232 protein-coding genes, 1 tRNA gene and 8 pseudogenes (1 of these 241 running past the window's edge) are annotated in these 219,779 nt (G+C 62.9%); 124 read left to right on the top strand and 117 right to left on the bottom strand.

Annotated elements, in window-relative coordinates; all coding sequences use genetic code 11:
* Positions 1-56: 56 nt before the first annotated feature.
* Together NKH16_RS05635 and NKH16_RS05640 are read right to left on the bottom strand one after the other, a co-directional pair.
* Positions 57-425: a four helix bundle protein gene (locus tag NKH16_RS05635; RefSeq protein ID WP_352747930.1), complete on the bottom strand. Its 369-nt coding sequence runs from the start codon at positions 423-425 to the stop codon at positions 57-59.
* Between the two features lie 48 nt (positions 426-473).
* Positions 474-1,907, bottom strand: a complete 1,434-nt coding sequence (locus NKH16_RS05640; RefSeq protein ID WP_352450926.1) for a glutamine synthetase family protein — start codon at positions 1,905-1,907, stop codon at positions 474-476.
* A gap of 167 nt (positions 1,908-2,074) precedes the next feature.
* On the opposite strand from NKH16_RS05640, the gene NKH16_RS05645 reads away from it, so the two are divergent.
* Positions 2,075-2,791 carry an HAD family hydrolase gene (locus NKH16_RS05645; RefSeq protein ID WP_352898623.1) on the top strand — a complete coding sequence of 239 codons (717 nt, stop codon included), beginning with the start codon at positions 2,075-2,077 and terminating at the stop codon, positions 2,789-2,791.
* A gap of 32 nt (positions 2,792-2,823) precedes the next feature.
* On the opposite strand, the gene NKH16_RS05650 is transcribed toward NKH16_RS05645, so the two are convergent.
* On the bottom strand, positions 2,824-3,213 hold the full coding sequence (locus NKH16_RS05650; protein WP_352457077.1) for an ANTAR domain-containing protein: 390 nt from the start codon (positions 3,211-3,213) through the stop codon (positions 2,824-2,826).
* A gap of 431 nt (positions 3,214-3,644) precedes the next feature.
* On the opposite strand from NKH16_RS05650, the gene NKH16_RS05655 reads away from it, so the two are divergent.
* Positions 3,645-4,106, top strand: coding sequence for a RidA family protein (locus tag NKH16_RS05655; protein WP_352898626.1), 462 nt, complete (start codon positions 3,645-3,647; stop codon positions 4,104-4,106).
* Between the two features lie 65 nt (positions 4,107-4,171).
* Here the strand turns inward: NKH16_RS05655 and NKH16_RS05660 are convergent, their stop codons facing one another.
* Positions 4,172-4,414, bottom strand: a complete 243-nt coding sequence (locus NKH16_RS05660) for an SMc00767 family acetate metabolism repressor (RefSeq protein ID WP_023719402.1) — start codon at positions 4,412-4,414, stop codon at positions 4,172-4,174.
* 78 nt (positions 4,415-4,492) lie between these two features.
* Positions 4,493-5,782 carry an isocitrate lyase gene (aceA, locus tag NKH16_RS05665; RefSeq protein WP_352457079.1) on the bottom strand — a complete coding sequence of 430 codons (1,290 nt, stop codon included), beginning with the start codon at positions 5,780-5,782 and terminating at the stop codon, positions 4,493-4,495.
* Positions 5,783-6,020: 238 nt separating this feature from the next.
* Here aceA and NKH16_RS05670 point away from each other — a divergent pair, with 238 nt between their 5' ends.
* From NKH16_RS05670 to NKH16_RS05700, 7 genes are all read left to right on the top strand, one after another.
* The gene (locus NKH16_RS05670; RefSeq protein WP_352898629.1) at positions 6,021-7,472 is read left to right on the top strand and encodes a helix-turn-helix domain-containing protein; all 1,452 of its coding nucleotides are present in this window, start codon (positions 6,021-6,023) and stop codon (positions 7,470-7,472) included.
* Positions 7,473-7,665: 193 nt separating this feature from the next.
* The gene (locus NKH16_RS05675; protein ID WP_352898632.1) at positions 7,666-8,568 is read left to right on the top strand and encodes a DUF2167 domain-containing protein; all 903 of its coding nucleotides are present in this window, start codon (positions 7,666-7,668) and stop codon (positions 8,566-8,568) included.
* A gap of 182 nt (positions 8,569-8,750) precedes the next feature.
* On the top strand, positions 8,751-9,704 hold the full coding sequence (locus tag NKH16_RS05680) for a DMT family transporter (RefSeq protein ID WP_352457081.1): 954 nt from the start codon (positions 8,751-8,753) through the stop codon (positions 9,702-9,704).
* A 352-nt stretch (positions 9,705-10,056) separates the two neighbouring features.
* The gene (locus NKH16_RS05685) at positions 10,057-11,154 is read left to right on the top strand and encodes a polyamine ABC transporter substrate-binding protein (RefSeq protein WP_352747941.1); all 1,098 of its coding nucleotides are present in this window, start codon (positions 10,057-10,059) and stop codon (positions 11,152-11,154) included.
* Between the two features lie 73 nt (positions 11,155-11,227).
* The gene (locus NKH16_RS05690; RefSeq protein ID WP_352683119.1) at positions 11,228-12,367 is read left to right on the top strand and encodes an ABC transporter ATP-binding protein; all 1,140 of its coding nucleotides are present in this window, start codon (positions 11,228-11,230) and stop codon (positions 12,365-12,367) included.
* Between the two features lie 66 nt (positions 12,368-12,433).
* Positions 12,434-13,345, top strand: coding sequence for an ABC transporter permease subunit (locus tag NKH16_RS05695; protein WP_352898805.1), 912 nt, complete (start codon positions 12,434-12,436; stop codon positions 13,343-13,345).
* Positions 13,342-14,160, top strand: a complete 819-nt coding sequence (locus NKH16_RS05700) for an ABC transporter permease (protein ID WP_352898636.1) — start codon at positions 13,342-13,344, stop codon at positions 14,158-14,160. The genes NKH16_RS05695 and NKH16_RS05700 overlap by 4 nt, the downstream gene beginning before the upstream one ends.
* A gap of 7 nt (positions 14,161-14,167) precedes the next feature.
* On the opposite strand, the gene NKH16_RS05705 is transcribed toward NKH16_RS05700, so the two are convergent.
* The gene (locus tag NKH16_RS05705; protein ID WP_352898638.1) at positions 14,168-16,018 is read right to left on the bottom strand and encodes an AsmA family protein; all 1,851 of its coding nucleotides are present in this window, start codon (positions 16,016-16,018) and stop codon (positions 14,168-14,170) included.
* A 282-nt stretch (positions 16,019-16,300) separates the two neighbouring features.
* Here NKH16_RS05705 and NKH16_RS05710 point away from each other — a divergent pair, with 282 nt between their 5' ends.
* On the top strand, positions 16,301-18,259 hold the full coding sequence (locus NKH16_RS05710; RefSeq protein WP_352748054.1) for an acetoacetate--CoA ligase: 1,959 nt from the start codon (positions 16,301-16,303) through the stop codon (positions 18,257-18,259).
* 283 nt (positions 18,260-18,542) lie between these two features.
* Here NKH16_RS05710 and NKH16_RS05715 read toward each other — a convergent pair whose 3' ends face one another.
* A complete protein-coding gene (locus tag NKH16_RS05715; protein WP_352898641.1) occupies positions 18,543-22,289 on the bottom strand; it encodes a PAS domain S-box protein in 3,747 nt (1,248 codons plus the stop codon).
* 253 nt (positions 22,290-22,542) lie between these two features.
* Between NKH16_RS05715 and NKH16_RS05720 the strand changes: the two genes are divergently transcribed.
* Complete coding sequence (locus tag NKH16_RS05720; RefSeq protein ID WP_352450940.1) at positions 22,543-23,001, top strand: phasin; 459 nt, start codon at positions 22,543-22,545, stop codon at positions 22,999-23,001.
* A 339-nt stretch (positions 23,002-23,340) separates the two neighbouring features.
* Positions 23,341-23,417 (top strand) — tRNA-His (locus tag NKH16_RS05725).
* A 60-nt stretch (positions 23,418-23,477) separates the two neighbouring features.
* Here NKH16_RS05725 and NKH16_RS05730 read toward each other — a convergent pair.
* Positions 23,478-24,386 carry a LysR family transcriptional regulator gene (locus NKH16_RS05730; RefSeq protein ID WP_352450941.1) on the bottom strand — a complete coding sequence of 303 codons (909 nt, stop codon included), beginning with the start codon at positions 24,384-24,386 and terminating at the stop codon, positions 23,478-23,480.
* Between the two features lie 137 nt (positions 24,387-24,523).
* Here NKH16_RS05730 and NKH16_RS05735 point away from each other — a divergent pair, with 137 nt between their 5' ends.
* From NKH16_RS05735 to NKH16_RS05750, 4 genes are all read left to right on the top strand, one after another.
* The gene (locus NKH16_RS05735; RefSeq protein ID WP_352898645.1) at positions 24,524-25,276 is read left to right on the top strand and encodes an SDR family NAD(P)-dependent oxidoreductase; all 753 of its coding nucleotides are present in this window, start codon (positions 24,524-24,526) and stop codon (positions 25,274-25,276) included.
* Positions 25,277-25,369: 93 nt separating this feature from the next.
* Positions 25,370-26,098 carry an SDR family oxidoreductase gene (locus tag NKH16_RS05740; RefSeq protein WP_352898647.1) on the top strand — a complete coding sequence of 243 codons (729 nt, stop codon included), beginning with the start codon at positions 25,370-25,372 and terminating at the stop codon, positions 26,096-26,098.
* Positions 26,098-26,442 (top strand): Atu4866 domain-containing protein, encoded by a 345-nt coding sequence (locus NKH16_RS05745; RefSeq protein ID WP_352898649.1) that lies wholly within the window; start codon positions 26,098-26,100, stop codon positions 26,440-26,442. The genes NKH16_RS05740 and NKH16_RS05745 overlap by 1 nt, the downstream gene beginning before the upstream one ends.
* A 511-nt stretch (positions 26,443-26,953) precedes the next feature.
* On the top strand, positions 26,954-27,208 hold the full coding sequence (locus NKH16_RS05750; protein ID WP_352898652.1) for a hypothetical protein: 255 nt from the start codon (positions 26,954-26,956) through the stop codon (positions 27,206-27,208).
* A 61-nt stretch (positions 27,209-27,269) separates the two neighbouring features.
* On the opposite strand, the pseudogene NKH16_RS05755 reads toward NKH16_RS05750, so the two are convergent.
* From NKH16_RS05755 to NKH16_RS05770, 4 genes and pseudogenes are all read right to left on the bottom strand, one after another.
* Positions 27,270-27,973, bottom strand: a pseudogene (locus tag NKH16_RS05755) (P1 family peptidase).
* Positions 27,882-28,397 carry a P1 family peptidase gene (locus NKH16_RS05760; RefSeq protein WP_352898654.1) on the bottom strand — a complete coding sequence of 172 codons (516 nt, stop codon included), beginning with the start codon at positions 28,395-28,397 and terminating at the stop codon, positions 27,882-27,884. Before NKH16_RS05760 ends, NKH16_RS05755 begins: the two are co-directional and overlap by 92 nt.
* Positions 28,398-28,404: 7 nt before the next feature.
* On the bottom strand, positions 28,405-29,970 hold the full coding sequence (xseA, locus tag NKH16_RS05765; protein ID WP_352747845.1) for an exodeoxyribonuclease VII large subunit: 1,566 nt from the start codon (positions 29,968-29,970) through the stop codon (positions 28,405-28,407).
* 70 nt (positions 29,971-30,040) lie between these two features.
* Positions 30,041-30,997: a LysR substrate-binding domain-containing protein gene (locus NKH16_RS05770; RefSeq protein ID WP_023680469.1), complete on the bottom strand. Its 957-nt coding sequence runs from the start codon at positions 30,995-30,997 to the stop codon at positions 30,041-30,043.
* A gap of 178 nt (positions 30,998-31,175) precedes the next feature.
* On the opposite strand from NKH16_RS05770, the gene NKH16_RS05775 reads away from it, so the two are divergent.
* Complete coding sequence (locus tag NKH16_RS05775; RefSeq protein ID WP_352450947.1) at positions 31,176-31,466, top strand: DUF1127 domain-containing protein; 291 nt, start codon at positions 31,176-31,178, stop codon at positions 31,464-31,466.
* 174 nt (positions 31,467-31,640) lie between these two features.
* Here the strand turns inward: NKH16_RS05775 and NKH16_RS05780 are convergent, their stop codons facing one another.
* From NKH16_RS05780 to NKH16_RS05795, 4 genes are all read right to left on the bottom strand, one after another.
* Positions 31,641-32,699, bottom strand: a complete 1,059-nt coding sequence (locus NKH16_RS05780; RefSeq protein WP_352898658.1) for a DUF937 domain-containing protein — start codon at positions 32,697-32,699, stop codon at positions 31,641-31,643.
* 102 nt (positions 32,700-32,801) lie between these two features.
* The gene (locus tag NKH16_RS05785) at positions 32,802-34,175 is read right to left on the bottom strand and encodes a glutamate--cysteine ligase (protein WP_352541776.1); all 1,374 of its coding nucleotides are present in this window, start codon (positions 34,173-34,175) and stop codon (positions 32,802-32,804) included.
* A 185-nt stretch (positions 34,176-34,360) separates the two neighbouring features.
* On the bottom strand, positions 34,361-35,095 hold the full coding sequence (locus NKH16_RS05790) for a 16S rRNA (uracil(1498)-N(3))-methyltransferase (RefSeq protein WP_352451020.1): 735 nt from the start codon (positions 35,093-35,095) through the stop codon (positions 34,361-34,363).
* A 32-nt stretch (positions 35,096-35,127) separates the two neighbouring features.
* Complete coding sequence (locus NKH16_RS05795) at positions 35,128-35,775, bottom strand: hypothetical protein (protein WP_352747968.1); 648 nt, start codon at positions 35,773-35,775, stop codon at positions 35,128-35,130.
* A 74-nt stretch (positions 35,776-35,849) separates the two neighbouring features.
* Between NKH16_RS05795 and NKH16_RS05800 the strand changes: the two genes are divergently transcribed.
* Positions 35,850-36,548, top strand: a complete 699-nt coding sequence (locus tag NKH16_RS05800; RefSeq protein ID WP_352450951.1) for a type 1 glutamine amidotransferase — start codon at positions 35,850-35,852, stop codon at positions 36,546-36,548.
* 287 nt (positions 36,549-36,835) lie between these two features.
* Positions 36,836-36,976, top strand: a complete 141-nt coding sequence (locus NKH16_RS05805) for a hypothetical protein (protein WP_292664785.1) — start codon at positions 36,836-36,838, stop codon at positions 36,974-36,976.
* A gap of 28 nt (positions 36,977-37,004) precedes the next feature.
* Here the strand turns inward: NKH16_RS05805 and NKH16_RS05810 are convergent, their stop codons facing one another.
* From NKH16_RS05810 to NKH16_RS05820, 3 genes are read right to left on the bottom strand one after another with little or no spacing between them, the layout of a single operon-like run.
* Positions 37,005-37,775, bottom strand: a complete 771-nt coding sequence (locus NKH16_RS05810) for a metallophosphoesterase (RefSeq protein ID WP_352451021.1) — start codon at positions 37,773-37,775, stop codon at positions 37,005-37,007.
* Between the two features lie 38 nt (positions 37,776-37,813).
* Positions 37,814-38,950: an alpha-hydroxy acid oxidase gene (locus tag NKH16_RS05815; protein WP_352450952.1), complete on the bottom strand. Its 1,137-nt coding sequence runs from the start codon at positions 38,948-38,950 to the stop codon at positions 37,814-37,816.
* Between the two features lie 56 nt (positions 38,951-39,006).
* Positions 39,007-39,810, bottom strand: coding sequence for a FadR/GntR family transcriptional regulator (locus NKH16_RS05820; protein WP_352502088.1), 804 nt, complete (start codon positions 39,808-39,810; stop codon positions 39,007-39,009).
* 210 nt (positions 39,811-40,020) lie between these two features.
* Between NKH16_RS05820 and NKH16_RS05825 the strand changes: the two genes are divergently transcribed.
* The 7 genes and pseudogenes from NKH16_RS05825 to NKH16_RS05855 all read left to right on the top strand — a co-directional run bounded on the left by NKH16_RS05825 (position 40,021) and on the right by NKH16_RS05855 (position 47,701).
* The gene (locus tag NKH16_RS05825; RefSeq protein ID WP_352898662.1) at positions 40,021-41,355 is read left to right on the top strand and encodes a DUF3422 family protein; all 1,335 of its coding nucleotides are present in this window, start codon (positions 40,021-40,023) and stop codon (positions 41,353-41,355) included.
* A gap of 136 nt (positions 41,356-41,491) precedes the next feature.
* The gene (locus tag NKH16_RS05830) at positions 41,492-42,988 is read left to right on the top strand and encodes an FAD-linked oxidase C-terminal domain-containing protein (RefSeq protein ID WP_352874863.1); all 1,497 of its coding nucleotides are present in this window, start codon (positions 41,492-41,494) and stop codon (positions 42,986-42,988) included.
* A 3-nt stretch (positions 42,989-42,991) separates the two neighbouring features.
* Positions 42,992-43,483 (top strand): annotated as a pseudogene (locus tag NKH16_RS05835) (endonuclease domain-containing protein); the annotation flags it as partial.
* Between the two features lie 94 nt (positions 43,484-43,577).
* Entirely contained in the window at positions 43,578-44,834 is a 1,257-nt protein-coding gene (locus tag NKH16_RS05840; protein ID WP_352874861.1) for an FAD-binding protein, read from the top strand.
* The gene (locus NKH16_RS05845; RefSeq protein ID WP_352450958.1) at positions 44,831-45,214 is read left to right on the top strand and encodes a DUF4870 family protein; all 384 of its coding nucleotides are present in this window, start codon (positions 44,831-44,833) and stop codon (positions 45,212-45,214) included. The genes NKH16_RS05840 and NKH16_RS05845 overlap by 4 nt, the downstream gene beginning before the upstream one ends.
* A 68-nt stretch (positions 45,215-45,282) precedes the next feature.
* The gene (gene glcF / locus NKH16_RS05850; protein ID WP_352898665.1) at positions 45,283-46,584 is read left to right on the top strand and encodes a glycolate oxidase subunit GlcF; all 1,302 of its coding nucleotides are present in this window, start codon (positions 45,283-45,285) and stop codon (positions 46,582-46,584) included.
* A 31-nt stretch (positions 46,585-46,615) separates the two neighbouring features.
* On the top strand, positions 46,616-47,701 hold the full coding sequence (locus NKH16_RS05855) for a hypothetical protein (protein ID WP_352874856.1): 1,086 nt from the start codon (positions 46,616-46,618) through the stop codon (positions 47,699-47,701).
* Here the strand turns inward: NKH16_RS05855 and NKH16_RS05860 are convergent.
* Together NKH16_RS05860 and NKH16_RS05865 are read right to left on the bottom strand one after the other, a co-directional pair.
* Positions 47,637-48,557 carry a bifunctional 5,10-methylenetetrahydrofolate dehydrogenase/5,10-methenyltetrahydrofolate cyclohydrolase gene (locus NKH16_RS05860; protein WP_352747990.1) on the bottom strand — a complete coding sequence of 307 codons (921 nt, stop codon included), beginning with the start codon at positions 48,555-48,557 and terminating at the stop codon, positions 47,637-47,639. The genes NKH16_RS05855 and NKH16_RS05860 overlap by 65 nt on opposite strands.
* A gap of 261 nt (positions 48,558-48,818) precedes the next feature.
* Positions 48,819-49,553 carry a L,D-transpeptidase gene (locus NKH16_RS05865; RefSeq protein WP_352450962.1) on the bottom strand — a complete coding sequence of 245 codons (735 nt, stop codon included), beginning with the start codon at positions 49,551-49,553 and terminating at the stop codon, positions 48,819-48,821.
* Positions 49,554-49,775: 222 nt separating this feature from the next.
* Here NKH16_RS05865 and NKH16_RS05870 point away from each other — a divergent pair, with 222 nt between their 5' ends.
* Positions 49,776-50,411: a DNA-3-methyladenine glycosylase I gene (locus NKH16_RS05870; protein WP_352450963.1), complete on the top strand. Its 636-nt coding sequence runs from the start codon at positions 49,776-49,778 to the stop codon at positions 50,409-50,411.
* Positions 50,412-50,415: 4 nt separating this feature from the next.
* Here NKH16_RS05870 and NKH16_RS05875 read toward each other — a convergent pair whose 3' ends face one another.
* The gene (locus NKH16_RS05875) at positions 50,416-50,667 is read right to left on the bottom strand and encodes a hypothetical protein (protein WP_352450964.1); all 252 of its coding nucleotides are present in this window, start codon (positions 50,665-50,667) and stop codon (positions 50,416-50,418) included.
* Between the two features lie 231 nt (positions 50,668-50,898).
* Between NKH16_RS05875 and hisS the strand changes: the two genes are divergently transcribed.
* The 6 genes from hisS (at position 50,899) to NKH16_RS05905 (ending at position 58,053) form a co-directional block, all read left to right on the top strand.
* Positions 50,899-52,458 carry a histidine--tRNA ligase gene (hisS, locus tag NKH16_RS05880; RefSeq protein ID WP_352747994.1) on the top strand — a complete coding sequence of 520 codons (1,560 nt, stop codon included), beginning with the start codon at positions 50,899-50,901 and terminating at the stop codon, positions 52,456-52,458.
* A gap of 171 nt (positions 52,459-52,629) precedes the next feature.
* On the top strand, positions 52,630-53,748 hold the full coding sequence (locus NKH16_RS05885) for an ATP phosphoribosyltransferase regulatory subunit (RefSeq protein WP_352744036.1): 1,119 nt from the start codon (positions 52,630-52,632) through the stop codon (positions 53,746-53,748).
* Complete coding sequence (hisG, locus tag NKH16_RS05890) at positions 53,745-54,446, top strand: ATP phosphoribosyltransferase (protein ID WP_352744035.1); 702 nt, start codon at positions 53,745-53,747, stop codon at positions 54,444-54,446. The genes NKH16_RS05885 and hisG overlap by 4 nt, the downstream gene beginning before the upstream one ends.
* 407 nt (positions 54,447-54,853) lie before the next feature.
* Positions 54,854-56,620, top strand: a complete 1,767-nt coding sequence (locus tag NKH16_RS05895) for an AMP-binding protein (protein ID WP_352833616.1) — start codon at positions 54,854-54,856, stop codon at positions 56,618-56,620.
* A gap of 67 nt (positions 56,621-56,687) precedes the next feature.
* Positions 56,688-56,909 carry a cysteine rich repeat-containing protein gene (locus NKH16_RS05900; protein ID WP_352450969.1) on the top strand — a complete coding sequence of 74 codons (222 nt, stop codon included), beginning with the start codon at positions 56,688-56,690 and terminating at the stop codon, positions 56,907-56,909.
* A gap of 40 nt (positions 56,910-56,949) precedes the next feature.
* Positions 56,950-58,053 (top strand): calcium:cation antiporter, encoded by a 1,104-nt coding sequence (locus NKH16_RS05905; RefSeq protein WP_352874853.1) that lies wholly within the window; start codon positions 56,950-56,952, stop codon positions 58,051-58,053.
* A gap of 559 nt (positions 58,054-58,612) precedes the next feature.
* Here NKH16_RS05905 and NKH16_RS05910 read toward each other — a convergent pair.
* Together NKH16_RS05910 and NKH16_RS05915 are read right to left on the bottom strand one after the other, a co-directional pair.
* Positions 58,613-59,707 carry an alkene reductase gene (locus NKH16_RS05910; protein ID WP_352874851.1) on the bottom strand — a complete coding sequence of 365 codons (1,095 nt, stop codon included), beginning with the start codon at positions 59,705-59,707 and terminating at the stop codon, positions 58,613-58,615.
* A 58-nt stretch (positions 59,708-59,765) separates the two neighbouring features.
* Entirely contained in the window at positions 59,766-60,554 is a 789-nt protein-coding gene (locus NKH16_RS05915) for an SDR family NAD(P)-dependent oxidoreductase (RefSeq protein WP_352874849.1), read from the bottom strand.
* Positions 60,555-60,664: 110 nt separating this feature from the next.
* Here NKH16_RS05915 and NKH16_RS05920 point away from each other — a divergent pair, with 110 nt between their 5' ends.
* The 3 genes from NKH16_RS05920 (at position 60,665) to NKH16_RS05930 (ending at position 66,259) form a co-directional block, all read left to right on the top strand.
* Positions 60,665-61,228, top strand: a complete 564-nt coding sequence (locus NKH16_RS05920) for a TetR/AcrR family transcriptional regulator (protein ID WP_352451022.1) — start codon at positions 60,665-60,667, stop codon at positions 61,226-61,228.
* Between the two features lie 724 nt (positions 61,229-61,952).
* A complete protein-coding gene (locus NKH16_RS05925) occupies positions 61,953-63,059 on the top strand; it encodes an efflux RND transporter periplasmic adaptor subunit (RefSeq protein WP_051406143.1) in 1,107 nt (368 codons plus the stop codon).
* Entirely contained in the window at positions 63,056-66,259 is a 3,204-nt protein-coding gene (locus tag NKH16_RS05930) for an efflux RND transporter permease subunit (RefSeq protein WP_352874847.1), read from the top strand. Before NKH16_RS05925 ends, NKH16_RS05930 begins: the two co-directional genes overlap by 4 nt.
* A 412-nt stretch (positions 66,260-66,671) precedes the next feature.
* Here the strand turns inward: NKH16_RS05930 and NKH16_RS05935 are convergent, their stop codons facing one another.
* On the bottom strand, positions 66,672-67,313 hold the full coding sequence (locus NKH16_RS05935) for a peroxiredoxin-like family protein (protein ID WP_352450977.1): 642 nt from the start codon (positions 67,311-67,313) through the stop codon (positions 66,672-66,674).
* A 413-nt stretch (positions 67,314-67,726) separates the two neighbouring features.
* Between NKH16_RS05935 and NKH16_RS05940 the strand changes: the two genes are divergently transcribed.
* Entirely contained in the window at positions 67,727-68,329 is a 603-nt protein-coding gene (locus NKH16_RS05940; RefSeq protein ID WP_352874844.1) for a cupin, read from the top strand.
* Positions 68,330-68,393: 64 nt separating this feature from the next.
* On the opposite strand, the gene NKH16_RS05945 is transcribed toward NKH16_RS05940, so the two are convergent.
* Entirely contained in the window at positions 68,394-69,302 is a 909-nt protein-coding gene (locus tag NKH16_RS05945) for a hydrogen peroxide-inducible genes activator (RefSeq protein ID WP_352874842.1), read from the bottom strand.
* Positions 69,303-69,449: 147 nt separating this feature from the next.
* On the opposite strand from NKH16_RS05945, the gene katG reads away from it, so the two are divergent.
* On the top strand, positions 69,450-71,648 hold the full coding sequence (gene katG / locus NKH16_RS05950) for a catalase/peroxidase HPI (protein ID WP_352874841.1): 2,199 nt from the start codon (positions 69,450-69,452) through the stop codon (positions 71,646-71,648).
* A gap of 77 nt (positions 71,649-71,725) precedes the next feature.
* Here katG and NKH16_RS05955 read toward each other — a convergent pair whose 3' ends face one another.
* Positions 71,726-72,403, bottom strand: coding sequence for an MIP/aquaporin family protein (locus tag NKH16_RS05955; RefSeq protein WP_352541796.1), 678 nt, complete (start codon positions 72,401-72,403; stop codon positions 71,726-71,728).
* Between the two features lie 345 nt (positions 72,404-72,748).
* Here NKH16_RS05955 and NKH16_RS05960 point away from each other — a divergent pair, with 345 nt between their 5' ends.
* The 3 genes from NKH16_RS05960 (at position 72,749) to NKH16_RS05970 (ending at position 75,323) form a co-directional block, all read left to right on the top strand.
* Positions 72,749-74,038: an RsmB/NOP family class I SAM-dependent RNA methyltransferase gene (locus NKH16_RS05960; RefSeq protein WP_352874839.1), complete on the top strand. Its 1,290-nt coding sequence runs from the start codon at positions 72,749-72,751 to the stop codon at positions 74,036-74,038.
* 125 nt (positions 74,039-74,163) lie between these two features.
* Positions 74,164-74,622 (top strand): PaaI family thioesterase, encoded by a 459-nt coding sequence (locus tag NKH16_RS05965; protein ID WP_352541800.1) that lies wholly within the window; start codon positions 74,164-74,166, stop codon positions 74,620-74,622.
* A 26-nt stretch (positions 74,623-74,648) separates the two neighbouring features.
* Positions 74,649-75,323: a 5'-methylthioadenosine/S-adenosylhomocysteine nucleosidase gene (locus NKH16_RS05970; RefSeq protein ID WP_352744023.1), complete on the top strand. Its 675-nt coding sequence runs from the start codon at positions 74,649-74,651 to the stop codon at positions 75,321-75,323.
* On the opposite strand, the gene NKH16_RS05975 is transcribed toward NKH16_RS05970, so the two are convergent.
* Entirely contained in the window at positions 75,295-75,621 is a 327-nt protein-coding gene (locus tag NKH16_RS05975) for a hypothetical protein (RefSeq protein WP_352457583.1), read from the bottom strand. The two genes, NKH16_RS05970 and NKH16_RS05975, sit on opposite strands and share 29 nt — an antisense overlap.
* A 101-nt stretch (positions 75,622-75,722) precedes the next feature.
* On the opposite strand from NKH16_RS05975, the gene NKH16_RS05980 reads away from it, so the two are divergent.
* A complete protein-coding gene (locus tag NKH16_RS05980) occupies positions 75,723-76,226 on the top strand; it encodes a MarR family winged helix-turn-helix transcriptional regulator (protein ID WP_352748016.1) in 504 nt (167 codons plus the stop codon).
* Positions 76,227-76,281: 55 nt separating this feature from the next.
* Positions 76,282-77,844, top strand: coding sequence for a glutamine-hydrolyzing GMP synthase (gene guaA, locus NKH16_RS05985; RefSeq protein WP_352898677.1), 1,563 nt, complete (start codon positions 76,282-76,284; stop codon positions 77,842-77,844).
* A 649-nt stretch (positions 77,845-78,493) separates the two neighbouring features.
* On the opposite strand, the gene NKH16_RS05995 is transcribed toward guaA, so the two are convergent.
* Entirely contained in the window at positions 78,494-79,141 is a 648-nt protein-coding gene (locus tag NKH16_RS05995; RefSeq protein ID WP_352874836.1) for a TetR/AcrR family transcriptional regulator, read from the bottom strand.
* Positions 79,142-79,424: 283 nt separating this feature from the next.
* Here NKH16_RS05995 and NKH16_RS06000 point away from each other — a divergent pair, with 283 nt between their 5' ends.
* The gene (locus tag NKH16_RS06000; protein WP_352874835.1) at positions 79,425-80,318 is read left to right on the top strand and encodes an NAD(P)/FAD-dependent oxidoreductase; all 894 of its coding nucleotides are present in this window, start codon (positions 79,425-79,427) and stop codon (positions 80,316-80,318) included.
* Here the strand turns inward: NKH16_RS06000 and NKH16_RS06005 are convergent.
* Positions 80,213-80,533 (bottom strand): annotated as a pseudogene (locus tag NKH16_RS06005) (DUF736 domain-containing protein); the annotation flags it as partial. The gene NKH16_RS06000 and the pseudogene NKH16_RS06005 overlap by 106 nt on opposite strands.
* 80 nt (positions 80,534-80,613) lie before the next feature.
* On the opposite strand from NKH16_RS06005, the gene NKH16_RS06010 reads away from it, so the two are divergent.
* On the top strand, positions 80,614-81,477 hold the full coding sequence (locus NKH16_RS06010) for a class I SAM-dependent methyltransferase (RefSeq protein ID WP_352874833.1): 864 nt from the start codon (positions 80,614-80,616) through the stop codon (positions 81,475-81,477).
* Positions 81,478-82,382: 905 nt separating this feature from the next.
* Here the strand turns inward: NKH16_RS06010 and NKH16_RS06015 are convergent.
* From NKH16_RS06015 to NKH16_RS06035, 5 genes and pseudogenes are all read right to left on the bottom strand, one after another.
* Positions 82,383-82,495: pseudogene (locus NKH16_RS06015) on the bottom strand (alpha/beta fold hydrolase); the annotation flags it as partial.
* Positions 82,496-82,498: 3 nt separating this feature from the next.
* Positions 82,499-83,311, bottom strand: a complete 813-nt coding sequence (locus tag NKH16_RS06020) for an SDR family NAD(P)-dependent oxidoreductase (protein ID WP_352450989.1) — start codon at positions 83,309-83,311, stop codon at positions 82,499-82,501.
* Between the two features lie 34 nt (positions 83,312-83,345).
* Positions 83,346-83,852, bottom strand: coding sequence for an SRPBCC domain-containing protein (locus NKH16_RS06025; RefSeq protein WP_352450990.1), 507 nt, complete (start codon positions 83,850-83,852; stop codon positions 83,346-83,348).
* Between the two features lie 3 nt (positions 83,853-83,855).
* Complete coding sequence (locus NKH16_RS06030) at positions 83,856-84,455, bottom strand: NADPH-dependent F420 reductase (protein ID WP_352748026.1); 600 nt, start codon at positions 84,453-84,455, stop codon at positions 83,856-83,858.
* 62 nt (positions 84,456-84,517) lie between these two features.
* Positions 84,518-85,252 (bottom strand): SDR family NAD(P)-dependent oxidoreductase, encoded by a 735-nt coding sequence (locus NKH16_RS06035; protein WP_352898683.1) that lies wholly within the window; start codon positions 85,250-85,252, stop codon positions 84,518-84,520.
* 276 nt (positions 85,253-85,528) lie between these two features.
* Here NKH16_RS06035 and NKH16_RS06040 point away from each other — a divergent pair, with 276 nt between their 5' ends.
* From NKH16_RS06040 to NKH16_RS06065, 6 genes and pseudogenes are all read left to right on the top strand, one after another.
* Positions 85,529-86,425 carry a LysR family transcriptional regulator gene (locus tag NKH16_RS06040; protein ID WP_352874829.1) on the top strand — a complete coding sequence of 299 codons (897 nt, stop codon included), beginning with the start codon at positions 85,529-85,531 and terminating at the stop codon, positions 86,423-86,425.
* A gap of 208 nt (positions 86,426-86,633) precedes the next feature.
* The gene (locus tag NKH16_RS06045; protein WP_352898809.1) at positions 86,634-87,101 is read left to right on the top strand and encodes an NAD(P)H-dependent oxidoreductase; all 468 of its coding nucleotides are present in this window, start codon (positions 86,634-86,636) and stop codon (positions 87,099-87,101) included.
* A 227-nt stretch (positions 87,102-87,328) separates the two neighbouring features.
* Positions 87,329-87,496 (top strand): annotated as a pseudogene (locus NKH16_RS06050) (GMP synthase (glutamine-hydrolyzing)); the annotation flags it as partial.
* Between the two features lie 332 nt (positions 87,497-87,828).
* Positions 87,829-88,761 (top strand): alpha/beta hydrolase, encoded by a 933-nt coding sequence (locus NKH16_RS06055; protein WP_352748030.1) that lies wholly within the window; start codon positions 87,829-87,831, stop codon positions 88,759-88,761.
* 19 nt (positions 88,762-88,780) lie between these two features.
* Positions 88,781-89,728: an RNA polymerase sigma factor gene (locus tag NKH16_RS06060; protein WP_352450994.1), complete on the top strand. Its 948-nt coding sequence runs from the start codon at positions 88,781-88,783 to the stop codon at positions 89,726-89,728.
* Positions 89,729-89,788: 60 nt separating this feature from the next.
* On the top strand, positions 89,789-90,502 hold the full coding sequence (locus tag NKH16_RS06065; protein WP_352874827.1) for an SGNH/GDSL hydrolase family protein: 714 nt from the start codon (positions 89,789-89,791) through the stop codon (positions 90,500-90,502).
* A 72-nt stretch (positions 90,503-90,574) separates the two neighbouring features.
* Here the strand turns inward: NKH16_RS06065 and NKH16_RS34995 are convergent, their stop codons facing one another.
* Positions 90,575-91,153: a GFA family protein gene (locus NKH16_RS34995; protein ID WP_502904486.1), complete on the bottom strand. Its 579-nt coding sequence runs from the start codon at positions 91,151-91,153 to the stop codon at positions 90,575-90,577.
* Positions 91,081-91,446, bottom strand: a complete 366-nt coding sequence (locus tag NKH16_RS06070; RefSeq protein ID WP_352833573.1) for a VOC family protein — start codon at positions 91,444-91,446, stop codon at positions 91,081-91,083. Before NKH16_RS06070 ends, NKH16_RS34995 begins: the two co-directional genes overlap by 73 nt.
* Positions 91,447-91,533: 87 nt before the next feature.
* On the opposite strand from NKH16_RS06070, the gene NKH16_RS06075 reads away from it, so the two are divergent.
* Positions 91,534-92,190, top strand: a complete 657-nt coding sequence (locus NKH16_RS06075) for a TetR/AcrR family transcriptional regulator (RefSeq protein ID WP_352450997.1) — start codon at positions 91,534-91,536, stop codon at positions 92,188-92,190.
* Positions 92,191-92,523: 333 nt separating this feature from the next.
* On the opposite strand, the gene NKH16_RS06080 is transcribed toward NKH16_RS06075, so the two are convergent.
* From NKH16_RS06080 to NKH16_RS06090, 3 genes are all read right to left on the bottom strand, one after another.
* Complete coding sequence (locus NKH16_RS06080; RefSeq protein ID WP_352874823.1) at positions 92,524-93,069, bottom strand: dihydrofolate reductase family protein; 546 nt, start codon at positions 93,067-93,069, stop codon at positions 92,524-92,526.
* A gap of 101 nt (positions 93,070-93,170) precedes the next feature.
* The gene (locus NKH16_RS06085; protein WP_352874821.1) at positions 93,171-93,806 is read right to left on the bottom strand and encodes a dihydrofolate reductase family protein; all 636 of its coding nucleotides are present in this window, start codon (positions 93,804-93,806) and stop codon (positions 93,171-93,173) included.
* A 315-nt stretch (positions 93,807-94,121) separates the two neighbouring features.
* Positions 94,122-96,188, bottom strand: a complete 2,067-nt coding sequence (locus NKH16_RS06090) for a N,N-dimethylformamidase beta subunit family domain-containing protein (RefSeq protein ID WP_352898690.1) — start codon at positions 96,186-96,188, stop codon at positions 94,122-94,124.
* 193 nt (positions 96,189-96,381) lie between these two features.
* On the opposite strand from NKH16_RS06090, the gene NKH16_RS06095 reads away from it, so the two are divergent.
* The 9 genes from NKH16_RS06095 to NKH16_RS06135 all read left to right on the top strand — a co-directional run bounded on the left by NKH16_RS06095 (position 96,382) and on the right by NKH16_RS06135 (position 105,222).
* On the top strand, positions 96,382-97,155 hold the full coding sequence (locus NKH16_RS06095) for an SDR family NAD(P)-dependent oxidoreductase (protein WP_352898693.1): 774 nt from the start codon (positions 96,382-96,384) through the stop codon (positions 97,153-97,155).
* 80 nt (positions 97,156-97,235) lie between these two features.
* Positions 97,236-98,558, top strand: a complete 1,323-nt coding sequence (gene hisD / locus NKH16_RS06100; protein ID WP_352748044.1) for a histidinol dehydrogenase — start codon at positions 97,236-97,238, stop codon at positions 98,556-98,558.
* A gap of 15 nt (positions 98,559-98,573) precedes the next feature.
* Complete coding sequence (locus NKH16_RS06105) at positions 98,574-99,596, top strand: zinc-dependent alcohol dehydrogenase (RefSeq protein ID WP_352874817.1); 1,023 nt, start codon at positions 98,574-98,576, stop codon at positions 99,594-99,596.
* Positions 99,597-99,627: 31 nt separating this feature from the next.
* The gene (gene hutC, locus NKH16_RS06110; RefSeq protein WP_352898696.1) at positions 99,628-100,359 is read left to right on the top strand and encodes a histidine utilization transcriptional repressor HutC; all 732 of its coding nucleotides are present in this window, start codon (positions 99,628-99,630) and stop codon (positions 100,357-100,359) included.
* A gap of 224 nt (positions 100,360-100,583) precedes the next feature.
* Complete coding sequence (locus NKH16_RS06115; protein ID WP_352615287.1) at positions 100,584-101,585, top strand: ABC transporter substrate-binding protein; 1,002 nt, start codon at positions 100,584-100,586, stop codon at positions 101,583-101,585.
* Positions 101,586-101,682: 97 nt separating this feature from the next.
* Positions 101,683-102,480: an ABC transporter permease gene (locus NKH16_RS06120; RefSeq protein WP_352898812.1), complete on the top strand. Its 798-nt coding sequence runs from the start codon at positions 101,683-101,685 to the stop codon at positions 102,478-102,480.
* Positions 102,481-102,490: 10 nt separating this feature from the next.
* Positions 102,491-103,273, top strand: a complete 783-nt coding sequence (locus tag NKH16_RS06125) for an ABC transporter ATP-binding protein (RefSeq protein WP_352874815.1) — start codon at positions 102,491-102,493, stop codon at positions 103,271-103,273.
* Positions 103,274-103,477: 204 nt separating this feature from the next.
* Positions 103,478-103,879: a YciI family protein gene (locus NKH16_RS06130; RefSeq protein ID WP_051406115.1), complete on the top strand. Its 402-nt coding sequence runs from the start codon at positions 103,478-103,480 to the stop codon at positions 103,877-103,879.
* Positions 103,880-103,965: 86 nt separating this feature from the next.
* Positions 103,966-105,222 (top strand): RNA polymerase sigma factor, encoded by a 1,257-nt coding sequence (locus tag NKH16_RS06135; RefSeq protein ID WP_352874813.1) that lies wholly within the window; start codon positions 103,966-103,968, stop codon positions 105,220-105,222.
* Between the two features lie 87 nt (positions 105,223-105,309).
* Here the strand turns inward: NKH16_RS06135 and NKH16_RS06140 are convergent, their stop codons facing one another.
* The 4 genes from NKH16_RS06140 to NKH16_RS06155 form a co-directional block, all read right to left on the bottom strand.
* Positions 105,310-105,717 (bottom strand): PIN domain-containing protein, encoded by a 408-nt coding sequence (locus NKH16_RS06140; RefSeq protein WP_352451008.1) that lies wholly within the window; start codon positions 105,715-105,717, stop codon positions 105,310-105,312.
* Positions 105,707-105,937, bottom strand: a complete 231-nt coding sequence (locus tag NKH16_RS06145) for an AbrB/MazE/SpoVT family DNA-binding domain-containing protein (protein WP_023676182.1) — start codon at positions 105,935-105,937, stop codon at positions 105,707-105,709. Before NKH16_RS06145 ends, NKH16_RS06140 begins: the two co-directional genes overlap by 11 nt.
* Positions 105,938-106,044: 107 nt before the next feature.
* Positions 106,045-106,473, bottom strand: coding sequence for a type II toxin-antitoxin system VapC family toxin (locus NKH16_RS06150; RefSeq protein WP_352874811.1), 429 nt, complete (start codon positions 106,471-106,473; stop codon positions 106,045-106,047).
* Positions 106,470-106,712, bottom strand: coding sequence for a type II toxin-antitoxin system Phd/YefM family antitoxin (locus NKH16_RS06155; protein ID WP_352451010.1), 243 nt, complete (start codon positions 106,710-106,712; stop codon positions 106,470-106,472). The genes NKH16_RS06150 and NKH16_RS06155 overlap by 4 nt, the downstream gene beginning before the upstream one ends.
* A 259-nt stretch (positions 106,713-106,971) precedes the next feature.
* On the opposite strand from NKH16_RS06155, the gene NKH16_RS06160 reads away from it, so the two are divergent.
* From NKH16_RS06160 to NKH16_RS06185, 6 genes are all read left to right on the top strand, one after another.
* Positions 106,972-107,295 carry an ArsR/SmtB family transcription factor gene (locus NKH16_RS06160; protein WP_023716560.1) on the top strand — a complete coding sequence of 108 codons (324 nt, stop codon included), beginning with the start codon at positions 106,972-106,974 and terminating at the stop codon, positions 107,293-107,295.
* Entirely contained in the window at positions 107,292-107,702 is a 411-nt protein-coding gene (locus NKH16_RS06165; RefSeq protein ID WP_352451011.1) for an SRPBCC family protein, read from the top strand. Before NKH16_RS06160 ends, NKH16_RS06165 begins: the two co-directional genes overlap by 4 nt.
* A 71-nt stretch (positions 107,703-107,773) precedes the next feature.
* Positions 107,774-108,166: a VOC family protein gene (locus NKH16_RS06170; protein WP_352451012.1), complete on the top strand. Its 393-nt coding sequence runs from the start codon at positions 107,774-107,776 to the stop codon at positions 108,164-108,166.
* Between the two features lie 87 nt (positions 108,167-108,253).
* Positions 108,254-108,484, top strand: coding sequence for a hypothetical protein (locus tag NKH16_RS06175; RefSeq protein WP_023716563.1), 231 nt, complete (start codon positions 108,254-108,256; stop codon positions 108,482-108,484).
* A gap of 4 nt (positions 108,485-108,488) precedes the next feature.
* Positions 108,489-108,959 (top strand): DUF1801 domain-containing protein, encoded by a 471-nt coding sequence (locus NKH16_RS06180; RefSeq protein WP_352898702.1) that lies wholly within the window; start codon positions 108,489-108,491, stop codon positions 108,957-108,959.
* 91 nt (positions 108,960-109,050) lie between these two features.
* Complete coding sequence (locus tag NKH16_RS06185) at positions 109,051-109,449, top strand: DUF1801 domain-containing protein (RefSeq protein WP_352874894.1); 399 nt, start codon at positions 109,051-109,053, stop codon at positions 109,447-109,449.
* Here NKH16_RS06185 and NKH16_RS06190 read toward each other — a convergent pair whose 3' ends face one another.
* Entirely contained in the window at positions 109,450-110,358 is a 909-nt protein-coding gene (locus tag NKH16_RS06190) for a dihydrodipicolinate synthase family protein (RefSeq protein ID WP_023676174.1), read from the bottom strand. It lies immediately after the preceding gene.
* 240 nt (positions 110,359-110,598) lie between these two features.
* Here NKH16_RS06190 and NKH16_RS06195 point away from each other — a divergent pair, with 240 nt between their 5' ends.
* From NKH16_RS06195 to NKH16_RS06220, 6 genes are all read left to right on the top strand, one after another.
* A complete protein-coding gene (locus NKH16_RS06195) occupies positions 110,599-111,696 on the top strand; it encodes a Gfo/Idh/MocA family protein (RefSeq protein WP_352874807.1) in 1,098 nt (365 codons plus the stop codon).
* Positions 111,697-111,707: 11 nt separating this feature from the next.
* Positions 111,708-112,367, top strand: a complete 660-nt coding sequence (locus tag NKH16_RS06200; protein WP_352898704.1) for a ThuA domain-containing protein — start codon at positions 111,708-111,710, stop codon at positions 112,365-112,367.
* A 139-nt stretch (positions 112,368-112,506) separates the two neighbouring features.
* Positions 112,507-113,706 carry a mannonate dehydratase gene (gene uxuA, locus NKH16_RS06205; RefSeq protein WP_352874802.1) on the top strand — a complete coding sequence of 400 codons (1,200 nt, stop codon included), beginning with the start codon at positions 112,507-112,509 and terminating at the stop codon, positions 113,704-113,706.
* Positions 113,703-114,617: a PfkB family carbohydrate kinase gene (locus NKH16_RS06210; RefSeq protein ID WP_352874801.1), complete on the top strand. Its 915-nt coding sequence runs from the start codon at positions 113,703-113,705 to the stop codon at positions 114,615-114,617. The genes uxuA and NKH16_RS06210 overlap by 4 nt, the downstream gene beginning before the upstream one ends.
* A gap of 98 nt (positions 114,618-114,715) precedes the next feature.
* Entirely contained in the window at positions 114,716-115,498 is a 783-nt protein-coding gene (locus NKH16_RS06215; protein ID WP_023676169.1) for an SDR family NAD(P)-dependent oxidoreductase, read from the top strand.
* A gap of 70 nt (positions 115,499-115,568) precedes the next feature.
* The gene (locus NKH16_RS06220) at positions 115,569-116,354 is read left to right on the top strand and encodes a GntR family transcriptional regulator (protein WP_352451507.1); all 786 of its coding nucleotides are present in this window, start codon (positions 115,569-115,571) and stop codon (positions 116,352-116,354) included.
* Positions 116,355-116,371: 17 nt separating this feature from the next.
* Here NKH16_RS06220 and NKH16_RS06225 read toward each other — a convergent pair whose 3' ends face one another.
* The 3 genes from NKH16_RS06225 to NKH16_RS06235 are packed head-to-tail and all read right to left on the bottom strand — an operon-like array spanning position 116,372 to position 116,918.
* The gene (locus NKH16_RS06225; RefSeq protein ID WP_352451508.1) at positions 116,372-116,560 is read right to left on the bottom strand and encodes a hypothetical protein; all 189 of its coding nucleotides are present in this window, start codon (positions 116,558-116,560) and stop codon (positions 116,372-116,374) included.
* Positions 116,561-116,568: 8 nt separating this feature from the next.
* Positions 116,569-116,697 (bottom strand): hypothetical protein, encoded by a 129-nt coding sequence (locus NKH16_RS06230; RefSeq protein WP_280952094.1) that lies wholly within the window; start codon positions 116,695-116,697, stop codon positions 116,569-116,571.
* A gap of 5 nt (positions 116,698-116,702) precedes the next feature.
* The gene (locus NKH16_RS06235) at positions 116,703-116,918 is read right to left on the bottom strand and encodes a DUF2934 domain-containing protein (RefSeq protein WP_023676165.1); all 216 of its coding nucleotides are present in this window, start codon (positions 116,916-116,918) and stop codon (positions 116,703-116,705) included.
* Positions 116,919-117,137: 219 nt separating this feature from the next.
* Here NKH16_RS06235 and NKH16_RS06240 point away from each other — a divergent pair, with 219 nt between their 5' ends.
* From NKH16_RS06240 to NKH16_RS06265, 6 genes are read left to right on the top strand one after another with little or no spacing between them, the layout of a single operon-like run.
* Positions 117,138-117,536, top strand: a complete 399-nt coding sequence (locus NKH16_RS06240; protein ID WP_352743983.1) for a hypothetical protein — start codon at positions 117,138-117,140, stop codon at positions 117,534-117,536.
* A complete protein-coding gene (locus NKH16_RS06245; protein WP_352833553.1) occupies positions 117,533-118,753 on the top strand; it encodes an NRAMP family divalent metal transporter in 1,221 nt (406 codons plus the stop codon). Before NKH16_RS06240 ends, NKH16_RS06245 begins: the two co-directional genes overlap by 4 nt.
* Positions 118,753-119,115, top strand: coding sequence for a hypothetical protein (locus NKH16_RS06250; RefSeq protein WP_352874799.1), 363 nt, complete (start codon positions 118,753-118,755; stop codon positions 119,113-119,115). Before NKH16_RS06245 ends, NKH16_RS06250 begins: the two co-directional genes overlap by 1 nt.
* A complete protein-coding gene (locus NKH16_RS06255) occupies positions 119,115-119,453 on the top strand; it encodes a hypothetical protein (RefSeq protein ID WP_352874797.1) in 339 nt (112 codons plus the stop codon). Before NKH16_RS06250 ends, NKH16_RS06255 begins: the two co-directional genes overlap by 1 nt.
* Before the next feature lie 34 nt (positions 119,454-119,487).
* Entirely contained in the window at positions 119,488-120,774 is a 1,287-nt protein-coding gene (locus NKH16_RS06260; protein ID WP_352874796.1) for an SDR family oxidoreductase, read from the top strand.
* Entirely contained in the window at positions 120,774-121,247 is a 474-nt protein-coding gene (locus NKH16_RS06265; RefSeq protein ID WP_352874794.1) for a DUF2269 family protein, read from the top strand. The genes NKH16_RS06260 and NKH16_RS06265 overlap by 1 nt, the downstream gene beginning before the upstream one ends.
* A gap of 39 nt (positions 121,248-121,286) precedes the next feature.
* Here NKH16_RS06265 and NKH16_RS06270 read toward each other — a convergent pair whose 3' ends face one another.
* From NKH16_RS06270 to NKH16_RS06310, 9 genes are read right to left on the bottom strand one after another with little or no spacing between them, the layout of a single operon-like run.
* Entirely contained in the window at positions 121,287-121,856 is a 570-nt protein-coding gene (locus NKH16_RS06270) for a c-type cytochrome (RefSeq protein WP_352898712.1), read from the bottom strand.
* Entirely contained in the window at positions 121,837-122,721 is an 885-nt protein-coding gene (locus tag NKH16_RS06275) for a cytochrome c oxidase assembly protein (RefSeq protein ID WP_352874790.1), read from the bottom strand. The genes NKH16_RS06270 and NKH16_RS06275 overlap by 20 nt, the downstream gene beginning before the upstream one ends.
* Positions 122,718-123,059 carry a hypothetical protein gene (locus NKH16_RS06280; protein WP_352457440.1) on the bottom strand — a complete coding sequence of 114 codons (342 nt, stop codon included), beginning with the start codon at positions 123,057-123,059 and terminating at the stop codon, positions 122,718-122,720. Before NKH16_RS06280 ends, NKH16_RS06275 begins: the two co-directional genes overlap by 4 nt.
* Position 123,060: 1 nt before the next feature.
* Positions 123,061-123,666, bottom strand: a complete 606-nt coding sequence (locus NKH16_RS06285; RefSeq protein ID WP_352874788.1) for a cytochrome c oxidase subunit 3 — start codon at positions 123,664-123,666, stop codon at positions 123,061-123,063.
* On the bottom strand, positions 123,663-125,639 hold the full coding sequence (gene ctaD, locus NKH16_RS06290) for a cytochrome c oxidase subunit I (protein ID WP_352898716.1): 1,977 nt from the start codon (positions 125,637-125,639) through the stop codon (positions 123,663-123,665). The genes NKH16_RS06285 and ctaD overlap by 4 nt, the downstream gene beginning before the upstream one ends.
* On the bottom strand, positions 125,636-126,652 hold the full coding sequence (gene coxB, locus NKH16_RS06295) for a cytochrome c oxidase subunit II (protein WP_352750025.1): 1,017 nt from the start codon (positions 126,650-126,652) through the stop codon (positions 125,636-125,638). Before coxB ends, ctaD begins: the two co-directional genes overlap by 4 nt.
* On the bottom strand, positions 126,649-127,182 hold the full coding sequence (locus NKH16_RS06300) for a c-type cytochrome (protein WP_352833544.1): 534 nt from the start codon (positions 127,180-127,182) through the stop codon (positions 126,649-126,651). Before NKH16_RS06300 ends, coxB begins: the two co-directional genes overlap by 4 nt.
* Before the next feature lies 1 nt (position 127,183).
* Positions 127,184-128,047 carry a substrate-binding domain-containing protein gene (locus NKH16_RS06305; protein ID WP_352451521.1) on the bottom strand — a complete coding sequence of 288 codons (864 nt, stop codon included), beginning with the start codon at positions 128,045-128,047 and terminating at the stop codon, positions 127,184-127,186.
* Entirely contained in the window at positions 128,028-129,821 is a 1,794-nt protein-coding gene (locus NKH16_RS06310) for a methanol/ethanol family PQQ-dependent dehydrogenase (RefSeq protein ID WP_352744053.1), read from the bottom strand. The genes NKH16_RS06305 and NKH16_RS06310 overlap by 20 nt, the downstream gene beginning before the upstream one ends.
* Before the next feature lie 329 nt (positions 129,822-130,150).
* Between NKH16_RS06310 and NKH16_RS06315 the strand changes: the two genes are divergently transcribed.
* The 3 genes from NKH16_RS06315 to NKH16_RS06325 all read left to right on the top strand — a co-directional run bounded on the left by NKH16_RS06315 (position 130,151) and on the right by NKH16_RS06325 (position 131,942).
* The gene (locus NKH16_RS06315; protein WP_502894793.1) at positions 130,151-130,981 is read left to right on the top strand and encodes an SIR2 family NAD-dependent protein deacylase; all 831 of its coding nucleotides are present in this window, start codon (positions 130,151-130,153) and stop codon (positions 130,979-130,981) included.
* A gap of 92 nt (positions 130,982-131,073) precedes the next feature.
* A complete protein-coding gene (locus NKH16_RS06320; RefSeq protein ID WP_352451523.1) occupies positions 131,074-131,259 on the top strand; it encodes a hypothetical protein in 186 nt (61 codons plus the stop codon).
* A 188-nt stretch (positions 131,260-131,447) separates the two neighbouring features.
* The gene (locus NKH16_RS06325) at positions 131,448-131,942 is read left to right on the top strand and encodes a hypothetical protein (protein WP_023676147.1); all 495 of its coding nucleotides are present in this window, start codon (positions 131,448-131,450) and stop codon (positions 131,940-131,942) included.
* 32 nt (positions 131,943-131,974) lie between these two features.
* Here the strand turns inward: NKH16_RS06325 and NKH16_RS06330 are convergent, their stop codons facing one another.
* The 3 genes from NKH16_RS06330 to NKH16_RS06340 all read right to left on the bottom strand — a co-directional run bounded on the left by NKH16_RS06330 (position 131,975) and on the right by NKH16_RS06340 (position 132,967).
* Complete coding sequence (locus tag NKH16_RS06330; RefSeq protein WP_352874783.1) at positions 131,975-132,274, bottom strand: DUF982 domain-containing protein; 300 nt, start codon at positions 132,272-132,274, stop codon at positions 131,975-131,977.
* Between the two features lie 70 nt (positions 132,275-132,344).
* Positions 132,345-132,638: a DUF982 domain-containing protein gene (locus tag NKH16_RS06335; RefSeq protein ID WP_352833541.1), complete on the bottom strand. Its 294-nt coding sequence runs from the start codon at positions 132,636-132,638 to the stop codon at positions 132,345-132,347.
* A gap of 125 nt (positions 132,639-132,763) precedes the next feature.
* Positions 132,764-132,967: a hypothetical protein gene (locus NKH16_RS06340; RefSeq protein ID WP_023676144.1), complete on the bottom strand. Its 204-nt coding sequence runs from the start codon at positions 132,965-132,967 to the stop codon at positions 132,764-132,766.
* Positions 132,968-133,280: 313 nt separating this feature from the next.
* On the opposite strand from NKH16_RS06340, the gene NKH16_RS06345 reads away from it, so the two are divergent.
* Together NKH16_RS06345 and NKH16_RS06350 are read left to right on the top strand one after the other, a co-directional pair.
* Positions 133,281-133,844, top strand: coding sequence for a sigma-70 family RNA polymerase sigma factor (locus NKH16_RS06345; RefSeq protein ID WP_023676143.1), 564 nt, complete (start codon positions 133,281-133,283; stop codon positions 133,842-133,844).
* Positions 133,845-133,896: 52 nt separating this feature from the next.
* Positions 133,897-134,025, top strand: coding sequence for a hypothetical protein (locus tag NKH16_RS06350; RefSeq protein ID WP_352743966.1), 129 nt, complete (start codon positions 133,897-133,899; stop codon positions 134,023-134,025).
* 188 nt (positions 134,026-134,213) lie between these two features.
* On the opposite strand, the gene NKH16_RS06355 is transcribed toward NKH16_RS06350, so the two are convergent.
* From NKH16_RS06355 to NKH16_RS06400, 10 genes and pseudogenes are all read right to left on the bottom strand, one after another.
* On the bottom strand, positions 134,214-134,432 hold the full coding sequence (locus tag NKH16_RS06355; protein WP_023676213.1) for a hypothetical protein: 219 nt from the start codon (positions 134,430-134,432) through the stop codon (positions 134,214-134,216).
* A 225-nt stretch (positions 134,433-134,657) separates the two neighbouring features.
* Positions 134,658-135,422 (bottom strand): annotated as a pseudogene (locus NKH16_RS06360) (class I SAM-dependent methyltransferase); the annotation flags it as partial.
* On the bottom strand, positions 135,419-136,408 hold the full coding sequence (locus tag NKH16_RS06365; RefSeq protein ID WP_352451526.1) for a GNAT family N-acetyltransferase: 990 nt from the start codon (positions 136,406-136,408) through the stop codon (positions 135,419-135,421). The pseudogene NKH16_RS06360 and the gene NKH16_RS06365, both read right to left, overlap by 4 nt.
* The gene (locus NKH16_RS06370; RefSeq protein WP_352743963.1) at positions 136,395-137,480 is read right to left on the bottom strand and encodes a glycosyltransferase family 4 protein; all 1,086 of its coding nucleotides are present in this window, start codon (positions 137,478-137,480) and stop codon (positions 136,395-136,397) included. Before NKH16_RS06370 ends, NKH16_RS06365 begins: the two co-directional genes overlap by 14 nt.
* A 20-nt stretch (positions 137,481-137,500) precedes the next feature.
* Positions 137,501-138,433 carry a glycoside hydrolase 5 family protein gene (locus NKH16_RS06375; RefSeq protein ID WP_023676139.1) on the bottom strand — a complete coding sequence of 311 codons (933 nt, stop codon included), beginning with the start codon at positions 138,431-138,433 and terminating at the stop codon, positions 137,501-137,503.
* Positions 138,426-139,187 (bottom strand): TIGR04290 family methyltransferase, encoded by a 762-nt coding sequence (locus tag NKH16_RS06380; protein WP_023676138.1) that lies wholly within the window; start codon positions 139,185-139,187, stop codon positions 138,426-138,428. The genes NKH16_RS06375 and NKH16_RS06380 overlap by 8 nt, the downstream gene beginning before the upstream one ends.
* A 2-nt stretch (positions 139,188-139,189) precedes the next feature.
* Positions 139,190-139,990 (bottom strand): nucleotidyltransferase family protein, encoded by an 801-nt coding sequence (locus NKH16_RS06385; RefSeq protein ID WP_352593695.1) that lies wholly within the window; start codon positions 139,988-139,990, stop codon positions 139,190-139,192.
* Complete coding sequence (locus tag NKH16_RS06390; RefSeq protein ID WP_352451531.1) at positions 139,990-141,093, bottom strand: CgeB family protein; 1,104 nt, start codon at positions 141,091-141,093, stop codon at positions 139,990-139,992. The genes NKH16_RS06385 and NKH16_RS06390 overlap by 1 nt, the downstream gene beginning before the upstream one ends.
* 14 nt (positions 141,094-141,107) lie before the next feature.
* Positions 141,108-141,704, bottom strand: coding sequence for a histidine phosphatase family protein (locus NKH16_RS06395; protein WP_352874781.1), 597 nt, complete (start codon positions 141,702-141,704; stop codon positions 141,108-141,110).
* Entirely contained in the window at positions 141,701-142,804 is a 1,104-nt protein-coding gene (locus tag NKH16_RS06400; RefSeq protein WP_352451533.1) for an inositol-3-phosphate synthase, read from the bottom strand. Before NKH16_RS06400 ends, NKH16_RS06395 begins: the two co-directional genes overlap by 4 nt.
* Positions 142,805-142,956: 152 nt before the next feature.
* On the opposite strand from NKH16_RS06400, the gene NKH16_RS06405 reads away from it, so the two are divergent.
* Positions 142,957-144,789, top strand: coding sequence for a hypothetical protein (locus tag NKH16_RS06405; RefSeq protein WP_352874779.1), 1,833 nt, complete (start codon positions 142,957-142,959; stop codon positions 144,787-144,789).
* On the opposite strand, the gene NKH16_RS06410 is transcribed toward NKH16_RS06405, so the two are convergent.
* The 9 genes from NKH16_RS06410 to NKH16_RS06450 are packed head-to-tail and all read right to left on the bottom strand — an operon-like array spanning position 144,726 to position 153,992.
* Positions 144,726-145,085: a hypothetical protein gene (locus NKH16_RS06410; protein WP_352898821.1), complete on the bottom strand. Its 360-nt coding sequence runs from the start codon at positions 145,083-145,085 to the stop codon at positions 144,726-144,728. The two genes, NKH16_RS06405 and NKH16_RS06410, sit on opposite strands and share 64 nt — an antisense overlap.
* Positions 145,033-146,079, bottom strand: coding sequence for a UDP-glucuronic acid decarboxylase family protein (locus NKH16_RS06415; RefSeq protein ID WP_352451536.1), 1,047 nt, complete (start codon positions 146,077-146,079; stop codon positions 145,033-145,035). The genes NKH16_RS06410 and NKH16_RS06415 overlap by 53 nt, the downstream gene beginning before the upstream one ends.
* 23 nt (positions 146,080-146,102) lie before the next feature.
* Positions 146,103-147,212 carry a CgeB family protein gene (locus NKH16_RS06420; RefSeq protein ID WP_352451537.1) on the bottom strand — a complete coding sequence of 370 codons (1,110 nt, stop codon included), beginning with the start codon at positions 147,210-147,212 and terminating at the stop codon, positions 146,103-146,105.
* Positions 147,209-148,303, bottom strand: coding sequence for a CgeB family protein (locus NKH16_RS06425; RefSeq protein WP_352833531.1), 1,095 nt, complete (start codon positions 148,301-148,303; stop codon positions 147,209-147,211). Before NKH16_RS06425 ends, NKH16_RS06420 begins: the two co-directional genes overlap by 4 nt.
* A complete protein-coding gene (locus NKH16_RS06430; protein WP_352451539.1) occupies positions 148,300-149,430 on the bottom strand; it encodes a CgeB family protein in 1,131 nt (376 codons plus the stop codon). Before NKH16_RS06430 ends, NKH16_RS06425 begins: the two co-directional genes overlap by 4 nt.
* Before the next feature lie 2 nt (positions 149,431-149,432).
* Positions 149,433-150,536 carry a glycosyltransferase family 4 protein gene (locus NKH16_RS06435; protein ID WP_352874775.1) on the bottom strand — a complete coding sequence of 368 codons (1,104 nt, stop codon included), beginning with the start codon at positions 150,534-150,536 and terminating at the stop codon, positions 149,433-149,435.
* Complete coding sequence (locus NKH16_RS06440) at positions 150,521-151,813, bottom strand: TIGR04295 family B12-binding domain-containing radical SAM protein (RefSeq protein WP_352874773.1); 1,293 nt, start codon at positions 151,811-151,813, stop codon at positions 150,521-150,523. Before NKH16_RS06440 ends, NKH16_RS06435 begins: the two co-directional genes overlap by 16 nt.
* Positions 151,810-152,889: an NAD-dependent epimerase/dehydratase family protein gene (locus NKH16_RS06445; RefSeq protein ID WP_352874771.1), complete on the bottom strand. Its 1,080-nt coding sequence runs from the start codon at positions 152,887-152,889 to the stop codon at positions 151,810-151,812. Before NKH16_RS06445 ends, NKH16_RS06440 begins: the two co-directional genes overlap by 4 nt.
* Positions 152,886-153,992, bottom strand: a complete 1,107-nt coding sequence (locus tag NKH16_RS06450; RefSeq protein WP_352874769.1) for an NAD-dependent epimerase/dehydratase family protein — start codon at positions 153,990-153,992, stop codon at positions 152,886-152,888. Before NKH16_RS06450 ends, NKH16_RS06445 begins: the two co-directional genes overlap by 4 nt.
* A 260-nt stretch (positions 153,993-154,252) precedes the next feature.
* Between NKH16_RS06450 and NKH16_RS06455 the strand changes: the two genes are divergently transcribed.
* Positions 154,253-154,525, top strand: a complete 273-nt coding sequence (locus NKH16_RS06455; protein WP_352451544.1) for a hypothetical protein — start codon at positions 154,253-154,255, stop codon at positions 154,523-154,525.
* A 6-nt stretch (positions 154,526-154,531) separates the two neighbouring features.
* Here the strand turns inward: NKH16_RS06455 and NKH16_RS06460 are convergent, their stop codons facing one another.
* Positions 154,532-154,714 carry a LexA family transcriptional regulator gene (locus NKH16_RS06460; RefSeq protein ID WP_352451545.1) on the bottom strand — a complete coding sequence of 61 codons (183 nt, stop codon included), beginning with the start codon at positions 154,712-154,714 and terminating at the stop codon, positions 154,532-154,534.
* 385 nt (positions 154,715-155,099) lie between these two features.
* Positions 155,100-155,933, bottom strand: a complete 834-nt coding sequence (gene nadE, locus NKH16_RS06465) for an NAD(+) synthase (protein WP_352750038.1) — start codon at positions 155,931-155,933, stop codon at positions 155,100-155,102.
* 106 nt (positions 155,934-156,039) lie between these two features.
* On the opposite strand from nadE, the gene NKH16_RS06470 reads away from it, so the two are divergent.
* The gene (locus NKH16_RS06470; protein ID WP_352750039.1) at positions 156,040-156,234 is read left to right on the top strand and encodes a hypothetical protein; all 195 of its coding nucleotides are present in this window, start codon (positions 156,040-156,042) and stop codon (positions 156,232-156,234) included.
* Positions 156,235-156,244: 10 nt separating this feature from the next.
* Here the strand turns inward: NKH16_RS06470 and NKH16_RS06475 are convergent, their stop codons facing one another.
* A complete protein-coding gene (locus NKH16_RS06475) occupies positions 156,245-157,141 on the bottom strand; it encodes a LysR family transcriptional regulator (RefSeq protein WP_352620985.1) in 897 nt (298 codons plus the stop codon).
* Between the two features lie 328 nt (positions 157,142-157,469).
* Between NKH16_RS06475 and NKH16_RS06480 the strand changes: the two genes are divergently transcribed.
* The 4 genes from NKH16_RS06480 (at position 157,470) to NKH16_RS06495 (ending at position 160,261) form a co-directional block, all read left to right on the top strand.
* A complete protein-coding gene (locus NKH16_RS06480) occupies positions 157,470-158,495 on the top strand; it encodes an aldo/keto reductase (protein ID WP_352898815.1) in 1,026 nt (341 codons plus the stop codon).
* A gap of 142 nt (positions 158,496-158,637) precedes the next feature.
* The gene (locus tag NKH16_RS06485) at positions 158,638-159,156 is read left to right on the top strand and encodes an SDR family oxidoreductase (RefSeq protein ID WP_352874767.1); all 519 of its coding nucleotides are present in this window, start codon (positions 158,638-158,640) and stop codon (positions 159,154-159,156) included.
* Complete coding sequence (locus NKH16_RS06490; RefSeq protein WP_352451599.1) at positions 159,153-159,359, top strand: SDR family oxidoreductase; 207 nt, start codon at positions 159,153-159,155, stop codon at positions 159,357-159,359. The genes NKH16_RS06485 and NKH16_RS06490 overlap by 4 nt, the downstream gene beginning before the upstream one ends.
* A 68-nt stretch (positions 159,360-159,427) precedes the next feature.
* Positions 159,428-160,261: an SDR family NAD(P)-dependent oxidoreductase gene (locus tag NKH16_RS06495; protein WP_352451548.1), complete on the top strand. Its 834-nt coding sequence runs from the start codon at positions 159,428-159,430 to the stop codon at positions 160,259-160,261.
* A 116-nt stretch (positions 160,262-160,377) separates the two neighbouring features.
* Here NKH16_RS06495 and tnpC read toward each other — a convergent pair.
* The 3 genes and pseudogenes from tnpC to NKH16_RS06510 form a co-directional block, all read right to left on the bottom strand.
* Positions 160,378-161,085 (bottom strand): annotated as a pseudogene (gene tnpC, locus NKH16_RS06500) (IS66 family transposase); the annotation flags it as partial.
* A gap of 116 nt (positions 161,086-161,201) precedes the next feature.
* Positions 161,202-161,798 (bottom strand): response regulator, encoded by a 597-nt coding sequence (locus tag NKH16_RS06505; RefSeq protein ID WP_036238319.1) that lies wholly within the window; start codon positions 161,796-161,798, stop codon positions 161,202-161,204.
* 1 nt (position 161,799) lies between these two features.
* Positions 161,800-161,997: a hypothetical protein gene (locus tag NKH16_RS06510; protein ID WP_156937318.1), complete on the bottom strand. Its 198-nt coding sequence runs from the start codon at positions 161,995-161,997 to the stop codon at positions 161,800-161,802.
* A 251-nt stretch (positions 161,998-162,248) separates the two neighbouring features.
* Between NKH16_RS06510 and NKH16_RS06515 the strand changes: the two genes are divergently transcribed.
* Positions 162,249-164,030, top strand: coding sequence for a chemotaxis protein CheB (locus NKH16_RS06515; RefSeq protein ID WP_352743936.1), 1,782 nt, complete (start codon positions 162,249-162,251; stop codon positions 164,028-164,030).
* Positions 164,031-164,044: 14 nt separating this feature from the next.
* Positions 164,045-164,386, top strand: a complete 342-nt coding sequence (locus NKH16_RS06520) for a response regulator (protein ID WP_352451550.1) — start codon at positions 164,045-164,047, stop codon at positions 164,384-164,386.
* A gap of 67 nt (positions 164,387-164,453) precedes the next feature.
* Here the strand turns inward: NKH16_RS06520 and NKH16_RS06525 are convergent, their stop codons facing one another.
* Positions 164,454-166,754, bottom strand: a complete 2,301-nt coding sequence (locus NKH16_RS06525) for an FdhF/YdeP family oxidoreductase (RefSeq protein WP_352822132.1) — start codon at positions 166,752-166,754, stop codon at positions 164,454-164,456.
* Between the two features lie 147 nt (positions 166,755-166,901).
* Between NKH16_RS06525 and NKH16_RS06530 the strand changes: the two genes are divergently transcribed.
* From NKH16_RS06530 to NKH16_RS06550, 5 genes are all read left to right on the top strand, one after another.
* Entirely contained in the window at positions 166,902-167,120 is a 219-nt protein-coding gene (locus NKH16_RS06530) for a hypothetical protein (protein ID WP_254818791.1), read from the top strand.
* A gap of 13 nt (positions 167,121-167,133) precedes the next feature.
* Positions 167,134-167,592, top strand: a complete 459-nt coding sequence (locus NKH16_RS06535; protein WP_352451551.1) for a GFA family protein — start codon at positions 167,134-167,136, stop codon at positions 167,590-167,592.
* Between the two features lie 149 nt (positions 167,593-167,741).
* On the top strand, positions 167,742-167,900 hold the full coding sequence (locus NKH16_RS06540; protein ID WP_023676108.1) for a hypothetical protein: 159 nt from the start codon (positions 167,742-167,744) through the stop codon (positions 167,898-167,900).
* Positions 167,901-168,027: 127 nt separating this feature from the next.
* Positions 168,028-168,207 (top strand): hypothetical protein, encoded by a 180-nt coding sequence (locus tag NKH16_RS06545; protein ID WP_031193315.1) that lies wholly within the window; start codon positions 168,028-168,030, stop codon positions 168,205-168,207.
* 3 nt (positions 168,208-168,210) lie between these two features.
* Positions 168,211-168,429 carry a hypothetical protein gene (locus NKH16_RS06550; protein WP_352590409.1) on the top strand — a complete coding sequence of 73 codons (219 nt, stop codon included), beginning with the start codon at positions 168,211-168,213 and terminating at the stop codon, positions 168,427-168,429.
* A 43-nt stretch (positions 168,430-168,472) separates the two neighbouring features.
* On the opposite strand, the gene NKH16_RS06555 is transcribed toward NKH16_RS06550, so the two are convergent.
* The gene (locus NKH16_RS06555) at positions 168,473-168,739 is read right to left on the bottom strand and encodes a hypothetical protein (protein WP_352743931.1); all 267 of its coding nucleotides are present in this window, start codon (positions 168,737-168,739) and stop codon (positions 168,473-168,475) included.
* A gap of 447 nt (positions 168,740-169,186) precedes the next feature.
* Here NKH16_RS06555 and NKH16_RS06560 point away from each other — a divergent pair, with 447 nt between their 5' ends.
* The 9 genes from NKH16_RS06560 to NKH16_RS06600 all read left to right on the top strand — a co-directional run bounded on the left by NKH16_RS06560 (position 169,187) and on the right by NKH16_RS06600 (position 177,005).
* Positions 169,187-169,903 (top strand): GntR family transcriptional regulator, encoded by a 717-nt coding sequence (locus tag NKH16_RS06560; protein ID WP_352874764.1) that lies wholly within the window; start codon positions 169,187-169,189, stop codon positions 169,901-169,903.
* A complete protein-coding gene (locus NKH16_RS06565) occupies positions 169,903-170,997 on the top strand; it encodes an LLM class flavin-dependent oxidoreductase (RefSeq protein WP_352874888.1) in 1,095 nt (364 codons plus the stop codon). Before NKH16_RS06560 ends, NKH16_RS06565 begins: the two co-directional genes overlap by 1 nt.
* Entirely contained in the window at positions 170,997-171,542 is a 546-nt protein-coding gene (locus tag NKH16_RS06570) for a flavin reductase family protein (protein WP_352874762.1), read from the top strand. The genes NKH16_RS06565 and NKH16_RS06570 overlap by 1 nt, the downstream gene beginning before the upstream one ends.
* Positions 171,543-171,633: 91 nt before the next feature.
* Positions 171,634-172,611, top strand: a complete 978-nt coding sequence (gene dctP / locus NKH16_RS06575; protein WP_352874760.1) for a TRAP transporter substrate-binding protein DctP — start codon at positions 171,634-171,636, stop codon at positions 172,609-172,611.
* A gap of 58 nt (positions 172,612-172,669) precedes the next feature.
* On the top strand, positions 172,670-173,182 hold the full coding sequence (locus NKH16_RS06580) for a TRAP transporter small permease (protein WP_352680362.1): 513 nt from the start codon (positions 172,670-172,672) through the stop codon (positions 173,180-173,182).
* Between the two features lie 3 nt (positions 173,183-173,185).
* The gene (locus tag NKH16_RS06585) at positions 173,186-174,496 is read left to right on the top strand and encodes a TRAP transporter large permease (protein WP_023676099.1); all 1,311 of its coding nucleotides are present in this window, start codon (positions 173,186-173,188) and stop codon (positions 174,494-174,496) included.
* A gap of 26 nt (positions 174,497-174,522) precedes the next feature.
* A complete protein-coding gene (locus tag NKH16_RS06590) occupies positions 174,523-175,236 on the top strand; it encodes a hypothetical protein (protein WP_352455298.1) in 714 nt (237 codons plus the stop codon).
* A gap of 41 nt (positions 175,237-175,277) precedes the next feature.
* Complete coding sequence (locus NKH16_RS06595) at positions 175,278-176,036, top strand: HpcH/HpaI aldolase family protein (RefSeq protein ID WP_352874756.1); 759 nt, start codon at positions 175,278-175,280, stop codon at positions 176,034-176,036.
* 12 nt (positions 176,037-176,048) lie between these two features.
* Positions 176,049-177,005 (top strand): C-terminal binding protein, encoded by a 957-nt coding sequence (locus tag NKH16_RS06600; protein ID WP_352874754.1) that lies wholly within the window; start codon positions 176,049-176,051, stop codon positions 177,003-177,005.
* A 240-nt stretch (positions 177,006-177,245) separates the two neighbouring features.
* Here NKH16_RS06600 and NKH16_RS06605 read toward each other — a convergent pair whose 3' ends face one another.
* The 8 genes from NKH16_RS06605 to NKH16_RS06640 all read right to left on the bottom strand — a co-directional run bounded on the left by NKH16_RS06605 (position 177,246) and on the right by NKH16_RS06640 (position 184,551).
* The gene (locus NKH16_RS06605; RefSeq protein ID WP_352451563.1) at positions 177,246-177,698 is read right to left on the bottom strand and encodes a MaoC/PaaZ C-terminal domain-containing protein; all 453 of its coding nucleotides are present in this window, start codon (positions 177,696-177,698) and stop codon (positions 177,246-177,248) included.
* A 1-nt stretch (position 177,699) separates the two neighbouring features.
* The gene (locus tag NKH16_RS06610; protein WP_352874751.1) at positions 177,700-178,776 is read right to left on the bottom strand and encodes a Gfo/Idh/MocA family protein; all 1,077 of its coding nucleotides are present in this window, start codon (positions 178,774-178,776) and stop codon (positions 177,700-177,702) included.
* Entirely contained in the window at positions 178,769-179,098 is a 330-nt protein-coding gene (locus tag NKH16_RS06615; RefSeq protein ID WP_023676093.1) for an L-rhamnose mutarotase, read from the bottom strand. The genes NKH16_RS06610 and NKH16_RS06615 overlap by 8 nt, the downstream gene beginning before the upstream one ends.
* A gap of 9 nt (positions 179,099-179,107) precedes the next feature.
* Positions 179,108-180,220, bottom strand: a complete 1,113-nt coding sequence (locus NKH16_RS06620; RefSeq protein WP_352874749.1) for a mandelate racemase/muconate lactonizing enzyme family protein — start codon at positions 180,218-180,220, stop codon at positions 179,108-179,110.
* Positions 180,221-180,224: 4 nt separating this feature from the next.
* Positions 180,225-181,322, bottom strand: coding sequence for an ABC transporter ATP-binding protein (locus tag NKH16_RS06625; RefSeq protein ID WP_352874747.1), 1,098 nt, complete (start codon positions 181,320-181,322; stop codon positions 180,225-180,227).
* Between the two features lies 1 nt (position 181,323).
* A complete protein-coding gene (locus tag NKH16_RS06630) occupies positions 181,324-182,190 on the bottom strand; it encodes a carbohydrate ABC transporter permease (protein ID WP_352451567.1) in 867 nt (288 codons plus the stop codon).
* Positions 182,191-182,192: 2 nt separating this feature from the next.
* Complete coding sequence (locus NKH16_RS06635; RefSeq protein ID WP_023676089.1) at positions 182,193-183,089, bottom strand: carbohydrate ABC transporter permease; 897 nt, start codon at positions 183,087-183,089, stop codon at positions 182,193-182,195.
* Between the two features lie 142 nt (positions 183,090-183,231).
* The gene (locus NKH16_RS06640) at positions 183,232-184,551 is read right to left on the bottom strand and encodes an ABC transporter substrate-binding protein (protein WP_352898746.1); all 1,320 of its coding nucleotides are present in this window, start codon (positions 184,549-184,551) and stop codon (positions 183,232-183,234) included.
* A 157-nt stretch (positions 184,552-184,708) separates the two neighbouring features.
* On the opposite strand from NKH16_RS06640, the gene NKH16_RS06645 reads away from it, so the two are divergent.
* Together NKH16_RS06645 and NKH16_RS06650 are read left to right on the top strand one after the other, a co-directional pair.
* Positions 184,709-185,497, top strand: coding sequence for an IclR family transcriptional regulator (locus tag NKH16_RS06645; protein ID WP_352488516.1), 789 nt, complete (start codon positions 184,709-184,711; stop codon positions 185,495-185,497).
* A 65-nt stretch (positions 185,498-185,562) separates the two neighbouring features.
* On the top strand, positions 185,563-186,399 hold the full coding sequence (locus NKH16_RS06650; protein ID WP_352743911.1) for an amidohydrolase family protein: 837 nt from the start codon (positions 185,563-185,565) through the stop codon (positions 186,397-186,399).
* Between the two features lie 68 nt (positions 186,400-186,467).
* Here the strand turns inward: NKH16_RS06650 and NKH16_RS06655 are convergent, their stop codons facing one another.
* Genes NKH16_RS06655 through NKH16_RS06690 form a run of 8 tightly spaced genes read right to left on the bottom strand, consistent with a single transcriptional unit; the run spans position 186,468 to position 194,004 of the window.
* The gene (locus tag NKH16_RS06655; protein ID WP_352743909.1) at positions 186,468-187,433 is read right to left on the bottom strand and encodes an ABC transporter permease; all 966 of its coding nucleotides are present in this window, start codon (positions 187,431-187,433) and stop codon (positions 186,468-186,470) included.
* 5 nt (positions 187,434-187,438) lie between these two features.
* Complete coding sequence (locus NKH16_RS06660; RefSeq protein ID WP_352819027.1) at positions 187,439-188,389, bottom strand: ABC transporter permease; 951 nt, start codon at positions 188,387-188,389, stop codon at positions 187,439-187,441.
* The gene (locus NKH16_RS06665) at positions 188,386-189,129 is read right to left on the bottom strand and encodes an ATP-binding cassette domain-containing protein (protein WP_352750168.1); all 744 of its coding nucleotides are present in this window, start codon (positions 189,127-189,129) and stop codon (positions 188,386-188,388) included. Before NKH16_RS06665 ends, NKH16_RS06660 begins: the two co-directional genes overlap by 4 nt.
* On the bottom strand, positions 189,122-189,859 hold the full coding sequence (locus NKH16_RS06670) for an ATP-binding cassette domain-containing protein (RefSeq protein WP_352874745.1): 738 nt from the start codon (positions 189,857-189,859) through the stop codon (positions 189,122-189,124). The genes NKH16_RS06665 and NKH16_RS06670 overlap by 8 nt, the downstream gene beginning before the upstream one ends.
* Positions 189,860-189,916: 57 nt before the next feature.
* A complete protein-coding gene (locus NKH16_RS06675; RefSeq protein WP_352680379.1) occupies positions 189,917-191,104 on the bottom strand; it encodes an ABC transporter substrate-binding protein in 1,188 nt (395 codons plus the stop codon).
* A 21-nt stretch (positions 191,105-191,125) separates the two neighbouring features.
* Entirely contained in the window at positions 191,126-192,268 is a 1,143-nt protein-coding gene (locus NKH16_RS06680; RefSeq protein ID WP_352874886.1) for an extracellular solute-binding protein, read from the bottom strand.
* A gap of 20 nt (positions 192,269-192,288) precedes the next feature.
* Complete coding sequence (locus NKH16_RS06685; RefSeq protein ID WP_352680380.1) at positions 192,289-193,449, bottom strand: CaiB/BaiF CoA transferase family protein; 1,161 nt, start codon at positions 193,447-193,449, stop codon at positions 192,289-192,291.
* A 3-nt stretch (positions 193,450-193,452) separates the two neighbouring features.
* Positions 193,453-194,004, bottom strand: a complete 552-nt coding sequence (locus NKH16_RS06690) for a MaoC family dehydratase (protein ID WP_352455282.1) — start codon at positions 194,002-194,004, stop codon at positions 193,453-193,455.
* A gap of 189 nt (positions 194,005-194,193) precedes the next feature.
* Here NKH16_RS06690 and NKH16_RS06695 point away from each other — a divergent pair, with 189 nt between their 5' ends.
* A complete protein-coding gene (locus tag NKH16_RS06695; protein ID WP_352874743.1) occupies positions 194,194-195,291 on the top strand; it encodes a lactonase family protein in 1,098 nt (365 codons plus the stop codon).
* Between the two features lie 7 nt (positions 195,292-195,298).
* Here NKH16_RS06695 and NKH16_RS06700 read toward each other — a convergent pair whose 3' ends face one another.
* Complete coding sequence (locus tag NKH16_RS06700; RefSeq protein ID WP_023676076.1) at positions 195,299-196,012, bottom strand: GntR family transcriptional regulator; 714 nt, start codon at positions 196,010-196,012, stop codon at positions 195,299-195,301.
* Positions 196,013-196,270: 258 nt separating this feature from the next.
* On the opposite strand from NKH16_RS06700, the gene NKH16_RS06705 reads away from it, so the two are divergent.
* From NKH16_RS06705 to NKH16_RS06730, 6 genes are all read left to right on the top strand, one after another.
* Positions 196,271-197,359 (top strand): ABC transporter ATP-binding protein, encoded by a 1,089-nt coding sequence (locus NKH16_RS06705; RefSeq protein WP_352451580.1) that lies wholly within the window; start codon positions 196,271-196,273, stop codon positions 197,357-197,359.
* Positions 197,360-197,395: 36 nt separating this feature from the next.
* On the top strand, positions 197,396-198,685 hold the full coding sequence (locus tag NKH16_RS06710) for an ABC transporter substrate-binding protein (protein ID WP_352451581.1): 1,290 nt from the start codon (positions 197,396-197,398) through the stop codon (positions 198,683-198,685).
* A 240-nt stretch (positions 198,686-198,925) separates the two neighbouring features.
* Positions 198,926-199,834, top strand: a complete 909-nt coding sequence (locus NKH16_RS06715; RefSeq protein WP_352874741.1) for an ABC transporter permease — start codon at positions 198,926-198,928, stop codon at positions 199,832-199,834.
* Between the two features lie 4 nt (positions 199,835-199,838).
* Positions 199,839-200,657, top strand: a complete 819-nt coding sequence (locus NKH16_RS06720; RefSeq protein ID WP_352451583.1) for an ABC transporter permease — start codon at positions 199,839-199,841, stop codon at positions 200,655-200,657.
* Between the two features lie 2 nt (positions 200,658-200,659).
* The gene (locus NKH16_RS06725; RefSeq protein WP_352688645.1) at positions 200,660-201,400 is read left to right on the top strand and encodes an aspartate/glutamate racemase family protein; all 741 of its coding nucleotides are present in this window, start codon (positions 200,660-200,662) and stop codon (positions 201,398-201,400) included.
* Positions 201,401-201,405: 5 nt separating this feature from the next.
* Entirely contained in the window at positions 201,406-202,242 is an 837-nt protein-coding gene (locus NKH16_RS06730) for a GNAT family N-acetyltransferase (protein ID WP_352451585.1), read from the top strand.
* Positions 202,243-202,293: 51 nt separating this feature from the next.
* Here NKH16_RS06730 and NKH16_RS06735 read toward each other — a convergent pair whose 3' ends face one another.
* The 6 genes from NKH16_RS06735 to NKH16_RS06760 all read right to left on the bottom strand — a co-directional run bounded on the left by NKH16_RS06735 (position 202,294) and on the right by NKH16_RS06760 (position 207,228).
* Positions 202,294-202,440 carry a hypothetical protein gene (locus tag NKH16_RS06735; protein ID WP_352452379.1) on the bottom strand — a complete coding sequence of 49 codons (147 nt, stop codon included), beginning with the start codon at positions 202,438-202,440 and terminating at the stop codon, positions 202,294-202,296.
* 76 nt (positions 202,441-202,516) lie between these two features.
* On the bottom strand, positions 202,517-203,809 hold the full coding sequence (locus NKH16_RS06740; protein ID WP_352743899.1) for an NAD(P)/FAD-dependent oxidoreductase: 1,293 nt from the start codon (positions 203,807-203,809) through the stop codon (positions 202,517-202,519).
* Positions 203,806-204,783 carry a branched-chain amino acid ABC transporter permease gene (locus NKH16_RS06745; RefSeq protein ID WP_023676067.1) on the bottom strand — a complete coding sequence of 326 codons (978 nt, stop codon included), beginning with the start codon at positions 204,781-204,783 and terminating at the stop codon, positions 203,806-203,808. The genes NKH16_RS06740 and NKH16_RS06745 overlap by 4 nt, the downstream gene beginning before the upstream one ends.
* On the bottom strand, positions 204,780-205,688 hold the full coding sequence (locus NKH16_RS06750; protein ID WP_352876062.1) for a branched-chain amino acid ABC transporter permease: 909 nt from the start codon (positions 205,686-205,688) through the stop codon (positions 204,780-204,782). Before NKH16_RS06750 ends, NKH16_RS06745 begins: the two co-directional genes overlap by 4 nt.
* Entirely contained in the window at positions 205,685-206,434 is a 750-nt protein-coding gene (locus NKH16_RS06755) for an ABC transporter ATP-binding protein (protein ID WP_352876059.1), read from the bottom strand. Before NKH16_RS06755 ends, NKH16_RS06750 begins: the two co-directional genes overlap by 4 nt.
* Positions 206,431-207,228 carry an ABC transporter ATP-binding protein gene (locus NKH16_RS06760; RefSeq protein ID WP_352876056.1) on the bottom strand — a complete coding sequence of 266 codons (798 nt, stop codon included), beginning with the start codon at positions 207,226-207,228 and terminating at the stop codon, positions 206,431-206,433. Before NKH16_RS06760 ends, NKH16_RS06755 begins: the two co-directional genes overlap by 4 nt.
* A 125-nt stretch (positions 207,229-207,353) precedes the next feature.
* Between NKH16_RS06760 and NKH16_RS06765 the strand changes: the two genes are divergently transcribed.
* The 6 genes from NKH16_RS06765 to NKH16_RS06790 are packed head-to-tail and all read left to right on the top strand — an operon-like array spanning position 207,354 to position 211,733.
* Positions 207,354-208,091, top strand: a complete 738-nt coding sequence (locus NKH16_RS06765) for a GntR family transcriptional regulator (protein WP_352833473.1) — start codon at positions 207,354-207,356, stop codon at positions 208,089-208,091.
* The gene (locus NKH16_RS06770; protein WP_031211593.1) at positions 208,088-208,576 is read left to right on the top strand and encodes a DUF3830 family protein; all 489 of its coding nucleotides are present in this window, start codon (positions 208,088-208,090) and stop codon (positions 208,574-208,576) included. The genes NKH16_RS06765 and NKH16_RS06770 overlap by 4 nt, the downstream gene beginning before the upstream one ends.
* Positions 208,577-208,936, top strand: coding sequence for a TIGR04076 family protein (locus tag NKH16_RS06775; protein WP_352452385.1), 360 nt, complete (start codon positions 208,577-208,579; stop codon positions 208,934-208,936). It abuts the gene before it with no gap.
* Entirely contained in the window at positions 208,933-209,988 is a 1,056-nt protein-coding gene (locus NKH16_RS06780; RefSeq protein ID WP_352743893.1) for an aldo/keto reductase, read from the top strand. The genes NKH16_RS06775 and NKH16_RS06780 overlap by 4 nt, the downstream gene beginning before the upstream one ends.
* 8 nt (positions 209,989-209,996) lie before the next feature.
* The gene (locus NKH16_RS06785) at positions 209,997-210,425 is read left to right on the top strand and encodes a DUF4440 domain-containing protein (protein WP_352876052.1); all 429 of its coding nucleotides are present in this window, start codon (positions 209,997-209,999) and stop codon (positions 210,423-210,425) included.
* A 48-nt stretch (positions 210,426-210,473) separates the two neighbouring features.
* Positions 210,474-211,733 (top strand): ABC transporter substrate-binding protein, encoded by a 1,260-nt coding sequence (locus NKH16_RS06790; protein WP_352876049.1) that lies wholly within the window; start codon positions 210,474-210,476, stop codon positions 211,731-211,733.
* A 75-nt stretch (positions 211,734-211,808) separates the two neighbouring features.
* Here the strand turns inward: NKH16_RS06790 and NKH16_RS06795 are convergent, their stop codons facing one another.
* The 3 genes and pseudogenes from NKH16_RS06795 to NKH16_RS06805 form a co-directional block, all read right to left on the bottom strand.
* A complete protein-coding gene (locus NKH16_RS06795) occupies positions 211,809-212,726 on the bottom strand; it encodes a sigma-70 family RNA polymerase sigma factor (RefSeq protein WP_352876046.1) in 918 nt (305 codons plus the stop codon).
* 10 nt (positions 212,727-212,736) lie between these two features.
* Positions 212,737-213,186: a dihydrofolate reductase family protein gene (locus tag NKH16_RS06800; RefSeq protein ID WP_352898757.1), complete on the bottom strand. Its 450-nt coding sequence runs from the start codon at positions 213,184-213,186 to the stop codon at positions 212,737-212,739.
* A gap of 227 nt (positions 213,187-213,413) precedes the next feature.
* Positions 213,414-213,952: pseudogene (locus NKH16_RS06805) on the bottom strand (Lrp/AsnC family transcriptional regulator).
* Between the two features lie 48 nt (positions 213,953-214,000).
* Between NKH16_RS06805 and NKH16_RS06810 the strand changes: the two are divergent.
* Together NKH16_RS06810 and NKH16_RS06815 are read left to right on the top strand one after the other, a co-directional pair.
* Positions 214,001-215,176, top strand: a complete 1,176-nt coding sequence (locus tag NKH16_RS06810; protein WP_352876040.1) for an MFS transporter — start codon at positions 214,001-214,003, stop codon at positions 215,174-215,176.
* Positions 215,177-215,225: 49 nt separating this feature from the next.
* Positions 215,226-215,657, top strand: coding sequence for a GNAT family N-acetyltransferase (locus tag NKH16_RS06815; protein ID WP_352876037.1), 432 nt, complete (start codon positions 215,226-215,228; stop codon positions 215,655-215,657).
* Here the strand turns inward: NKH16_RS06815 and NKH16_RS06820 are convergent.
* From NKH16_RS06820 to NKH16_RS06835, 4 genes are all read right to left on the bottom strand, one after another.
* Positions 215,654-216,784 carry an anhydro-N-acetylmuramic acid kinase gene (locus NKH16_RS06820; protein WP_352876034.1) on the bottom strand — a complete coding sequence of 377 codons (1,131 nt, stop codon included), beginning with the start codon at positions 216,782-216,784 and terminating at the stop codon, positions 215,654-215,656. The two genes, NKH16_RS06815 and NKH16_RS06820, sit on opposite strands and share 4 nt — an antisense overlap.
* 5 nt (positions 216,785-216,789) lie before the next feature.
* On the bottom strand, positions 216,790-217,791 hold the full coding sequence (locus NKH16_RS06825) for a serine hydrolase domain-containing protein (RefSeq protein WP_352898762.1): 1,002 nt from the start codon (positions 217,789-217,791) through the stop codon (positions 216,790-216,792).
* Between the two features lie 69 nt (positions 217,792-217,860).
* Positions 217,861-219,609, bottom strand: coding sequence for an ABC transporter ATP-binding protein (locus NKH16_RS06830; RefSeq protein WP_352876031.1), 1,749 nt, complete (start codon positions 219,607-219,609; stop codon positions 217,861-217,863).
* Positions 219,606-219,779 carry the final stretch of an ABC transporter permease gene (locus NKH16_RS06835; RefSeq protein ID WP_352452396.1) on the bottom strand. 666 nt of this gene lie beyond the right edge of the window, so 174 of the gene's 840 nt are visible here — the last part of the coding sequence; its start codon lies off the right edge, out of view; it ends in the stop codon at positions 219,606-219,608. The genes NKH16_RS06830 and NKH16_RS06835 overlap by 4 nt, the downstream gene beginning before the upstream one ends.

Consider the following 219,779-nt stretch of genomic DNA (forward strand, 5'->3'; position numbering starts at 1 on the left):
GTAGGGGAGTAGGGGAGTAGGGGAGTAGGGGAGTAGGGGAGTAGGGGAGTAGGGAGCTAGTCGGGTGACAGTTTGCGGATCAGGAGGCGAAGAAGCTTCCCAACGCTTTCGGTACTCGCCAACAATGAAGCCGCCGTCGCCTTCGGCGCGATGCAGGTACGCTCGGCGATCAGAAGCTGAGTTTCCAGTTCCTTCAATGATCCTTGAGCGATACGGAGAAATTGTTGATAGGAACCTCGGATCTCTCTGCCATATCCCTCCGCAATGTTCGATGGCACCGAGCTTGCAGCGCGCCGCACTTGGCTGGTGAGTCCATAAAGTTCTTCCTTGGGCCATGATTTCGTCGCGCCGTAAACGGCCACAGCAAGGTCCATTGCCTGCTGCCAGACTATCAAATCCTTGTAGGAACCCGTTTTCTCAGCCATTCGTCCCTACTCCCCTACTCCCCTACTCCCCTACTCCCCTACTCCCTACTACACATTCAGCAGCAAATACTCCCTCTCCCACGGGCTGATCACTTCCATGAAGGTCTCGAATTCCGCTCGCTTGATCGCCGCATAGGTGGCGGCAAATGACTTGCCGAGCAGGGCGCAGAGTTCCTCGTCGGCCTCGAACAGGTCGACGGCTTCGAGCAGGCTGCGCGGCAGGTCGATCTGGTCCTCGTTGGCGGTCGTCAGAACCGGCGGCTCGGCCTGGATCTTGTTGGTCATGCCGATCAGCCCGCAGGCGAGCGATGCCGCCATCGCCAGATAGGGGTTGGCGTCAGAGGAGGGAATGCGGTTTTCGACGCGCCGCGCCGCCGGGTCGGAGCGGGGCACGCGGAAGGCCGTGGTGCGGTTGTCGTAGCCCCATTTGTTGTTGACCGGCGCCGAGGCCGACTGCGTCAGCCGCCGGTAGGAATTGACGTAGGGCGCAAACATCACCAGCGCGTTCGGCACATGTTTCTGCATGCCGCCGATGAAATGGAAGAAGGCCTCGGTCTCCGAGCCGTCCTCTGCCGAAAAGACGTTCTTGCCGGTCTTCTTGTCGATGATCGACTGATGGATATGCATGGCCGAACCGGGCTGCCCCTGGATCGGCTTGGCCATGAATGTGGCGTAGATTTCGTGCTTGAGCGCCGCCTCGCGGATGGTGCGCTTGAACATGAACACCTGGTCGGCGAGTTCGATCGGATCGCCGTGACGCAGATTGATTTCGAGCTGGCCGGCGCCCTCCTCGTGGATCAGCGTGTCGATCTCCAGGCCCTGGCTTTCGGAGAAATGGTAGATGTCGTCGATCAGTTCGTCGAATTCGTTGACCCCGGCGATCGAATAGCCGGCACCGCCGCCGATCGGCCGTCCCGATCGACCTACCGGCGGGGTCAGCGGATAGTCCGGATCGGGGTTCTTGCGCACCAGGTAGAACTCGATCTCGGGTGCCACGACCGGCCTCAGCCCACGCTTGTCATAGGCGGCAAGCACGCGCTTCAGCACGTTGCGCGGCGTGAACTCGACCGAGCGGCCGTCCTGGTGGACGAGGTCGCAGATAACCGCCGCGGTAGGGTCCTCCTCCCACGGCACCACCGTCAGCGTCGAGAGGTCAGGCATCAGCTTGAGGTCGCCGTCGTCCTCCGGATAATGGAAGCCGTTGCCGTCCTCCGGATAGCCGCCGGAAATCGTTGTCATGAACACCGCCGAAGGCAGCGCCAGCGAGGTGTTGGAGGTGAACTTCTTCGACGGCATCATCTTGCCGCGCGCAACCCCGGCCTGGTCGGGTGTGATGCATTCGATATCTTCGATGCCGCGCCATTCCAGCCAGGCGCTGACTTCCTTCCAGTTCTTGACGCCACGTTGGTTTTTCACGAAGGCAGGCGTGCGGGCGCGTCCTCCGCGGCTCGACGGACGGACTTCCTTTTTTGCAGGCGGCATCAATCACCAGATTTGTTGCAGATTGTGGAGTATAGCCGTTGCCGACGACGAAAGGGAAGGGGAGCCGGCTGGCGTCCGCCTCGATAACCGGGGGAACACAACGACTTCCGGATAAAAGCCTCCTGGTCTAGGATCGGCCTCCCGCAACGCTGCAATTAATGGTCCCCATGCAACACAGCCGCAAACTGACGACGATCGGCTTCGACGCCGATGACACGCTGTGGCAGAACGAACAGTTCTTCCGCGTGACCGAGAAGCGCTTTGCCGCACTGCTCGCCGATCACGCCGAGGAGGACCGGATTTCAGCAAGATTGCTGGAGGCCGAGAAGCGCAACCTCGCGGTCTACGGCTTCGGCATCAAGGGGTTCACGCTGTCGATGATCGAGACGGCGATCGAGGTCACCAACGGCCAGGTGCGGGCCTCGACTATCGCCGAAATTCTCGCCGCGGGCCTCGAGATGCTCAGCCATCCGATCGAGCCGCTTCCGCATGCTCGCGAAACCGTGGAAAAGCTGGCCGGCGCCTACCACCTGGTGCTGATCACCAAGGGCGACCTGTTCGACCAGGAACGCAAGCTCGCGCAATCCGGGCTGGGCGAGCTGTTTGATGCCGTCGAGATCGTCAGCGACAAGAGCGCGGCCACCTATACCCGCATCTTCAGCCGCCACGGCGACGGCCCGGAAAAGGGCATGATGGTCGGCAACTCGCTCAAATCGGACGTCGTGCCGGCCATCGAAGCCGGCAGTTGGGGCATCCACGTTCCGCATGATCTGACCTGGGTGCTGGAACATGTCGAGCCGCCGGTCTCGGCACCACGCTTTCGCCAGATAGCCAATCTCGGTGAACTGCCGGGCTTGATCGAGCGTATCGGCGAGATTGATTGATCAGGTCGGCAGCCGAGGCATCACGGTAGGCGTCAATTGCGGCTAATTGCGATCAGCCGGTCGATCACCGGCTGCAGCCGTTCGGTGGTGATCGGCTTGACGACCACTGCATCGATGACGCTGGACAGGCCCAGGCTCGCCGGCGTGCCGGTCTTGACTGAAAGCAGGATCACCGACGGAAGCGATCTGCCTGACGCCCTTCGCAGTGCATCGATACCCGACAGCAAGGCGTCGCAGTCCCCATTCTCCGCACCGCCGTCGAGAACGACAGTCCCGGGAATCAGCGCGTGCAAGGCCTTTGCCGCGGTTTCGGGAGTTTCCGAGATCGGTTTGAGGCCGGACCGCTCCACGATTTTTGAAACCACGACGCGGTTGATCGGTGATTTTCCGACCACCAGCACCCGCGAGAAATCCGGGAGCATCCGCGTCTCCATGTCCCGGCTGACGAAAGGCAGCTGTTTTGCAGTCTCGATATCGCGATTCGCTGGGCACATGGCGGGGCAGGCCGTTGTTCAATGTTTCAATGCAGGGTTGAAACTCGAGAGATAATTGGCGTGAGATAACTGCTCATGTCAAGCTCAAATGGCGTATCAGGAGAATATCTCAAGAAACATTAAAATTAAAATTAAGTGCTTTTCTTTGCCGCCGCCCGAAGAAGAAGTTGCCACCACAACCGGGCAGGGCTCAGCTAAGTTTGGCTTTGCAGCGCGAACGCACCAACTCGCAGCCGTAGCCGGGTTGACGTAAGGTTGGACGAAGGCGAGTCAGGCCTGTCGCGAGCTTGTCGTATCGCCTCGCCGGACTACCCTTCCTCGTTGGCTAAGCACGTCTCTTTGACCGACGGGAGATGACGATGGAATTCGTGACTCACAAGAAATTCAAAAATGGCCGGTTGATGCCATGGGGAAAGGGTACGGCCGTTACCGGCGCAAAGGGGTTTGTCTACCTTTCCGGAAACACGGCGACGGCCGAGGACTACGATCCGATCGGCAAAAGCGGCGGCGGCGCGGTCGGCGGTGCGGCCGCGCAGTGGCGCGCAATTCTCACCAACATCAAATCAGATCTGGAAGAGCTTGGCAGTGCGCTCGAGCATCTCATCAGGCTGACCTTCTTTGTTAAGGGGCCATTTCCCGATGGCGGCGTTCTGAGCTCTCCCAATTTTCGCCTGGACGTCTTGGACGAATTCTTTGCCGAGCACTGCCCGAAGCACTGCAGCTACAACAACCCGCCGCCCTCGGAAGTTATCGGCGTTGCAGCACTTGCGCAGCCTGATCTTGTCATTGAAATCGTTGCACTAGCGGCTCTGCCGGACTAGGCAGAGCCGCGGCGTGCGGGGTGCGATAACATGCGCTCAAAAAAGGCGCGGTGCGGTAGAATTCATCAGTCGTGGCTACGCTGCGTGACGATGACCGGGATCAGCAGATCTCCCCAGTTGCCGTCGCCGCCATGGTGTCGTGCCGAGCGCACCAGCTCGACCGAGACGCCGGCCTCGACCGCCTTCATCACCGACTGATTGAGCCTGTGCAGATCGTTCGCCAGCATTCGGATGGTCGCCTGCTGGTCGACGTTCATGCTGGTGGCCTGCTCTTCGGCCCGTTCCTTGACGCGGCTTATCGAAGCCATTGGTCTTCTCCCTGTGTTGCCATGACTGTTGTGTTGCCATGCCCGTTTGGGCGTTCCCTCTGTTTGTCTGCTACCCCGCTATTCCGCCGCCGGCCTGAACTGGGCGTGCTCGGTCGATCCACGCATGGCCGTGGTCGAAGACTGGCCACCGGTGATCGCCATTGAGACGGCGTCGAAATAGCCGGTGCCGACCTCGCGCTGGTGCTTGGTGGCGGTGTAGCCATTGGCTTCCGCGGCGAATTCCGCCTCCTGCAGTTCCGAATAGGCTGCCATCTGCCGCTCCTTGTAGCCGCGGGCGAGCTCGAACATGCCGAAATTGAGCTGGTGGAAACCGGCCAGCGTAATGAACTGGAACTTGTAACCCATGGCGCCGAGTTCCTTCTGGAAGTTCGCAATCGTCGCGTCATCGAGATTCTTCTTCCAGTTGAAAGACGGCGAGCAATTATAGGCAAGCAGCTTGCCTGGATGATGCTTGCGCACGCCCTCGGCAAACGTCCTGGCCTGCGCCAGATCGGGCTTGGAAGTCTCACACCAGATCAGGTCCGCATAGGGCGCATAGGCGACGGCGCGGGCGATACAGGGCTCGATGCCGTTGCTGACATGGTAGAAGCCCTCCGCGGTGCGGCCGGCGCCATAATCGACGAAGGGCCGGTCGCGTTCGTCGATGTCGGAGGTCAAGAGCTTTGCCGCTTCAGCGTCGGTGCGCGCCACGACCAGCGTCGGCGTGCCCATGACGTCGGCGGCAAGCCGCGCCGCGTTGAGGTTGCGGATGTGCGCGGCGGTCGGGATCAGTACCTTGCCGCCGAGATGGCCGCATTTCTTCTCCGAAGCCAGCTGGTCCTCGTAATGGACGCCGGCCGCACCCGCCTCGATGAACGCCTTCATGATTTCGAAGGCGTTGAGCGGCCCGCCGAAGCCGGCTTCCGCGTCGGCGACGATCGGCGCGAACCAGGTGTCGACCGACAGCCCGTTGCCTTCCGAAGTCTCGATCTGGTCGGCGCGCTGTAAGGTGCGGTTTATGCGCTTGACCAGTTCGGGCGCGGCATTTGCGGGATAAAGCGACTGGTCCGGGTACATGGCGGAAGCGGTGTTGGCATCGGCGGCGACCTGCCATCCTGACAGATAGATCGCTTTCAGCCCGGCCCGCACCTGCTGCATCGCCTGGTTGCCCGACATGGCACCCAGCGCGTTGACGAAATCCTCTTCATGGATGAGCTGCCACAGCCGGTTTGCCCCCATTTCGGCGAGACTCTGCCGGATCTGCGCCGAGCCGCGCAGCCGCTTCACGTCGTCCGGCGAATAGGGCCTTTCGATGCCATCAAAGCGGCCTTGCGGCGCCGACGGGACGAGGTTGTAAAAGTCGGTCATTGATCACTCCAGGCGGTTTTGATGCCGGTTTAGGAAGGCGTCGTAGAGGGAAAATATGTGCGCCATATGTGTGACACCATTTACACGTCGGCACGACGCAAGCGAGGTAAACCTCCTGATCAGCCATAAAATAAGGGAAAACCTGTGTTGTGTTTGACTGATGAGAGCTGTAAATCTGTCATGATTGTAAAGACAGCCATGCCATCGGCGGATGTAAATTTCTGTCAAGGAAACTCGATTGGCCGACCACAAAATCTTTGCCGGGCCGCGCATTCGTCGCATCCGCAACGCCAAGGGGCTGACCCAGACGGCGATGGCCGAAGGGCTCGGCATCTCGCCGTCCTATCTCAATCTCATCGAGCGCAACCAGCGGCCGCTGACGGTGCAACTGATCCTGAGGCTGGCAACCGTCTACAAGGTCGACCCACATGAATTGCAGGGCGAGGCGAGGGGGTCGGTCGCCGATTTGAAGGAAGTGTTTTCAGATCCGCTGCTGGCCGGCGAACTGCCGGGCGACCAGGAACTCATCGAGCTTGCCGAGGCGGCGCCAAACGCTTCCGCCGCTGTCATAAAGCTGTTTCGCGCCTATCGCGAGCAGGCCGAGCGATTGTCAGATATCAACGAGCTGCTCGCGCGTGAGGGCAAGGCCACCGCCCTCTCCGGTGCCAGGCTGCCGATCGACGAGGTGCATGAGATTTTCGAACGCCGGCCGAACCATTTTGCCGCGCTCGAAGAGGAAGCCGAGGCATTCACGTCGGTGCTCGATCCCGGCGACGATCTGTTCAGTGCGTTGAAGGCTTGGCTGCGGCGTGAATTCGGCATCGTCGTCAAGGTACTGCCGGTCGCCACCATGCCCAACTGGCGGCGTCGCTATGACCGTCACTCGCAGCGCCTGTTCCTGTCCGAGCGGCTGTCGCCATTCGATCAACTGCGCGAGGTGGCGATGGAGGCCTGCCTGATCCGCATGAGCGTCGCTGTCGCTGCCGAGATCCAGGTGCTGAAGCTGACCACGGACGAAGCCCGCCGGCTGGCGCGTTTCGAGCTCGGCCGCTATGCCGCGCACGCTCTGATGATGCCCTATCAGCCTTTTCACGCAGCTGCGGTCCGCACCCGCTACGATATAGACATGTTGCGGTCGCGCTTCGGCGTTTCCTTCGAGCAGGCGGCGAACCGGCTGGCCACGCTGCAGCGGCCGGGTGCGTCAGGTGTGCCGTTCTTTATGCTCGAGGTCGACAGTGCCGGCAATCGGTTCCGCAAGGCGGGCAGCCACGGCTTTCCGCAAAGCCGCTTCGGCGGCGGCTGTCCGAAGCTGCCGGTCCATGCCGCCTTCGCCCAGCCCGGCCAGATCCTGGTCGAGGCAGTGGAAATGCCCGACGGTGCGGCGTTCCTCTGCATGGCCCGCACGCTCGAAGGGCCGCAGGGCTCGTTTGCCGAGCGCCCGCGGCGCACGGCGCTGTTGCTCGGCTGCGACATCGGTTTTCGCGACGAGGTCGTCTATGGAGCGGCATTGCCGGGGCCGGCCGCCATCGGCAAGACCGGACAGAGCGCCGCCGTGCCGGCGACGCCGGTCGGCCCTGCCTGCCGGCTGTGCGAACGCATCGGCTGCCTCGCCCGCGCCGAGCCACCCGTTACACGTCCGCTCGGCCTCGACGAGATGGTCACGGGACTGTCGGCGTTCGATTTCCAGTGATTCGGCTCCAGCAATATTGCGGCTGAATCTTCGACCAAAGGACCTCATCTGTTCCTGCGGCGGCAACCAGTAAGCTGGTTCGCGGTTGCCGGCCAAAATATTGGTTCAGCCAAAATATTGATTCAGCCGAATATTGATTCAGCATTGACGGTACGGTATCAAAAAAAAGAACTGCGCAACGGTCGGGGGATCAATGATGGGCAGGACAGTTTTTTGGCTTGGCTTGGCGCTCGCGTTTTCCGCCGATCCCGCATTGGCTGAAAAGTCCTCGGATTTCTTCAATTCCTATCAACACTATAACGATGCCGGCAAGGCGTTCCTGGACAAGATCGATCCGAAGACCGGCGCGATAAATCTTGCCGAAGGCATCCATCTCGACCTCAAGGACAAGTTCTATTTTCTGGACAAGAAGGACACGCTCTCCGTCCTCACCGAAGCCTGGGGCAATCCGCCCGACTCTGGTTCCGATGCCCTCGGCATGATCTTTCCAGTCTCCCATGATCCCATTGCCGACAACAATTGGGGGATAGAGCTGCGCTGGGAAAAGATCGGTTACGTCGACGACAGCGACGCCGCGTCCATTGATTACAATGAACTGCTGCGCAACATGCAGTCAGACACTCTGTCCGGCAACGATCAGAGGGTAAAGGATGGCTATGCGCCCATTACGCTGATCGGCTGGGCGTCGCCGCCGGTTTATGACGCGGCCCACAAGCGCCTGCACTGGGCCAAGGAGCTGCAATTTGGCAACGATGCCGCCCATACGCTCAACTACGACGTCCGTTTCCTTGGCAGGGAGGGCGTCTTCGTGATGAGCTATATCGCGACGGTGGAACAATTGCCGGAGATAAGGCAAAGCCTGGATGAAGTGCTTGGTCTCGCGGACTTCAATACCGGCAAGACATACGCCGATCTCGTGCCGGGCGTCGATACGGTTGCGGCGATTGGCGTCGGTGGCCTGATTGCCGGCAAGCTGGCGGCGAAAGCAGGTTTTCTGCTCGTGGCGCTGATCGCGCTGAAAAAGTTTGGCCTGCTCCTGCTGATTCCGCTGGCCGGTCTCTGGCGTTTTATCCGCGGCAACAAGAGCACCTCGTAACGCATCATCGACAGGTCGCCTCGGATCATCGCCGGGCGAGGGGCGAGGCGCCCTCATCAGTGCGCCAAACGGAACATCGAACTGGATCACGCCCGGCCTTCTGCTTTGCGTTACGCGAATTAGGCACGTCTCTGTCGTCCATTGCACATCGTGCTGCTCCGAATTCGCCGACAGTCGTACCCATGACCGATACCGCATCATCTCCGGTTGCCGCTTCGCCAATCGTGTCGCCGCAAGGGGAACGCGTCGGTTTCCTGCTGGTATTCCTGTCGGCGTTGATGTGGAGCTTCGGCGGCAGCATTGCGCGCTTCATCGACAACGCCGACAGCTGGACGGTGGTGTTCTGGCGCTCGGTCTGGGCCGCCGCCTTCCTGCTCTGCTTCATGGTCTGGCGCGACGGCTGGCGTGGCACGCTGAAGCTGTTTCGCGGCATGGGCCTGGCCGGCCTTGCGGTGGCGTTCTGCTTCGCCACGGCGTCGACCTCTTTCGTCGTGGCGCTTGCCTATACCACCGTCGCCAACATCCTGTTGATGCAGGCCGGCGTGCCGCTTCTGGCGGCGCTGTTTGCCTGGGCGCTGTTTCGCGAACGGGTGGCCGTGACGACCTGGGTGGCGATCGCCGCCGTCATTGCCGGCGTCGCCATCATGGTGTCGGAATCGCTCGATGGCGCGGTGTCGCCGATCGGCGACGGGCTGGCGCTGCTCATCGCTGTCATGTTCTCGATCGCCACCGTCATCACGCGCCGCTTTGCCCATGTGCGCATGACGCCGGCGACCTGCCTCGGCACGATGCTGGCGGCCGCCTTTGCGGCATCGCAGGCGTCGGCGCTGGGCGTCTCCAGCCACGATATGGGCTTCCTCTTTGCCTTTGGCGTGATCAATCTGGGACTCGGTCTCGCCTTCTTCGCCACCGGAGCCCGGCTTGTTCCGGCCGCCGTCGCGGCGCTGCTCGGCACGTTCGAACCGATCCTTGGCCCGATCTGGGTCTGGCTCATCCATTCCGAGGTGCCGTCGGCGCGCACCATCGTCGGCGGTGCGGTCGTGGTCACCACGCTGCTCGTCCATATCGGGCTCGAGTTCAAGCGTCAGACGCGGCCCGCGCGAGCGGGCGTCACCGGTGTGCCGTCACCTAATTGATGCAGTGCGCGCGTCAAATTGAGATGAACCATTGACAACGTCGCAGCCGCGCGGGCAGGTTGCGATCACGGCAACAACAAGACAGGCGTATCTTGCCAAGTCTCCATGCCGGCCGCATCGAGGCCGGACAATATCGTCGTCTCCCTGCCCGCGCCGTAGCGAAAGCTTCCGACGCCGCCGGAACACCACCAACGCCACGCCAGGTCTTCGCTGTCGGCTCGCCGCCGAACGATAATGGCGCCGGCAATTCGCGCTTGTCGCCTGCCTGCAAGCCCAATACCTTGAAGCAAATGCCCAGCCGCGCGGACGCCGCGACGAGCTGGCGACGGAACACTCATCAAAGGAGAATAGCATGACCCGCAAAGCGCTCTGGCTTTCGGCGACTTCGGCGTTTCTGGCAGTTTTCACCTTGGGCGCGCATGCCGAGGATCGCGTCATCAACGTCTTCAACTGGTCGGACTATATCGACAGTTCGATCATCGACGACTTCACCAAGGAAACCGGCATCAAGGTCGTCTACGACACTTTCGATTCCAACGAGATCCTGGAAACGAAACTGCTCGCCGGCGGCAGCGGCTACGATGTCGTCGTGCCCAGCGGCAATTTCCTTGCACGCCAGATCCAGGCGGGTGTGTTCCAGAAGCTCGACAAGTCGAAACTGCCGAATATTTCAAATATGTGGGACACGGTCATGGAACGGACCGCCAAATATGATCCCGGCAACGAATATTCGATCAACTACATGTGGGGTACGGTTGGCATCGGCTACAACATCAAGAAGGTGCAGGCAGCGCTCGGCACCGACAAGATCGACAGCTGGGACGTGTTCTTCAATCCCGAAAGCCTGGCCAAATTGAAGGACTGCGGCGTCTATGTGCTGGATTCGCCGGCCGACATCATACCGGCGGCACTGAAATATCTGGGCCTCGATCCAAACAGCACGTCGCCCGATGAGATTGCCAAGGCCGAAGAAACCTTGCTGAAGGTCCGGCCCTATATCCGCAAGTTCCACTCTTCCGAATACATCAACGCCCTGGCCAATGGCGACATCTGCCTGGCGGTCGGCTGGTCGGGTGACGTCTTCCAGGCCCGCAACCGCGCCGACGAAGCCAAGCAGGGCGTCGAGATCGGCTACTCCGTGCCGAAGGAAGGTGCCCAGATGTGGTTCGACCAGATGGCGATCCCGGCCGATGCGCCGCATGTCGCCGAAGCGCATGAGTTCCTGAACTACATGATGAAACCCGAAGTGATCGCCAAATCGTCGAACTATGTGCTCTATGCCAACGGCAACAAGGCTTCGCAGCAGTTCATCGACAAGGCGATCCTGGAAGATCCGGCGATCTATCCGGATGCAGCCACCTTGCAGAAGCTCTACACCGTATCGCCTTACGATCCCAAGACCCAGCGCATCATCACCCGCACCTGGACCAAGATCGTCACCGGCCAATAGCAATCTGACCAGGCCCCGGCAGCCGTTGCCGGGGCCGCTTTCTCATGGGGCAAGCAGCAGGACGGAGTGGGACATGAAATCGCTTGGCAGCATCCGCAGGGATTTTGCGCCATGGAACGATCCGAACGCCAAGCCATACATCCAGTTCGACAACGTCACCAAGAAATTCGGTGAGTTCACAGCGGTCAACAACCTGTCGCTGACCATTTTCGAACGCGAATTCTTTGCCTTGCTCGGGGCCTCAGGCTGCGGGAAATCGACACTGCTCAGGATGCTTGCCGGCTTCGAGGAGCCGACCGCCGGCCGCATCCTGCTCGACGGCCAGGATCTGCGCGGCATTCCGCCCTACCGGCGGCCGGTCAACATGATGTTCCAGTCCTACGCCTTGTTTCCGCACATGACGGTCGAGAACAACATCGCCTTCGGCCTCAAGCAGGAAGGCATGGCCAAGGCCGATATCGACAAGCGCGTCGCCGAGATGCTGAAACTGGTCAAGCTCGAGCAGTTCGCCAAGCGCAAACCGCACCAATTGTCGGGTGGCCAGCGCCAGCGCGTCGCGCTCGCGCGCTCGGTGGCCAAGCGGCCGAAAGTCCTGCTGCTCGACGAGCCGCTTGGTGCGCTGGACAAGAAGCTGCGCGAGGAAACCCAGTTCGAGCTGATGGACCTGCAGCAGAACCTCGGCCTCACCTTCGTCGTCGTCACCCATGATCAGGAAGAGGCGATGACGATGGCCGACCGCATCGCCATCATCGACAAGGGCGAGGTGATGCAGGTGGCGACGCCGGCCGAGGTCTACGAGGCGCCGGGTTCCCGCTTCGTCGCCGGCTTCGTCGGCAATGTGAATATGTTCGACGGCAAGATCGCGGCTGGCGAGGCCGGCAGCGCGAGCATCGATGCCGGCAACGGCATCACCATCCGGACCGAAAATGCCAGCAGTGCCGCCGCCGGAACATCCGTCACCTTCGCCATCAGGCCGGAGAAGATCAAGGTGTCCTCCACGAAACCGGCCGGTGCCGTCAACGCCATCGAGGGCGAGGTCTACGACATAGCCTATCTCGGCGACATGACCGTCTATCACGTCAGGCTGGACGACGGTCAGGTGGTGCGGGCGAGCACCATGAACGCGGCACGCCTCACCGAGGACCCATTGACCTGGAACGACCGCGCCTGGGTTTCTTTCCGCCCCGACGCCGGCGTCGTCCTGACACGGTAGGGACTGATCATGTCCGCTGTCACCGCCGCAACAAGCTCTCCGGCAAGCGCTGCCGGCAAATCCGCCTTGGTCAGGCTGGGAGCGGCCTTGGTTGGCCGTCTCGTCATCATAATCCCCTATCTCTGGCTGCTGTTCTTTTTTCTTGTCCCGTTCATCATCGTCTTCAAGATTTCGCTATCGCAGACAGCGATTGCCATGCCGCCCTACATGCCGGTGCTTGATTTCCGCAGCGGCATTTCCGGGTTTATTTCGGAATTCGGCGCACTGAATTTCGACAACTATACCTGGCTGACGCAGGACGCGCTGTATTTCAATGCCTATGTGACGAGCGTCATCGTCGCCGCCATCTCGACGGTCCTGACATTGCTGATCGGCTATCCCATAGCCTATGGCATGGCGCGCGCCCCAGCGACGATTCGCCCGACCTTGCTGATGCTGGTGATCCTGCCGTTCTGGACCTCGTTCCTGATCCGTGTCTACGCCTGGATCGGCATCCTTAAGCCCGAGGGCCTGCTCAACCAGCTGCTGCTCGCCACCGGCATCATCAGCCAACCGCTGATCATCCTCAACACCTATACGGCGATCTTCATCGGCATCGTCTACTCCTATCTGCCGTTCATGGTGCTGCCGCTCTATTCGTCCTTGGAGAAGATGGACCATTCTCTGATCGAGGCCGCCAAGGATCTCGGCTGTCCGCCGACCAGCGCCTTTTGGAAGATCACCTTCCCCCTGTCGCTGCCCGGCGTCATCGCTGGCTGCCTGCTGGTGTTCATTCCCGCCGTCGGCGAGTTCGTCATTCCCGACCTGCTCGGCGGCTCGCAGACGCTGATGATCGGCAGAACGCTATGGAACGAGTTCTTCGCCAACCGTGACTGGCCGGTGTCGTCCGCGGTTGCCGTCATCTTGCTGCTGCTGCTGATCGTGCCGATCATGCTCTTCCAGCGAGCCCAGGCGCGCGCCCAGGAGCAGGACCAATGAACGCGACCTGGAGCCGCTTCAACATCACATCGATCGTGCTCGGCTTTGCCTTTCTTTACCTGCCGATCGTCCTGCTCGTCGTGTTCTCTTTCAACGAGTCGAAGCTGGTCACCGTCTGGGGCGGCTTCTCGACGAAATGGTACGTGTCGCTGTTCCACAACCGGGGTCTGATGGACGCGACCTGGGTGACGGCCCGCGTCGGCCTCATCTCGGCCACGGTGGCGACCGTGCTCGGCACGCTGGCGGCGCTCACCTTGACACGCTACACGCGCTTTCGCGGCCGGCTGCTGTTTTCCGGCATGGTGTTTGCGCCGCTGGTCATGCCGGAAGTCATCACCGGCCTGTCGCTGCTGCTGCTCTTCGTCGCCGTCGGCCTTGACCGCGGCTTTCTGACGGTGACGCTTGCCCACACCACGCTAACCATGTGCTTCGTTGCGGTGGTGGTTCAGTCGCGCCTGATCACTTTTGATCGTTCGCTGGAAGAGGCCGCGATGGACCTCGGTGCGCCACCGGTGAAGACCTTCTTCCAGATCACGCTGCCGGTTATCATGCCGGCTATCGTCTCCGGCTGGATGCTGGCCTTCACGCTGTCGCTCGATGATTTGGTTATTGCCAGCTTCACCTCGGGACCCGGCGCCACGACGCTGCCGATGAAGATCTACAGCCAGGTCCGCCTTGGCGTGACGCCGGAAATCAACGCAGCGTGCACCATCCTGATCGCGGTCGTCGCAGTTGGCGTGATCATCGCTTCGCTCGCAAACAAACGCCGCGAGGTGCAGCGCCAGCGCGACGAGCGGGCGGCGCAGCGAGGTTGAAGGCTCGCTACTCTCCCGAAACGCCGCGGCTTATCGGCGAGATGAACGGCGTGCTCCACGTGCCGCCGACGAAGAACGACGACTGCTTGGGCGCCTGGCCGTTCGTCTGCGTGGCAGCCTGGCTCGGCTGGACGATGCCGCCGGACAGCGCCAGCCCGCGTCCGGCATAGGATGCGATGCCGGAAAGCCAGATCTTGTATTGCGCGGAATTCACCTCGGCCTTGTCGATACGCGCCACGCCGTTCGAAACGCTCGCCTTGAGTTCGGCCCCGTCGATCGGCAGCGTTCCGTCCGAGACGTCGTCCAGCGCGAAGAATCCGCCCTGTTCGGTGTGCTTAAGGAACGCCGGCAGGTTAAGCCGGCTCAGCGCACCCGCGCCGAACGTCGCGGACAGCGAGCCATTGGCGTTTTCGAAAATCGAGTCCCAGGTTCTGCCAGGCCCTTTGAGGATGACCGAAACGGTTCCAGTGCCGATCGGCACTAGCCGCGTCATCCCGGCCGCGGTGCCGAAAGCGCCGCCGTCGATATCGGAAGCAAGCAGCCGGATCTCGACTTCCGTGCCGGCGGGCTTGCGGTCGAAACGGACGCTGCTCTGGACGTTGCCGCCAAAGGCGGATGCATCCGAGATGTCGAAGACGGCAAGGCCGTTCTTGACCTGGGCAGTGGCAGCGACGTCGGCAAGCTGGATGGCGCCGGCGGTGGCATGCGCCGCCGACAGCCTGAGATCGAGATTGATCCGGTCGGCAAAGCTTGTGTCGATTTCGCCCGGGCCGGCGCCGCCGGCGGATGGCACCGGCGTAAAGGCGGAGAGAAACGATCTGAGGTCGAGCGTATCGAAGGCAAGTGTGCCGGAGATCACCGGCAGTGCCTCACCATAGGTGAAGTCCAGCGCACCCATTCCCGGGTTGTTGTCGAGGGTCAGGGCCGTGTTTTCAAATTTGACGCGCCCGGCCGTCGCCGTGATCTTGCTTGAAACCGAGATCGAGCCGATTGCGGCACCGGGCGCGATGCCGGCCTGCGACCATTCGAGCACGCGTCGCAGCGAAGGTGCGGCGAATTTTGCCTGGCCGTCGAAATAGCCGTTCTCCGACATGCTGGCGCGGCCGTCGAACGAAAAACTGGCCGGTGCCGCCTTGAAGGAAAATGTGGCCGGTGCTGTGCCGCCACCAAACAGCACGAGCGGGCTCGGCGATGCGGCGTCGATGACAACACTTTCGCCGCGCCATATCCCGGTCGCCGACAGCGTCGCATTGCTGTTCATCGCGGCCCAGTTCGCCTGGCCGCTCAGGCTGCTCAATATCTCCTGGTCCTTGCCGCCGATGGCAGCCACTACGCGGCCGTCCCTGAACTCGACTGTGCCGAACGGATCTGTCGGCAGCTTGCCGAGATCCGGCTTGGCGGGATTTGTGTTGATCACCGCGCGGGCAGCATCGATCGAACGCGTAATGCGCCCGCCACTGGGAATCGCAGGCAGGAAAAACCCGCTCGCGGTACGCTGAACCCGGATCGTCGGTCGTACCAGCCGCGCCGTCGAAAACACCACATCGCCACGCAGCGCCGCCATCGCTGAGAGGTCGACCTCGACCCGTTCGGCCTCGACCACGGGCGGCGCATCCGTCTCTGTCCATTGCGACAGCGTCACGTCGCTCAGGATCGCCCGGAAATTCGGCCAGACCTCGATACGCGGCGCGCCGTCGATGGTGACCCGGAAACCGCTCCACGCGCTCATTTCCCACGCGATACGGTCGCGTACGATGCGGGTCGAGGCGATCAACGGCAAGGCTGCGACAACCAGCGCGATGACGATGACGGCTGCGCCGATCGCCCATATTCCGCGTCGGATCAAAGGTGATGGCATATCGCCCCGTATGCTTCCATTCCGACAAAATCGCCCGACGGGTGTAACCGACGGCTGACGCATTTCAAGTCTTTATGGCCCGGCGATGGCATTTGCGCATACCCTGACCGGCGCGGTCCAACAAAATCTTGCTCTGCTGCATCGCGATATGCATAAGCGATGCCAATGCATGTCGCCCAAAAGTGCGCAGCGGTTTGGGATAAACGACATGCATAAAGACAAAAGTTTAAAGCGCGTCGCGTGAATCTCTTCAAACGTGACGTGCTTTAAGGAGGAACAATGATGGCTGACGACGCACCGCTCTGGATCCCGACGCAAGAGCAGATCGATGCGGCGCCGATGACCGCCTTCATGAACGCCGCGGCGAACATGGCCGGCGAGGCTTTCTCCTCCTATACCGACCTGCATCGCTGGTCGATCGATCACCGCGAGACCTTCTGGAGCCTGGTCTGGGACTTTTGTGGCATCGTCGGCGACAAGGGCGAACGCGTGCTGGTCGATGGCGACAAGATGCCCGGCGCGACCTTCTTCCCTGATGCGAAGCTGAACTTCGCCGAGAATCTCCTGAAGAAACCCGGGCTTGGCGACGCAATCGTCTTTCGCGGCGAGGACAAGGTCGAGCGGCGGCTGTCCTGGAACGAGCTGCATGCGCTGACCTCGCGCCTGCAGCAGCTTTTCCTGTCGCTCAAGGTGAAGAAGGGCGACCGCATCGCCGCGATGATGCCCAACATGCCGGAGACGGTTGCTGCAATGCTGGCGGCCGCCTCGATCGGCGCCGTCTGGTCGTCCTGCTCCCCAGATTTCGGCGAGCAGGGAGTTCTCGACCGGTTCGGCCAGATCGAGCCTGTCGTGTTCATCGCGCCGGACGGCTACTGGTACAATGGCAAGGCGATCGAAGTCGCCGACAAGATCGCGGCCGTGGCGGGCAAGCTCGCCACCGTCCGCAAAGTCCTCATTGTCGACTATCTCGGCACCTCGCTCGACGTCGCCGCGACCATCGGCAAGGCGGCTGCGCTGGAAGAGGCGCTGTCACCCTTTGCCGCAAGGCCTGTCGCCTACGAAAGGCTGCCGTTTTCGCATCCGCTGTATATCCTGTTTTCATCGGGCACGACCGGCATTCCCAAATGCATTGTCCATTCGGCCGGCGGAACGCTGATCCAGCACGTCAAGGAAGAACGGCTGCATGCCGGCCTGCTCGACGGCGACCGCTTCTTCTACTTCACCACCTGCGGCTGGATGATGTGGAACTGGCTGGTGTCGGGCCTGGCATCGGGCGCCACCTTGCTGCTCTACGACGGCTCGCCGTTCTACCCGGACGGCAATGCGCTGTTCGACTTCGCCGATGCCGAAAAGATGACCTATTTCGGCACCTCGGCCAAATTCATCGATTCCGTGCGCAAGGCCGGCCTGAAGCCGATCCGCACGCATGATCTTTCCAGCGTGCGCACCATCTCATCGACCGGCTCGCCGCTATCGCCGGAAGATTTCCGCTTCGTCTATGAAGGCATCAAGAAGGACGTGCATCTGGCTTCGATTTCCGGCGGCACCGATATCGTCTCCTGCTTCGTGCTCGGCGTGCCGATCGAACCGGTATGGACCGGCGAGATTCAAGGGCCCGGGCTCGGCCTTGCCGTCGATGTCTGGGCCGATGACGGCCGCCCGCTCCGCCAGGAGAAGGGCGAGCTCGTCTGCACCAAGGCGTTTCCGGCAATGCCGATCGGCTTCTGGAACGACCCTAACGGCAGGAAATACAAAGCCGCCTATTTCGAACGTTTCGACGATGTCTGGTGCCACGGCGATTTCGCCGAATGGACCGTCCATGGCGGCCTGATCATCCATGGCCGTTCCGACGCCACGCTCAATCCGGGCGGTGTCAGGATCGGCACGGCGGAGATCTACAATCAGGTCGAGCAGATGCCGGAAATCCTCGAAGCGCTGTGCATCGGCCAGGATTTCGACAATGACGTGCGTGTCGTGCTGTTCGTGCGGCTGGCGGCCGGCGTTGAGCTCGATGCCGAGCTGGAAAAACGCATCCGCGCGAAAATCCGCACCGGGGCGAGCCCGCGCCACGTGCCGGCCAAGATCGTCGCCGTCAGCGATATTCCGCGAACCAAATCGGGCAAGATCACCGAGCTCGCGGTACGCGACATGGTGCACGGCCGCGCCATCAAGAACAAGGAAGCGCTCGCCAATCCCGAAGCGCTCGAGCTGTTCCGCAATCTGCCGCAGCTTGCCGACTGACCACGGGATCCAAGGTGGGAGCCGTTTTGAGGTCTCAGGTATCGTTAACAAATTATCTCTTCGGAATTTACCTAGATTTCATGAGTGGTACACATTGGTAAATTTTCCGGCGTGCCGGTAAGGATTTGTTAAGGCCCGGCATCAATAGTCGTGCGTAACTTGAGGGAGAAATCCCGTTCCTCTTAGCCCCGAGAGGATCTGATTCGCTCAAGCCCCGTTGTGACAGCAATTCCAATTTCTCAAGGCGTCCTGTTGGACGCCTTTTTTCTTTGCGCAACCATAGCTAACCGGCGAGCACGCGGGTCGAGGGAAAGGCGACTTCGACAAGGGTTCCCTCGCCGGGCGTCGAGTTGATGGTGAACCGGGCCCGGTTCGCTTCGACCATCGCCTTGGTCAGCGGCAGCCCAAGACCCGTGCCGTCGCCACGGCCGCGCTTCAGCGCATTGATCTGCTTGAACGGCTTCAGCGCCTGCTCGATCTCGGACTGGCTCATGCCGATGCCGGTATCGCGAACGCGCATGACGACATCGCCGGAGATCTCGTAAGCCGTCGACACGATCACCTGGCCGCCGGCCTGCGTGTAGCGGACGGCGTTCGACAGGATGTTGAGCGCGATCTGCCGCACGCTGCGCAGATCGGCCACCACTTCCGGCAGCCGCGAGGCGAAGCTGGAGCGGATGATGACGCGTTCCCGGTTGGCTTGCGGCTGCATCATCGCCACGGTTTCGGCCAGCGTGTCGTTAAGCGACACCGCCTCATAGGCCATCTCCTGCTGGCCGGCCTCGATTTTCGAAATGTCGAGCAGGTCGTTGACCAGATCGAGCACGTGGTTGCCCGAACGGTTGATGTCGCGCAGATAGTCGCGATAGCGGTCATTGGCCACCGGCCCGAATTTCTCGTCGACCATCAGCTCGGAAAAGCCGATTATGGCGTTGAGCGGCGTGCGGATCTCGTGGCTGATGCGAGCCAGAAAATCGGTCTTCTGCGACGAGGCGCGTTCGGCGACCGCCCGCGCCTGGGTCAAGTCCTCTTCGGCCCGCTTCCACTGGGTGATATCGCGCACCACCGCACAGAAGCCGCTGTCGTTGGGCAGCCTGCCGATGGTCATGAACAGCGGAATGAAACGCCCCTGCGCCTCGCGCCCGATCACCTCGCGGCCATCGTTCATCACGCTTGCAACGCCGGGCTCCGACAACCCCTCGAGATAGTCACGCGCCGCGCGCTGGCTTTCGATCGCAAACAGCGAGACGAACGGTTTGCCGGTCACCTCGTCGCTGTCGAAGCCGAACAGCGCTTCCGCCGGACGGCTAATTGAACGGATCGTTCCGTTACGGCCGATCAGCACGACGCCGTCGGTGGCGGTGTCGATGATAGTGCGCATTTCGGCAATGCGTGCCTTGAGCTCGGAAACATCCGGCTGCGTTTGGTCTTCGGCGGCGCCATGTGGAATGGCTGCTGCCTCGTCGTCGCCGGAACGACGTACGACCAGCATCAGCGCCTTGCCGTTTCCCCAGGGTACGGAGCGTAAAATCGCATCGATCGGAAACTCCTGACCGTCGCGCGTTTTCAGCCGCAGAGCGCGGTCGCCGCCGTCCGAACTGCCGTCGTCGGCATAATGGTCGGCAAACAGCGCGCCGAGCCCGCCGGCCTCGTCCAGGGCATTGAGCGTCGCATAGCCGGTCAAGCCGAGGAATTCGTCGTTCGCGTAGTGCAGTTGATCGCCGGAATGGATAAGCACCGGCACTGGCAGCTTGCCCAGGATCGAGGTATCCGGCCCCTTGTTGTCCTCTCCGGCAAACGCCGACGGCACGAAGCCGTCGAGCTTGAGCGGTGGTGCCTGCGGCCGCTCGACGGGCGGCACCTGGCCGGCAGCGTCGGCTGCGGCTGCGCTGTCCTCGGACCAATCCTCGCTGTCCTCGGCGTCACGGAAATCTTCGGCCGTCATGCTATCGTCGTCGCCATCCCGCGGCGCTTCGGCGACGATCGTTCGACGGTTCGTGCTGGGCTCAACGCCTTCCCGCGCTTCATCGCTGGGTTCGCGGTCGGCATAGTCGAGCAGCGATCCGGAAACAGGGCGTGTGACGGGTTCGCCGGCTTGCGCCTCTGCTACCGCCTCATCCGGCTGCTCGCCGTCGAGCCGGGCAAGATCCTTCTGGTCTTCGGTATCGGCCTCGGGCGGTTCGGCGGCAGCCGCCCCGCTTTCCGGACCTGGTTCCGGCATCTCACCCTTGTCCGCCAGCCCGGCTTCTTTCAGCTTTGGCTCGTCGGCCTTGCCGGCTGCCTCGACTTTCTCAACCGGCTTCTGCTTTCCGGCGCTGGGCTGTTCTTCGGCCGGGGTGCTGTCCTTCTTGAGACGCTCGCCAATCTCGCGAAACGCGCTGCGTTCCAGCGTCGACAGGCCCTTGTCGTTGGCCGGCTGCCGGTGCTCGGCCAGCCGGATCACCTTGTCGGCAAAGCGCCGCTCGGGTTTTGGCACGATGGTCAATGCCGGCACTTCGCCCCTGAACGGATCGGCGGATTTAGGTGTCTCGGGGAGAGGTTCGACGGCTTTCGGCCCGATGGTCGCGGCAGGTTTCTCCTCGGCGACAAGGGCCATGCCGACGGCATCCGGATCGACCACCGCATCGCCGCTCCTGGCCACGCCGAAACCGCGAAAACCTTCGAAAACGCGGCTGCGGCTGTAAACCGGGAGCGCCGCCAGATCGACGGGTATCTTCAGATCGGTGCCGGCGACCGGCCACAGCACGGAGCGGCCGGACCAGGTGTCGCGCCGTTCGAGCAGGCCGGCAATCTCGCCAGAAGCATCGAGGCCATAGGCGGCCGAAACGTCCTCGAAGCGGCGGCCGATCACGTCGGCGGCAGGCTTGCCGACGAGCTCGGCAAATTCCGGCGAAAGGGCGCTGAAATGGCCCTCCGCGTCGGTACGCCAGACGAAACGCATGGGCGCGGCGGTGCGATCGATCGCCGAAGCGCTGTGTTCGGCCGGCGAGGCGGCTTTGGTGGCCTTTGCGGCGCTTTCCGGCGAAGTATCCGCGCCGGCCTGCGAAGCGTCCGGGCTGGTCTCGAATTTGCCGGACGCAGCTGCCCCGGGCGGGACCTGCGCGTCGTCGCCGGCATTGAAGTACCAATGGTCATGCTGCGTCGGCGTTTCGCCAACCGTGCGGTGATCGTCGGCCGCGTCGGCAGGTTCGTGCTCCGCCGATGCCGAGGTGCCTTGCATCGCTGCAAGGTCGATCTCCGCCGCGCCGGTGCTGGCGATCAGCTGCTCGTTGTCCTGGTCCGTTGGCTGGGGAAGATCGCCACCGCTCGGTGCCGCTGCCGCCTCGGTTTCCCCGCCGGCGCGCTCGCCATCGGGGGCCTCGCCGTCAAGCCGGTCCTCGTCGATCACCACCAGCAGGTGCCGCTCGTCCGTCAGCCGGGCAAGGCCCGCGGGATAGGAGCTGGACCCACCCGGAACCAGGCGCTTGACGATGCGGTCGCTCTCGTTCGCCACGTCGGCGACAAGCGCGGCCAGCGTCTCAGGCCGGATGCCGAGCGCCGAAAAGCCGTCCGATGCGGCGTCGATATTGCCCTTGGCATCGACAAAGGCGATGTAGTGGCCGTCTTCCGTAAAGCCACCGATGGCGCGGTCGGCGATCTCGGCGGCGCTGCGCGAGCCGGTCTGCGCGGCCGGCAGCGCCAGCATGATTGCTTCCTCGCCATCGGGCATGGTCACCGCGCTGGCCAGGAAGCCGACGGCGCGGCTGGTCAGGCCGGTCGCCAGCCGGACCGTGATGGCACGGTCGCGGCCGATCTGCGGAAAACCGCTGGTTGCCATGATCTGGCGCCGGGCGATCAGCGGCAACCCTGCCGAGGCGCCGATGATAGCGCCGATGTCCGGATAGCCGAATACCGCCGCGCCGGGCCCGTTGGCCCAGATCACCTGCTCGAGATCTGCCGACAGAATGGCGATCGCGTCGCCTGCGGCGAAGCGCAGGCGGACGGCGTCGAGCACGGCGACGTCAAGGAAGGAGTAGTTTTCAGCCGGCATGCGCTTGGCGACCCTCACAGAGCGGGCAATTTGCGGTTAACGCTTTGTTAATAAAAGCCGACGGCGCGAAGGTCCACAAGTCATAGCGTGCAACCAGCGGAATCTCTAGGCGCGTGGTTAACGCCGCGAACCAAATATTTTATGGTGCGATGCAACAAACATGTTGCAATGCACAAAATTTGCCTTTATATTGCCATGATAGATGAACGAGACGGCATTTTGTCAAAGCCGCTGCCGCTGAAAAGGATGGAAAATGTCCAGGACCAAGACCGCTGAAACGATCGAAAACGTTGAGTTCCCGAGCTTCGACGCTTCGAAGGCCACCGACCAGATCCGTGCCTTCGCCGAAAAGGGCGTTGAGCAGTCGAAAGAGGCCTATGCCAAGCTGAAGACCGGCGCCGAGGAGACCCAGAAGGCTCTGGAGTCGACCTACGAGACCGCCAAGACCGTTTCCAGCGACCTGTCGCTCAAGACCATTGCCGCCCTGCGCGCCAATGCCGAAGCCGGCTTCGCGCATTTCGAAGCGCTGATCGGCGCCAAGTCGCTGTCGGAAGTCGTCGAGTTGCAGACCGCTTTCCTGCGCAAGCGCGTCGAAATGACCGTCGAGCAGGCTAAGGACTTCCAGGCGGTTGCTGCCAAGGCGGCCGAGGACGTATCCAAGCCGATCAAGACCGCCTTCGAGAAGGCCGTGAAAGAAATCAAGATCGCCTAATATTTGCGCACAGTTTGACGATGCATCAAAAGGTCGCATTTCGTCAGACAAATAGATGTGCGATATAGTGGTTTAAGTGAATACCCGGCGGGTGGAACCTCCTCCCTCTGCTCACCGGGATGACCAGCCAGCACCTCCTCCCGCTGGCTCGTAACAGGAAAAGGCCGGCACCTCCTCCCGCCGGCCTTTTCTTTTGTCCGGCGGAAAATGACTCGATGCCGGAGCGAGCTTTTGCCTTGCCAAAAGCCTTGAATTAAACTCCGATAGCCCGTATGGACGCATCGCCGAACGACAGAGCGGGTCCCGAACGTTTCATCTCGATCCCGCTCAGGCAAACGTGCCGTTGTAGCTCAGATGGTTAGAGCGCCGGATTGTGGATCCGGAGGTCGCTGGTTCGATCCCAGCCAACGGTACCATTCAGCTTTCAGCCAGGCTTCTGACCAATAGCGCAAGCGATCTCTACGATCCGGTTGCGGTTACCTGCGATCCCGCGCCTGGCGCGTGGCGCGCAGGTGGTCCACGAGGGCCCTCAGCTTCGGCGCGATATTCCGTCTGCTGGGGAAATAAAGATAGAAACCCGCAAACGGCGGAAAATAGCCGTCGAGGATTGGCACGAGCTCGCCGCGGTCGAGCCAGGGGCGGAATGTATCGGCCATGCCGAACGTGATCCCGGCGCCTGCAACGGCCAGCCGGATCATCAGCCACATGTCGTTGGTAGTGATCTCGGGCGCAACCGCCACGTCGAACTCGCGCCCGTCCTCGCCGAACTCCCACCGATAGGGCGAAACTCCCGGCGCCGGCCGCCAGCCGATACAGCGATGAGCCACAAGCTCGCGCGGATGGGCGGGTGCTCCGAACTTTTCGAGATAGCGCGGGGCGCAGACGGCCACCTGCCGCTGATCGCCCGATACCGGCACGGCAATCATGTCCTGCTCGATCACTTCGCCGAGCCTCACTCCCGCATCATAGCCTTCGGCAACGATGTCGAATTCCTCGTCGGTGACCACAATATCCAGATGCACCTCGGGAAACCTTTCTGCAAAGGACGCCAGCAACGGTCCTGACAGAAAGGCCTCTGCGATCGACGAAACCGCGATCCGCAGGCGGCCGCGCGGGCGGTCCAGCAACTCCGTGGTGGCTTCGATTGCCGCGTTCACGTCGGCGATCGCCGGTGCGACGCTCGCCAGCAGGCGCTCGCCCGCTTCGGTCAGGTTGACGCTGCGTGTCGTGCGCTGCAGCAATGCGATGCCAAGGCGCTGTTCAAGCCTGAGGATGCTCTGGCTGACCGCCGAGCGCGTCACGCCCAGCCGGCCTGCCGCAGCACGAAAATTGCGTTCCTCGGCCACCGCGACGAAGACGGCAATTGCATTGAGATCGATATCCATTGGTTAGTCAAACTTACCATCGAGGTTAACGGCGGGCGGGTTATCGCGACAATGCCACGGCTCTATCTCTGTCGCAATGGCAAGAAGGCTTGATCCTCCCGATCCAAGCCGAAGCCGGCTGACCAAGGAGATATCCCATGACATCACTCCCTTCCTCCTGGGACCTGGATGGAAAAGTCGCCCTCGTGACCGGCGCGGCACGCGGCATCGGCCGCTGCGCGGCGGAACTGCTGCGGGCGCGCGGCGCCCGGATCGTGGCAAGCGATCTCAGCGACGCCGTACGCGAATTGGAAGCCGAGGATGTGGCAACGCTGGTCGGCGATGTCGCCGACGAGCACCTGGCCAGACGCTCGGTCGAACTCGCCGCGAAGCGCTTCGGTCGACTCGACATCGTCGTGAACAATGCCGGTCGCACGCTCAACAAACGACTGACTGAGACCTCGGTCGACGACTATGACCGCATTCTGCAGATCAACGCGCGCGGCAGCTTCGTCACTGCCCGTGCCGCAGTGGAACTGATGGCCGCCGGCGGTGGCGGCGCGATCGTCAATGTCTCGTCGATCTCGGCCGTCGCGGCCTTCGAGACGCAGGCGGCCTATGCCTCCTCCAAGGCGGCTGTCGCACAGCTGACCAAGGTGATCGCGATCGAATACGGGCGCATGGGCATTCGCTGCAACGCCGTTGCCCCTGGCGTGATCGAAACCGACATCATGGAAGGCGTGGTGGAGAATGGCCGGGAGATGCTGCGCAGCTTCGGCGGCGCGCATCCAATCGGCCGGATCGGCCAGCCGCAAGAAGTTGCCGAGGCCATCGCCTTTCTTGCCTCGCCGGCATCCAGTTTCATCACCGGGGGCTTGCTTCTGGTCGATGGCGGCTACACCGCCCAGTGAGCCCCCCAAATAGGGCCGGCGCGCCGCGGGAGCTCACCCGCACCCAATCCCTTCACATCGTGAAAATAATCACAGACCAAAAGGATCATCTCGATGACCATGAACAGAGTTGTTCTGATCACCGGTGCCTCCAGCGGCATCGGCGCTGGCATTGCCCGCGAGCTTGGCGCGGCAGGTGCGAAGCTGATGCTCGGCGCACGCCGCACCGACCGCCTTGAAGCGCTTGCGGCCGAAATCGAGGCAGCTGGTGGAACGGTTCGCGTGCGAGCGCTCGACGTCACCAGGAGGGCGGATGTCGCAGCATTCGCCGAGGCAGCCCGGGCCGAATGGGGCCAGGTCGATGTCATCGTCAACAATGCGGGCGTCATGCCGCTGTCGGCAATGGCAGCCATGAAGGTCGACGAGTGGGAGCTGATGGTGGACGTCAACATCAAGGGTGTTCTGTACGGCGTCGCGGCGGTTCTGCCCGAGATGACGGCACGCGGCTCCGGTCACATCATCAATATCGGTTCCATCGGCGCACTGGCCGTCTCGCCCACGGCTGCCGTCTATTGCGCAACGAAATACGCTGTCCGCGCGATTTCCGATGGGCTCCGCCAGGAGAGTGACGATATCCGCGTAACTTGCATTCATCCTGGCGTGGTGGAAAGCGAGCTGGCGAACACGATCTCCGACGAAGCCGCTGCCGCCGCCATGAAAACCTGGCGTGCTATTGCCCTGCAACCCGATGCCATCGCCAGGGCAGTGCGCTATGCAATCGAACAGCCCGACGATGTCGACGTCAACGAGATAGTCGTGCGTCCGACGAAGGCGGCGCATTGATGCGATCCACTTTGGCCGCAGTGCTTACGCGTATTGCCGTTGCTCTAGCTCCAACCGGCCTGACCCTTCCTGCAACTCCAATCCTTGCGGAGGAACCAATGACGCACCAAGATCATCCCTATGTCGGAATGTGGGTCACCGAGGATCGCCATATCAGGCACGAACTCCTGCCGAACGGCCGTTATGACGAAGCGCGCGGTGACCGCGAAAGCGCCTACCGGGGACGCTATGAAGTGCACGGCAACCACATAGAATACTGGGACGATACGGGCTTCACCGCGGATGGTGAGTTCGTCGAAGGCGTCCTCTATCATGCCGGCATGATCCTTTGCCGCCAGCGGTAGAGAGCCACCCTGAGACAAGCACTTCAGGGTTTTCACAAGACGCTATTGCATGCCTTGCATGAGGCGCTCGGCAGTTTGCACCGCAAGCCTCGCCACACCACATATGTCCCAGCAAGCGCGGCGGAAAGAAGCAGGACCGCGAGCAGAGTCGACATTGCAAATGGTTGTCACTATATAGCGGCGGCTTTGACGGCTCGCCTTTTACGTCGTGCCAGCGAGAGCGCGGTAAATGTGCTAGCTATTGTGACATCTATTGTGATCTAAAACTGCTTGAAAACCGAAAAAAAGCAAATAGAAACAATAGCGCGGGTCGAACGAGTTTCCTCGAGAGAATCAGTCCTCAAGAACTAGAACGTGCTGCTTGAACCCTCCATTCCCTTTAGCTCTGTGGACCTCGGACAAGTTCGGCTTGCCGGGCGAAGCCGACTCGGCTCGAATGGCAGCACGCATCTTTTCGAAGATGCCGATGTTTATGATTACCAACCGGCATAGCCGCTAGGGAAACAGCAGTATGAGCGAACACGCGATCGAGTTCTTGCGCGGGTGGATCGGCGAAACAGTCCACTGCCAGCCCTCGCCAGCCAGAATCGAGAAGCAGGCCGAGACCCTCGCCAGGGAATGTGCGGCCAAGGCTGCCGAAGCCGGCATACCCCTGGAGGATATCCAGGAAGAGGTCGGCGACATTCAGGAGCTCATTGCTTCGAGGCTCGAAGAGGCGGCCGAGGCCGACCAGGATGAGCAGAATTCCAACAAGCCTGCCGGCTGACGGACCGCCCCGGCAAAACCTGCCGGGCGAACAATGCCTGTCTGATGCAGTTTGCGCGGTCTTATCGCCGCGCAGCCTTGCCAAATCTCTCCTCGAGCCATGCTTTCGGCAACGCCGGCACGAAATTGCCGTCGCGCCCGGTCATGTCTTCATTGGCGACCAGTGCGTTGAGGATTGCCTCTTCCACGCTCTGAATGACGGCGTCGAAGAACGGGTTGATGTCGGCATCCGGTATATAGCCGGCGCTGACCAGCTTGCCGGCCGCGCCGCGCGCCGCATCGGCATTGGCCGTGCTGAAGGCCAGAAAAATATCGCCGGATGAATTGTATCCATAGCCGCCGGTCAGCGCGACGCCGAGCGGCACGCGTTTCGCCAGCCGTTTCAACTGGTGCGGCATGAATGGCGCATCGGTGGCGACGATCGCGATGATGGAGCTCTTTCCGCTCGCGGCGTGTTGTCCCGGGTCGCCGGTTCGGCGAGTTCCGCTCCGGCTCTGATGCCACGGATCACGAGGTTCCGCCGTGCACCGAAATTCGACTGGACGAAGCAGCCGATCGTGAAACGCTCTCCATTCCAGTCGACGCTGCGCGAGGATGTGCCGGACCCTGCCTTGAAGCCGAAGGTGATCATGCCTGCGCCGCCGCCGACGCTGCCCTCTTCGATCGGCCCGCTTTCAGCCGTTTCGAGCGCGGAAAACACGTGCTCGAAGCTCACATGGTGGCCGTTGATATCGTTCAGGAAGCCGTCGTAAGTCTCGCCCGCCACCGGGCAGCGCCCAGGCGCTGTCGAGCGATTGCGGCAGCACCGTCTGCATCCAGCGCAACGTTGCGTCGCGGCTGACGCCGCAGGAATGGGTGTTGGTGATGGTGATGGGAAGATTGAACGCTCCGAGTTCCTCTATCAGATGCGAGCCGGTCAGTTCGCCATTGCCATTGGCGCTGAACATCCCGGCGAACGCCGGGACGGCCAACTCGCCTCTGGGCCGTGGCAGGATCGCGGTCACGCCGGTGCGTACCGGACCCTTGCCGACGACGAGCGGCCCATCCCCTGAGATCAGCGTCGTATAGCCGACCATCACGCCAGGCACATCGGTGATGGCATTGAAGCGGCCTGGCGTGCCCTCGAATGGGATCGCGAAGGCACGGGCGCGCAGTTTGCCCGAGGACGTCGCAAGATGCGGGTCGGTCATTTCTTCCTCAGAAAAGCGAACCTTGGCCGCCTGGCGCCTTGAGCTTGGCCGCGGGCTTGGCAACCGTCTTCGGCCGCGCCGTGCCACTGATGGCGACTGCATCGGCGGTGCCGTCGGCGAACTCCAGCGAAAGCGCCATCCCCGACACAACTTCTGCCGCATGCTTGACCACGGCGCCGTCCACATCCTTGACCAGCGCGAAGCCTCGCGCCAGCACGGCCTTGTGCGAGAGCGTCGCCAGCAGCCGGTCTGCCTGCGTCAGTTTTCCACGCAGACGGTCCAGCCGCCGCGAAATTGCCTGGTCCTGACGCCGCGTCAGCGCCAGCAGGGCATCGCCTTGCAGTTTCTGCCGTCTTGCGATCGGCGCCGGTGACAGTCTAGTCGCCGTGCGCGAAAACCGCGCTCGACGCTCGCGCACGATGGCGAAGAAAGCCGCTTGCGCACGGGCGAGGTCGCGGCGCGTCAGAGTGCGGGCTTCGTTCATGCGCCGCGACAAAGTCGCCGGCGTCAGCCGCTGCCCCAGAAGCCTGGCTCGCTTGCGCTCGACGCTGACCGACAGCGCCCGGCCGAGCCGGCTCGTCGCCTCGTCGAAGCGCCGCCGTGGCAGCGCCAGCAACTGGTCGGGCGAGGGCAGCGCACGGGCGGCCGCGCGTGCCGCCTGCCGCTTGCGTTCGAAATTGCGCGACAGTGCGGTCTTCAACCGCGCGCCAAGGCCGGCAAGCGTCGCTTCGAGGTCGACCTTGACCGGCACGGCGATCTCGGCGGCGCCTGTCGGCGTCGGCGCCCGTACATCCGCCGCCAGATCGATCAATGTCCAGTCGGTCTCGTGGCCGACCGCGGAAATCACCGGAATGCCCGAAGCGGCGACGGCCCGGGCGAGCGCTTCGTCGTTGAAGCCCCACAGATCCTCCAGGCTGCCGCCGCCGCGCGCCACGATCAACAGATCGGGCCGCGCGATGGCGCCGTCCCATGGCAGTGCGTTGAAGCCGTTGACGGCAGCGGTCACTTCCGCACCAGCCGTCTCGCCCTGCACCCGCACCGGCCAGACCAGCACGTGCAGTGGAAACCGATCCTTGATGCGGTGGATGATGTCGCGGATGACGGCGCCTGTCGGCGAGGTGATGACGCCGATGACGCAGGGCATGAACGGCAGACGCCGCTTGCGTGCCGCGTCGAACAGGCCTTCGGCCTGCAGCCGGCGCTTGCGCTCGTCCAGCAGCGCCATCAGCGCACCGGCACCGGCCGGCTCGAGATTGTCGATAACGATCTGGTAGTTCGACTTTCCGGGATAGGTGGTGAGCCGGCCGGTGGCGATCACCTCCATGCCTTCCTCTGGACGGAATTTCAGCCGGCTCATCGTGGTCTTCCACACCACGGCGTCGAGCCGCGCGCGATCGTCCTTCAGGCAGAAATAGGCATGGCCGGAGGAATGCGGTCCGCGATAGCCGGAAATCTCGCCGCGCACCCGTACATTGCCGAAGACGTCCTCGACCGTACGCTTCAGCGCGCCGGAAATTTCGCTCACCGTATATTCGGTGGCGTTGGTGCGTGATTCGGATGCTGCGTCGCTCATCGGCCGATTGGGGGACGATTGCTGGCCGGCGTCAAGGCGGCCGTGTTCGATGTCCGCCCCAATCGCGCGATCACCAGCCCGGCAGGATCTGGTTCGGCTTGGTCCGCTTCATCTTGGCGAAGGCGAGGGCGGCGAAATCGAACGTGCCGGTCTCCTCGCCGAGTGGCACGGAAATATTGTCGAGGCTCTCCGAAATGTGGCGCGCAAGCGCGTCGACGATCTCCGGCCGCGAGGTCTGACCGCGCATGATGCCGATGCGGCAATCGGGCAGGGCGCCGAAACCGTCGGCCTCGCCCAGCACCCGCATGCCGGGCCGCAGGGCGCATTCCGGCAGCACCGAGATCGCCAGACCGGAAAGCACCGCGGCTGCGATGACGGTGGCAGAGAAGCTGGTGAACAGGATGCGATAGTCGCGGCTCTGCTGATCGAGCACGTCGGCGGCGGCCCGCCGCCAGATGCAGTTCGGCCGGCCGAAGGCCATCGGCAGGATCGGCTGCTCATGCGTCGCATGGTTGGCCGAGGTAACCCACAGCAGCGGTTCGCGCCGCACCACTTCCGACTGGCCACGCGCGTCGTTGTGCGTCACCAGCGCCAGGTCGAGATTGCCGCGCTTGATGTGTTCGACCAGTCCCGGCGTCGGTTCGCAGATAACGGTCAGTTCGACATGCGGGTTGGAACGGGCAAACCGCGCCATGATCTCTGGCAGGAAGCGATCGGCATAATCGTCCGGCGTGCCGATGCGGATGGTGCCTTCGAGCCGGCGGTCGTCGAAGGCGGCCAGTGTTTCCTTGTTGAGATAGAGCAGCCGCCTTGCGTAGGAGAGCAGTCTGTCGCCTTCCTCGGTCAGCCTGTTGGTGCGGCCGTCTTTTTCGAACAGCGGCTTGCCGATCCGTTCCTCCAGCCGCCGCATCTGCATCGACACCGCAGACTGGGTCCGATGCACCGCTTCCGCCGCGCGGGTAAAGCTGCCGGTGTCGACAATCGAGATGAAGGTCTGCAACTGATCGAGATCGAGCGGCGCTTTCATTGGCCTAATCCATCATTGATGCTGATGCTAAAGATTAGAAACATTCGTTGGATTAATCAATCGGGCCATGGCAAATTCGCATTGTCCACATGAAGGCATGTGAATCGAAGCCGGAACGGCCGCTGTCGCCAGCGCCCGATCGACCGGTTTCGCCCGTCCGAATGTGAAGGAGACCGACATGGCTACGTTTGATTTCGCTACCGAGACCTCGCGCATCACTTCGCGTCCGGCCGTTGCGACGCGCGTGGCCAACGCCGCTGCCAATGTTTACCGCGCCTGGAAAAACCGCCGCGCCTTTTATCGCCTCGGCGAGATGTCGGATGCCGAGCTCGCCGACATCGGCCTGACCCGCGCCGACCTGCACGTCGCTGTCGGTGTACCCTTTGGCCGCGATCCGACCGAAAGGCTTCGCGTCATCGCGATCGAGCGCGCCGAAACGATCGAGGATATTGCCCGCAAGGTGGCGTGATCGCGTGGTTTCGCCGTTCGGGCGCGTTGAACCTTTTTGAGGCACGACGCCACCAAGTTACGCAGGCTCCCCACTCCCTGCCGGATCCCCCGGCCAGCCTGCGCGCTGCCCGGTCCTCCCAGGACCGGGCTTTCTTTTTTGGGCGGCACTGATGATTGGTTGCCGGTGTCTGGTCTAGCGCCGGCCCATGCCCTGCTTGAACTGGTCGAAGATCGACTCCATGCCTTTCTGGTAGTCGTCGCGCTGCTGGGCGCCTGTCTCGAACATCTTGCCGAACAGGTCGTCAAACGGATTTCTCGGCCTGCCGCTCGGATTGGCCTGCGGCTGCGGCGCCTGGGGTTGCTGCGGCGCCTGACGCGGCTGAGCCTGTTGTGCGCCACCGCCGAACATGTCCTGCAGCACCTTGCCGAGCGGATTGTCACCATAAGGGTTCTGTGTCTGCTGGGGTTGGTTCTGCGGCTGCTGTGGCTGTGGTGCACCGCCGCCGAACATATCCTGCAGCACCTTGCCGAGCGGATTGTCACCATAAGGGTTCTGTGTCTGTTGCGGCTGGCTTTGTGGCTGCTGCCCGCCGCCGAACATGTCCTGCAACACCTTGCCCAGCGGATTGTCGCCGTAAGGGCTCTGCGTCTGTTGCGGCTGCTGCCCGCCGAACATATCCTGCAGCACCTTGCCGAGCGGGTTATCCGTGGGGCCTGCAGGCTGAGGGGTCGGTGCCTGGCTGCCGCCGCCAGCCTGCCGCATCATCTGCTCGATGAGCTCGCCAAGCGGATTGCCGCCACCGCCTGCCGCATGCATCTGCCCGCCTAGCTGGTTGGTGGTCTGCTTGAATAGCCCGCCCATCATCATCGAGGCGATTGCCGGCAGCATCTGCTGCAACACCTGCTGGCTGACGCCGCTCGCCTGCGCGGCCTGGCTGGCGACGGCCCGCGACAAATCCTTCGAGCCGAACAAATGGCCCAGAATGCCGTTGCCTTCATCGAGGCCCTGCGGCGAGAAGGCCCGGCTTGCATCCTCGAAATATTTGGCGTGCTGGCCGCTGGCCATCGCCGTCATGAAGGAGCCGAGCCCATAAGGGTCCGCCGTGTTGCGCTTCAGCCCCTGCGAAAAGGCCGGCAGCAGCGCCGCGACCGCCGCCTGCGTCTGCTGCTGCGAAAGCCCGAACTGCTGGGCCAGCGCCTGCATGCCGTTGCCGTTCTGGGCCTGTGCCAGAATATCGAACAAGGAAGGCATTGTTTTCTCCTCCGGGAAAATCCTCGTTGGAGAAGCCTAGTTCGTTTCCATCACTGATTGAAGCGAATTTGCCGGACCATCGGCCAAGCGGATAGCGAAGCGTTAATACGCGTATTCCATGAACACCGGCTCGATCGAGCCGCCCCAGCGTGTGTGGTAGGCCGAGAGCATCTCTTCGGCGCTGGTGGTGCCACGCGCGACGACCTCGTCCAGCGTGTTGAGGAACGACGTCTCGTCATAGCCGTCGCGGTTCTTGCGGCCGCGGTTCTTCAGTCCCATGCGCGAGATGACGAGCACGTCGCGGGCGATCTCGCGCAATGTCGTGTTGCGGAAGGGCGCCGAAATGCCCTGTTCCGGCACCGCGTTGCGCATTGCCAGCACTTCGTCATAGCTCCAGCTCGAGGTCAGCGCCTCGGCCGCGTCGAGCGCCGCCGCATCGTAGAGCAGCCCGACCCAGAAGGCCGGCAGCGCGCAGATGCGCCGCCACGGCCCGCCATCGGCGCCGCGCATTTCGAGAAAGCGCTTCAGCCGCACGTCGGGGAACAGCGTCGACAGATGGTTTGCCCAGTCGCCCATCGTCGGCAGCCCGTCCGGCAGGTCGTTACGGGCAGCACCCGCCATGAACTGGCGGAAGGTGATGTGCGTCATGTCGTGGTATTGGCCGTCGCGGATGACGAAATACATCGGCACGTCGAGCGCCCATTCGACATAGTCGGCAAAGCCGAAATCGGGCGAGAAGCAGAACTCGAGCAGGCCGGAGCGCTGATTGTCGGTGTCGCGCCAGATCTCGCCGCGCCAGCTCTGCAAGCCGTTCGGCCGGCTTTCGGTGAAGGGCGAGTTGGCAAACAGCGCCGTCGACAGCGGCTGCAGCTTCAGCGACACCTGCATCTTGCGGCGCATGTCGGCTTCGCTTTCGAAGTCGAGGTTCACCTGGATCGTGCAGGTCCGGTACATCATGTCGAGGCCCTTGGTGCCGACCTTGGGCATGTAGCGGGTCATGATCTCGTAGCGCGATTTCGGCATTTTCGGCGTCTCGGCCAGCGACCATTTCGGGCTGCCGCCAAGGCCGAGAAAACGAATGCCCATCGGTTCGGCGATCTCGCGCACCTGCGCCAGATGCGCATTGCCTTCGCGGCAGGTCTGGTGGATCGTCTCCAGCGGCGCGCCGGACAGTTCGAACTGGCCGCCGGGCTCCAGCGAGATCGCGCCCTGGCCGGTCGGCTCGACCAGTCCGATGATGCGGCCGGCATCCATGATCGGGTCCCAGCCGAGTTTGTCCTGCATGCCTTCGAGGATGGCGCGGATGCCGCGCTCGCCGCCATAGGGCACCGGCGCATTGCCGTCGACATAGAACGGGAATTTCTCGTGCTCGGTGCCGATGCGCCATTTGTCGCGCGGCTTGTTGCCTTCGGCCAGGTGCTCGACGAGTTCGTCGACGCTTTCTATCGGCCGGAAATCGGTTGTATCGCGCGCCATAGGAGCCCTCCGCACATGACCCTGAAAATCGGCTTCGATTTTCGGAACGGATCAGGTGCCCAATCAAATGCTACAGCGTCCTTTGCGCGCCCGAAAGGACACGCGGCCGCTGCCGGCGCTAGATGGACGAAATGTCAGTAGCCGATCAAGCGAAAAATCCTGAGCCAGCGGGTAATTGGAATTGATCACCAATCGCCGATTGTCGCCTGGATCAGCGCCAGTGCCGCCACCGCCGCCGTATCCGCTCGCAGGATGCGCGGCCCGAGCGGAATCGCGGTAACGAAAGGCAGCGCTCTCAGCATCTTGCGTTCCTCGTCGGAAAAGCCGCCCTCCGGTCCGACCAGCAGGCCGAGCTTTCTCTCCCGCACCGCCTGCAATGCCGGCAGGGGATTGTTGGTCGATGCATCCTCGTCGCAGAAGATCAGCCGCCGCTCGCGGTCCCAGTTGCTGAGCAGGCGCTCGAATTTTTCCGCTTCGCGCAGCTCTGGCACCGCCAATATGCCGCATTGCTCGGCCGCCTCGACGACATTGGCGCGCAGGCGCTCGATGCCGGGTTTTGCCACCTGCGTATGCTGGGTGATGACCGGCTGCAGGATGCCAGCGCCCATCTCGACCGCCTTTTGCACGAGGTAGTCGAGCCGCCCCTGCTTCAGCGGCGCGAAGCAATAGACGAGATCGGGCAACGGCGGCTGCGGCCGCTGCAATGCCAGCAACCTCAGGCGCAACGCCTTCTTCGACTTCGTGGCGATCGCCGCCGACCATTCGCCGTCGCGGCCGTTGAAGACCAGAATTTCGGCGCCTTCGCCGAGCCGCAGCACGTGCGAGAGATAATGGCTCTGCTGCGGGCCGACGTCGAACTCGATGTCCGGTCCAAGCCCGTCCGGCACGAACAGCCGCTGCATCTTGTAATTGGCGCGCATCGCCGAGGAATGCGGCAACGTCACCCTCGGCGTCAAGCCTCGGCGGAAGGATGCCAGACAGGCTCGTAGCCTTTCTGCAGCACCGAAACAGTTGTCGCTGGCGTGAGCAGGCGGATTGGACCGTCGGTAAAACCGCCGAACCCCACCGGTTCGCCATAACCGCCGAAACTCCAGGGCAGCGCGGCGCCATCAAACAGGACGAACGCCCTGTTTCCTGACGAGATCATTGCGCCGTCCGGCAAGTCCGCAAGCGCTTCCGGTTCCAGTCTCGTCGCCCGCCCGCCCGATGCCAGGCGCTCCTTGTGCAGGCGCTTGTCGAGTTGCGGCGCGCGTGGCTCGGCAATGCCGCAGGCGTCGCCGAAACGCCGGACAAAATCCCTGGCCCGCTCGCGCCGGCAGAAGAAGCAGGGACGGTGGCCGGCGGCAAGCGCCGTCACCTCGTCGAGGAAAAACAGCTCGGTCCAGCCGGCCTTGCCGCCAGCCCGGTTGCGTCCCATCGGCTCGCGCCGCACGTTGCCGAATTCGCAGACGCAGATGATCCAGGCTTGCAGCGCCCAGCGCTTCTTCAACAGCGTTCTCGTCTCGGGGTCGTGAATGATGCCGCGATTGCCCATGAACAGGCCGCGCTCCGGCACGGCATGGATGGTGCCGAACGGGTCGATCCGGTTTTGCAGTGGCATAGGCGTTCCCTGTTGGCTGCAATGCTGGCGCCATGATATCGCTCGTTGCATCAATTTCATGTCAGCAGGTTTCGATGCGGGTCTTGGTTGTCCAGAACTTCGACAATGAGGGCCTTGGCCAGATCGGCGCGGCGCTTGTCGAGGCGGGCGTCGATATCGACCTGCGCCGTCCCTACCGCGGCGACGCGCTGCCGCAAGATAGCGGCGGGCATGACGCCATGGTGGTGCTCGGCGGCGCCCAGAATGCGCTGGACGACGAGCTCTGTCCTTATTTTCCGGGCCTGCTCGACCTGACGCGCGACTTTGCCGAGAGGGATCGCGCGGTGCTTGGTATCTGCCTCGGCAGCCAGTTGGTCGCGCGCGCCTTTGGCGGCGAGAACCAGATCGGCGGCGCGTCGGAGTTCGGCTGGCACGAAGTCGCGCTCACCGCGGCGGCGCAGGCCGATCCGGTGCTCGCCGCCTTGCCTGAAAAGTTCCCGATCTTCGAATGGCACGACGACACCTTTGTCTTGCCCGAGACTGCCGTGCGGCTGGCCGGCAATGCCGTCGCCGAGAACCAGGCGTTCCGCATCGGCCGCGCCGTCTATGGCTTCCAGTTTCATTTCGAGGCCGACCGGCCGATGGTTCGCGACTGGAGCACGTCCTTCGCACCGCTGATCGCCGAACGCCATCCGGATTGGGCCGTCCGGCTCGACGACGAAATGGCCCGCAACGGACCGCAAGCCGATGCCGCCGGCCTGGCCATCGCCCGCGCCTGGGTGGCGACGATCTGACGGCCCATATAGTCAACGTATTTGGCGACGTTGCATATTTGGCACGCGGCGGCAAATCCGCCGGGGATAACGCGTTTCATCCTTGGCCTGTGTCTGTCCGCCAGCCTAAAAGGCGCGCGCTCTGCATCTTGGGTGCAACCGCGATGAACCTTTCCTGTGACCCGCGCGACACACCGCCGATACAGAACATGCCTAGAAGCGCGAAACCGTCCGACATTTGCGACGTATTTTGCGTTTCAACGCATTGGTAACCCGCTCGTGCATAGATGCAGGAAGCTCAACAAGAGATGACGTCCGTGAAAGCAGCCTTTTTGTCCTTTGTCATGTTGTCGGCTATCGTCTTGTGCGGCCTCGGCATTTATTCCGCCGACGCGGCCAACGACCACAATGCCGTCGACGGCTACGGCGTCACCGCCGCGCTTCGCTAGCCTCTCTGCTCATAATCCCACGCCTTCCCTACGCCCGCTTACCCGTCACTGTCAGGATATGCTTATCAGCGCCGTCCACCACGAGCGCGGTGAGGTTTCCCGACTGCCAGGCGAGGGTGTCGACATTGACGCGGTTGCCGGTGATCTCGGCCTTGGCCACCGGCGTATGGCCGTGCACCACGATCTTGGGATGAAGACCGGTGTGATCGTGGAAGACCTCGCGGATCCAGATCAGGTCCTGCCGGGTCTGGCTTTCCAGCGCAACGCCGGGCCGGATGCCGGCATGGCAGAAGAAGAAGTCGCCGAACGTCACTGAGAAGGGCAGCGAGCGCAGGAACTCGACATGGTTCTGCGGCACCGCCTCGACCAGTGCGGCGTGCCCTTGCCGCAGTGCCGCATCGGCGCGGCCAAACCAGGCGCTGCTCCCACCGAGCGACACGCCATAGGATAGCGCCGTCTGGATGCCGCCATAGCGCATGAACAGGCCGTCCGGGTCGGGGACATCGAGAAAATCGAGGAAGCCGAGATCATGATTTCCGGCCAGCATCAGGTGACGCGGATCGCGTCTTTGCGCGTCGATCAGGAAATCGATGACGCCCCTGGAGTCCGGGCCGCGATCGACATAGTCGCCGAGATGGATCACGCGCCAATCGGCCGACGGCCTTTGACCGAGCTCCGCCTCGATCCGCCGGTGCATGGCGGTCAGCAAATCGAGCCGGCCGTGCACATCGCCGATCGCATAGAGGCGCATGCCTTGCGGTCCGCGCGCCTCGTAGAAACTGATGCCGGGCTCCGTCAATGCCTGCGTCGCCTCCGTGGTCATGCCGCCACGGGACTTTAGCGCCGAAGCTGATCCTTGCCCATGTCGGTGACCAGACGCTTTCCGCACAGAGCCAGCGTTATGTCCATCTCCTTGCGGATGATTTCCAGCGCCTTGGTAACCCCTTCCTTGCCGAGTGCGCCGAGGCCGTACAGGAAAGGCCGGCCGATATAGGTGCCCTTGGCGCCGAGGCACAGTGCTTTGAGCACGTCCTGGCCGGAACGGATGCCGCCGTCCATATGCACCTCGATCGTGTCGCCGACGGCATCGGCGATCTCTTCGAGCGCCATGATCGATGACGAGGCGCCGTCGAGCTGGCGGCCGCCATGGTTGGATACGATGATCGCGTCGGCGCCCGTCCTGGCCGCCATCAGCGCGTCGTCCTTGTCGAGTATGCCTTTCAGGATCAGCTTGCCGCCCCAGCGCTCCTTGATCCAGGCGACGTCCTTCCACGACAGGTGCGGATCGAACTGCTCCTTCGTCCACGACGACAGCGAGGCGAGGTCGCCGACGCCCTTGGCATGGCCGACGATGTTGCGGAAGCTCCGGCGCTTTGTCCCGGCCATGCCGACGCACCAGCGCGGCCTGGTCGCCATCTGCCAGATGTGCTTCGGCGTCATCCGCGGCGGCGCCGAAAGCCCGTTGCGGATATCCTTGTGGCGCTGACCGAGGATCTGCAGGTCGAGCGTCAGCACCAGCGCCGAACATTTCGCCGCCTTTGCGCGGTCGATCAAATCGAAGACGAAATCCTTGTCGCGCAGCACATAGAGCTGGAACCAGAACGGCTTCCTGGTCACCGACGCGACATCCTCGATCGAGCAGATGCTCATCGTCGACAGCGTGAACGGCACGCCGAATTCCTCCGCCGCCTGCGCCGCCAGCATCTCGCCGTCCGGATGCTGCATGCCGGTCATGCCGGTCGGCGCCAGCGCCACCGGCATCGCCACCTTCTCGCCGATCATGGTCGATTCCAGCGAGCGGTTGTCCATGTCGACCAGCACGCGCTGGCGGAACTTGATCTTCTGGAAATCTTCCTCGTTGGCCCGGTAGGTGCTTTCGGTCCAGGCGCCGGAATCGGCATAGTCGAAGAACATCTTCGGCACGCGGCGGCGCGCCAGGTCCTTGAGGTCGGCGATGGTGAGAATGCTGCTCATGGATCTTTTTTCCGCTGGTTCTTCGCTGGTTCGTCGTTGAATTTTCTGGGCGGTGCCTACGGCTGTTTTCTTGCCGGCTCACCGCCACCGGGCTCGGAGCGCTGCCTGAGCCTCAGCCGCGACACGCGCTGCCAGTCGCCGCTGCGCTCGGCCTCGGCCATCGATCGTTCGACGTAGGAGATGTGGTCCATCGCCGCCTGCCGCGCCGCAGCCGGATCGCCGGCCTTGACCGCGGTGTAGATCGCCCGGTGCTGCGAAAGCAGCGCCTCGCGCGCGCCCGGCACGTTGAACACCAGCCGCCGGTTCTGGAACACGCCTTCCGACAGCAGCCGATAGCAGGAGCGCAGCGTGTGCAGCAGGATGATGTTGTGCGCGCATTCGCAGATCGCGTGATGGAACTCGACGTCGATTTCCGCCTCGTCGTCGAAATTGCCGGTCCGGTGCGCCTCGTCCATGCGCGCCATGATGCGGTCGAGCAGCGCCAGATCGTCCGATGTGGCACGCCGCGCCGCATATTCTGCCGCCACGGCCTCGATCTCGCGGCGGTACTCCAGATAGTCGGTCACCGCCTTGCGGTGCATCGAGATCAGGTCGGTCACCGGCTTGGTGAACAGCTGGCCGATGACATCGGCGACATGGGTGCCGCCGCCTGGCCGTGTCGTCAACAGCCCGCGCCCTTCCAAGGCTTTCAAGGCATCGCGCAGGATCGGCCGCGACACCTCGAACTGGCGCGCCAGTTCGCGCTCCCCCGGCAGCCGGTCGCCGGTGCGCAGGACGCCTTCGAGGATCAGGCTCTCGATCTGCTGCACCACCTCGTCGGCGGTGCGCGAATGCTCGATCCGGGAGAAAATGTCGCTCAAACGGGATGCCTGGGGTTGAACCGATGTCGCGCAAGATAAAGCCGGCGTCGCCAACTGGTCAAATTATTTATCCAATTCGCCGGGGCCGGGTCCGTTTCACAGCCGCGGCGCCATATCATCTTCAGCTAAATTGGGCGTTTGCGTCCCCTGGCGATTGCCTCTAGAGGGACATCATTGCCAAAGGGCTCACAGAAGCCCGGGGGACCAGCCGTGCCAGACGCCGACCCTTCCAACCTCGAATTCCAGCTGCGCGCCAAAGCCGTGGGCGGCACTGTCATGGGCTTTCCGGCGCATGACGGTCGGCCGGGCGCGCTCGGCGAGGTCCACGCCCGGCCGCAGCCGCTGGTCGAAAAGCCGCGCGTGCTGGTGCAGCTTTCCTTCATGACCGAAGCTGGATCCGGGATCGATCAGGCCGTGCTTTCCGAATTGTCGCGACGCCTCGGCATCGCCGCGCCCGACCCTCACGCCCGCCACCACGCGATGAAATGGGGCAAGGGCTCGCTGCGCTGGGAACGCCACACGGAATTCTCGACCTATCTCTGGGAAGGCCCGCTCGCCGAAAACGGCAGGGGGCAAGAAGACACACCCTTCGGCAACGGGTTTTCGCCGCCGGGCACGGTGATTTCCGGCATCAGGCTGGAGATCCGCAAATGGACGCCGGCGAACGAAAAACTGATCGCCGGCTTCGACCCGACCAGCCTGTGCTATTCGCTGGTCGAGCGCGGCAACGCGGCGATCGTCACCGATTTCCGTCAGGATGGCGACGGCTTGACCCGCATGCTGGTGCTCGACCGCGGCCTGACCCCGGCGCGCACCGGGGCACTGTCGCAGCGGCTGATCGACATCGAGACCTACCGCACGCTGGCCATGCTTGGGCTGCCGCTGGCCCTGACGCTGTCCGGTCGCGCCCGCCGCATCGAAGACAGGCTGGCCCAGACCACGTTGGAAATGAAGGTCGCCGAGACCCGCGACAGCCAGACGCTACTTGCCGACTTGACCGAACTGGCCGCCGAACTGGAGGCCGATGCCGCCTCCAGCCTCTACCGCTTCGGCGCCAGCCGCGCCTATGACGGCATCGTGCGCGAACGGCTGGAGGCGCTCGACGAAGAGGCGGTGCCCGGCTACGACACCTGGGGCGGTTTTCTGCAGCGCCGCGTGGCGCCGGCGATGCGTACCTGCCGTTCGGTCGAGGAGCGTCAGGCCAACCTGTCGACGAAGCTCACCCGTGCCACCACACTGCTGCGCACCTGGGTCGACGTCGAGGTCGAGAAGCAGAACCGCGATCTTTTGGCATCGATGAACAATCGCGCCCGCCTGCAATTGCGGCTGCAGCAGACGGTGGAGGGGCTCTCGGTCGCCGCGGTTTCCTACTATGTCGTCGGCCTCATCGGCTACGTCGCCAAGGGCGCCTCGATCTTCGGCCATGCCTTCGCGCCGGAAATGGTCACCGCCGCCTCGGTGCCGCTCGCGGTCGTGCTCGTCTGGTGGGGCGTGCGCCGCGTCCGCCGCATGCACTCCGAACCAGGCAAGCAGCCGGGCGAGTAATGTGGGGCGCAGCGGCAGATTGCCGCTGCGGAAGGCTGTCTCGGCCATAGGCCTCTCATCCCGGCCAACGCGGCATTTGCAAGCGACCACTGTCGCTGGTAAAAGATTTTTACCAGTCGATCGAAGGAGGCTGTCGATGTCCGGCCTTGCCATGCCGAAACCAGACGACGCCACGATGCGCCGGCGCGACGAGATCGTCGCCGATATGCGCATCATCGTGCCGGGCGAGGGCGTCGTCGACGCCGCCAATGCCATGCGCGCCTTCGAGAGCGACGGGCTCACCGCCTACCGGCAATTGCCGCTCGTCGTTGTACTGCCGCAAACCGTGGCCCAGGTCTCGCGGGTACTGAAATATTGCAGCGACCGCAACATCCGCGTCGTGCCGCGCGGCTCCGGCACCTCGCTCTCCGGCGGTGCGCTGCCGCTCGAAGACGCGGTGCTGCTGGTGATGAGCCGCTTCAACCGCATCCTCGAGATCGATTTTCAGAACCGCGTCGTCGTCGCCCAGCCCGGCGTCACCAATCTCGGCATCACCACCGCCGTCGAGCAGGAGGGCTTCTATTACGCCCCCGATCCATCCTCCCAGATCGCCTGCTCGATCGGCGGCAATGTCGCGGAAAATTCCGGCGGCGTGCACTGCCTGAAATACGGTCTCACCGCCAACAATGTGCTCGGCATCGAGATGGTGCTGATGAATGGCGAGGTGGTGCGCCTCGGCGGCAGCCATCTCGACGCGGAAGGCTACGACCTGCTCGGCGTCATGACCGGCTCCGAAGGACTGCTCGGCGTCGTAACCGAGGTCACCGTACGCATCCTGAAGAAGCCGGAGACGGCGCGTGCCCTGCTGATCGGTTTCGCGACCAGCGAGCAGGCCGGCCAATGCGTTGCCGACATCATCGGCGCCGGCATCATTCCGGGCGGCATGGAGATGATGGACCGCCCGGCCATCCACGCCGCCGAGGATTTCGTCCAGGCCGGCTATCCGCTCGATGTCGAGGCGCTGCTGATCGTCGAGCTGGACGGGCCGGGTGTCGAGGTCGATCACCTGATCGGCCTGGTCGAAGCCATCGCCTATAGGAACGGCTCGACCATATGCCGCATTTCGCAGTCGGAGCAGGAGCGGCTGAGCTTCTGGGCCGGCCGCAAGGCGGCTTTCCCGGCGGTCGGCCGCATCTCGCCCGACTATTACTGCATGGACGGCACCATCCCGCGCAAGGAACTGCCGCGCGTGCTTGCCGGCATGCGCGAGCTGTCGGAGAAATACGGGCTCGGCGTCGCCAATGTCTTCCACGCCGGCGACGGCAATCTGCACCCGCTCATCCTCTATGACGCCAACGTGCCGGGCGAACTCGACAAGGCGGAGAGTTTCGGCGCCGACATATTGCGGCTCTGCGTCAAGGTCGGTGGCGTGCTGACCGGAGAGCACGGGGTCGGCATCGAGAAGCGCGACCTGATGCTGGAAATGTTCAACCAGATCGACCTCGACCAGCAGATGCGCGTCAAATGCGCCTTCGACCCCAACCATCTTTTGAATCCCGGCAAGGTCTTCCCGCAATTGAGGCGATGCGCCGAGCTCGGGCGGATGCACGTGCATCGCGGCCAAGTGGCGTTTCCGGACATTCCGAGGTTTTGAGTGATGACAGCTCAGAATGGGGGTTCCTCGCCCCCGCAAAGCGGGGGAGAGGTGGCTCGGGCGAAGCCCGAGACGGAGAGGGGGACGACCGGTGCACCAAGCCGGCGTTCACCCGAAAAGGTCGCGCGCGCCCGCGAGCTTCGTCGAGGCGACAATCAGGCGGAAGCGACCCTCTGGAACGAGTTGAAGGCCAAGAGGCTGGGCGGATATAAATTCGTGCGTCAGATGCCGATTGGGCCGTATTTTGCAGACTTCGCCTGCCGAAGCGAAAGGCTGATCGTCGAGCTGGACGGAGGTCAACACGCCGAGAGTACTTACGACAGGCGACGCGACGAATTCATGCGCGGCAAAGGGTTCTCGGTGATCCGATTCTGGAGCGCCGACATGCTAACCAACCCGACGAGTGTCTGCGAAACCATTCTTGCAGCACTTGAGGGACGGCTCGCGGAGGACGTAATCTCTGCCGACCTCAGGTTCGTTTTTGCAAGCAAGAACTCTAGAGGTGGCGCTATGATGGCCCCCTCTCCGCCTCGCTGCGCGAGGCACCTCTCCCCCGCTTCGCGAGGGCGAGGAACCAGGGCTCTGCCGCATGACCACCTTCACCCCGTCCACAGCCGCGGAAACCCTATCCACAATCGCTTGGGCAGCCGCGGAAGACTCGCCGCTCGAAATCATCGGCCATGGTTCCAAGCGCGGTATCGGCCGGCGGCAGCAGAGTGAGCATACGCTCGACCTTTCCAGACTCTCCGGCGTCATGCTTTACGAGCCGGCCGAACTGGTGCTGTCGGCAAAAGCCGGCACGCCGCTGGCCGAAATCGAAAGCCTGCTTGCCGAAAACGGCCAGCAACTTGCCTTCGAACCGATGGATTACGGCCCGCTGCTCGGCGGTGGGCCAGCGCGAGGCACGATCGGCGGCGCACTCGCCGCGAACCTTTCCGGCCCGCGCCGGCTGAAGGTGGGTGCTGCGCGCGACCATATCCTCGGCATAGCGGCCGTTTCCGGGCGCGGCGAGGCCTTCAAGTCGGGCGGCCGCGTCGTCAAGAACGTCACCGGCTACGATCTGTCCAAGCTGATGGCCAACAGCTGGGGCACGCTGGCGGTGCTCACCGACGTCACCTTCAAGGTGCTGCCTGCTGCCGAGACCGAAGTCACGCTCGCCATCCGCGGCCTGCTCGACGATCACGCCGCCGCCGCCATGGCGCTGGCGCTGGGTTCCAGCGCCGAAGTGTCGAGTGCTGCCCATCTTCCCGAACGGGTCGCAGCTAGGGTCGCCGGCGGCAGTCTCGGCAGCGATGCCGCGACGCTGCTGCGCATCGAGGGCTTCGGCCCGTCGGTCGCTTACCGCATTGCCGCTCTGAAAGACCTGCTGAAAAACGCCGGGCCGCTGCAGGAGATTTCCGGTTCGGTCTCGTACTCGGTCTGGCGCGGTGTCCGCGACTGCGCGCCGTTCGCCGATGGCAGCGAAAGGCCGGTGTGGCGCGTCTCGATGGCGCCGTCGCGGGGCCACCAGATGGTGCTGGCGCTGCGCATGCAGGCCCCGGTCGATGCCTTCTACGATTGGCAGGGCGGGCTGATCTGGCTGCGCATGCAGCAGGACGATCCCGAGGCTGGCCCGTTGCGCGGCCTGATCAGAAGACATGGCGGCGGCCATGCGACGCTGGTGCGCGCAACCCCTTCGCACCGCGCCGCCGTGCCGGTGTTCGAACCGCAAGCGCCGCAACTGGCAGCACTGTCGGCGCGGCTGAAGACCGAATTCGACCCGAAGAATATCCTCAATCCCGGCCGTATGGCGCCGGGCGCAAGCTCTGCTACTCTCGCGCCGGCAACCGAGGGAGGAGCACAATGAGCGATCCAGGCCAAAACGGTACGTCACGCCAGACCGACCGCTGGCTGGAGCCCGGCCCGACCAACGCGCTGGTCATCTACATCCTCTATCTCGCCGGCCTAGCCATCGGCGTCAGCGGTATTGTCGGCATCGTCCTGGCCTATATCAATCGCGGCAAGGCCGGCGGCTTCGTCGAAAGCCACTACACATTCCTGATCCGCACCTTCTGGATCGGCCTGCTCTATGCACTGATCTCGGCGCTGTTGATGATCGTGGTCATCGGTGTCGTGCTGATGGTCGCGGTCGCCGTCTGGTTCATCGCCCGCTGCGTTCTTGGCCTGCAGGCGCTGCAGCGCGGCGAGGCGGTCAAGAACCCGGAAAGCTGGTTTCTGGGATTATGAGCATGATCCCCAAAAGTGGGTACCGGTTTTGGGAAAAGATCATGCTCAAACGGTAAGGATTCGTTTACGTGCAGACCAATTTCTCAGCTGCCCAGCTCGCCGATCCGCATGTCGCGGAATCGGAGAAGATCCTGCGCAAATGTGTGCATTGCGGCTTCTGCACCGCCACCTGCCCAACCTATGTGACGCTCGGCAACGAACTGGATTCGCCGCGCGGCCGGATTTATCTGATCAAGGACATGCTGGAAAACGGACGGCCGGCCGACAAGCAAATCGTCACCCATATCGACCGCTGCCTGTCCTGCCTCGCCTGCATGACCACCTGCCCGTCGGGCGTCAACTACATGCATCTGGTCGACCACGCCCGCGTCCATATCGAGGAGACCTACAAGCGTCCGCTGGCCGATCGCCTGACACGCGCCATGCTGGCCCTCGTGCTGCCCTATCCCTCGCGTTTCCGCGCGGCGCTCAAGCTGGCGAAGCTCGGCCAGCCGTTCGCCGGCCTGTTTGAGAAAATCCAGGCATTGAAGCCTTTGGGCGCGATGTTGAAGCTGGCCCCGGCGTCGGTCCCGGCAGTCTCGCCGATGGCCTCGCCGGGCGTCCATGCCGGGCAGGGCGCGAAGAAAAATGGCCGCGTCGCCATCCTCACCGGCTGCGCGCAATCCGTGCTCGATCCCGGCATCAACGACACGACGATTTCGCTGCTGACCCGGCTTGGCGTTGAGGTCGTGGTGCCCGAGGGCGAGGGCTGCTGCGGCGCGCTGGTGCATCATATGGGGCGCGAGGACGCTGCCTTGGCGTCGGCCCGACGGAACGTCGACGCCTGGACGCGCGCCATCGAGCAGGGTGGACTCGACGCCATCGTCATCACCGCATCCGGGTGCGGCACCACCATCAAGGGTTACGGCTTCATGCTGCGCCTCGATCCGGCCTATGCCGACAAGGCCGCGCGCGTGTCGGCGCTGGCCAGGGACATCACCGAATATCTGGCAAGCCTCGACCTGCCCGAGCCGGTCCGCAAGCCGGGCACCATCGTCGCCTATCACTCAGCCTGCTCGATGCAGCACGGCCAGAAGATCACCCGCCAGCCGAAGGAGCTTCTGGCCAGAGCCGGCTTCGTCGTGCGCGAGCCGCGCGAAGGGCATCTGTGCTGCGGTTCGGCCGGCACCTACAACATCCTGCAGCCCGGGATTTCGGCAACGCTACGCGACCGCAAGGTCAGGAATATCGAGGCGACCGGTGCCGAAATCGTCGCCACCGGCAATATCGGCTGCATCACCCAGATCGCCTCCGCCGCGAAGCTGCCGGTGGTGCACACGATAAAGCTGCTCGACTGGGCCTATGGCGGCGAGCCGCCAAAATTGGTTTGATTGCTGCGCACCCGCCGATGAGACTGCCGAGATGCCCAACCCAAAGTCCGAAGAGATTGGAACCGTCGTTCGGCTGCTGTCGGACAGATCGCCGGCGACGTTCCAGGCCAGCTATGGCGAATGCCAGACAATCATCGCTCGTCATCTCAAGGATGGGTCCGAATTCCTGTTTGCGCTCATAAAGGCAGCGGTAGAAGCCGACGTCCAGCAAGACAATCTGATTATCGACGCCGTTTCGTTTCTCGACGACGCGCATTTGGCTCGTCTGGCATTTTTCCTGCAAGAGGAAGTGAAACGCGGAATAGACATGGAGGATCTGCTGGCTCACGTCGCCTTGCAGGCGCCGGAATTGTTTCCAGACGGTACCTTGGGCGACATTCCCGATTTCGCAGACTGGCTGACGCATGATGATCCTCGTTCGCCGCCGGCATGTCATCATTTCAGCTTTGAGGAAGGCGCTCCGAGCGACATGTCTTTTCCGACGCATCGCTATCATCCTACCTGGCATCTGCCGGCGACTGGCAGGCAACTTACGGTCGGCGGCGAAGGATCGGCAGTGTGCCCGATCTGTCGAGAGCGACTGATACATCTGATTACGCTGGACGATCTTGGGAGTGAGCTGACGATGCCTCTTCCCAGACTCCGTATCGAGACCTGTGCGAATTCTCTCGAATCGACCTATTATTCCCACGACGCTGCCGGTGTGCCGACGCCGATCGCGCCTCTGCATTCGCCCTACATTGAGAGGCCTGCAAAAGCCGCCGAGAAAAGAACTGTTCGGTTGGCACCGACCCCTAAACGGTGGCTCAGGCAGTCGTACGGGATAAGCAATTCAAGGCAAAACCTGTTTCGGCTTGGTGGGCTGCCGTCATGGATTCAGGGACCGCAGTTTCCAGTCGTTCCCGGAACGGACCGGGAAATGAAATTTCTTCTTCAGTTCGATTCACTCGCCGGTTTCTTCTGGGGCAGCGGCGGCGTGCTCTACGTCTTCTGGGATGACGAGTCCCGGATCACCTGCCATCCATGTGCCGCAATACACGTGACGAAAGCGCCTACTCCGCCGCCAGCCGGTCTGCCGTGCCGTAGGTGGCCTGGTAGCGGGCGCGCTGGCGGCTGAGCGCTACCATCGTGTTGCGCAGCAGGATCGCCACCGTGATCGGGCCGACCCCGCCCGGCACCGGCGTGATCCAGGAGGCGACTTCCTTGACGCTTTCGGTGTCGACGTCGCCAACGATGCGGCTTTCGCCGTCCGGCCCGATCTCCGAATTGATGCCGATGTCGATCACGGCAGCGCCGGGCTTCACCATGTCGGCCTTGATCAGCCGCGGCCGGCCCACGGCGACGAACAGCGCGTCGGCGCGGCGCGCATGCGCCGCCACCGAACGCGTCATGTGGTGACAGACGGTCACCGTCGCGCCTTCGCTCATCAAAAGGAACGCGATCGGCTTGCCGACGATCTCGGAATGGCCGACGACCACCACCTCGAGCCCCTTGAGGTCGAGGCCGGTTTCCCTGAGCAGTTCGACCGAAGCGGCGGCGGTGCAGGGCGCCAGGTCGAGCTGGTTGTAGACGATGTTGCCGATCGAGGCCGGATGCATGCCCTCGACATCCTTGAGCGGATGCACCGCCGCCTGCAGCGTCTTGATCGGAATGTGCACCGGCACCGGCCGCTGGATGATGATGCCGGTGACGCGCGGGTCGGCGTTGAGCCCGTGGATTGCCGCTTCCAGCTCGCCGGCGGTGATGTCGGCGCGAAAGCGCCTTTCCTCGAAGCCGATGCCGGCCAACCCGGCCTTGGCGCGCTGGTTGCGGACATAGACGTCGACCGCGGCGGTATCGCCGACGGTGACCGACACCAGCTTGGGCGGAAAGCCTTCGGCGGTGGCGATCGCCGCGTCCTCGCGCACGCCGGCGATGATGCGTTGGGCAACCGGGCCGCCTCTGAGATAGCGGCTGTCATCGGAAAGGGACATCGGGATGGGGCCTTTATCTGGATTTTAGCCGCCACATAGCAAAGCAACCGCGAAAAGGCAGCGCGAAAAGCGAACCGTCATGCCGGTCGCGCGACGTGCCGGCAAAATCTTCCCGTCAATTCCTGCTGGCGGAAACAAAAAGGGCAGCACGGCTTGCCGCGCTGCCCTTTCGTGACTGGCCGCATCCCCACACGGCCCGTCCCCCGTTATTCAATGCTCCCGAGGCTTCTGAGCAGAATCATCGGTGAGGTCAACCGCAGATTACATCACTACAACCGTCGTGCCAACATTGACCCGCTCGTAAAGGTCGACCACGTCCTCGTTGCGCATGCGGATGCAGCCCGACGACACCGCGCCGCCGATCGTCCAGGGCTGATTGGTGCCGTGGATACGGTACTCGGTCGAGCCGAGATAGAGCGCGCGTGCGCCGAGCGGGTTTTCCATGCCGCCGGCGAGATAGGTCGGCAGATAACGGCCCTTGGCGGCTTCGCGGGCGATCATCACCGCCGGCGGCCGCCAATCCGGCCAGACGCGCTTGTTGGTGATCTTGTGGGTGCCGGACCATTCGAAGCCCGGCTTGCCGGTGCCGACGCCATAACGCCGCGCCTTACCGTTCTTCCCGACCAGATAGAGGAAATTCTCTCGCGTATCGATGACGATCGTGCCCGGCTTCTGCGGGCCGTCATAGGCGACTTCCTGCGGCAGATAGATCGGGTCGATCTGCGGCCGCATCACCATGCGCTTGGCCGGCGCCTGCACCGCTGCGGTGCGCAGCTGATCGGGTTCGGCCAGCCGCCGGTAGCGCCGTTGCGGCTGCGCCTCTTGCCGGCTCTGCCGCACGGTGCCCGGGGCATGGCCGAGCTGCAGCACCCAGGGCGCCGAAAGATCTGGGCTGACCACCACCGGCGGCCTCTCCGCATAGCGGTCGTTGGCATTGGCGGCGCCGGCCGCAAGCACGGCCGCGGCGCCGAACAGTGGGAACAAGAATGTCTTCATCGCAACGCACCTTGATCGTCGAACATGCCGGGGTGCAAAGCCTCCCCGATTTCGCCGACATTGGGCGCGAAGCGGCAACCGAAACATGAATCGGAATGCGTAAAATGCCGATCTGTCAGTAAAGCTTTTGGTGTGGTTACCGCCCGGTTCAGGAATCTGGTAAAGCCGCGGTAAAGGCCGCGTCAAAACGCGTCAACGCCAAGACACGAACGGAATTCCGCCATGGATGAAAAGACAGGTCTGCTTGCCGGTCCCGACGGCATCGCCCGCTGCTTCTGGCACGGCAACCTGCCGGATTATCTGCACTACCACGACCACGAATGGGGCCGGCCGGTCGCCGACGACCGCCGCCTGTTCGAGAAGATCTGCCTCGAAGGTTTTCAGTCGGGCCTGTCCTGGCTGACCATATTGCGCAAGCGCGACAATTTCCGCGAGGCGTTTGCCGGCTTCGATGTCGACAAGATCGCGGCTTTCACCGACGCCGATGTCGAGCGCCTGCTCGGCAATGCCGGCATCATCCGTCACCGCGGCAAGATCGTGTCGACCATCAAGAACGCCAAGCGCGCCCGCGAACTCATCGACGAGGCCGGCTCGCTGGCGGCCTGGTTCTGGAAGTTCGAGCCCGGCCCGCACGAGCGTCCCGAGATCGTCGACCTCGCGCATTTGCGCGCCAATCCGACGACGGCCGTCTCGGTCCGCATTTCGAAAGAGCTGAAGAAGCGCGGCTGGAGCTTTGTCGGCCCGACCACCGTCTACGCCTTCATGCAGGCGATGGGGCTGGTCAACGACCATCTCGAGGGCTGCGTCTGCCGCGAACCGGTCGAGGCGGAACGGAAAGCGTTCAAGCGGCCGAAATAGCGGCTCAGGCGCCGCCGGCGCCGGCCAGGAAAAACCCGGCAAGGATGGCCGCCAGCGCGGCGAACACCGGATAGATTACCAGCAGTCCGGTCATCAGCACGTCGCGCATGGTCGGTCCGCTGCGCTGTTGCGCCGCGACCTCGAACGGTCCGGCGATTTGCTTCGTCTTCGGGGCATAACCATCGGCCGGCCGCAGCCGGACCGAGGCGTCGCGTGCCCGGCTATCGATGATGTCGAACTTCTGTAGCGTGGCCATGGCCCCGAACCCCTTGTTTCGGCGCGCTTATCGGCCCGGATTGTGTCGGCACGATGCCGCGCGCATGGCGCAATTGTTTCAGCTTCTTTTTCTTGCCTTCTCGCGCAGGGGGAGCAGGGAGAAGCGCAAACCCTTGCCTTCTCCGGGCTGCATCGGTTAGGACACCCGCGCCGTGGAAATCGGTTATTTAACCGATCCCCGAAGCGCCACGAAACACCGAGTACCCATCCCATGGCCGACAAATCCGAAAAGATGAAAGCGCGGCTGCCGCGCGGCTTTGTCGACCGCGGCGCCGACGATCTGCGCACCGTCGAGAAGATGATGGCGACGATCCGCTCGGTCTTTGAGCTTTACGGTTTCGAGCCGGTCGACCAGCCGCTGATCGAATACACCGATGCGCTCGGCAAATTCCTGCCCGACCAGGACCGGCCGAACGAGGGCGTGTTCTCGTTCCAGGACGATGACGACCAGTGGCTGTCGCTGCGCTACGACCTGACCGCGCCGATGGCGCGCTTCGTCGCCGAGAATTTCGAGCGCCTGCCGAAACCCTATCGCAGCTATCGTTCCGGCTGGGTGTTCCGCAACGAGAAGCCCGGTCCCGGCCGCTTCCGCCAGTTCATGCAGTTCGACGCCGACACGGTAGGCACGCCGGGTGTCGCGGCCGATGCCGAGATGGCGATGATGATGGCCGACGTGATGGAGGCGCTCGGCATCAAGCGCGGTGATTACGTCGTCCGCGTCAACAACCGCAAAGTGCTCGACGGTGTGCTCGAGGCGATCGGCCTCGGCGGCGACGAGAACGCTGGCCGCCGGCTGCAGGTGCTGCGGGCGATCGACAAGCTGGACAAGCTGGGCGTCGAGGGCGTGCGCCTGCTTTTGGGCGCCGGGCGCAAGGACGAGAGCGGTGATTTTACCAAGGGCGCCGGGCTGGGTAACGCTCAAATCGATGTTGTGATCAGCTATTTCACGGTCATGGCGCAGCATGATCCCGAACAAGTTGTCCAGACACTGGGATCTATCACCCCAGGGCTCAGCAATCTTGTCGAGGAAAGAAAACTCGAACATCTCGGCATCACGAACGCCTCGTTTGTCGAGGGTCTTGCAGAGTTGGAGCAGATAAGAACCATGGTCGCGCAAAGCGGCTACGGTGAGGATCGCATTCGCATCGATCCCTCCGTTGTGCGTGGCCTCGAATATTACACCGGCCCGGTCTACGAGGCCGAGCTGCTGGCCGAAATCCCCAACGAGGACGGCCAGATCGTGCGCTTCGGCTCGGTTGGCGGCGGCGGACGTTATGACGGCCTCGTCTCGCGCTTTCGTGGCGAGCCGGTGCCGGCGACCGGTTTTTCGATCGGCGTCTCGCGGCTGATGACGGCGCTGAAGAACCTCGGCAAGCTCGATACTTCCGATGTCATCGCGCCGGTCGTCGTGCTGACCATGGACAAGGACACGGAAAGCCTCGGCCGCTACCAGAAGATGGTGGCCGAGCTGCGCGCCGCCGGCATCCGCTCGGAAATGTATCTCGGCGGCGCCGGCATGAAGGCGCAGTTGAAATATGCCGACCGCCGCGGCAGCCCGGTCGCCGTCATCCAGGGCGGCGACGAGCGCGCCAAGGGCGAGGTGCAGATCAAGGACCTGATCGAAGGCGCGAAAATGTCGGCCGAGATCGCCGACAACGCCGAATGGCGCGCCGCACGACCGGCGCAGGTGACCGTGTCGCAAGGCGATCTGGTCGCCGAGGTGAAGAAGATACTGGCGGCGCAGGCCGAGGAGCGGGCGCGTGGCAAGTAGGGCGCCGCTTCCTTCTCCCCCTGGGGGAGAAGGTGGCCGAGCGAAGCTCGGTCGGATGAGGGGTGTTCCAGGGAACGCCGACGCCTCATTTCTTCCGGCACCCCTCATCCGTCTTGGCGCTTCGCGCCAATCCACCTTCTCCCACAGGGGGAGAAGGGAAGGGCGCCTGCCGTGACCTCGCGCCCCGCCATCGCATCCGACATCACCAGCCTCTTCGCCGCGCGCAACACCCACGCGGTCGAGGTCGCTGTGCTGCAGCCGGCCGATCCGTTCCTCGACATGGCCGGCGAGGATTTGCGGCGCCGCATCTTTCTCACCGAAAGCGAGACCGGGCAGACGCTTTGCCTGCGGCCGGAATTCACCATTCCGGTCTGCCTCGACCACATCGCCAGCCAGGCCGGCACGCCGCGCCGCTATTCCTATCTCGGCGAGGTGTTTCGCCAGCGCCGCGAGGGCGGCAACGAGTTCTTCCAGGCCGGCATCGAGGATCTCGGCGACCGCGACACGGCGGCCGCCGACGCCCGTTCGCTGGCCGATGCGCATGCGCTGCTGTCGCTGGTGCTGCCCGGCCGGGAGCTGGCGGTGACGCTCGGCGACCAGACCATCTTCGAGGCGGTGCTGGCCGCGCTTGGCCTGCCGCGCGGCTGGCGCATGCGGCTGGCGCGCGCCTTCGGCTCGGCGCCGATGCTTGAGGCAGCCCTTGCCGACCTCGCCAATCCACCGCGCAACAGCCAGCTTGCCGGCGCGGCCGCCGCCCTTGTCCTCGACGGCGATCTTGACGGTCTTTCGGCGCATATCGCCGGCGGCATGGAAGAGGCCGGCCTGTCGGCAACGGCCGGGCGTTCGCCGTCCGAGATTGCGCGGCGCCTGATCGAGAAAGCCGAACTGCGCAGCGTACGGCTGTCGAACGAGGCATTCGCGGCACTAAAGAGTTTCCTGGCGATCGACGTGCCGCTCGACAGCGCCGCCGGAGCGCTCGAACGTTTTGCAGCCGATGCCGGGCTTTCACTGGGGGCTGCGCTGGAGAATTTCGCAGCCCGCGCCGCGGCCATCGCAAGCCTCGGCCTGCCGATGTCTGAAATCAGCTACGACGCCGCCTTCGGCCGGCCGCTCGATTACTACACCGGCCTGGTCTTCGAGATCGCGGCGCAGGATGGCGACCGGCCGCTCGCCGGTGGTGGCCGCTACGACCGGCTGCTGACGCTGCTCGGCGCCAAAACGCCGATCCCTGGCGTCGGTTTTTCCGTCTGGCTCGACCGCATCGAGGCGCTGCGGGAGACGGCGCCATGATCACGCTGGCGATCCCGTCGAAAGGCCGGCTCAAGGAGCAGGCGCTGCAGGTGCTGGCCAAGGCCGGGCTTGCCGTCAGCCTGCCCGGCGACGAGCGCAAATATCGCGCCCGCATCGACGGCCTTGACGGCGTCGAGATAGCGTTCCTGTCCGCCTCGGAGATATCAGGCGAGATCGGCCAGGGGTCGGTCGATCTCGGCATCACCGGCGAGGACCTTTTGCGCGAAAACCTTGCCGATTGCGAGGCGCGCGCCGAAATCATCGCCCGCCTCGGTTTCGGCAATGCCGATGTCGTCGTCGCCGTGCCCGACATCTGGCTCGATGTCGACACGATGGCCGACCTCGACGACGTCGCCGCCGATTTCCGCCAGCGCCACGGCCGCCGGCTCAGGATCGCCACCAAATACTGGCGCCTGACCCAGCAGTTCTTTTCGCAAAAGCACGGCATCCAGGTCTACCGCATCGTCGAAAGCCTCGGCGCCACCGAGGGTGCGCCGGCGGCCGGATTGGCCGATATCGTCGTCGACATCACCACCTCAGGTTCGACGCTGCGCGCCAACCATCTCAAGGTGCTGGCCGACGGCGTCATCCTGCGCTCGCAGGCCTGCCTCGTCGCGTCGAGGAAGATGCGTTCGGCGGCCGACGAGGCGACTTTGCGCGATATTGCGGCCAGGATGGCATCGGTGAATTCAGGCTGACGTCGCCAATCTCCCCCCTTGAGGGGGAGATGTCGCCGAAGGCGACAGAGGGGGTCGGTACGTCTTGACGCGACTCTCCTAACGGACAGAACAGGCAGGTGCTCCACGCGAGACGACCCCCTCTGGCCTGCCGGCCATCTCCCCCTCAAGGAGGGAGATTGGCAGCTTGGCCGCTGGCACCGACCTGACGCGATTTTCTTGACGTACAGCAATTTTGTTCTTGCTTTGTGCCGGCAGCTATGCTATTAATCTCGCTACGGTGCCAATTGGCCCCGAAGACCCGCCCGCCGAGGCGGGTTTTTTATTTTCGGCCCTTACAGGCGAGTTCCCACCCAGCCCCACCATGGACGGGATTTCCACCACCCCGCCGGGCTGATAGGCTCGGCTGGTCTGCGGAGGACACGGCGATGCCGATCAATCTCGACGAGTTGAAGAATGCCACCAGCCTGCGCTCCAAGCGCGATGGCGGCTCGTTCGTTGCGCCGGTCGACGGCACGGCGCATGTCTCGGGCGAGCGCAGCGTGCCGCTGCTCAACCTGACCATCCCGGCGCTGTTTGCCGATACGGTCGGCAAATACGGCACGCTCGATGCCGCCGTCTTCGTCGAGCAGGACAAGCGCTTCACCTGGGAAGAGCTGTCCGAGACTGTCGATGCGCTCGCCGCCGGTTTCCTGGCGCTCGGCCTCGAGAAAGGCGACCGCGTCGGCATCTGGTCGCCGAACCGCTGGGAATGGCTGGCGACGCAATTTGCCACCGCCCGCATCGGCCTGGTCCTGGTCAACATCAACCCGGCCTACCGGCTGGTCGAACTGGAGTATGCCTTGAACAAGGTCGGCTGCAAGGCGCTGGTCACCGCCGCCACATTCAAGAGCTCCGACTATCTCGGCATGATCGCGACGCTGGCGCCGGAGATCGCCAACGCTGCGCCGGGCAAGCTCGAGGCCAACAAGCTGCCGGCGCTGAAGACCGTCATCCGCATGGACGAGGAGAATTCTGCGGGCATGTTCAATTTCGCCGACGTGCTGGCGATGGCTGGCCGCGACGAGCATGACAAGCTCGACCGGATTTCAGCGGGGCTGAAACCGGACGACGCCATCAACATCCAGTTCACCAGCGGCACGACTGGCGCACCCAAGGGCGCGACGCTGACCCACAACAACATCGTCAACAACGGCAATTTCGTCACTTCGGCGATCCGGCTCACCGTCGACGACCTGCTGTGCATCCCGGTGCCGCTCTATCATTGCTTCGGCATGTCGATGGGCACGATGGGCTGCGTCACCAAGGGCGCGACCATGGTTTTCCCGAGCGAGGGGTTCGATGCGGGCGCCACCCTGAAGGCGGTGGCAACGGAACGCTGCACCGCGCTCTACGGCGTGCCGACCATGTTCGTCGGCCTGCTCGACCATCCGGAGTTCGCCTCCTTCGATCTCACCAGCCTGCGCACCGGCATCATGGCCGGCTCGCCATGCCCGATCGAGGTGATGAAGAAGGTGGTGTCGCTGATGCACATGGCAGAGGTGACCATCGCCTACGGCATGACCGAGACCAGCCCGGTCTCGTTCCAGAGCAGCGTCGACGACCCTCTGGAAAAGCGCGTCTCGACCGTCGGCCGCGTCCATCCGCATGTCGAGGTCAAGGCCATCGACGCCGAAGGTGCCACCGTCGCCGTCGGCGCGCCGGGCGAGCTCTGCACGCGCGGTTATTCCGTGATGAAGGGCTATTGGGACGATGAGCAGAAGACCCGCGAGGCCATCGACGCCGACGGCTGGATGCACACCGGCGACCTCGCCACCATCGATGCCGAGGGCTATTGCAACATCGTCGGCCGGGTCAAGGACATGGTCATCCGCGGCGGCGAGAACGTCTATCCGCGCGAGGTCGAGGAGTTCCTCTATCGCCACCCCAAGGTCAAGGAGGTGCAGGTGTTCGGCATTCCCGACCCGAAATACGGCGAGGAGCTGTGCGCCTGGATCGTGCTGAAGCCCGGCCAGATCACCACCGAGCAGGAGATCAAGGCCTTCTGCGCCGGCCAGATCGCCCATTTCAAGATCCCGCGCTACATCCGCTTCCGCACCGAATTGCCGATGACCGTGACCGGCAAGCCGCAGAAATTCCTGATGCGCCAGGCGATGGTCGACGAGCTGGGATTGGTGACGCAGAAGACGGCGTGAAAAGGCTTCCGTTTGTATCTACGCGTGACGGAGGCGTTGTTTGGGCAACATATTTGAGGGGTGTTCCATGCGGATTGGGTTAGGCGTGCTTTTCCTGGCAACTCAGCTGGCAGCCACCGCGGTGCTGGCGCAGACGGCGGCCGAGCGTGAGGCCTGCCAAGCGGATTACCAAAGATTGTGCAAGGGCGTGTTGCCGGGCGGTGGCCGCGTCGTCAAATGCCTGGCCGGTCACATGAGCGAGCTGACGCCCGAATGCAAGAAGGTCGTCAAGGCCAACACGCCCGGCTAGCGCGCGAGCTTCCTGCGGGTTGGAACGCAAAAGAATGACAATGAGCGGTTTCGCAAGATCGGCGGTTTCCTATGGCATGCCGTTGGCCGCGCTGGCGATGGCTGTCGCGGTCAGGGCCAGCGGGGTGTCGGTGGACGAAGGGTCGCTGGGCACCAGGATGTTTATCGGCGCGCTGTCGAGCGCGATCATGTTCATCACCATTTTCGTGGTGCTCGACCACGCCGAGGCGGTGGCCAGGCGGGTGGGCGAGCCGTACGGCACGTTGGTGCTGACCATCGCGGTGACGGCAATCGAAGTGTCGATCATCGTTTCCATCATGCTGCATGGGGCCAACAACCCGACGCTTGCACGCGAATCCGTGTTCTCGACGGTGATGATCACCTCCACCGGCGTCGTCGGCATGTGTCTCACCTTTGGCGGCTGGCGCCATCGCAAGCAGGCGATCGTCCGCCAAGGCACCAGCGCCTATCTGGCGGTTCTGGTCGCGCTGACCGTCACGACGCTCATTCTGCCGACCTACACGCGAACCACCGATCCCGGCACGTTCTCGGCGGCTCAGCTTGGCTTCGTCAGCGTGCTTTCAGTGCTGCTGTATGCAGGTTTTCTGTTCGCTCAGACCGTCCGCCACCGCGACGATTTTATCGACGCACAAGCGCACGGCGCCGCAACGCGAACCGACGCCCACGAAAGCGTCACCGCCGGCGCTGTTCTCCTGCTGATCGGGCTGATCGGCATCGTCATGCTGGCCGAACAGGTCGCCGCCAGCGTCGAGGATGCGCTCGTCGCCTACCAGGTGCCGCAGGCCGACGCCATTGTCGGCGCGATGATCGCGGGCTTGGTCCTGATGCCGGAGGCCATTTCGGCGGTTCGCGCCGCACTCAGCAACGAGCTGCAGCGCGGCCTGAACGTCGCCATGGGTTCGGCCTGTGCCACAATCGGCCTGACAATACCGGGCATAGCCGCCGCCAGCCTGCTGACCGGAAGAGGCCTGACCCTGGGGCTGCCGGCGACCGACACGGTGCTTTTGGTCCTGGCGCTTTTCATCTGCAATGTGAGTTTCAGCACGGAAAGGACGACGTTCTTGACCGGCTTGGTCCATCTGGTGGTGTTTTTTACTTGGGTATTTTTGATATTTGTGCCGTGAGGGGGTGGGGCGGATGGGCCAGGAAACCACTATCGACCGGTTTTCGAACGAGCAGCCACGCGTTTCCGCACTGAGTTGCGAAGTAGGCAAGCCGCAGAAGTTCCGGATGAGGCGATGGTCGAGAATTGAGAGTGGTGACAGCAAAGACGGCTTGAGGGGTGGGCGCCAATTTGTCTCCTTTGCGCCATGGGCGGACGCTTAGCACCAAGGCTTTGAACGTCTCGATCGGGCCGGAAGCGGACTTGCGGCTTGGAGGCTTGGAATGTGAGAAGCGGACGTTCAGGCGCCCCCATGCATCGACGCGATCTGACCCATTCACGACAGTCGAAATCACGGTGAATGGGTCCGCTTGCGCCTGTAAAGCGAACGTACGACGTGCTACGAATCTCGCCTGGCTGGTCCTGGGCGGACCAGAGCAGCTAACGTCTATGCTATAGCCCTCCATGGCCCTCCTGAATCCCTGGGTTTGGACACCAGTTCGAGCGGAGCGCCAGAGAGATGCCCTGAGGCGCTGCTGTCACGTGGGATGGCTGCCTCGCAGGCGCCGCCCTCCGATAGCTCATGGGCGGCTTGAGGCGGCGATCGCGGGATAGTCGGTATAGCCAGCGGAGCCGCCGCCATAGAGCGTCGCCGAGTTGAACTCCGTCAGCGGCGTGCGCGTCTTCAGCCGTTCCACAAGGTCGGGATTGGCGATGAACGGGCGCCCGAAGGCGAAGAGGTCCGCCTTGCCCTCGGCGAGCCGCGACGCCGCGAGGTCGAGGTCATAGCCGTTATTGGCGATATAGGTATTGTTGAAGCGCCGGCGGAGCGATCCGAAGTCGAACGGCGCGACATCGCGCGATCCGCCCGTGGCGCCCTCGACGACATGGATATAGACGATGCCCAAAGCATCGAGTTGATCGACGATATAGTCGAACTGCGCCTGGGGGGCGCTGCTCGAGACGCCGTTGGCGGGCGAGACGGGCGAAATCCGGATGCCGGTGCGCTCTGCGCCGATCTCCTCGACCACCGCAGTCGCAACCTCCAGCATCAGCCGGGCGCGGTTCTCGACCGATCCGCCATAAGCATCCGTGCGGACATTGGCACCGTCCTTGGCGAACTGGTCCAGCAGATAGCCGTTGGCGCCATGAATTTCGACGCCGTCGAAGCCGGCCTCAATGGCGTTCGCGGCTGCTTGCCGGAAATCGTTGACGATCCCGGGAAGCTCGTCGAGCGCCAGCGCGCGGGGCGCCGAAACCTCGACAAAGCCGTTGTTCACGAACGTCTTGGTCGCGGCCCGGATTGCCGAGGGCGCGACGGGCGCGGCGCCGTTCTCCTGCAGATCGACGTGCGAGACGCGGCCGACGTGCCAGAGCTGCAGGAAAATCCGCCCGTCCTTGGCGTGCACCGCGGTCGTGACCTTTCGCCAGCCGTCGATCTGAGCCTGAGAATAGATGCCAGGCGTGTCCTGGTAACCTTGTCCCTGCCGCGAGATCTGCGTGGCCTCGGAGATCAGCAGGCCGGCGGAGGCCCGCTGGCCGTAATACTCGGCGGCAAGATCGCCCGGAACGAAGCCCGGGCCAGCGCGATTGCGCGTGAGGGGCGCCATGACGATACGATTGGAGAGCGTCAGCGAGCCGAGAGAATAAGGCTCAAAAAGTGCTTTGTTGGTCATAGGTCACCTTGTTTGTCCCCGCCGCGACGAGGTCGTTATCAAATGGATTCGTTGGTGCTCAGGCGACCTTGCGGTACCGCTCGGCGGGATGTTCGTTCCGATAGTTCGGAAGCATGGCCGCGCGCGCGGCCTGAAGCGCGTCCCACTGCCCGGCATCGGGAAGCGGCGGGATGGTCACCGGTTCGCGGCGGTCGAAGCCGACCAGCGCCGCATCAACCAGATCGTCCACCTCCATCACGTTGGAAAGCGTGTTGATGTCGGCACCGACGTGGTCCCAGATCTCGGTTCGCGTCGTGGCGGGCAGCACGGCCTGGACGTAGACACCCTTCGGCTCAAGCTCGAGGCTGAGCCCCTGCGACAGAAACAGCACGAAGGCTTTGGTTGCGCCGTAGACCGTCATGCCGAACTCCGGCGCCAGGCCGACCACGGAGCCGATGTTGACGATCGACCCTTCGCCAGCTTTCGCAAGACGCGGGGCGATGGCGCTGGCAAGCCGCAGAAGTGCGGTCGTGTTGAGCGCAACCAGCCGGGCGACGTCATCGGTACTCTGCTCGATGAAGCTTCCGCCGATGGCTGTTCCGGCATTGTTGACTAGAATCCCGATGCCGGCGTCATCGCGCAGCCTCGTCTCTACCGTTGCAAGCTCGGCAGGCTGCGTAAGATCAGCCTGGATGATGTCGATCGCAACGCCAGTTTCCTGACGGAGCCGGGCTCCCAGTGCCTCCATTCGTGCCACGTCACGGGCAACCAGCACGAGGTCGTGTCCGCGGCGGGCGAACCGTTCGGCATAGGAAGCTCCGATGCCCGTGGAGGCGCCGGTTATGAGGACTGATGGAATGGTGGTCATGGCATTGCTCTTTTCTCTGATGGAACCTATATTCATGACGATCATCATGATTGCGGCTAAATATGATGGGCATCATGTAAATGTCAACGGGGCCGACGGAGAATTTTGAAATGAAGGTCAGTCGAGAGCAGATGGCGGAGAACCGTCACCGGATATTGGATGCGGCCAGCCGGCTGTTTCGCGAGAAGGGGTTCGACGCGGTCAGCGTGGCGGAAGTGATGAAGGCCGCCGGGCTCACCCATGGCGGCTTCTATGGTCATTTCAGTTCGAAGGACGACCTGATCGCGCAGACCCTTGCCCACGTCCTCGCCGCGGACTCAGGCGGAGGGGGCGATCTTCGCGCTTATGTAGGTTCCTATCTTTCGCCCCGGCATCGCGACAACTGCGCCGGCGGTTGCCCGACGGCGGGCCTTGCCGCAGCCATCCGCCATCAGACCCCGGCTGCACGCTCGGCCATGACGGAAGGCCTACGATCGCAGATCGACCGTATCGGCAAGGCGCTCCCGGAGTTGGATCCGGCAGACAGACGCCGCGCGGCGATCGGAAGCTGGGCAGCGATGGTGGGGGCAGTAATCCTCGCCCGGGCGATCGACGATCCCGCGCTCTCGGATGAAGTGCTTGATCAGACGCGTGCCTGGGTCGATGCCGGGATCAGCCAAGTGTCTGCCAGCTAGGTGGTCTGCGGCAGGAGTGCTCTTGTCGAGAGCAATGCGGCTATCGGCGTTGGTTGGGTGGCTATCTTGCAGAATATCGCACCGCAGCGTGCAATCAGCGGGATTCGCGGACCAAGAGGGTTTCGAACTTCCCTGTTCAGACAACCATGCTGTCGCCCAATTTCCGCTAAACTGGCGAATGAAGCCGTTCAACGGCAGAACATCGAATGACCGCTCCTGGCGCAACTACGCCCTCAAGCGCGGTCGCCGGTGTTGTCCGCTGTAAGGCGGTGGCACAACCAACTTTAACGGCCGACCTTGGGGCGCGTTGCAGACCGGCAGCCTCGGGGCCGATAGCGGAATGGCGGCTTTAACGTTTAAAGAAGGATTGCGGACGTTCAGCCCGACGGGACCAAGGTCTGCTCCCGGGTCTAGCCGTCCCGTCTCAATGGGGTCCCGGACCGCCCGGTGGATCTGCGTTGCCAGTGGCGGGTGGCGGGGCAGCCACAGGATGGACATTTCAGCCCATATGGAAAATGATCATGTTGCCATGCACAACAGTGCAGTGCTCTGATCTCGACGAAAGCCTGAGCGTAGAAGCGGATCAACCGACCTCCGGGTCCAGCGAGCGAGGACGCAAATGGACACCCCAGAGAATGGGCAATTGCATCGCGACGCGGGCGGGCCCTGTCGATCGGCCGGCTGGCTTCCCCGCGCCGCCGTGTCGGCGGCATTCCTGCTCGGCATGGCTTTCAGCAGCACTGCGTTTGCGCAGGACCAGCAGCTACCCGTGGTGACAGCGGCCAAGCCGGTGGTCCGTGAAATCGTCGAAGACGACGAGTTCGTCGGGCGCTTCGAAGCCGTCGACCAGGTCGCCATCCGTTCGCGCGTCAGCGGCTATCTGGACAAGGTCAGCTTCCAGGACGGCGCACTGGTCAACAAGGGCGACCTGCTCTTCACCATCGACGAGCGTCCGTACCAGGCGGCTTATGATGCCGCCAAGTCGCAAGTGGACGTCGCCAAGAGTCTGCTCGAATTCTCCAAGATGCAGCTGGATCGCGCCGACGAACTCGCCAAGACCGGCAATATCTCAACCGCGACGGTCGACGACCGCCGGCGGGAATACCTTTCGGCGCAGGCGCAGATGCAGGGCGCGACGGCTGCGCTGACGACGGCCAGCCTGAACATGGAATTCACCGAGATCAAGGCGCCCTTGTCCGGCCGCATCGACCGCCGGCTGGTGTCGGTCGGCAACCTCGTGCAGCCGGATTCCACCTTGCTGACGACCATCGTTACGCGCGATCCGATCGACTTCTATTTCGACGTCGATGAGCGCCTGTATTTCAGCTATGCCCGCGACGCGAAGGAGCGCGGCGGCAGCATGCAGGAAGGCGCCGGCGGGCTCGAGGTGGTGGTGCGCGTCGCCGACCGCGCGGAGGCGGTATTCAAAGGCAAGCTCGATTTTGCCGAGAACCGGATCGACAACGCGACCGGCACCATGCGGGTGCGTGCAAGGTTTCCCAACGCCGATGGCATTCTCCAGCCAGGCATGTTCGGGCGCATCAACGTGCCGGGGTCGCTGCCGCATAGCGGCGTGCTGGTGCCCGACGAGGCGATCGGCGCCGATCAGGATCGCCGCATCGTGTTCCTGGTGGATGAGGCCGGGATGGTGTCGGCGAAGCCCGTGCGCACCGGCCCGCTTCTCGACGGCTACCGGGTCATCCGCCAGGGCCTGACCGGCGACGAGACAATCATCGTCAAAGGGCTGATGCACGCCAGGCCCGGCACCAAGGTGAAGGTCGAGATGGTGACGTTGCCGCCCAAGGCCGAGACCGCCGAGTTGCAGCAATGAGGTTCGCACATTTCTTCGTCGACCGTCCGATCTTCGCATCGGTCGTTTCGATCGTCCTGCTGATCCTCGGCGGGATTGCTTATACCCAGCTGCCGGTCGCGCAATATCCCGAGATCGCGCCGCCGACCATCGTCGTTCGCGCGCAGTATCCGGGCGCCGACGCCGAGACGGTCGCAGCGACGGTGGCAACGCCGATCGAGCAGGAGATCAACGGCGTCGAGGGCATGCTCTACATGTCGTCCTATTCGTCGGGCGACGGGGCGATGGCGCTGACCATCACCTTCAAGCTGGGCACCAATCTCGACCAGGCTCAGGTGCTGGTGCAGAACCGCGTGTCGGTCGCCGAGCCGCGCCTGCCCGAAGAAGTCCGCCGCCTCGGCATCACCACCACCAAGAGCTCGCCCGACCTGATGATGGTCGTGCACATGCTGTCGCCCGACAATACCTACGACCAGCTCTACGTCTCGAACTACGCCCGCTCGCGGGTGCGCGACATACTGCTCAGACTAGACGGCGTCGGCGACCTCATCATCTTCGGCGAACGCGAATATTCGCTGCGCATCTGGCTCGATCCGGAAAAACTGTCCGCCCTGGGGATGACCTCGGGCGATGTGGTGCAGGCGCTGCGCGACCAGAACGTCCAGGTGTCGGGCGGCTCGATCGGCGCGCCGCCGACCAGCACCGGCACGGCGTTCCAGTACACGGTCACCACGCAAGGCCGCTTCAACGACGCACGCGACTTCCGATACGTGATCGTCAAATCGACCGACGACGGCCGCCTGATCTCGCTGCAGGACGTGGCGCGCATCGAGCTCGGCGCCAAGGATTACGTCACCAACTCCTATCTCAACGGCAAACCGGCGGTGGCGCTCGCCATCTTCCAGCGGCCGGGCACCAATGCGCTCGCCGCAGCCGCGGAGATCCAGGACAAGATGAAGGAGCTTTCCCGCGACTTCCCGAAGGGGTTGAGCTACGACATCGTCTACAATCCGACCGAGTTCGTCGCCGAGTCGATCCAGGAGGTCTACAAGACGATTCTCGAGGCGATGCTGCTGGTCATCATCGTCATCATCGTCTTCCTGCAATCGTGGCGCATGGCGATCGTGCCGATCGTGGCGATCCCCGTGTCGCTGATCGGCACGCTGGCGGTGCTTTACGCCGCCGGCTTCTCGCTCAACATGCTGACGCTGTTCGGCCTAGTTCTGGCGATCGGCATCGTCGTCGACGATGCGATCGTCGTGGTCGAAAACGTCGAGCGCAATATCGCCAGAGGGCTGGCGCCCAATCCGGCGTCGCACCTGACCATGGACGAAGTCGGAACGGCCGTCATCGCGATCTCGCTGGTGCTGATAGCCGTGTTCGTACCGACAGCCTTCATTCCCGGCATTTCTGGGCAGTTCTATCTGCAGTTTGCGATCACCATCGCGGTGTCGACGGCGATCTCGGCATTCAATTCGCTGACGCTTTCGCCGGCGCTGGCCGCACTGCTGTTCAAGCCGCATCACGCCGCGGCGGCGCCGCCGCGCTTTTTCCTGGCGCGGTTCGGACGGGCGCTCGCCGACGGCTTCAATCGCGGTTTCGACAGGGTCGCCCATTGGTATTCGAGCATCATCCGCGTGCTGGTCGGCTCGTGGATAACGATCGCCGCCATGCTGGCCGTTTTCGCGGCCCTCATCTACGCCACGGTCTACATGGTGCAGTCGGTGCCGCGCGGTTTCATTCCGTCGCTTGACCAGGGCTATGCGATCGTCGTCATCCAGTTGCCGGACGGCGCTTCGCTGTCGAGGACCGATGCGGTCATCCAGCAGGCGTCGCAGATCATCCAGAAAACGCCAGGCGTCGACTACGCGGTCGCCTTCGCCGGCTTCTCCGGCGCGACCTTCACCAACGCCAGCAACGCGGGCGTGATCTTCGCCAGGTTCAAGCCGTTTGACGAGCGACTGAAAGCCGGCCAGTCGGCGACCCAGGTCATCGGCAATCTGTTCGGCAGCCTGCAAAGCATCAAGGAAGCCTTCATTATCGCACTGCCGCCGCCGCCGATCCGCGGCGTCGGCAATGCCGGCGGCTTCAAGCTGCAGATCCAGGAGCGCAACAGCGCCGACATGCGGCAGATCCTGGCGCTTGCCAACGAAATCGCCGGCAAGGCCAACAAGACGCCGGGGCTGACGGGCGTGTTCACCACGTTCTCCGCGTCGAGCCCGCAATTCTTCCTGGCGATCGATCGCGACAAGGCGCGCATCCTGAACGTGCCGATCCCCAACATCTTCGAGGCGCTGTCGATCAATTTGGGCACCGCCTACGTCAACGACTTCAACGCTTTCGGGCGCGTCTACCAGGTGCGGGCGCAGGCCGACCAGGCGTTCCGTCTCGATCGCGCCGACATCTTGAAACTGAAGGTGCGCTCGGCGACCGGCGCGCTGGTTCCGCTCGGCACGTTGGTCGAGATCCGCGACGTCACCGGCCCGGCGCTGGTCCAGCGCTACAACATGTACGTTTCGGTGCCACTGCAGGGCAACGCCGCGCCCGGCGTTTCCACGGGCGACGCGCTGGCATTGATGGAAGGGATCACGGCAAAGACGCTGCCGGCCGGTACCTCCTATGAATGGACCGAGCTCGCCTATCAGGAGCGCAACACCGGCAATGCCGCTGTCTATATCTTCGGACTGTCGGTGTTGTTCGTGTTCCTGGCGCTGGCGGCGCAATATGAAAGCTGGGTGCTGCCGTTCGCCATTGTGCTGGTGGTGCCGCTCGGCGTGCTCGCGGCGTTGCTCGGCGTGTCGTTCCGAGGGCTGGACAACAACATCCTCGTGCAGATCGGCCTCATCGTGCTAATCGGGCTTGCCGCCAAGAACGCGATCCTGATCGTCGAATTCGCGCGGCAGGCGCAGGAACGCGGGCTGTCGGCCGCCGAGGCTGCCGTCGAAGCCTGCCGGCTCAGGCTGCGGCCGATCCTGATGACCGCCTTCTCGTTCATCCTCGGCGTCGTGCCGCTGATGATCGCAACGGGCCCGGGCGCAGAAATGCGGCAGTCGCTCGGCACCGCGGTGTTCTCCGGCATGCTCGGCGTCACCTTCGTCGGCCTGTTCCTGACGCCGGTGTTCTACGTCACGCTCAGGTCGCTGTTTTCACGGCGCAAGCCCCGTGCCGAGGCCGAGCCTTCGGGGCCGGCAGAGGCGCCATCGGAGACGGCCGCCGAGTAGGGTTACGAATTCGCCGCGTCGGGCGCGGCTTATCACTCCAGAAAATCGGCGCGGCGCGGCAACGGCCACGATCTGCGCGATCTCGGCGTCGAGGTGCGGCGGAGACCCTGCTCGGTCTGATCCAGCCTAACAGCCGCATCCAGTTCAGCGAGACGATGCCGGGCGGCGAGGCCAATGCGATCTTTCTATCTGGTCGACCGGGCGGGGCTTGAGGGCGCAACCGCGACCTCCGGAGTCCTCGCTTGCGATGTCTGCTTTCAGGACGCGGAGAAGCTGATCTCTACGGCCGAGATCGGGCGCGAAGCGGTCATCCACGATCTTCAGGTTTTGACCCAGAACGGCCTTTCCCCGGTAGTGAGCGGGAAGGGCGCGGTCGTCGAGCGAGTTGTCAGCCGCCTATTTCCGCAGCCCATTAATGTGCAACTTGGGAAGCCGCTGACATCAATTCCTCCGGATTCGGCGCCTTGGGGGTATTGAGGCCAGCCTCCAGAACTTCAGTGAAGCTCCAGCGTACAATGCCCCCTCGGTCGATGAGAAACTGACCAACCAGCAACTCCTTAGCGGAAGCCATCATCTGCTGATCGGCTTCCGTAATCTCATACCCCTCCTTCTTGTTGAGCAACTCGTTTATTGCGATGGGGTCCATAGGCTCGGGCAACTCACCCGGGAGATCGATACGGATCCCCATGACCTTGTCCATCCCGATCTCGCGCAAGCCGAAAGCACGGTGCGAGGCCCGCTCCGGGTCGGACGCGGCGAGAAGATCGGGTGTCGGATGGTAACGGAAATAGAGCCGTGCCCGCTCTACCGGCGTATTGACGACCGCCAGGCATTCGACGCCTTTCTCAGCCAGAGCCGGCTTGAGTTGCGCCATTGCCGCGACATTGCGCCGGCAGAACGCACAGTGCAGGCCTCGAAACAAGCCGATCAACAATGGGCTACGACCTCGAAAATCAGTGAGCGCGATTTTGCCTTCGCGGGAGATCGCATCGAGAATAATATTCGGCGCCCGGTCGCCCGGCTGCAGCGGGCGTTCGACATTACTCGCGGACATGGACAACCTCCTCGCCCGTGTAAGCACACCCAGTCATCGGGATTGAGTCCGTGCTGGGGGACGCCAGGGCAAAAATTGCTTTCGACCTTTGCCATATTGCCGAGGTCGAGATTACGCGCGTTGCAAGTGCATCATAACACGAAAAAAGCCTCTGCGGGTCGCCCGTTTCGCGAGCCGTCGCGAGCGCTGTGGTAAACAGTGTATCGTCTCATCCGTGCCATGGGACGACACAGCGGCGGGACCGATTGGATATTCACATGCTTGCGGTGCTCAAGTCTTGAAACTTGGGCGGCTTCGATGTGCCCGGACGTCAAATGCCGACCGCACAGATCGCAGATCTCTGCCCTCAGCGGAACCGAGCGCCGTGCAGCCGGTTAATCGGCATGAAGCCACCACCAATCCAAGGCCGCATCATGAGCATTCTGCAAACCACGAAGAAAGCCGTCGAGCAGGTCACCGGTGCCGCCAGACCGGGCCGGCGCGAGGTCCCCGATCTGGTCAGGCCGCGTAAAGCGAATACGTTTCGGTTTGGGGATGATGGCCTAGTGCCCAACCATCCGTTCTGGCCGCTTGTCGTCTATCGCGGCGCTGTGAAGTTGCCCGAAGGCTTCGATCCTGCGGCTGTCATGGAGGCGCTTTTCGAGGCAAATGGCTGGGGCGATAGCTGGCGCAACGGCATCTACGACTATGTTCACTACCATTCGCGGATACACGAGGTGCTCGGCGTTGCGCGCGGCACGGCCAAGGTCCGCTTTGGCGGCAACAAGGGACGAACGCTGTCGCTGAAGGCCGGCGATGTCGCGGTGCTTCCGGCCGGCACCGGGCACCAACGTCTTTTCGCATCCGACGATTTTCTGGTTGTCGGCGCCTATCCTCCATCCGGCACCTATGACGAATGCACGACCGCCGCCGACCATGCCAAGGCAGTCGTCACGATCCCCAGGGTTGGCCGTCCGCGCAAGGACCCTGTCTATGGAAGCAACGGCCCGTTGCTCGCAGCCTGGGAAAAGGATTGAAGCCGTTCCTTTCTTGCGGGTTGGCTTCGGGGCTAAAACCGGATCCTTGACCAACCTCAGCCGCTCACGCCGCCAGCACCGCCGCGTCCAGCCCGCGAATGATCTTCGCCAATTCGACGCATTCGTCGTGGCGAACCTTGTTGCGCCGCCAGGCGAGGCAGATCGTGCGCTGCGGCATCGGTTCCTGGAACGGCACGATCTTCAAATCGGGGATAGTGCTGGCTGGCCCCGCCGCCATTTCCGGGATGAGCGTGACGCCGAGCCCATGCGCCACCATCTGCAAGAGCGTCGTCAGGCTGGTCGCGCCGTAGCTTGCCATCGCCACCGGCCGCACGTTGCCGCAGACGGCGAGCGCCTGTTCGCGCAGGCAATGGCCTTCCTCGAGCAGCATCAGCCGCTCCAGTGCCGGGCTCTCCGGCGGCACCGGCGGCGAGGCGAAGGCGGGATCGCCGGCCGGCACGGCCAGGAAGAACCGGTCGGAGAAAAGTTCCTCGGTAACCAGGCCTGGGTAATCGAGAGGCAGCGCCGCGACGAAGGCGTCGAGCTTTCCCGAACTGGTGTCGTCGACCAGCGAGGCGGTCACGGCTTCGCGCAGTTCCAGCTGCAAGGCCGGGAAATGCCGTTTCAGCTCCGGCAGCACATGCGGCAAGAGATAGGGCGCCACCGTCGGGATGATGCCGAGCCGGAAGCGGCCTTCCAGCGCCGGGCGGCCGCGCCGGGCCGTCGCCTCGACGTCGCGGACGTCGGCGAGAATGCGCTCGATGCGCGGCAGCAGGGCCACGGCCTCGTCGGTCATCCGCACCACCTTGCCGCCGCGCTCGAACAGACGGCAATTCAGCCGCAGCTCCATCTCGGCGATCTGCGAAGACAGCGCCGGCTGGCTGACGCCGGCGAGTTTTGCCGCGCGGCCGAAATGCAGCATCTGCGCCAGCGCCTCGAAATAATGCATCTGCCGGACGGTCAAACCGATCATAAGGAAAACCTATCAGAATAAACAGCAAAGGCAATTTGTCTTTATCGGCTGGGCGGGCTAGTCTGGAACCATTCCAGAATGGCGCGGCCGCTGGCCCTGCCCGGAAAATCAACAAAATCCCGGAAAATCAACAAATCGGAGGCAAAGATGGACGCGAAAACCGACGACAACAGCGCCGGCAAATGCCCGGTCCCACATGGATCGGCCAGGAGGAGCAACCGTGACTGGTGGCCGAACCAGCTTGACCTTGGCGTCCTCCATCAGCAGTCCAGCCTCTCGGACCCGATGGACGAGGACTTCGACTACGCCAAGGAATTCAAGAGCCTCGATCTCGATGCGGTGATCAGGGATCTGCACCAGGTGATGACCGATTCGCAGGATTGGTGGCCGGCCGATTTCGGCCATTACGGCCCGCTCTTCATCCGCATGGCCTGGCACAGCGCCGGTACCTATCGCATCGGCGACGGCCGTGGCGGCGCCGGCGCCGGCCAGCAGCGTTTCGCGCCGCTCAACAGCTGGCCGGACAATGCCAATCTCGACAAGGCGCGCCGGCTGCTGTGGCCGGTCAAGCAGAAATACGGCAGGAAGATCTCCTGGGCCGACCTGTTGATCCTCGCCGGCAACGTCGCGCTGGAATCGATGGGCTTCAAGACCTTCGGCTTCGCCGGCGGCCGCGCCGATGTCTGGGAGCCGGAGCAGGACGTCGACTGGGGATCGGAAACCAAATGGCTCGCCGACGAGCGCTATTCCGGCGACCGCGAACTTCAGGGCCATCTCGGCGCCGTGCAGATGGGGCTGATCTACGTCAACCCAGAAGGGCCAAACGGCACGCCCGATCCGGTGGCCGCGGCGCGCGACATTCGCGAGACCTTCGCTCGCATGGCGATGAACGACGAGGAAACCGTGGCGCTCATCGCCGGCGGTCACACCTTCGGCAAGACCCACGGCGCCGGTGATGCATCGCTGGTCGGGGCGGAGCCGGAAGGCGCCGGCATCGAGGCGCAGGGCCTCGGCTGGTCGAGCAAGCATGCCACCGGCATTGCCGGCGACGCCATCACCTCGGGCCTCGAGGTGACCTGGACCACGACGCCGACCAGATGGAGCAACAACTTCTTCGACAATCTGTTCAACTACGAATGGGAGCTGACCAAGAGCCCGGCCGGCGCCCATCAGTGGACGCCGAAGGGCGGCGCCGGTGCAGGCACCGTGCCGGACGCGCACGATCCCTCGAAGCGCCGCGCGCCGGCGATGCTGACCACCGACCTCGCGCTGCGCGTCGACCCGGCCTACGAGAAGATTTCGCGGCGGTTCCATCAGAATCCGGATCAGTTCGCCGATGCCTTCGCCCGCGCCTGGTTCAAGCTGACCCATCGCGACATGGGTCCGGCCGTCCGCTATCTCGGCCCGCTCGTGCCGAAGGAAGAGCTGATCTGGCAGGATCCGATACCGGCAGTCGACCACGAGTTGGTCAGCGAACAGGACATCGCCTCGCTGAAGGCGAAGATCCTGGCCTCCGGCCTGTCCGTTTCCGAACTGGTCTCGACCGCCTGGGCCTCGGCCTCGACTTTCCGCGGCTCCGACAAGCGCGGCGGCGCCAACGGCGCCCGCATCCGCCTGGCGCCGCAGAAGGATTGGGAGGTCAACCAGCCGGACCAGCTGGCCAAGGTGCTCGAGACGCTCGAAGGCATCCAGAAGGGCTTCAATAACTCGCAGTCCGGCGGCAAGAAGGTCTCGCTTGCCGACCTGATCGTTCTCGGCGGCGTCGCCGCGGTCGAGAAGGCGGCGAAAGACGGCGGCCATGACGTGCAGGTGCCGTTCACGCCGGGCCGCATGGACGCCTCGCAGGACCAGACCGATGTCCAGTCCTTCGCCGCGCTCGAGCCGAAAGTCGATGGCTTCCGCAACTATGTCAGGGGCAAGCCGCCGATGTCGGTCGAAGCGATGCTGGTCGACCGCGCGCAGCTGCTGACCTTGACGGCGCCGGAGATGACGGTGCTCGTCGGCGGGTTGCGGGTGCTCGGCGCCAACACCGGTCAGTCGAAGCACGGGGTGTTCACCGACAGGCCGGGCACGTTGACCAACGATTTCTTCGTCAACCTGCTCTCCATGAACACGGTCTGGGATCCGGCCGCCGGTTCCGATGAAGTCTACGAAGCGCGCGACCGCAAGACCAGGGCAGTCAAGTGGACCGGCACCCGCGCCGACCTGATCTTCGGCTCGCACGCGCAACTGCGGGCGCTGGCCGAGGTCTACGGCTCGGCCGACGCCGGGCGGAAGTTCGTCAGGGATTTCGTCGCCGCCTGGACCAAGGTGATGAACGCCGACCGTTTCGACCTCGCGGCCTGATCCGGGCATACGAATTCTCGACGCAACAAAAAGGCGCGGGCCTTGACCCGCGCCTTTTCCATGAAGCCTTCGAAAAATCAGTCCTTCTCGAAGATACCGGCCTTGGCGACCACGCCGGCGATGGCGCCGCCGATCAGCGGCGCGACGATGAACAGCCAGAGCTGGCTGATCGCCGCAGTTCCCGAAAACAGCGCCGGTCCGATCGAACGGGCCGGGTTGAGCGATGTGCCGGTCACCGGAATGATGGCGAAGTGCAGTCCGGCCAGCGTCAGGCCGATGACCAGACCGGCGAAGGCCGTCGTGTGCTTGGCGTTGGTGACGCCGAGGATCACCGTGACGAAGGTGAAGGTGCCGATCAGCTCCCACAGGAAGGCCGAGCTGACGCCCCATTTCGTCACGTCCCAGCCATTGGCGCCGAAGCCGCCGGTGTGGCCGCCGACCTGTCCGGAGACGATGATCCACAGCGCCAGCGACGCGATGATGGCGCCGATGACCTGCGCGATCCAATAGGGAATGACGTCCCTGGCCGGCATCCGCCCGGCGAGGAACACACCGAGCGTCACCGCCGGATTGAGGTGCGCGCCCGAAATCGGGCCGATCGCGTAAGCGGCCGCTATCAGGCCGATGCCGAACGCCAGACCGATACCTTCCTGGCCGAGCGGCAGCGCGCCGCCGAAGCCGCCCGTCACCACCGAAGCCGTGCCGATGAACACCAATAGAAACGTGCCTAGAACTTCCGCCAGATAAGTTTTCATTGCCCTCTCCTCGTATCGACCCGCGGCTCCGCTTTTTCTGCGACGCGAATCACCGCGCAAAGAGTATTCGCAACCGGAAAACTTGCAAAGCAGAGCAGTTTCGCAAGCCGCTATGCTTGTGAGCGCCGGACACGCACATTAGAAGCATGTAATATACTGATCGAATTGTTTCGTTCCGCATGCCGGCGCCCGCCTGGTGGCCGCGGCTCGCGATGCACCAATCCACATTCGTCACCCGTCGGCATGGATCGTCTCGCCGTCGGCGAAACAGAACTGTTTCAATCAGGGCACGAAAAGCTCTAAGAGCAGGGCCGGAATTAATTTACTGAGTAATGGAAGACGACAATGAGACTGGGCGGGCGGCTGGCGGCAGCCATTGAAGTGCTTGACGACATTGGCCGGCGCCACCGGCCGGTGGCCGATGCGCTGAAAGACTGGGGCCTGTCGCACCGCTTCGCCGGCGGCGGCGACCGCGCCGCGATCGGCAACATCGTCTACGACGCGCTGCGCCGCAAGCGCTCGGCCGGCTGGCTGTTGGGCGAAGACACACCGCGCGCCATCGGCTTCGGCGCGCTGCTGCTCGAATGGGGCCAGACGGCGCAGTCGCTGAACGAGGCGCTCGAGGGCGACAAGTTCGCGCCGCCGCTGCTTACCGCCGACGAATTGAAAACGCTCGGCGGTCGCCGGCTTGCCGATGCGCCGCCGGCCGTCAGGGCAGATATCCCCGACTGGTGCATGCCGCTGTTCGAACGGGCGTTCGGCACGGCCTGGGTGGAAGAGGGTGCCGCGCTGGCGACGCGCCCGCCGCTCGACCTCAGGGTCAACACGCTAAAGGCCGATCGCGGCAAGGTGCTGGCGGAACTGGCGGAGACGGGCGCCAAGCCTGCCCGGATCGCGCCGCACGGCATCCGCATCCCGCCGATCGAGGGCGATGGCAGGCACCCGAACGTGCAGGCCGAACCGGCCTTCCAGAAAGGCTGGTTCGAGGTTCAGGACGAGGGTTCGCAGATTGCGGCCGAACTGGCCGGCGCCGAGCCTGGAATGCAGGTGCTCGACTTCTGCGCCGGCGCCGGCGGCAAGACGCTGGCGCTGTCCGCGGCGATGGACAATCGCGGCCAGATATTCGCCCACGATGCCGAGAAGGCACGGCTGGCGCCGATCTTCGATCGCATCCGCCGTTCGGAAAACCGCAATGTGCAGGTCGTCACAAGGCCGGCCGAGCTGGCGCCGCTCGGCAAGCACATGGATATCGTCCTGATCGATGCGCCCTGCACCGGCAGCGGCACCTGGCGGCGCCGGCCGGATGCTAAATGGCGGCTGACGCAAAGACAGCTCGACGCCCGCAAGGGCGAGCAGGAGACGATCCTCGATGCCGCCAGGGACTTCGTCAAACCCGGCGGCCTGCTGGTCTACATCACCTGTTCGGTGTTCGACGAGGAGAATGGCGACCAGGTTTCGGCCTTCCGGGGCCGCCATCCCGGTTTTGTCCCGCTCGATCACCGCCAGCTTTGGGACAGCCGTTTTGCGGGCCACGAAGCGGCAATGCGCATTGGCGCTGCGGGCGGCATTTCGCTGTCGCCATTGCTGAGCGGCACCGACGGCTTTTACTTCTGCGCGCTGCGGCGGGCCGGCTGAATCGTTGTCATCGATACAGGGCTAAGCCGAATGCTGCAGTGCAGCATTTGCGATTGCCTGCCGCCCACCCCTCTGCGATAAATGCCTTTGCAATAAGATTTGCCGAGAAACAAAGGGCGACGGCCATGGCAGCAAAGATCGTTCCTGCTCCCGATTATGAGGACCGCGTCAGGACGTCCTTCGCGCGCCAGAACGCGATGATGACGATTGGCGCCGAGCTGACGCTGGTGACGCCCGGCATCATCGAGATCGAAATGCCCTATTCTGTGGCGCTGACGCAGCAGCACGGCTTTCTCCATGCCGGCGTCATTTCGACGGCTCTCGACTCGGCCTGCGGCTATGCGGCATTCTCGCTGATGCCGGAAAATTCCGGCGTGCTGACCATCGAGTTCAAGGTCAATCTGCTGGCGCCCGGCAGGGGCGAGCGTTTCCTGTTTCGCGGCTCGGTGACCAAGCCTGGCCGCACCATCATCGTCGCCGATGGCCAGGCCTATGCATTCGCCGTCGACGGCGAGGCCAAGCTGATCGCCACGATGACCGGAACGATGATGACGGTGCTCGGCCGCGACGGTATCGAGGGCTGAGGAGCGGGTAGGGAGGATGGACGATCATGGCCGGCAAGACACCTGGTGAGCTCACCCCGATCTCCGGCAAGTCCGTTCTCTTCGTCATGGCGGCGGAGGCCGAATACGGTCCACACCTGCAGCGGCTGTTCACACCGCTGATGACCGGCGTCGGACCGGTCGAGGCCGGCGTCGGACTCAGCGCCGAACTATCCCGGCTGCATGCCGGGATGGCGCTGCCCGATCTCGTCGTGTCGCTCGGGTCGGCGGGCAGCCGGACGCTGGAGCAGACGGAAATCTACCAGGCCGTTTCGGTTGGCTACCGCGACATGGACGCCTCGCCCCTGGGGTTCGAGAAGGGCGCCACGCCGTTCCTCGACCTGCCTGTCAGCGTGCCGCTGCCGTTCAGGATACCAGGCGTCAGACAGGCGACGCTGTCGACCGGGGCGGCAATCGTCACCGGCGCCGCCTACGACGCGATCGCCGCCGACATGGTCGATATGGAGACCTTCGCCTGCCTGCGCGCCTGCCAGCTGTTCGACGTTCCGCTTATCGGCCTGCGCGGCATTTCCGACGGGGCAGCCGATCTCAGACATGTCGGCGACTGGACCGAATATCTGCACGTCATCGACGAGAAGCTGGCCGCGGCGGTTCAGCTGCTGGAACAGGCGATCGCCTCCGGCGCAATCGACTTCAAGCTTGTTGGGGCGGCAGGTTCTTAGCGTTGCCGAACAGCACGCCGATCATCCTGAAGCGAACGGCGTTGTCGCGATTGATGTAAGTGACTGACCCGGGCTCGTGATCGAGGGTCCAGCGTCCGGTCGCGCCGGTGTCCCAGTCGGCGACATAACCGTCATCGAGCATCCGCCAGCGCCCGCTTCGCGCCTCGCCATCGTCGAGCAGCATGTGCGCGGCACCCTCGCTTTCAAAATAGACGTAAGCCTCCTTGCCGTTTCGTTCCAACACATGGGTCATGCCCGGAATGAGCATTGCAAGGGTTTCCTTCTGAAGTGCTGCCATGATTTCCTCCTGAATTGAAGTCGCCGATTGTCTTGACCGGCATCGCCACTTAGAGTGAACTAGTAGTCAAGACGCTTGACTATGTATCGGGCGAGAAGAATTTGGTCAAGGACCTTGACGAAAAACCTGAAGCGCTGCCGGATCACATAGGTTGGCGGCTGTGGCAGGCGAGCCGCGCCTGGCAGACCGAGTTCGCCGCCGCGATGCGCGCTGCCGGCCATCACTGGTTCACCGAAGCGCGTGCCGGCCTGCTTGGACACATCCCGCGCGGCGGCATGCGCCAGTCGGCGCTGATCGAGCGCTCGGCGATCTCAAAGCAGGCGATTCAGCAATTACTCGATGGCCTGGAGACGGAAGGTGTGTTGCAGCGTCTGCCCGATCCGCAAGACGGTCGCGGCAAGCTTGTGCGCTACACCCGCAAGGGCCTGGACGCCCTGCGCGATGGCGACCGCATCAAGCTGCAGATCGAACGGAGCTATGTTGCCCGCCTTGGTCACGAGCGTTTCGCGGCGCTGATGGGCGCCTTGCGGTCACTCGATACAACGCAAACTGATGCATTGGACAAAGCCTCTGGCGTTCAGGACGACACACCGGAATCGAAGTGAAAGCGCGACCTCACAACCCATTGCGCCGACTCGTTTCTTTCTCTAAACGCTCGCCATGAAAACAGCCAATCATCCCGACACCGTCCTGATTGTCGATTTCGGCAGCCAGTTCACCCAGCTGATCGCCCGCCGCATCCGCGAGGCCGGCGTCTTTTCCGAGATCGTGCCCTTCCAGTCGGCCGAGGCGGCGTTCAAGCGCATCAATCCGAGGGCGGTGATCCTGTCCGGCGGCCCGGCCTCGACCGGCGACATCGGCAGCCCGCGCGCGCCGCAGATCGTCTTCGATGCCGGCGTGCCGGTGCTCGGCATCTGCTATGGCCAGATGGCGATGTGCGTGCAGATGGGCGGCGTCGCCGAAAGCTCCGACCACCGCGAATTCGGCCGCGCCTTCGTCGAGATCGCCAAGGACAGCCCGTTGTTCGAGGGCCTGTGGGCGCCCGGCCAGCGCCATCAGGTGTGGATGAGCCATGGCGATCGGGTCATCTCCCTGCCCAAGGGGTTCGAGGTGCTCGGAAAATCGGAGGGCTCGCCCTTCGCCATCTTCGGCAATGTCGAGCGCAAAATGTACGGCCTCATGTTCCACCCCGAAGTGGTGCATACGCCGGACGGCGCCAGGCTGCTCCGCAACTTCGTCCACAACATCGCCGGCATCGAAGGCGACTGGACGATGCGCGCCTACCGCGAGCACGCGGTCGAGACGATCCGCAAGCAGGTCGGCAAGGGCAAGGTGATCTGCGCGCTGTCGGGCGGCGTCGATTCCTCGGTCGCGGGCTTGCTGATCCACGAGGCGGTCGGCGACCAGCTGACCTGCATCCTTGTCGACCACGGTCTGATGCGCAAGGACGAGGCATCAGGCGTGGTGGAGATGTTTCGCCAGCATTACAATCTGCCGCTGATCCTGGTCGACGCTGCGGACCGTTTCATCGGCGCGCTCGAGGGCGAGTCGGACCCCGAGAAGAAGCGCAAGACCATCGGGCGGCTGTTCATCGAAGTGTTCGAGGAGGAGGCCGAGAAGCTCGGCGGCGCCGATTTCCTGGCACAAGGCACCCTCTATCCCGACGTCATCGAAAGCGTCTCTTTCAGCGGCGGCCCGTCGGTGACCATCAAGTCGCATCACAATGTCGGCGGCTTGCCCGAACGCATGAACATGCAGCTGGTCGAGCCGCTGCGCGAATTGTTCAAGGACGAGGTGAGGGCGCTCGGCAAGGAGCTCGGCCTGCCCGACAGCTTCATTGGCCGGCATCCGTTCCCCGGTCCCGGTCTCGCCATCCGCTGTCCGGGCGGCATCACCCGCGAAAAGCTGGAGATCCTGCGCGAGGCCGACGCCATCTATCTCGACGAGATCCGCAAGGCCGGCCTCTACGACGCCATCTGGCAGGCCTTCGCCGTGCTGCTGCCGGTGCAGACCGTCGGCGTGATGGGCGACGGCCGCACCTACGAATTCGTCTGCGCGCTGCGAGCCGTCACCTCGGTCGACGGCATGACGGCCGACTTCTACCATTACGACATGGAATTCCTGGGAGCAGCCGCCACCCGCATCATCAACGAGGTACGCGGCATCAACCGCGTCGTCTACGACGTGACGAGCAAACCGCCAGGCACCATCGAGTGGGAGTGAGGGAAACGGCGATGATAGGCGGCCCTAGCGTAGTATTTCGCAGAAAATACAATGATTTGCGGGCAGGGCAGACTGCTAGCCAGGGCACATTATCAATGGAATTGACAAACCTATCAAGTCATTGAAATCGTTAAGTTTATCGGAGCGCCTGGCGCGGCTCGCAGCTTGTAGCAGATCACTCTGACGGTACTTTTGACGGTGTTTTCGTATCCGACAGAGCATTCTAAAAAGTACCGTCATTCGTTTTTAGGGTTTGACGGTACTTTTCTGTGTGTCAACGCTTTGAAATATATAACGAAAATGCCCGTAGCATGACATTTCCGCGCTGACGGTACTTTAGTTATCGACATACATAGTTTCAGCTTTGGCTGCGGTGCCGATCGATGTTCCGGACCCGATCGCATATCGTCGGATGGCACCGTCGCATCACCTATCAAATGTTGTCCCGACTGCTGCCGGATCTGCGAGGGAGAGAAGCGTCGACCGCATCCAGGCGGGAGCTTGGACCGCGGTAGATGCGAGCGTCTTTTTATCGTTGGGAGAAAGATGAGGTGCCGCGATCTGTGCAAGCTCGGCCGCGCGCGCCGGCCCAATATGACGAAGCGCCTGGACCACGGTCCCGGCCAAGCTGCCCGGAGCAATCAAATGCTTATCCGCCCGCCTGGTCGTTGCCACCGTGCGCGGCGATGAACATGGCGACGGCCGACCGGCAATAGGATTCGATTTCGTTGTCGTCCTCTGCTCTCGCCTGATCGAAGCGTGCGATAATCAGGAGATCGGATCCTTTGAAAAGCGCGGCAAACAAGCGGGCAGACCGGAGAGGATTGGGCACATTCAGAACCGCCTTCGCGTGGAACTGGCGCAACAGGGCCTCGATTTGGGCGATGACATGGGCGGGGCCGGCTTCGTAATGGAGCTTGCTTAACGACTTTTGATTCGTCTTGTCGGCCATGATCATGGCTTCGACACTGCGGACGTCCGAGCTCAACAGCGTGCGAAGCAGGGATGATCCCACCGCCATGAGCTGATCCTCGGCCGCACCGTCGACACCTTCAAAAAGGGCCTGTGGTGCAAACTGATGGCAGCGGGTCGCGATAGCCGCGCTGAACAGCGCCTCCTTGTTCTCGAAGTGCCGATAGATGCTGAGCTTGGATATCTTCGCCCGCTGGGCGACCTTGTCCAATGTCGTCGCTTGAAAACCCAATTCCACAAAGAGTTCGCACGCGGCGTCGACTATCGTTTGGCCAAGCGCCTCGTTGGCGGGCCGGCCGCGCCGGCCCTGGCTGTTTACGGTCACGACAATTCCAGTACTTGACAGTATCCTAATTCGTGAATTACGATACCATGCAGTATCGGAAATGTGCAAGCCAGTGGGTAGGTTTCAACCTGTTGTCCAAATCAAGTTTCCCCGGGCCGGCGATATCGAATGCGGCATTGTCCGGCCGGTCAACACAGTGATGGGCGACTTCTCGCAGAGGCCGAAGCCCTGCTAGCTGCCCGTCTCGAGCGCGTATCGCTGGACGATATTGCGCGCCAGGCCCAGCCCAACCCCCTCCATCCACGACACGGAGCCCATCACCATGGATGACGTCATCATCATCGGCGGCAGCTTTGCCGGTCTCGCCGGCGCCCTGCAGCTCGGCCGTGCCCGCCGCAAGGTCACTGTTCTCGATACCGGCCTGCCGCGCAACCGCTTCGCCGGCCATTCGCATGGCCTGCTCGGCCACGATCACAAGCCACCGCTGGGCATCCTGGCCGAGGCGCGGCAGCAGCTGGCGCGCTATCCCACGATCAGGCTGGTCAATGCCCGGGCCGACAGCGTCTCCGGCGCCATCGACGATTTCTCCGTCCTCACTGGCGATGGCGAAAGCCTTGGGGCGCGGCGCCTGATCCTGAGCTATGGCGTCGCCGACCAGATGCCTGATGTTCCGGGCTTTGCCGAAGGCTGGGGCACGTCCATCGTACCCTGCCCCTATTGCGATGGCTTTGAAGTCGCCGGCCAGCATTGGGGCCTCGTCTGGTCCGGCCCGCAGTCGCACAATTATGTCAGGCTGTACCACGATTGGACCGACAGGTTGACGCTCTTCGCCGATGGTCACGACATTACACCCGATGTCCGGGCCGATCTGGCGCGCCGCAACATACCTGTCGTCGATGGCCGGATCACCGAGATCGCCCATCACTGGGGCCATATCGCCACCGTCAATCTCGATACCGGCCCCAATGTCGCGGTCGACATCCTGTTCGCCCATCCGCGCAACAAGCCGTCCGCAAGCCTGCATGAATCACTGGGCCTCGCCACGGTCGATACGCCCCTCGGCATCGCCCTCAAGGTCGACGAGCGCCGCGAAACCAGCATTCCCGGCATCTACGCCGCCGGCGACCTCGCCAACCCCCTCATGGCCTCGGTCACTACGGCATCATCGCACGGCGCGATGGCGGGCATCTTCTCCCAGCAGTCGATGCTGGTTTGAGAGCACAGATTCCCTTCTCCGGTTGCGTCGTCGCCTTCGAAGAGGTTGGCGTAGATCGGCGCGGTGAAGGACGGATCGTCGAGTTTGACGGAATGGTAGGAGCGGCTGTCCTTCGAGGTCCGGCGCCAGGCGGCACCGATCTCGACGCCTGAGACGATCACACGCAGGTCTGGTGCCTTATTGCTGTTGGAGGCGGGTTTGCTCGAGACGATACGCGCCTTGGCATCGGTTCGGCTCCCCCCTTGCCTCGATCAAAGGGTAGCTAGTTAAGAACGGATCAGAACAAGGATATGGCATGGCAGAGAAAAATGTTTATCAGGTAGCCGACTGGAATGGCCAAAGCGGGGAGCGCTGGGTCGCTTACCAGGCCCGGCTCGATGCCATGATGGCGGTGTTCGGCCAGGCCGCGATCGAAGCCGCCGCGCCCGCCAAGGGCGAACGCGTGCTGGACGTCGGCTGCGGCGCGGGGGCGTCTAGTCTGGATCTGGCCGCCCGCGTCGGCGCGGGGGGCCATGTGCTAGGCGTGGACATATCCGAACCGCTGATCGGCAGAGCGCGCGCGCTAGCGCCGCAGGATACGCCGGCCCTGTTCCAGGTGGCCGACGCCAGCAGCACCGAGTTGCCCGAGGGCGCGTTCGACATCCTGTTCTCGCGCTTCGGAGTGATGTTCTTTGACGATCCTACGGCGGCGTTCGCTCATATGCGCCGTGCGCTCAAGCCGGGCGCGCGGGTCGCTTTCGTCTGCTGGCGCGGCATGGCCGAGAACGTTTGGGTGCGCTTGCCGATGGGCGCGATCAAGGGCATCGTCCCGCCGACGGCGCCGCCCGATCCCGAAGCGCCCGGCCCGTTCTCGTTTGGCGACCAGGGGCGGGTGGCGCGTATTTTAACGGCGGCTGGCTTCACCGATGTCGCTATCGCGCCATTCGATGCCTCCATCCCGTTCGGCGAGGGGGGGACGCGGGACGCGGCGATCGACGACGCGGTGGAGATGACACTCGAGGTCGGCCCGCTGTCGCGCGCTCTCGCTGATCAGCCCGACGACATCCGCGCCCGCGCCTCGGCCGCGGTTCGTGCCGCCTTCGCGGGCCTCCCCGGCGAGCGGTCGGTGATGATCGACGGCGCGGCGTGGATCGTCATGGCACGCAATCCGGCAAGCTGACAGGGATTAACAGGGGAGACGCCCCGCTCGGTGGAGCGGGGCGTCTTTGGCCGGTCAGATTGATGTCCCTTCTGGCTTGGAAGCCGCCATTAGCGAGCTAGAGGCTTTGATGGCGGGGTACAGCGTTTGCACGACACTCGAAAACGTTGGTGCACGTGCTTACGGAGCACGTAGCGGGTACGACGTCCGCACGCGATGTATTCGAGGCTGCACAGAACGCCGTCAAGGCGTAAGTCCGGGACGGATCAAGGCATGAGAGGAACTGCGTGTCGTTCAGGCTCTTGCGAGCCGTGACGGTCTTTTTGCCGACGGGATCGTGAAGGCACAGCTAAAGAATGTCGAAAATCGACCAATCGATGCCGATAGTCGCTGAAACCGAGCAGATTTTGAATCGCCGAAATTCTCCTTTGAATTCAAGAGCGCAAATTTCTGACGGATCGGGGAGACGGTTCTTCATTGCGTGCAGAAAGAATTTGTGCGTGGAATTCAATGCGTTACGATCACTTAAAACAATCGAGTGGGAATGATGGGGCGTACGGTAGAGTAGGTTGGAGTACTGTCGGATATATTCGGAAATTGTTGGTCAACGATAGGAGGCGATAGTTCGCGGGCGATTCTGCAAGAACAAGCAGCCGTTTTGCAGGTCGGCGATAGACCTTCGATTATGTGTAGAGAGGCTCAAAGGGATCGATACACCGCGCCGTCCACAGCACATGCTTTGGATTGGGATTGGAGCGCCGATCCAATTCCTCGGACAATAGACATCATGTTCCGTGGATTTGTATCATGGTCTAAGCCCCGGGGCGGGACCAACGAGACGAGCGCACGGCCGCCGAGCACAGCGGGGACGGCGCCGTAGCTGAATACGTTCTCGTGCCTCGCATAGTTTCAGAGTGCTCCCGCAATGCGTGGATCGTGCGCATGCCGTGCGGCAGATCCCTGTAGACTTAAGCGTGCCATGCTTCAGCAGCTTGGCCGATAGCGGACCCGAGTTGGCGAACGGAACAATTTGGTCGTCCTGCTACGCGACGAAGCGGACCACGCCACCATCCACCCGCAAAGCCGCGCCGGTGGTCGCCGAAGCCTGCTCCGAGCAGGTGTAGATGATCATGTTGGCCACCTCATCGGTGGTCGCGAAGCGGTGGATGAGGCTCGTCGGACGCATCGCCTGCAGGAAGCCCTGCTCGGCTTCGTGCTGCGTGATTCCATTTGCGTCAGCCTGTTTCGCCATGAAGTTGCCCAGGATCTCAGAGCGGGTAGGTCCCGGCAGGACGGCGTTGACGGTGACGCCCGTGCCCGCGACCGCCTCGGCAAGCCCGCGTGAGACCGCGAGTTGAGCGGTCTTGGTCATGCCATAGTCGAGCATTTCCTTAGGGACGTTGACTGCGGATTCGCTACTTATGAACACGACGCGGCCCCAGCCTTTCGCCACCATCCGCGGCAGGTAATGACGGCTCGCGCGCACGCCACTCATTACGTTCAACTGGAAGAGGTCAAGCCAGTCCTCATCGGGGATATTTGCGATATCCTCGACGCCGTTGTAGCTCCGGATGTGTGCTGTACCGACGTTGTTCACAAGGATATCGGCGTCCGGCGCATGCGCGATCAAGGCCTTTGCCCCCTCCGCTGTCGCAAGATCAGCGGCGATACCCGAGATGTCGCTGCCGGGGAAGGCCTGCCGCATCTGCCGCACCGCCTCATCGACCCGAGCGTTTCCACGGCCGTTGACGACGACCGATGCACCGGCACGCGCCAACCCCTCCGCCGTCGCGCGGCCGATACCGGCGGTGGATCCGGTAACAATGGCCTTGCGGCCTTTGAGTTCGATATTCATCTCATTCATCTCCAAAATTAAATAGGAAGCGCAATCAATCCACTGTCGTCTTCGCTGTTTCCGCCTCCGCTGCGTGGGCGAGGCTTTCGACCCAGTCTTGGTGATACCGGTAGAGTGCGCCGGGATGTTTGCGCCCGAGTTCATCGAGGAAGAAGGGGCCCTGCTGCGTTTCCTCGGTCAGCACATGGCAGCCATGGTCCGTAGGCGTGATGACCCAGCCATGGTATGCGCTTGAGCCGGTCTCGTCGCCATCAACTGTCGTCGCCCATGCGAGCCTGCGAAGGGGCTCGCATTCCGTCACGACCAGACTCATCGGAAATCCAACCGTCACACGGCTGTATCGCGTTCCGAGCGCCAGTTCCGGCTCCCCCGTCAGAATCTTGACCTGATCCTCGGCGGGAAAGTAGCTCGACCAATTCTCGGCTTCGACGAGCAGCTTCCAGACCGCTTCAGGCGGCGCCTTCACGTCAATGTCGTTGAGTGCGTAGATGGCCGACGTTTTCGGATCATATCGCTCGGGCCAAGTCACATGGTCGTACATCGATTACTGCTCCTTCTTGAACAAATCCTGGAAGATGAGCTGGCCCCAAGTGCGGCCGCGCGCGTGCACCAGCGCGCCACCCTCGTTGAGCTTTCCCAGCTTGACGGGTGCGAACCCGAGTTGTTTGGCCAAGGCCGCCACGGGAGCGATCGCGTCCTCGTCGTCGCTCGACAGAAAGACGACCCGGTGGCCGCCCTCGACGATCGGATCGGCAGCCAGGGTGGCCGCAACCAGGTGATTGAAACCTTTCACGAACTTGGCGCCGGTGAACGCCTTCGCGACGAAGGCGGAGGACGGGAGGCCGTCCAGCTCTTCAGGCACTGGAAACGCGTTCATCGCGTCGATGACTGTCTTGCCTTCCCAGCTCGGCAGAGCCTTCGCAACCTCGCGATGCTCCCCGAACGGGACCGCCAAGATGATTGTGTCGGCCTCGAGTGCATCCCGCAGCGACTTGGCGACGACCGTGGGTCCAATCGCCCGAGCCTGCGGCGCCAACGCCTCGGGCGGCCGGCGGCTCGCGACGGCCACGTCGATGTTTCTACGGGCGAAGGCGTGGGCGAGGGCCTGACCTATCTTACCGAATCCTACAATTGCGTAGCTCATGATCTTCTCCGATCCGTGTTGGTATTGATTTCCCCGGCCTTCAACGGCGCTGGGTTAGCGCGTCAGAGTTGCGCAAGACCGCCGTCAACGGCGACCTCGCTGGCAGTCATGAAGCTGCTGTCCGACGACGCGAGAAAGGCCGCCGCCGCCCCGATCTCCGCCGGATCGGCCATGCGCTGGAGCGGAGTCATCGAGGCGAAGACCTTCTGGCCCTCCTCGCCTAGCGCTTCCTTCGCTAGCTCGGTCGCAGTGGCCCCGGGCGACAGCACGTTTACCCGGATGCCGGTGCCCTTTAGGTCCTCCGCCCAGGTCCGCGCGAGGTTGCGCACTGCCGCCTTGCTCGCGCTGTAGGCGCTCATCCCCGGGGCGCCCGTGGTGCCAGCGCTCGATCCGGTCAGGATTATCGAACCGCCCTCGCTCATCAGCGGCAGCGCCTTCTGGATCGTGAAGATCGTACCCTTCACATTGGTGTCGAAGGTTTCGTCAATGTGCTCGGCGGTGATCTCGCCGAGCCGAAGCTGGCTTCCCGCCCCGGCATTGGCAAAGACGATGTCGAGGGTTCCACGCTCGGCCTTCACCGTAGCGTAAAGTCGGTCGAGGTCGGTCAGATCGGAGACCGAGCCCTTCACCGCGCGGGCATTGGGCCCGAGGTCGGCCACAGCGGCGTCGAGCGCTTCCTGCCGACGGCCGAAGATGAAAACGAAGGCGCCCTCCTCGATGAAGCGCTTTGCTGCGGCGCGGCCGATGCCGGTAGCGCCGCCGGTGATGACTGCAACCTTCCCTTCAAGCTTTCCCATGACTTATCCTTCCAGGCCTTCGCCTTTGGTTGTGCGGGGACACCCCCGAGAGCCTCGAAATGGGTCCGCCGGCGTCAGTTGTTGAGTGCGGAAGCACGCACATCGGTGGTGCGAAATCGATCCGGCTGGACGACTGACGCCAGCCGCGACGATCGGCGCCCGCCGTTCGGAATTGAGCCGCGCTCGTCGATATAGGCTATGATGACCGCCCGTACTGCTGTTCGATGTGTTAGATACGGGCTTTGGAAGGCGCACCGCGCGGTGCCGGATTGCACCATGATCGACTGGGATGACGTTCGCTACTTTCTTGCCGTCGCGCGCGGAGGCTCGGTGCGGGCCGCCGCCGAGCGCCTCGGTGTGAACCACTCGACCGTGCTGCGACGTGTCGCCCAGCTCGAGGAACGTCTCGGGGTGCACATGTTCGAAAAGCTGCCTTCGGGCTACCGCCTGACGGCTGCGGGCGAGGAGGTCCTCGAGTTCGCGGACCAGATGGAAGTGTCGTCGCACCTGCTGGAGACGCGCGTCTTCGGGCGCGACCAGAGCGTGCGCGGGCTTCTGCGGGTGACGCTGGCACCGCCCCTCGCGACACACCTGCTCATGCCGGACTTCGCTGATTTCGCGCGTCTGCATCCGGACATCGAGATGGAAATCTTGTCGTCCGGCGAGCTGGCAAATCTGACCAACCGAGAGGCCGACGTCGCGATCCGCGTCGTCTACGACCGCAAAACCCTGCCGCTCAACCTTCACGGCCTGAAGGGACCGGAACTGTTCGGCGGCATCTACATGTCCTGCGATCGACTAGCCGCGTGGCGTGCGGGCGCGCCTGATCCCATCCGGTGGATCGTCATAAGCATTCATGGAATTCCGGAATGGGCCAGCGAGGGTGAGGTTCGCACCACCGGGGTTCCCTTCAGGACCACGGACGCCGAGGCGCAGATCGTTGCTGTACGGCAAGGGCTCGGGATCACGACACTGCCCTGCTTCGTCGGAGATGCCGACCCCCTACTGGTGAGGGTGCCGGGCACCGACCTGCACATGTACGGAACGCTCTGGCTTCTCACGGTGGGGGAGACACGCAAGACGAAGCGCGTGCGGCTCTTCACGGAGTTCGTATCCCGCAGGCTAGCCGCGTACGCTCCGCTTCTCGCGGGGCTGTCCATATCGCGCGACTGACGGCTGGCAGGTCGCCGATGGCGCTGTCTCGAGCGTACCGCTGTAGAAGGGCCATTCTCGGCGTCGAAAAACAATTGCTCTTTGAAGACTGTGGCGCGTACAGCTATTTCGAAATCCATGATTGGCATGAGAAGCTTTGCCCGAGCACCGCGCCGCACGAATGATGACGCGCAGCGCAACCAAATTGGGGAGGATTCAAAATATTGGTATGCGATGTTTGATTGTCACGGCTCATCCACTCAATCCAAGCCTTTGCCAAACGCTTTCGAACGCAGCTATCGACACCCTGATGGATGCGAAGCACCAGTGCCGACATGTTGATCTGTATCGATCTGGCTTCTTCCCGGCTCTTACACCGGCGGAGCGCGCGAGCTACTATTCCGGATTCGAGACTACAGAGGTAGCTAAAGAGATTGAGGATCTTCTCTGGGCCGAGACTATCGTCTTGATTTTTCCCACGTGGTGGTTCGGACCTCCAGCTATATTGAAGGGCTGGTTCGACAGGGTATGGGTGCCTGGTATTGCATACGATCACGCAGCCGATCTTGGTGCCATACAACCGCGACTTCGCCAGTTAAGGAAGGTGGTTGCAATAACCACTTTGGGCTCACCTTGGTGGGTCGATTGGCTGATCCTCAGGCGGCCAGTGCGGCGTGTTCTCAACCAGCTATTCTGAATACCTGTGCTCCTCAAGCCTCGCTTACGTTCCTTTCATTTTACAAGGTTGAAAGTCTGCCTAGGCAAGGTGTCGATGCTGCGATAAATCGCATTAGATCAACGCTACAGCATCTATAGCTAAGCCCCGTCACAATGCTCCTTTTCCTTGAAGGGCGCAGGTAGAGCAATGCCCGTGGGGACAGCGCGGCTCGTGACCGCTGCCCTTATCGGTATGTACGCGCATACGCGCCGAAAGCGTCACCATCGGTAGATGGCAGCACCGCGGATATCTACCGTCACGACATGGCATTCCTGGGCGCCGCCGCCACCGGCATCATCAACGAGGTGCGCGGCATCAACCGCGTCGTCTATGACGTGACGAGCAAACCGCCAGGCACAATCGAGTGGGAGTGACGAGGAGTACTGCGGAGTAGAAGAGGATAGAGCAGCATGTTTAAGGCGATGCTGGCTCGGCGATAATAGTCAATAGTCCCAGCCCCCGGCCACCCGGCGACGGCATAGACGAAGCATCTGGCCGATCGGCGAATGTCTGGAACGAACGTCCCACAGAGAAGGGTGGAGCAGCCTAGCCTTGCTGGGTTTGACACCCGGGGTCCGCGGCAACTGCCACCGGCGAGGCGTTGCATCTGCCGGCGACGTATCCTTTCGCTCAGTTCGTCCGTCTTAGCTGTTGATGGGCGCGGTCATCCTGAACGTCGCCCTCCACAACGAATTGGAGCGTGACAATGAACAGCAAGCAGAGCTTAGCGAACAAGATACACTATGAAACGCTCGCCGAGGCTTGGCGCAGCGGTCGGGAATTGCCGCCGGAAGTCTCCGAGTGGTCTGTCTTGACGGCAGAGCCGGGCGACGTCGATTACATTGAGACCAAACTCGGCGACAAGACCGCGCTGTGGGTCCAGCCAAAAGCGGCGGCCAATGATCGGGTCATGCTTTACCTGCACGGCGGTGGCTATCTCGGCGGATCGATCTGGACCCATCGCAAGATGGTCGGACACCTCGCCAAGGCGATTGGCTGTTACGCGCTGCTCGCCACTTACGACTACGTTTTCCAGAGCAAGTTTCCGCGCCAAATCGAGCAGGCCGTGACCGCGTTCGAGTGGCTCGCCGAGCAAGGTATCGCGCCGAAGCACACCATAGCTGCAGGCGATTCCGCCGGTGCTGGCCTGATCGTTGCGGCCGCGATGAAACTCCGTGACGCGGGACGGCCGCTACCGGCCGCGATTCTCAGCATCTCTGGCTGGTACGATCTGTCGGCGAGCGGGCTCTCTTATGAAGCCAATCGCGAGAAGGACGCATTCTTCCAGAAGGCGGCCGTGGATATGCTGGCATCGCAACTCCTCGCAGGTACCGATCCCAGGGATCCACTCGCCAGCCCGATCTTTGCCGATCTGAAGGGCCTGCCCCCGACCTATCTGCAAGTGGGTGGAGACGAAACCCTGCTCGACGACAGCCGGGCGCTTGCCGACCGCGCAAAAGCCGCCGGCGTCGAGGTGCGCCTGGACGTATTTCCGGGGATGCTGCACTCGTTCCAGATGATGGCTGGGCGTGCTCCCGAAGCCGACGACGCGATCGCGCGGTTGGCACAATGGGTTCGCCCCAAGCTTGGTCTGGCCGCAACCGCGGCAATACGCGCTGAAGGTCAGGAGGTCGCATGACTGGCAAATTGAAACCAAGATGTGGCAGCTGAAGGACATGCCCGAGCGACCGACCGGCCTGTTCGACGCGCAGTATCGAGCCTTCCTCGAGACAGTGTGGGGCGTCCGCGCGCAACTGCATCGCTATTGCACTCGCATGACCGGCTCGCGGCTCGACGGCGAGGATCTCATGCAGGAGACGCTGTTCGAGGCCTACACGAAGATCGAGACCCTCGATGATCCCCGCAGGCTAAAACCCTGGTTGTTTCGCATCGCTCACAATCGCTGCATTGACTTTGTGAGGCGGCGCCATGCGCGCGAGCGAGCGGAAAGCGCCTATTCGGACGACATCGGCGTCATCGCTGCAGAGCCAGCGACCACTGATGCCCATCGCGCCGTCGAACGGCTGGTCGGTCATCTGCCGCCCAAGGAGCGCGCCTGCGTGCTCTTGAAGGATGTGTTCGACTATTCGCTGGAAGAGACCGCGGAACTCGTGGGCTCGACGGTTGGCGGCGTCAAATCCGCGCTCTCCCGTGGACGTGCGAAGCTCGCCGGCTTGCCCGCGGAACCTGTCGGTGAACCGAGCCGCCCGCTGGATCCCGACACCGCGCGGCTCTTGCAGCGCTATGTTGACCTCTTCAACCGCCATGACTGGGATGGCGTGCGGGGCCTGACCAGCGCCGATGCCCGGTTGCGGGTCGCCGATTGCTATGACGGCCTGCTCAGAAGCTCTCCCTATTTCGTCGAATACGAGCGAAACCCGGAGACGTGGACCATGGAGTTGGGGACGATCGACGGAGAACCCGTCCTCCTCGTGCTTTTCCAGCGAGGCGACCAGTGGCAGGTCGCGTGGCCGGTTCGTGTCCATGTCGCCGGTCGCGTCATCGACCGCATCGAAGACTATTATGCCTGCCCGTGGGTCGTTGGAAACGCCTCGGAGTCCGACTTGACGCTCACGCCTTGGCCAGCCGTTTTGGGAAGAGCATAAGGCGACGATTTCTCACTCTGGCTTGGCGGAGTCACGCTGGTGAATTCTCAACGAAAAATCGTGGCGTGCCTCGGATCGAGCAGCACGGCGGGCAAGGGCCAGGCATTCGATTGGATCGCGGAGCTCCGCCGGCGGCCGGGCAACGGGCAATTTGAGTTCCGGAATTTTGGCGTCGGCGGCGACTTGGCCTACAACGCGCTGCAGCGGTTGCCGGATGTGCTCGCCTGTCGTCCCGACAAGGTCATCGTCTGGGTCGGCGGGAATGATGTTCTCACGCTCGTGTCACGCAAAGTGCGGCGATTCTTTACGTTTTGGAAGCGTCTGCCCCGCACGCCTTCGCCCGATTGGTTCCACGAGAATCTGGCCGAGATAGCACGCAGGCTGAAGCGCGAGACGGCGGCGGACATCGGCCTTTGCTCGCTCCCTCCGATAGGAGAAGCGCCGGATTCGGACGACCCGTTCCAGAGCGAGCTCAACCGGCGGATCAAGGAATATTCTGCGATCGTGGCGGCCATCGCGCACGAGGAACGCTGCGGCTATGTCCCGCTCCATGAGGCGCTCACCGAGGCGGTTCGCGCCTCGCCTGGCCGGGCCTACACGGCGTTCAACTTTCTTCCATTCTATCGCGATGCTTTTCGCGTACTGGTGCTGCGGCAGCGTCCGGATGATGTCGCCCGCGTAAATGGCTGGCTATTTCACACCGACGGCGTGCACTTGAACAGCCGGGCAGGGCTGATCGTGGCGGATCGCCTACAGAAATTCGTTCAGGCCTGAACCCTGAGCGGCAAGGCTGTATCCGATTTGCGCACCTATCTGAATGTCTTATCGCGCAGGCTGGCGGCCGGTTTATCGACCTAGCAACATCGCCACGCGCGATGCCAAAAGTTTAACGACGAACCCTAGAGGATAACCCCGGTGGCTCGGCACGTCGTCAGGAATGACATCGCTGTCCGACTTGAACTTAGTGCAAATCCGCAGCTGCAGTGGCGGGAGTTCTCCGTGAAACCGCGCTCTGTATGCCGAGACCCAATGCGGACCTCTATCGAAGTTCATTAACATCGCTGAATTGCAGCACATGGCGATGACCCTATTCGTGGCTGAAGTTTCCTTAAGCTTGTAACCCCTCAGCAATTCGGCCCCCTTGGAGCACTCGATGCGGTCCTTTCGATAGAGGATGTATGCGGTGCCGCCATCGGGATCGCGTATGGCGCCAGCACCTGGCAAAGCTTCGATCTGATCAGCTCCCTTCCGGCAGTCGTCGCAGTAGCAGGCACTGCTCACGATCGGCCTGCCAAAGGCTTTGAGTTCGACGCCACCGCAAGAGCAAGTTGCGGTCATGATAGGTGAGTGCGTCATCTGCTGGTGATCATCATGCGATTGCCCTCGCTGTCCCGAAATTCCGCGATCGAGCGCCCCGGTTGCCATGGCGCAGGGCGCGGTTCTGCTATGATCTCGGCGCCTCGCGATTTGAGTCTCTGAACGGTGACTTCGATTTCGTTGTCAACCAGCACGAGGACGGGCTCCTCAGATGGTGTTTCGTCCTTGCGCCTTAGGAAGTGGAGGGTGGTTTCGGCACCTGGAAATCCGAGTTCGATCCATCGCCACCCATCATTGCCCATTGGCTGATCGGCGACGACGCGGCAGTTCAGGTGATCGATGTAGAACGCCTTGGCGCGTTCCTGGTCGAACACCGGAAGCTCCGCGAACTGGATGTGCATTGTCGATCTCTCCCCATTGCATCCCGGCTCAAATCAAACTAGACGGTCCAGTACTATGAGTCAATTAGCAGCGCAGGCGCCAGAGGCATGACCAGGACGCCCTCAGCAGGTGTTTCACAAGAACTCGACGAGCAGGGCCGATCGGCACAAAAGCGGCGGGCCATCCTCGATGCGGCGACAGAGGTGTTTCTGCAAAAAGGCTATCTGGCCACCAGTATGGATGAGATCGCAGCGCTTGCGGCGGTGTCGAAGCAGACCGTCTATAAAAATTTTCCAGGCAAGGAGACGCTGTTCGTGGAGATCGTAAGCAGCGTGACCAATCGAGCCAGCGATCGGGTCCACAGTGAAATGCCGGACCTCGCTGAGGGCGAGGATGTTGCCGAATATCTTCAGCGCTATGCGTACCGACAGCTTACCGTGGTGCTCACGCCGCGTGTCATGCAGCTGCGCCGTCTGGTGATCGGCGAGGTCGGCCGCTTCCCAGAACTGGCAAAGGCGCTCTTCGATGGCGGACCCGGGCGCGCAATTGCGGCGATGGCAGTGTTGTTCGAGCGCTTGGCTGATCGCGGCCTGCTTGCGATCGATGATCCGGCCGTCGCCGCTTCCCAGTTCAATTGGTTGATTATGGGCGAGCCATTGAACAGGGCCATGCTGTTGGGTGACGAGTCGATTCCGAAACCGGCGAAGCTTCGACGGCACGCCGCGGCCGGCGTACGGGTGTTCCTTGCGTCATACGGCAAGTGAGGCACGCCACGGCGACGAGCGAATGCCGGGCGCTACCGTGCGGACCGTACGGCCGTGTTTGACGGTCCTTTTTTGGTCCCCAGTGGGTCGCGGCTTGTTGCGGCGCGGCTGTCGAAAATCGACCGATTGTTGTCGATAGTCGCCGAAACCGAATCGCCGAAATTCCCTTTTGAAATCAAGAACGCAGATTTCTGACGGATCGCAGAGTCGGTTCTTTAGGGCGTGCAGAAAAGTTTGTGCTGCCGCGTCAACGCGTTACCATGGCTCAAAACGATCGAGTGGGAATGAACTCAATTCGGTCCGACGGACGTTAGGGTATCGGATGGGTTGTGATCAGGCGGGAACGTACGTCACCCTGATGGCGTCCTCGCCAACCCGGTCGCTGGCCACGAGACGCAGCGGCGGCCGCGGGCCGGCGAAGAATGGCTTGCCGCGACCAAGCACGATGGGACGGAAGTAGAGCCGGTACTCATCGATAAGGCCAAGCTCGGTCAGACTACCCGCAAGCTCCGGTCCGGCGACTTCGATCTCGCCCTCGTGTTCGGCTTTAAGCGCCCTAACGAACCCTTTGAGATCGTCGTCCACCAGCGTCGCGTTCGGCCCGACCGACTTCAGGGTGCGAGAGACGACCCATTTCGGCTGCGCCCGCCAGGCCGCCGCAAAGTCGCGCCCGACCTGGTCCTGTCCCGGCTGATCCTCGTCCCAATAGCGCATTACCTCGTACATGCGCCGGCCGTAGAGGCTGCCGGCGATCCCGCGCACATGGGCGTTGAAGTGGCGATGGAGCGCCTCTCCGGGCATCGGCAGCCCGGGCCCGCCCTCGGCGCCAGCGACATAGCCGTCGAGCGACTGCATCATTCCGAACACAAGCTTCGCCATGCACAGGCTCCTATCGATCGACGACGATCCGATGGGATCGCATTCATTTATACCTCGCCCTCACTTCGTCGGTTCGTTGGCTGCACACATTCTCTGACGTGTCACGTTGGCCGGTAAATCTGCGCCACCGCGCCCCCCGGGAAGGCTTTCGAGCTCACCAGCTTGAGAGACATCGGCGCGGCGAGTTCGGAGAACAGCGGTAGGCCTTTGCCCAGCGCCACGGGGGCCACCATCAGGGCGAGCTGGTCGACCAGTCCTTGGGCGACGAGACTGCGGGCGAAGCTCACTCCGGCGTGGGCGATGATCGGCTTGCCCTCTTGGGCTTTCAACTTCGCGACTTCCTCCGCCAAGTCACCGCTCGCCACATAGGCCTCCGCCCAACTTTCACCACCGGGCTGCAACTTCGCCGGCTGTCCGGTTCCCGCGTTGACGGCGCGAGCCTCATCGAGCGCCGCCGACTTGCTCACCTCGCTCAGGATCTCCGGTCCCCGTCGTGAGAAGACGGCCTTGAGGATCTGGTTCATCGGCGCCGCGAACTGCTCGCAGGAGGTCGGCGACCAGGCGGCCATGTCACGGAAGCTGCGGCTGCCCATGATGTGCAGGCTCGAGTTCCATATGAACTCTACGCCCCAGGCCTTCGCCTCTTGATCGGCGCCGAACATCCATCTGTTTCGGCCATCCAGGTCACTCACGAAGCCGTCGATCGATATGGACATCTTCAAGATCAGGTCTCTCATCGCTTCTTCCTTGCCCTGGTGAGACCCAAGGACGGGCCAGACCGGTCAGTTCCGACAATTCGTTGCGGGATAGTCCGACAACGCTTGCGCGCCGCCGAAGAAGGAATACCGAGCTTCCTTGCCTGGTCGGCGAGGGTGTCGTTGATGCCGCGCCAAATTCTGGTTCAGCGCCGTTTGTCAAAGCAGCGCACCTGAAGGTTGCGGCTGAGGCAACTGCCGTCCGCCAGATGGCGAGAGGCATGTGAGACGAAGCCGGTGCACGCCGACTGATTTGATTCCCAAAACCGGATACGGGTCTTTCCGTAACGGCGCCAATCAGGTTATCGATTTTTCTCGGCCGGGTTCTCCTTTCGTGGCGCCGAGGCGGGTAAGCAGATTGAGCGTGATCCTGCCGACATCGTTCATGGCGCCTGCGGCTGGCAGCGCGCCGCACCAGGCAACCGAGCTTGCGGAAAAGATCAAGCCGCCTGCTGCGAGCTTTCGCAGGGTCATTTCGGCGCAGCGGCGGGCGATGCGTTGCGTATCCCCGCCCTCATACCAGCGCGTCGGATCCTGGAAGAAGCTGTCGGGAAATCCCGTCGCACGCGCGATCACGACGGTGTCACCGGGAGTGCCGAGGGCTGGGTCCGTCGCATCCACTTCGTAGCCCGCGGCACCGCCCAGCACCATGCCGTCGGTGCCGAAGGTCGCATTTTCAACGCCTTCGAACAGCCATGCGCATCCTGCTTCATGGCTTTCCTCAGTGCGCGTGAAGGGGCGTGCGCCATCGAAACCCATCAATGAGATCGCGCCACCGATCAGCGTGAATTCGCCTCGGCCGCGGCAACGGAGATAGCCGCCTGGTTCGTTGGTGATCGACAGCGCCTGTTCGGCGACCGGGCCGTCCCAGGTGCGGCCGGCCTCCAGCGGCGAGCGCCGCAACTCCATCAGATCGTCCTTGAAAGCCACAGTGGCAGCAAAGCCGTTTCCGCCGAGATAGGCGATGCTGCCGCCTTCGGCTACAAACTGCCGCAGCGCCTGCTCCATCTCGATCGACATATATTCGGGATGACTGCCGGTGACGACGGCTTGATGTCGACGCAAACCGTCTATGCCGCATTCGTGCAAATCGTGATCGGTCATGACGTCAAACACGATTCCATTGTCGTGGCAGAATCGGAGGAAATGCAGATCGACCGGCAAATTGTGTGGGCAGCCGCAGAGCGGATAATCGTAATCGTCCCTGAGCGTCACTTTCGGCTTTTTGTAGGAGCAAATGGAAACACCGCTAAGGTCGGAATGGTAGTCGTAAGGGGATTTCAGATTGTTGGCGATCGCGAAGCGATGTCCGCGGTCGTCGCCTTTCCATTCATAAAGATGATCCGGGAGACATTCGTCCGCGTAAGCGAGATAGGTCGCCGTCGGCACGAGATACAACAGCGGCGACGAAACCTGTGAAGAGGTGACGAAGAACACCACGCGTTCGTAGCCACCCTCCCATTCGACCTGGAACGCGTAGACGCCTGGGTGTGCGTTTTCAGGGATCGTCGCGCGGTGCGATGCCGGCCACTCAAGCGGGCCGATATCGTCGTCGTGGCAATGGATAGCGTCGTAGTGCGACGGCACCAAGCGAGGCTCGAAGCTCGATCCGTCCCAGCGTGCCGAAGTCACGCAGAAGGCTGGCTGATTGATCACGTCGAGGAGCAACGGATCTGCTCCGCCCGACGACAGGATCGGCTGCGTTGGTAACAGCGTCGGGAAATCCCAGGCAATGGTCCCGTGTGGGGTGTCGAGCCGGATCGCAGCAAATTTCGCGTTGAGGGTAGGTTCGTGGTTGGTGGCACTTGCGCCGAAATGGATGCCGTGCGCCTGGAGGTTCCGCGCCGGGCCGCCAAAACCTTCATGGAGTTCGTAAGGCGCGAGACGGTCGTGGGATTTGATGCGCAGACGCGATTGTTCCTGCCGCAGGTCCAACTCGACGGTGAGCCACACACCAGTTGGCGCCTTCTTCTCGACAAAGGTTTCGTCACCGATTTTCACGACAAATGCGCCGTCGCGGAGGCGCAGCCCGAGGGCGCCTGCCTCCAGGATCGTGCGCGCACCTTCGTTGCGCGTGAGGAACAGCTCAAAACGTATGACGTGGACGGCTTGTACTTTGGCCAGTTCGCCGGCTCGCACGAACAGGAACGACCCTTGGTCGAAATGCCGACGCCGTGCTTCACCTACCGTTTCGATGGGCCAGGCGAGAAATTCCGGAGCCGGCTTGTCGAGCCGGCAAATTCGTGTGGCCTTTATCGGCCGATCGCATGACAGGCTGAGCTTGATCCGCTGGCCTGCTTTGGCACTCCAGGGGGTGGTATAGCCAACCACGCTCATCGCGTCGTGGTCTACTGCGCGCTTCATCTATCCCTCCCGATGAACTCCAGATGGGCTGGGGCGAACCGCGTAGTCCGGTCCGATGTCGGCCAATGCGCTGCCGCTCTGACAAGTTCCGCATGGCGCACTACAGCCATGATGTACATGCTTGTATAGATAAGCTGCATTCGGATAGTCTCGACGCGATCGGTCCAAGCGCGACATTACCAAGGAGGATGACATGCGCAACGCATCTCTCTTCGATCTGTCAGGCAGGAAGGCGCTTGTAACCGGCGCAAGCCGTGGCATCGGGCGCAGCATCGCCGAGGCGCTCAGCGCGGCCGGCGCCGACGTCGCGGTCACGGCGCGCAGCGTGGCCTCGCTCGAGAAGACGATGGCCGCCATCCGCACCGCCGGCGGGGTCGCGCATGCCATCGCCCTGGATGTCACCGATGTCGACCGCTGCCGGGCGGCGACTGCCGAGGCCGGCAGCCTGCTCGGAGGTCTCGATATTCTCGTCAACAATGCGGGGGTGGAAGAGGTCCGGCCTTCACTCGATGTCGACGAGGCCTTGTGGGACCGGATTGTCGCTACGAATCTCAAAGGCGCCTTCTTCTGCGCCCAAGCCGCCGCGCGGCAGATGAGAGACGCCGGACGGCCCGGCGTCATTATCAATCTCTGCTCGCTGACCTCCGAGGTTGGGGTCCCCACGGCGGTGCCGTACGGCTCGTCGAAATCAGGCCTCCTCGGCATGACGCGGGCGCTTGCAGCGGAGTGGGCCGATCTCGGGATCCGGGTCAACGCCATTGCGCCTGGCTATTTCAGGACAGCGATGACAGACGTGTTCTACAGCAACGAGGCATGGCAGCAATCGATGCTCGCCAAGATTCCGCAGCGCCGTTTTGGTGATCTCTCGGACCTGCACGGAATCGCGGTGTTCCTCGCTTCGGATGCGGCAGCCTACATAACCGGCCAGTCCATTCCCGTGGATGGAGGCTTTCTCGCATCGATTTGAAGGCTTCAGGGGCCGGAGACGTGTCCCAGAAGTGATCGACAAGCGCTAATCGTAATTGCGTTCTAAGAAAAGGAGCCGCCATGTCTGACGTCAGCTTCCACCGCCTGTCATCCCTCAGTGTCGATCAGCGGGCCAGTTTACTGAAACGCGCCGAAGGAGATCTGTCTTCCTTCATCGAAAAGGTCCGTCCAATCATCCAGGCCGTCAAGGATGAAGGTGACGCGGCACTGCTCCGGTTTGCACGCGAACTCGACAAAGCCGATGTTGCCGACGGTGGACTGAAAGTTTCGGAAGCGGAGTTCGACGCGGCATTCGACAAGGTCGAGAAGGATGTCGTGGAGAGTATCCGGTTCGGCATCGAGAACATAAGGCATTTCCACGAGGAGCAGCGCCCGGAAACAATGTGGCTCAAGGAAGTTCGGCCAGGCGCCTATGCGGGCGACCGATACACACCGATTGCTTCCGTTGCGCTTTATGTTCCGCGCGGCAAAGGCGCCTTTCCCTCGGTGACGATGATGACCTCGGTTCCGGCGGTGATTGCCGGGGTTCCCCAGATCGCGATCGTGACGCCTGCGACTTCGGATGGTTCCGTCGACGCCGCGACGCTGGTTGCTGCCCGCATCGCCGGCGTGGAGACCGTGTACAAGTGCGGCGGCGCCCATGCGGTCGCCGCCGTCGCCTATGGGACCGAGACCGTGAAGCCTGCCGTCAAGATCGTCGGGCCGGGGAGCCCCTGGGTGGTGGCGGCAAAGAGCGTGTTGTCCCCGATCATCAACACAGGTCTCCCCGCCGGTCCTTCCGAAGCGATCATTTTTGCCGATCACAGCGTCGACGGCGGCCTGGCCGCTCTTGACCTGTTGATCGAGGCCGAGCACGGGCCGGATTCCTCGGCCTACCTGGTGACGCACAGCCGCAAGGTCGCCGAAGCCGCGTTGATTGCGATACCGGAACACTGGTCCAGGATGAGCGAACAGCGTGTGGAGTTCTCACGCGCGGTGCTGACTGGGAAGCGCGGCGGCATCGTGCTGACCGAGTCGCTGGAGGACAGCTACCGGTTCATCAACGACTATGCGCCGGAGCACCTCGAGATTCTGTCAACGGAGCCATTTGCGCATCTCGGACGTATCACGGAAGCCGCCGAGATCCTCATGGGTCCGCATACGCCGGTGACCCTCGCCAACTTCGTCCTCGGGCCCAATGCGGTGCTGCCGACCAGCCGGTGGGCGCGAACCTTTGGACCGCTTTCCGTGACGGATTTCGTCAAGAGATCGTCGGTCGGCTATGTGACCTCGGCGGCCTATCCGGAACTCGCCCTGCATGCCCGCAGGCTCGCCCGCTACGAAGGATTCAGCTCGCATGAGAACGCGGTTTCGGAGATCCGCGATCGCTATCTCGCCGGCTGAGCGGAAATGATGACGATGAGGGCGGCGCGACTCTATGGACCCGGCGACTTGCGCGTCGAGGATATCGCCGCGCCAGGCGCTCCCGAACCAGGCTGGGTGAAGCTAAGGGTCGATGCCGCAGGCATTTGCGGTTCCGATCTCCACAACTTCCGCACGGGCCAATGGATAAGCCGATCGCCTTCGACGGCTGGCCATGAGCTGACAGGCACGGTGATTGCCATCGGCGAGGGCGTGGATACCGTCGGTGTTGGCGACCGAGTGGTCGCCGATTCCCGTTTCTGGTGTGGAGAATGCGCGCAATGCCATGCAGGCAAGCGGCATCTTTGCACGTCGCTGGGCTTCGTCGGCGAGATATGCGACGGCGGATTTGCCGAACAGGCGGTCCTGCCCGCACGCCTCCTGCACATCGTCGATGCCGTGCTTGACGAACGGGTCGCGGCGATGGCCGAGCCGCTGGCTGTAGCGTTGCACGCAGTGCGGCGTCTGCCGAAAACGGCCGGCTCCGTTCTTGTCGTCGGCTGCGGGACTATCGGCGGGCTTGCCGCACTGCTGCTTTCCCGGACATTCGCAGGTACCGTGCTCATCGCCGACCGCAATCAGGGCCGCTGCGCCCGGGTGGCGAGGATCACCGGCGCCAGCATCGTCGACTTGAACCGGGACGCCATTGCCGCCGCCACCGCGGATGCCCCCTTGCTCGCTGCCGTCGAAGCAACCGGCAGCGTCGCAGCACTCGGCCAGTTGCTCGGCGTTCTCGATGCCGGCGGCACCGTTGCGATGGTCGGCATATTCCATGGCCGCCTCGACATCGATCCCAACATCCTGGTTGAACGCGAAATCGCATTGCTGGGATGCCACGCCTTTGCCGATGAGCTTCCCGACGCCATTCGGATGCTCGGCGAATTGACCGAGCCCATGGTCGAACTGATCGACCGCGAGATCGGCCTGGATGATGTTCCCGCAGCCTATGAGCGGCTGTTGGCGGGGCAGGGCGATGGTTTGAAAACAATCATCCGGATGCGGTCTGCCGGGCGCGTGTGATTTCCGAACCTTGCCGGAAAGGATTTTTGAAATGATCACTTTGCCCGACACCGCCAGCCCTCTTTACGAGAAGGTCAAGGACTACATCCTGACGAACATCGGAACGGGGCGATGGAGCAAGGACCGCAAGCTGCCGTCCGAAAATGAATTCGTGGCGACACTCGGCGTGTCTCGGATGACGGTCCATCGTGCCTTGCGGGAGTTGACCTCTGCGGGTTTTCTGATCCGGCTCCAGGGCGTCGGCACATTCATCGCGCCACCTCGACCGCAATCCGCACTGATCGAGATCAACAACATCGCGGCGGAAATTGTCGCGCGGGGAAACAGGCATCGCTCCGAGGTTATCGTCCTCGAAAAGATCATGCCGACAAAGGAGCTCGCGCTTTCGTTCGAGTTTGCAAAGCGCGTGTCGGTCTATCATTCCATCGTCGTCAACTTCGAGAACGACCTGCCTGTGCAACTGGAAGAGCGCTTCGTCAACCCGGGCCTGATACCCGACTATGACAAGCAGGATTTTTCCAAGACAGCGACCTACGACTACCTCATGCAGAAAACCCCGGTGACGGAGGTCGAGCATATCATCTCAGCGACCCCTGCCGATATCGAAACGGCACGGCATCTGGGCATCGATACCGGCAGCTGCTGCCTGTTTCTGCATCGCCGGACATGGACGGGCGCCGTCGTTGCCACGATCAGCAAGCTGACTTACGTTGGCAGCCGCTACTCGCTTGGCAGTCGATATTCTCCATCCAAAAAAACCTGATCGCAGTGAAGCGAATCAGAGTCGGAAGGAGGGGCTAACTTGTATATGCATGTATGTATTTAGCCTTGACATCCGCTGTTGCTGACGTTGAAGTGTCGTCGCACTTTCGTTGAACGAACAGCTAAGATGCCGAGGCACGGTGCCGCAAGAGCAGAAGCCCGCATTCTCACCAGGCCGGATGTTTGGTTCAAAAAAGCGGCCTAATCATCAAGGGGAACAAGATGATGCGTAACCTAGCAGGACAATTTCGGGCACTCGTTATGGCTGCTGCCGTCGGGTTTGCCCCGGCGGTCTACGCGGCCGACACGACAATTCCGGCGACGCCTGAGGCAGGAACATTCAAGATCGGCATCGAGCCATGGCTTGGCTACGGCCAGTGGCACGTCGCCGAAGCCAAGGGTCTGTTCAAGGCGAACGGGCTGTCCGACGTGCAGATCGTGAACTTCGCCGAGGACAAGGACATCAACGCCGCCCTGGCGAGCGGCCAGCTCGATGCCGCCAACATCGCGACCCACACGGCTATGGGCATGGTTGCGGCCGGCCTGCCGGTGAAGATCGTGCTTCTGCTCGACGTCAGCATGACGGCAGACGCCATGATCGCCGGCAAGGACGTCGCCTCCGTCGCCGACCTCAAGGGCAAACAGGTGGCTTTCGAGGAAGGCACGACGAGCGACATCCTGCTCAAATACGCGCTCGCCAAGAATGGCATGTCCATCGCCGATGTCCAGCCGGTTCCAATGCCGGCGGCGGATGCCGGCAGCGCGTTGATCGCTGGCCAGGTCCCGGTCGCGGTTACCTATGAGCCTTATCTCACCGCGGCCAGGGCACAGAACAAGGACGTCAAGCTGCTCTTCACCGCAGGCGAAGATCCTGGCCTGATCAGTGACGTGTTCGTGGTGCGCGATGAGGTGATCAAGTCGCGTCCCGGCCAGGTGCTTGCCATGATCAAGACCTGGGATGCGGCCCTGAAGGCTTACAATGCCGACACGCCCGACGGCCGGGCGATCATCTCCAAGGCGGTCGGTTCGAGCGTCGAAGACCTCAACACCGCCTTTGATGGCGTGCGATACTATACTCTCGCCGAAAACAAGGATGCGCTGACGGGCGAATTTTCCACCAAGACATTCGCCGATGTCGAGGCAGCCGCCAAGAACGCCGGGCTGCTTCAGGCGGACGTGACGCCGGAGCAGATGATCGACCCGTCATTCGTCAAGGCCGCGAAATGACGAGGGCCGGCTCGCGGTGGTGACGCAAATGTCCGAGCAGCGTGCGACCAAGCCAAGCCCGTCTCACGCAGCGCCGGGGCCGGTGATCAAACAGCCGATGCGCCGTCGCCGATCCTCCGGGATCGGCGCGCCCATCGCACGCTCGCGCTTCCTGATGATAGCAGTGGCGGTTTTTGCCGGCCTCGGCCTCGCCTGGTGGGCGGCAACAGGGCTGGGGCTGGTAAAGCCGATTTTCCTGCCCTCGCCGGGGAGCGTGGTGAGCCAGCTCGGCAAGCTCTCGGGTGACGGCACGCTGTGGCTGGATCTCAGGACCTCGATATACCGTATTTCTGTTGGCTTCCTCATCGCCTCGGCATTGGCGATTCCGATTGGCGTGCTGATCGGCAGCTTCAGGACTTGGGAAGCGGCGATCGAGCCGCTTGTGGATTTCATCCGCTACATGCCGGTGGTCGCTTTCGTACCCCTCTCCATCCTGTGGTCGGGGACGGGCGATGCCCAGAAGTTCCTGATCATCTTCATCGGCACCTTCTTTCAGCAGGTGCTGATGATCATGGACAATGTGAAGCGGGTTCCCGCTGATTTCATCGGCCTTGGCAGGACACTCGGCCTGTCGGATCGCAGGATCCTGACGCGCATCGTGGTTCCCAGCGCCTTGCCAGGCATCTGGGACACGTTGCGCATCAGTCTCGGCTGGGCATGGACCTGGCTGGTGTTGGCGGAACTTGTCGCGGCGACATCAGGCCTCGGCTACCGCATCACCGTGTCCCAACGCTATTTCCAGACAAACACCATCATCGGCTACATCCTGCTGCTGGGCGTGCTTGGCCTCATTACCGACCAGGTCATGAAGGCACTGGGAAAAGTGCTGTTCCGGCAGGAGGGCCACGTGCAATGAGGCCGGGCCGATGAGTTTGCCCAAATTGGGGATCAAAGGTCTCTACAAGAGCTTCGGCACGGGCGCGCGGCGCACGGAAGTGCTGCGCGATATCAATCTCGATCTTGCCGACAACGAGTTCGTCTCGCTGGTAGGCACGTCGGGTTGCGGCAAGAGCACGCTGCTGTCGATCGTTGCCGGACTGCAGGATTTCGACGCGGGAGATCTTGCCATCGATGGCGCGCCGATCCTGCAGCCGGGCCTCGACCGCGGAGTCGTCTTCCAGTCCTACACCCTGCTTCCCTGGCTGACGGCGCAGCAGAATATCGAGTTCGCGCTCAAGGCCGCGGGTCATGATCGCGCGACCTGCCGCAGGATAGCACGCGAGCATCTCGATCTGGTCAAGCTCCCGCACAGCGCCAATCGTTATCCGTCTGAGCTTTCCGGCGGCATGAAGCAACGGGTGGCCATAGCGCGTGCTCTTTCCTATCGACCCAAAATGCTTCTGATGGACGAGCCCTTTGGCGCGCTCGATGCCTTGACCAGGCATCAGATGCAGGAACTCCTGACGCAGATCTGGGAGGAGCACAGGCTCACCGTGCTCTTCGTCACCCATGATGTGGAAGAAGCCGTCTACCTGTCGGACCGCATCATCGTGATGGGGATCGGCCCAGGACGCATCATGCAGACCTTCAATGTCGACATCGAGCGCCCGCGCCGGGAAGAGGTCATGGAAACCCCGGCCTTCATGGATTTGCAGCGCAGCGTGCACAAGGCGATCCGCGAGGCCTCAAAACGTCCCGAAATGGTTTAGGCGAGCCACTCAATTACTTACAATCGGCGACCAGGGTTGCGCCCAATCTCGATATCGCGCCATCGCAATTCCTGACTAGAGGAGCCGCGATCGGCGGCTTTCTCCTCAACCTCGAAAAAAATTTGCAGGACAATGTCGATTTCCTAAACTCCGTTCGTCGTTTCGATGCCGGCCGGTGAGTCCGGCTCAACAAGGAGACAGACGATGCGTGTGATGGTGCTCGTGAAGGCTACCGAGGACAGCGAAAAGGGCTTTGTCCCCACGCCCGAGGCGAAGGAGGCGATGGAGGCGATGGGCAGGTTTAACGACGAGCTGCGCAATGCCGGCATCTTGCTCGACGCCGATGGCCTCAAGCCCTCCTCGCAGGGCAAGCGCGTTGCCTTCGATGGCCCCCGCCGGACGGTCATCGACGGGCCTTTCGCCGAGACCCGCGAACTGGTCGCCGGCTTTTGGCTCTGGGAAGTCAAGGACATGGACGAGGCGGTCGCTTGGGTGAAGCGCTGCCCCAATCCCATGCCGGGACCGAGCGAGATTGAAATCCGGCCGCTGTACGAGATGGCTGATTGGCAATGGGAATCTGACGCCGGAGGTCACGGAAATCCATGACCGGACGCGCGAGAAGCTCAGCGGCAACTGAACCTGTCGGCCGCAACCTGCTTTGCCTTCGTTATGGCTTTGGCCAATAAGGCAGCATGACGGCAGGCGAGACGCAGCAGGCGATCGAGGCGATTTTTCGCATTGAACGAGCCCGGCTCATCGCGGGCCTGGCCCGCCTCGTGCGCAATGTCGATCTTGCAGAGGAACTGGTGCAGGACGCCCTGGTCATAGCCTTATCCGAATGGTCCAGGACCGGCGTTCCGGCCAATCCCGGCGCTTGGCTGATGACGGTCGCCAAACGCCGCGCCATCGACGCGATCCGTCACGACAAGATGCGCGAGCGCAAGCATGAGGAGATCGCGCGGGAGCTGGACGGCGAGTGCGATGGTACGGCCGAGGGAAACGAAATGGCCATGAACGACGATCTTGGCGACGAGCTGCTGGGCCTCATCTTCACAGCCTGCCATCCCATACTTTCGGCCGACACCCGCGCGGCCCTCACGCTGCGTGTCATCGGCGGCCTGACGACAGACGAGATCGCCCGTGCTTTCCTGTCGAGCGAGGTGACGATCGCCCAGCGCATCGTCCGCGCAAAGAGGACGATCGGAAAGGCCGGGCTCAGCTTCGAGGTGCCGCGCGGCGCCGAGCGTGCGGCGCGTCTGTCCTCGGTGCTGGAGGTCATCTATCTCATCTTCAATGAAGGCTATGCTGCCACGGCAGGCGACGACCTTGTCCGGCCGAGCCTGTGCCTGGAGGCACAACGGCTCGGCCGCATGCTGGCGGGGTTGATGGCCGAGGATGCCGAGGTGTTCGGCCTGCTGGCTCTGATGGAAATCCAGGCATCGCGCCTGCCGGCACGCATCGGGCCGGACGGCGCCCTCTTGACCCTGACCGAGCAAAACCGCGCGCGCTGGGACCAGCTGCTGATCCGCCGAGGCCTTGACGCGCTGGCCCGTGCCGAAGCCCTCGGGGGCGATGGCCCCTATGTGTTGCAGGCCGCGCTTGCAGCCTGTCACGCGCGGGCGCGCAGTCCGGCCGACACCGACTGGCCCCGGATCGCAGCGCTCTACGACCGGCTGCGTGCAGTGATGCCCTCGCCGGTGGTCGATCTCAATCGAGCGGTCGCCCACAGCATGGCGTTCGGGCCCGAAGCGGGCCTGCGGTTGGTAGACGAGATTGCCGACGCCGCCGCCTTGCGCAATTATGCGCCATTGCCGGCGGCGAGGGGCGATTTTCTGTTTCGGGCCGGCCGGCTGGCCGAGGCCCGCGCCGAATTCGAGGCTGCGGCCAAGCTCACCCGCAACGTGCGCGAAGCGGCCTTTCTCCTCGCCCGCGCAGACGCTTGTGGTTGACAGCATCGCTCTCCGTGCCCGACGCGCCGCTCGGCAACATCGAAAGCCGCCAGTTCGCTCCCGGCCAACCCCCTTCAATGAGCGTGATCAGCTCGCAACGCGAAAGGGATTAACGATGCGCAAGCCTTCGTCGAGCGCCATTGCGTGCTGCATGTCCTCTGACCAGAGTGTATCGCAGCCAGCGTGAACCGCCGCGGAGGCGATCATCGCGTCATAGGTGGAAAGGCCGTACCGCTCGGCGAGCCTCAATCCTGTTTCGTGGGTCTCGAGCGTGAGCGGATGAACCGTCAACAGGCCGCGCAGCGTGGTCAGCAGCGCATGCGTGTCGTCCCATGACATTTGCATCTTCCGACGCGCGACATTGGTGAGTTCATTGAGAACCTGCACGCTGATCGCCCCGCCATCGGCGATGGCCGCCTCGGCCCGATCCGCCTTCGCCGTGTCGCCTGACGCGATATGAAGAAGGACATTGGTATCGAAAAAACTAACGGGCATTTGCCTCGTCCCGATCGAATTTGAAGTCAGCGGGAAGCCGACCGCGGAAGGCGCGGAGACGCTTCAGCAACTCCTCACGCCCGGGCTTCCGCGCGACGCCAAGCTGGCGGGCGTCAGCGACATGGATTTCGATCTCATCGCCTTCCCTGAGTTCAAGCGCTTCGACCACAGCGGCGGGAAGGCGGACCGCAAGACTGTTTCCCCATTTGGCGACCTGCATGCCACTTCCTCTCTTAGATATACGCTGGAAGAAATGTATATCCACAAGTCGTCAAGGTCAAGAATTGCAGCCAATCGGTTTATTCATTTTGGAGGAGAGGGCCTCGATCATGCCAGCAACTGCGTCGGCACGCCGAGAATCGGTCCTGCCTCGGCGAGCCGCTGGTCGAGGGTCCACACCGTGGCGCCATGCTCCGATGCCGTCGCGAGGTGCAGGGCGTCGCCAGCACGAAGCCCGAGCATATGCTGATCGGCGAATTTCGCGGCGACCCGAAAATGCCCGCCCGTCACCGGCAGCACGGTGAAGCTCTCAGCGACAAGCCTATTGAACATCGCGAGCGCTGCCGCGCGTTGCTCCAGGTCGATCTGTCCGGTCCGAAGCTTGATCGTCATGGCGGAGGACATCTCGGTGATGGTCCAGCCGCTGATCACAAGTTGCGCTGGGTCCTGCTCCACCAGCCAGCCCTGAACGCGCGCGGTCATGGCTTCGTTGGATAGCGCCGCGATGATCAGCGAAGTATCGAGATAGGACGTCAATAGCGATCGCCATCTCGCATCGATCGCACCAGATCGGCGGCAGCCTGAGCCTGCAGAGGCATGGTTGCGGTCAGGGATTGGAGCACGACGGCGTCGATCCGTTTGCGAGGGCGGGCCACGGCCGTGAGCCTGGCGACCGGCTTGCCACGCCGGGTTATGTCGATCGAGTCTCCAGCTTCAACCCGGTCGACGAGCTCACTCAGATGTGCCTTGGCGTCCGCCAGATTGACCGCGTCCATGTCACGCTCCTGACCATGTAGATAGTCATATAGCGCATCATACTTGACGATTCCAGCGCAGAGTACTTTGGCACACCAGGCTGCCCCAGGTCAGCGACTGTCGCGGCGCGCGACCATTTTCTCGTTCCACTTCTTGAAGACCGCTGTGTGAGCGAAGCAGGTGATCGCTCCTGCAACGAGAATTATGCCGCTTCCCGCTTGACTCACACATATCCGGGTGGTTATACATCGATCAATAGCCGAAGGGTTATCGATCCCAATGCCAAACGCTCACGATGTACTCTTCAGAACGCTTGCCGATCCGACTCGGCGCGCTATTTTTGAGCGGCTGTGTCGCGAAGGAGAGCAGACGGTCGGGGCTCTAACGGCTCAGGCCGGGATCTCGCAACCGGCCGTGTCAAAACATCTCGGCGTTTTGAGGCAGGCCGGGCTCGTGCGCGACCGCCATGCAGGGCGACAGACCCATTATAGCGCGCAGCTTGCTGCGCTTGCCCCCCTGATTGACTGGACAAGCCAGATGACCGGGTTCTGGCAGAGCCGGTTCGACGACCTCGAAGACCTGCTCAAAAGGATGGACCAGTGAACGAAATGGCGACCGAAACGCTCTCCGTCGTTGTCGAACGGGAAATCGCTTATCCGCCCGAGAAGATCTGGCGCGCGCTCACGCAACCACACTTGATCGAGGAGTGGCTCATGAAAAATGACTTCAAACCTGTCGCGGACCACCGTTTCAATCTTCACGCAGACTGGGGCGCTGTCGAATGTCAGGTGCAGACGGTCGAGCCGAACAGAACACTGACTTACACGTGGGATACCAAGGATCTCAAGAGTGTCGTCTCCTGGACCCTCACCCCCACGAGCACCGGAGCCCGCTTGCGCATGGAACAGTCGGGCTTCCGGCCGGATCAGCAGCCTTACTTCCGGGGTGCCAAAGTCGGCTGGCCGAGGTTCTTTGACGATCTGGAGCAGGTTCTGGCGCGGACGGACTGAGATCCGCTGGGCTATCCAAGCAAGGGCTCTGTTACAGAGCGACATCACGAGGCGATAATGGAGGCAAGCCAATGAAGATCAAGTTGGCCAAAGTATACGTGGACGACCAGGAAAAGGCACTGGGCTTTTACACCGAAACGCTCGGCTTTACCAAGAAGGCCGATTTCAGCAATGGGCCGTTTCGCTGGCTGACCGTCGCATCACCCGACGAGCCGGACGGTGCCGAGCTGCAACTCGCGCTCAATGACAACCCGGCGGCCAAGGCCTACCAGCAAGCCATTTTCCAGCAGGGCCAGCCCGCGGTCATGTTCTTCACCGATAACGTCAAGGGCGACTACGAGCGCATAAAAGCGCGCGGCGCCGAGTTCACGATGCCGCCGACCGAAGTAACCGGCTCGACCATCGCCCAGCTGAACGACAACTGCGGCAACCTCGTTCAAATCACCCAACTGGCGCGCTGGTAAAGCATGCGTTCAGTGGCGTGGCTGCCCGGCGGGAGTCGCCAAACGGGCCGCCCGATCCGCTTCGGTTCGTCTTCAGAGGAGGTCTCAATGGATTGGAACAAATGGGTTCGGCAGATCCACCGCTGGCTGTCGATTATCTTTGCGGCGGTCGTCGCCGCCATCTTCATCAGCCTGGGAGCAGGCAAGGAACCCGCCTACTGGGTATACCTCTTGCCGCTGTTTCCACTCGGCTTGCTCCTGCTTACCGGTCTGTACATGTTCGTGCTGCCTTACGCTCCCAAGTGGCGCAACGCAGGGGGCACCGGCGCATTGGAGTGAACGCATGGCCAACAAGACGTCCATCAAGTCAGCGGCGGTCGCGAAGAAGCCCGCCGCCAAGCCTGCAGCCGCCAAGCCGGTCCTCCTCGCAGGCGGCAACCCGCAGATCCCGAAGGGTGATGATGACGCTCCTGTGCAGGCCTACATCGCGGCCATGCCGGGCTGGAAACGCGACGTCGGCCGCCGCCTCGACGCACTCATCGAGCGCAACGTTCCCAACCTGCGCAAGGCCGTCAAATGGAACTCGCCCTTCTATGGCGTAGAGGGTCAAGGCTGGTTCCTCAACTTCCATTGCTTCACAAAGTACATCAAGCTGGCTTTCTTCCGCGGCACGTCGCTGCATCCTGTCCCTCCAGGCGAGTCCAAGCACAAGGACGTGCGCTACCTCGACATCCGCGAGGACGACCAGCTCGACGAAGCTCAACTCACCGACTGGGTAAGGCAAGCCAGCCAGTTGCCTGGCGAGCGAATGTGAGTGGAATGCGAGTCATTCCCGCAAACCCGGTGCCGACTAGCGGTATTCATGTGACGGGCGAGCGGCAACAACCCTAGGGAAAGCGACAATGATGATGAAGAGTGGCTCTATGGAACGAAATGCAGAGAGCTCTCCCTCTCAGCTGATAGATGCGAGGATCAGTGAGCTGGGCGATTGGCGAGGCAAGACGCTTTCCCATGTCCGCGCTCTCGTCAAGCAGGCTGACCCGGAAGTGGTCGAGGAGTGGAAGTGGCGAGGCGTTCCGGTGTGGTCGCACGCCGGAATAATCTGCACCGGCGAGACCTACAAGAACGTCGTGAAGGTGACCTTCGCAAAAGGCGCCTCCCTGCCGGATCCTTCAGGCCTGTTCAACTCCAGTCTCGAAGGCAACACCAGGCGCGCCATCGATATCCGTGGGGGCGAAGATATAGATGAGAATGCGTTCAAGGCGCTGATACGCGCTGCTGCCGCCCTGAACACGGCCCGATAATCAGCTCCGGCCGATATGGTCGGCTAGCGGGCCGAGAGCGGCGAGCAAAGCTTCGCCGGTGGCTTGCGTCGCGTTCTCATGCGGCGCGCGCAGGTTCAGCCAGCGTCTGTCGCCGGACCGTACCGCCAGCACTGCCTTCATCGCGGAGATGAGGCCGGCGTCCTGGATGATTTTGCGGAACGCCTTGATGGCGGCATCCGCGTCAGTAATGTCCTCTCCCGCCAGTGCTGCGTCGTAGAGGGCCCGGATCGCTGCGGCATTCAGATTGACCGTCGCCGAGATGCACCCCGCAGCACCGTTGGCGAGGCCTTTCGTCAGCTGTGCCTCCGAGCTCGGGAACACCGCGACCCTTGGGGCTGCCGCAATGACCGCCGCGGTGTTGTTCCAATCGCCGGCGCTGTCCTTGTAAGCCACTACGACATCCGGAAACGCTTGGCTCAAGCGGGCGGTCAGCGCCGGGCTCACCGGTACGCCGGAATTCTGCGGGATGTGGTAGAGGATCATCCTCATCGCCGGGTTCGCCACCCGTTCGATCAGCTCGCCATAGTAGCGGGCCTGGCCGTTGTCGCCGGCGGCCGTATAGAAGAACGACGGCAGCACCATCACCCCGGCACAGCCGAGCCCGACGGCATGCGCCGTCAGCTCGACGGTCTCGGCAAGTGCTGTGACACCGGTGCCGGGCATCAGATGGCTTGGCGAAATGCCGGCCTCGACCAGCCACTCCAGCGCTTGCATGCGCTCGCGCAACGAGACGGACAAGGCCTCGCCCGTGGTGCCGAACGGCGACAGGAAATGCGCTCCCTGATCCAGCACCCATTTGGCGTGGGATATCCAGAGATCGCGGGCGATCCGGCCGTCGTTTTCGAACGGCGTCAGGATCGGTGCGATGGTTCCTTGTGGGCGGATCATGTGCGTCCTTCTAAAGCCGGCATCAAAAATGTCGAGCAAGCTACATGAAGCAATGTTGCTGAGTACCGGCCGTTCGACCTCGAGAGCAAGCGGCTCGCGCATAGGCGCGCGATTGTGATCGGGCGGCGGTTCTGAGGCTCTCGAGGTATATCCTTGTCACGGGATAACGTCGTCTGGCCGAAAGGGGGGTGACAAACGAGTTCTGCTGTTTCATCAATGCCGCCTTTTGAGGAGAAGCCCATGCGGAGGATCGGTGTCGGCATTATCGGCTGCGGCAACATTTCGGATGCCTATCTGAAGGCATCGCCACAATTCCCGGTGCTCGACATTGTCGGCGTCGCCGACATCAACCGGGCGGCGGCCGAGGCCAAGGCAGCGGCCTACGGCCTGGCTGCCATGCCGGTTGACGCGCTGTTCGCCGATCCGCGCGTCGAGATCGTGCTCAACCTGACGACGCCGCAGCATCATGTGCCGGTCGGCCTGCAGGCTGTCGGGCAAGGCAAGCACGTCTATTCCGAGAAGCCGCTGGCAACGACGCTCAGCGACGCCGAGCGGCTGGTCGCGGCCGCGCGCGAAAAGGGCGTGCGCGTCGGCTGCGCACCCGACACCTTTCTTGGCGGCTCCCACCAAACGGCGCGGCGGCTGGTCGATGAGGATACGGTCGGGACCATTGTCGCCGGCTCTGCCTTCATGCAGGTGCCCGGCCACGAGCTCTGGCATCCCAATCCGGATTTCTACTATCAGCCCGGCGGTGGGCCGATGCTCGACATGGGACCGTACTATCTGACCTGCCTGGTCAATCTCCTGGGTCCGGTAAAATCCGTGACCGGGCAGGCGAAGTCTTCCTACGCCACCCGCACCATCGGTTCTGGACCGCGCCAGGGCGAAACCATCCGGGTCGAGGTGCCGACCCATATTTCCGGCCTGCTCGCATTCGAGAATGGCGCCGCGGTCTCCATCACCACCAGCTTCGACGTCTGGAAGCATGAACACAATCACATCGAACTTTACGGAACCAGGGGCTCGATGATCGTCTCCGATCCCAACCAGTTCCAAGGCGACATCAGGACCAGCCAGCGCAAGGGCGACTGGACGGTGGCCGATCAGATCCATTCGTATGGCGACGGCAATTACCGGGGCCTCGGCCTTGCCGACATGGCGCAGGCGGTCGTCTCGGGCAGACAACACCGCGCCAGTCTCGATCTTTCCCTCCATGTCCTGGAAATCATGGAATCGATCATCTCTTCAGCAGAGATAGGCCAGCGTATCGACCTGAGATATGGCTGCGCTCGGCCGGCGCCGATGCAGGCCGACCTGCCTTTCGGAATTCTGGAATAGGGAATAATGCGATGAGCAAGACGGCACTGATTTTCTGGGGCGGCTGGGAAGGTCACACCCCGGCCCGAAGCGCCGAAATCGTCAAGGAGATGCTGGCCGGCAACGGCTTCGACGTGCAGCTGGAGCAGGGGACTTCGGCACTTGCCGATCCGCAGCTGGGCAAGCTCGATCTCATTGTCCCGGTGATCACCATGTCGACAATCGAAAAGCCGGAGCTGCAAAACCTGACCAGCGCCGTCAGGGCCGGCACCGGCCTTGCGGGCTTTCACGGCACCATGTGCGACAGCTTCCGCAACGAACCGGAATATCAGTTCATGACCGGCGGCCAGTGGGTCGCCCATCCCGGCAACATCATCGACTATCACGTCGACATCACCAGGCCAGGCGATCCGGTCATGCAGGGCATCGACGACTTCGCCTACCGTTCAGAGCAGTATTACATGCATGTCGATCCGACCAACGAGGTGCTGGCGACGACTACTTTCACCGGCGAGCATCTCGATTTCATCGCCGGCGTCGTCATGCCGGTTGTCTGGAAGCGCCGCTACGGCAAGGGCCGCGTCTTCTACAGCGCGCTCGGGTACACCGCCGACGAGTTCGCCGTGCCGCAAATGCGCACGATGTTCGAACGCGGCGCGATTTGGGCCAGCCGAAACTCGGATCTTGGATAGCCGTTCAATCTGAACGCCACCTATCGTTGTAATCTTTTAAAGGCGGCCGCCCGAACGCTGACACAGGCACAATTGACTACCATGGTAGTATCCAATACACCAGCGGTCCTCATCGAGAAATTCCGCAGCTGGAGGTCGAATGGAGCAGACGTGGCGATGGTTTGGTCCGAGCGACGTGGCAACGCTTGCCCACGCAAGGCAGGCCGGCGCAACCGGCATCGTGACGGCACTGCACGACATCCCTTACGGCGAAGTCTGGCCGATCGACGCCATCAGGCAGCGCCAGGCGCTTATCGAGGCGGATCCGGCGATGGGCCTGAAATGGAGCGTCGTCGAGAGTGTGCCCGTGCACGAAGACATCAAGCTCGGCCGCGGCGATCTCGACCGGCTCTACGACAATTTCAGGCAGACCTTACGGAATCTCGGCGCCTGCGGTGTGCGCACGGTCTGCTATAACTTCATGCTGATCCTCGACTGGACCCGGACCGATCTGGCTGCGCCGCTTCCGGGCGGCGGACGGGCGCTCCGCATGAACATGCACGAGCTTGCCGCGTTCGATTGCTACATGCTGCAGCGCAAGGGATCGGAGCGCGACTATGCGTCCGATGTTCTCCAGCGGGCGAGCGAATGGTTCGAGACGACGCCGGGTGCGTCAAAAGAGCGTCTGCTTGCCAATATCATGGCCGGCCTGCCAGGCGCCTTCAAGCGCTACGACGTAGCGGAATTGCGCGAAGTGGTGGCCGAGCAGTCGAGCCTGTCGCACGACCGGCTGCGTGAGAACGTCGTCCGTTTTCTCGAAAACGTTCTGCCGGCGGCCGAAGAGGCGGGCGTCACGTTGGCGATCCACCCGGACGATCCGCCGCGCGATCTCGTCGGCCTGTGCCGGATCGTCAAGAACGCGGACGACATCGCCTTTATCCTGGACGCAGTGCCATCGGCTAATAGCGGCCTTACCTTGTGCACGGGGTCGCTGGGCGCCAACCCGGCCAATGACGTGCCCGCCATCGCCAGCCGCTTTGCGCACAAGATCAACTTCGTGCATCTGCGCAACGTCAGCAAGGACCCGGACGGCTCGTTCATGGAATCCGAGCATCTGAGCGGCGATGTCGACATGGTCTCGGTGGTTTCGATCCTGCTCGACGAGCAGCAACGCCGCCGGGACGCCGGGGAACCGGCGGCGCTGCTGCCGTTTCGCCCGGATCATGGCCATGAGCTGATCGATGACGCTGCGCGGCACACCCATCCCGGCTATCCCGTGATCGGCCGTCTTCGCGGCCTTGCCGAATTGAGAGGCGTGATGACGGCGATTGCCCATCAGCGCGGCTACCGGCTGCAATGACGGCGCCCCGCCTGCTCTGCGTCGGCGCGCTCACCTACGACACGATCTTGCGCCTCGATGTCCTGCCCTCCGGCGCCGGCAAGTTCCTGCCAAGCGAGGCCGTGCAGATCGCGGCCGGCATGGCAGCAAGCGCGGCCGCGTCGGCCAGCCGCCAGGGCGGGCAGGTCTGGCTATGGGCAAGCGTCGGCGACGATGCTGTCGGCCGCGATGTCATCGGCCAGATGGAGGCGGAGCGGGTCGACTGTTCGCTGGTGCGCAGGGTTGAAGGCGGTCGCTCGGCCATTGCCACGATCCTGGTCGATGCCGCCGGCGAGCGTATGATTGTGCCCTTCTACGATGCAATCACGCAAGCCGATCCTGACCGTCTTCCGCCCGCGGATTTTTCCCGCTTCGACGCCGTGCTGGTTGATGTCCGCTGGCCCGGAGCCGCGGCCCTGGCGCTGGCGAAGGCTCGCGAGTGCGGCATCCCGGCGATCCTTGACGCCGATGTCGCGTCGCGACCGGTGCTCGACCGGTTGCTGCCGCTCGCCTCGCATGTCGTTGCTTCGCTGCCGGCGGCACGCATCCTTTGCGGTCCGGAGATATCCGCCGGTTCTGCCGTCGCCATTCTCGGCGAACGGACCGGCGCCTTCGTGGCGGTCACCGATGGCGCGAACGGCACCGTGTTCCGCTACTCGGGCCGCAATGACGTCCGTCATCTGCCGTCGCCGCGGGTCGAAGCCGTCGACACCCTGGCGGCAGGCGACGTGTTCCACGGCACCTTCGCTCTCGGCCTGGCCGAAGGTTGGGACGAAGAGCGGGCGATAGCAGTGGCCAGCGCCGCCGCCGCCCTGAAATGCCTGCGTTTTGGCGGACGGCTCGGCGCGCCGACGCGCGCGGAAACGCTGGCTTTCATGCAAGGATCGACATGACGCCGAACACGCTTGGGCCGGTTCGGTGGAAAGAGCACGTCGAGTGGCGCCCGTCGGCTACCATGGCAGTCGCTGCGCAACTGTTCGAGGGAGGATAAATGGCTGAGTTCAAAAAACGCGCACTGGTCACCGGGGCGGCCATGGGCATCGGCCGTGCTGTCGCCGAAAGACTGGCCGAGCAAGGCGTCGACCTGATCCTGTTCGACCGGGCGGGCGATCAGTTGGATGAGGTAGCGGCGCAGCTTTCGGCGCGCGGCGTGACCGTGCACACCGTGCTTGGCTCGACCGCCGACACTGAGGCCTGTGGCCGCGCCGTCGAGCTTGCCCGGTCCGCGTTCGGCGGGCTCGACATGCTCTCCCACAATGCCGGCATCCAGCGTTACGGAACGGTGGAGACCACGGACGAGGCGCTTTGGGACGAGGTGATGAACGTCAACCTCAAGGCTGCCTACCTGCTCTCCCGCGCGGCGATGCCGCTGCTGCGGCAAAGCCGCGGCGCCATCGTCCATATGAGCTCGGTGCAGGGTCTGGCCAGCCAGGAAGGGGTTCTGGCCTACAGCACGGCCAAGCACGGCCTGATCGGCCTGGTCAAATCGATGGCCGTCGACTATGCGCCGCTCGGCGTGCGCGTCAATGCCGTCGCTCCGGGTGCGGTCGACACGCCGATGCTGCGGGATGCGGTCAAACTCAACGATAAGCCCGACGAGATCCTGCGCATCCTCGACAATATGCATCCGCTCGGCCGTACCGCCCGGCCGCAAGAGATTGCCGCAGTCGTCGCCTTCCTGCTGTCCGACGATGCCTCATTCGTCACCGGCGAGGTCGTACGCGTCGATGGCGGCCTGCTGGCGCGCATCGGCGGTTCTCCGCGCAAGGAATAACGTCGGCGCTGCTGCTTGCGCAGGCATTTCATGAACGGCTTGACGCTGCAGAGCCTATAAGGGGTCGCCGATGGCAGGGCTTTTGGGAATGCGGACCACCACCGAGGGGCGGTTGGGCGAAACCGGCCCCGGCGTATCGGTCGCGGCGAGGACGTTCGAGGTTCTGCTCGACCAGATCCTGACCTTCCGTCTGAAGCCGCATGAAGTGATCTCGGAAAAGGCGATGTCGGAAGCCCTTGGCGTGAGCCGCACGCCGGTCAGGGAGGCGCTCGCCCGGCTGGCCGGTCTTGGCTTGATCGACATTTATCCGCAGCGCGGCAGCATGGTGGCGCCGCTCCGGATTGCCGATCTCGAGAAATCGCAGTTCCTGCGCGAAGCGCTCGAAGTCGGCCTGATCAAGCGCGCGGTCGAGAGCCCGCGCCGTGCCGACCTGCTTGCCGTGCTCAAAGGCGAACTGGCCGTCCAGGAGACGTTCGCCTCAATCGCGGACGACAGGCGCTTCTTCAAGTCGGACGAGCTGTTCCACCAGCACATCGCCAGCCATGCCGGCTTCCCCGGAATCTGGGCCGACATCAGCGCGGCGAAGCTGCACATGGACCGCTTCCGCTTCCTGTCTTTTCCGCGCCTCGACAGCATGTCGGTGGTCCTCGGCCAGCATCGGCGGATTGTCGATGCGCTTGAGCAGGCCGACGCGTTTGCGGCGGAAGAGGCGATGCGAACGCATCTTCGCCGCATCTTCGAGGTGCTCGAAATCGTCCAGCAGCGCTATCCCCACTATTTCGAGGCCCCAGGCTCGACGGGAAAGAGGACCGAAGCAGCTGCCGTCGGTTTGGCCGAACGTCAACCAATAGTGTGAGCCCGCTGTCAGCCGGCTCAATCCAAGCCTGGGCCTTTCTTCGGCGCTTCCGAAGGTGTCTTGGTCTTGCTGCCGGATTTGTCGGAAGCTGGCTCGGCTTTGCGATCTTGACCCTCGCCGCCTTGCTCCTTGCGGAGCTGCTTTTCCACTATCGATCGCGATCCTTCCGCCGGGTCTTGTTCAGGATGAGTATCGGTTCCCGTCATGTCGGCTCCTATCCATTTTGATCAATTGCGTGCGGCGTGGGCTGACCTCCGCCGCCGGTTCTGTCGCGCCCGATCATCAGCCAGGCGGCGAACAGCACGACCAGTACGACCACGATCCAGGCGACGAAACGAGGCATCGGCCTCATGTCCCTCGCCGCCGCTTGCTGCCGCGTGCCTCCGGATCGGAGCCGGCCTCGACCGTTGGATCGGGCACGACCGGGCCGCGTTCGGCCTCGGAACCCTCAGCTTCGATCTCCTGCACGGCCTGATCCCAGTGCTCGCGCTCGCGTCCTTGCGGACGGCCTTCGCGCTCCCAGATCTCATGGGCTCGCTGCCTGATACGCTCTTCCCTGTCCATGGCCTTTGCCTCCTCATCCCCTAATCCGGCGATCGCTGGTTTGTTCCGCGGTGCCAGCGCCGTTCATCGCGGTTCAGTTGACCTGATCACCCAGCGCTCTAGATCAACCTTCGCGCCGAAGTCGCTTGGTGCGGGGAGAACAATCGTGTGGCAGCAACGCTACAAGCACGTATTGTAAATGCCGTTACAGCCGTCGGTCTTCGACCAGACCGCCCGTGCTTGCTGCTGATAATATTTGTATTGACGGCATGCTCGCCTTCCGACCAGGTCGAGCAGCAGTCGAAAACCGCGGCTTCCGCCACACAGACCGCATCGCTGGTCCTGGAGAGCTGGATCGCTGGGGGAGCCCCGTCGGAATACACGTCGCGCACTTTGCAATCGGTCGGCAAGGCGCTCGCCGATGCCGGTGCGCAAATCCAGTCCGCCAAGTCGCCTGAGCCCAGCGGGCAAGCCGGTCTGACGATGGCGGTTGGACGGCTTTCGGCAGCGGTAATTCGCGCGGCGACGGCCGTGCAGAACGGCAACCGCTCGGAAGTGGAACACGCGCAGCAGGATCTGCGGGCCGCCGCCGCCGATCTGAGCACGTCCTACGCGAAATATTTCGCGCCGAAATCATGAAGAAGCTGCTCGAAATATCGCTCGGCGTCGTCACCAGCGTTGGCGGCTTTCTTGAGGTCGGATCAGTGGCGACCGCCGCTCAGGCCGGCGCGGCGTTCAGGTTTCAGCTGATATGGGCCGTCGTCCTGGGCACGATCTGCATCATCTTCCTGGTCGAAATGGCCGGACGCTTCGCCGCAGTTAGCCATCACACCATCGCCGACGGGATCCGGGAACGGTTTGGCTTCAACGCCTTTCTGTGGCCGTTGCTTGCGACCTTGCTGGTCAATTTCCTGGTCATGGCAGCCGAAATCGGCGGTGTTGCCATTGCGCTCGAGCTCGCCACCGGCATCGGCTTTCATTGGTGGGCGCTGCCGGTCGCTTTTCTGGCATGGCTGTTCCTCTGGAAAGGCACGTTCGGCTTCATCGAAAAAGGCGTCTCGATCCTCGGTCTCGTCACGCTGTGCTTCGTGGTTGGCGCTATCATGCTGAGACCCGATTGGGGGCAGGTCGCGGCCGGCGCCGTGCCCACTCTGCCGGACCACGACGCGGCCAAATACTGGTTCATGGCGGTCAGCATTCTTGGCGCGTCGATATCGCCTTACCTGTTCATGTTCTATTCGTCGGGAGCGATCGAGGATCAGTGGGACAGGAGCTATCTCGGAGCCAATCGGGCGATTGCCGGCATTGGCATGAGTTTTGGCGGCACGATCGCGATCGGTGTGCTGATCGTGGCGGCGCTCGTGCTGGCGGCGCACGGCATAGAGCAGGTCGACGACTACCATCAATTGCCGCTGATGCTGATCCAGATCTTCGGTTTCTGGGGATTCATCCTGTTCGTCGCATCGCTCGGCATTGCCTGCTTCGGTGCCGCGCTCGAAATCGGGCTGCAGCAAGCCTATCTCGTGGCGCAGGGTTTCGGCTGGACGTGGGGCGAGGACCAGAAACCGCGCGACGATCCCGGCTTCAGCACCGTCTACACTGTCTCGCTGTTTCTCGCCGCCATTCCGATCGCACTGGGTCTCGATCCGCTGAAGCTAACCATCTTTTCCATGGCGCTGACGGCCGCCAGCCTGCCGCTGACCGTGGTGCCGTTCCTTTTCCTGCTGAATGACGAGCGTTATGTCGGCGAGCACCGCAATGGCATGATCGCGAATGCCGCGGTCATCTTCATCATTGCGCTCGGTTTCGTGCTCGCGATCGTGACCATTCCTTTGCAGATATTCGGAGGCACGTGATGGATTTGCTACGCGACATCCTGGACAAGCAAGTGGTCGACCGCGAGCAGGTCAAGATCGGCAAGGTCGACGGGCTGGTGGCCGAGCTCAGGCCAGGCGAGCCGCCTAAAATCGTTGCGGTCGAGCTCGGCTCGATCACGCTGGGGCGTCGGCTTGGCGAGCGACCCGGGCGCTGGATGGCGCGGCTTGCGGCAAGGCTCGGCGGCAAGCGCCATGCCGAGCCGCACCGCATCGCCTGGAACAAGGTGCGCGACATCGGCGTCGACATCGAGTTCGATATCGACGTCCGCGAAACGGCGATTTTCGACTGGCAGGACTGGCTGCTCGATCATGTCATTGGGCGTATTCCGGGAGCTGGATGATGGCCACCGTCAATCTTGAGCAATTGGCTGGCAGGAATGTGCTTTCGCAGCGCGGCAAAAGCATCGGCCGTATCGAGGAGATACGCGCCGAACCGGATGGCGACGACCTGGTAGTTGCCGAGTACCATGTCGGCATCTACGCGGCCTTCGAGCGTCTGTCCGCCTCGGCCATCGGCATTGCGGTCCTCGATGTCTTTCGATTGCGCAGTCGCGACAGCGTGTACCGCATTCCCTGGAATAAGCTCGACATCTCCGACCCGGCGCGGCCGCGGTTGTTATGCACGACGGAAGAACTTTCCGGTATGAAGGGGAGTATCGAGGGCGATAAACCGGAATGAACGATACTTTCCCGCCGTCGGAGAATGGGGTCCAGTGAAAGTCCTGGTTACCGGCGCCACCGGCCTGATCGGTGCCTCCGTCGTGGCACGCCTTCTTTCCGAAAGGCATGAGGTGATCGGATTGGTCCGCAGCCCCGGCGCAAACCGAGCCGGCAATTATCAATTGCTGGTGCTGGACATGGCGGCGGCGCTGCAGCCCGAAGACTGGCTACCGCATCTCAGGGGTGTCGACGCCGTCGTGAATTGTGCCGGCGTCCTGCAGGACAGCCCTCGCGAAAAGACGCGCGAAGTCCATCGCGATGCGGCGGCAGCACTCTTCCTCGCCTGTGCGCGGGCAGGGGTTGCCCGGGTAATCCACTTCTCGGCGATAGGCGTCGATCGGGCGCAGCCTTCGGCATTCTCGGCGACGAAACTGGCCGGCGACCAAGCGCTTATGGCGCTTGATCTGGATTGGGTGATCCTGCGCCCGTCCGTGGTGCTCGGCCGCCCGGTGTTTGGGGCCAGCGCATTGTTTAGGGGTCTCGCCTCGCTGCCGGTGCTGCCGTCCATGCCCGCCACCGGCCGGCTCCAGGTGGTACTACTCGACGATGTGGTCTCAACAGTCGTCTTCCTTCTCGATCCCGACAGTCCGTCTCGCGTCGTGTTGGAACTTGTCGGTCCCGAACAGCTGAGCATGGACGAGGTCGTCGGCAGCTATCGCCGATGGCTCGGCTGGGCTCCTGCAGCCAGGTTTGTCTTGCCGGCGGCTGTTGCAAGGCTTCTCTACCGCCTCGGCGACCTTGCCGCGATGTTCGGCTGGCGTCCACCGATGCGCACCAACGCGGCCAGAGAGATCGGCCGAGGAGCGGTTGGAGATCCCTCGGACTGGACCGCTGCGACCGGCATACGCCCGCAAACCCTGGCGGGCTTCCTCGCGCTCAATCCGGCAACGGTGCAGGAAAAATGGTTTGCCCGGCTGTATTTCATCAAGCCGGCGATCTTCGTCGTCCTGCCCTTCTTCTGGATCATGACGGGAATCGTGTCGCTGACAACCGGCTACGGCAGCGGCGTCGATCTGATGCAAGGCACGGGGGCCGGCATCCTGTCGGCACCGGCCGTGATCGCCGGCGCTCTTGCCGACATCGCCGTCGGCGTGCTCATAGCCTGGCGGCCGGCGGCGCGAAAAGGCCTCTATGGCGGCATCGCGCTCTCGCTCTTCTACCTGGTCGTCGGAAGCTTCCTGAGCCCCGAGCTGTGGAACGACCCGCTTGGGCCGTTCCTCAAGGTGTTGCCGATCCTGGTGCTGCACTTTGTGGCCTTGGCAGTGCTGGAGGAGCGTTGATGCTCTATTTCCTGCTGAAATTTCTGCATGTCATCGGCGCATCCGTGCTGCTTGGTACCGGCGCCGGTATCGCTTTCTTCATGCTGCTCGCCCACAGGACCGGCAATGCCGCGACGATTGCGGCGGTGGCGCGTATCGTCGTCGTGGCCGACTTCCTTTTCACCGCGACGGCCGTGGTCGCGCAGCCTTTGACCGGAGCCGCGCTCGCCTGGCAGGCAGGCTACTCGCTGTCGGAGGGCTGGATCGTACTTTCGATCGCGCTCTATATCTTCACCGGAATGTTCTGGCTCCCGGTCGTCTGGATGCAAATGCAGATGCGCAAGCTGGCATCGCAAGCCGCCGCTGCAGGCGCGCCGTTGCCGCCGCGCTATCATCGGCTCTTCTGGCTGTGGTTCGCCTTCGGCTTCCCCGCCTTCGCTGCCGTACTCGGGATTTTCTGGCTGATGATCGCGCGGCCTGCGATCGACTGGTGAAGACAAGCCGCGTGCAGCTGCCGGGATGAGCGATGACTTTCATTTCAGCGAATAGAGATAGGCCGCGATATCCCGCGCCTCCTGCTCGGAAATTCTGGTCGAAGGCATTGCCGTGTGCGGATTGACCTCCCTTGCGGCGCGTATCCAACGGACCATGTTTCGCGGGTTGTTGGACAATACGCCGCCGATATAGATCCGGGTGGCCAAGCTGGCGTCGAGGCGTGGACCAACCAACCCTTGTGCGCTGGGAACGCCGGTGATCGTGTGGCATCCGGCACAGCCATTGGCCATGATGATTGGTATGGCGCGGGCGCCAACACCGCCGGTTGCATTGTCGGCCTTCTGCTCCACTCGACGGCTTTGCTCGAAGTACAACGCGATCCCGGCCAGGGCTGCAACAAGCACGACAATTGCCGCGGCGCCGAGGATGGGTCCGGACGGAGTGAAGCGCGATGTTGCGCGCACGCCGATGCTGCCAGGGGCATTGTCCGTCTTATGCGCGACCCTGGTGAGGCGCTCCGGCCACAACGTCAGCGCCGCCCAAGCTGCGGCCAGCACGGCAATTGCCTTGCTGGCCGCAATGACCAGCTTAGACAGCCTGGAGCGCATGCGACGCCTCCCATCTTCTCTGTCCACTTGAGCGGATCCACAGACCGGCCAGCAGCAACGCGGCTCCGCCATAAATCAGGCCGGCCGGAACCCACATCACCAGACCGGCGAGCTGCTGGTCCTCGAGCGGGCTAAGGCTCCACAATTCCGCGCCGGCTGCGTTTACCGGGTACCACAGCCTTGGCGAGACCAGCAGCAGCACCCCGAGCAGGCCGGTGTGCAGCGAGGTGAAAAAGAGGTGCATGACTGCGCTGCCGTAGGCTTGTTCGCGGCCTGAACGCGGCAGCAGCACCCACCAGAACAGCAGCCCCGTACCGAAGAAGCTGGCATGTTGCGCATAATGCAGGACACCCTGTGCAAGCGCCGCCTCGAACAGCGCCGGAACGTGCCACGCCCATATCGCGACGCCGTGCAGGAAGGTCGCGGCTAGAGGACGGCTGACGGCGGCCCAAACGGCTCGAAGCACCCTCGCCTGCCCGGCTGCGCCAAATGCCAGCCGCAGCTTGACCGGCAATGCCCACATCATCGCCGCCGCCGGACGGGAGGCGACCAGCAGGGGTGCCGCCACCGCCATCAACAGCTCGTGCTCGATCATGTGGGCGGTGAAAACGCGCTCACCCAATGCATGGAGCGGGCTGACCAGTGCTGCCGCCAAAATGGCCCAGCCGGTCGCAAATAGCAGGGCTTGCTGCAACCGCAACGGGCGGCTGCGGGCACTCCGCCGCCACAGCCGAAAGGCGCCTGCCGCGTAAAGCAGTGCGACCATGGTTAGCGGCAGCGTGATCGGCAACGCCAGCGTCCAGCCGGCCCGCGGGGCGCCGGCACCGTAGCAGATCGAGGTCGAGAAGAGCGCGTCGAAGCTCATCGTAGGCAGCCGTCAACAATGAGCGAGGCCGCGCCTTGCATGACGATTACCAGCGCAAACAGCACCGCGCTGAGAATGCCGATATTGGCGACGAAATGCTCGGTGCCGCGCGTACGATCCGGTTTAAAGGCGGCGCCACCTTGCTGTCGCGCCCGCCACGAAAGCACGCCACCGAGCAAGGCCAGCACTGTCAGCACCAGCGCAATGACCGGTATGACGGGAATGCCGTGGGCGCACTGCCACTCCACGAACGCATAATTCAGCTGCGTCGACACCGCCCAGGCCAAAGGCCCGGACAACAGCCCGCCCCATGATGTGCCCAAGCGAAGCGCACGCATCTCAGTCAAGCCTCGGCATCCAGTAGATCAACAGATAGATCGGGATCCAGGTCGCGACCACGAAATCCCAGTAGAAGACGTTGTCGCCAACGTCCCCGAAACGCCGGCCGCTATAGCCATGGCGCGTGAACATCAGGACCGTCAGCACCAGCGTGTCGCCGACGTCGGTAATCAGGTGCGTTGTGTGAAGGCCGAGCAGGACCCACAGCATCGAGCCGTACGCATTGGTATCCCAATAAATGTTGAGGGCCGGAAATTCGAACCACCGCACGACAAGCGGTGCGATGCCGAGCAGCGACATGACGATCAGGCCGATGCGCACGGGCACCATGGCACAGGCTTCGGCGTAGCGGTTCAGTATGTGATTGGGCACCACGCTGGCGAGCAGCAACAGCGTGACGATGGTGCCCGGCCAATGGTTGGGCGGCGACACGCCCAATGGCCATTTGGGCGACAGATAGGCGAGGTAAAGATAGGTGCCTGCGGCGAGCGCGAAGCCGGTGCCTTCCAGCGCCATGAAGGCGAGAGTGCCCCACCAGGTCGGGCTGCGCGGTCCGATCCCGAAGGTCGGGAGTTTGGAAAGATCGGCGACAGGACGCTGTTTCATTCCTCATCCTCCGGATCGCCTTTCGGCCAGAACCAACCGATCAAAGTGATGGCGATCGGCCCGGCTCCCCAGACCACCGCCCACGGGCTGAAGATCGAATAGAGAAAGGTGGCGCCGACGGCGAGCGCGGCGAACAATGGCCAGATCGACGGCGTCGCCGACTTCTCGCGCACCTCTGGATGCGCCTCTGCCACGGTCGAAATGACAAGTTCGCGCGCGTCGACGCGAAGCCCGGTCGCGACAGGCAGCGTGTCACGTTCGGCCCAGAGCGGCTCGGCGTGGGTAACCACCGGGATCCGAGCGAAATTATAGCTCGGCGGTGGAGAGCTCGTCGCCCATTCCAGCGTGCCGGCATTCCAGGGATTGTCCCCGGCCGGGGCGCCCCTCGAGGCGCTGTACACCAGGTTTATAGTGAACAGAACGAAGCTTAGGAACAGGATGACCGCGCCGGCTGTGATGAACAGGTTGATGTTGCCCCAGCCGAGTTCCACCGGATAGGTGTAGACCCGCCGCGGCATGCCCCACAGGCCGACAATGTGCATCGGAAAGAACGCCGCATTGAAGCCTAGGAAGGCAAGCCAGAAGTGCCAGCGTCCGAGACGTTCGCTCATCATCCGGCCGGTGATCTTGGGGAACCAGAAATAGGTCGCGCCGAGCAGCGGGAACACCGACCCGCCGATCAGCACGTAATGGAAATGCGCGACCACGAAATAGGTGTCGTGCACTTGCAGGTCCAATGGCACCGACGCCAGCATCACCCCAGTCAGGCCGCCCGCGACGAACGTGAAGAAGAAGCCGAACACGAACAGCAGCGGCGTTCTGCTTATCGGGCGTCCGTCCCACAATGTCGCCAGCCAGCAGAAGATCTGCAGCCCGTTCGGGATGGCGATCAGCATGCTCGAGGCCGTGAAGAAGCTCGCGCCGAGCTTGGGCAGACCGGTTGCGAACATGTGGTGAACCCACAGGCCGAACGACAGAAAGCCGACCGCGATCAAGGCCAGTACCATGCCCAGATAGCCGAATACCGGACGCCGGGCGAAAGCGGCGATGATCGAGGACGCCATGCCGGTGGCCGGCAGGAATATGATGTAGACTTCGGGGTGGCCGAAGAACCAGAACAGGTGCTGGAACAGCAATACGTCGCCGCCCTCGGCGGGATTGAAGATATGGGTGCCGACCAGGCGGTCGAGGATCAGGAACGTCGACGTGATCATGACCGCCGGCATCGCGAACACGATGACGAAGGAGGTGACCAGCATCGCCCAGACATAGAGCGGAATCTTGTCCAGCGACATGCCCGGCGCACGCTGCTTCAGCACGGTGACGATGGTGGCAACCGCGACCGCCAACGATGACACTTCGGTATAGGTGATCATCTGCGCCCACACGTCGGAACGCTTGCCTGGCCCGAATTCAGGACCGGACAGCGGCACGTAGGAGAACCAGCCGACGTCGGGCGCCATGTCGAGTGCAAACGACACCCAGGCGAAGAGGCCACCGGAGAGATAAATCCAGAAGCTGAATGCATTGAGGCGCGGAAAGGCGATGTTGCGGGTGCCGACCATCAGCGGCACGAGGTAGATGCCGGTCGCCTGGACGATCGGCACCGCAAACAGGAACATCATGGTCACGCCATGCATGGTGAACAGCTGGTTGTAGCGGTCGGGCCCGATCAGCCCGCGCTCCGGCCCCGACAGTTGGATGCGCATGGCAACGGCGCTGAGGCCACCGAGGCACAGGAAGGCGAAAGCGGTGATCAGGTAGCGCCGCGCGACAATCTTGTGGTCGACGCTCGAGAGCGCACCGATGATGCCCGGCGCCGTCTGCCATGTCCGCGCCAGCCAGCGGTCAAGGCTGGAGTCGTCGAGGCTGGTATCGCGAGGACCGTCGCGCTCGGGGGCCAGGTCTCCTTTGCCGGCCGCTGCTCGCTCGCCGGCAAGCCGACGCTCACGGGCCACGTCGGCGCTGCTCATTTCAGGCCCTCGAGGTAGGCGACGATCGCATTCAGTTCGTCCCCGTCCAGTCGCACCACCGGCATGTGGGCGCCTGGCTTGATCCCCTGCGGATTGGCTATCCAGGCTGCGAGATTGCCGCGGCTCATTGTCAGCGTGCCGGCAGCGAGCGTTTGCCGGCTTGCGATATGCGTGAGGTTTGGGGCGACCGTGCCGCCGGCGATGGTGCCGCCGATCTTGTGGCACATCACGCATGGCCGTTTGAGGAACAGGTCGTGGCCGGTTTTGGCCTCGGCCGACACGGGGGCGGCCGCCGGCCGCAGCTGATCGTTCAGCCAGGCATCGAAGACGGGCCGAGGTTCGGCGATGATGAAGGTGCTCATATTGGCATGCTGCGCGCCGCAGAACTCGGCGCATTGCCCGCGATAGACGCCGGGCTTGTCCGCCTTCAGATCGAGAACGTTCTCGTGGCCGGGGATAAGGTCCAGCTTGCCCGAGAGGTTCGGCACCCAGAAGGAATGGATAACGTCGGTCGAGGTCACCACAAGCCGCACCGGCTCGCCCGCCGGGATGTGGATTTCATTGGCGGTCGTCAGGATGCGGTTCGGCTGATCGTTTTCGTAGCGCACCTCCCACCACCATTGATGCCCGGTCACCCGGATCGTCAGCGCCGCATCCGAGCCGATGGCGGCGAGCGTCCGGTTAGCGAAGTAGCTCAGCAGCGTCAGGCCGACCAGGATCAGGGCGGTAGCGGCGAGTGCGGCGACGACAATTCGCATCTTGCTGCGCTCGGCGGCAGCGTCGAGGACAAGCGGGTCGCCGAGCGGCGCCGGGCGCCGGGCCAATGGCACGATCAGCACGGCCATCACCAGAAGCCAGACCACCGTGCACAGCGCGGTGAAGAACCAGATCAGCCATGCGAGTTCGCCCGCGGCCGGCCCCTTTGGGTCGAGCGCGGATTGCCAGCCGCTGCACCCTGCAAGGAGCAGGATGCAGGCCGTGCCCCCGCACACCGTCCAGACACCGCGGCTCACGGCGACTTCCCCAGCGTCGCGGCGTCCGGCAGGCGATTCTCGGATGGATGGGGCATCATGTCGTCGTCGCGGCCCGGCGCGGCGGAGGACGGTGCGTTGCCGCTCAGTGCCCGGACGAAGGCAGCAAGCTCCCATATTTGGTCATCCGGGATCGTGTCGCGGAAGCTCGGCATGCCGTTTGGCCGGCCGTCCCTGATCGTGGCGTGGATGCTTTCGATCGAGCTGCCATAGAGCCACTTCTGGTCCATGAGCGCCGGGCCCATGCCGCCGCCGCCATTGGCATGGCAGCCGGAACAGTTGAACCAGTTGAACAGACGCTTGCCCTCGCTGAGGTGGAAGGCGTTGGCCTCGAACACGCCGGCCTTGCTGTCGGACGAGGTCGGCCGTTGGCCGCCCGGCTCGAGGGCAGTCACGGCTGCCGGTTGATCGCCCGAGCCGAGCGCCGATTGTGGACGCGTGTCGCGTTCCTCACGCTGGCAAGCGGCAACCGCGAGGATTGCGAACACCAGCAAGAGAAGACCTCGCTTCATTTCAAGGCGCTCCGACAGGATCGAGGCGGGGCACCTGGTAGGTCGCCAGGATCGCGTCGATCTCGGCGCGGCGTCTGGTCAGGGCGGCGTTCACCTCGCTGCGCAGCGTATCGTCGCCACGGCGCACTCCCATCGAGATGTCGAAGATCATCGGCAGTTGCGGGCCGTCCACGCGCGGCGAAACCGGCGTGATCCGCAGCGCCACCTTCTGCCTGGATGCAAAGTAGCCGGCCAACGGCCCCCAGACGACGGCCATATCGATGTCGCCATTCGCGACCGCCTCAATGATGCGCGCTGGCGGGTTCGGCGCCGAATAGTCCCCATAGACGGGGAAACCGATGAGATGGCCGACGATGCCACGACGGCCAAGCGCCTGGACGGGGGGCGAGTTGGCGCCATCGTCGCCGATCAGCTGGACGCCGATGTGCAGATCGCGCAGGCGAGGATCGTTGAAGGACGTGATTTCCGGCGCATCCTTGCGTGTCACGAACACATAGGAAGACCGGTAGTAGGGCGCGGTGGTGCGCAGCATCTCAAGATTGGCGGGCGCGCCGGGCACCAGATCGCATAGCCCGGCCTTCAGCGTGTTGCGGACGAAGCCACGGCGCTGTGCCCACCATGTGTAGGAAACAGTCGCGCCAAGCTCCGTCGCGACGAGTTCGGCGATCTTGTTTTCAAAGCCTTGCCTGGCGGCATTGGAGAACGGCATGTTGTTGGGATCAGCGCAGATCCTCAATTCGCGCGCATCGGCAACGGCGGCGACGAGCGAGAGCGCCAGTGCGCCGACCGCGGCGCCAACCCGCCGGGAAGATTTTCTCCGTGCGCGCGCAACTCGGCCGGTCGTCTCAAGGGAGCCGGAACACATACAGTGTACCTCCCGGCGTGGTTACATCCTTCAGATCCTTCATGACGTTGACGAAGCCGAGCGCGGCGGTGGCGTCGCGCGGATCGAGATCGCCGGATACGATCGCGCCGGCCCAGCCGCCGACGCCCGAAAGAATCGCGACATATTGGTGCCCGTCCGGGCCGCGATAGGTGACCGGCTGGCCGATGATGCCGGACGACGTTTTGAACTGCCACAGCAGTTCGCCGGTCCTGGCGCTGACCGCCTTGAACCAGCCTTCCATAGTGCCATAGAACACGATGTTGCCGGCGGTGGCGACGGCGCCGCTCCACACCGGAAAGTTCTCCTTCAGGCTCCACGCCGGCTTGGCGGCGGCGACATCCCAGGCGGTGAAAGCACCGCGATTGCCGCCCGGCCCGGGGATCATGCGCACGTTCATGCCGACATAGGGCGTGCCGGCGATGTAATTCACCTCGACGCCCTCTTCATCCATGCAGAGATTGTTGTGCGGGATGTAGAGCAGACCGGTCTTGGGCGAGAATGCCGAAGGCTGCCAGTCCTTGAGGCCCGATGCGGTCGGGCAGATGTCGCGCACGACCTTGCCGGTGCCGGTCTTCTTGTCCGGATTTACAATCAGCCGGCCGGTCTTGAGGTCGACGCCCGTGCTGGAATTGACTGGCCCGAAGGGGACTGCCGACAGGACCTCGCCTGTGGTGCGATCCAACAGATAGACGTAGCCGTTGCGTTCCGGTCGGACCAGCACCTTGCGGGGCTTGCCCTGCCAGGTCATGTCGAGCAGCACCTGTTCGTTGATGCCGTCGTAGTCGTGCAAATCGTGCGGGGTCCATTGATAGAACCATTTGGCTGCGCCGGTGTCGGGATCGCGGGCAAAGATTCCGGCGGTCCATTTGTTGTCGCCGGGCCGCAGATCCGGATTCCACGGACCGGGATTTCCGGTGCCATGGAAGATCAGGTTTAGGTCCGGGTCATAGGAGATCCAGCCCCACACATTGCCGCCGCCGATCTTCCAGGCGTCGGGCGGCCACGACGTCACGCCGAGATCCTTGCCCTTGTCCATGTCGTAATGCGGCTTGAAATCGGGGCCGATCAGCACCTCGGCGTCCGGGCCGGTATTGTAGGCCGTCCAGACGACGTGCCCGTCGCTGGCGTCGAGCGCCTTGATCCAGCCGCGTACGCCCATTTCGCCGCCGGAATTGCCGACCAGAACTTTGCCCTTCACCACCAGCGGCGCCATGGTGATGGTCTCGCCGATATTGATGTTGCCGATATGGGTGTTCCAGACCGGTTTGCCGGTGGCCGCATCGACGGCGATGGCATGGCCATCGAGCGTGTTGAAATAGATGCGCCCTTCGAAGAAGGCTGCACCGCGGTTGACCACGTCGCAACAGGCAACTCCCTGCGCGGCGGGCTCGGGGTTGGGCTCGAATTTCCACTTCATCGGCGCGCCGGGCTTGGTAAGGTCAAGCGCATAGAGGATGTTGGGGAAGGGCGTCACGATGTACATCGTGTTGCCGACGACCAGGGGCGCGGCCTCCTGGCCCTTGTTGACGCCGGTCGAGAAGGTGAAGGCCACCTGCAGGTTCTTGACGTTGTCCTCGGTGATCTCCGCAAGTTCGCTGTAGCGGGTCGAGGCGTAGTTCTTTGCCGGCATCGCCCATTGGCCGTCGTCGGGCGGAGCAGCTGCGGCAGGCGGATTTATCGCAAAGCTTGACGTTGACTGAGCAACCGCCGCGGTAGTCAGCGCGAAGCCTGCCAGCAGCGTCCATCCCAGCATCGCAGCCAGTGGCCTCTTTCCCCTTTTGCCAGGCACCCTATTTTTCGCCGCCACCAGTCGCGCTTGCCTCATTGGCTGTCGAGTTTGCCGACGTTGGCGCAGAGCTCCATTAGCTGCAGCTGCGCCGTGTTTGTTGAACACTCTCCAACGCGTGAGCGGCGCAGAAGTGCCAAATGCAACGAAATAAATGTCGGATTCGGTTGGCCAAAGTCGGCGGCCGGGCGCTCGGGACAGCCGATCCGAATGTTAGCACTGAAGTCGGAAGTAAATCTATTCCCGGTGGTCCGGGTTCGGCTGGAACGGAGCGGCGCTTTTCGTAGTTGTGTCGAATGCTGTCTGCAGTCGAGCAACTGGCTCAATCGGTAAAAGAGCGGCGAGCGATCTTGTTCGTTGGAGCCGGGGTGTCGATGAGCGTCGGCTTGCCGTCCTGGCAAAAGCTCATCGAACACATGCAAAAAGAGCTCGGTCTGGACGAGGATACGATCGGTGCGCCGGAGGCCAGCTATCAGGCGCTTGCCGAATACTACCGGCTGAAGCAGGGGAGCCTCGGCCCTTTGCGCAGCTGGATGGATCGTGAATGGAGCGTCTCGCGGGAGAAAGTGCAGGGCTCGGCGATCCACAAGCTCATCGTGTCGCTCGATTTTCCGATCATCTACACGACAAACTACGACCGAAATCTCGAAGTTGCCTTCGAGATCCATAGCCGGCCCTTTGTCAAAGTCGCCAATGCGAAGGATTTGCCAAAGGCCACTGGCGAGGTGACGCAGATCATCAAATTCCACGGCGATTTCGACGACGACAAATCTTTGGTCCTGGCGGAGACCGACTATTTCGACCGGCTATCCTTCGATTCGCCGCTCGACGTGAAATTTCGGGCCGACGCGCTCGGGCGCACCATCCTGTTCATCGGCTACAGCATGTCCGACATGAACATCCGTCTGCTGCTGCACCGGCTTTGGCAGACCTGGCGCCGCTCCGGCTATGACAAGAATCGCCCGAAATCCTTCATCTTCATGTCGCAGCCGAGCATCGTCCAGGAGGCTGTCCTCGGCCGCTGGGGCATCGATATGCTGACCGAAGCGGCCGACGATCCTGAGGACGCGCTGCTCGCATTCCTGAACGAACTCAAGGACAGGGTGGGCCGGCCAGAAAGCGCGTGAGAGAACCTGCGGAAAGCGGATTGGTCCGGCAGTGGGAACCGGCTGATCCGATGTGAGTTCGGGAGGACTAACGTATCCGGGACCGAGCCTCGATGAGCGGACGCAAACACAAGCGCAGAGTGCATGCCAAAGACGGCCTGTCGGCCGAGCAGGCCTATGAGGTCAATTTCTTTGCCCGCAGGTGCGGCCTGACCAGGGACGAAGCACTCAAGATGATGCGAAATGCCGGCAGGTCCAACGATGGCACCAAGGCATCTGGCGAATCCGGGCCGAAGTAGCCGCATGGGTTCTACATAGCGGGCGGCCGGGACGGTCATCCGGCACAGCTGCTTCGTCGTCGGTCTCGGTAATCCGCATGGCAGTCGGTGGTGGCGCGCACCGCTGAGGATCGAGCGATGCAGCGGCCGCCGATGGAACATCCGCCGACAATTTTCGTTGACATGCTCCACAAGGCGAGAGGTCGAACATGTCGAAGTTCCAAGCCGCTACCCCGGAGCGTTTGCAGCAGCTCAGGCTTGAGGCGACAGCGCACTTTGCGCCGCTCATACTGCGCGAGGCGCTGGTGCGTCTCTGCCGAGCGTGTGGAAGCGAGAGCCTCGAACGGTTCGAGAAGACCATGGTTGACCAAATCGAGGCATCGCGTGACGAAAAGGCCGATTTCGACACGATGAAGGAATTTGCCATCGAACAGCTCTATGGCTGGATTCGAGAGGTCAGGTCTTCACCGGACATGACACAGCCGCTGGAGAATGTAGACACCCGAAGGACCCCTGGCCGCTCGGAAGAGCCGCAGACGCTGGAAGACCAGCTGCAGGCGGGTCTGGAGGATTCTTTCCCCGCAAGCGACCCGCCGGCTGTTGTTTCCACCGCGATCCCCGGCGGATCGAAGAAGCTGGTCGGAACCGACGAGGTCCTCAGGCAGCAGCGGGAGAAAAAGGCCGAGGAAGCCAGCCATTCGTGATAAACGGCTCTGCGGGGAAGCAGCCTGCCGGTTCACCCGCCGTCCGGCATGAAGGCTGTCCGGGCATGTGTGTCATGCGGCTCGCCTTCGACAAGAATCTTCGCTTCCAAAGCCGCGTCGATAAATGCTTCGCGGGCTTCCGCTGCCGTAATCTGGCCGATCTGGGCGCCATCCAGTGCATCTCCCGCCATCAGCGACAACGGGGCATTGCGGGCAGGCCATTTCTCGCTTTTGAGGCAGTAAGAAGCCTCGAAAACGGAGCTGACCATTCGCGATCGTCCCGGCTTGCCGAAGTTGATGCAAACCGGAGCATCGAACTTTATCTCCAGCATGGCGGTCCTCCCGATTTAACCACCCTTGATATAAATTAGCCTCAGCGGGTCACATGGCCTGCTGGGCATTTTAGCCGACGTCGCGAACCGCAGTGGGATTGGTGCCTGCTGGTATTTCGGCGGCGATATCGTAGGCCAGAATGCCCGCCTTGCGGGCGAATGAATCGAACGCCGCGCGCACCGTCTCGACGTCGACCTCGTCAGCCAGCCCGGCGCGACAGGCGTCGAACGCCGCCTTGTGCGCCGGACCGCGGCTCGGCCATTCGTTTAAGACGTCATAGGCCTGCCAGATATTTTCGACATGGCGAGGGAAACCAAGGCCGACGAGAATTGGAACGGGGCGGCCAAACGATTTTTTTGTCATCTGTGTCTCCGCGAAAGAGCCTGTCGCATCAACGCTGGGCGGACGCGAGGCCCATGCTCTTTAACGCGGGATTGCTGCACGGGTTGCAGCGGGTTTGTTCGATCGTGCGCCGGCCGATGCTGGCGTCATTTGTTGGTCCGCATCTTTTGCCGGGGATTGATACCGCCTTGAGGCGTGGTGTCGTTCTCGACATCGCCTTCGAACGTGTTGTCGCCCTGATCGAGCCGGTCGCCCTCCTTGATCGTGCCCTTGGAACTGCCGATGCCGGGATCGTTGGCAAGGTCGCTATCGGCCGGCGTTTTGCCTTTGGCGTGCTTGTTTCCTGTCATGGGTTCCTCCTGTTTTGAGGTGGCGGACTGTCCTTGAGGTGGCGGCCCAGGCTCGCTGCGAAAATCGCGTTTCGACACGCCAATGGCGGCGCCCCGGATTTTCGGACGGCTTAGATTCCAACTCCGCGATCCCGACGGTTGTTCCGTCAAAAATATCGCCGTCGGCCGGGATTGCCCAGCCAAGCCGCTCCGGTTCCTGGACCGGGTGATTTTCGCCAGCCGGAACGATCTTTCGCCCAATGCATTTAACTGGTCTGCGCTCACGAACTCATTCTGGACGGGAGCTGGACCATTGCCACCTACAGCCTACGCCTTGGCGACTCGCGAAACCGAAGAAGTTTCCATCGTCGACCTCATACCCGCTTTGAGGGCTTTCGCCCGCACCTTCTGCCGCACTCCCGATGATGCCGACGACCTGGTCCAGGAGACGCTGACCAAGGGCTTGGCCAACATTGACAAGTTCGAAGCTGGAACGCGCATGAAGTCATGGCTCTTCACGATCATGCGCAACACCTACTACACGCGTGTCAGGGCCGCGGTGAGGGAAGCGCCCGGCCTGCTCGACTGCGCTTCGCTGCGGCCGATCTCGGAAGCGACGCAGGAATGGTCCGTACAGGGCAAGGAGGTCCACCAGGCCATCCAGAGTCTTCCCGAGCACCAGCGCGAGGTTCTGATGTTGATAGGCGTTCTGGGCATCAGCTATGAGGAAACGGCCGAAATATGCGGTTGCGCGGTGGGAACCGTGAAGAGCCGGCTCAACAGGGCACGCGCCGGCGTGCTGGAATACCTTGGCGAAAGTTCCTCGCAGACCCTGATGGAAAGGCGCAGCTATCTGTCCGAAGGACAACTGGACTTCGAAGCCGAGAGGCGCCGCTAATATACATGTCACGCTAATTACTGCTTTCGCGCAAGCGCCTTTCGACAAGCGCATGCTGCAATTCGATCGCAAGTTTGGTCAGCCGGTCAGGAACCCTTTCCTGTTCGATGGCCGCAAGCAAGGAAGCGATTTCCCGGTCTATGGTCAGATCGGCACGCGTGCTGACGGAATCTTCCCTTGAGCGAGACATCGCGTTCTCTTGGCAAATGTTGGTTCCTTCAGCTCACTCTGGTGGCAACAGTGCGAGTTTGCAAGAATTTGCAGGCCATCCATGCGACCGGCTTCGGTCCTTGCACAGCTTCGTCAGCGGTTGGGCTCTCGCTGCGTTTCAATTGCTCGCCGGCTGCAAGCCATATGCTGACGCAACGATCAGTCTTCAGGCCGCCGATCCGCTGAATGATCCTGGTACTGCTCGGACTTGACCCGATTGCCGTCGAGCCCACGCTCCTTGGTGTGCTGCTTCTTGTCTCTGTTGGACAGAACGGCGTTCTCTCCGATCTTGTCCTTGGGAAGATCGGTCATCGCGCCAGCGCCAGCGCCTTTGCCGTGACTGCCGCGACCGATGTGCTTCTTGCTGCCGGACGCCATCTTGTTCTCCTTCATACTGTCGAATAGCGGCTTTTCCCGTTCGGCATCCGAACCATAGTTGGGCCGCAATGTTCCGCTGGAAATCGTAAGCAGGAAGGCATCGCCGTCCCAGTGCCGGAAAGGCTTTTCGCCGTCGACGAGGACTTGCATGCCATTTGCGTTGGCGAAGTTATGGACATCGGCGCGATCCAGCGCCGGCGATCCGCGATATGAATAATTCAAAAGCGCGGCCATGCCCGGCCTCTTCAGCACGCGCGCGATTTCCACGAAATGTCGCTCCGCAAGGCCGGCCAGCACCAGATAGGGAAAGCTGTCGACGGCCAGCACGCGGTCGAAGCTGGCATCGCAAAAATCGGCAAGATCGAAACCGCGCGCAGGGCGGAATTCTACATTGCCGAGCCCGGCGCATCGCCGGCGGGCGATCGAGATCATCGCTGGGGATATATCGCTGCCCACGATCCGGTGCGACAGAGCGGAGAGCGCCTGTTCGAACCGACCGATACCACAGCCGATATCCAGTGTGTCGCGGTCAGTGCCGGTAAAGCCTCGCCTCTCCAGCCATGCAACGATCTCAGCCGTAGCGGCAGAGAGCTTTTCCTCATTGCCCAGCGATGACAGCTGCACGCTCGCCGCCGGGGAGATCGCCGCCGCCGCGTCAAACCCTGCCGCCAGCCGCTTGACGACCGCATCGTCGGTCTCGCCCTCGCCACGCTCGTGCCGAACGGCACCACCTGTTTTGCGCAGCGTGGCGAATATCTCGGGCCTGCGCCGCAGCAGGTCGGCAATCCGTTGCAGTTTTGCCGTGTTTCGCGGGTCAGCCGAGTGCGTGTTTTGCGCAATCTTCGCCAATTCTGCAGCATCGATTCCTGTCTCGAAACGGAGAGCCAGCCTTGCGATGACGGCTTCGACGCCGGCACCGTCTGCCATGCAATCCTCCAGCACCCGCCTTGCTGATGTCGACCGCCGAGATTCCGGCTGGGTCGCGCTCATCGCCCTTTGCTCCGCGTCCAGATCTTGCGCATCGTCCACCGGTCTACGGCGCCCCAGCTGTACTTGTAGGCCTCTTGTCCGCGCAGAAAATCGAACTCTTCCGCGCCTTCGCAGATCGCCTGCCTTATCGCTTGGCCGATGAGCAGCGCGCCGGGACTTTCCTCGGCATAGGCCGGATCGAAGCCACCGAGATAAGCGCAAGCGCGGCCACGATGATGGAACCCGTAATAGGCGCCCACGATCGCGTTACCGATCGTGATAAGCCAGCATCGGGCAAGCACCTGTGCGACCAGCTGCGGCAGCGCCTGACGGTGGAATGCTTCCACGCGGGAATCGGACAGAACGCCGTCGCCGTGTCCGGCCCAGCGCGCGCGGTGAAGGCGGATCAGATGGTCGAGGAATGTCTGCGGATCGGACAAAGCGGGTTCGATGGAGACACTGCCGCGTCTCGACGCGGCCCTGTGGGCGCGGCGCAATTGGCGCCTCCGCCGCGCCGGAACACAGCCTTGAAGCGTCTGGTCGCCGGCGAGGGCGAGCACCGGGCAAGCGGCGTGACCGACGGCTTGGCACGATTCGAGCGCGGCATGCCTGATGGCAAGGCCGGCGCCGCCGGGAGGCAGGTCCTGCAAGATCCACTGTGTCCAGCCGACGGAAAGAACGGCGCCACCGATGACTGCGCCGACCGGTTCGGCGATCTCGGGAAGACAAAGGACATCCAGATAGTCGCTCAACGAAATGCCGAGCGGAAGCAATCGCGCGCCGGCATCGTGGCGTTCCAGATAGAGTGGCGCCAGGCCGACCAGATCGTCGCCACGCCAGATGGCGACCGTCGCTAGCTCGCCGGGAGCAAATGTCCGCCACCATGGCAGCAACCATGCGGGAGACTGGAACGGCGTCGCCGAGGAACTGCGCGACCAGAGTTCCCACCAGTGCGGCTCGAGGGCTTCGAGGTCCGCTGGATCGTCGATAATCTCACTGCGGAGCATGTCGCGCTCGCTTTGCCGTCGCGAGCTGCCCGCTGTCTGTGCCGAGCCGTGCCAGCGCCCGATAGGCGTCCATGTAGGAGGAAATCATGCGGTCGAGTGAAAAGCGCCGCCGCGCCTCGGCCCGGCAGGTCTCGGGGTCCAGGCTGGGTGCGGCAGCGATGGCTTCGGCCATCTCGTCGACATCCCCGACCAGATACCCGGTCTTGCCGTGCTCGACCACATCCGGCAGTGCGCCATTCGGGAAGGCCACCACGGGGGTGCCGCAGGCGAGCGCCTCCATGGCGACGAGCGAACTGGTTTCCGCGGCAAGGCTCGGGATGACTAGGCAGCGGGCTGTATTCAGCAGGCGCCGCTTGGCGACAAAGCCGAGCGGACCAAGGAAGCGGCGCCGGTCGTCCAGCCGGGGTTCGACCTCGTCGCGAAAATACGCTGTGTGCGTTTCATAGGGGTAGACCTTGCCACCGATGACCAGCGGCACGCTGGCCTTCTTGGCTGCGTCCAGCGCCAGATGGATGCCCTTTTCCGGGCAGACGCGGCCGAGCACGAGCGCAAAGTCGTGTTTGGCCTGCGGTTCGCTCAGCGCGTCGACGTCCACTCCGTTGGGAATCGGCCCGATCAGCCTGGCTCCCGGCGGCGCGGTTCTTTGCTGAGCCGCCGATACCGCATGCAGCCACAGATCCTCCCGCGCCGGATTGAGAGCGTCGGCCGGATACCAGTCGAGCGGCAAATGCAGGGTCACCAATGTCGGCCCGTCGCCCGGCAGATAGGCATCGAAATCGATACCGTGCAAATGGACCACGTCGATTGGCCAGCGAGCGCGTGCGGTAGCAATTGCGGCGCAATGAACACGCTGCGCCCGGCGCTTCGCCGCTTCATCGAGCACGCCCGGTTCGGCCGGCGTCTCGATGAGGACACCCGCAGCGCTCGAGCCCTGGCAGCCGATCACGATCGAGCGGTGTCCGGCCTGTACGAGCGCCTGGTCGAGCACCGACAGCACCTGCTCGGCACCACCGACCGCATCCGGCCCGACCGGGGCGAGGGGATAGGCGACGTTGAGGACGGTGAGCGTCATGGCTGGAGAGCCGAAGCTCCTCACGCTGCGGAGGCGCGCAGCCTGCCGACCGAAGGGGCAGCGATGCTGCCGGCATATCGGCGCGTCATTGCCGCGCAGAAGTCGGCGAATTCCTCCGGCACCAGCGGCGGACTGCTGTGGTGCGGCATCATTCCGCGGTGTTCCGGCGTGAAGCAGAAAGTAACCGTCACGTCGAAGTCGGCCAAAGCCTCCATCTGCCGGTCGAACCAGTCAAGTGCGTTCGGCCTGAAGCTGTCGGCCCAGGAAAGCCCGGTGCGCAGATTGGTGACGCCGAGCCGTTTCATCCAGGCGACGGCGTCGTCCAGCCGGTGATCTTCGAAATGGAACCACTGCACCAGTCCCATTGCCGGCGTGTGGTGCAGGAACTCCTCGAGCGCGGGCTTTGGCGTGCCGTCCTGGCGGAGCAGGCCCATGTAGAAATGGCGGTAGTAAGACGAGCCTTCCGCCTCGCGATGGCGCGTCGTCGCTTCCCACTCGCGCGGCAGGTCGTAGAGGCTGTACCATTGGATGCGCGGTGCGTTGCCGATCAGCAATTCCGCGGTCCGGCGCAGGCCCCAGACCTGTACCTCCTCGGCGCCGAAGGTCGACACGCCGACCTCGCTGACCCATACCGGAAGATCGGTGACAGCCGAAATCTCGCCGATCTTCTGCGGCCATTCGTGGATCTGCCAGAGGTTCCAGTCGAGCGGGAAACCGTGCACGGCGACAGCATCGACATGATCGAGCACGTCGAACTCCTTCATCCGTGTCATGAAACCGGCATCGATCGGCGAGATGCCGCCAAGGACCTTGGTCAAGGCCGGATTCTCCGACGCGATCGCGTCGGCGACCAGGGTTGCCATGTTGGCGAAGCGGCTCCAGTCGGGGTCGAGCTCGGGATCCCAGTGGGATTTATTGTTGGGCTCGTTCCAGATCATCGCGGCTTCAATCATTTATTTGTCCTTTCGACGGGTAGACGACGCCGCCACCGGCCGGCACGTCGGCGGTGCGGCAGAAATAGACCTCCTGCTCCGGTTGCAGGACGATCTCGAAGCCGGCGCTGCGCAGCATGGCTTCGGTGCAGGCGCGATTGGGAATCCACCAGTTGGTCGGGTCGTCGGCGTAACGATGCTCGATGAAATGCAGCTTTGGGAAATCCGGCCGGTCGAACAGGTCGTGCGTCCAGAAATGATAATTCTGCTCGAGCGCCGGCACGTTGGTGCTGCCGCGCTGCATCGACTGGAAGATCATCAGGTCCCGGGCGACGTGCTCCCGGATCAGATCGAGAGCGAGCAAGGGATGGCGCAAATGGTAGAGCACGCCCATGAACAGCACGATGTCGAACCGCTCATGCAGGGCGCCAACGTCGTAGACCGAGAGCTGCCGGAACTCGATGTCGCAGTCCGCAACCTCGGCGGCAAAGCGCGCCTGCGCTAGGTAAGCCTCATCGAAATCGATGCCAAGCACGCGGCCGGCGCCGCGGCGTTTCATCTCGATCGAATAGAAACCCGCATTGCAGCCTATGTCGAGCACCGCCTTGCCGGAAAGATCGGCGGGGATGGCGTCCGCGAATTTGCGCCATTTGATCAGCGGATAGTTGCCAAGGAAATGGTCGGGAGCGGTTTCGATGCCGGCCAGTTCCATATTGTGGAACCATGGGCCGAGCGCATCGATACGGCGGCGGATTTCGGCATCGGAATGCAGCATGGCTAGCCTCCTTCGCCTGCGAGGACAGGGACGTGCTGGTGGCCGGGCAGCGTAATGGCGACTTGGTCGTCCTTGGTACCGGCGGCGCTTTCAAGCAGGCGAAGTGCGGTGCGGTAGCCGTTGAAGGTGCCGACGTCGACATAGGCGGTGCCAGCCTTGATGCCATAGGCATCGCCTCCGGCGGCGAGATAGGCATTGACCAGCGTGCCGATATATTCGTCGCACCGGTCCCGTTCCCGCCACAGCGCGGCGAGCTGGTGAAGGGTGCGGCCGGGCATCTTGAACGCACCCCAGATCCAGTTCGATTGGGCATTCTGCTGCTTGACCTGGATTTGCTTCACCCGGTCGTCCTGGTCGACAACGACGGCATCGAAGAACTCCGGCTGGTCCACCGGAAACAGCAGGAAGGACAGGCCGTCGTCCGGGAGGGCCAGGAAGCCGTCTTCGGGAAACCAGATCGTATCGGGCAACCCGACCAGAACGGTCTCATCGGCTGTGACGAGCGGTGCGGCACGGAAGATGGCGTCGCAAAGGCCGACCGGAGAGGGCTGCACCACAAACAGCGCAGTCGCGTCGGCATAGCCGGCAGAATAATATTCGAGGATATCCGACTTACCCGAGCCGATGACGAAGCAGATCTTGTCGGCCCCCGCGCGCACCATGCGGCGCACCAGGTATTCGCTGACCGCGCAAGGCCGCTCGGTGTTGCCGTCGATGCGGCTGCCGACCGGCAGAAGCTCCTTCGAAAAGCCGAGCGGCTGGATGCGGCTTCCCCGTCCGGCTGCGGGCACGATGCCCAACATCAAACTGCCTCCTTCAACGGCTCGCCATGCGTGGAGCCGTGCAGTGCATCGGACAGGATGCGGTCGAATTCCTTCGCGCGCCGCGCCGAGGTGTGTTCGTCCAGCACCCGCTCGCGCGCTCGGCGGCGGATAGCGTTAAGCTCGGCGTCGGACAGGTCGAGCGCGGCGACCACGTCGTCGGTGCTGTTCGCCACGACGATCTCTTCGCCGGGCCGGAAAAAGGCCTCCAGTCCCGGCCATGTGTCGCTCACCATCGCGGCACCGCAAGCGGCGGCTTCGAACAGCCGGCCGGAAGGACACCAGCCCCTTTCGGCCATCGCCTCGCGGGTCACGTTCAGGGTCAGCCGTGATGATGAAAAGAAGGCGGGGTGGTCGGCAGGCGGCAGATGCCGGACGAAGAAAATATTGTCGCTCCACGGGAATTCCTGCGGATATTGTGCGCCGCCAATGATGAAGCGGCGCTCCGGCAGGCGCGCAGCCGGACTGACCAGCAGCCTCTCGACCCCGACCTGGCGGTCTGCCGCATAGGTCCCGAGATAGGAAAGGTCGCCGGCAAACTCCGGCCTGGGCGGAGCCGGCCGGTGTCGCTCTGGATCGACATGGCCGTAGAGCGGCATGACGCGGCGTGCACCCAGCATCGACTTCAATGCGTCGATCGCGGTGCCTCCCGTGTAGCTCAGCACGAGATCGAAATCGCGAAGCCCTTCCGGCCCGAAATAGGCCGGAGGCTCACCTTGTTCGATCCGCGCCAGTGTCACCGGCGTATCCAGATCGTAGAACACCTTCAGCCCGCGACAGGCCTGGTGGGCAAGGCGCGATGCGCTCACGGCATCGGGGCAATAGGAGGTGACGATGACCACATCGGCCTCATTCATCGCCTGCTCGGCAACGCGCTGGATGTCCTCCCAATCCTGATAAAGGACGAGGTTGCCGCCATCCAATTGGTCGAGGTCGCGCGTCCCGGCATAATAGGGAGTGTTGCGTTCGAAGAAGGTGATAGACCAGCCCAGCCCGGCCATCGCCCGGATCAATCCGCGCCACAGCGTGGCGTGCCCATTGCCCCACGACGATGTCACGGTAAGACCGAAAATGACCATGCGCATCCGGCAATTCCTCGTCAGGCAGCTTCGTTGAGTCTGATCAGCTTCGACCCCCAGTCCCCCCAAACAACCGTGGTGATCGACGCTGGGTCGATATCGAAGCGAAAGCAGTTTCCCAGCGACAGGCCGAGCACCTTGCACACGGCGGCCTTGATGACGTCGGCATGGCTGACAAGTGCGACGCCCTGGTTCTGGTAGGTGCCGAGGACCTGCTCGATCAATGAGACGACGCGTTGCTGCACGTCCAGCATGGTCTCGCCGCTCGGTGTTCTCGCCTGCTGACGCTGGTCGTTCCACACTCGCCAGTCGGCATCCTGGTTCAGCTCTTCGAAGGTCTTTCCCGACCAGGTGCCGAAGTCGATCTCATCGAGTTCCTCGCGGATCACGATCTCACCGGCATTGCAGGCGAGCGCGATCGGGTTGGCAGTCTCCTGCGTGCGTTCGCGCGGGCTGCAGAAGATTGCCGCTATCGCCTCGCGTGCCATGCGGTCTGCCAGATGCGAGGCCTGTGCCTTGCCGGCTTCGCCGAGGCAAACGCCGGCCATCCGTCCGGCAAGATAACAGCCGACATTGTCGTGCGCGGCGTGGCGCACCAGAAAGAACGTCGTCGTCATTCCGCGGCATCGAGCATCGGCTCGTCCTTGCCGGCGATGAAAGAGAGCGTGCGCTGGCGGGCTTCCGCGTCGGTGAACTGCTCGGGCGGCGATTTCATGAAATAGCTGCAGGGACCGGTCAGCGCGCCCGCGATACCGCGGTCGAGCGCCAGCTTGGCGCAACGCACCGCATCGATGACGACGCCGGCCGAATTGGGCGAATCCCACACTTCCAGCTTGAGCTCGGCATTCAGCGGCACACCGCCGAAGGTCGTGCCTTCGACCCGGATATAGGCCCACTTGCGATCGGTCAGCCACGGGACATGGTCGCTCGGCCCGACGTGAATGTTGCCGGGCTCCAGGGGAACGTCGATCTGGCTGGTGACGGATTGCGTCTTTGAGATCTTCTTCGATTCCAGTCGCTCGCGCTCCAGCATGTTGAGGAAGTCGGTGTTGCCGCCGAAATTGAGCTGGTAGGTGCGATCGATACGCACGCCGCGCTCGCGGAACAGGTTGGCGAGCAGACGATGTACGATCGTCGCACCGACCTGGCTCTTGATGTCGTCGCCGATCAGCGGCAGGCCGTGCTGCTCGAAGCGGCGGCGCCACTCCGGCCGCGAGGCGATGAAGACGGGTATGCAGTTGACGAAGGCGCAGCCGGCCTCGAGCGCGCACTCGGCATAAAAGCGCGTTGCCTCCTCCGAACCGACAGGCAGATAGGACACCAGGATTTCGGCGCCGCTTTCGGCGAGGATCTTGCTGATGTTGGCGACGGGGTCGTCGGCCTCCTGAATCTCGTCGCGCAGATATTTGCCGATGCCGTCCAGTGTCGGCCCGCGTTCGACGCGAACGCCGGTAGCCGCCACATCGGCAAAGCGGAAAGTATTGTTCGGCGCGCTGTAGATCGCGTCCGCCACATCGCGTCCGACCTTGCCCTTGGCGACGTCGAAAGCGCAGACCACTTCGATGTCCTTGACATGATAGCCGCCAAGATCGGCATGCATCAGCCCGGGTATGGGCTCATTGCTCCTTGCGTCGCGGTAATAGGTGATGCCCTGAACAAGGGAGGAGGCGCAGTTGCCGACGCCGACTATTCCGATCCGAACTTTCTTCGATCCCACGAAACCGCTGCCTATGCTGTTGAAGGTAAGTTCTTCGTGCCAAACCGCCTGCCTCGCTGATTGTTCCTTGCCGGCTGCAAAAATCGTGCAACCGATGGTGGATCAAAGTAGCGCTCGCCGAGTTGTGCAGTCAGGCCAACCGGGACGGGACAATGATCGTCTATGGCGACCACAAGCGAATTGAGAGCGCGCGATATGTTCGCGGCTCGGCCTGCGAAGCGGCCGGGCACATTGCGGACATGCCAAGTGGGATCGAACGCCACGCAGCCCTGGTCGGCCTGTTCATCAAGACCTCGGAATTGGTCCAGGGCCTTGCCGATGCTGAATTCGAGGCCAACGGCATGGACAGGAATTCCCGACAGCGGATCGCGGGCGCAAATCTCCTGGTCGGCTTGGCCCGGGACGTGGGCAGATCGTGGGCGGCCGGATTCGCCATCGACGGCCCGGTCCGTGCGGACGTACCGCGAATGCTGGCCGAATTCGATTGCGACGGCGAAATCCTCATTGGCACGGCCGAGGGATATGCTCACTATGCGCTCTATCCGGAAAGCTATTTCGTCGCCGCGCGGCAGTCGGTTCTCGATGCGAACACATGCGTAATCGGCATCCGCAGCATCGGCCTGGGGCTTGCAGCGATGGTGGCTGCAGCCATCGGCGCACCGGCACCCGTCGGTGTCCGTCCGATCGGTCACCCGTTCCGCAGGCGGCTTGCCGCCGATCCGGAACTGATCAGTAGCTGGATGACGAAGCCGTCGGCCCGCTTTGCCATCGTCGACGAAGGCCCGGGCCTGTCAGGCAGTTCGTTTCACGCCGTCGTCGCATGGCTGCAAAGGCTGGGCATCGATCCCGGGCGCATCCATCTGTTCCCCAGCCATTCGGGTGGGCCGGGTCCCGAGGCATCGGCGGACAGTCGTGAGGCATGGACGGTTTGCCAAAAACACACCGCGGATTTCGAACGGACTTTCCCCGCTGGATCCGCTGTCCCGACGTTGCGGGATTGGGTGGCCAGGACGATCGGCCGCACAGCGGCCAGCCTGACCGAAACATCCGCCGGAGAGTGGCGTCGCTTTCGAGACAGGACGGAGGAACATTGGCCACCCGTTCACCGCGGCTTCGAGCGGCGAAAGTTTCTTGCTTCTGCGGGCCGGGAAAAATGGTCGGTCAAATTCGTCGGCCTCGGTGAAATCGGAATGCACAAGGCCGAGACTGCCAGGAGGCTGCATGACGCAGGCTTTGGCCCGGACATTGCCGGGCTGTGCCATGGCTTCCTCGTTGAACGCTGGATCGACGGTACAACGCTGGACCGGGCAAGGCATTCGAAAGAAAAAATGGTCGCTCATCTCGCGCGCTATCTGTCCTGGCGCGCAGCCAATCTGCCCGCGTCCGAGCCGGGCGCCTCGCTGGAGGCGCTTGCCGACATGGCCTTGCGGAATACAAGTGAGGCGCTGGGCGAAAGCCGCGCGGCGGAGCTGCGGAACTGGTTCTCGAAACAGGCTCCACCAAAGACCATGCAGCGGGTCGAAATCGACGGGCGGCTTCATCCGTGGGAGTTCATCCTTTCGCGCGGCGGAACGCTGATCAAGACGGACGCCCTCGACCATTGTCGGTCGCACGATCTGGTCGGCTGCCAGGACATCGCCTGGGACATTGCCGGCGCCCGTGTCGAGTACAGCCTCGCCGACGCGGCGACTGCGGCACTGTGCAAAGCTGTCGAGGCGACTACGTCTCGTCCCGTCGATGCCAATCTGGTCCACTACTACGAGCCCTGCTATCTCGCCTTCCAGCTTGGCTTGTGGAGCATGGCTGAGCGATCGGGCGATGATCGGGAACAAATCCGGCTGGCGGCCGCGGCAAGACGTTACGCTGCCGCGCTGCTTCGTTTCCTGGAAAGCCAAGGCGACCTGCCGCCGCTCGACCAGGATCAGTCCAGCCGGCGCAGCATATCCGCTTCCTTTTCGAGGATGGCCGCTACCTCCTCGCGCTGAAGATGCGTCATCATCAGGCTCACACAACATTCCAGATAGGTGATGGAGGCGCGCCGCAGGAAGGCAGCCGTCTCCTTTGCGGCCGTTTGTTCGATGTCTTTGGCGGATCGCTTCGGATGCACAATCGTCTCCATGCCGGTACCTTGACAGAACCAGAAGCTGGACGGGTTGTTCCCGCGACGAGAAAAAGTGACCAAATCCGAGACGACGGCGCTTTCATGCAGCGGCCAGACGCTCCCCGCCTCAGGCCGGCAGGTTTTGCAGCCGGCCTGAGGCAGAACGCACGGTGGCGGCAATTCGACGTCTTCTGTCGACCATCTGCGCCGTCTCAAGCTCGGCAAAATAGGCGATTGTGCGCATCAAACCCTGCCTGAGCGGCACTTTGGGCGACCAGCCGAGAAGCTTCCTTGCACGGGAAATGTCGGGTTGCCGACGACGAGGATCGTCTTGCGGCAGCGGCAGGAATTTCAAGTCCGATTTGGTGGCGGTCATGCCTCTCACCAGGCCCGCCAGTTGCAGGATGGTGAACTCCCCCGGATTGCCTAGATTGATCGGCTGGCGCGGGTTGGGATTGACCTCCATCAACCGGATCAAGCCGTCGACCAGATCGGAAACGTAGCAGAACGACCTGGTCTGCAGCCCGTCGCCGAATATCGTCAGCGGCCGTCTCTCGAGTGCCTGCATGATCAGATTGGAAACGATCCGTCCATCCGCAGGATCCATCCTGGGACCATAGGTGTTGAAGATGCGCGCTACACGGATATCGGCCTTTCCCATTCTCAAATAATCGAAGCACAAGGTTTCGGCGGTGCGCTTGCCTTCGTCATAGCAGGCGCGGGGGCCGATGCAGTTCACGTGGCCGACATAGTCTTCCTTCTGCGGATGCTGTTCGGGATCGCCATAAATTTCGCTGGTGGACGCCTGCAGGAACCGGGCGCCATTGCGGGCGGCGAGCTCCAGCAGATTGAGCGTTCCGATGACGCAAGTCCGCGTCGTATGGACCGGGTCGGCCTGGTAACGCGGCGGCGAGGCCGCGCACGCCATGTTGAAGATGCGATCCACCGGCTCGCCAAGCTCCAACGGTCGGCAAATGTCCTGCTTGATCAACCGAAAATCCGGACGATCGGCGATCGATGCTATGTTCTCCATACGGCCGGTAAGGAAATTGTCGACGCAGATCACGCGCCAGCCGGTCTGGAGCATTGTCTCGCAAAGATGCGAACCGAGGAAACCGGCGCCGCCGGCGACAAGCACGGTCCTGGTCCGTTGCGCCTTTCTTGATAGCTGCATCTCTATTTTCTCCCGTCTGCGGGTCATGCTGCACTCTCGACATCCAGATCGAGAGCAGAACGTGGCGATTTGGCCTGCGCCAGCAGCGAAACGAATTCGCGGGCTCTCGCGGTGCTTGTGTGGGCTGCCAGGATGAGCGCGCGCGCTTGCCTGGCCATGGCAAGCCGGGCGCTGTCGGATTCCCCAGACAGGATGCCGATCACGTCCTCGGTCCTGCGCGCCATGTGGATCGTTTGCCCCGGAAACAGGCTGTCCAGTCCCGCCCAGCTATCGCTGATGATCGCCGTGCCGCAGGCGGCTGCCTCGAAGAGGCGCACGCTGGGCGACCATCCGGCCGCGATCATGGAACTGCGCGTGACGTTCAACGTATAGCGTTGGCGGCTGTAAAAGGCGGCGTGATCTGCCGGCGGCAGGTGTTCGATGCGATCCACATTGTCCGGCCAGGCGATTTCGCGCGGATATTGCGAGCCTGCCACGACGAAGCGGCGCTCCGGCATGCGACGCGCCGGTTCGAACAGCAGGGCCTCCAGCGTCGCCTGGCGGTCGGGGCTGTAGGTGCCGAGATAGCCGAGATCCCAGCGGATTGGATCACCGGTTCCGTGATGCCGTTCCGGGTCGACGGAGCAGTAGAGCGGCTCGGCCCGCCTCGCGCCGAATTCCGCCGTCAGACGGGCAAGCGTCGGCCCGCCGGTGAAGGAGAAGTAGACGTCGAAATACGGGACCTGCCGCCTGGCAATGTACTCGCAATCATCGGTCGAAAGCTTTGCCAGCGTGATCGGCGTGTCGATGTCGTAGAAGCAGAACTGACCCGTGCATAGCGATGCCACGACGTCGATGATTTCAGGGCCTTCGGGAACGAAGGAGCCGACGACCACGATATCGGCATCGCGCAGGCAGCGCGCAAAATTGCGGCGAAGATCATCGATCGTTTCATAGTAGCGCAAGGCGCAGAAATCGGGATCGCGCAGATCCCGGTGACTTGCGTACCACGGCACGTCGCGTTCGAGAAAGGTGACGCGGTGACCGAGTTCGTGGAAACCTTTAAGCAGCCCCCGAAAGGTGGTGGCGTGGCCGTTTCCCCAGGATGAGGAGAGCGACAGGCCAAGAAAGACGATGTCGAGCGGCTTTGTCATTCGGCCGCCTCCACGGTCGGACGCTCGAAATGGCGCCTGAAGATAGCGTCGGCTAAAACGGCACGTGTCGTATAGGTATGTTCGCCAAGCACGCGCCGAAGCGCCGATGTCCCGATCGCCTTAGCCCGTTCGGCACTAAGGCTTTGCATGATCTCGGCGACGTCCTCGCCATCGCGCGCGACCAGGATTTCCTCGCCGGGTTTCAGGAACAGGTCGACGCCGAGCCAGGCGTCGGTGATGAGGCATGCGCCGGCGCCCGCCGCCTCAAAAACGCGCGTCGCAGGTGAAAAGCCATTGGCCGCCATGCTGTCGCGGCTGATGTTCAGCACCGCCTTGGCCGTGACGTTCAATGCATTGTGGTCGCGCGTGCCGACATGGCCGAGCCATCGGACATTGGCGGGCATCTGCTTGTCGCCCCAGCCCGATCCGCCGAGCAGGAAGCGCTGATCGGCGGAGCGGCCGGCCGGGTCGAGGAAGAAGGCCTCGACGCGCGCCTCGCGGTCCGGCAGCCGGTTGCCGAGAAAGGCGAGATCGCAGGCAAAGCGAATGTCCTTGCCGACCGGATGATGCGTTTCCGGATCGAGCGCGTTGTAGATCGGCACGCATTCGGCCGCCCCCATTGCCCGATAGGCCCAGACCACCGGGTCGCCGCCGCCATAGGTCAGCACCAAGTCGATTTCCTGCAGCGCGCGATGCAGCGGATGGTCGGGCTCGTCGCGCAACTGGCCAAGCGTCGCCGGCGCATCGACATCCCAGAATACGGTGAGCGCACCGGCACGGGCGTGATCGAGCACCGCCCGCAACAGCGCGTCGTCGGCGAAACCGACGCCGCTCGCCTTGACGACGATATCTGCCTCCGCCGCCCGCGCCGCCACCTGCATCAGCGCCTGTGGGGTCGCCTCATAGACGACGACGGCACACCAGTCCGGCGCCTCGATGTCGCGGTTCTTCTGGCGATCGTAGACATCGGGCTCATAGAAGGTGATGTCATAGCCGAGCCTGGCCAGAGCCTTGAGCAGCCCGCGGTAATAGGTGGCCGCGCCGTTCCAGTAGGACGACAGCAGGCTTGACCCGTAAAATGCAATCTTCATTCGGCGGCCTCCGTTGCAAGGATCGTGTCGGCGGCTTGGCGGCGCCCGCATTCGGCGAGCACGCCGAACAATTGATCCGCCCGGTGCCGGCATGTGTGCCGCAAGCGGATGGTCTCGAGGCCCGATGTCGCCAGAGAAGCGGCGAGATCCGCGTCGTGCAGCACGGCGCGAAGATGACGCCGCATCTCGGAACCGTTGTTTGCAAACAGAAAATCTACGCCGGGCCTGAACAGGCGTTCGACATCGGACCACGGCGCCGAAACGAGCGGGATGCCGCAGGCGAGCGCCTCGAACATGCGGATGGTCGGGATGCCGGGCAGGCTTTCGCGGTATGGACGCCTGGGGATGTGCACTGTGATGCGGTTTGCTGCAAACGCCTTCGGCACGTCGGCGTTGGCGATCCAACCTTCGTAGTGCAGGCCGGCGGCCGCAAGGTCGGCGAGCGCTTGCCGTGGATAGCGAACGCCGTGGACAGTGCCGCTCAATCCTAGCTCACGCACCGGCTCGACCAGGAATTCCCCGATTTCGGCGCTGCGCTCGTCGTCGCCCCAATTGCCGATCCAGATCAGGTCGGCGCTGCGCTCGATTTCAGGATGGGGCTGGAACAGATGGTCATCGGCTGCCTCGTGCCAGGTAAAGACCCGCTTGCCCCATCCGGCGCGAAGATAGCTTTCCCGCAGCGCCTCGCCGAAGGCGAGCACGCCGTCGTAATGTTCAAGCTGCAAGGCAGAAATCGCTTGCGTGGCCGAGATGGCGCGATGGTGCGTGTCGTGGAACAGCAGCGTGAAACGGCCGCCAGTTGCTTTCGCCTTGCCCAGCCGCGCAACAAGGTCCGGCTCGGTCCACTCATGCACGATCACCACATCGGCATCGGATATCCAGGCTTCGTGGTCGAAAGCGGCATCGTAGGTCACCGGCATCAACTCAGGGAAATCCTTCCGGAATCGCTCGATCGCGAAGGACCCTTTCTCGGCTACCAGGTTCGACCGGCTCCAACCGTCGGCGGGTTCCAGCGCGATCGCCTGGTGCCCGCGCGCGACCAGCTCGCGCATGATGCCGCGCAGGAAATGTGCGTTGCCGTGGTTCCAGTCGGAAACGATCGAATGGGTGTAGAATAAAAATCGCATAATCAATTATCCGCCATGGTGGCCAGGGCCGCCTTGTCGTAGACGCCGCGCATGGCGGTCGCCTGCCTTGCCAGTGAAAATCTGCGGCTTCGGCGCGCCGCCGCCTCACCGAGCTCTCGCCGGCGCTGCGCGTCAATGCAAAGGCCATTGATGCAGCTGGCGAGATCACTCGGATCGCGCACATCGTAGAACAGGGCCGCGCCGTCCCACAGTTCCCGGTAGGTCGCGATATCGGCAAGCACCAAGGGCGTTGCCGACATTGCGGCTTCCAGCGTGGCCAGGCCGAACGGTTCGTAGAGCGACGGCGATACGAAGATACCGGCCCGAGCCATCAGCGAGCGCACTTCCTCATGTGGCACCGGCCCGAGGGGAACGGCGCCACTGAAGCCAACATGCTGGCCGTCCGGCCCTTGCTGCGAGCCGGCGACGAAGACCGGCCATTGCGTCAGGGAGGCGGCCTGGTCAAGCACCGCCGCGTTCTTTCCTTCATCCCACCAGCGCGCAGCGGCGAAAACAATCGATTCCCGCCTTTCGCTCTTCGCGCCAGGCCGTGCGCCGTTGCCGACGACGCACAGGCGCGCGATCGGCCCGTAGCAGGTTTCGAGCATGTCGGCATGGCTGCGGCTGGGTGCAACGACAATGCCTGCTTTGTCGAGACCGCGCCGGTTGCGGTCCTTCTGCCAAGCCCATTCGCCGTCCGCCGCCTGTCCCTTGACGGCGTGGAACCATGTCACCACGCAGGAATGCGAGACCGCTACCACCGGGCAGGGCACATCGAGCCCGGCGGCCTGCGTCGGCGCGTTGAGATGGACGATTTCGACGGCGTAGTCACGTATGAGCGGGTGCAGCTCCTGCTGCAATGTGTCGAGGTCGTGCTCGTTGCGGGTCATCCAGTCGGGCGGCGTGTTGAGCCATGTCAGCGCCGCGAATGACTGGGCCTCCTCCGCCTGCTGCCTGGACGGTTCCGGACCAAGCCCGGCAAGCACGACGCTGTCGCCGCCGGCGACCAGTTGCCTGGCCAGATCGAGCGCATAACGCCAGACGCCCCCAACGGCATCGACAGTCATCAGGATACGCCGCGGCCGCGGGCTCAGTGTCCGCAACATGTGGCCTCCAATTCGGCCAGCGGACGCGGCCGCTTCTCCTGGATGTCGCTGAACGTTCGGAAGGATGCGAGATAATGTTCATGCGCGCGCTCCCAGGCGAGATCGTCCGGCTCGCCCCAAAGTTCGCGGTAGCTCGGCGAACTCGGATAAGGATAGAGCGGCACCGGTTCGTTGGCCCAAACGCCGTTGTCGATCAGGTGCTTCCGCCAATAATCGACGAGCGCGGGATCGTCCTCGACCACGCCGATCAGATTGGCCTGCACGAACGGCACGTGGCGCCTTGCGTCGACCAGCAACGCGGCCAGCTCCTCGGTGCCCAAACGGCAGCGTTTTGCCAGCATGGCGCGGCCTTCCACAGTCAGGCTTTCGAGCCCCGCCTCTATGGAGACGCAGCCGGCGGCGCCGAGCAGTCTCAGCAGTTCCGGTTTCCAGAGGTCGATACGGGTCTGCACGCCGAACTTCACATCGCGATCGACCAGCGCCTCCAGCAACGCCTTTTGCGGCAGGAAGATCTCGTCGATGAAGTAGATGTAGCCGACGCCCTGTGCGATCAGCCGGTCGATCTCGGCGATCACTGCCTCGTGGTTCCGGCGGCGATAGGCATCGCGGAAATCGATCTTGGCGCAGAAGCTGCAATTGTACGGGCAGCCGCGCGACGCCTCGACCTCCGCTCCGAAACCGACCTGATCATCGTCGAAGCGGTGATGGTGGTGCGAATGCGCGGCAATCCAGTCCGACGGCCATTCGAGCGGCGGGTGATCGATGAACGAGCTCGCATGCACGCCGCCGTTCGAGACCAGTTCTCCATCCTCGAAATGGGCCGTGGACGGCACCGCAGTCCAGTCGTCGCGCCGGGCAAGTTCCGCGACCACTTCCTCGCATTCGCCGCGCACGACAATGTCGACGCCAAGCTTGCGCAAAGTCGGCGTCGGCGTCGCCGAGCCATGCGGCCCGACGGCGACGGTGCGACCGCCGCGCCCGGCAAGATGATTGAGGAAATCGGCCGGCACGCGCAACTCGGGCGGTGCGCAGCGCCAGAACAGGTAGGTCGGCGCGGTGCTGACGACGGTCATGTCAGGCTCGAATGCGGCGACGCGATCGGCGAGCGCGGCGTTGTCGAGCTTCTGGATCTGCCCGTCCAGCATCAGCACCTCGTGGCCGGCTGCTTCGAGCAGCGCTTTCGAATAGCCGAGTTCGAGCGGCAGATGCGGCTGGCGGCAGCCGAAATAGATGCTGTCCTGGTACGTCCAGGACGGATTGACCAGAGCGACCCTCATGCCACGTACCTCGCCGGTTCGGGATGCGGGTCGAGGCGATGACGCTGCAGCCAGTCGGCGAGGTCGCGGATGCCGTTTTGCCACGGGACGTGCGCTTTCCATCCCAGTGCCGCCTCGATCGCCCGTGTGTCGGCGACGAAGAACGGTTGGTCGCCGGTGCGTTCGCGGTCGTAACGAATCGGAACGTCCCGTTTCGTTATGTTGCGGATCTCCTTCAGCAGCATGCGCAGGCTGACGGCGTTTTCCGGTCCGCCGCCGAGATTGAATGCTTGGCCCTTGATCGCCTCGATGCGGTCGAGCACGGCGCGATAAGCCGCGACCGCGTCGGCAACATGGAGGATGTCGCGCACCTGCTTGCCATCACCGTAGATGGTGATCGGCCGGTCGGAGAACGCGTTAAGCAGGAAATGGGCGACCCAGCCCTGATCCTCCGTCCCGAACTGGCGCGGTCCATAGATGCAGCTCATGCGCAGCACCGCCGTCGGCAGATCGTATGACTTGGCGTAGTCGAGGACATACTGGTCCGCCGCGCCCTTGGAGCAGCCATAGGGCGTGCAGAAATCGAGGCCGCGCGTCTCGTCGACGCCGTGCGCTCGGATGCCCGCATCGCAAGGCGCGTATCTGCCGTCTTCTTCGCGCATGGCAAGGTCGGCGAGGCGGCCATAGACCTTGTTGGTGCTGGCGAAAACGACGGGGATGCGCTTGCCGCTGCGGCGAGCGGCTTCCAGGACGTTGAACGTCCCGCGCAGGTTGATGTCGAAATCCTCGTCCGGCCGAACCAGGCTCGTGGTGACGGCGGTCTGCGCGGCAAAGTGGAAAACCGCCCTCGAGCCTGCCACCAACGGCGTGAGCGCCTCGGCGTCACGGACATCGGCGATTTCGACAGCGAGGCGGTTGCCGTGCTTTTGCGTCAGCCATTCCAGGTTCTGTTCGACGCCGGGACGGCTCAGATTGTCGATGACCAGCACCGGCTCGCCGTCCGACAACAGGCTGTCGGCGAGGTTCGAGCCGATGAAGCCGCTGCCGCCGATAATGGCGACGGGCGCATCGCGAAAATTGCGTGAATCCGGTCTCATGATACAAGCCCTCGCGCTTCGAGTTCCCGCTTCATCTCGGCGCTGCGATCGATGGCGACCGTGTTACGCACCCAGGCGACGAAATCGCCGAGCGAATGCTCCAGCCGGTGCTGCGGCTGGAAGCCGAGCAGTTCGCGCGCCTTGGAGATGTCGGCAAAGCAGTTGCGGATATCGCCGGAGCGTGCCTTGCCGAGGATTTCGGGCTGGCGGCCAGGCACGCCCATGGCTTCGGCGAGCAGCCGGGCGACCTCGCTGACCGCGTAGGCCCGCCCGCTGCCGATGTTGATGACGTGACCGCGCGCCTGGGGCTGTTCCAGCGCCAGCCGGAAGGCGAGGGCGACATCGCGTACATGAACGAAGTCGCGCTGCTGTTCGCCGTCTTCGAAAATCAGCGGCCGCTGGCCATTGGCGATGCGCGAGGCGAAGTTCGCCAACACGCCGGTATACGGGTTGGAGAGTGCCTGTCCGGCGCCGAAGACATTGAACAGGCGCAGCGCCACCGCATCGACGCCATAGGCTTCGCCGAAGATCAGTACGGCGCGTTCCTGGGCGTATTTTGTCAATGCGTAGATCGAGGCGAGGTCGACCGGTTTCTGCTCGTCGGTCGGCAGCGGCGACAGGACTTCACCTTCCGGCGACAGGGGATTCCATTGGCCGCTGCGGATGTCGTCCGGCTGCCGTCTTGCATTGTCGATGCGCCGGCCGTCCGGCGTGGCATAGAGACCCTCGCCATAGACGCTCATCGACGACGCAACGACGATCCGTTCGATCGGGCGTTTGATCAGCACTTCCAGCAACGTGGCGGTGCCGAGGTCGTTGGCGCCGACATAGCGGGCGATCTCGTACATGGACTGGCCGACGCCCACTTCAGCCGCCAGGTGAATGATCGCGTCGACATCGTCGACCGCCTCTGCGACGGCGTCGCGATCGCGAACGTCGCCTTTGATCAGCTTGGCGCCTGGCGGCAGGCTGATTGCCTCGCCGCCATGCACCTGGTCCAGCAGCGCATCGAGAATTGAAACCCCATAGCCATGTTCAACGAGTTCCTGGGCGACGTGGCGGCCGATGAAACCGCAGCCTCCCGTGACCAGTATACGTTTCACGACAACTCCTCATACGAATGGCTTTGCCGCCCCAAACTTCCGGGCGAAAGGTTTGTTCCCTTGCTTCAACAAAGTTCAGGAGGCTCGCCGGGGTAGGTTCAACCAGGCGTGGGAACATCGAAGGCTGCTTGGTGTTAGGAGCCATGTTCGACTAACCGCGCGCACATGCCGGGCAACAATGCATCTGCTGGTTGTGTGAGGGCAGACCGGAGCAACGCGTGAGATCTCGCGGCCTGCGGTGGAATCGAAGGGAGATTGCGATGTCTGAATCCAGGACGACCACCGATCACGACGAAATCCGCCGTTGGGCCGAGGACCGCGACGGGCGACCGGCGGTGGTGCGCACCAAGGGCGAGGGAGGCATACTGCGCATCGACTTCGGCGAGCCTGAAGAGACGTTCGAGCCCGTTGAATGGGACGAGTTCTTCAGGATCTTCGATGAGAACGAACTGGCGTTCCTCTACCAGGATGAGACCAGCGGCGGAAAGACTAGCCGCTTCAACAAGTTCGTCGAGCGCAGCCGGAAAGGCTAACATCGTCTAGTACCCCTGCACAGAGGATTCGACGGGTTCGATGGGTTGTAGCCTGGGTAGGATATCGGGTTTGACGAGCAGTTCAATGCTGCGCGCGAGGCCCGGTTGCCTGCGGATCAATCCGGCCCGCTCGAGGGTGAGCACCATCTGATGGACGGAAGGCGCGGTGACGCTGAAGAAGCGCTGCATGTCGCGTTGGCCGCAGAACTATTCGAGACGACGGAAGCGATCGAGCGCGTCCTCGTCATAAGGGATGCCTCTCAACTCTCGGGGTGCGCCGACGCTAGACTTCGCCTGGAAAAGGCGACGACGCGCATCATCGACTATGGCTGCGGCGGCCTCACGCAAGAACCCTTTCACGTGAAGATCGTGCTTGCAGATGGCGTCGCCGCCTACGTCGGATCGGCCAACCTGCTCAGGCGCTCGAAGGCAGCAAACCAGAGTGCGGAATGTTATCGAGGGTCCGGCTGTTCATGCCGTCAAAGTGCTCATCGATGCGGTTGCCAACATGGAGGAAGCAATCTCCACGAGGTGCTGACCACGAAACGGTATCATGGAACTATTGCCAATGCCGTCATGGCGAGAGTGTTAGCGCAATCGCTGTCACCGGAAGCGCGCGCTTATGTGCCGTGCTGGAATGCACATGAAGAATCCGCGTCCGCGCGGCCTCGTCGATTTCCTTGCCTTCGAGGAAATCGTCGATCTGTTCATACGTGACGCCATGGGCATCTTCGTCAGGACGAAGCGGGACAAGGTTCTCCAGGTCGGCGGTCGGGATCTTGTCGACGAGTTCGGGCGGAGCGCCCAGATGCGCGGCCAAGGCTCGCACCCTGCGTTTGTTTAGCCCCGAAAGAGGAAGGATATCGGCGGCGCCGTCACCGAACTTGGTGAAGAAGCCCATCAGTGCCTCGGCCGCATGGTCGGTGCCGATGACCAGTCCTCGGCTGGCACCGGCGAGCGCGAACTGGGCAATCATGCGCTGACGCGCCTTGATGTTGCCAAGCAAGAAATCCTCGCGGCCTGCGTCGCCGAACTCGACACCAGCCCGCTTGATCGAATCTAGCATTGCGTCGGCAGCCGGCTTGATGTCGACCCGATGCACTTCGTCCGCCCCTATGGTGTCCAAAGCCCGCTGGGCGTCGCTCTCGTCGGCCTGGTTGCCATACGGGAGCCGAACGGCCAGGAATTTGGCGTCGTATCCAGCCGCTCGCAGTTCCTCAACGGCCCGTTGAGCCAGAAGGGCCGCGGTAAGGGAATCCACCCCGCCGCTGATCCCCAGCACATAGGTGCTGAGCCCCGATGCACGCAGATACGTGCCGAGAAAGTCGATACGCCGGCGTGCCTCCAGCGCGACGTCAACACTGGGAGCGACACCCAACGCGTTGATGATCATTTCCTGTTCGGTCATTGGCAGTGGGTGCTCCTGATATCACAGCAATGACGGGTTCGATGGGTTGTAGCCTGGGTAAGATATCGGGTTTGACGAGCAGTTCAATGCTGTGCGCGAGGCTGGGTTGCCTGCGGATCAATCCAGCGCGCTCAAGGGCGAGCACCATCTTATGGACGAAAGGCGCGGTGACGCCGAAGAAGCGCTGCATGTCGCGTTCGGACGTTGTTGGATTGCGATCCGCAGCACCAAGGTGACGAAGGCGGTCAATATTCTTCGCGTTGACAGCGGTTCTGTGGGAAGCGAAAGCTGCGTCCAATAGGAAGCTCGCGCTACCTCTTCTCCAGGCCTTTGAGATGTTCGATGAAGGCCCGCAGTTTGGGGTGAACTTGAGACCGCTGCGGGTAGTAGAGGTACACACCCGAGCTTGTCCCGGTGAAGTGGTCCAGAACGACTTCGAGCTTGCCGCTCGTCAACTTGTCGCTGATCGCTTCTTCAGGGCTGTAAACGACCCCCAAGCCGTCGACGGCCGCATCGATCGCCAGCAGAACATCATTGAGGATCAGCGGCCCCTTTACCTGAACCTCAAATTCCTTGCCGTCGGTCTCGAACTCCCATCGATCGTACACACGATTGCCAGCTCCCGCGCAGATGCAAGGATGGGCCAACAGGTCTTTTGGATGTTCAGGGTGCCCATGCTTGTCAAGGTAGGCCGGTGCAGCAGCCACAACCCATCGGATGGGACCGAAGAGTTTGAGCGCCACGACATCTTTGGCAAGGATGTCTGACACCCGTATTCCTGCATCAAACCCGCGCTCGAATATGTTGGTGGCCGCGTTCTCGAAGAAGATCTCAACCGTCACATCCGGGTACTTTTCGATAAAGGTCGCGATCAGCGGCCTAAGGAAGTTCGGATAGACGGTCTGCGGGACATTCAAGCGCAGACGACCGGCAGGCTTGTCCGCAGCGCTTCCCGCGTCCTTCATAGCGGAAAGGATCGCATCCAGCGCCGGTCCCGCCTGTTGCAGGAATTTCTCCCCGGCTTCGGTCAAGCTCGTAGCTCGTGTCGTTCTTGTAAGCAGGGTGACGCCCAGGCGAGTTTCGAGGTGTCTGATCATCTTGCTTATCGCAGGCGGCGAAACCCTGAGTGCTTCTGCCGCCGCCGTGAAGTTCCGCTTCTCGGCGACAAGCGCAAACGCCACAAGCCCATCAAGCTGATCCTTGTCCATTATGAACCTCTGGTTAATGTCGCATCAACCCGAATGCCATTTTTTGAAAGGAACGGCCATCGTATTCTGCGCTCACTTACGAAGACACGGCCGCAAACGCTGATGTGTTTCGGAGGTTGATCAAACCCAGTGGAGGTGCAGCACCATGAAGAACTATGCAGACGATTTCGAAACAGGCGCTCCCGAGATGCCAAGCCGCCGTAAGTTGTTCGCCGCTGGGCTAGGCATCGCCGCAGCGTCGCTGCTGCCTCTTTCCGAGTCGAGAGCTCAAACGGCAACATCGGGTGCCGCAGCCACAGGTGCAAGGTCATCGAACCTTCAGCGTCGCATGCTCGGCTCGCTGGAAGTCTCTGCCATGGGGATGGGCTGCCAAAACGTTGCCGGGATGTACAGCCCGCCCACGAACAGGCAGGAGGCCGTGCGGATCATCCGGGCGGCGCATGACCGGGGCGTGACCTTTTTCGACGTCGCTGAAGTCTATGGACCCTTCCTGGGCGAGGATATTGTTGGCGAGGCGCTTTCGCCGATCCGCGACCAGGTGATCATCGCGACCAAGTTCGGCTTCGACATCACGCCCGAAGGCCAGGTCACAGGCGTCAACAGCCGCCCTGACAATATCAAGCGGGTGACCGAGCAACAGCTCCGCCGCTTGAAGACGGACTACATTGATCTTCAATACCAACACCGTGTCGATCCGACCGTGCCCGTCGAAGACGTGGCCGGAGCGGTGCAGGAATTGATCCGTGAAGGCAAGGTCCGCCACTTCGGCCTGTCCGCTGCAGGCGAAGCGACCATCCGCCGCGCCCACAAAGTGCAGCCAGTCACGGCGGTGCAGAATGAATACTCTGTCTGGACCCGCGATCCGGAGGTGGAGGTTCTGGCGACCTGCGAGGAGCTTGGCATCGGGTTCGTGCCATGGAGCCCGCTCGGCATGGGATACCTGACCGGTACAGTCACCCCCATGTTCGTGCATGGCCCTGCCGACCTACGGGCCAACCTGCCGCGCTTCACGCCTGAAGCCCGCCGCGCCAACTGGCCGGTGGTCGAACTGCTACAGCGCGTAGGCGCACGTCATCAGGCTGCGCCCGGCCAGGTCGCCCTTGCCTGGTTGCTCGCCCGCAAGCCGTGGATCGTGCCCATTCCCGGCCCGATAACGGAGGACCAGATGGACCAGAACATGGACGCGCTGCAGGTCCAGTTGAGTGCGGCCGATGTCAAGGAGATCGATGACGGCTTTGCCCGGATCACGGTCCAGGGCGCGCGTCTGAGCCCACCAATGCTCGCGATGATCGATACCGGCGCAAAACTTGGAACGAGTTCCAAGGGCGGAACCGGCATGTCACCGGTCAGGTGACCAACCCACAAGATCCGACGGGCTGAAGTCTAGCCGGGTACCTGCGGTGCTTCTTGTCCGAGGCGCTGCCATCTCTGTGGTCCTCGCTCCGGTCTTTCCGGATCGGTAGGGCCAGTCAGAGAGCACAACGAAGGAGACTACCATGAATAACAACAATCGGGTCGCTGTAATCACTGGTGCATCCTCCGGAATCGGTGAGGCGCTGGCACGTGAGCTTCTTTCAGAAGGATATCGCGTAGCCCTTCTAGGGCGGCGCCTCGAGCGTGTCGCGGCACTCGCAGACGAACTCGGCGAAGGCGCTATCGCGATCCAGGCTGACGTGACCGACCGGGACTCCATCGCTGGAGCCGCCGCGCGCGTCCAGGAGTTCGGCGGCGCCGATGTTCTAGTCAACAACGCAGGCGTGATGCTCACAGCGCCGTTTGGATCGGGCAAGCGATCCGAGCATCGGCAGATGGTCGAAACCAATCTCCTGGGTGCCATGACTGTGACTGAGGTTTTCCTTGACCAACTCCGCGCCAAGAAGGGAGATCTGGTGAACATCTCTTCTGTGGCAGGTCGCGTAGCTCCAGCCGGGTTCGCTGCCTATTCGGCAACCAAATGGGGATCAACGGCTGGTCCGAGGCGCTTCGCGTCGAACTCCAGCCAGACATCCGCGTGATAGTCATCGAGCCTGGTGCGGTGGCGACAGAATTATCCGACCGCATCACACACGAGGAAAGCAAAAAGTCTGCTCAGGACTACCGCGACAACGTTGCAATTCCGGCTCAGGACATCGCCGAAATCATAGCCTTTGCTCTCAGCCGGCCGAAGCGGACGTCCCTCAACGAGATCCTGGTCCGCCCGACCGTGCAGGCGATGTGAACAACTGTCTTACAGCCCCATGCGCCGCAAGATCGGTGAAGGGCTGACAACATGAAAGGACACATGAGATGAGTAACAAAGTGTGGTTCATCACCGGGGCAGGACGTGGCCTCGGCCTGGACATTGCCAAGGCGGCCCTGGCAGCCGGCCACAAGGTGGTCGCGACTGGTCGTAATCCAGACAAGGTGGCGAACGCTCTAGGTGCTTCCGACGACCTTCTTGTCGTGAAACTCGATGTCACCAAGGCCGCTGACGCCGCCGCCGCCGCGCAGGCGACCCTTGAGCGGTTCGGACGGATCGACGTGCTGGTCAACAACGCGGCCAGCTTCTACGCCGGGTATTTCGAGGAACTGTCTCCCAAGCAGATGCAGTTGCAGCTAAGCACGAGCCTTGATGGTCCGATGATCGTGACGCGGGCGTTCCTTCCGGTCATGCGCAAGCAGCGCTCCGGCCAGATCGTCTCGATCTCCTCGACGGCAGGTCTGATGGGCTTTGAATTCTGCACAGCCTACTCTGCTTCGAAGTTTGGCCTCGATGGCTGGATGGAAGCGCTGCAGACTGAAGTCGGTCCGTTCGGCATCGAGACGATGATCGTCAACCCAGGCTTTTTCCGCACGGAGCTTCTGACGGAGGAGTCCACCAGTTACGCGGAAATCGCGATCGAAGATTATCACGAGCGACGCACGGCACAGATTGCCTTCTGGAAGTCCCAGAACGGCAAGCAGGGCGGTGACCCCGCTAAGCTGGCACGCGCTCTAATCACGCTCGCTGAGCAGGACGAACTGCCACGGCGCTTCCTCGCTGGCTCTGACGCTATCCAGGTGGCGGAGCAGAAGATTGCTCTCTTGCAGCAGCAGATCGAAGCGTACCGAGAACTGTCGAGTTCTCTCGCCATAGACTGAGGACGCTGGAACGCCCTGAGTCCACACCCTGCGTGCGGGCTTTGGGGCATTCGCCGATCCTCCATCTGCGTACCTTCCGAAGTCCGCTTGGGCCGACTGTAGTCTTCGGGGCCACATTACTTCCCCTTGTAAGCCCAAGGCAGCAGCTCATCGATCCGGCTCTGCTTGTGACCGTTGACGATGGCGGTGAGCGTAGTGGTCAGGTAGGCCTGCGGATCGACGGCCTTGAGTTTGCAGGTCTCGATGAGCGATGCGATGGTGGCCCAGTTCTCGGCTCCAGCGTCGTGCCCCGCAAAGAGTGCATTCTTACGATTGAGGGCTATCGGCCGGATGGTTCGCTCGACGCTGTTGTTGTCGATCTCGATGCGGCCGTCGGTCAGGAAGAGCTTCAAACCATCCCAATATTTGGCGATGTACGCCAAGGCCTCGCCGAGTGGAGACTTGGTCGCGACACGGGCGCGGTGATGGACGAGCCAGGTCTGCATGTCGGTGACCAGTGGCGTTGATCGTTCCTGTCGTCCGGCGAGGCGAGCCTCCGGATCAAGGCCACGCAGTTCGGCCTCGATCCGACCCAGTTCGCTGATCCGCTTGACGCCCTCTTCGGCGATAGGTGCTGCTCCGTTGCGGGTTATCTCCACCAGCTTGCGGCGAGCGTGTGCCCAACAATAGGCAAGCTGGATGTCCGAGCCGACACGGTCAGGTGCGATCAGTCTGTTGTATCCGGCATAGCCATCGACCTGCAGGATGCCGGAGAAGCCCTGCAATATCCGTTCGGCATGAATGCCCCGAGCGTAGGTGAAGGCCACACCAGGCGGAGCACCGCCGCAACTGTATGTTCTCAACCGAACAGGCGCGCCTCAAATTGGCCAAGGCCTATCCAAAGCCAACCGCCAAAGAGTCATAATCCATGTGCAGCGATACTAGTTGCCGGCCGGCATGGTCAGTGCAGCAGGTTTGCTCCGCGTGCCTTGACGATGTTTCGCATGATGCCGTTAAGCCAGTCCTCGGTGGAGGAACCGGATCGTCTCCTGTCGATCTCGCCGATGGCCTGCTCGAGCGTCCGCTCGACCAGCCGGTCGGAAGCGTCAACGTCTCCCAGCAGCAGACGCGCTGCGAGCCTGAGCTTAGGCAGCAGGGAAAATACGTCGTCTGACGGCTCGGTCGCCAGATTTCCGCTTGATGCTTTGGGCTCGGAGGGGAAGAGAGCATCGAAAACAGCCTGGCCGTCCGAGGATTTTCTGAGGCTGCTGGCATACCGAAGGCGCTCAGGAATAACGATGTCTTCGTCGCCGCTGAAAAACACGAACGGCACGCCGCGGCGCATCAGTTCGTCCGCGATCGGGAATACCCGTCTTCCGTTGAGATTGACGTCCAGGATCGCGGCTTCCGCCTCATCGGTATGCTTCGACGCCTGTTCGACTGTCGCCACGGGGCCAAGCACGACGGCGCCCATCTTGCTGAAATAACGTGCAAGATCGCCCGCCAGCATCCATTCGTCCTCGACGATCAGGATATGCAAGCCTTGCAGGTCGCGCACCTCATTGTTCCTTCTTTCTGCGGGAGTCACGGCTGTCGGCGCGGACTTGTACAAAATGACGCGACAAAGCCTCTTGCAACCGTTCCGCGCGCGCGAGGAGACGAGGCGGGATTTCTTCGGATACCGGGACCTTGGCCAGATCCGGCGAACGTAACGAGATTTGTTTTGCCGGCTTTATCTCAGGTGGTCGTTTTGCCATTGGAACCGCCTCGAAAACCGGATGTTAATGCCCACCGGCGGTGCTTTGTTCCGTTCGAGGACTATTTACTGGCATGAGGCTCGGTCCGGTCCCTAAAGCACGTCGCGTTTTGCCGGCCTCATGCGACGCGCTTTAGGCTGTTGTTTTTATTCATCTCGTCATCGCAAAACCGCTGCACACTTTTGCGCCACATGCATTAGTCTGAGGTCCGATTTGGCGGTTCGCAGCCGCGGCTGTTACCGAGGCGTGGCATGGTATTCCAGAACGGAAGATTTCCCATTGTCGGCGTCGGCGCATCGGCCGGCGGCATTCCCGCGATGGAGGGCCTGTTCAAAGGACTGACCGGCGACACCGGCATGGCGTTCGTCGTCGTCACTAATCTGAGCCCAGAGCGCGAAAGCCTGCTGCATGACGTTATCGCACGTTACACCGGCATGCCGGTCATCGTCGCCGAGGAGGGCATGGCGGTCCAACCCGACCAAGTCTATGTGATGCCGCAAAACGTCGTCCTCACCATCCGTAAGGGCGAGCTTTCGCTGCGCCGGCCGAACACGCTTAACCGCGAGCGCAAACCGATCGACATCTTCTTCCGTGCACTGGCCGAGGACCAAGGGGAGTACGCCATAGGCATCATCCTGTCGGGGGGCGATTCGGACGGCACGCTGGGCGCCAGGGCGATCAAGGAACATGGCGGACTGACGATTGCCCAAGCCTCCAACGGTTCCGGCGCGCGCAACCCGGACATGCCGCAAAGCGCGATTTCGAGCGGCCTGATCGATATCGAAGCGCCCGCCGAGGAGATCGGCGCAAAGCTTCAGGCGTTTGGCCGCGGCTTCAATGTGCTGAACGGGCTGGCCGAGGGGGGTGGCGAGCACAAGGCTGACATGGATCGGGCCGCCGATGAAATCGACCCCACTCTGCGCGGCCATTCCGGTCACGACTTTTCCAGCTATAAGACGAAGACGTTCTCCGCCAATGAAGAGGCGCAGTCGACTAATGAGGAGCTTGAGGCCTCGAAGGAGGAGAAGCAGTCGCTCAACGAAGAGCTCAGCACCATCAACGCAGAGCTGACCAGCAAGATTGAGGAGCTCGACCGCGCCAACAGCGATCTCAGAAACCTGTTCGAAAGCACAGAGATCGCAACCATCTTCCTCGACCGCAACCTTGTGGTGCGGACCTTTACCCCCGCTGCATCGGCCGTCTTCAATCTGCGCCCATCCGATGTCGGACAGCCGCTGACCGACCTTTCAAGCCAGCTCGACTATCCCGAGCTGAAGCCTCACATCGAGGCAGTGTTCGAGACGGGAGAGACCCTGAACCATCACCTTGCGCGCGACGACAAGGGCCGGTTCTACCTGGTTCGCATCAACCCGTACCGGGACAAGAGCGGCAGCATCCAGGGCGTCGTCGTGACCCTGATCGACGTGACGACGCTGGCGCAGGCGGAAGAGCGTCAGCAGGTGCTCATCTCCGAGCTGAACCATCGCGTCAAGAACATGCTGGCGGTTGTCGCCAGCATCACCAACCGGACCCGTGAAAACTCGGCATCGAAAGAGGAGTTCGCCGAAGCCTTGATCGGGCGCCTGCATGCAATGTCGCGAGCCTATAGTCTGCTCTCGCGCGAGAGCTGGACGGAAGCCTCCGTCGAGGAGCTGCTGCGTCAGGAACTCGATCCCTTCGGCCCCGAACGGTTTGAGCTCGATGGCAAGAGGGTAAATCTCAAGCCGGCACAAGGGCTTTCCTTCGGCATGGCCATCCATGAACTGGCGACGAATGCCGCCAAGTATGGCGCACTGTCGAAACCTGCCGGGCGGATAGTTGTGAAATGGTCGGTGGCGGACGGAACCTTCAAGCTCGTCTGGCGCGAGAAGGGCGGCCCCCGCATCAAGGAGCCAACCGACAGCGGCTTCGGCCTTACCCTTCTGCGCGGAGAAATCGGCTACAGGCTGGGCGGAAAAGTTGAAACAAGTTTCCGCTCAAATGGTTTGGAGGCGGAAATTGCATTCCCTCTGACCCGCGAGGGCTCGTCGTGACCGGAAAGGTGCGTGTGCTGATCGTCGAGGACGAATGGCTGATCGCCGACGATGCGGCGGCTTACCTGCGCAAAGCCGGCCATCAGGTGGTTGGACCTGTTTCGTCGGTGACGGCGGCACTCCGGCTCATTGGCGAAGGCGGCGTCGACGCGGCGTTACTGGATATCCAGTTGAACGACGAAACCAGCTATCCGATTGCGGAAGCGTTGCGGACGCGTGGTGTTCCGTTCGCCTTCCTCTCAGGCTTTGGTGAACGCGAAATTCCGGCCGGGTTCCGCGCTTGCAGGATCGTGCAGAAGCCGGCGAGCCAGAGTGCGATCCTGAATGCCGTGGATGAACTCGCGCGAGCCGGCTGAGGTCGCGATTTGAAAGTCGCGCCAGGTCACATCGGCGTGGTGCGTGCCTGCCGCGAACGACGAACGCCTATGGCAATATCCGCACCGGTACCGATTTGACCGCCGGAACATGAGCCTTCTCGGCTCTGTGCCACAAAGGAACCAGCGGGTTGAGCTCGGGGTAGTAACCGGCGCAATTTCCCTCCGGCACCGAGTAAGGTGTAACGCGCAGCCCGTGCACGCGGCGCTCCACACCGTCCTGCGCATTGGCTTCGAGATCGACTTCCTGTCCGGCGCTCAAACCGAGGCGCTGGATATCCTTCTCGTTCATCAACAGCACCATGCGTGTGCCGCTGATGCCGCGCAGCCGGTCGTTGTAGCCGTAGACGGTCGTGTTGAACTGGTCGTTGGAGCGCACCGTGATCAGTGTCAGCACATCGCGGCCGGCGACATCGATGTCGGGATCAGTTTCAAGGCCACTTGGCAGCTTGAAGTTGGCCTTCTTGTTCGGCGTCTCCCACACCCGCTTGCTCGCCTTGATGTCGCGATGGAAGCCGCCGGGCGTCAGGAAACGCTCGTTGAAGTCGCGGAAATGTTGGGGGTAGCAGCGCTCGATTTCGTCGCGGATGCGGGAATAATCCCCAACCCACTCGTCCCATGGGATCGAACTCCTGCCCGGCACTGTCGCCTTGGCAAGCTCGGCAACGATCCTGGGCTCGGAAAGCAGATGCGGCGAAGCCGGAGGTCGCGATCCGAACGAGCCGTGGATACAGGCGGTGGAATCCTCTACCGACACCCTTTGGTCGCCGCTCGCCTGATGATCTCTTTCCAGCCGTGACAGGCAAGGCAGCAGGTAGGTTGTCCGGCCGGCGATCAGCTGGCTGCGGTTGAGCTTGGTCGCGATCTCGACATGCAGGTCGAGCCCACGCCAGGCTTTCTCGACCAGGCCGGTTTCCGGAACGGCCCGCACGAAATTGCCGCCGAGCCCGACGAAGCCCTTGACCGATCCGTCGATGACGCCTTCGCAGGTCTCGACCGTATCGAGGCCTTTTTCGCGCGGCGGTTCGAAGGCGTAGAATTCGGCGAACTTGTCGAGCGGCACGAGCTCGGGTTTTTCCGATATGCCGACGGTGCGCTGCCCCTGGACATTGGAATGGCCGCGCAGCGGCGAAATGCCGGCGCCGGGTTTTCCGATGTTGCCGCGCAGCATCAAAAGGTTACACAGCATCTGGACGTTCTCGGTGCCGTGCCGATGCTGGGTCAAGCCCATGCCGTAATTGCCGATCACCGCGTTGGCATGGCTGTAGACCTCGGCGACATGCTCCAGGTCGGTCTGCGCAATGCCGGATCGCGCGACGATATCGCTCCACTGGGTTTTGCGCAGGAAGGCTTCGAATTCGGCGAAGCCATGCGTGTGCTCGGCGATGAAAGCTGTGTCGAGGACACGCGTCCTGCCGCTTTCGCGGGCGGCATCGTCGAGGGCCAGCAACGCCTTGGCGATACCCGTCATCGCGGCGATATCGCCGCCAGAACGAACCTGGAAGTAGTCGCTGGACATTTTGGTACCCGGTCCGGGCGACAGCATGTCGAGGGGGTTTTGCGGATTCTTGAAGCGCTTCAGTCCCCGCTCGGGCAAGGGATTGAAAGTGAAGACGGGCACGTTGCGTTGACGTGCCTCCTGCAGCGGATGCAGCAGGCGCGGCGCCGTCACCCCGGTGTTGTGCCCGAAGAAGAACATCATGTCGCATTTCGCAAAGTCTTCGAGCTGCACGGTCCCGACCGGCGAGCCGATCGATTCCGGCAAGCCGACCGAGGTCGATTCATGACACATGTTGGACGAATCGGGCAGGTTCGAAGACCCATAGATCCGCGCAAAAAGCTGGTACATGAACGAGGCCTCGAGCGAGGCCCGGCCAGACGTGTAGAACACTACCGATTTGGGATCGAGCCGCCGCAGTTCGGCAGCTATGTCGCGGAACGCATCGTCCCAGGAGACCGGCTCGTAACGGTCGGTGGCGGCACTGTAGCGCATGGGCTCTGTTAGCCTGCCCTGTTTCTCCAGATCGTGGTCCGGCCAATCGAGCAGTTCCGTCACCGAATGCTCGGCGAAGAAAGCGGGTTCGCAGCGCAGCTTGGTCTGGTCCCACATCGTCGCCTTGGCGCCGTTTTCACAGAATTCGAAAGGCCTCGGCTGGGCTGGCTTTGCCCATGAGCAAGACACGCACATATAGCCGTCGGCCTTGTTCTGCTTGAGCAGCGTGCTCCATATCCCGGACAATAGCAGGCCTTCGCCTCGCGCCTTGCGGACCAGGGATTTGAGCGATCCCCAGCCGCCTGTCGGGTGGTCGTATTTCTTGGTTTCGATGCGATCGGTTACGGCGGGTCTCATGCAAGCCGCTCCCTGTGGAAGAGCACTCATACGAACCCGCCGTGAGGCTGGATGTTCCCGGGCCGGCTCCGTATCGTCACGCCGTCCCGTCTAACCGGAACCATTTCCGCCATTGTTTGTTCGGCTCGAAGAAAGGAGCCGCGCGAAATGGAGCGACGTAACGCGTTAATTGCGATGGTGATTTCGGCCATCATCATCGTCGGCTTTCTCATAGGCTTTTTGTACGGCGATATGGGCTGGCAGACTTCGCCGCTCAAAAGAGCCCCTGAGCAGAACCAGGGTGGCAATGCTCCGGCCGATACCTCGCCTGCCGCCGGCATCAAGAAGAACCCAAAGGAAAATACCGAAATGCCAGGCCAGCAATGACGTAGGGCCAGCAATGAAATCCAGCAGCAAGGCAATACCACGAACTGAAACGGGGTCCTGTTTTTGCGGCGCCATAACGGCGGAGATGCGCGGCGAGCCTTTCTGGATTTGCTCCGATCACGATGACGACTGCCGCAAGGCGATAGGAAGCCCTCTGTCGGTGTGGGTCGGTTATCGGCCTTCCGAATTCACCTTGCTCACCGGCACGCCGAAGACCTTTTCGAAAACCCCCGGCGTGCTTCGGTCCTTCTGTGCGGATTGCGGAACATCGATCGGCTATGTCGACCAGGGCCTGCCCGACGAACTCTATTTGGCGATCGGCTTCCTCGATCATCCCGAACGGTTTCCGCCGCAGGCTCACGCATATTGGGACATGAGGCTGCCCTGGGTCGACTTTCCAGACGAGCTGCCGCGGGTGGGGACGTATTCGAGGCGGCGCGATCCGGCCTTCGGAAATCCGGCGGAACGCTAGCTTTCGATCCCCTCGCTGGTTGGAAAACGTGCCATTCGGGGCTGCGTACGAAAACAACAATTGGCGCGCGGCCGAAAACGCGCAATTATCGGCGAATGGGCCGCCGTTTGGATGACAAGCTCGATTGCAAGGCCTGCGGGACGATCCTGATGGAGATTCCCGACAACCCGAAGGATTCGACGCCGATCCATTGCAGCAATTGCGGCGCCTATCTCGGCGAATGGGGCGATCTGCAGGAGGATTTCTTCAGGCAGGCGTTCGGTGCCCAGGCCTTCGATCTGAACAACGGAAACATCATCAAGAAATAATCCTGGATCCCGCCGGCCCCAAGCCACGGCCTGTGGACCCGGCTCGTTGCGGCAATCACCGTTAGTGTCGGACCCTCGGGAACTTTTCTCCCAACCCGCTTGTTTGGGTGGCGGAAGGAGAAACGCCATGAGCACAAAACCTCCGCCTGTGCCGCCGAAGAATCTGAGCCCAAAAGGCGCCGGTGACAAAAAATCGGTAGCAGCCGACCAGGCGCCGCAATCGACCGTGCCGGATCCCGACAAGCAGGGCCAGCAAGGCAATACGAAGGTCAACACCACCCATCAAGGCAACGTCCAGGATCGCTAGGTCATGTCCACGTCGAAGAAGACTCCTGCCAGCATCCGCCAGGGCGGTCCCGGCGCCGCGCACGAAAACGCCAAGAAGCCGCTGAGCGTCGAAAAGCCGCCGGCCGACTCCGACCGTCGCAGCCACAGCAAGGTCTCCGGCGGCGGCGGCGAACGCGACAGCCACCATACCCACGACCCCGAAAAGAAAGGCGACACTCGGCCCGCGCATCAGGGCAAGTGAAATCGGGCGGCGACGTGACGATCGGTGGGGTTCGAGCGAAGTGTCAGCGGGGACGCCGCGCCGAGGCGAACGGCACGACATTGTCGACATTTGCCACCGGCAAATCGAACAGCATCGGAAGCCCCCGCGTCGCGGCCATCTCAACGATCAGCTCTTCGATGGAGTGATTGGTCAGACGGGTCTCGACGCCCAGCCGGATCATCGCCGCCAGCTTGTGCACCGGCACTGGCACGGACTTCGCCCGGTCGTCGAGCAGCTTGCTGATTTCGATCACGACGTCGGCGTCGATATTCCTGGGCAAGTCTCGCATAAGCGCCTCCCCGCCAAACGAAACGAAAAGCCCGCCGCACCTTTCGATACGGCGGGCGATCCAGTAATGCGTACCGGCGAGGGGATCGGGGTGGGCGTGCCGGCGCGCGCAGATCGCAAGTAATTTTAGTTAAATCCGTCAACTTCGATGTGTCACGGAAAAACGTCTGTACGTTTTTTACCGAACCGCGCGGATCGTTAGCTGTCCCCGCCGTCGCGCGGCGCGGCAGCACAGATGGCGCGATCCATTGCCCTCCGGACAGCGAACTCAAACAGTATACATTATAAACTTAAAACATCTTGCCAGGTGATCCAGCCTATGCTCCACTTGAGCCGGGAACATGGCTGATAGGTCGATTTCTGCCGACACGTGGCTGCATTTCAAACGGCACGACTGCGAGAACACAGCCTCAAACGATATACGAAATCTTCGCATGGGAAGGCGTGGATGACGGAAACGATAGAGCTCAAACGGGTTGGCGATGGCAATCTGCGTGCCCAGGTCTATCAACAAATCCGGCTGACGATACAGCATGGCGAATTGACGCCTGGCCAGAAGCTCGTCGATGTCGATATTGCCGCCCAGCTCGGCATTTCCAGAATGCCTGTCCGCGACGCCTTGATGCAGTTGGTGCATGAGGGCTATCTCGTCGGCACCACACGCGGCTTCACCCTGCCCACGCTTACCGCGACGGATGTCGCCGACATCTTCGAGGTCCGCCGCTTGCTCGAGCCGCGGGCCGCCGCGCACGCCGCACGGACACTTGACGCCGCTGGCCTCAAGACCCTGGCAGCCGCGCTTCGGGAGGCCGAGGCTGCGGCCGCCGCCGGCGATGCCGACCGCTTTTTCCAGGCCAATTCGGCATTCAGGAATTGTTGGCTCGGCGCCGTCGAGAACGAGCGCCTTTCCCAAACGATTGCAAGGTTCGCCGACCATGTGCTCGTCGTCCGCTTAAGGACGCTGTCGCACCAGCCGACGCAGGCCGTTATCGTTGCCGGCATGCGCGCAATCTATGAGGCATTCGTCAAGCGCGACGCCGTCGCCGCTTACGACCGCATGACCCACTTCATTCAGAACGCCGAGGAGCGTTTCATGAAGCTTAGCCCACCGTTTCAAAACTCCAACGGTGAAGGTGAGGGCATGTCGCGGCGGGGGAAAGCATGATCAGGAAGCAGCACCCGCTGAAAGGGCCGAACAGGTTCAAGCTCGGCGTCTTTTCAATGAATGCCGATGGCGGCCTGGCAATGACCACCGTTCCCGAGCGCTGGCGTGCCCGCTGGGAAGACAACCTCAATTCCGCCTGCATCGCCGATCGCGCCGGCCTCGAGTTTCTGCTGCCGATCGCCCGCTGGCGCGGCTTCGGCGGTTTGACGCATGTGCGGGAATGGTCGTTCGAGACTTTCACCTGGGCGGCGGGCCTTGCTGTCGCCACGGAAAACATCGGCCTGTTCATGACGGTGCATGTGCCGCTGGTACATCCGCTGCAGGCTGCAAAAGCGCTGGCGACGGTCGACCACATCTCCAACGGGCGGGCCGGCTTGAACATTGTCTGCGGCTGGAACCCCGACGAGTTCGCCATGTTCGGGCAGACGGTCGGCGATCGAACCTACGATCAAGCGGAGGAATGGATCAACATCATCGTGCGTGCCTATCAATCGAGGGAGACGTTCGACTTCGGCGGCGAGTTCTATGATCTGAAGGGGGTCGTCAGCCGCCCGCCAAGTCTGCAGGCGCCACGACCGGTGACCATGAACGCCGCCTTCGGCGCGCCGGGGCGCAACTATGCAGCGCGCCACTGCGACTATTTGTTTTCGACTTTTTCCGAAATCGCCGACGGCCGTGCGCATGTGGTCGACATCACCAACCGAGCGGCCGAAGTCGGACGCGAAGTCGGCGTCTATACGGTCTGTCACGTCGTCTGCCGGGAGACCCAGCAGGAAGCCGAGGACTACTACCGGCACTACGCGCTGGAATGCGCGGACGAGGGTGCGGTCGACGAGCACATGCGCAAGAAGAAGGAATTCGCGAACTCGCACGATGCGAAGGCTTTCACCGAATATCGGCAAAGGTTCGCCGGCGGTGCCGGAACCTTCCCGCTCATCGGAACGCCGGAAAAGATCGTCGACGATCTCACTGAGATCATGGACCAGGGTTATTCCGGCGCCGCCCTCACATTCGTCAACTACACCTACGAATTGCCCTTCTTCTGCGACCGCGTGCTGCCGCTGATGCGCCAGGCCGGGCTTCGAGTAAATTGATGCCGGCGGCCGCCATTCCGACGCCGTGGGTGCATGGGCACGACGCCATCGATCCGCGCGCCTTCAAGCAGGCGATGCGGGCCGTGGCGGGCTCGGTCGCCATCCTCGCGTCGGAACATGACGAGATCGGTTTTTGCGGCATCACGGCGACGGCCCTCTGCTCGTTCAGTGCCGAGCCGCCTTCCCTGCTTGCCTGTGTCAACCGCGGCAGCACCTTTGCCTCGGCCATTCGCGAAGGTTTGCCTTTTTCGGTCAATCTTCCCGCCGGCGACCAGGAGAACGTTGTGCGCGCCTTTGGCGGCATGACCAAAGCCAAGGGCGCCGCGCGGTTCTCGTCCGGATCATGGGTGCGCGGCGAAAGCGGCGCGCCTTTGCTTGTCGGCGCGCGGGCAATGTTCGAATGCCGAGTGGCCGAAATCATTGTGCGGGCGTCGCACATGATCGTCATCGGCATCGTTTCAGGCGTTGCGCTGGATCGCGCTGACCGATCGCCGGTCTTCTACGCGCATGGACGGTTCCTGACAGTAGGAGATGATGCCAACTAACCGCCATTCGCGTGGCGGCGCAGCGATCGCAATTTCAGATCGGCCCGATCATGGGCCGGATCATGGGCGAACTATCAGAGGGAGTACGGCAATGCGCATTTGGAAATCCCTTGTTCTGGCTGCACTCATGTCGGGTGTGGCGGGTATCGCCACGGCCGAAGAGGTCGTCCTCAACGCCGTGCATTTTACGCCGACGCAGAACGGCTACGCCCAGAGCTTCCTGAAGTTCGTTCAGAAGGTGAACGAAAAGGGCAAGGGCGTGGTCCAGATCAACGTGCGTGGCGGGCCGGAGGTCATTCCGCCGATCCAGCAGGGCGCGGCGCTCAGGAGCGGCCTGATCGACGTGATCGACACACCGGCAGGGCAGTTCCTGGAGCTCGTGCCCGAAGGCGAGGTTTTCTCCGCATCGTCGAAGACGCCGTGGGAGGTCCGCGACAATGGCGGCTGGGATTTCATCAACGGAATTTTCGAGAAGAAGGCCAATGCCCATCTGCTGGCGCATGTCGACGCGGGCTCGGGCTTCAACGTCTTCACCGTCGACGAACCCAAGCTCAATAGCGAAGGCAGCATCGACTGGGGCGGCCTGAAAATCCGTTCCTCGCCGCTCTACCGCGATTTCCTCGAATCGCTAGGCGCGACGGTGATCGTGCAGGCGCCGGGGGATGTCTACACCTCGCTCGAGCGCGGCGTCGTCAATGCCAACGCCTACACGGTATTTGGTTATGCGTCGTTCGGCTGGGACAAATTCACCAAATACCGTGTCGACCCGCAATTCTTCAAAACCGATGTGCTGATCTCGATCAACAAGGCGAAATGGGACACGCTGTCACCCGAGGCGCAGAAGCTGCTGGCCGACACGGCCGTCGAATACGAGCGCGCGAGCTATGACGCCAACCTTGCCGAGTCCGAAAAACAGGCACAGGCGATGATCGCCGGCGGGCAGAAGATTGTCAGCTTGACCGGCGCCGGCCGCGACAAATTCCTGGCGGCTGCGACGCAGGCGAGCTGGGCGAGAATGGCCAAACGCGATCCCACCAACATCGATCAGTTGAAGAAATTCTTCCAGTAGCCCGAGCCGAGGGCGCTGGTGCGCCCCTTCATCAAGGTGGATATGAGGGTCGTGGGAAATGGACGGATTGTTTGCAGCGATCGGGAAGCTGAGCCTTGCGTTGGCGGCGGCGGCAAAAGTGGTGCTTGGCCTCATCATTGTCGCTGTGGTTGCTGATGTATGCGTCCGCAATCTCGGCCTGAGGCCGCTTGCCTGGGCGGTGTCCGCGACGGAATACGGTCTGCTCTATGCGGCATTTCTGCCGATGCCCTGGCTGGTCCACAGCAAGGGCCATGTCTTCGTCGAGTTCCTGCGCCAGGCGCTGCCGGTGCGGGCACGAGCGGTGCTTGAAAAGCTGGTCTATCTCGCCTGCATCGGCGTCAGCCTCTACCTTGGCAGCGTCGCACTGTCGTCCCTGATAAGCGCCGTGTCGGGCGGCGAATACGAAACGCGCAGCTTCGACATGCCGAAATGGCTGGTCTTTCTGCCCATCATGCTCGCCTTCTACCTCTCGGCGCTGGAATGGCTCAGATACCTGCTCGGCCGTGACACGCTGTACACGCTCGATCCGCTGGAAATGGAAGGGCTCTGACCGGTGGCCTGGCTGTTTCCATTCGCCGTGCTCGTTGGCACCATCCTGGTGTTGATGGGGCTTGGGCTGCCGGTCGCCTTCGCGTTCTTCGTCACCAATGTGATCGGGCTGTACCTGTTCTTCGGCGGTTCGATCGGCGTGACGCAGATGGTCGCCAACTTCTCCGACGCTGTCTCGACCTATGCGCTTGCCCCGCTGCCGATGTTTCTCGTCATGGGCAGCCTGTTCTTCCGCTCCGGCCTCGGCGAGAAGGTCATCTACGCGCTCGACCTGTGCATCGGCAATCTGCGCGGACGCCTCGCCTATGTCGTGCTGGCCGCCGGCACGATCTTTTCCGCGCTGTCAGGTTCCAGCCTTGCCAATACCGGCATGATGGGCTCGCTGATGGTGCCCGAGATGCTGAAGCGAGGCTACAAGCCGCATATGGCCTACGGCCCGGTGCTTGGCGCCGGAAGCCTTGCCGTCATCATCCCGCCATCCTCGCTGGCCGTCTTGCTCGGCTCGCTGGCCCAGATCGACGTCGGCGCGCTGCTCATAGCGGGGGCTTTGCCCGGACTGCTTCTCGTTGTCATGTACGCGGCGCTGATCTTCGCACAGACGAAGATCGACCCGGACGCCGCTCCGCACTATCCGGTGCCCGCCGTTCCCGCGGCCGAGAAGGTGAGGGCGGTCGCCGTCAACATCATTCCGATGAGCGTCATCGTGTTCATGGTGGTCGGCACGATCATCCTTGGAATAGCGACCCCGACCGAGTCGGCCGGACTCGGCTGTGCCGCCGTCTTCGCCTTGTTGTTTGTCTACCGACGGTTCAGCTGGTCGGTTGTCTGGAAGTCGCTGGACGATGCGATGAAGGTCACCGGCATGACCTTCCTGATCATCTCGGCTTCGACGACGTTCTCGCAGATATTCGCCTTCTCCGGCGCCTCCAACGGCTTTATCCAGTTCATCGTCGGCTACGATCTTGGACCGTATCCCATGCTGCTCATGATGGTGCTCGTCATCCTGCTGCTCGGCATGTTCATGGATCAGGTCTCGATGATGCTGATCACGCTGCCGATCTTCCTGCCGATCGCCCAGCAATTCGGCTACGAGCCGGTATGGTTCGGGCTGATCCTGCTGCTCGCCTACGAGGTCGGCTTCACCACGCCGCCGTTTGGTCTGCTGCTGTTCATCATGATCGGCGTTGCGCCGAAAGGCACATCGCTCAAGACGGTTGCCATGGCTGCGGCGCCTTACATCGCGCTGACGCTTCTGCTGATCCTGCTGATTGTCCTCTTTCCGCAGATCGCTCTCTTTCTTCCGAATTTGATCTAGTCGAACTCGATCCAGCAGGTGTCCACATGCGCTTTGCCTATCTTGCTTTCTTCCATGATGACCGCGAGGCAAATTTGGCCATCGCCGGCGAAGATGTTGACGCCGTGCGGCGTGTGATTGCTTCAACGCCGGGCCTTGCGCTTGCAAACATCTATCTGCCCGAAGTGGCGACGGACATGTTCAACAACGATGGTCCACCGCCGGTCTTTGGCTTCCAGCTCTATTTCGACGAACTGGCGGACATGGAGGCGGCGCTGGCGCCGTCCGGCCATCTGCAGGCGCTTGCCGCACCTGGTATGCTGTCGAGCATCGCCGGTTCGAGGCCGACGCAACAGGCAATGTGCGTGCGTCCGTTTCCCGTCGACGACGCTGGCGTCAAGACGTCCGGGCTGCCCTGCAGCTATCTTGTCCACTATCCCGGGCCGGCCGAAGACATGAATGCCTGGCTCTACCACTATGTGACGCATCATCCGCAATTGATGCGGGGCTTCCCCGGCATTCGCCACATCGAGGTTCTGTCGCGACTGGATTGGTGCGGTTCGCTGCCCTGGCCGCGGATCGACCATATGCAGCGCAATCGCGTCATGTTCGACAGTCCCGCTGCATTGACGCACGCGCTGCAATCGCCGGCGCGGCTGGAGATGCGCGCCGACTACAAGACCTTCCCGCCGTTTTCAGGCGGCAGCCGGCATTTCCCGATGTCGACGGAAGCCGTGCATCCTTTGGCGCGGGCCACATAGCGCACACAGGTTTGCCGACGCCGAAAATTTCTGGAGATTTCATGTACGACTTTCGCAAGAAATGTGTCTCTCTCGATCGCCTCATCGGTACCTTCTGTGCCATCCCGCACCCTGTGGCGGTCGAAGTGGCCGCCGCCAGCGGGGTCGATTTCCTGTGCATCGACTGGGAGCATTCGCAGATCGGCCGCGAACGGCTCGAGGATCTGATCCGCGCCGCCGATGTCCACAGGATTCCCGCGATGGTGCGCGTTCCCGGCCACACGCCGGAGTGGATGGCGGCCGCGCTCGACGCCGGCGCGTCGGGCGTCCTGGTACCCCGCGTCTCCACGGCCGAGCAAGCGCGCATCCCGGTCATGGCCTGCCGGTACCCGCCGGTCGGCGCCCGCGGTGTCGGCCCGGGCCGCGCCGCCGGTTATGGCTACAGGATTCCGGACTACCTCAAATCGGCCAACGAGGTCCTGACGGTCGCCATCCAGGTCGAGACGGCCGAAGGGCTCGCCAACATCGACGACATCGTCCAGGTCGACGGCGTCGACGTGGTCTTCATTGGCCCCGGCGACCTGTCGGTCTCGATCGACGCCATGGGGCCGGCCGGCCAGGACAAGCTCAATGCAGCGATTATGAGGATCGCGGCCGCGGCGCGCACGGCCCGCAAGGCCGTCGGCATCTTTCGCCCTTCGGCGGATGATGTCGGTAAATGGTCGCGGCACGGCATCAGCTTCTACATGCTGGCCAGCGACACGATGTTTCTCGGGGCCGGCCTTGCCGCCGGCGTCGCCTCGGCGCGCAGCGCCTCATAGCAAGAGTTTGCCATGAAGATCATCAAGACCGACGGTGTGCTGTCAGTCGAGGAGGAGCAGCTGCGCTACCTCGACGGCTTGAACGTCGAATTTGTCGAAAAGACGCTGCTCACGGAAGATGCCCTGATCGAACACTGCCGCGACGCCGACGCATTGATGGTATTGCGGGAGCCGATCACGGCTCGCGTTTTGGCGGAACTGAAGAGGCTCAAGGTCATCGGGCGGTTCGGCGTAGGGCTCGATTCGATCGACGTCGAGGCCGCCAGCCGTGCCGGTGTTCAGGTAACCTACGTGCCGGACGCCAATCTGGTTGAAGTCAGCACCCACGCCATGGCCCTGATCCTGGCCTTGACGCGCAGGCTGAAACAGTTCGACAGCGCGGTGCGCGCCGGCCGCTGGGCTGCAATGACCGACGGCGCCGGCATCACGCGGCCCGACAGGCAGATCCTCGGCCTGATCGGCTTCGGCCAGATCGGGCGGCTGACTGCCGAGCGGGCGCGGGTCTTCGGCTACCAGATCATCGCCTATGACCCGCATATGCCGGCCGAGCGCATCGCGGCCGGTGGTGCCGAACCGGTCGGCTTCGACGAGCTGCTGGCCAGGGCCGACATCGTCTCGCTGCACGTTCCCGCGACACCGGAGACCAGAAACATCATGTCGGCGCAAGCCCTGTCGCGGATGAAGGAAGGGGCGATACTCATCAACGTGGCCCGCGGCGGCCTGGTCGACGAGGTCGCATTGGCGGACGCGATCCGGCGCGGCCATCTGGCAGGCGCCGGCATCGACACGTTCGAGCGGGAGCCGCCTTCGCCCGACAATCCGCTGCTGGCGCTGGACACCGTCCTGGTCAGTCCACACGCGGCGCACTACTCGACCCAGTCTTACGCGGAGGTTCGCAACAAGGTGTTTGCCGATGTCGCATCGGTCCTGCGCGGCGGCAAGCCGGTATATCCGGTCAACCGGATATGACCAATTCCCGATGTCGGCACCACCTCTATCCGCCTGCTCCGCGGAACCCAAGTCCTGCAAGTCGGCGTTCGCAGGGCGATAAGGGGCAGCGCAACCTGTCGCGGTTGTCCGGTTTGCCACATTTTGTTCTTGCTTTGTGCCGGCAGCTATGCTATTAATTTGGGTATGGTGCTGATTCGAACCGAGGACCCGCCGCAAGGCGGTTTTTTGTCTTTAGGTTTCAGCGCCATCCGTCGAGGCTCAACTCGGCTTGTCGCGACGCTCGACGATGTAGATGTGATCGGCGACCAGTACCACGTCGCCATGCTGGTTGATCACCTCGCAGCGCTCGACGACCCGGCCTGAATCGGGTCGCTTCGGGTCATCTTCCCTAGCCGAGATGGTGGTGCGGGTCCTGATCGTATCGCCGATGAACACCGGCTTGATGAAGCGCAGCCGGTCGTAGCCATAGGAGAAGGCAACCGGGTTGACGACGCTGGCCGTCAGCCCGACGCCGACCGAAAAAACCAGCGTGCCGTGGGCGATGCGCTGGCCGAACGGCGTCGTCTTCATGAACTCGGCGTCCATGTGGTGGGGAAAGAAATCACCGGTATGGCCGGCATGGACGACGAAGTCGGTCTCGGTGATCGTGCGCCCGCTGGTCATGCGCGACGAGCCGATCCGGTAGTCCTCGAAATAGACAGTCTGCTCCATGTCAGGGCCTCGCCGCTATCGGTGTTGCCGGCGCCGCGCTCGATCGGTAGGCGGCTTCGACCAGCGCCATAGTATTCCAGCCGTCCTCGACGGAACTGACAAGCTCGGCGTCCTCGCCCGACGCGTAGCGCTGGACATTGGCCATGCGGCCGGCAAAGGCGTCCGGAAACCATGCGCCGACGAGTGGAACCGCAATCCAGTCCGTGCCGCCTTTGGGGTAGATTTCGAGAATGTCCGGCTCGCCGCGCGGATAGTCGAGGTTGACGCCCAGTTTGAGGTAAGCGGCGCCCTCGGTACCGCAGATGCGGAATTCGCAGGCCTGGTGTTTTCGACCGAATTTGTGATCGTGGTTGATCGACAGTGCACAGCGCACGGTGTCGCCATAGTCGAGGATCGCGCTGGTGCGCGTTTGCGCAACCTTGTGGCCGGGGTGGCCGAGCGTCTTGGCATGAACCCCCTTGGGGTCGCCAAGCAATTGCCGGATCAGGTCGAGATAATGGATCGAATGCATGGTGATCTCGACGCGCGGGGCCTGCAACAGGAATTCCCAGAGCTGCCAGGGTGTCGCCAGCGCCAGCCATGCGTCGAAATCGACCACGTCGCCCAGCCAGCCCTTGGCGATCGCATCCCTGAGCGCCAGCATCATCGGCGCGAAGCGCAGCTGGAAATTCACAGCGGCCTTGAGGTTTTTGGAGCGGCAGATTTCGAGGATCTCGGTGGCTTCGATGAGATTGCTGCCCATCGGCTTCTGGATCAGCGCTACCGCACCATCGGGCAACGCCCTGAGCACGCCGGCATGATGAGCCGGCGGCGTCGCCAGATCGAAGACGGCGTCCTTGATTGACGCAGCTTCCTCGACCGACCGGTAAGCGGCGACGCCCCATTTCTGCGCCAGTCCTTCCGCCTTGGCCAGGTCGGGGTCGAAAAGCCCGGCAACCGGGAAACCGGCTTTCCCATAGGCCGGGAAATGCGCATCGCCGACGATCGAGCCGGCGCCGAAAATCACGATCGGCCTGGGCTTTGACGGCTGTGCCCAGGCCTGGGAGAGCGAGGCAGGATCGAAAATGTCATCAGTCATAATGGAAGACTTCGTCCATCGACGCCCACCACTCGCCCTCCTTGCGGGTCGGCAGCGGCTCCTGGCACGGCATGCAGAGCGCCCACCATTCCTGCGTCGTGGGATCGGCGGCCATCTTCGCCATGTCGGCGGCATAGTCGGTGCCGTGGTACTCGAAGGTGCTGAACAAAAGGTGCTCCGGCTCCCTCAGATAAATCGAATAATTCTTGATGTTGCAGGCGGAAATCATCTTGAGGACGTCCGGCCACACAGCAGCGTGAAGCCGCACATACTCGGCGACTTTCTCCGGCTTGAGGCCGAGCACCATTCCCATTCGCTGCATGTCCGCCTCCTATTTTTCTATCGCCATGGTGAATTCCGCGATGCTCTTCGCCTTGATCGCATCCCAGTCCCAGTCGATGCCGATGCCGGGCTCGTCCGGTGCCAATGCGTGCCCGTCCTCGATACGCATTTTCTTGCCGGTCAGCTCGTCGAGCTGGGGAATATACTCGACATATCTGCCGTTCTGAACGGCGCATGTCAGGCTGACATGCAATTCCATCAGGAAATGCGGGCAGACCGGTATGTCGAACGCCTCGGCTGCATGCGCCACCTTCAGCCACGGCGTGATGCCGCCGATGCGGCCGACATCGACCTGCACGATCGAGCACGCGCCCTTCTGCATATATTCGCGGAAATGCCGGATCGAGTAGAGCGACTCGCCGACGGCGATCGGCGTCGACGTCGCATTCGACAGGCGGATATGGCCGTCTATGTCGTCGGCCGGCAGCGGTTCCTCGATCCAGGCGAGGTCGAGTTCACGCAGGCGCTCGGCCCGGCGGATCGCCTCGTCGACAGAAAAGCCCTGGTTGCAGTCGGTCATGATCTCGTAGGAGTCTCCAACCGCCCGGCGCACCGCCGTCAGCCGGACAAGATCCTCGGAGCCGTGCGGCTTGCCGATCTTGACCTTCGAGCCGCGAAAGCCCTTGCCCTTGGCGGCCAGCGCATCCTCGACCAGCGCCTCGGTTTCGATATGCAGCCAGCCGCCTTCGGTCGTGTAGAGCGGGCAGCGGTCCTTGGCGCCGCCGGCCAGCTTCCACAGCGGCAGCCTCTGTTTCTTGGCCCGCAGGTCCCAAAGCGCAGTGTCGATGGCCGCGAGCGCGATTGCCGTGATCGCGCCGATCGTCGTGGCATGGGTGGCGAACTCCAGCTCGTGCCAGATCGCCTCGATCATGTCGGCGTCGCGGCCGATCAGCCGCGGCGCAAGGTGGTCGGCCAGCAGCCGCATCACCGAGGAGCCGCCGGTGCCGATCGTATAGCTGTAGCCGGTGCCGACCGCGCCGTCGGCGTCGGTGATGGTGACGATCGGTGTTTCCTGGCTGACAAAACTCTGGATGGCATCGGTGCGCTTGACCTTCGGCACCAGGTCGACCATCCGCAGTTCGATTTTCTCGATCTTTGCCATGGTTTTAACCTCGCAATGTCCTGCCTGTTTCGGCGGAAAACAGATGGGCCTGCGACAGGTCCAGGCTCATCTTGACCCGGTCGCCGGCTTTCAGCGGCTTTGGATTGAGCATCCGCGATACCCAGTCGCTGCCGTTGAATTCGGCGAACACCAGCGTCTCGTTGCCGAGCGGCTCGGTGACGGTCACCGGCAACTCCACCTGGTGGACGTCGACGTCTTCGCCGGAGCTGATGCCATGCCCGGTCGGATAGATGTCGTCGGGCCTGAGGCCGAACACGACTTTGTCGCCGGCCTCGATATTGGCCTTGAACTGGCTGGGCAAAGGCAGCCTCTCGCCGCTGGCGAACAGCAACTGTCCGTCGTCGACAACCGCCTCATGCAGATTCATCGGCGGCGAGCCGATGAAGCCCGCGACGAAGCGTGTCTGCGGCCGGCGGAAGACCTCGTCGGGTGTGCCGACCTGCTCGATGAAACCGTCACGCATGATGACGATACGGTCCGCCAATGTCATCGCTTCGACCTGGTCATGGGTGACGTAGATCACTGTCGACTTGACCTTGGCGTGCAGCTTCTTGATCTCGGTGCGCATCTGCGTCCGAAGCTTGGCGTCGAGATTGGAAAGCGGCTCGTCGAACAGGAAGACGTGGGGATCGCGCACGATGGCGCGGCCCATGGCGACGCGCTGGCGCTGTCCGCCGGACAGCTGCGACGGCCGGCGGTCGAGCAATTGGTCGAGGCCGAGAATGCCGGACGCTTCGGCGACGCGACGGTCCATTTCTTCTTTCGCGGCGCCGGCTATCTTGAGCGAGAAGCCGAGGTTTTCGCGCACGGTCATATGCGGGTAGAGCGCGTAAGACTGGAACACCATCGAGATGTTGCGCGAGCGCGGCGGCAGATCGTTGACCATGCGGCCGCCGATCTCGATGACGCCGTCGCTGATCGCCTCGAGGCCGGCGATCATGCGCAGGGTTGTCGACTTGCCGCAGCCGGACGGCCCGACCAGCGCGATGAATTCGCGGTCGGCGACCTCGAGATCGATGCCGTGCACCACCGCCACCGGGCCGTAGCTTTTGGTGAGGTTCTTGAGCGATACAGTTGCCATGTCAGCCTTTCACCGCGCCGGAAGTGAGGCCGCCGACGAGATGTTTCTGGACGATGAAGGTAAGCGTGAGCGCCGGTATGACCATGACCACGGCGAGCGCGCACATGCCGCGCCAGTCGATGGTGAATTCGGCCGTATAGTCGAGCAGGCCGACCGGCAGGGTCTTGGAATTGATCGAGCGCGTCAGCTGCGAGGCGAGCGCGAACTCGTTCCAGGAGGTGAGGAAGGCAAAGATGCCGGCCGAGGCGATGCCGGGCCCGGCCAACGGAAACTCGACCTGCCAGAAGGCCTGCCAGCGCGTGCAGCCGTCGATCTGCGCGGCTTCGGCGAGGTCTTTCGGCACCTGGCGGAAAAAGCCGTCGATCAGCCAGACGGTGAACGGCACGTTGAGCGCGACATAGACCAGGATCAGCCCGAAATGCGTGTCGATGATGCCGAGCCGCGCAAAGACGAAGAACAGCGGCAGCGACAGCGCGATGCCGGGCACCGTGCGCGTCAGCATCAGGCCGAGGAACATCGCCGACTTGGCGCGAAAGCGGTAGCGCGCAAAGGCGTAGCCGCCGGCCATGCCGATGACGATGGCGATCACCGTCGAGGTCACCGAGATGATCAGCGAATTGCGGAAGTAGTCGAGCACCGGAATGCCGCCCTGGCCGACGCCGCTGAACATAGCGATGTAGGCGTCGAGCGAGAGTTGCTGCGGGATCCACACCGGCGGCTTGGCCATGATTTCGACGGTCGGCCGCAGCGACGACAGCACGATCCAGATGCCGGGCAGGCAGATGACCAGCATGGCCAGGAACAGTCCGATGCCGTGAACGATTCCGAGCGCTTTGTTGCCGACGCGATGCAGGCTGTTCTGGTCCATCCTCACCACTCCGCCGCGATCTGCGTGCGCGCTGCGGCGAGCTTGCGGTAGAAATAGACGGTGAACAGGATCGACAGCAGGATCGAGAAATAGGCCATGGCATTGGCCATTCCCATCCTGGCATCGCTGTAGGCGGTGCGGGCGACCAGCGTCCAGACCAGTTCAGTGCGGCCGGCGGGGCCGCCGTCGGTCATGATCTTTACGATGTCATAGGCGCGCGCGACGTCGAGTGAGCGGATGGTCATGGCGATAAAGGCAAACGGCATGATGAACGGCCAGGTGACATAGCGGAATGTCTGCCACGGCGTGCAGCCGTCGACGCGGGCCGCCTCGACCGGTTCGCGCGGCATCGCCAGCAGCCCGGCCAGGATCAGGATCGCGAACACCGAGGTCGACGACCAGATCTCGGCGATCAGGATGGCGATGAAGGCGAGATTGCCGTCGATCAGCCACGGGATGGCGCGATCGGTCAGGCCGAGCCCCTGCAGGGCGTTGTTCACCAGGCCGATATTGTCATTGAACATGAATTTGAACTGGAAGCCGACGAGGATCGGCGAAAACATCATCGGAAACATCATGATGGTGCGCAGGATCCGCTGGCCGCGCGATGCCTTCTCCACCAGCAGGGCCAGCCCGAGCCCGATCAGCATTTCCAGGTTGAGCGCCACGGTCAGCAGCACCACGGTGCGGGCAAAGGCGACCCAGAAAGCGCGGCTGGTCAGGATGGTGACGTAGTTGCGCGCGCCGATGAAGACCCAGAACGTCTCCGGCCTGGTCAGCCGGAACGGCGTGAAGCTGGAATAGAGCGACAGCAGCAGCGGCACCACCACCACCGCCGCCAGAACGATCACCGCCGGCAGCAGGAGCAGCAATGGCGGCGAAGGTCTCCAGCCTTTCATGGCGATCCGGTTCTGTTTGGTGCCCGGACGCCGAAGGCCGCCATCGGCAAGCTGGGATCAAGACAAAGCGTGTTGCGCATGGTTCGTAAAAAGTTCGGGGACGCCGCTCTTCAATGAGCGCGGCGCCCCCTTGGGAGAATGGTCAAAGCTTGCCGGCGTCCTCGAGGATTTGCGTGGCCTTGGCGGCAGCGTCGTCCAGCGCCTGCTTGGAGGTCTTGTCGCCAAGGATGGCGGCCTGCAATTCGGGATAGACGGCGTTGGAGATTTCGATCCATTCAGGTGTCTGCGGCACGGCAAAAGCGTGCTTTGCCTCTTCCTGGAAAGCCGCCAACACTTCCTTCTTGTAAGGATCATTGGCCGCCTGCTGGATGTCCCAGTCCCACACCGCCGTGCGGGTCGGCAGTGGGCCGCTTGCCGCCTCGAGCTTCTGGCTGTCCTCATTGGTCAGGAACCAGACCAGCGACGCCGCGGCTTCCTTGCTGGCGCAGTTTTCGGTGACCGAAAATCCGTGGTGCCCCGACCAGCCGGTGCGAATGCCGGCCGATCCCTTCGGCGCCACCTTCACGCCGACATTGCCGGCGACCTTCGACGACTTCGGATCGTTGAAGAAGCCTGCCCAGCCCGGCCAGTCGAGGTTGATGGCGACGGTGCCCGAGGCAAAGCCCTGGCCGAGATCGTCCCACAGATAGTTGGTGGTGCCGGCCGGCACCGCCTTGGCCTTGTAGAGATTGACGAACCAGTCGAGCGCGTGCACGCCGGCTTCCGAGTTGAAGGCCGGCTTGCCATCCTTGTCGAGGTATTCGCCGCCGTCGGCGATGAGCATCTCGTAAAAGCGGCCGTTGATCGCCTCTTCCTTGCCGGCGAACTGGGTGCCGTAGAAATCGGGCGGGCTGGCGAAGAATTCCGCCTGCTGGGCGACCTCGTCCCAGGTGTCGGGCGGTGTCAGATCCTTGCCGTACTTGACCTTGTAGGCGGCCTTCTTGGCTTCGTCCTGGTAGAGGCTCTTCTGGTAATAGAGCGCCGAGACGTCGAACTGCGCGCGCGGCAGCATCACCAGCTTGCCCTCGAGCGTCGAGGCCTTGATCGTCGACGGCACGAAGGCGTCGATCTCCTCCTTCGGCAGCAGCTTGTTGAGATCGGTGTAGATATCAGGATATTGCGGCGCGAAGGACGAGTGGTTCGACCCGACGCACCAGTTGATGCTGCCGGAGGCGATGTCCGACTTGATCTCCTTGTCGAGCTCGAAGTGGTTTTTCTTCGAGATCACGTTGACCTTGGCGCCGGTCAGTTTTTCCCATTCGCCGATGCGCGCGTACAGCCCTTCATATTGCTGGCCGCCGATCAGCTTGGCGTCGATGGTGACGCCGTCGAATTTACCGGGCAGGTCGGCAGCAAGGGCAGCACTCGCACCAAGTGCGAGCAGCGTTACGCCGGCCGACAGGCCGCAAAACAGTTTCGTCATTGGTATCCTCCCAAGAGTCTGCGTCGATCGCGTAGTGAGGTCGATCGGCAGGTTCATTCATATACAAACAAAATATTTATAAGATCGTCAAGCCGAAAGTTCTTCCGGAAGCAACCGTTATGCGTATATGAAATATGAAATTCACTGGAGAAGCCCAATGGCAGAGGACGAGGAAGACGAGCGCTATCGAGCCCCGGCGTTGGACAAGGGGCTCGACATTCTCGAGCTGCTGGCCGGCGTCGACGGCGGCCTGACGCAGGCGGAAATCGCCAAGAAACTCGACCGCAGCCCGAACGAGTTCTATCGCATGCTGGATCGGCTGGTGCGGCGCGGCTATGTCACGCGGCCGGATGGCGACCGTTACTCGCTGACGCTCAAGCTGTTTGGCCTGGCGCAGCTGCACGCGCCGGTGCGCCGGCTGGCTTCCTACGCGACGCCGCTGATGCGCGAACTGGCCGAAACCACACAGCAGGCAAATCAGCTGGTCGTCTTCGACCGCGGTTCCGCGGTGGTGATCGCACAGCAGGAGGCGCCGGATTACTGGGGCATCTCCATCCGCGTCGGCTCGCATATCAGCCTGTTCGACACCGGGTCCGGCCATGTATTGCTGGCGTTCCGCCCGCCGGAAGAGCGGCAGATGATGATCTCAGAACATCTGCGCAGTACCGACAAGCCGCCGCAATCGCCGGAATTCTTCGCCCGCCTCGACCAGATCAGGGAACGCGGCTACGAGATGATGGCGTCGATGCAGACGGCCGGCGTGTTCAATCTGTCGACGCCCGTTCTCGGCTCGGATGGCAAGGCGATCGCCGCACTGTCGATCCCCTACATAACCCTGGTCAACGCACCCAAGGCGCCCGACATCACCAGGACGATAGAGCTGCTGCTGGCAGCGACCGAAAAGCTGTCGCAACTGGCGGGATCGACCGTCAAGCAATCGCGATGAATTCTTATTTGAATGAAGAATTTCTCCGTGAGATGATCTCGAAGTCGCCAGGGAGGAGCGCCGCCATGATCTTCGACACCCATCTGCACCTGATCGACCAGTCCGCGCTGCGCTATCCCTGGCTGGCCGGCGTGCCGGCGCTCAACCGCGATTTCTCCTACGTCGAATATGCAGTCCAGGCCCGCCGTGCCGGCATCGAGGGCGCATTGCATATGGAGGTCGATGTCGATCCTGCCGACATCGAGGCTGAAACCAGCCGTGTCAAAGCGCTGTCGCGGGAAAAGGCCAGCTTGCTGCGGGGGGCAATTGCCTCCTGCCGTCCGGAAGAGCCCGGCTTTGCCGCCTATCTCGAGCGCCAGCGCGCCGATCCTTTCGTCAAAGGCTTTCGCCGCGTGCTGCACGTCATGCCGGACGAGCTTTCGGAGGGCGCGCTGTTTCGCGAAAACATCAAGCGGCTTGCCGGCAGCGGCCTGACCTTCGACCTTGTCGTTCTGCCGCACCAGATCCCCAAGGCGATTGCACTCGCCGACGTCGCGCCGGATGTGCAGTTCGTGCTCGACCATTGTGGCGTGCCCGACATCAAGGGTGGTGCCGAGCACCCCTGGCGCGAGCACATGGCGGAGATCGCGCGGCGCCCGAACGTCGTCGGCAAAATTTCCGGTGTGGTCGCCTATGCGGATGCCGGATCCTGGACTGTCGAAACGCTGCGTTCCTATGTCGAGCACACCATCGAATGCTTCGGCTGGGACCGCGTTGTGTGGGGCAGCGACTGGCCGGTCTGCACGCTTGGCGGCGGGCTTGCGACCTGGGTGGCGGCAACGCACGCGCTGCTCGCCGGCACCAGCGCCGATGAAAGGCAGCAACTGCTGTCCGGCAACGCCAAGCGGCTGTGGAGTTTGTAGAGCATTTTGCAGCCAAGTGATGGAATCACATGGCGTCGCACAAATGCGGCTAAAACGAATAGGTGGCCTCAGATCGTCGCCGACACGTGCCGCTCGCGACCGTAGAGCGAAACCAGGAGCACGATGACCAGGCCAAGTGCCGCCTGCACGGTCGAGGGCCGGAAGCCGAGGCCGATCAGCAGCGTGTTGATCTCCGTCAGCACCAGCACGCCGGCAATGGTGCCGAAATAGCTGCCGCGGCCGCCGACAAGGGCGGCGCCGCCGACCACCACTGCCGCGATCGTCTGGAACAGATAGGGCTGGCCGACATCGCCATAGGCAGAGCCGGTGAAGCCGAGCAGCAGCACGCCGGCCGCGGCGGCGAAGAAGGCGCTCGCGGCATAGGTCACGGTCCACATGCGGACCGGATCGATCAGCGCCAGCGGCGCAGCACCTGGATTGCTGCCTAGGGCGTAGAGACGGCGGCCGTATGGCGTGCGCGCCAGCACCAGCGCCACCAGCAAGGTCAGCACCGCGACGCATGGCACCAGCCCCGGCACCGGCAGCGGTCCGACCGAACCGCCGATCGAAACGAAGGCGGAAACCGCGGCAGGCGCCGATCCGGATGGAAAGCCACCGGTCCACAACAGGACGGCACCTTGCACGATCATGCCAGTGCCGAGCGTGACGATCAGCGGGTGGATATCGAGCCCACGTGAGATCAGGCCGTTCAGCGCCCCGATCAGTATGGCGAGCGCGACGACGACTGCGCAGACAAGGGCAAAATTCCAGCCGACGCCGTAGAGCTGTGCGGCAACGACATTGGCAAAGCCGATGATGAAGGGGATCGACAGATCGATACCGCCCAGGATTACGACGAGGGTCTGGCCGATCGATGCCACCGCCAGCAGCGAGGCGATCACCAGCAGCGCCCGGATGGCGAACGGCTGGGAGTAGCCCGGGATGAGCAAGGTGCCAAGGAGATGCAAGGCGACAGCGACGGCAAAGGCACCGGCGACACGCGCATTGGTGGATTGGAACCAGGTCTGGCGCATGCTTCTCAGCCTTTCCCTCCCGAGAGCCGCTCCTGCAGCGCCGTCATGATGACGGCCACAACCAGGATCGCGCCATAGGCGATCTGCAGCACATAGGTGGAGACGTTGAAGGCGGTCAGCACGCTCTGCAGCAGGAAGATGTCGACAGCGCCGATGGCGGCGCCGGCGAGCCCGCCGCGCCCGCCGGCAAGGCTGACGCCGCCGAGCGCCACCGCGGCAATCGCGATCAGCGTGTAGGTTGGCCCGATATTAGGGTCGGCCGAACCGATCAGCGCGGTCAGCATCAGGCCGGCACAGGCGGCAAGTATGCCGGTCATGACATAGGCGATGAAACGCACTTTCGTCACCGGAATGCCGGCCGTGTAGGCGGCGCGGTCGTCGCTGCCCACCGCCATCAGCTGGTCGTAATAAGGCGTCTGTCGCACCAGCCACCAGAACAGCAAGATCAGCGCCAGCGGCAGCGCCGACCAGGGTCCGGCCATTGCCTTCAGCCAGCCCGGCGCCGGCCCGACCGGCGCCGGCAGGACGGTCAGCGTCATGCCGGTGAGGATCAGATAGGTGCCGAGCGTCGCAACGATCGGCTGGATGCGGACGATGGTCGCCAGAAAGCCGTTGGCGGCGCCGACGATCGCGCCGATCAACAGCGCCGCCGGCACGATGAACATCGGCGAAGACATGCCAAGCCTGAGAAACAGCAGCTGGATCACCATCGCATTGACGAAGCCCATCAATGGCCCGACGGAAATGTCGATGCCACCGCGCCCGGCGAGGATCACTGGAGCCGAGGCGAGCGCTGCGCCGATCAGCGGCGCGGCGAGCCCGATCAGCGCGCCCCAGGCGGCAGGATGGAAGCGCGCCGGATTGAGCAGCAGATTGACCGCGATCAGGATCACTAACAGCACTGCCGCAAAGCCGGCGCCGCGCCATCGCGCCGCCATGCGCCGCAACCCGCTCATGCCGCGCGCCCGAACATGGCGGCGATCACCGTATCGCTTTTCATCTCGTCTCCGGTGATTTCAGCCGCCACCTGCTGTTCGCGGAACACCAGCACGCGATGGCAAAGCAGCAGGATCTCCTCGATCTCGCTCGATAGGATGACCAGCGCCATGCCGTCCGCCGCAAGCCTGCGGAACACGTCATAAAGGACGTGGCGCGTTGCCACGTCGACGCCGCGGGTAGGGTCGTTGAGGAGCAGGATCGCCGGTTCCAGCGCCAATGCGCGGGCCAGCAGCACCTTCTGCTGATTGCCGCCGGAAAGCGTGGTGATCGGGGCGTCCGGCCGTGGCGCGATGATCGACAGTCTGTCCCGGTAGCTCTCATAGCGCTGCCGCCGCGCGGCGAAGCTGAGCAGGCCGAAACGCATATCGCGCGACAGCGTCGAGACGGCAAAATTGTCGAGCACCGATTGGGTCGGAAAAATGCCGGTGGTGCGCCGGTCGCGCGGCAAATAGGCGATGCCGCCGGCGACCGCCTTGCGGAAATTGGTGATCGCGCGCGCTCCGGTTGGCGCCTCGACGGTCACCTCGCCGCCGGCCGGGCGTTCCAAGCCGGCCAGCACTTTCAGGAACCGCTCCTGTCCGTGGCCGTCGAGGCCGGCAAGGCCGACGATCTCGCCAGGCGCAATGGTTTGTGTCATGGGGCTTGCGCCCGGCGCGATCACCAGGCCACGCACCGAAAGGCTGGCGCGATCAGCCATGCGCCAGCTCCGCCGCCGTGCGTGGCGCCATCGCTCTGAGAAGTTCGGATGCGGTGGACGTGCCGCGTTCCTCAGTCGTCACCACGCTGCCGCCGCGCAGGACGGAAATCCGGTCCGAAAGCGACATAACCTCGTCCATGCGATGGGTGATGAACAGGATCAGGCAGCCTTCGGAGGCAAGCTTGCGCATCATGGCAAAGACCGCCTCGCGATCGGCAAAGTCGAGCGCAGCCGTAACCTCGTCAAGGATGAGAATGCGCGGGCTGCGCACCACGGCGCGGGCGAGCACTACCAATTGCTGAACCGCAAGCGGCAATTGCCCGGCCAACTGGTCGAGCGGGATCTCGGTCACCGCGAAGCGCTTCAGCACCGCTTGCGCGCGTTGCCGCCGCTCGGCGCGCGGCACGGTGCGCGTCAGCAGGCCGTCGAGGCCGAGCAGGATATTGTCCGTCACCGAACGGTCAGGCGCGATCAGCACTTCCTGGAACACGGTGGCCAATCCGGCGGTCTGGAACGCTGCCGGCGAGAGGCCGGTAAAGGGCGCTCCGTCGAGCAGGATCGCGCCGCTGTCCGGCTGGACGATTCCCGACAGCAGCTTGACCAGGGTGCTCTTGCCCGACCCATTCTCGCCCAGGATGGTGTGGATCGTGCCGGCGCGGAATGCGATTGAGGCATTGGCCAGCGCAATCGTTTCGCCGTAGCGTTTCGAGATGGCCTGGACTTCCAGCATGAGCAATCCTGATGGAGAAAGCCGGCACCGCTGGTGCGGAGCCGGCGCTCATAAATGCTACTTGGCGCAGGCGTCCGGCACCTTCGAATAGTCCCAGCCCTTGGTCGGTGCCGGATTGGCGAAGTAGGCGTCGAGCCATTCCTCCGGCATCGGATCCTTCGGCGGGACCGGGAAGATCGAGACGGCGTCCGGCGTCATGCAGTCCTTGTACCAGGCGCCGAGGTCGGCATTGTGCACCGGCGGAATCGGGATCAGCAGCGTGTTGAGCTTGGGCTTCTGCCCATCCAGCATGCGCGCCCCGACACGAAACAGCGTCTCGGCCGTCCAGTGCGGCAGAACCGCATGGCCTTCGAAGCGGTATTTGTCGGGATTGGCCTTCCAGTAGCCGAGCGCATCGCCGGTGATCGAGCCGGTGATCAGCGGGGCAGGGCGGCCGGCCTCGGCAAAGGCCTCGGCAACGACGCGGCTTTCGCTGCCCGTCGTCCACACCGCATCGATCGGCGCCGGATTGGTGGCGATCGCCTGCAGCACCGCCGTCTTGGTGACGTTGGCCGTCCAGTTGCCGTTGACGCTGCGCGAGACCTTGAGCTTTGAAATTTCGGCCAGCGCCTTGTCGCCGCCCTGGCGCTCCTGCACGACGATCGGATGACCGGCGATGCCTTCGACCAGAAGCACGCTGCCACCGTCCGGCATTGCTTTGCCGATCGCCGTCATCATGTCGTAGCCCCAGCGCGCATAGTTGGAATCGACATTGATCGCATTCGGGCTGGTCACCGACCCCGCTGCCGTGATGAAGGGGATGCCGGCTTTGGCTGCGGCATCGATGGCATCGTCCAGCGCCGTCGCCGAGCCGGGGATCGAGCTGATGATCGAGCATTTCTTGTCGATGAAGGCGCGGATCTGGTTGATCTGCTGACTGGCGTCGTTGTTGGAATCCGACACCTCGAAGCTCGCCACGGTGCCGTCGGCGATCAGGCCGTCGACCAGCCGCTTCAACTCCTTGGTCACGGTGACGCGCCACGGATTGCCCTGGTAGGACTCGGAGTGGCACCATTTCCATGGCTTTGGCGGCGGCGTGAAATTATCCCAGGCCGACGGCAGCACCTTTTGCGGCGCGCCGTCATATTGCGCCTTCAGTTCGGTCGGCAATCCAGCAATCACGCCCGAAACGTCTTGGGCGCAGGCTATGGTCGTGACCGATGCAAGTGCGGTTGCGGCCATAAGGCCGCGGATCAGGCTGTTCATGTTCTCCTCCGTTCGGTTGTTTCAGGCTCCTCCGCCGGCAACGCCGGACACCTGCGTCGAAAGGCTCTCCCGAAACAGGCGATTGAGATCGGCAACGACGCGAGCGGCATTGTGCCTTTCGCTCAGGCCGACATTGATGCGATCGGACGCCGCCTGCTGGAACGCCATGTAGCCGTCGTGCCGCGGCCTCACCCAGGCACCTTCGAGCGTAGCCCGCGTGTCCTCGTAGAAATTGCCGGCGGCGGCGTTGACGGCGGTATCCGCCCAGGCTGCCGCATGGCCGGGCTGGCCGCCGGCCGAGGCGTAAGGGCCGCGCTGCACCCCACCGCTGGCGATCCAGTAGGCGAAGTCGATTGCTTCCTGTCCGGCCTTCGAGAAGGCCGACACGGCGATGCCGGTCCCGCCGAGCGCCGAGCCTTTGGGGCCGGCATTGCCAGCGGCCGGGATATCCGCGAAAGCCAGGCGGTTGGGTCGAAACCCGGCGATGGCATAGGAGATATAGCCATAGATCAGCGGCGCGCAGGCGATCCGCGAGCCGGATCCGGCCATTTGCTCCAGAACCGCGATCGGATCCATGCCAAGACAGGCCGGGTCGACGAGAGCTGCGATCTCGCGCATCATCTCGAAGACCTGCTTGCCCGCTGCCGGATCCACATGGTCGCCAGGGCCTTCACCGGCGGGCCGTCCGAGATTGCCGGCAAGCGTGTAGAACACCATCAGCGCATGCGGCGGCCTGAGCGGCAACAGCACGTGGCCTTGCCGGGCCAGATCGAGAGCATCGGCCCAGCTCGCCGGCGCTGCCGAAAGCATGTCGGGCCGCCATGCCTGCACCTGGCTGGCCGCGTCGATCGGAAACGCCCACTGCCGGCCTTGCCAGTTGTAGCTCGGAAAGGACCGGCCGACACTGCCCGCCGCAAGTGCTGTACGTTCGGCTTCCCGGCCGGCGACATCGAGCGGCGCCAGGCAATTCTCGGCGGTGATCTGGCCGACATGCGGATGGTCGACGACGATCAGGTCGTAGGCACGGGCCAGTTCCTCGACCGGGAAGGATTCGAAATCCTGCAGCGAGCGCTTGTCCCATTCAACGGCGATGCCAGTTTGTTGCTTCCACAGTCTCGAACAGGCGACCATCGGGTCATAGCCGCGCGGATGGCTCCAGGTCATGCCTTTGAGCGTGACGTCGCTCACAGCCCGAACTCCGCGCGGATTTTTGCGCTGTGCTCGCCGATGCGTGGCGCGGCCCGCTCGACCTTCGCGCGGATGCCGTCTACCCTGAGCGGCGAGCGCGTGGTGAGGATCGAAACGTCATCCTCGCGCGTCACCGTCTGCAGCATGTCGAGGACCTGGAAGCCTTCGCTGGCCATCATTTCCGGCCAGCTCAAAACCTTGGCGCACCAGATGTCGGCAGGCTCGAGAATGGCAAGCCATTCGTCGACCGTCTTCGTTGCGATCTTTTGCGCGATGATCGCCTTGATCTCGTCGCGGGCGGTGAACCAGGTCGACGGCTGGTCGCGATAGGGCGCAAGTTCCTCGAGCCCGAGGAGATCGGCGAGTTTCGAGATCGGCGTCATGGCGATCGCCAGATAGCCGTCCTTGGCCGGATAGACGCCGTAGGGCGCCGAGAGATAGGCGTGCGCGCTGCGGAAGCTCGACCGCCGCGGCAGCCGGCGCCCGTCATTGAGATGCGTGGTCAGCACCTCGAACTGGAAGTCGACCAGCGCTTCGAGCAGGCTGGTCTCGACATGGCTGCCGTTGCCGGTCACGCCGCGCCGCACCAGTGCGGCGAGGATGCCTTGCGCGGCGGCGGAACCCGCCAGCATGTCGGCGATCGCCAGGCCGAAGGGCACCGGCCCTTGGTCCTCGTCGCCGTTCAGCCACATCACGCCGGAGCGGGCCTGCGCCAGCAGATCCTGCCCGGGCCGCTTGACCCACGGGCCTTCCTCGCCATAGCCGCTGATCGAGGCATAGACCAGGCGCGGATTGATCTTGCGCACCGCCTCGTAATCGAAGCCCAGGCGTTCGATGACGCCGGGCCTGAAATTCTGGATCAGCACGTCGGCCTTGGCCAGCAGGCCGCGCAGCGCCGCAAGGTCGGCCTCGTCCTTCAAGTCGATGGCAAGGCTTTCCTTGGCGCGGTTGATCGCATGGAAAATGGTGGAATCGCCGCCGATCTCGGTGTCGCTGAGATAGAGCCGGCGCGACAGGTCGCCGCCGTCCGGCCGTTCGATCTTGATGACGCGAGCGCCGAGGTCGAGCAGTCTGAGCGAGCAGTAGGGCCCGGACAAGAATTGGCTCATATCGACAACGATGAGCCCGGTCAGCGGCAGTTCGGCAATGGCAGCCATTGCCTATTTCTCCGTCTTGCCGGCGAAATCGGCCGGATTGCGGTACTTCACCGTCTGCAGGTGCTCGCAATAAAGCACGAGCTCGCCTTCACCCTTGAAGACTTCATAGCTGGCGCGGATCAGCCCCATTTCCTTGTATTTTGGCTTCTTGTCGAGGTTGGAGCGGATCGAATAGATCGTGTCGCCTATGAACACCGGCTTGATGAAGCGCAATTTGTCGTAGCCATACGAAAAGGCGTTAATGCAATTGGTGGCGACGAGACCGAGCCCGGCAGAGAACACGAAGGCCCCTGCCACCAGCCGCTTGCCGAAAATGCCTTGCGTTTCGGCGAACATCTGGTCCTGCACGTATGGATGGATGTCGAGCACCAGCGTGTTGAAGAGATGGCTGTCGCCCTCGGCAATGGTCCGGCGCAGCGAGCGGATCTTCTGGCCGACCGGCCAGTCTTCGTAGAACCAGTTCTCCGCGTTCCAGACGGGAAGGTCGGCGTGATCCCTAGGCATGTTGGCGGGGTGTGTCGATGCCACGCCCACGGTTGGCGCGAAACCGCTCATGACGACTTCCTCTGGGAGCGGGAATCGTCCATCAGGGCGCGCCGCAGACCAGCGAAATGCATGATCGATCCTCCCGTCAATCTTCTTTTGTGAATAGTATTTTCACATATGGGGTTGTGTTGCAAGCGTGAACAGGCGAAATTTTGCCGCTCCGTCGGGGCCAATGCCGGCGGAACAAGGGAGGAAGTGATGCAGAATGCCTGTCTGGTTTTCGTCGGCAGCCTCAATCGCGACGCCCCGTATTTTCAGGGCGCGCGCGGCATCGGGCTGGGTGTCTACAGTTTCGACGAAGGGACGCTGCAGACGAAGAAACTGGCCGAGACGGGAGACATCGACAATCCCACCTTCCTGTCGGTTACGCCGGCCGGCTCCCACGTCTATGCCAACTCAGAAGTGTTCACCTGGCGCGAAGGGGTGGTCTCGGCCTACCGTTTCGACAGGCAGACCGCCACGCTGTCCTACATCAACAAGCAGCCGACGCAGGGCAGCATCACGGCGCACAACACCATCACGCGCGACCGGACCAAGCTGCTGGTCGCCAATTACGGCATGGGCGAGGGCGGCCCCGATCGCTCGGTCGTGGTCTATGGGTTGGGTGAGAATGGCGGCCTGACAGCGCCGTTGTCGAGCGTTGCCCATAGCGGGACCGGACCAGATCCTGCCCGCCAGGAGCGGCCGCATGCCCATAGCGTAACCGAGACGGTTGCCGGCGGCATGGCGATCGTCGCTGACCTCGGCATCGACCGGCTGGTGTCCTATCGCATCGGCTCAGACGGCAGCCTGACGAAGCTCGCCGAGTCGGCGCTTGCGCCAGGCGCGGGTCCGCGCCATCTCGCACTGCATCCGGGCGGTCGCTTCGTGTTCGTCATGAACGAGCTGGATTCGACGGTTGTCTCGCTGGCGCTGGACGAAGCATCAGGCAAGCTTACGGTGATCGACAGCAAGCCGGCCGTGCCGCCCGAGGCGCGCGACGGCAATCACTGCGCCGACATCCAGATCTCGCCTGACGGCCGCTTTCTCTACGGCTCCAACCGCGGTCATGACAGCATCGTGGTGTTTTCGATCGACCAGCAAACCGGCAGGATTGCCCTTGTCGACTATACGCCTTGCGGCGGTGCCACGCCGCGCAATCTGGCACTGACGCCCTCGGGCGGCCATCTGTTCTCGGCCAACCAGAATGCCGACCGCATCTCGATTTTCGCCCGTGATGCCGCAACCGGCCGGCTGACCGACACCGGCCGATCCATCGAAATTGGCACGCCGATGTGCGTGAGGATCGTGCGTTGACGCGATCTCAGAACTCGAGCGCCTGCCTGAGTGCCGGGCCGCTCCTGACGCGCAAATCGAGGTCGGCCTCGATATGGTCGATGTGGTGCAGCATCAGCGCGCTGGCGCGTTCGGCATTGCCATTTTCCAGCGCCTCGAGGATCTGCGTGTGTTCGTTGTGGCCGCAGCTCGAGATGCCCGAGCGGCCATAGAGTGCGATCACCAGCGATGAACGAGCGACCAATTCCTCCATGAAGCGCTGCAGGATGACGTTTCCCGCGACCGACGCCAGAAGCAGGTGAAAATCCCCCGACGCCTTGATCTCCGATCGCCTTGCGTTCGGTCCGCGTTCGGCGATGAAACGGCCTTCTTCGTCGAGCTGGGCCTTGAACGCGGCGACATGCGCCGGCGTCATCCGTCCGGCGGCGGCAATCGCGATGCCTGGTTCGATGAGCCGGCGCGAAGCAAAAACCTGCCGCGCTTCCTCCGGCGACGGGTTGGCGACGAAGGCGCCGCGATTGCGCTCGGTGCGCACCAATCCCTCGAAGGAAAGCATCTGCAGTGCCGCACGCGCCACGGTGCGGCTGACATCGAACAGCGTGCCGACTTCGCCTTCGGAAAGCTTTGTTCCCGGCGCCAGCCGGCGATCGACGATCGCGTCGCGCAACTGGTCGCGGATCGCCTGCGCGCGATCCTCGTTGGCGGCCTCGATAGCAGGGAAGGTCTGGTCGGCAATGTTCATGGCAGTGGTCCTGCGTTCTTCTACCCTGAGTCGCATCGCTTGGACGAGAGACAAAGTGAATACAGAGATGAAAAAGATTGCATACGATCTTTGCGAAGATCGGCGGCAATCGCCTATAATTTGTGCATTGCACAAGGGCAACTTATCGGCAGCTATATAGAGGCGGCCCTGATTTCTTCGAGGATTCAGTCGGTTGGTGCGGCGGCGCGCAACTGGCACGCATGATGCTTTGGCTAATCCGACCAAAGGGGAAGCTGGATGTCCAAAGCCGCCGAAATCGACATTGTGTCCGTTTCGAAAGTCTATGGCGCGACGACTGCCGTCGAAGGCATCAGCCTGAAAATCCCTGCGGGAACCTATTGCTGCCTGCTCGGTCCGTCGGGCTGTGGCAAGACCTCGACGTTGCGCATGATCGCCGGGCACGAGAGCATATCGAGTGGCGACGTGCGTCTCGGCAACACAGTGGTCACCGACCTGCCGCCGGCCAGGCGCGGCACTGCCATGATGTTCCAGTCCTACGCACTGTTTCCGCATCTCGACCTGATCGACAATGTCGCCTTCAGCCTGAAGATGAAAGGCGTCGGCAAGGAGGAGCGCCGCGCCAAGGCACTCGACATGCTGAAGCTGATGCAGATGGAGGCCTATGCCAGCCGCCGCCCGGCGCAGCTTTCCGGCGGGCAGCAGCAGCGCGTTGCTCTTGCGCGCGCATTGATCACCGATCCCGAGGCGCTGTTGCTCGACGAACCGCTTTCGGCGCTCGATCCTTTCCTGAAGATCCGCATGCGAGCCGAACTGAAGAAGCTGCAGACGTCGCTCGGCATCACTTTCGTCCACGTCACCCACAGCCAGGAAGAGGCGATGGCGCTGGCCGACCTGATCGTGGTGATGAACGACGGCCGTATCGAGCAGGCGGCGCACCCTCGCACGGTGTTCGAGCGGCCGGCCACGGCCTTCGTCGCTCGTTTCATGGGCGACCACAATGTCATCTCCGGCCGTGTCACCGGTAGTCGCGACGGCATGGTCGTTTTCGATGTGCCCGGCGGCGTCACGCTCGCCGCCAGCGGGCAGGGCAGGGAGACTGGGGAGCCCATCGACATCGCCATTCGCACCGACCACGTGCGCATCGGCGAGCCGCCGGCAGCCGGGCTCGGCTTCACCGGCATCGTTTCAAACGTCGAGTACCGCGGTTCGACCGTGAAGCTCTCGGTCAATGGCGCCGGCATCGAGGATTTCACGGTAATCGTCGACGACACCAGCTTCTTCGCCAGGCCGGTTGCCGTCGGCGACGCAGTGCCGATCGCCTGGGACGCCGAGGACGCGATCGTCCTTGGCCGTCTCGATTCCTGAAATCCAGCATAACCAACCAAAACAGGGGAACTGAACATGACCAACACCACCGACAAGAAGACTGGAATATCGCGACGTTCGCTGCTCAAGACAGGTGCCGCCGCCGTCGGTTTCGCCGCCGGTTCCGGCGCCATATCAGGCTTTCCGACCATCTGGGCGCAATCGAACATCACGCTGCGCCAGTTCGGCACCGGCGTATCCAACCTCAATGCCATCGCCGACAAGTGCAAGGCCGACCTCGGCATCACGCTGGAGATGACAGCAACCGATTCCGACGCCGCCGCGCAGCGCGCCGTGACGCAGCCCGACAGCTACGACATCGCCGACATCGAATACTGGATCTGCAAGAAGGTGTTCCCGACAGGCGTCCTGCAGCCGATGGATGTCACCAAGCTGAAATATTACGACGAGCTGGTGCCGCTGTTCAAAACCGGCAAGCTGACGCCGGACAGCGTCATTGCCCAGGGCACCGCGCCGCATACCGTCGGTTACGTCGAGGCGCAGGACAGCAAGGTCTTCGCCAAGGCGCCGACCAACTGGTTCACCATGGTGCCGACGATCTACAATGCCGATACGCTTGGCATCCGCCCCGACCTCGTCGGCCGCGATATCACCACCTGGGCCGACATCATGGATCCGGCCTTCAAGGGCAAGACCGCCATCCTCAACATCCCGTCAATCGGCATCATGGATGCGGCGATGATCATGGAGGCAACGGGCAACATCAAATACGCCGACAAGGGCAACATGACCAAGGAGGAGATCGACAAGACGATCGACTTCCTGATCAAGGCCAAGCAAGCCGGCCAGTTCCGCGCCTTCTGGAAATCCTTCGACGAGAGCGTCAACCTGATGGCTTCAGGCGAAGTCGTAATCCAGTCGATGTGGTCGCCGGCCGTGGCCGCGGTCCGCTCCAAGGGCATCGCGTGCCGGTTCCAGCCGCTCAAGGAAGGCTACCGGTCCTGGGGTGGCGGGCTTGGCCTGGCAGCCCATCTCTCCGGCGCCGAACTCGATGCCGCCTATGAATACATCAACTGGTACACGTCCGGCTGGGTTGGCGGCTATCTCAACCGCCAGGGCTATTACTCGGCCAACATGGTGTCGGCCAAGAAGTTCATGTCCGAGGACGAGTGGGGCTACTGGATCGAAGGCAAGCCGGCAAAGGGCGATATCCTGTCGCCGGACGGCAAGGTCATGGAAAAGGCTGGCGCCGTGCGTGACGGCGGCTCGTTCGAAGAGCGCATGGGCAAGGTCGCCTGCTGGAACTCGGTCATGGACGAGGACCGCTACATGGTGAAGCGCTGGAACGAGTTCATCGCTGCTTGATGCAAGGCAGGCGATAACTGAGATGTTGCATTCCTTCGCGCCCCCCTCTGTCCTGCCGGACATCTCCCCCACAAGGGGGGAGATCGGCTGTGGCTCTCTTCAGCGCTCTTCGTCATACGGCGATCATTGGCGTGGGTCGGCATGCAAGCCAATCTCCCCCCTTGTGGGGGAGATGTCCGGCAGGACAGAGGGGGGCGCGAAGGATCACAGCCCGGCAAAATACCACCGAGGCTGTTCCAGATGACAGTGGCACTCGATCAGCCCGCAACCATTGCCACAAAGCCTGCCAGACGTAGGCGCTCCTTTGCCGCCATCGCACCCTATCTCCAGGCAACACCACTTGCCCTGATCCTCGGCGCGTTCCTCCTGCTGCCGATCCTGATGATCGCCGTGGTCTCATTCTGGGATTACGATTTCGCGGCGATGTATCCGGATTTCCTGACCACCAATTATTCCGACACGCTCGGCTCCTGGGTCACCTGGAAAACCTACCTGAATACGCTGAAATACGCCGCCATCGTCTGGGCGCTGGCGCTGTTCATCGGTTTCTGGGTCGCCTATTTCCTTGCCTTCCATATCAGGACCACGGCCATGCAGATGGTGCTGTTCCTTGTCTGCACGGTGCCGTTCCTGACCTCCAACATCATCCGCATGATCTCGTGGATTCCGGTGCTTGGCCGCAATGGCCTGGTCAACTCGACGCTGGTGCAAATGGGGCTGATCCCGAAGCCGATCGAATGGCTGCTCTATTCCGAATTCGCCGTGGTGCTGGCCATGGTGCATCTCTATACGCTGTTCATGGTGACGCCGATCTTCAACACGCTGATGCGCATCGACAAGTCGTTGATAGAAGCCGCGCGCGACGCCGGCGCTTCCGGCTGGCAGGTTCTGTGGAACGTCGTCATTCCGCTCGCCAAGCCCGGCATGGCGATCGGCACCATTTTCGTCGTCACCCTGGTGATGGCCGATTTCTCGACGGTGCAGGTGATGTCCGGCGGGCAGAGCGCCTCCGTCGCGCTGATGATGAAGAACCAGATGTCGCTGCTGCAATATCCGGCAGCCGCCGCCAACGCCGTCGTGCTCTTGGTGCTGGTGCTGCTGATGGTCGCGGGCATCCTGCGCATCGTCGACATCCGCAAGGAGCTGTGAGGCGATGAGCCAGGACAAGCGCACCCTCGAATTCTATGTGTTGGCGGCGTTCTTCGGTCTTTTCGTGTTGTTCCTCTACGGCCCGCTTTCGGCGATCCTGATCCTCTCTTTCCAGGGCGAGAACGGCGGTCTGACATTTCCGCTGAACGGCGTGTCGCTGCACTGGTTCGCCAATTTGTTCGAGCGCCAGGCGGTCGGCGACTTCGGCGGCAGCTTCAAACGCTCGCTCGTCCTTGGCCTGATGGTGATGGTCGTCACTGTCGCCGTGTCGCTGCTCGCCGGCCTGGCCTTCCGGCAGAAATTTCGCGGCGCAACCGCACTGTTCTATCTGGCCGTCGCCAGCCTGGTCGTGCCGTCGATCATCATCAGTCTCGGCATCGGCGTCGTCTTCCAGCAGATCGGCTTCCGCCCCGCCTGGTACACCTCCGCTTTCGGCGCCCATCTGACCTGGACCTTGCCTTTCGGCGTGCTGATTATGTTTGCTGTCTTCAACCGGTTCTCGCCAGCCTATGAGGAAGCCGCGCGCGATCTCGGAGCATCGTCGTGGCAGACCTTCGCACATGTCGTGCTGCCGATGATCGCGCCCAGCCTGATCGGCGTCGGCCTGTTCGGCTTCACTCTGTCATATGACGAGTTCGCCCGCACGCTGATGACCTCGGGCACGTTCAACACCTTGCCGCTCGAAATCTACGGCATGACGACCAATGTCACGACGCCGGTGCTCTATGCGCTGGGCACCGTGACGACCGTGTTTTCCTTCCTGGTGATCCTGCTGACGCTCGGCGCAATCGTCTATGTCGGCCGCCGCCGCGAGCGTGCCTGACAGTGCAGATCCTCGTCGTCAATCCAAACACCACCGCCAGCATGACCGACACTATCGCGGCGGCGGCCCGATCGGTCGCTGCCCAATCGACGAAGATCGTTGCCGTCACCTCGTCGATGGGACCTGTATCGATCGAAGGCTATTACGATGAAGCACTTGCCGTGCCCGGCCTGCTGGTCGAGATCGCCGCCGGCGAACGCTCGGGCGCGCAAGCCGCGATCATTGCCTGTTTCGACGACACCGGCCTCGATGCCGCGCGCGCCATGGCCAACATTCCGGTCATCGGCATTTGCGAGGCATCGCTCAGCACGGCCTCGTTCATCGCCCAGCGCTTCACCGTCGTCACCACCACCGGACGTTCGCGCGTGCCGGTCGAAGGGTTGGTGCAGCGCTATGGCATGGCAGGGCGCGCGCGTGTGCGCGCCGCCGACATCCCGGTTCTTGCCCTCGAAGATCCGGCGTCCGACGCACTGCTCAGGCTGCGCAACGAGATTGCGCGCGCCATCGACGAGGATCGCGCCGAGGCGATCGTGCTCGGCTGCGCCGGCATGGCCGATCTGGCGGCGGCGCTGCAGCGGGAATTCGGGCTTCCGGTCATCGACGGCGTGGGCGCTGCCGTGAAACAGGCCGAGGCATTGATCGCCCTTGGCCTGACGACATCCAAGCGCGGCGCCTATGCAAGCCCGTTGGCAAAGTCTTATCATGGCGCGTTGAAATCCTTCGCGCCTGGCGCCGCCGAGTGATCGCAATGCCCCGAACGATCCGAACGCTCGCACGTGAGGAAGTGCAAACCCTAGTCGATTGGGCGGCGGCGGAAGGCTGGAATCCCGGCCTTAACGATGCCGCGCTGTTTCAGGCAGCCGACCCGCAGGGCTTCATCGGCGCCTTTATCGATGGCGAGATGGCGGCCGGCATTTCGGCCGTTGCCTATGGCGACGGTTTCGGCTTCATCGGCCTCTACATCTGCCGGCCGGACAAGCGTGGCCAAGGCCATGGCAAGGTCGTTTGGGATGCCGGCACGGCGCGGCTCGGCAAGCGCACGATCGGCCTCGACGGTGTCGTCGAACAGCAGGCCAACTACCGCAGCATGGGTTTTGCACCGGCCTACCGGACGATCCGGTTCATGGGGTCACCGAATGTCCCGGCAGCAGTCGGCAACGACATTCGCGCCATAGGGCCGGAACTCGTGCCGGACATACTGGACTATGACCGCCGCTTCTTTCCCGGCCCGAGGCGATCCTTCCTGGAACACTGGCTGCGCCCGCCGCATATGGCGCTTGCGATCCTCAAGCACGGCGCCATTGCGGGATACGGCGTCGCGCGCCAATGCCGGGACGGCTGCAAGATCGGCCCGCTCTTTGCCGACAGCCTGGACGCGGCAAGCCATCTCTTCGCCGCGCTCGCGCACATGTCCGGTCCCGGAAACGTCCATCTCGACGTTCCCGAAACCAGCCGGCAATTTGCAGACTTGCTGTCGTCCGCAGGCCTTCAACCGGGCTTCGAGACGGCTCGGATGTACAAGGGAAAGGCGCCGCAGCTCAAGCAGTCCGGAGTTTTTGCGATAACGACGTTGGAGTTGGGGTGAGGCGGTACAAGCCGACTTCCAGTGCAAAGCCGGGCAACAGGACTACGCGGTCTATTTTTCCTGAACTGAAATGCCGGAATCGTCGATGCGAAGTTCCACGCCTTTCGGCCTAGTCTCCTCGCGATAAACGTAAATCCCCAACGCAATAACGGCGACGGCCAAAGCGCCGATGATGAGATAAAGATAGTTCTGCTTCATCCGCTGTCGTTAACAATATGATGTGGGCGAGTCTAGCAGTTCGGGTATCAGGACGGCGGCCGGAGACGCACGTCGATCAGCCATCCAGCCGGTCGCGCAGCATGCTCCAGGGGAGCACCATGTTTGGTGCATGCCGCATCAGGCTATGGAACGGGATCGGCGACGGCGGCGCAAACGGCAGCGGCAAATCCTGAGGCTTTGTTCCATCAGCCCAATCCGCAAGCACCTTGCCCATCGCAGTGGTCATGGCGATGCCGCGTCCGTTGCACGCCAAGCCGGCGATCAGCCCGGGGCCGAGATCGACGAGGTGCGGCAGGAAGTCGGGCTCGACGGCAGCCATCCCCGACCAGCTGTATTCAAGCGGCGGGATGTCCGGGAGATCGAGATGCCCGGCAAGCCGCCGCCAGATCGCCCGCGGCACCCGCGTGTCGGCACCGGGGCCAAAAACATGCATGCCGCCGGTGATCAGCCTGTTTTCGCCATCGAAGCGGAAGGTGAAGAGATTGCGTCTTGTGTCGCCGACGCCTTGCCCGCCAGGAAGCAGGCGAGTGCGTATTTCACGCGGCAGCGGCGCCGTCGCGATCTGGAAGATTTTCAGCGGGATGTAGGTTCGCTCAAGCGTGCGGTTCAGCGACCCGCCATAGGCATTGGTGGCGACCAGCACTTTTTCGGCACGCACCGAACCGGAGGCCGTCTTCAAAGCCCAACCATCGCCTATGTGATCGATCGACGCGACACGCGAATGCTCGAAGATGCGCGCTCCGGCCTTTTCCGCCGCGTCGGCCAATCCGCGCGCATATTCGACCGGATTGAGGACGCCACCCGATCTGTCGATCCAGCCGCCGAGATAACCGCGAACGCCGGTCAGCCCTTCGACCGCCTGTCTGTCCAGCGCAACAGCCGGCCTTCCGCGTGGTGCCCATTGTTCGGCGCGCGATCTGGTCTTTTGCAAAGCGGCCGGTGAATGGGCTGGTTGTATCCAGCCGCTCTGGACGGCATCGCATTCGATGGCATGCCGCCTAATCAGGTCGAAGACGAGGTCGGCGCTGCCGGCGGCGAAATCGACAAGGCGTTCGCCGCGTTCGGGCCCGAGCTGGGCAATGATATCGTCGGGGTCTCTTTTCGCGAAATTCGGCACGACGAAGCCGGCATTCCTGCCGGTTGCCCCCCAGGCGATGATTTCCGCCTCGAGGACGGCAACCGAGATGCCTTTCTCGACACTGTGCAGCGCGGTGGAAAGGCCTGAAAACCCGCCGCCGACAATTGCCAGATCGACATCGAGTGCGCCTTCGAGGGTGGGCCGGTCGCGGCGACCGCGGCTGACGGCATGCCAAAGGGAAACGCCGTGCGGCCGGGTCACAGCGTTCATGAGCCGCTCTCGCTGGGGGCCACGCGTGCACGCTTGCCGAACCTTGGACGCCGCGGCCTGTCGCCAAACAGGCCGTTCGGCCTGACCAGAAGGATGACGCACAGCATCACGCCGATGGCGACGATCTGCAGCGAAGCGGCGCGGGCCTGCTGTTCCGGCGAGAACAACATACTGGTCAAGGCTCCCGATCCGGCCCATATCGCCCAGACCAGGATGCTGCCGATGACGGCGCCGATGTTGCTGCCCGAGCCACCGACGATCAGCATCACCCAGACCTGGAAAGTCAGCGCCGGCAAATAATTGTCCGGGGCGATGAAGCCGGTGAAATGCGCCTGCAGCGCACCGGCAAGCGCCATGATGGCGCCACCGACGGCAAAGGCCTGGACGCGGTAGAACCGTGCGCTTTTGCCTAGGGATATCGCGGCCCGCTCATCCTCGCGAAGCGCCTTCAACACGCGCCCCCACGGGCTGCGCGACAGATGCTCCAGCGCGAGATAGACGATCAGCGTCACTACCGAGACGATCGCAAGGTTCGAAAGGTTGAACAGCAACGGCGTTTCGGCAAGACCGCCGAACGGACGCGGAATGAAGCCGATGCCGAACGGCCCGCCGGTCAGCTTCTGGGCATTGAGCGCTACCAGTTGCACGACGACGGCGACGCCGAAAGTAGTGATCGCCAGATAGTCCGATCTCAGACGTAGCGTGGCAATGCCGGTGATGGCGGCGGCGACGCCGCCCAACAGCATGGCGCCAAGCCAGCCGATAAGGATCGGCAGGTCGAAGCCGCCCAGGCGCGCGGCATCGTCGGGCGTGGTCAGCAGCGCCGAGGTGTAGGCGCCGATGGCAACGAAGCCGGCGACCCCGACATTGAAAAGCCCGGTCAGCCCCCATTGCAGATTGAGCCCGAGCGTGATGAGCGAAAAGATCAGCGCGGTGGTCAGGAAGAAGGCGCCGTAGCCGAGCAGATCCATCAGCGTTCCCTCACTCCGAAAAGGCCGATGGGCCGCACGAACAGCACCGCCATCAGGATGATGAACGAGACGGCTGCCCGCCATTCGGCGCCGATCAATTGCACGGCAGCCGCTTCGGCCATGCCGATGATCAGGCCGCCGAGAACGGCGCCGGGCACGCTGCCGATGCCGCCGAGGATGGCGGCCGCGAACATCGGCAGCAGCATCTCGAAACCCATGAACGGGCGGATCTGGATGAGAATGCCGATCATGACGCCGGCGACGCAGGCCAGCGCGCCGCCGATGATCCAGGTGACGCGCACCACCCTGGCGACGTCGATGCCGACGATGCGGGCAAGTGCCGCGTTCTGGCTCAATGCCTGCATCGAGCGGCCGGTCTGGGTCCGCGTCATCAGGAGATGCACGCCGAGCACCAGCACGGCGGTCAGCAGCAGCAGCGCGATCTGGTCCGGGGTGATGCGGATGCCGAAACCTATCGGCATGGCGATCTGGATCGCCCGGCTGAAATAGGTCGGACGCGAGGTGAAGTTGAATTCGAGCAGGCTTCTCAGCGCCATCGAGGCGCCGAAGCTGGCCATCACCACGATGATCGCCTGGCCCTTGGCCCGCAGCCGCGCGAACAGCACCATGTCGAGCGCCAGCGCCAGCAGGCCGGTGGCCGCCATGCCGATGATGAGCGCGACGATCAGCGGCCAACCGAAGGAGAGGGGCGCGATCGGCGCGATCTTGCCGAAAATCGCGCCAATGGCGCCAACCACGGCGAGCGTCGCATAGGCGCCCCAGGCCATGAAGTCGCCATGGGCGAAGTTCGAGAAGCGCAGGATCGAATAGGTGAGTGTCACGCCGATGGCGCCGAGGCCGATCATCGACCCTGCCAGCAGTCCGTCGACGACGAATTGCAGGTTCATGCCGCGCTTCCTTGCCCAAGATCGAGGCGGCGCTGGCCAAGATAGAGTTCAGCCACGACCGGGTCGTTCCAGAGCTCGGAGGCGACGCCCTGGTGCCGCTCCTTGCCCTCGACCAGCACATAGGCGCGGTCTCCAATGGCAAGCGCTGCCTTGGCGTTCTGTTCGACCAGCAGAATGGTGACGCCGGACTTTCGGATGCCGGCCAGCATCTCGAACACCATCGCCACGAATTTCGGCGACAGGCCGGCCGACGGCTCGTCGAGCACCAGCACCTTGGGATGGACGATCAACGCCCGGGCGACGGCCAGCATCTGCCGCTGTCCACCCGACAGATTGCCCGCGGCCGTTCTGCGCTGACGGGCGAGATCGGGAAAGGCCGCATACATTTCCTCGATGCGGGCTGGGACCTCGCGCGGCCTCAGGATGCCGCAGGCGACCCTGAGATTGTCCTCGACCGACATCAGCGGGAAGATGTTCTCTGTCTGTGGCACGAAGGCAAGGCCAAGGCGGATCATGATGTGAGCGGGCGACGCCGTGATATCCTTGCCGTCCAGCAGCACCGTGCCGCCGGTGATCGGGACAAGGCCGGCGATGGCCTTGATAAGGCTCGACTTGCCGGCGCCGTTGGGACCGAGAACGACGACGATCTCGCCCTGGTCGACGGTGATCGAAGCGCCGCGCACGATCGGAACGCCAGGCTCGTAGCCGGCTTCGAGATCGCGGACATCGAGTACCTTTTGGCTCATGCCGTGCCTCCGAGGTAGGCCTCGATGACGCGCGGGTCGCGCGCCACCTCCCCCGGGGTGCCTTCGCACAGAAGCTGGCCGCTCGCCATGACCAGCACGCGGTGGCAAAGCCGCGTCACCATGTCGATATTGTGCTCGATCAGCAGGAAGGTGATGCCGCGCGCATTGATGTCGCGGATGCGGTCGATAATGATCTCGAGCAGGGTTGCGTTGACCCCGGCCGCCGGCTCGTCGAGCAGGATGATCGCCGGGTCAGCCATCATCACGCGGGCCAACTCGAGCAGCTTGCGCTGGCCGCCTGAAAGCACGCGCGCAGGTTCGTGCGCGAGGTGAGCGATCGTGACGAGCTCGAGCAGTTCGACGGCTCTTGTCTCGGCAGCCCTTTCTTCGGCAGCGACCCGCCGGGGCGTCAGGAAATTGGCGAGCAGTTTTTCTCCAGTCTGTCCTTGCGCGGCCAGCATGACGTTTTCGATCAGCGTCAGGTTAGGCAAGGGCCGGGGGATCTGGAACGTGCGGCCAAGGCCGCGGCCGATGCGGCGATGGGCTGCTTCCCCCGACACCGATACGCCATTGAGGAGGATTTCGCCGCTGGTCGGCAGAATGCTGCCGGCGAGCAGGTCGAACATCGTGGTCTTGCCGGCGCCGTTCGGGCCGATGAGGCCGAGTATTTCACCCGGCCGGACGTCAAACGAGACATTGTTGACCGCGAGCAGGCCGCCGAAGCGCTTGACGACGTTCCTGGCCGTCAGAACCGGCGTGCGGATCTCCTCCTGCCGTCCCGTCGTGTCGCCCATGAATCCCTCAGGCCGAAAGCGATCTTCACCGCCTATGATTTGATTTGTGATCACACTTGCTTTGATCACGCTATTCGGCTTTAATTTCTTCCGCAAGACGAAAACGGCCAATACCGGGATTGCCCATGCAGAAGGCCGCCATCGAAAAGAACAATGAGGTGATCGCAGCCCAGCTTACGCCGGTCGGCCGCGAGACCGTGCAGGATCGCGTCTATTCGGAGCTGCGCCGCGCCTTGATCGGCGGCCTTTTCGAGCCGAGCCAGGTTCTGACCATCCGCGGCCTCGCCGACGCGCTGGTCACCAGCACCATGCCGGTGCGCGAGGCGCTCGGACGGCTGATCACCGAGAAGGCACTGGAGGCGCTTCCCAACCGTTCGGTGCGCGTGCCGCCGATCACGCTGGAGCGCATCGACGACCTCTTGCGCGCCCGCTCTCTGATCGAGGGCGAAGCGATCGCGCTGGCCGCCCCGCGCATGAACCCGCGCCAGATTGCTTCGGTCGAGGCCATGCTCGGCGAATGGGACGAGATGCGGGCGCTGAAGCATAAGAAGGATATCGACCGCGAGGCCACGCTCAACCAGAGCTTCCACTTCGAGATCTACCGTTGCTGCGGTTCCGCCGTGCTGATCCCGATGATCGAGAGCCTGTGGTTGCAATCCGGGCCTTGCATCCGCGTTGCCATTTACGCCTTCTCCGACGCCGGCGAGGTCGATACGGCCCACTACCACCGCAGCATCGTCGCAGCGCTTTCCAGGCAGGATGCGCAAGCGGCGCGCGAGGCGCTGGTGGCCGACATCAGCCGGCCCTTCGCCTTTCTGCGCGACAAGCTCCAATCCACAAGCAAGGAAGGATTGAGGGCATGACGGTGCCTGGCATCAACATCACCGAGCCACACTCGATGCTTTCCGTGACCGCGCTGCTGTTGCCTGAAAAGGCGCCCGACAACGCTGCCTTCCTGCTGGCGTATCTCGAGCAGCCGCGCGTCGTTGCCGGCATCCATGCGATGTGGACGGGGCCGGAAATCTCCTGCCCGGTTCCATCAGCCGAACTTGAGGGCCAAACCTATGCCAGGCCCTTGCCGGCGGAGAACGCAACGCTGACGCCGCAGCCGGGCGACATCGTGTTGTCCTACGTGCCGCCGCGCATGTGGGGCGGCAACCCGAATGCCATCTTTGACGTCGGCCTGTTCTACGGAGCGGGTGCACGCCTGCTGTTCCCGATCGGCTGGCTTGCCGGAAGCGTCGTCGCGCAGGTGGTGCCTGAGGATCGCGATAAATTCGCAGCCGCTTGTGGCGTGATCCGCCGCAACGGTGCCTGCGACATCACCTTCACCCGGGTGGAGATCTGAATGGCTGAGACCGACGACACTTTCGAACTCTTCGACCTTCGCGTCGAGGCGGTTGTCCCCGAGGGCAAGCCGATCTATTGCGGCGCCAAGCCCGGCGACTATTTCGAATTGAAGGGCGAGATGCTGTCGATGCCGGCGGGGCAAGGTTTCTCGATCTATTCCATTGCGGCAGTGTTGCCGCTTCTGGCCGCAAAGCAGCGCCCGACCCACAGGAACGACTGGATGACGTCGGACGCCGAGATCGCTTGTCCGGATCCCAATTGTGCCAGCCGGCTCCGGATCGTCAGGACCGGCAAGCGGCGGTTCAGCCATGCCGAAACGACGGCGGTGCCGCTGCCGAAGGAGAATGACCGGAGATGACCGCCAAGGCTTTCGAGCTCAGCCCCGGCTATACGATCTCGCGCGTTATTCGCGGCGGCTGGCAGCTTGCCGGCGGGCACGGCGCGATCGACCGCCAACAGGCGGTAACTGACCTGATCGCCACCTTCGACGCTGGCATCAGGACCTATGATTGCGCCGATATCTATACCGGTGTCGAAGAGCTGATCGGCGCGGCGCGCCTGCGCCTTGCCAATGAGCGTGGCCTTGATGCTGCCGCCAAGATGAAGGTGCACACCAAGCTGGTGCCTGACCTGGAAAGGCTTTCCAATATCAGTCGCGACTACATCAGAGGCATCGTCGAGCAGTCGCTGCGGCGGCTGAAGACCGAGCGGCTCGATCTCGTGCAGTTCCACTGGTGGGACTATGCGCTGCCCGGCTACGTCGAAGCGATGGGCTGGCTCAACGAAATCCGCAGGGAAGGCAAGGTGCGCAACATCGGCACCACGAACTTCGACACGCCGCGGTTGGCCGAGATCCTGGCCGCCGGTGTGCCGCTGGTCAGCCAGCAATTGCAATACTCGGTGCTCGACCAGCGGCCAGCCAACAGCCTTGCAGCGCTCGCCAGCCGGCACGGCGTCAGTTTCCTCTGCTATGGTTCGGTGGCGGGCGGCTTCCTCAGCGAAAAATGGCTTGGCGCTGCCGAGCCGCAGACGCCGCTCGAAAACCGATCGCTGGTCAAATACAAGCTGATCATTGACGACTTTGGTGGCTGGGAGCTTTTCCAGGAGTTGCTTCGCACACTGAAGGCCGTCGCCGACCGCCACGGCGTCGATATCGCCACCATCGCCAGCGCCTGGGTGCTGGAGCAGCCGCAAGTGGCGGCCGTCATCGTCGGCGCCCGCAACCAGGCGCACGCCCTTGCCAATGCCAGAATCATGGACGTCGCGCTCGATGCCGACGACCGGGCGAGGATCGCTGCCGTGATCGCGCAAAGCCGTGGGCCGCTGGGCGACGTCTACACATTGGAACGCGACCGTCACGGCCGCCACGGCTCGATCATGCATTACAATTTGAATGCAGGCAGGAAATGAACGCGGCCATGGACGAAAAGGCCTCCTTGCTTTCCCGCGCCAGCGCCGAGGTGGTCGATCTCCACCGCTTCTTCGTCGACTGGTTCAATGCGGCGAGTGCGGACAATTCAGATTTCAGGCGCTTCGAACGCGTCATGGGCGAAGGCTTCTGCATGGTTGCGCCGGATGGCCAGGTCCTCGATCGTGACGCGGTGCTCGACCATGTCAGGGCAAGCCGCGCCACTTGTGACGGCGAGTTCACCATCTCGATCGAGGAAATCCGGGCCGGCTGGCAACAAGGCGACACGATCGTCGTCAGCTACATCGAAGCGCAGCAGCGCGCCGGCAAACATAGCCGCCGCCGCTCGAGTGCCGTTTTCACCACCAGTTCATCGGCGCCCAACGGCGTCGAATGGCGACATCTGCATGAAACCTGGCTGCAGATGCCGGAAGGCTGAACAGGCTCAAGACATCAATGAGAGTCGTGCAACGAAAGGGGAACAACAATGAAAAAGACCATACTTCAGATCACCACCGCGCTCGCACTGCTGACAGCGGCCGGCGCAGCGCAAGCCGCCGATTGCAAGATCACCGTCGGCCTCGTCATGGAACTGACAGGCCCGGCCGGCGAGTACGGCCAGGCCGGCGCCAAATCGGTCGAGATGGCCTTCCGCGACATCAACGATGCGGGCGGCGTCCGCGGCTGCGATCTCGCGACCGACACGCGCGACAGCCAGAGCCAGGGCAACATTGCGGTCGACGCCGCGACGCAGCTCGTGCAGGTCAAGAAGGTGCCGGTGATCATCGGCGGCATCATCTCCTCGGTGTCGATCCCGATCCTGACCTCGGTCACCGCTCCGGCCAAGATAGTCCAGGTGTCGCCTGCTTCCTCGTCGCCGACGCTGACGGCGCTCGGGCGCGACGGCAAGACCAACGGCATCTTCTTCCGCACCATCACATCTGATGCGCTGCAGGGTGTCGCTGCCGCCAAATATGCCATCGACAAAGGCTTCAAGAAGTTGTCGGTCATCCACGTCAACAACGACTTCGGCGTCAACATGGTGGCGGAATTTTCGCGCGCCTATAAGGCACTCGGCGGCACCATCGTCTCCGACACGCCCTACAATGAAAAGCAGTCGAGCTATGCCTCGGAAGTGACGGCGGCGATGGCTGGCGAGCCCGACGGGCTTTATCTCGTCAGCACGCCTGTCGACGGCGCAACCATCGCCCGCACCTGGATTTCGCAGGGTGGTGTCCAGAAATTCCTGCTCAATGACGGCATGAACAGCCCGGACTTCATCGAATCCGTTGGCGCGGATTACCTGAAGGATGCGTACGGCACTTCCTCCGGCACCAGTCCGACCGCATCGACCGATTATTTCACCAAGAACTACAAGGAATTTTCGGGCATCGAACCGTCGAACCCGGCGGCCGACCGATCGTATGATGCCGGCGCCATCGTCGGCTTGGCCATCGCCATTGCCGGCTCCGAGGATCCGGCCAAGATCAAGGACGCGATGTACAAGGCGGTCGACCCGGCCGGCACGCCGATCTATGCCGGCAAGGACGAGTTCGCCAAGGCGCTCGGCCTGATCAAGGATGGCAAGCCGATCCGCTACGAAGGCGTCATCGGCCCGGTTGCCTTCGACAAATACGGCGACATCACCGGCCCGTTCCGCCTCTGGAAGATCGTCGATGGCAAGGTGACGACCGACGGCGAAATGACCACGGATGACGTCAACGCCCTGCAGGCGAAGCTTCAGTAAGCCGCCTATGTCTTGTTCGGCATCGATCCCATTCCATTGAGGTTGATGCCGGACACTTGCATGTCCTGTTGCTGGTTAGGCCGGCCTGGAAACGACCACCGCACCAGCCGCCGGCATGATCCAGGGGCAGGCATAGTAATCGGCGATGCGATTTATGGTCCCGCCGGCGGCTTCGATCCGAACTGGATGGGCCGGCTTCCAACCGTTTTCGCCATGGTGGAGCACGAGCAGCACCGCCTGGCCATCGATCTCGCCAACCGCCATTTTCCAGGTCGTCGAGGCTCTTTCATATTCAACGAAGTAAGGTGATTCCGACAGCCTGCCCTTGAAGCAATCCGCGACACGCAATTGTGCGTCGGCGCTGGTCAACGCCCGTACCCCATCCCAGTCGCGGCGGTTGAACAGTTCGACATAGCGGCTGAGCAATTCCAGGAGTTCCGGATCGCGTTGGGGCTCCGAACGGACGATTGGCTCGCCTGACAAGGCGGCCAATTTCGAACGGCCACGGCTCAACGCAGCCTTGACGCCGCCCACAGTCGAGCCGACGAGGTCGGCGATCTCTTCCAGCGAATAGTCGAAGACGTCCTTGAGCAGGACGCAGGCGCGTTCTTTGGGCGGCAGGTGGATCACCAGCCGTTCGATCGCGCGATCCGCGCCCTGGCCCGCCGGCTCGACCGGCAGGATGATCTCGTCTTCGACGAAATTGGCCTCCGCATGCTGACCCACCTGCCGGCTTCGCAGAAAATCGATGCAGCGATTATGTGCAATGCGAAACAGCCAGGGGCGAAGAGCACTCGCATCGTCCAGCTTCTCGATCTTCCGATAGGCCTCGAACAGCGCCTCTTGCATCACGTCTTCGGCGTCGAGCGTTGAACCGGTCATGCGTGCACAGTAGCGGTGCAGCCGTCCACGCAAATGCGCGACTGTCTCCAGAAAGCCGGCGTAGCGGACGTCGAAAAGCCCGGTCGGGTCAAGTCTTGGCTGCATCTTCATGGCATACGGATCATAGCGGGACATAGGTCAACGCAATGACGCCGTTCTTGAAACGGTGGGTATCTATAAGCTCCAGTCTGACCAGGGACGGGTCGACATCCTGGAAAGCGCGTTTGCCATGGCCGACGCGGGTCGGCACGATCGAGAGCTGATACTCGTCGACAAGCCTGTTGGCGAGCAGCGTCTGGTCGAGATTGCTCACTCCGTACTTCAAAATGTTGCCGCCGGCCTGCTGCTTGATCCTGGCAATTTCGGCAGCGATGTCGCCTTCGATCAGCGACGCGTTCCAGCTCACTTCCTTGAGGCTGCGCGACGCGACGAGCTTCTTCAGCCCGTTCATGCGGTCCATGTACTTGCTGCCTTTGACCTGCGGCCAACGCGCCGAAAACATTTCGTAGGTGACGCGGCCGAGCAGGAAAAAATCCGCCTCGCCGGCCTTTTCATATGAATGCTCCTTCATCTCCTCGTCGAAGAAGTGACGCCCATTCCATTGGTGCTTCGATGACGCCGTCCAGCGAAATGAAGCTGCCCACGATCAATTTTCTCATCGCGTGTCTCCGGTTGCGCAACAGGCATCCCGTCGGATCCAAGAACCGGCGCAAACGAACCGGCCCGACGGATGACCACAGGATGCAGTGCCTAAGACGTTTCCGGTTCGACTTTGGATACGCGTGAGGACCGTTTGAGCTAATAAAGCGGCTTGGCCATGTGCCGGGGCGTCGGCCACTCCGTCGTAATCCCCGGCTGCACCGGCCGCTCGAGATAAGTCGAGAGCACGACGTAGCTTCGCGTCGAGGTGACGCCGGGTGTTTCGTAGAGGCGCGACAGCAGGCCCTCGAGCGCCCGCGTGTCCTCGGTGCGGACCTTGATCAGCATGCATGTGTCGCCGGCCACCGAATGGATCTCCTCGACTTCGGGGTGTTCGGAGATTGCCATCAGCTCCGGCGTCTTTCCCCACCCCTTGGTGTCGATATGGACGAAGGCAAGCAGCGGCTTGTGCACCGCCTTGGGATCGATGATGACCGCGGTGTTGCGGATGGCGCCGCTGCGCCGGAGGCGCTTGACGCGTTCATGGGCTGCCGGCGGTGAAGGCCGACGCGGTCGCCGAGCTCGGCATAGCTGATCGTGGCGTCGTCGACCAGAACGCCTAATATTTTTCGGTCGGTTGCATCGATATCGCGTGCGGCGGGCCTGTTCTGCGGAATGCCATCTGTTTCTTCATCCATATTAAAATTCCCGATTGATGCAGAATTTAATACGGCCATTATCGCCGTATGTCGAACACTGATCAAGTTGCCACATTTACGGCAAGGCCGCCTATCCCGGCGCTCGCTTACCTCCTCACCGGATGCATTGCCGTGATCGGCTCGAACTCGCTGGTGCTCGGTCCGATCGCACCGGCGGTGGCCGAGTCCTTCGGCACAAGCGTGCCGGCGGTTATGATCGCGTCCGCCGCGTTCGGGCTCGGTACGTCGGCGAGCGCCTTGTTCCTGGCGCGCTATATCGACCGGCTTGGTGCCCGCCGCATGCTGCAAGGAGCGTTGCTGCTGCTGGCGATTGCGCTTGTCGCCAGCGCCGCCGCGCCGACGGTGACGGCGCTGGTCGCGGCCCAGCTTCTCGCCGGCATCGCCGCCGGTGTCGCCATGCCGGCAATCTATGCCAGCTCCGCCGCGATTGCGCCGCCCGGCCGCGAAAGCGGCACCATAGGCGTCGTTCTGACCGGCTGGACGCTGAGCATGGTCGCCGGGGTTTCGCTGTCGGCCGTACTTGCCGACCTGGTGCATTGGCGCGCCGTTTTCGCGGCGGTCGCGGTGCTCGCAGCACTCGCATTGGCAAGCCTGGCGCTGACGTCGCTGAGCGATGTCAGGAAGAGCGGCCCGGCGCCGACGCCGCTGGGCGCCTTGAGCGTCCCTGGCATAGTGCCGCTTCTGGTTGCCTGCGCCGCCTTCATGACGGCGTTTTACGGCGTCTATGGCTATCTTGGCGATCACCTTCACAATGGCTTGGGACGGCCGGTCAGCGCCAACGGGCTGGCCGCGCTCGCTTATGGCGCCGGATTTGGTGCGGCGGCACTTCTTGACGGCGTCATCGACCGCCTGGGCGCGCGCCGTGTCATGCCGTTTGCCTACCTGCTCGTCGCGGCCGTCTATGTCGCGATTGCCGCGGCGAGCAGTAGTTTCCATCTGACTATAGCGATGATAGCCGTCTGGGGCCTTGCCAATCATTTCGGGCTGAACGTCCTGGTGATGCGCCTGTCGGCGCTCGATCCTGCGCGGCGCGGCACGATCATGGGCTTGAACAGCGCGGTGACCTATCTCGCGGTGTTCGTCGGCACCACGGCGTTCGGACCGGTTTATTCCACGTTCGGTTTTGCCACATCGGCGGTGGTTGCAGCCTTGCTCATGCTGATCGCTGCTGCGGCGGCGGCGTGGCGTTCGCCGAGGCTATAGCGCAGCAAGGCTTGCGTCTCGGTCCGGTCCTTCGATAGATGCTTGGTGGATGGACAGTACAACGCTTGAGACAACCGCCGATCCCTTGCCGCACGAGCTGGCTTTTCTCGGAGAGCGGCTTGCGGCGTTCAACGACAGTGATGTCGGCGCCTCCTGCAGGAAGGCATTGGCCGTGTTCGTGCGCGATGAGCACGGCGCTATTGTCGCCGGCATCTCGGGATACACCGCCTGGGGCTGGCTCTATGTGCAATGGCTCTGGGTCGATGCAAGACTGCGCGGCCAGCGCATGGCCGGCAGGATGCTCGAAGCGGCCGAGCAGGAGGCGATCGCACGCGGCTGTCGCGGCGCCTGGATCGACACGTTCAACCCAAGGGCAGCCAAGGCCTATGAGCGCCAGGGCTATCAGCGCTTCGGCGTGCTTGCCGATTTTCCCGTCGGCCGCAGCCGCATCTTCCTGCAGAAGAGGCTGAAGCCTGACTAGCCGGCAAGGCGTCCGCCGCGCATCGGCTGGGGCACGCCGGTCGTACTGGGGAAGCTGATCGGCAAGCCTCTGAGCACGCGCACTGCCAGGAACGCAAAACACTCCGCCTCCACCGCATCGCCCTTCCAGCCAAGCGCCTCGGCCGGAACCGCTTCGACGCCAGCGCGGCTGGCAAGCATGGCCATGATCGTTGGGTTGTGTCGACCGCCACCGCTGACCACCAGCCGCTTCGGCCGGCGCGGCAGAAGATCGAGCGCCTTGCCGACGGCGGCCGCGGTGAAGGCCGTCAGCAGGGCTGCGCCATCCTCGGCGTTCATTCCGTCCGCCATCGAGGCGCCGAAATCGAAACGGTCCAGCGATTTCGGATAGGGTTTGGTCAAATACGGATGCCGCAGGAGCTTGGCCAGCTGTGCCTCGTCGACCGTGCCGGCGCGGGCAAGGGCGCCGTCGCGGTCCATTTCGCCGAGCCCCTTCGATTTGATGAAATCGTTCAGCGGTGCGTTGGCGGGCCCGGTGTCGAAGGCAACAACATTGTCCGTGCCGTCCCACCAGGTGATGTTGGCGACGCCGCCGAGATTGAGCACCGCCGTGTCGCCGGTGGCGTCGGCTTCGCGCAGCAGCGCGGCGTGATAGGCGGCCGACAGCGGCGCGCCCTGGCCGCCGGCGCGCATGTCGGCCGAGCGGAAGTCATAGGCGACTTTGGTGCCCAAGATGGCATGCATCAGCTCGCCGTCGCCAAGTTGGCGGGTCTGGCCCAGTCGGCCCACTTGCGGGGCACGGTGCAGCACGGTCTGGCCATGGAAGCCGACGACGCCGATATCGGCCATGGTCAGACCGTGACTTTCGACAAGATCCTTGACCGCGGCGGATTGGGCGCGCGTCAGCGCCTCCTCTGCCTCACGAAAAATCGCCGGTTCCGGTCCGGTGAAATTCCAGATCCTGGCCTGGCGCAACGTCTCCTCCAACAGACTGCGGATCGACCTGGGGTAAGGCGCCAGCGTGTAGGTACCGAAATCCACGATCCGTTCGCCGTCGGTCTTGATCAGCGCGACGTCGATATTGCCGTCCAGCACGGTGCCGGTCATCAGGCCGACGGCCCACATGGGTTCGCCATTTTTCGCAATCATGGTTGTCAGGCTCCGTTGACGAGATCGCCGACCGCTTGGCGAAGCGCTGCGATCCCGCTGTTGAAATGACGTGTCGGATGGATCCGATTGGTGAGCAAGGTCCAAGCTCTGCCTTTGTCGAAGTCGACCCACAGCCCGACACCGGTAAAGCCGGTATGCCCGATGGTTTCGGGGCTGCATAACCGGCCGCCGGACCAGCCTTCGTGGGGTCGCTCCCAGCCATGGGTGCGGGTTGCCGACAAGGGCGTGCGCATTAGCGCGATCGAACGCTGCGACGCGCCGGTCCCGTCCAGCAGCCCTTGCGCAAAGTCGAGCACCGAAGCCGCCGTTCCAAACAGGCCGGCGTGACCGGCACCTTGCAAGGCCGAGCAATTGTCGTCGTGGACTTCGCCGCAGAGCACGCGATGGCGCCATGTGCAGTCTTCGGTCGCCGCCGCTTGATCCGGTTCGGCGGAGAACGCGAAGCCCGGACCGGGATCTATGTCGCGAATGGTCTTGCCAGACAGGCGCTCCAGGACGAAGCCGAGCAGGATGAAGTTGATATCGGAATAGACCGGCTCGCCAGCCTGCCATTCGCGCTGCAGGATGAAGGCGCGCAGCAGCTCGGGGTCACGCCCATAGGTGTAGATTGGCGCGACGGCGGGAAACGGTGTCTGATGGCCGAGACACTGGCGAAACGTTACGTTCCGCTCCCAGGCTTTTTCGTCATATTGGCGAAGGTCGGGCAGGGCGGAAATCAGCGGCGCGTCGAGGTCGATGACGCCTTCTTCCGCCAGTGCCAGGATACGCGACGTGGTGAAGATGACTTTGGTCAGGGATGCCAGGTCGAACCATGTCCCGACATGCATCGGCCGTATCTTGGGCACGACTTGGGCTGAGCCGATTGCCCGGACGATGCGTTCGCCGTCCCCGTCAACTATGCCGAGCACGCCGCCCGGAATGCGCGATGCGGCCACGGCCGCTTCGAGCGGGGCGAATGCGCGGGAGAAGAGATCATGGTCGATCAACTACGCCTCCGTTTGGAAGGCAGCGATGGGGCTGTCCCTCCGGCCTTTCGTATCCTTTGGCGACAATCATCACGCTTCCACCCGTGCTCTATGATCCGGCCCGAATTGCTGCCAATTGGCCGGGCTCGGCTCAAACCCCAGCGGACGCACGAGCGAGGGGACCTGGCGCGTGTCCAGCTCGAAACGTTCATGCCGCCGGTCTATAGTAGGAACGGCCGCGATAAGCTGTTTGGTATAGGAGTGCTTCGGCTCCGAGAGCACCGATCTGGCATCGCCGATCTCGACAATCTGGCCGGCATAGATGACCGCGATGCGATGGGCGATCCGCTCGACGACAGCCATGTCATGCGAGATGAACAGATAGGCCAGCCCGAATTCACGCTGCAGCTCGATCAAAAGCTTCAACACCCTGGCCTGCACCGACACATCGAGCGCCGAAACCGCTTCGTCGAGGACGATAACCGAAGGATTGAGCATCAGCGCGCGAGCGATGCACAGGCGTTGCCGCTGGCCGCCGGAGAATTCGTGCGGATAGCGCTGCAGGCTGTTTTCCGGAAGGCCGACGCGTTTCAGCAGCGCAGCCATTTTCGCCCGCGTTTCAGCAGTTATCCGTCCGCCGGTAGCGATCACCGGCTCCGCGAGGAGGTTTTCGACGGTGAGTCTGGGATTAAGCGAGCCATAGGGATTCTGGAACACCATCTGCACGGGAAGGGCGCTCTGCCCGGCGGCGGCCTTGCGCACGCTGGCCGAGATTGTGCCGCGCGTCGAGCGCACCAGCCCCAGAATCGCGCGGGCGGTGGTGGACTTTCCGGAACCGCTCTCGCCGACGACCGCCAATGTCTCGCCCGGCATTAGCTCGAAATCCACACCGTCCACCGCGTGCACGGCACCACTGGCGCGGCTGAAAAACCCACCCTTGACCGGAAATCGCACTACGAGGCCATCGACCTTCAGCGCCGGCTCGGCAGCTTTTTGCGTTTCGCGTTGCGCGTCCCTGCGTGTCGCGCTGCCGCCGGCGAAATGCGGAACCGCATGTAGTAGATGCCGCGTATAGGGATGCTGCGGATCGTCCAATATCTGGTTCAATGCGCCCTGCTCGACAGCTTCTCCGCCTTGCATCACCATCACCTTGTCGGCGATGCCTGCAACCAGACCGATGTCGTGGGTGATGAAGATCATCGACATCCCGGTTTCCTGCTTCAACTCGGCGAGCAGCGCCATGATCTGCGCCTGCACCGTAACATCCAGCGCCGTCGTTGGCTCGTCGGCAATGAGCAGGCGCGGGTTGCACGCAATCGCCATGGCGATCATCACCCGCTGCAGCATGCCGCCCGACAGCTGGTTGGGCGTGTATTTCAGCCGCCTCGCTGCGTCGGGAATACGGACGCGGTCGAGCGCGTCCTTGGCTGCCGCCGTTGCTTGTCGTCCGGTCAGGCCGCGATGCAGGCGAAACGATTCCTCGATCTGCCAGCCAATGGTCAGCACCGGATTGAGCGAGGTCATCGGCTCCTGGAAGATCATGCCGATTTCGCCCCCGCGGATCTTCGTCAATTGCGGCTCGGCTGCGGCTGTCAGGTCGAAGGTGCTGCCGTCGGCCCGCCTCAGCATGATCGACCCGCCGGTGATGCGGCCGCCGCCATAATCGACAAGGCGATTGATCGACAGCGCCGTAACCGATTTGCCCGAGCCGCTTTCGCCGACGATGGCCAGCGTTTCGCCGTCGGCGAGATCGAAGCTGACGCCGCGCACGACCTCATTGGCTTGCGGGTTGCGGCCGAAGCCGACGCGCAATCCGCTGACGGACAGCAGCGGGATCATGCGATCGATCTCCGCATCTTCGGGTCGAGGACATCGCGCAACGCATCGCCGAGCAGGTTGAAACCGAGGATGCCGATCATGATCGCCACGCCCGGGAAGATCATCAGCCAGGGAGCTGTCTCCATCAGATTGCGGCTGTCGCTCAGCATCAGGCCGAGCGACGCGGCGGG

Origin of the sequence: Mesorhizobium sp. M1307 (assembly GCF_040318155.1) — a bacterium.
GTDB lineage: Bacteria > Pseudomonadota > Alphaproteobacteria > Rhizobiales > Rhizobiaceae > Mesorhizobium.

Bases quoted from the DNA above. Each gene is read 5' to 3' on its own strand.
- NKH16_RS06020 (WP_352450989.1), bottom strand. From the start codon at position 83,311: ATGAATATCGAACTCAAAGGCCGCAAGGCCATTGTTACCGGATCCACC.
- NKH16_RS06790 (WP_352876049.1), top strand. From the start codon at position 210,474: ATGAAAAAGACCATACTTCAGATCACCACCGCGCTCGCACTGCTGACA.
- NKH16_RS06605 (WP_352451563.1), bottom strand. From the start codon at position 177,698: ATGGAGCAGACTGTCTATTTCGAGGACTACCGGATCGGCTCGTCGCGC.
- NKH16_RS06530 (WP_254818791.1), top strand. From the start codon at position 166,902: ATGGAGCGACGTAACGCGTTAATTGCGATGGTGATTTCGGCCATCATC.
- NKH16_RS05935 (WP_352450977.1), bottom strand. From the start codon at position 67,313: ATGTCCGCGAGTAATGTCGAACGCCCGCTGCAGCCGGGCGACCGGGCG.
- NKH16_RS06590 (WP_352455298.1), top strand. From the start codon at position 174,523: ATGCGCTTTGCCTATCTTGCTTTCTTCCATGATGACCGCGAGGCAAAT.
- NKH16_RS06350 (WP_352743966.1), top strand. From the start codon at position 133,897: ATGCTGCAATTCGATCGCAAGTTTGGTCAGCCGGTCAGGAACCCTTTC.
- NKH16_RS06395 (WP_352874781.1), bottom strand. From the start codon at position 141,704: ATGACGACGACGTTCTTTCTGGTGCGCCACGCCGCGCACGACAATGTC.
- hisS (WP_352747994.1), top strand. From the start codon at position 50,899: ATGGCCGACAAATCCGAAAAGATGAAAGCGCGGCTGCCGCGCGGCTTT.
- NKH16_RS06650 (WP_352743911.1), top strand. From the start codon at position 185,563: ATGATCTTCGACACCCATCTGCACCTGATCGACCAGTCCGCGCTGCGC.
- NKH16_RS06310 (WP_352744053.1), bottom strand. From the start codon at position 129,821: ATGCTGGGATGGACGCTGCTGGCAGGCTTCGCGCTGACTACCGCGGCG.
- NKH16_RS06430 (WP_352451539.1), bottom strand. From the start codon at position 149,430: ATGCGATTTTTATTCTACACCCATTCGATCGTTTCCGACTGGAACCAC.
- NKH16_RS05635 (WP_352747930.1), bottom strand. From the start codon at position 425: ATGGCTGAGAAAACGGGTTCCTACAAGGATTTGATAGTCTGGCAGCAG.
- NKH16_RS06160 (WP_023716560.1), top strand. From the start codon at position 106,972: ATGCCAAACGCTCACGATGTACTCTTCAGAACGCTTGCCGATCCGACT.
- NKH16_RS06765 (WP_352833473.1), top strand. From the start codon at position 207,354: ATGCAGAAGGCCGCCATCGAAAAGAACAATGAGGTGATCGCAGCCCAG.
- NKH16_RS06370 (WP_352743963.1), bottom strand. From the start codon at position 137,480: ATGACGCTCACCGTCCTCAACGTCGCCTATCCCCTCGCCCCGGTCGGG.
- katG (WP_352874841.1), top strand. From the start codon at position 69,450: ATGGACGCGAAAACCGACGACAACAGCGCCGGCAAATGCCCGGTCCCA.
- NKH16_RS05640 (WP_352450926.1), bottom strand. From the start codon at position 1,907: ATGCCGCCTGCAAAAAAGGAAGTCCGTCCGTCGAGCCGCGGAGGACGC.
- NKH16_RS05760 (WP_352898654.1), bottom strand. From the start codon at position 28,397: ATGACCGACCCGCATCTTGCGACGTCCTCGGGCAAACTGCGCGCCCGT.
- NKH16_RS06625 (WP_352874747.1), bottom strand. From the start codon at position 181,322: ATGGCAACTGTATCGCTCAAGAACCTCACCAAAAGCTACGGCCCGGTG.
- NKH16_RS06215 (WP_023676169.1), top strand. From the start codon at position 114,716: ATGGCTGAGTTCAAAAAACGCGCACTGGTCACCGGGGCGGCCATGGGC.
- NKH16_RS05780 (WP_352898658.1), bottom strand. From the start codon at position 32,699: ATGCCTTCCTTGTTCGATATTCTGGCACAGGCCCAGAACGGCAACGGC.
- NKH16_RS06195 (WP_352874807.1), top strand. From the start codon at position 110,599: ATGCGGAGGATCGGTGTCGGCATTATCGGCTGCGGCAACATTTCGGAT.
- NKH16_RS06460 (WP_352451545.1), bottom strand. From the start codon at position 154,714: ATGCAGCGCTTCTTCAGCGTCACCGCGCCTTCCGTCCATCAGATGGTG.
- NKH16_RS06810 (WP_352876040.1), top strand. From the start codon at position 214,001: ATGTCGAACACTGATCAAGTTGCCACATTTACGGCAAGGCCGCCTATC.
- NKH16_RS05930 (WP_352874847.1), top strand. From the start codon at position 63,056: ATGAGGTTCGCACATTTCTTCGTCGACCGTCCGATCTTCGCATCGGTC.
- guaA (WP_352898677.1), top strand. From the start codon at position 76,282: ATGAAAACAGCCAATCATCCCGACACCGTCCTGATTGTCGATTTCGGC.
- nadE (WP_352750038.1), bottom strand. From the start codon at position 155,933: ATGACCGAACAGGAAATGATCATCAACGCGTTGGGTGTCGCTCCCAGT.
- NKH16_RS05805 (WP_292664785.1), top strand. From the start codon at position 36,836: ATGACGTCCGTGAAAGCAGCCTTTTTGTCCTTTGTCATGTTGTCGGCT.
- NKH16_RS06525 (WP_352822132.1), bottom strand. From the start codon at position 166,754: ATGAGACCCGCCGTAACCGATCGCATCGAAACCAAGAAATACGACCAC.
- NKH16_RS06820 (WP_352876034.1), bottom strand. From the start codon at position 216,784: ATGATTGCGAAAAATGGCGAACCCATGTGGGCCGTCGGCCTGATGACC.
- NKH16_RS06140 (WP_352451008.1), bottom strand. From the start codon at position 105,717: ATGCCCGTTAGTTTTTTCGATACCAATGTCCTTCTTCATATCGCGTCA.
- NKH16_RS06555 (WP_352743931.1), bottom strand. From the start codon at position 168,739: ATGCGAGACTTGCCCAGGAATATCGACGCCGACGTCGTGATCGAAATC.
- NKH16_RS06045 (WP_352898809.1), top strand. From the start codon at position 86,634: ATGCGATGTTTGATTGTCACGGCTCATCCACTCAATCCAAGCCTTTGC.
- NKH16_RS05905 (WP_352874853.1), top strand. From the start codon at position 56,950: ATGAGCGGTTTCGCAAGATCGGCGGTTTCCTATGGCATGCCGTTGGCC.
- NKH16_RS06275 (WP_352874790.1), bottom strand. From the start codon at position 122,721: ATGAGCTTCGACGCGCTCTTCTCGACCTCGATCTGCTACGGTGCCGGC.
- NKH16_RS05895 (WP_352833616.1), top strand. From the start codon at position 54,854: ATGCCGATCAATCTCGACGAGTTGAAGAATGCCACCAGCCTGCGCTCC.
- NKH16_RS06120 (WP_352898812.1), top strand. From the start codon at position 101,683: ATGCGCCGTCGCCGATCCTCCGGGATCGGCGCGCCCATCGCACGCTCG.
- NKH16_RS06545 (WP_031193315.1), top strand. From the start codon at position 168,028: ATGAGCACAAAACCTCCGCCTGTGCCGCCGAAGAATCTGAGCCCAAAA.
- NKH16_RS06445 (WP_352874771.1), bottom strand. From the start codon at position 152,889: ATGAGACCGGATTCACGCAATTTTCGCGATGCGCCCGTCGCCATTATC.
- NKH16_RS06740 (WP_352743899.1), bottom strand. From the start codon at position 203,809: ATGAACGCTGTGACCCGGCCGCACGGCGTTTCCCTTTGGCATGCCGTC.
- NKH16_RS05740 (WP_352898647.1), top strand. From the start codon at position 25,370: ATGACCATGAACAGAGTTGTTCTGATCACCGGTGCCTCCAGCGGCATC.
- NKH16_RS06010 (WP_352874833.1), top strand. From the start codon at position 80,614: ATGGCAGAGAAAAATGTTTATCAGGTAGCCGACTGGAATGGCCAAAGC.
- hisD (WP_352748044.1), top strand. From the start codon at position 97,236: ATGTCTGACGTCAGCTTCCACCGCCTGTCATCCCTCAGTGTCGATCAG.
- NKH16_RS06655 (WP_352743909.1), bottom strand. From the start codon at position 187,433: ATGCGCCAGACCTGGTTCCAATCCACCAATGCGCGTGTCGCCGGTGCC.
- NKH16_RS05860 (WP_352747990.1), bottom strand. From the start codon at position 48,557: ATGTCCCTTTCCGATGACAGCCGCTATCTCAGAGGCGGCCCGGTTGCC.
- NKH16_RS06320 (WP_352451523.1), top strand. From the start codon at position 131,074: ATGAGCGGACGCAAACACAAGCGCAGAGTGCATGCCAAAGACGGCCTG.
- NKH16_RS05940 (WP_352874844.1), top strand. From the start codon at position 67,727: ATGAGCATTCTGCAAACCACGAAGAAAGCCGTCGAGCAGGTCACCGGT.
- NKH16_RS06265 (WP_352874794.1), top strand. From the start codon at position 120,774: ATGCTCTATTTCCTGCTGAAATTTCTGCATGTCATCGGCGCATCCGTG.
- NKH16_RS06285 (WP_352874788.1), bottom strand. From the start codon at position 123,666: ATGAAACAGCGTCCTGTCGCCGATCTTTCCAAACTCCCGACCTTCGGG.
- NKH16_RS05910 (WP_352874851.1), bottom strand. From the start codon at position 59,707: ATGACCAACAAAGCACTTTTTGAGCCTTATTCTCTCGGCTCGCTGACG.
- NKH16_RS06105 (WP_352874817.1), top strand. From the start codon at position 98,574: ATGAGGGCGGCGCGACTCTATGGACCCGGCGACTTGCGCGTCGAGGAT.
- NKH16_RS06070 (WP_352833573.1), bottom strand. From the start codon at position 91,446: ATGCACATCCAGTTCGCGGAGCTTCCGGTGTTCGACCAGGAACGCGCC.
- NKH16_RS06190 (WP_023676174.1), bottom strand. From the start codon at position 110,358: ATGATCCGCCCACAAGGAACCATCGCACCGATCCTGACGCCGTTCGAA.
- NKH16_RS05960 (WP_352874839.1), top strand. From the start codon at position 72,749: ATGAGACTGGGCGGGCGGCTGGCGGCAGCCATTGAAGTGCTTGACGAC.
- NKH16_RS06255 (WP_352874797.1), top strand. From the start codon at position 119,115: ATGGCCACCGTCAATCTTGAGCAATTGGCTGGCAGGAATGTGCTTTCG.
- NKH16_RS06785 (WP_352876052.1), top strand. From the start codon at position 209,997: ATGGACGAAAAGGCCTCCTTGCTTTCCCGCGCCAGCGCCGAGGTGGTC.
- NKH16_RS06485 (WP_352874767.1), top strand. From the start codon at position 158,638: ATGAATAACAACAATCGGGTCGCTGTAATCACTGGTGCATCCTCCGGA.
- NKH16_RS06250 (WP_352874799.1), top strand. From the start codon at position 118,753: ATGGATTTGCTACGCGACATCCTGGACAAGCAAGTGGTCGACCGCGAG.
- NKH16_RS05845 (WP_352450958.1), top strand. From the start codon at position 44,831: ATGAGCGATCCAGGCCAAAACGGTACGTCACGCCAGACCGACCGCTGG.
- uxuA (WP_352874802.1), top strand. From the start codon at position 112,507: ATGGAGCAGACGTGGCGATGGTTTGGTCCGAGCGACGTGGCAACGCTT.
- NKH16_RS06245 (WP_352833553.1), top strand. From the start codon at position 117,533: ATGAAGAAGCTGCTCGAAATATCGCTCGGCGTCGTCACCAGCGTTGGC.
- NKH16_RS05655 (WP_352898626.1), top strand. From the start codon at position 3,645: ATGGAATTCGTGACTCACAAGAAATTCAAAAATGGCCGGTTGATGCCA.
- NKH16_RS06185 (WP_352874894.1), top strand. From the start codon at position 109,051: ATGATGAAGAGTGGCTCTATGGAACGAAATGCAGAGAGCTCTCCCTCT.
- NKH16_RS05795 (WP_352747968.1), bottom strand. From the start codon at position 35,775: ATGCCACTGCAAAACCGGATCGACCCGTTCGGCACCATCCATGCCGTG.
- NKH16_RS06480 (WP_352898815.1), top strand. From the start codon at position 157,470: ATGCTCGGCTCGCTGGAAGTCTCTGCCATGGGGATGGGCTGCCAAAAC.
- hisG (WP_352744035.1), top strand. From the start codon at position 53,745: ATGATCACGCTGGCGATCCCGTCGAAAGGCCGGCTCAAGGAGCAGGCG.
- NKH16_RS06455 (WP_352451544.1), top strand. From the start codon at position 154,253: ATGTCTGAATCCAGGACGACCACCGATCACGACGAAATCCGCCGTTGG.
- NKH16_RS06280 (WP_352457440.1), bottom strand. From the start codon at position 123,059: ATGCGTGCGCTTCGCTTGGGCACATCATGGGGCGGGCTGTTGTCCGGG.
- NKH16_RS06610 (WP_352874751.1), bottom strand. From the start codon at position 178,776: ATGACTGATGACATTTTCGATCCTGCCTCGCTCTCCCAGGCCTGGGCA.
- NKH16_RS06735 (WP_352452379.1), bottom strand. From the start codon at position 202,440: ATGAAGCAGAACTATCTTTATCTCATCATCGGCGCTTTGGCCGTCGCC.
- NKH16_RS06420 (WP_352451537.1), bottom strand. From the start codon at position 147,212: ATGACAAAGCCGCTCGACATCGTCTTTCTTGGCCTGTCGCTCTCCTCA.
- NKH16_RS05750 (WP_352898652.1), top strand. From the start codon at position 26,954: ATGAGCGAACACGCGATCGAGTTCTTGCGCGGGTGGATCGGCGAAACA.
- NKH16_RS34995 (WP_502904486.1), bottom strand. From the start codon at position 91,153: ATGGCAACCGGGGCGCTCGATCGCGGAATTTCGGGACAGCGAGGGCAA.
- NKH16_RS06355 (WP_023676213.1), bottom strand. From the start codon at position 134,432: ATGGCGTCCGGCAGCAAGAAGCACATCGGTCGCGGCAGTCACGGCAAA.
- NKH16_RS06715 (WP_352874741.1), top strand. From the start codon at position 198,926: ATGACAGTGGCACTCGATCAGCCCGCAACCATTGCCACAAAGCCTGCC.
- NKH16_RS06685 (WP_352680380.1), bottom strand. From the start codon at position 193,449: ATGGCTGCCATTGCCGAACTGCCGCTGACCGGGCTCATCGTTGTCGAT.
- NKH16_RS06700 (WP_023676076.1), bottom strand. From the start codon at position 196,012: ATGAACATTGCCGACCAGACCTTCCCTGCTATCGAGGCCGCCAACGAG.
- NKH16_RS05705 (WP_352898638.1), bottom strand. From the start codon at position 16,018: ATGCCATCACCTTTGATCCGACGCGGAATATGGGCGATCGGCGCAGCC.
- NKH16_RS06415 (WP_352451536.1), bottom strand. From the start codon at position 146,079: ATGCAGCTATCAAGAAAGGCGCAACGGACCAGGACCGTGCTTGTCGCC.
- NKH16_RS06380 (WP_023676138.1), bottom strand. From the start codon at position 139,187: ATGCTGCATTCCGATGCCGAAATCCGCCGCCGTATCGATGCGCTCGGC.
- NKH16_RS06390 (WP_352451531.1), bottom strand. From the start codon at position 141,093: ATGCGCATGGTCATTTTCGGTCTTACCGTGACATCGTCGTGGGGCAAT.
- NKH16_RS06220 (WP_352451507.1), top strand. From the start codon at position 115,569: ATGGCAGGGCTTTTGGGAATGCGGACCACCACCGAGGGGCGGTTGGGC.
- NKH16_RS06580 (WP_352680362.1), top strand. From the start codon at position 172,670: ATGGACGGATTGTTTGCAGCGATCGGGAAGCTGAGCCTTGCGTTGGCG.
- NKH16_RS06550 (WP_352590409.1), top strand. From the start codon at position 168,211: ATGTCCACGTCGAAGAAGACTCCTGCCAGCATCCGCCAGGGCGGTCCC.
- NKH16_RS06340 (WP_023676144.1), bottom strand. From the start codon at position 132,967: ATGACAGGAAACAAGCACGCCAAAGGCAAAACGCCGGCCGATAGCGAC.
- NKH16_RS06815 (WP_352876037.1), top strand. From the start codon at position 215,226: ATGGACAGTACAACGCTTGAGACAACCGCCGATCCCTTGCCGCACGAG.
- NKH16_RS05965 (WP_352541800.1), top strand. From the start codon at position 74,164: ATGGCAGCAAAGATCGTTCCTGCTCCCGATTATGAGGACCGCGTCAGG.
- NKH16_RS05650 (WP_352457077.1), bottom strand. From the start codon at position 3,213: ATGCTCCCGGATTTCTCGCGGGTGCTGGTGGTCGGAAAATCACCGATC.
- NKH16_RS06595 (WP_352874756.1), top strand. From the start codon at position 175,278: ATGTACGACTTTCGCAAGAAATGTGTCTCTCTCGATCGCCTCATCGGT.
- NKH16_RS06030 (WP_352748026.1), bottom strand. From the start codon at position 84,455: ATGAGCTACGCAATTGTAGGATTCGGTAAGATAGGTCAGGCCCTCGCC.
- NKH16_RS06645 (WP_352488516.1), top strand. From the start codon at position 184,709: ATGGCAGAGGACGAGGAAGACGAGCGCTATCGAGCCCCGGCGTTGGAC.
- NKH16_RS05745 (WP_352898649.1), top strand. From the start codon at position 26,098: ATGCGATCCACTTTGGCCGCAGTGCTTACGCGTATTGCCGTTGCTCTA.
- NKH16_RS06730 (WP_352451585.1), top strand. From the start codon at position 201,406: ATGCCCCGAACGATCCGAACGCTCGCACGTGAGGAAGTGCAAACCCTA.
- NKH16_RS05970 (WP_352744023.1), top strand. From the start codon at position 74,649: ATGGCCGGCAAGACACCTGGTGAGCTCACCCCGATCTCCGGCAAGTCC.
- NKH16_RS06305 (WP_352451521.1), bottom strand. From the start codon at position 128,047: ATGTGTTCCGGCTCCCTTGAGACGACCGGCCGAGTTGCGCGCGCACGG.
- NKH16_RS06125 (WP_352874815.1), top strand. From the start codon at position 102,491: ATGAGTTTGCCCAAATTGGGGATCAAAGGTCTCTACAAGAGCTTCGGC.
- NKH16_RS05975 (WP_352457583.1), bottom strand. From the start codon at position 75,621: ATGGCAGCACTTCAGAAGGAAACCCTTGCAATGCTCATTCCGGGCATG.
- NKH16_RS06800 (WP_352898757.1), bottom strand. From the start codon at position 213,186: ATGAAGGAGCATTCATATGAAAAGGCCGGCGAGGCGGATTTTTTCCTG.
- NKH16_RS06775 (WP_352452385.1), top strand. From the start codon at position 208,577: ATGGCTGAGACCGACGACACTTTCGAACTCTTCGACCTTCGCGTCGAG.
- NKH16_RS05775 (WP_352450947.1), top strand. From the start codon at position 31,176: ATGGCTACGTTTGATTTCGCTACCGAGACCTCGCGCATCACTTCGCGT.
- NKH16_RS06710 (WP_352451581.1), top strand. From the start codon at position 197,396: ATGACCAACACCACCGACAAGAAGACTGGAATATCGCGACGTTCGCTG.
- NKH16_RS06335 (WP_352833541.1), bottom strand. From the start codon at position 132,638: ATGACAAAAAAATCGTTTGGCCGCCCCGTTCCAATTCTCGTCGGCCTT.
- NKH16_RS06315 (WP_502894793.1), top strand. From the start codon at position 130,151: ATGCTGTCTGCAGTCGAGCAACTGGCTCAATCGGTAAAAGAGCGGCGA.
- NKH16_RS06495 (WP_352451548.1), top strand. From the start codon at position 159,428: ATGAGTAACAAAGTGTGGTTCATCACCGGGGCAGGACGTGGCCTCGGC.
- NKH16_RS06635 (WP_023676089.1), bottom strand. From the start codon at position 183,089: ATGAAAGGCTGGAGACCTTCGCCGCCATTGCTGCTCCTGCTGCCGGCG.
- NKH16_RS05955 (WP_352541796.1), bottom strand. From the start codon at position 72,403: ATGAAAACTTATCTGGCGGAAGTTCTAGGCACGTTTCTATTGGTGTTC.
- NKH16_RS06175 (WP_023716563.1), top strand. From the start codon at position 108,254: ATGGATTGGAACAAATGGGTTCGGCAGATCCACCGCTGGCTGTCGATT.
- NKH16_RS05865 (WP_352450962.1), bottom strand. From the start codon at position 49,553: ATGAAGACATTCTTGTTCCCACTGTTCGGCGCCGCGGCCGTGCTTGCG.
- NKH16_RS06080 (WP_352874823.1), bottom strand. From the start codon at position 93,069: ATGGCGAAGCTTGTGTTCGGAATGATGCAGTCGCTCGACGGCTATGTC.
- NKH16_RS05645 (WP_352898623.1), top strand. From the start codon at position 2,075: ATGCAACACAGCCGCAAACTGACGACGATCGGCTTCGACGCCGATGAC.
- NKH16_RS05685 (WP_352747941.1), top strand. From the start codon at position 10,057: ATGACCCGCAAAGCGCTCTGGCTTTCGGCGACTTCGGCGTTTCTGGCA.
- NKH16_RS06695 (WP_352874743.1), top strand. From the start codon at position 194,194: ATGCAGAATGCCTGTCTGGTTTTCGTCGGCAGCCTCAATCGCGACGCC.
- NKH16_RS06365 (WP_352451526.1), bottom strand. From the start codon at position 136,408: ATGCTCCGCAGTGAGATTATCGACGATCCAGCGGACCTCGAAGCCCTC.
- NKH16_RS06510 (WP_156937318.1), bottom strand. From the start codon at position 161,997: ATGGCAAAACGACCACCTGAGATAAAGCCGGCAAAACAAATCTCGTTA.
- NKH16_RS05870 (WP_352450963.1), top strand. From the start codon at position 49,776: ATGGATGAAAAGACAGGTCTGCTTGCCGGTCCCGACGGCATCGCCCGC.
- NKH16_RS05800 (WP_352450951.1), top strand. From the start codon at position 35,850: ATGCGGGTCTTGGTTGTCCAGAACTTCGACAATGAGGGCCTTGGCCAG.
- NKH16_RS05945 (WP_352874842.1), bottom strand. From the start codon at position 69,302: ATGATCGGTTTGACCGTCCGGCAGATGCATTATTTCGAGGCGCTGGCG.
- NKH16_RS06060 (WP_352450994.1), top strand. From the start codon at position 88,781: ATGTGGCAGCTGAAGGACATGCCCGAGCGACCGACCGGCCTGTTCGAC.
- NKH16_RS06200 (WP_352898704.1), top strand. From the start codon at position 111,708: ATGAGCAAGACGGCACTGATTTTCTGGGGCGGCTGGGAAGGTCACACC.
- NKH16_RS06300 (WP_352833544.1), bottom strand. From the start codon at position 127,182: ATGAAGCGAGGTCTTCTCTTGCTGGTGTTCGCAATCCTCGCGGTTGCC.
- NKH16_RS06660 (WP_352819027.1), bottom strand. From the start codon at position 188,389: ATGAGCGGGTTGCGGCGCATGGCGGCGCGATGGCGCGGCGCCGGCTTT.
- NKH16_RS06535 (WP_352451551.1), top strand. From the start codon at position 167,134: ATGAAATCCAGCAGCAAGGCAATACCACGAACTGAAACGGGGTCCTGT.
- NKH16_RS06515 (WP_352743936.1), top strand. From the start codon at position 162,249: ATGGTATTCCAGAACGGAAGATTTCCCATTGTCGGCGTCGGCGCATCG.
- NKH16_RS05710 (WP_352748054.1), top strand. From the start codon at position 16,301: ATGGCTGACGACGCACCGCTCTGGATCCCGACGCAAGAGCAGATCGAT.
- NKH16_RS06615 (WP_023676093.1), bottom strand. From the start codon at position 179,098: ATGCAGCGAATGGGAATGGTGCTCGGCCTCAAGCCGGAGAAAGTCGCC.
- NKH16_RS06025 (WP_352450990.1), bottom strand. From the start codon at position 83,852: ATGTACGACCATGTGACTTGGCCCGAGCGATATGATCCGAAAACGTCG.
- NKH16_RS06630 (WP_352451567.1), bottom strand. From the start codon at position 182,190: ATGGACCAGAACAGCCTGCATCGCGTCGGCAACAAAGCGCTCGGAATC.
- xseA (WP_352747845.1), bottom strand. From the start codon at position 29,970: ATGAGCGACGCAGCATCCGAATCACGCACCAACGCCACCGAATATACG.
- NKH16_RS06230 (WP_280952094.1), bottom strand. From the start codon at position 116,697: ATGCCTCGTTTCGTCGCCTGGATCGTGGTCGTACTGGTCGTGCTGTTC.
- dctP (WP_352874760.1), top strand. From the start codon at position 171,634: ATGCGCATTTGGAAATCCCTTGTTCTGGCTGCACTCATGTCGGGTGTG.
- NKH16_RS05830 (WP_352874863.1), top strand. From the start codon at position 41,492: ATGTCCGGCCTTGCCATGCCGAAACCAGACGACGCCACGATGCGCCGG.
- NKH16_RS06640 (WP_352898746.1), bottom strand. From the start codon at position 184,551: ATGACGAAACTGTTTTGCGGCCTGTCGGCCGGCGTAACGCTGCTCGCA.
- NKH16_RS06375 (WP_023676139.1), bottom strand. From the start codon at position 138,433: ATGATTGAAGCCGCGATGATCTGGAACGAGCCCAACAATAAATCCCAC.
- NKH16_RS06095 (WP_352898693.1), top strand. From the start codon at position 96,382: ATGCGCAACGCATCTCTCTTCGATCTGTCAGGCAGGAAGGCGCTTGTA.
- NKH16_RS06135 (WP_352874813.1), top strand. From the start codon at position 103,966: ATGACGGCAGGCGAGACGCAGCAGGCGATCGAGGCGATTTTTCGCATT.
- NKH16_RS06225 (WP_352451508.1), bottom strand. From the start codon at position 116,560: ATGACGGGAACCGATACTCATCCTGAACAAGACCCGGCGGAAGGATCG.
- NKH16_RS06720 (WP_352451583.1), top strand. From the start codon at position 199,839: ATGAGCCAGGACAAGCGCACCCTCGAATTCTATGTGTTGGCGGCGTTC.
- NKH16_RS05920 (WP_352451022.1), top strand. From the start codon at position 60,665: ATGAAGGTCAGTCGAGAGCAGATGGCGGAGAACCGTCACCGGATATTG.
- NKH16_RS06570 (WP_352874762.1), top strand. From the start codon at position 170,997: ATGCCGGCGGCCGCCATTCCGACGCCGTGGGTGCATGGGCACGACGCC.
- NKH16_RS06115 (WP_352615287.1), top strand. From the start codon at position 100,584: ATGCGTAACCTAGCAGGACAATTTCGGGCACTCGTTATGGCTGCTGCC.
- NKH16_RS06680 (WP_352874886.1), bottom strand. From the start codon at position 192,268: ATGACCTGGAGCCATCCGCGCGGCTATGACCCGATGGTCGCCTGTTCG.
- NKH16_RS05855 (WP_352874856.1), top strand. From the start codon at position 46,616: ATGCCCAACCCAAAGTCCGAAGAGATTGGAACCGTCGTTCGGCTGCTG.
- NKH16_RS06325 (WP_023676147.1), top strand. From the start codon at position 131,448: ATGTCGAAGTTCCAAGCCGCTACCCCGGAGCGTTTGCAGCAGCTCAGG.
- NKH16_RS06330 (WP_352874783.1), bottom strand. From the start codon at position 132,274: ATGCTGGAGATAAAGTTCGATGCTCCGGTTTGCATCAACTTCGGCAAG.
- NKH16_RS06235 (WP_023676165.1), bottom strand. From the start codon at position 116,918: ATGGACAGGGAAGAGCGTATCAGGCAGCGAGCCCATGAGATCTGGGAG.
- NKH16_RS05770 (WP_023680469.1), bottom strand. From the start codon at position 30,997: ATGAAAGCGCCGCTCGATCTCGATCAGTTGCAGACCTTCATCTCGATT.
- NKH16_RS06180 (WP_352898702.1), top strand. From the start codon at position 108,489: ATGGCCAACAAGACGTCCATCAAGTCAGCGGCGGTCGCGAAGAAGCCC.
- NKH16_RS06750 (WP_352876062.1), bottom strand. From the start codon at position 205,688: ATGAACCTGCAATTCGTCGTCGACGGACTGCTGGCAGGGTCGATGATC.
- NKH16_RS05680 (WP_352457081.1), top strand. From the start codon at position 8,751: ATGACCGATACCGCATCATCTCCGGTTGCCGCTTCGCCAATCGTGTCG.
- NKH16_RS06385 (WP_352593695.1), bottom strand. From the start codon at position 139,990: ATGTTGGGCATCGTGCCCGCAGCCGGACGGGGAAGCCGCATCCAGCCG.
- NKH16_RS05840 (WP_352874861.1), top strand. From the start codon at position 43,578: ATGACCACCTTCACCCCGTCCACAGCCGCGGAAACCCTATCCACAATC.
- NKH16_RS05790 (WP_352451020.1), bottom strand. From the start codon at position 35,095: ATGCGCGCCAATTACAAGATGCAGCGGCTGTTCGTGCCGGACGGGCTT.
- NKH16_RS06130 (WP_051406115.1), top strand. From the start codon at position 103,478: ATGCGTGTGATGGTGCTCGTGAAGGCTACCGAGGACAGCGAAAAGGGC.
- NKH16_RS05660 (WP_023719402.1), bottom strand. From the start codon at position 4,414: ATGGCTTCGATAAGCCGCGTCAAGGAACGGGCCGAAGAGCAGGCCACC.
- NKH16_RS05690 (WP_352683119.1), top strand. From the start codon at position 11,228: ATGAAATCGCTTGGCAGCATCCGCAGGGATTTTGCGCCATGGAACGAT.
- NKH16_RS06405 (WP_352874779.1), top strand. From the start codon at position 142,957: ATGATCGTCTATGGCGACCACAAGCGAATTGAGAGCGCGCGATATGTT.
- NKH16_RS06560 (WP_352874764.1), top strand. From the start codon at position 169,187: ATGACGGAAACGATAGAGCTCAAACGGGTTGGCGATGGCAATCTGCGT.
- NKH16_RS06620 (WP_352874749.1), bottom strand. From the start codon at position 180,220: ATGGCAAAGATCGAGAAAATCGAACTGCGGATGGTCGACCTGGTGCCG.
- ctaD (WP_352898716.1), bottom strand. From the start codon at position 125,639: ATGAGCAGCGCCGACGTGGCCCGTGAGCGTCGGCTTGCCGGCGAGCGA.
- NKH16_RS05925 (WP_051406143.1), top strand. From the start codon at position 61,953: ATGGCTTTCAGCAGCACTGCGTTTGCGCAGGACCAGCAGCTACCCGTG.
- NKH16_RS06040 (WP_352874829.1), top strand. From the start codon at position 85,529: ATGATCGACTGGGATGACGTTCGCTACTTTCTTGCCGTCGCGCGCGGA.
- NKH16_RS06665 (WP_352750168.1), bottom strand. From the start codon at position 189,129: ATGGCTGATCGCGCCAGCCTTTCGGTGCGTGGCCTGGTGATCGCGCCG.
- aceA (WP_352457079.1), bottom strand. From the start codon at position 5,782: ATGACCGACTTTTACAACCTCGTCCCGTCGGCGCCGCAAGGCCGCTTT.
- NKH16_RS06600 (WP_352874754.1), top strand. From the start codon at position 176,049: ATGAAGATCATCAAGACCGACGGTGTGCTGTCAGTCGAGGAGGAGCAG.
- NKH16_RS05675 (WP_352898632.1), top strand. From the start codon at position 7,666: ATGATGGGCAGGACAGTTTTTTGGCTTGGCTTGGCGCTCGCGTTTTCC.
- NKH16_RS05720 (WP_352450940.1), top strand. From the start codon at position 22,543: ATGTCCAGGACCAAGACCGCTGAAACGATCGAAAACGTTGAGTTCCCG.
- NKH16_RS06780 (WP_352743893.1), top strand. From the start codon at position 208,933: ATGACCGCCAAGGCTTTCGAGCTCAGCCCCGGCTATACGATCTCGCGC.
- NKH16_RS05715 (WP_352898641.1), bottom strand. From the start codon at position 22,289: ATGCCGGCTGAAAACTACTCCTTCCTTGACGTCGCCGTGCTCGACGCC.
- NKH16_RS06210 (WP_352874801.1), top strand. From the start codon at position 113,703: ATGACGGCGCCCCGCCTGCTCTGCGTCGGCGCGCTCACCTACGACACG.
- NKH16_RS06770 (WP_031211593.1), top strand. From the start codon at position 208,088: ATGACGGTGCCTGGCATCAACATCACCGAGCCACACTCGATGCTTTCC.
- hutC (WP_352898696.1), top strand. From the start codon at position 99,628: ATGATCACTTTGCCCGACACCGCCAGCCCTCTTTACGAGAAGGTCAAG.
- NKH16_RS05735 (WP_352898645.1), top strand. From the start codon at position 24,524: ATGACATCACTCCCTTCCTCCTGGGACCTGGATGGAAAAGTCGCCCTC.
- NKH16_RS06090 (WP_352898690.1), bottom strand. From the start codon at position 96,188: ATGAAGCGCGCAGTAGACCACGACGCGATGAGCGTGGTTGGCTATACC.
- NKH16_RS06540 (WP_023676108.1), top strand. From the start codon at position 167,742: ATGGAGATTCCCGACAACCCGAAGGATTCGACGCCGATCCATTGCAGC.
- NKH16_RS05875 (WP_352450964.1), bottom strand. From the start codon at position 50,667: ATGGCCACGCTACAGAAGTTCGACATCATCGATAGCCGGGCACGCGAC.
- NKH16_RS06270 (WP_352898712.1), bottom strand. From the start codon at position 121,856: ATGCGCTCCAGGCTGTCTAAGCTGGTCATTGCGGCCAGCAAGGCAATT.
- NKH16_RS06755 (WP_352876059.1), bottom strand. From the start codon at position 206,434: ATGAGCCAAAAGGTACTCGATGTCCGCGATCTCGAAGCCGGCTACGAG.
- NKH16_RS06170 (WP_352451012.1), top strand. From the start codon at position 107,774: ATGAAGATCAAGTTGGCCAAAGTATACGTGGACGACCAGGAAAAGGCA.
- NKH16_RS05815 (WP_352450952.1), bottom strand. From the start codon at position 38,950: ATGAGCAGCATTCTCACCATCGCCGACCTCAAGGACCTGGCGCGCCGC.
- NKH16_RS05915 (WP_352874849.1), bottom strand. From the start codon at position 60,554: ATGACCACCATTCCATCAGTCCTCATAACCGGCGCCTCCACGGGCATC.
- NKH16_RS06425 (WP_352833531.1), bottom strand. From the start codon at position 148,303: ATGAAGATTGCATTTTACGGGTCAAGCCTGCTGTCGTCCTACTGGAAC.
- NKH16_RS06000 (WP_352874835.1), top strand. From the start codon at position 79,425: ATGGATGACGTCATCATCATCGGCGGCAGCTTTGCCGGTCTCGCCGGC.
- NKH16_RS06675 (WP_352680379.1), bottom strand. From the start codon at position 191,104: ATGAACAGCCTGATCCGCGGCCTTATGGCCGCAACCGCACTTGCATCG.
- NKH16_RS06705 (WP_352451580.1), top strand. From the start codon at position 196,271: ATGTCCAAAGCCGCCGAAATCGACATTGTGTCCGTTTCGAAAGTCTAT.
- NKH16_RS06830 (WP_352876031.1), bottom strand. From the start codon at position 219,609: ATGATCCCGCTGCTGTCCGTCAGCGGATTGCGCGTCGGCTTCGGCCGC.
- NKH16_RS06670 (WP_352874745.1), bottom strand. From the start codon at position 189,859: ATGCTGGAAGTCCAGGCCATCTCGAAACGCTACGGCGAAACGATTGCG.
- NKH16_RS06075 (WP_352450997.1), top strand. From the start codon at position 91,534: ATGACCAGGACGCCCTCAGCAGGTGTTTCACAAGAACTCGACGAGCAG.
- NKH16_RS06035 (WP_352898683.1), bottom strand. From the start codon at position 85,252: ATGGGAAAGCTTGAAGGGAAGGTTGCAGTCATCACCGGCGGCGCTACC.
- NKH16_RS06155 (WP_352451010.1), bottom strand. From the start codon at position 106,712: ATGGACGCGGTCAATCTGGCGGACGCCAAGGCACATCTGAGTGAGCTC.
- NKH16_RS06690 (WP_352455282.1), bottom strand. From the start codon at position 194,004: ATGAGCGGTTTCGCGCCAACCGTGGGCGTGGCATCGACACACCCCGCC.
- NKH16_RS06475 (WP_352620985.1), bottom strand. From the start codon at position 157,141: ATGGACAAGGATCAGCTTGATGGGCTTGTGGCGTTTGCGCTTGTCGCC.
- NKH16_RS06760 (WP_352876056.1), bottom strand. From the start codon at position 207,228: ATGGGCGACACGACGGGACGGCAGGAGGAGATCCGCACGCCGGTTCTG.
- NKH16_RS05785 (WP_352541776.1), bottom strand. From the start codon at position 34,175: ATGGCGCGCGATACAACCGATTTCCGGCCGATAGAAAGCGTCGACGAA.
- NKH16_RS06145 (WP_023676182.1), bottom strand. From the start codon at position 105,937: ATGCAGGTCGCCAAATGGGGAAACAGTCTTGCGGTCCGCCTTCCCGCC.
- NKH16_RS06085 (WP_352874821.1), bottom strand. From the start codon at position 93,806: ATGAGAGACCTGATCTTGAAGATGTCCATATCGATCGACGGCTTCGTG.
- NKH16_RS06795 (WP_352876046.1), bottom strand. From the start codon at position 212,726: ATGAAGATGCAGCCAAGACTTGACCCGACCGGGCTTTTCGACGTCCGC.
- NKH16_RS05900 (WP_352450969.1), top strand. From the start codon at position 56,688: ATGCGGATTGGGTTAGGCGTGCTTTTCCTGGCAACTCAGCTGGCAGCC.
- NKH16_RS06435 (WP_352874775.1), bottom strand. From the start codon at position 150,536: ATGTTGCGGACACTGAGCCCGCGGCCGCGGCGTATCCTGATGACTGTC.
- NKH16_RS05730 (WP_352450941.1), bottom strand. From the start codon at position 24,386: ATGGATATCGATCTCAATGCAATTGCCGTCTTCGTCGCGGTGGCCGAG.
- NKH16_RS06055 (WP_352748030.1), top strand. From the start codon at position 87,829: ATGAACAGCAAGCAGAGCTTAGCGAACAAGATACACTATGAAACGCTC.
- NKH16_RS06440 (WP_352874773.1), bottom strand. From the start codon at position 151,813: ATGAGGGTCGCTCTGGTCAATCCGTCCTGGACGTACCAGGACAGCATC.
- NKH16_RS05700 (WP_352898636.1), top strand. From the start codon at position 13,342: ATGAACGCGACCTGGAGCCGCTTCAACATCACATCGATCGTGCTCGGC.